Below are 230686 nucleotides of genomic sequence, written 5' to 3'. Positions count from 1 at the left end.
TGACCTCATAGACCTTGCGGATGTCGAGGCCCTGCTTGGCGGCGAAGGCGATGGCCTCGCTGGCAGCGGCGATGTGCACGCCGGCGAGCAGCTGGTTGATCATCTTGAACGCGGCGCCCTGCCCGGCCGCATCGCCGAGCTCATAGAGCTTGGCCGCCATCGCATCGAGCGCCGGCCGCGCCTTGGCAAACGCAGCCGCGCTGCCCGAGGCCAGGATCGTCAGCTCGCCTTGCGCGGCGCGCTGCGCGCCGCCGGAGATCGGCGCGTCGAGGTAGTGCCGGCCGGTGGCTTCGAGCTGCTTCGCGAGCCGCCGCGCGACGTCAGGGTCCATGGTCGCGGAGGAGACGAACACGGAGTCCTTCGGCATGGTTTCGGCAGCACCGCCGGGGCCGAACAGGATGGCTTCCGTCTGCGCCGCGTTGACGACGACACTGACCACGATGTCGGCACCTCGCGCTGCCTCGGCCGGGCTCGCCGCGCCCTTGCCGCCGTCGGCGACGAGGCGCGCTACGGCATCCGCCGAGACATCGCATCCGGTCACCTCGAAGCCTGCGCGTTTCAGCGAGGTCGCCATGCCGAACCCCATCGAGCCGAGCCCGATCACGGCGACTTTCAATTGCGATGGCGACGGCATGCGGCAGATCCCTGAAGCGTTTCCTGGTGACGTCCGGTTGCCCCGGACTGCACTCTGGGTATCACGGCTTGGCCGCGTTGCCAAAGCGTGAGACAAAGCGGCCAAAGAGCGAAATGCGAGGAAAGTCCCGTGGCGGAAACTGCGATTCGCGAGGCCATCTGCCGGTTCGGCCGCTCGCTGTTCGAGCGCGGGCTGACGCCGGGCTCTTCCGGCAACATCAGCGTGCGGCTCGATGATGGCGGCTGGCTGGTCACGCCGACCAATGCCTCGCTCGGCTTCCTCGATCCGGCCCGTTTGTCGCGGCTCGATGCCGCGGGAAAGCTGGTCTCGGGCGACGCGCCGACCAAGGAGGTGCCGCTGCACACCGCGCTGTACCAGACGCGCGATGCTGCCCGCGCCGTGGTGCATCTGCACTCGACCCATTCGGTCGCGATCTCGATGCTGCCGGACATCGATCCGCGCGCCGCGCTGCCGCCGCTGACACCTTATTATTTAATGCGCTGCGGTCAGACCGCGCTGGTGCCCTATCATCGTCCCGGCGATCCCGCGGTAGCCGATGCCATCAAGGGTCTCGCCGGCAAATACGCCTCGGTGCTGCTCGCCAATCACGGGCCGGTGGTGTCCGGCGATACGCTGGAAGCCGCCGTGTTCGCGATGGAGGAGCTCGAGGAGACCGCAAAGCTGTATCTGCTGCTGCGCGGGCTCAACCCACGTCACCTCTCGCCGCAGCAGGTCGACGATCTGGTGAAAGTGTTCGGCCTCGGCCTGCCCGATCACAGCGATCATCACTGATCCCACCAGTCCGGATGGATGGGCATGCAATATCCCGCAACAATGCCAGCCGAGATCGATGCCGCTGTCCGGGTGCTCTATGAGGAGGCCCGCTTCTACCGCTGGTTTCCGATCGCAACCGACTCCTATGACGCGTTCGCCGCCTCCGATCCAATCGCGGTCAGCGAGCTGCGTGACATCGCCGAGCGCATGCTGGTGGCCGCCGCGCAGGCCAGATCGCGGGCAAGGCGGGTCTAGCGTCCCGCCCGGCCTGCCTGCATGCCGCGGAGCCTGCGCCGCCTTGTCACTGATCAAGCTGCCTTGCCTCCAGACGGCAACGATGCCTAATATTGAGGCAAGATAAGGCTGCGGCAGCAATCACGGGCGGATCGATCGAACAAGGACGGCACCGGCAGCACACCACTGCCGCGGCGCGAGGATGCGCCCCGCTCTTCCACCATCGATTGCAGCCCATCGCTCAGCACGCCCGGAGCACGAAAGGACAAGGGCAAAATGCCTCCACATCGGCGTGGGCGCGGCTGTTTGGCCGGATCGGCGCCCGATCTGAGCGGGCTGCCGCCGGGACCGGGGAATGCCCTTTCGAGCGTTGCATACGCATCTCGCCCAACGCGCAATCTTCGCGCACTGCCCCGCCCCCACGGCGACCCTTGGCATATCCGTTGCAGACATCAGACGGATCGGATCGCAGCCGCCCGATGGAGCGAGCCGCGATCATGACCGACACGCGACAGGACGACGGAGGGCGGATGGCGGCGGGCGCGAGCTTGGAACTGGTGAGGGTGACGAAGATGTACGGTCACGTCACCGCCGTCGACGCGATCGATCTGCGGATTCCCGCCGGCTCCTATTGCTGCCTGCTCGGTCCGTCCGGCTGCGGCAAGACCTCCACCCTGCGCATGATCGCCGGCCACGAGTCGGCGACATCGGGCGACATCATCGTCGGCGCCAAGAACGTCACCGAGCTGCCGCCCGCCGGGCGCGGCACCGCGATGATGTTCCAGTCCTACGCGCTGTTTCCGCATCTCTCGGTCATCGACAACGTGGCGTTTGCGTTGAAGATGAAAGGCGTGTCCAAGCCCGAGCGCCACGCCAAGGCACGCGAGCTGCTCGAGCTCGTGGACATGCAGAGCTATGCAGGCCGACTTCCGGCGCAACTTTCCGGCGGCCAGCAGCAGCGCGTGGCACTGGCCCGCGCGCTGATCACCTCGCCGCAGATCCTGCTGCTCGACGAGCCGCTGTCGGCGCTCGACCCGTTCCTGCGCCTGCGCATGCGCGCCGAGCTGAAGCGGCTGCAGCGCGAGCTCGGCCTCACCTTCGTCCATGTCACCCATGGCCAGGACGAGGCCATGGCGCTGTCCGACCTCGTGGTGCTGATGAATGGCGGCCGCATCGAGCAGCAGGGCAGCCCGCGCGAGATCTTCAATCATCCACGCACCGAATTCGCCGCCCGCTTCATCGGCGGTCACAACGTGATCCCGCTGAACGGCGAGACCTTTGCCGTACGCGTCGACCGCATCCAGCTCAAGGCGCCGACTGCGGCGGTCGACGGTCCGGCCGTGCCGGGCACGATCAGCAAGATCGAATATCAGGGCACCTATGTGCTGGTCGCGGTGGCGACCGATGGCGGCCCCGAGATCTCGGCGCAGCTCAGCGACGATCAGTTCGATGCACAGACCCACAGCATCGGCGAGCGCGTCGTCGTCACCTGGAATCCGGCGCTCGCCGATGCGCTGACGACCCGTCCCGCAGCAGCAGCCGCACCGGCCGCTGAGCTGGTCGCCTGATTTCGTTTGCTCGTTTTCCCAAGGAGATGATCATGACCGACCGATCGAAGACAACATCCATCAGCCGCCGCACGCTGCTCAAGGGCGCGGCGGGCGTCGCCGGTCTCGCCGGCTCGGGCACGCTGCTCAGCGCGCCCTATGTCCACGCAGCCGACGCCAAGGTGCTGCGCTATCTCGGCACCGCCGTGAACGAGGGCGACGAGATCTCGAAGAAGTGCCTCGCCGACACCGGCATCAAGATCGAATACATCACGGCGACGACCGACGACGTGACCAAGCGCGTCATCACCCAGCCGAACTCCTTCGACGTGCTCGACACCGAATATTTCTCGCTGAAGAAGCTGGTGCCGTCCGGCAACATCTTTCCGCTCGACGCGCGCAAGATCAAGGAGTTCGACAACATCACGCCCGTCTTCACCAAGGGCGAGCTGCCGAACGGCAAGAAGATCGGCGGCCAGGGCACCGCGCCGTGGAAGGTGCTCTATCTCGAGGGGGCGAACTCCAAGACCTTCTCGGCGACGCCGACCGAGTTCGTCACCTTGATCCCGACCGTGTACAATGCCGATACGCTCGGCATCCGTCCCGACCTGATCAAGCGCCCGATCAACTCCTGGGCCGAGCTGCTCAACCCCGAATTCAAGGGCAAGGCCTCGATCCTCAACATCCCCTCGATCGGCATCATGGACGCCGCCCTCGTCGTCGAGGCGACCGGCCAGTACAAATATGCCGACAAGGGCAACATGACCAAGGCCGAGATCGACCTGACGATGAAGGTCCTGACCGAGGCCAAGAAGGCCGGCCAGTTCCGCGCGTTCTGGAAGGACTTCAACGAGTCCGTCAACCTGATGGCCTCGGGCGAGACCGTGATCCAGTCGATGTGGTCGCCGGCGGTCACCAAGGTGCGGTCGATGGGCATCCCCTGCACCTTCCAGCCGCTCAAGGAAGGCTACCGCTCATGGGCCTCGGGCTTCTGCGTCTCCAAGGCGGTGGCCGGCGGCCCGAAGCTCGACTGGGCCTATGAGTTCGTCAACTGGTACTTGTCCGGCTGGGCCGGCGCCTATCTCAACCGCCAGGGTTACTACTCGGCCGTGCTCTCCACCGCCAAGGCCAACATGACCGAGGACGAGTGGGGCTATTGGATGGAAGGCAAGCCGGCGAAGGCCGACATCAAGGCGCCGGACGGCACCCTGATGGAGAAGGCCGGCGCCGTGCGCGATGGCGGCTCCTACGAGGACCGCATGGGCAACGTCGTGTGCTGGAACGCGGTCATGGACGAGAACGACTACATGGTCCGCAAGTGGAACGAGTTCATCGCCGCCTGATGTGACGATCCCGGCCTGCCGTGCCGTGCTTTCCCGCGCGGCAGGCCTCCTTCTCTCTCTCCCGCACACACAGGACGACAGGTTGCATCCGTGGCCGTGACGATCGACAATTCGCCTGACAGCGTGGCGCCGGCGGAGAGCGCTTTGCGCAAGATCACCATGCGCTCGATCGCCTGGCTGCAGGCCGGCCCGATGATGCTGGTGTTCGCGCTGTTCTTCCTGTTGCCGCTCGTGCTCGTCGTCGTCGTCAGCGCCTGGGACTACAACGAATATGAGATGATCCCGGCGTTCAGCTTCCGCGGCTACACCGACACGTTCGAGGGCTGCGTCGCCAACCTGCCCGAGCTGTGCACCATCCTGAAGACCTATCTCAAGACGCTGAAGCTGTGCCTCCTGACCTGGGGCCTGACGCTGATGATCGGCTTCTGGGTCGCCTATTTCCTCGCCTTCCACGTTCGCAGCAAGACCTGGCAGATCGTGCTGTCGCTGTTGTGCACGATCCCGTTCTGGACATCGAACGTGATCCGGATGATCGCCTGGATCCCGCTGCTGGGGCGCAACGGCCTCGTCAATCAGGGCCTGCAAGGTGTGGGCCTCGTCAACAAGCCGATCGAGTGGCTGCTGTTCTCCGAATTTTCGGTGGTGCTGGCGCTGGTGCACCTGTTCACGTTCTTCATGGTGGTGCCGATCTTCAATTCGATGATCCGCATCGACAAGCGGCTGATCGAGGCCGCCTATGATGCCGGCGCGTCGGGCTGGCAGACACTGGTCAACATCGTCATTCCGCTGTCGAAGCCCGGCATCGTGATCGGCTCGATCTTCGTCATCACGATCGTCATGGGCGACTTCGTCACCATCGGCGTGATGGGCGGCCAGCAGATTGCCTCCGCCGGCAAGATCATCGAAGCGCGCCTCTCCGCGCTGCAATTCCCGGCCGCCGCCGCCAATGCCGTGATCCTGCTCGGTATCACCATCATCATCATCTCCGCGCTGACGCGGATCGTCGACGTGCGCAAGGAGCTCTGAGCCATGGGCGACAAGCGGCCGCGCTCGTTCTACATCCTCGCCTTGTTCTTTTCGGCCTATGTGCTGTTCCTGTACGGGCCGATGATCGCGATCTACATCCTGTCATTCCAGGGGCCCGACGGCGGCCTCACCTTTCCGATGAACGGGGTGTCGCTGACCTGGTTCGGAAAAGTGTTTTCCGGCGGCGGCATCGTCGATATCGGCGCAGCGTTCAAGCGGTCGCTGGCGCTCGGGCTCGTCGTGATGGTGATCACCGTGGTGCTGTCGGTCGCCGCCGGCATGGCCTTCCGCAAGCCGTTCCGCGGCGCCTCGGTGCTGTTCTACACGGCGATCGCGAGCTTGATCATGCCGTCGATCATCACCTCGCTCGGCATCGCGCTCGAATTCCGGCTGATCGACGACTTCGTCAACAAGCACGGCGCCAATGTCGGGCTCGGCTGGCTCGCCGACGGCTATACCACGGCCATGGGCCTGTTCACGTCGGGCCTTGGTGCGCATCTCACCTGGACCTTGCCGTTCGGCCTCCTGATCATGTTCGCGATCTTCAACCGCTTCGACGGCCGGCTGGAGGAAGCCGCGCGCGACCTCGGCGCCACGCCCTGGCAGACCTTCCGCCATGTCGTGCTGCCGATCATCCTGCCCTCCGTGGTCGGCATCGGCCTGTTCGGCTTTACGCTCTCCTGGGACGAGCTCGCCCGCTCCAGCCAGGCCATCGGCTCCGTCAACACCCTGCCGCTGGAGCTGCAGGGCCTGACAACGACGGTGACGAAGCCCGACATCTACGCGCTGGGCACGCTGACCTCGGCGGTGTCGTTCGTGGTGATCTTCGCCGCGCTGTCCGTGATCCTGGTGCTGCAGGCCCGCCAGCGCCGCCAGGGCTCCGACGCTGGTAAGGGCATGGTGTAGCTGCATGAAAACGTAGGGTGGGCAAAGGCGCGCCGCGGTCGTCGCTCATTTGCAAAGGTGTCTCGCGCACCGTGCCCACCGACCTCCCTCACCGGCACCGCCGGTGGGCACGCGGCGCCTAACGGTGCCGCTTTGCCCACCCTACCCGACTACAATCCCAAATACGCCTTCCGCACATCCTTGTTGCCGCTGATCTCCGCCGACGTGCCCTGCATCAGCACCCGGCCGGTCTGGAGGATGTAGGCGCGGTCGGCGATCTCCAGGCATTCGGCCATGCGCTGCTCGACGATCAGCACGGTCATGCCGGCGTCGCGGATGCGCTTCACCGCCTGGAAGATCTCGTCGACCAGCTTCGGCATGATGCCCTGCGACGGCTCGTCGAGCATCAGAAGCCGCGGCCGGGTCATCAAAGCGCGGCCGATCGCCAGCATCTGCTGCTCGCCACCGGACAGCGTTTCCGCGCGCTGCTCCAGCCGCTCCGACAGCCGCGGAAACAGCTTGAACACGAAGTCGAGCGGCTCCTCGCGATTGGCCTCGCCGCGATACAGATAGCTGCCGAGCCTTAAGTTGTCGCGCACCGAGAGCCGCGGAAACAGCCGGCGGTTCTCCGGCACATAGGCGATGCCCTTGGCGGTGATCAGATGCTGCGCCATGCCGTCGATGCGATTGCCGTCGAAGGTGACAGTGCCCGCACGCGGCCGCTCGGCGCCGGCGATCGACTTCAGCAGCGTCGACTTGCCGGCGCCATTGGCACCGGCGACGCAGACGATCTCGCCCTTGTTGACGTCGATCGAGACGTTCGAGATCGCGACCAGGCCCTGATAGGCGGTGGTGACGTCACGCACCGACAGCATGGCGGTCTCCAAGATAGGCGGAAATGACTTTGGGATCGCGGACGACATCCTTGGGCTTGCCTTCGATCAGCACCTTGCCGAGATCGAGCACGATGGCGCGATCGACCAGCGGCATCACGATCTCCATGACGTGCTCGACCATCAGCACCGTGATGCCGGTGTCGCGCACGCGGCGCACGAGTTCGACGCCCTTCTGCGACTCGACGGGCGTGAGGCCGGTCAGCACCTCGTCGAGCAGCAGCAGCTTCGGCTCGGTCGCGAGCGCGCGGGCCACTTCCAGCCGCCGCTTCTCCGACGGCACGAGGTCGCTCGCCAGCACGTCGGCACGCGTATCGAGCCCGCAGAAGGCCAGCACGTCATGCGCCTTCCGCCGCGCCTCGCGCATGACAGTGGTGCGCACCAGCGCGCCGACGATGACGTTCTCGATCACCGTCATGCTCTCAAAGCTCTTCACGACCTGGAAGGTGCGGCCGATGCCACGCTGGCAGCGCTCGGCTGCCGGCAGCGCCGTGACGTCCTCGCCGTCGAAGATGATCGCGCCTTCAGTCGGCTTGAACGCGCCGGCAATCAGGTTGAACAAGGTCGACTTGCCGGCGCCGTTCGGCCCGATCAGGCCGACGATCTCGCCGCGCCCGACCGAAATCGAGACGTCGGAGTTCGCGGTCAGGCCGGAGAAGCGCTGGGTAACGTTGCGGGTTTCCAACAGCGCGGTCATGACGCCACCGCCTCTCTCGCCGGCTGGGCGGCCGGCCTCGGCTTGCGGGAGAACAGACTGACCAGCCCCTGCGGCCGCGCCAGCGAGATCGCGATGATCAGGCCGCCATAGACGATCAGGTCGACGCCGCGGCCCGAGCCGCCGATATAGGAGCGGGTCAGCTCGGTCAGCGGGATCAGGATGACGGCACCGAGCATCGGGCCCCACAAGGTGCCGATGCCTCCGAGCACGGCAGGCAGCGCCATCAGCAACGAGAACTGGAAGCCCATGACGCTCTCGGGGTCGATATAGGAGACGAACTGCGCATAGAAGCTGCCGCCGATGGCGACCAGGAAGGCCGAAACGGCCGCCGCCCCCATCTTGGAGTTGAACACGTCGACGCCGAGGCTCTCCGCCGCGACCGGATTGTCCTTCACCGCGCGCCACCAATAGCCCCACTTGGAATCCTCGAGCCACCAAGTCACGAACCAGGCGACGCAGGCCAGCGCCAGCGCAAAGTAGAAGTACGGCAGCTTGGAGCGGGTGAACTGGAAGGTCAGCCACGAGTCGCGCCGCACCGGAATGTCGATGCCGAGCGCCGCACCCGCCCAGTCCCAGTTCTGAAACAGCAGCAGCGTGATCTCCGCGATCACGATGGTCGCGATGACGAAGTAATGGCCGCCGAGCCGAAAGCAGGGATAGCCGAGCGCCATGGCGATGACGGCAGAGATCAGACCGCCGGCGAGCATGCCGAACCACGGCAGCACGCCGAATTTGGTGAACAGGATCGCGGTCGTATAGGCCCCGAGCCCGAAATACAGCGCATGGCCGAGCGAGATCTGACCGCAATAGCCGGACAGGATGTTCCAGCTCTGCGACAGCGCCGCATACATCAGGGTGAGCACCATGATGTTCTGGACGTAGACGTCCTTGACGAAGAACGGCACGACGGCGGCGATGGCCGCAAGGAAGGCGGCGAGGACGAGGTCGCGCCGACGGCGTTGGATGAATGCCTTATCCATCAGATCGATCCGAACAGACCGCGCGGGCGGATGAAGACGACGAGGAGATAGACTCCGTAGATTCCGACAGTCTTCAGCGACGGCGGCAGGATCAGCGTGGTGATGGCCTCGACGAGGCCCACCACGATGCCGCCGGCAAAGGCGCCGAATACGCTGCCGAAGCCGCCGAGCGCCACCGTCACATAGGCGATGGTCGCGAACGACGCGCCGACGTCGGGAAAGACATAGAAGAAGATCGCCATGACCGCACCGGCAAGGCCGACCAGCGCCGCACCAAGGCCCCAGCCGAGTGCGAACACCTTGTTCTTGTCGATGCCGACCAGCGCCACCGCGCCGGCATCCTCACGCGTCGCCTCCAGCGCGCGGCCGAAATCGGTGCGGTGGATGAAGAAGTACAGCCCGGCGAAGGCCGCGATCGCGATCAGCGCGCCGACCAGCTGCGGCTGCGGCAGGTAGATGCCGGCGATCGAGATCGTCTTGCCGCCGAGCCAGGAGTGCGGAATGCTGCGATAGTCCGGCGTGAAGAAATACTGCGCGACCCCGCGCATCAGCACCGCGAGCCCGAAGGTGGAGAAGATCTGCACCATGCCGGTATTGGCCTTGGCACGGACCGCGAATCTGACGATCAGCAGATAGACCACGGCCCCGAACACGAACAGAGCGGCGGCGACCAGCGGTGCAGCAAGCAACGGATCGAGCGCGAGATAAGCGAACAGGAAGAAGGTCGCGTACATCGCGATCATCAGGAACTCGCCATGGGCGAAGTTCACGACGTCCATCAGGCCGAAGATGAGTGCCAGCCCCACGGCGATCAGACCGTAGAGCAGGCCCATCAACAGGCCGCTGGCGAGACTTTGGATGATTGTTTCTGCTGTCACTTCACTTGCTCCCCCGTCATTGCGAGCGAAGCGAAGCAATCCAGACCTTCTTTGGGGCCCCTGGATTGCTTCGTCGCTGCGCTCCTCGCAATGACGGAGCACGACCGATGCTCCGCCATGGTCCGATGCAGAGCGCCGCCCGCGCCCTGCGCGTGCTTACTTCATCGGCCAACTGGCTTGCGCCACCGCCGCCTGGGTCGGGAAGATGGTGACGAACTTGCCGCCGACATATTGCAGCAACACCGGATCGGCGTCGTTGTTCTGGCCGCTCTCGTCGAACTTCACCCGCTTCCACGGCATGATGGTCTGCTCGCCCGGCATGTCGGTCGCGGCCAGCGCGTCGCGGATCTTCTCGCCGTCGGCGGACTTGGCGCGGTTGATGGCGTCGGCCATCACGATCAGGCCCATGAACTGGCGCGAGGAGTAGTCGTTGAAATCCTTGCCCGACTTCGCCTTGAACATGTCGTTGATCTTGCCGACCATCGGCCGCTTGGCGGCGAGATCGAGCGAGAACGAGCCGCGCGAGATCACGCCTTCGAGCTTGTCGCCGACCGCGTCATACAGCGCCTTCTCCGAGAAGCCGGCGTCCTGCGCCACGATCGCATTCGGCTTGTAGCCGAGCTCGGCCATGGTCTTGACCAGCAGGATGCCGTCGGTGGTGTAGCTCGACGGCATCAGCACGTCGGCATTGGCCGCCTTGAGCTGCTGCACCTCGGCCGACAGCGACGGCGAGTTGGCGCGGTACTTGATGTCAGCGACGATCTTGTAGCCGCGCTCATTGGCGAGCTTGAGCTGGGCGTTGCTCGAATCCGTGCCGAAGATCGTGTCCTCGTGGAACAGCGCGAGCGTCTCGATCTTGGTGCCCTTCTTCTTCATCGCATCGAAGAAGTCGAACATCGCCTGCGAGAACATCTCGTCGTGCGGCGCGGCGCGGAAATAGTATTTCAAGCCGCGGCGATGCAGGCTCGGCGAGGAGTTGTCGGCGGAGAGATACGGGATCTGGTAGCGCTCGCAGATCTGGCTCGCCGTCACCGCGACGGCGCTCTGATAGGAGCCGATGACGGCTGCAACCTTCTCCTGGGTGATCAGGCGCTCGGCCTCGGCGCGGCCCTTCTGCGGATCCGCCTGATGATCGGCGAACACCAGCTTGATCTTGGCGCCGCCGAGACCCGGCAGACCCTCGGTACGGGCCAGCGGCAGGTCGTAGTCGTATTTGCCGTTGATGATCTCGGCCGCCGTCTCGAACGCGCGCTGCGCGTCGACGCCGATCTGGGCGCTGGCGCCCGAGAACGGATAGATGACGCCGATCTTCACTTCCGATGTCTGGGCGCGGGCGGCGATCGGACCGAGAGCAGCGGCAGCGGTGGCTCCAAGCAGGACGTTACGGCGCGTAATGGTCATGGCAAGATCCTCTGATGAAAGCGCATCGATGAAGCGGTTGACGTCGGTGGTAAAGGCTCAAAAAGCAGCACAAGCTGCTGATTAGAGGACGGCGAGATCCTTGTTCCTGAGATCGGTGATCAGCATCAGGCCCGGCGCGTGGGTAATGGCGAAGGGCAGCTTGGCCGCGGCGATGACCGCCTGCGGTGTGACGCCGCAGGCCCAGAAAACAGGGATTTCGTCCGCGGCGACGGGCACCGGATCGCCGTAGTCCGGCTTGTTGAGATCAGCGATGCCGATCTGCTCAGGATGACCGAGATGCACCGGCGCGCCGTGCACCGCGGGAAAGCGCGTCGTGATCTGCACGGCGCGGATCGCCTGCGCCGGCTTGAACGGGCGCATCGACACCACCATCGGCCCCGCGAACGGCCCCGACGGCGTGCAGGCGATGTTGGTGCGGTACATCGGCACGCGACAGCCCTGCTCGATGTGGCGGATCGGCAGACCGTCCGCCATCAGCGCCTCCTCGAACGAGAACGAGCAGCCGAGCACGAAGGTGACGAGGTCGTCGCGCCAGTGCGAGAGCAGATCTGTCGGCTCCTCGACCATCTCGCCATCGCGCCAGACGCGATAGCGCGGCACATCGGTGCGGATGTCGAGGTCGGCGCCGAGCGCCGGAATGAAAGGCTTGCCCGGTTCGGACATGCCGATGATCGGACACGGTTTTGGATTGAGCTGACAGAAGCGGTGGAAGGCGCCAGCGTACGTCTCGGGGATAATCGCCAGATTGCCCTGGACGAAGCCGTTTGCGACCCCCGCCGTGCTCCAGCCCCTGCCGGTGCGATAATCCAGGCGGGCTTGATGGCTCGGGAGAAGTTCAGTCCCACCCGCTGATTGCTGCAGTGCCGCAGAAACAGTCATTTGTGCCACTTGCCTAATATCTCGACAAACTCACTGAACATCAGCCATGCTATAAAGTCTAATCTTCGTTTTTAATCGGGATCGATAAGACAAATTGATCCGAGCGGGGCGCGATGTTGGATTTCCGTTCCATCGAGACCTTCCTCTGGGTGGTGAAGCTTGGCAGCTTTCGCGGCGCGGCGCAGCGCCTGAACACCACTCAGCCGGCCATTTCCCAGCGGATCGCCCAGCTCGAGCGCGAGCTCGGCGTCAAGCTGCTGAACCGCGACCATCGCGTGGCGTCACCGACTGCGAGCGGACGGCAGATGCTGGTGTATGCCGAGAAGCTGATCGGCCTGCGCGCGGAGATGCTGGCCGAGGTCGGCGACCGCTCCGCGATGCGCGGCGTGCTTCGGCTCGGCGTCGCCGAGACCATCGTGCACGACTGGCTGCCGCGGCTGATCAAGAGCGTCAACGAGAGCTATCCGAACCTGTCGCTGGAGATCGAGGTCGACGTCACGCCGAACCTGCATGCGCGGTTGCTGGCGCAGGAGATCGAGCTCGCCTTCGCGCTCGGCTCGCCGTCCGCGTCGGGCATCCGCAGCCGCGTGCTGTGCGACTATCCGATCAGCTTCCTGGCCAGCCCCTCTTTGGGTTTCGGCAAAGGCCTGATCACGGCGGAGCAGATGGCACGGTTTCCAATCATCACCTTCCCGCGCAACACCCAGCCCTACGACAATGTGCGCTCGCTCTTCAATCGCCCGCATCTGCCGCCGATGCGTCTGCACGCCAGCGCCTCGCTGGCGACCGTGATCCACATGGCCGTCGAGGGCCTCGGCGTCGCCGTCATTCCCGCGGCGATCGTCGCCAACGAGATCGAGCGCGGACGCCTGCAGGAGTTGAAAACGGACTTGCGGATTCCGCCGCTGACCTTCACGGCGAGCTGGCTGTCATCGCCCGAGATGGTCGCGATCGAGCGCGTCGCCGAGCTCGCAGCCAGGACGGCGCAGACGGCCAGCCATCCGGCGGCATCGGTTGACGCCATCGTCGCGGCGCGCGATGGACAGGATGCCGGAGTACAGGGATTTCAAGCATGAGCCGCGCCGTCACCAATCTGCAGATCGATTCCGCCCGCCTCTGGGACAGCATTCACGAGACCGCCAAGTTCGGCGCGACGCCGAAGGGCGGCGTGCGGCGGCTGACCTTGAGCCAGGAGGACAAGCAGGTCCGCGACTGGTTCCGCAAAGCCTGCGAGGATGCCGGGCTCGACGTGCACGTCGACACGCTCGGCTCGATGTTCGCACTTCGCAAGGGCCGCGACATGTCGAAGCCGCCGGTCGGGCTCGGCTCGCATCTCGACACCCAGCCGACGGGCGGCAAGTTCGACGGCATTCTCGGCACGCTCGGCGCGCTGGAGGTGATCCGCACGCTCAACGACGCCGGCATCGAGACCGACGCGCCGCTCTGCATCGTCAACTGGACCAACGAGGAAGGCTCGCGCTTCGCGCCGGCGATGATGGCGTCGGCCGCCTATGTCGGCGACTTCACGGTCGAGGACATTTTGTCGCGGACAGATGCCGCAGGCATGACCGTGGGCGCGGCGCTGGACGAGATCGGCTATCGCGGCGAGACCAAGGTCGGCACGCAGACATTCTCGGGCTTCGTCGAGCTGCACATCGAGCAGGGTCCGATCCTGGAGGCCGAGAACAAGACCATCGGCGTGGTCGATCACGGCCAGGGCGTGTTCTGGTACGACGGCAAGGTCACCGGCTTCGAGAGCCATGCCGGCTCGACGCCGATGCCGCTGCGCCGCGACGCGCTGCTGGCGCTGTCGGAGTTCGCGCTCACCCTGGAGCAGATCGCGCTCAAGCTCGGACCGAACGCGGTCGCCACCATCGGCGAGGCCGTGATCGCCAATCCCTCGCGCAACGTGATCCCCGGCGAGATCGCCTTCACCATCGACTGCCGCAGCGCCGACGCCGAGACGCTGGACGCGCTCGATGCCAGCCTGCGTGCGGCGGCGAGCGAGATTTCCAAGAAGCGCAAAGTCGAGATCGCGATCGACCAGGTCTGGCGCAAGCCGCCGACGCACTTCGATCCCAAGCTGGTCGATGCCGTCGAGCGCGCTGCCGGCACGCTCGGCTATTCGCACCGGCGCATCACGTCGGGAGCGGGCCATGACGCCTGCAATCTCAACACGATCATGCCGGCCGCGATGGTGTTCGTGCCCTGCAAGGATGGCATCAGCCACAACGAGCTCGAGGATGCCACGCAATCCGACTGCGCCGCCGGCGCCAACGTGCTGCTGCACACCGTGCTGTCGCTGGCGGGCGTGGCGTCGTGACGGGCTGATTGCTCTCACTCGCTCCTACTTTAAGTTATCATTCTCCGATCTAAGTCGCGCAGGCACACTGAGCTCCCCTCCCCCTTGCGGGGAGGGGTCGGGGGTGGGGGTCCACAACGGCGGTGTCGCCCGGAGCCCCCCCCTCCCCAACCCTCCCCCACAAGGGGGGAGGGAGCAGACCTCGTCCTGCGCGACCATTTTGCCTACTTCCTTAGAGGAGATCCTCACGTGCGCGGAGTTTTCATCGACGCCAACGAGTCGCTTGCCGAGATCTTCGAGCGGCAGCGAAGATCGGGCGATCCCGAGATGCGCGTGCATCTCGATCCGGACATCAAGCCGGACGACTGGCCCGCCATCCTCGATGGCGCCGAGATCGGCGTGGTCGATCACACCGCCCTGCCCACCGAGGTCGCGAAGCAGTGCAAGGGGCTCAAGCACGTCGTGTTCCTCGGCACCGGCGCGCGCAGCTACATGAATCCGGAGGAGCTGGCCGAGCTCGACATCACCGTGCACCTGATCAAGGGCTATGGCGATACGGCAGTTGCAGAAGCAGCGATCGCGCTGATGTGGGCCTCGGCCCGCGGCATCGCGCAGATGGACCGCGAGATGCGCGCCGGCAACTGGCTGCGCGATGACGGCATGCAGTTGACCGGCAAGACCCTCGGCCTGATCGGCTTCGGCGGCATCGCCGCGGAGGTCGCGCGCATCGCGTCGGGCAGCGGCATGAAGGTGATCGCCTGGAACCGCTCGCCGAAGAGCCATCCGGGCGTGACGTTCGTCGATCTCGATACGCTGCTGAAAGAAAGCCACGTCGTCTCGCTGCATCTCCTGCTCAACGACGAGACCCGCGGCTTCCTGTCCCGCGACCGCATCGCGCAGATGCGGCCGGGCGTGATCTTCGTGAACACCGCCCGCGCGGCCATCGTCGACGAAGCAGCGATGATCGACGCCCTGCGCTCCGGCCACATCCGCCACGCCGGCCTCGACGTGTTCAACACCGAGCCGCTGCCGGCAGATCACGTGCTGACGACGATTCCCAACGTCACGCTGTCAGCGCACTCGGCTTTCCGCACGCCGGAAGCGAGCGAAAACCTGATTCACGCGGCGTGGGAGCACTGCCGCAGGGTGGCGAAGAAGTAGTTGTTGACGCGTAGGGTGGGCAAAGCGGCCGCCGCTAGGCGGCAGCGTGCCCACCGTCGATCAGCGCGTACGCGGCAAGACGGTGGGCACGGCGCCACCGCGATCTCATGCGGGGATGCAGCAGAGCCGCGCCTTTGCCCACCCTACGGCTCTCTCCTTCGTCATTGCGAGCGAAGCGAAGCAATCCAGAGTCCCCGCGACGGCCCTGGATTGCTTCGTCGCTACGCTCCTCGCAATGACGATGTTGATCGAGCTGCCGCCCCCCCACCGTCGTCCCGGCGAACGCCGGGACCCATACCGCGTGATTTATCAGTGGCGCGCGGTGGCAGATATCGGCGGCTACAACGACGGCCGGTGGTTATGGGCCCCGGCGTTCGCCGGGGCGACATCGAGCAAATAGCGGCGACTAGTCCACCATGTCCGCGACGGCCTTGCCGCACGCCACCGTATCGGCGTTGCCGCCCAGATCCCGCGTGCGCAGCGTCCGCTCGGCCAGCGTCCGCTCGATCGCGCCGACGATCGACTGCGCTGCAGTCTTCTCTCCCAGATGCTCCAGCATCATCGCGCCCGACCAGATCATGCCGATCGGGTTGGCGATGCCCTGCCCCGCGATGTCGGGCGCCGAGCCGTGCACCGGCTCGAACACCGACGGGAAATTGCGCTCGGGATTGATGTTGCCCGACGGCGCGATGCCGATCGTGCCGGTGCAGGCGGGGCCGAGATCCGAGAGAATATCCCCGAACAGATTCGAACCGACGACAACGTCGAACCAGTCCGGGTGCAGCACGAAGTTCGCGGTGAGGATGTCGATGTGGTACTTGTCCCACTTCACGCCCGGATAGTTCTTCGCCATCGCCTCGACGCGCTCGTCCCAGTAAGGCATCGTGATCGAAATGCCGTTGGACTTGGTCGCCGAGGTCAGATGCTTCTTCGGCCGGGATTGAGCGAGCTCGAAGGCGAACTTCAGGATGCGGTCGACGCCGGTGCGGGTCATCACCGTCTGCTGGGTGACGAACTCGCGGTCGGTGTCCGGAAACATGCGGCCGCCGACGGAGGAATACTCGCCTTCGGTATTCTCGCGCACCACCCAGAAATCGATATCGCCGGGCTTGCGACCCGCCAGCGGCGACGGCACGCCGGGCATCAGCCGCACGGGACGCAGATTGACGTACTGATCGAACTCGCGGCGGAACTTGATGAGCGAGCCCCACAGCGACACATGGTCTGCGATCTTGGCGGGCCAGCCGACGGCGCCGAAATAGATCGCGTCATGGCCGCCGATCTGCGCCTTCCAGTCGTCCGGCATCATCTGGCCGTGCTTCTCGTAATAGTCGTAGCTCGAGAAGTCGAAATGATCGAACTGCACCGCGACGCCGTGCTTCTTGGCCGCCGTCTCGATCACGCGAATGCCCTCGGGCATGACCTCCTTGCCGATGCCGTCGCCGGGAATGACTGCGATGCGATAGGGCTTCTTGCTCATCGAGCGGATCCTTGGTCGTTTACGCCGGTACGCCCGGCTGAAATGGCGAATGCCTGAATGAACCAAACCACGCCCAAGCGCAACGCTGCGGTGCAAGATTGACCGCATGGCTGACGCGCCAGACAATCCTATCTCCTCACCCATCCCAGCGAGCACGTCCATGGACCTTCATCTGCGCGGCAAGCGCGTTCTCATCACCGGCGCGTCCAAGGGGATCGGTGCCGCAGCCGCCGAAGCCTTCGCCGAGGAAGGCTGTCACGTCAGGCTTGCAGCGCGCAGTGGCGACCGGCTCGCGGCCCTGGTCGAGCAGCTGCGATCGAAGCATCAGATCGATGCGGCCGCGCATGTCGTGGACCTGCGCAAGAGCGAGGACGTCGCGCGGCTGGCCGAAGCTGCTTCCGATATCGACATCCTCGTCAACAATGCCGGCGACATCCCGGGCGGCGCGATCGACAAGATCGACGAGGCGGCCTGGCGGCATGCCTGGGACCTGAAGGTGTTCGGCTTCATCAATCTGACGCGCCTGGTCTATGCGCAGATGAAGGCGCGCGGTGGCGGCGTCATCATCAACGACATCGGCGCGGCCGGCGAGAAGTTCGACGCCAACTACATCTGCGGCAGCGCCGGCAATGCGGCGCTGATGGCCTTCACCCGCGCGCTCGGCTCCAAGAGCCTCGCCGACAACATCCGTGTGGTCGGCATCAATCCCGGGCCGGTCGGCACCGATCGCCACGTCACTCTGCTCAAGACCCGCGCCAAGCATCAGTTCGGCGACGAGAGCCGCTACACCGAATTCCAGAAGAGCCTGCCGCTCGGCCGTCCCGCGCATGTCAGGGAGATCGCCGACCTGATGGCGTTCCTGGCCTCGGACCGTGCCGGCTACACCTCCGGCGTGATCTATACCGTCGATGGCGGCATCAGCGCAGGGTGGGGTTGATCGCCGCGACCTTTCCACCTCAGCCGAAACATGATCTACGACTTTGCGCCGGGACGCTTCCAATCAGGAGAACTGCACTTTGGCCGACCAGGGATTGATCCGCGAGAGCGCCTGCGCCGTCGTCGACAAGTTGAAGTCCGGCAAGGTCACGCCGCTGGATTGCCTCGACGCGCTGGAAGCGCGCATCGCAGCCGTCGACGGCAAGGTCAATGCGCTGCCGACGCTGTGCTTCGACCGCGCGCGCGATCACGCCAAGGCGCTGATGCAGAAACCGGCTGCCGAGCGCGGGGCGCTGGCCGGGCTGCCCGTGCCGATCAAGGACCTCACCGACGTCGCCGGCGTGCTCACCACCCAGGGCTCGCCGATCTTCAAGGACCGGATTCCGGAACGCTCTGATCTCATGGTCGAGCATCTCGAAGCCAATGGCGGCGTGATCTATGCCAAGTCGAACACGCCGGAGTTCGGCGCCGGCGCCAACACGTTCAACGAGGTGTTCGGCGCGACGCTCAATCCCTGGGACACGTCCCGCTCGGCGGCAGGCTCCTCGGGCGGCGCTGCAGTCGCGCTCGCGACCGGCATGGCCTGGCTCGCGCATGGCTCCGACATGGGCGGCTCGCTGCGCAATCCCGCGAGCTTCTGCGGCATCGTCGGCCTGCGCCCGAGCTTCGGCCGCGTCGCCCATACGCCGGCCGTGGCCATCGACCGCAATCTCGGCGTCCAGGGCCCGATGGCCCGCAACGTCGAGGATCTCGCGCTGCTGCTCGACGCGATGAGCGGCGAGCACGCCGCCGATCCGATCTCGCTGCCCTCGCCTGCGACGTCGTTCCTGGCCGCGGCGCGCTCCGGCAAGAGGCCGGTTCGCGTTGCCTACTCTCCGGATCTTGGCATCACGCCCGTCGATCCGGAAGTCGCGGCGGTCACGCGCAAGGCGGCGCAGCGCTTCGCCGAGTTGGGCGTGATCGTCGAGGAGGCGCATCCCGATTTCAGCGAGGCGCATGAATGCTTCCACGTGCTGCGCGCGCTCGACTTCGCGATGAGCAAGGCTGAGCTGTTGCGCACCAAGCGCGACCTGTTGAAGCCGGAAGTGATCTGGAACATCGAGGAAGGGCTGAAGCTGACGGTCGCGCAGATCGCGCGCGCCGAGGCGCAGCGCGTGGCGATCACCGCGCGCGCCGTCAAGTTCTTCGAGACCTATGATCTGCTGCTGGCGCCGGCCACCATCGTACCGCCCTTCCCGGTCGAGAACCGCTACGTCGCCGAATGCGCCGGGCATAAGTTCGACAACTACGTGCAATGGCTCGGCATCGTCTACGCGATCACGCTGGCCTGCTGCCCAGCCCTGTCGCTGCCCTGCGGCTTCACGGCGTCGGGTCTTCCGGTCGGACTGCAAATGGTCGCGGCACCGCACGCCGACGCCAAGCTGCTCGCAGGCGCCAAGGCGCTGGAGGACGTCCTCGGCGTTGCCGGCTCGACCCCGATCGATCCGCGCGCGCCGAAGGGCTAAGTCATTCCCCTCATCCTGAGGAGCCCGCCGAAGGCGGGCGTCTCGAAGGATGGGCCGCAGCGTGATGCGCCCCCGCCTCGACACTGCTTGTGGCACGCGCGCAGAGTTCCATGCGCTGAACATGGGACCCATGTCCGTTATCGTCTGTGGCAATCGGGGCTGCTGCCGTAGAAGGGCCGCAAATCACGCTTGCCGGAGACCGGATATGACTGACCAGGTGATCGAGCCTGCCGAAGAAGCCACGACGTTCAGCGACGTCGAGCGCCGCATCAAGGCGATCCTGATCGGCTCGGCCGGCAACCTGGTCGAATGGTACGATTTCTATGCCTATACGGCGTTTGCGCTGTATTTCGCGCCGGCCTTCTTTCCATCGAAGGACCCGGTCGTCGAGCAGCTCAACGCCGCGGTCGTGTTCGCCGCGACCTTCCTGATGCGCCCGCTCGGCGGCTGGCTGTTCGGCTATCTCGCCGATCACCATGGCCGGCGGCTGTCGCTGACCGTCTCGGTCCTCTGCATGTGCTTCGGCTCGCTGATCATTGCGGTGACGCCGACCTATGCCACCATCGGCATCGCCGCGCCGATCATCCTGGCGCTCGCCCGCGTCATCGAGGGCCTCAGCCTCGGCGGCGAGTATGGCGCCAGCGCCACCTACCTGTCCGAGGTCGCCGACGCCAAGCATCGCGGCTTCTATTCGAGCTTCCAATACGTCACCCTGATCGGCGGCCAGCTCACCGCGATCATCGTGCTGCTGCTCCTGCAGAAGGTGTTCTTGACAACCGAGGAGCTCAAGGCATGGGGCTGGCGCATTCCATTTGCGATCGGCGCCGGCCTCGCCATCTTCACCGCCGTCATGCGGCGGAACCTGCATGAAACCGAGGCCTTCGTGGAAGCAAAGAAGACGGTCAGTCCGTCGGGATCGATCACCGCGCTGCTCAAATATCCGAGAGAGCTGTTGCTGGTGGTCGGCCTGACCGCGGGTGGCACGGCGGCATTCTACACCTTCACGACCTACATGCAGACTTTCGTCAAGCTGTCGGTCGGCCTCACCGAGGACCAGACCACGATGGTGATCTTCGGCTCGCTGCTGTTTGCCTGCGTGCTACAGCCGCTCTATGGCGCGATCTCCGATCGCATCGGCCGCAAGCCGCTGCTGATCTTCTTCGGCGTCGCCGGCACGCTGGCGACGATCCCGATTCTGACCGTGCTGAAGGGCACCAAGGAGCCGTTCACAGCTTTCCTGCTGATCTGCGGCGCCTGGATCTTCACGGCCGGCTACACCTCGATCAACGCGGTGGTGAAGGCCGAGTTGTTTCCGACCAATGTCCGTGCGCTCGGTGTCGGCCTGCCCTACGCGATCACCGTCTCGCTGTTCGGCGGCACCGCACCGGCTATCGCGCTCTACTTCAAGAGCATTGGGCACGAGACCTGGTTCTATTATTATCTCACGGGCGTGATCTTCACGTCGCTACTGATCTATGCGACCATGCGTGACACCAAGCATGCGTCGGCGATGCACCGCCATGAATGAGCTGCCACCACGGATGAGGTGCTGAGATGGCTGACGAGTCCGGGCTACCGCCCGAGAGCAAGCTGACCCGCAGCAAGGAGCGCTGGGCTCACGAGGGCAAATTCCTGACCGGCCGGATCGTGCGGCCCGAGGACCAGCGCCTGCCGCCGGGCCAGCATCTGACCCGCGACTGGCCGGTGCTCGATCTCGGACTGACGCCCTCGGTCACATCAGAGCGCTGGCGGCTCGATGTCTATGGCGCGGTGGAAAATCCTCTGTTCTGGGATTTCTCCGCCTTCCTCGCCCAGGAGCAGCGCCAGTTCGTGTCCGACATCCATTGCGTGACGACATGGTCGCGCTACGACAATCAATGGGAAGGTCTTGCGACGCGCGACCTGCTCGCCGCCTGCCGACCGCGCGACACAGCCGATTTCGTCGTGCTGCATTCCAATGACGGCTACACCACCAACTTGACGCTGGAAGATTTCGCCGCCGAGGATGCGCTGCTCGCGCACAGTTGGTCCGGCACGCCGCTCAGCCAGGAGCATGGCGGCCCGGTCCGCGTCGTTGTGCCACATCTGTACTTCTGGAAGAGCGCGAAATGGTTGAAGGCGATCGAATTCCTGGACAAGGACGCGCCCGGCTATTGGGAGGTGCGCGGCTATCACAACCGCGGTGACCCCTGGGCCGAGCAGCGCTATTCGGAGTGACGGGCCCCCCAACGGAAACCGTAGGGTGGGCAAAGACGCGAAGCGTCGTGCCCACCGCCGTCGCCGCTGAAAATGAAGCTGAAAAGAAAAGAATGGTGGGCACGCTCCGCTTTGCCCACCCTACGGGCTCAGTTTCCGAACGTGCCAGAGATATCGCATGGAGTTCACCTCAGAAACCGGCAAGATCCCCAAGGGCTACGGGTATCTTCTCAAGCCGAGCGTCATCCTCGCCGCACTGACCGCAAGAGATCTCGGCGGCATTCGCATCCACCTCGTTCGAAGCCACGGCAGGCGTCTGTTCGATGCGCGATATCGGCCGCCGGACGGCGACATTCCTTATGAGCGTCTCAACATCAAAGTCGGCACCGCGCACGAGCGGGACTTGCCTGGACTTCGTCGGCGCGCGAAGGACGAAGCCCTGCCCGCGCTCGTCCAATGGATTTCCGACCTCGTCGCGCAAGACCTGCCGACAGCGATCCGGCACGGCGAACAGGAGATCGAGCTTCTGCCGCCGCGAGAGTGATCATGGCCTGGTCTTGAGATCGATCGCTTGCCTAGGCTGACCAGAGTCCGACTGCATATGGAGATACGTCGCGACGAACAAGTACGCCAGTTAGTTACTCCGTCATGCCCGGGCTGGTCCCGGGCATCCACGTCGTTCCCAGCATGCCGAACGGCGTGGATGGCCGGGACCAGCCCGGCCATGACGACCTTGAGGCAGGCGAGCGCAAAACTACGATCGTCAAATGCGATAGCCCCCGGGGCGGACCGAACGGTGATGGCGTCAATAATGTGATCCCTCGTCCCGACTCGTTTCCACAAAATATGCCCCTTGCAAATTTCTGAAAATCGTGATTTACTCACCGCCGTCCCGCCTCGTTGCAGAGGGGCGTATCGCGATCGTCACGGACGTGGAGCGCGGGATGCGGTGGGCGCAACGGGTTGCAGCGTGGTCTTCCATGCGGACGAACGATCCGGTGCGCACGGCGAAATCGTGTGGTCTCGGCGCCGCGGTGCTGGCGTCAAGTCGTGGTGCGGATGACGCACATCGCGATGACGGGGGCAAGACAGCCGTTCCCCGGAGAGAGCACGTATAAGCCGTTCCAACCATTGCGCAGGGAAGGCCGGGATGTCCTCAGCCGTACCTGTGGTTCTGCCGCCTGCATTTTTTCCGCAGGCGGGCCATGGGGGCGGCAGGCTCCCGACCTTCCCTGCGCCCTCTCGATTGCAGAGGGGCAAAGATCCGCAAAGCTCGGGCCGTTGCAGGGCCGCGAGAATGCGCCATCATGTCTGCTGGAATGGCCTTATCTGTTGTATGACGATGTGCAGTGAAGACGCAACGAATGGGGCCCAAAATGCCGACCGAACGTTTCCAGTTTGAAGGCGCAAGCGGCGAGCAGCTTGCCGCTGCGCTCGACCTGCCCAACGGTTCGCCGCGCGCTTACGCGCTGTTCGCGCATTGCTTCTCCTGCGGCAAGGACACGCATGCGGCGCGGCGCATCGCCATGGCGCTGACGGCGCATGGTATCGCCGTGCTGCGGTTCGACTTCACCGGCCTCGGCTCCAGCGAAGGCGACTTCGCCAACACGACGTTCTCCTCCAACGTCGCCGATCTTGTCCGCGCCGCCAATCATCTGCGCGAGACCCGACAGGCGCCGGCGATCCTGATCGGCCACAGCCTCGGCGGCGCCGCCGTGCTGGCGGCCGCCGGCGACATTCCCGATGCGAAAGCCGTCGTGACGATCGCCGCGCCTTCGGATCCGGGCCATGTCACCAACATGTTCAAGGACGGCCTCGAGGCGATCCGCCGCGACGGCTCGGCCGAGGTCTCGCTCGCGGGGCGCCCGTTCCGGATCAGCAGCTCCTTCCTCGACGACATCGCCGAGCAGCGCCTGCTGGACAAGGTCAAGCATCTGCACAAGGCGCTGCTGGTGATGCACTCGCCTGTCGACGAGACCGTCGGCATCGACAACGCGACCCACATTTTCGTCGCTGCCAAGCATCCGAAGAGCTTCATCTCGCTCGATCACGCCGATCATCTCATCAGCAGCAAGCTAGATGCCGCCTATATCGCCGAGGTGATCGCGAGCTGGGCCGGCCGCTACGTCGCACCGGCGCCGGTCGAGCCGGCGGCCACCGATGGCCCGCGCGACGTCGTCGTGCGCGAGACGCGGGCGAGCAAGCTGCAGCAGAGCATCGCGCTCGGGCCCCACCATCTCACCGCAGACGAGCCGCTCTCCGTCGGCGGCCAGGACTCCGGTCCGGGCCCCTACGACCTTCTGCTCGCGGCGCTCGGCGCCTGCACCTCGATGACGATGCGGCTCTATGCCGACCGCAAATTGCTGCCGCTCGACCTGATCACCGTGACCCTGCGTCACAACAAGATCCATGCGGAGGACTGCGCGGCGTGCGAGACCAAGGTCGGGCTGATCGATCAGCTCGAGCGCGAGATCCACATGGACGGCGCGCTCGATGAGGAGCAGCGCAGGAAGCTGATGGAGATCGCCGACAAGTGCCCGGTGCACCGGACGCTGACGTCGGAGATCCGCATCGTCACGCGCGCGACGGACTGAGCTAACGCGCCGCTTCCGGCTCCATCTTCAGCGGCCGCACGCGCAAGGCGCCGCGCAGGCCTGCGGCCGTGCCGATGAAAATGCCGGTGATGGCAACGAACGATGGCAGCGCCAAAGTGGAGAGTCCCGTGAGCCCCTGCCCGACCGAGCAGCCCAGCGCCATCACGCCGCCGATGCCCATCAGCGCGGCGCCGCCAACCGAGCGCAGCATGTGATTCGGCGAGTGAAAACCTTCGAGCTTGAAGCGGCGCGTGACCAGCGCCGTCACGAGACTCCCCGCCAGCACGCCGGCGACCGTTGCGATGCCGAAGTTCACCGTCGAGCCGGTCGACAGCATCACATATTGCAGGCCGTCGGCGATCGGCGCGACGAAGGTCAGGGACGCCACCGGCACCGGATTGAACTCATCGGCGCCGAGATAGCCGGTCGCAAACCATCCGGCCGCGACCAGCAGGCCGACGACGAGACCGGCGAATATCTGCCCGGCCGCGCGCCGGAACGGCGCATGCGCGAAGGCGAACGCGATCAAGACGCCGCCGAGCGCGAGCGCCGGCAAGAGGCGCGCTGGCGCACCGTGCAGGCCGCCGGCCGACAGCAGCGCAGGAAGCGATGTCGCCGCGGCCGTGGTCTGCGAGGCCTGCATCAGCGCGATGCGCAACGGCGCGATCAGGCCCTTCAACGTCATCTCCGCTGCGATCGCCAGCACCGTCACCACGACGAAGGAGCGCAGATTGCCGCGACCGAGCAGCACCAGCGCGCGCGAGCCGCAACCGTTGGCGAGCACCATGCCGTAGCCGAACAGGACACCGCCCAAGAGCATCAGCGGCACCGAGAAGGTCGGCTGCAGATAGATCGATTTGCCGAGATCGACGACCCCGTTGGCCGCGAGCAGCTGTGTGGCGACGATGGCGATGCCCATCGCCAGGGCGAAAGTTCGCACCAGCCGGCGGTCGCCGTCGGCCCACCAGCCGCGCAGGCTGCTCATCATGCAGAAGCCGCTGAGCAGCCCGACCACGCCATAGATCAGGCCGATCATGAGACCGGCCATCACGGCCAGATTGGCGGCTTCGGGCACGTTCAGGAATCCTTCCGGTTGCGGACAACACGCGCGTTGCGCAGGCAGCGCTTTCGCTTGACGCGCGCAGAATATTTGCCACGATGTCGCACCTAACTAGATGAGAATGCTTGTTCCAACAAGCATCGACGGGAGAGAACGCCGTGATTTCAGAAACGCATCCTCAGGGGTGGCCTACGCATTGCGCATGCATGGAGGCCGCACGGTGAGCGGCGTGGCGACACTTTCCCCCGACGCTCTCGCCCGCGCCTGCGCCGACGCGATGTGGCAGGATGATCGCGCCAGCCAGGGGCTCGGCATGCACATCGTCGAGATCGGCCCCGGACGCGCCACCCTGCAGATGCAAGTGCAGCCTCACATGGTCAACGGCCATGGCATCGCCCATGGCGGCTTCATCTTCACGCTGGCCGATTCCGCCTTCGCATTCGCCTGCAACTCGCACAACGACCGCACCGTGGCCGCACAGGGCAGCATCAGCTTCATCCGCCCCGGCAAGCTCGGCGACGTTCTGCTTGCCCGCGCGCACGAGGTGTCGCGCAGCGGGCGCTCCGGCATCTATGATGTCCGCGTTACGGCAGGCGACACGGTGATCGCCGAATTCCGCGGCCATTCGCGCAGCATCGGCGGCACGCTGGTCCCGGCCGCCGCGAGCTGATCCGCTTCCCTATCGCCCCGCGCCCCCGCCGGAGGACCTGACCATGACATCGACCAAGCTTCAATCGACCGGCAGCTACGTTCCCGAGATGGACGAAACCGAGCGTGCCTCACGCGACGAGATCATGGCGCTGCAGACCCGCCGGCTCGCCTGGTCGCTGAAGCACGCCTACGACAACGTCGCCCATTACCGCCAGGCTTTCGACAAGGCCGGCGTGCATCCGTCGGATTTCCGCGAGCTCGCCGACCTCGGCAAGTTTCCGTTCACGGTGAAGACCGACCTGCGCGACAATTACCCGTTCAACATGTTCGCCGTGCCGCGCGAGCAACTGGTACGGGTGCACGCCTCCTCGGGCACGACCGGCAAGCCGATCGTGGTCGGCTATACCCGCAACGACATCGCGACCTGGTCGGCCGTGATGGCCCGCTCGATCCGCGCCGCCGGCGGCCGGAGCGGCATGATCATCCACAACGCCTACGGCTATGGCCTGTTCACCGGCGGCCTCGGCGTCCATTACGGCGCCGAGCAGCTCGGCTGCACGGTGGTGCCCATCTCCGGCGGCATGACCGAGCGGCAGGTGCAGCTGATCAATGATTTCCGCCCTGACATCATCACCGTGACGCCAAGCTACATGCTGGCAATCCTCGACGAGTTCAAGCGTCAGGGCCTCGATCCGCGGCAGAGCTCGCTCAGGATCGGCATCTTCGGCGCCGAGCCGTGGACCAATGCGATGCGCGCCGAGATCGAGGATGCGTTCGCGATGGACGCCACCGACATCTACGGCCTGTCCGAGGTGATCGGCCCTGGCGTGGCGCAGGAATGCCTGGAGACCAAGGACGGGCTGCACATCTGGGAGGATCATTTCTATCCGGAGATCGTCGATCCCGACACCGGCAAGGTGCTGCCCGACGGCGAGATGGGCGAACTGGTGTTCACCTCGTTGACCAAGGAGGCCTTCCCCGTCATCCGCTATCGCACCCGCGATCTGACCCGACTGCTGCCGGGCACCGCGCGGCCGGGCATGCGACGGATGGAGAAGGTCACGGGCCGCTCCGATGACATGATCATCCTGCGCGGCGTCAACCTGTTCCCGTCACAGATCGAGGAGATCCTGCTGTCGACCGAATGGTGCGGCGGCCATTTCATGCTGGAGCTGACGCGCGAGGGCCGCATGGACGAGCTGACGATCTACGCGGAGTCGCGACCGGAGCATTGGGACGAGACCGGCCTCGGCGCGCACGCCGAGCGCATCTCCATCCACATCAAGAACACCATCGGCCTCACGGCAAAGGTGAAAGTCGTCCCGCCCGACACGCTTGAGCGCTCGGCCGGCAAGGCGAAACGGATCAAGGACAAGCGGCCGGTGGGGTAGCCGTTCAGAGATGAAATCGAGATTGAGCGCCGATGACAGTGAGCTCCCTCGCCCCGCCTGCGGGGAGAGGGTTGGGGTGAGGGGGGCTCTCCACGCACCGAACTCGCGGAGAGTCCGGATTGCATCTAACGATGCAATCCGACCTCTCCCCGCAAGCGGGGCGAGATGCAGCGAGCGAGCCGAGCGAGCGTGCTCACGTCAGCCTCGATCAGCAGTCGAAATTTCGCGGCCACTACCTCACACATGATCGTAGTCCACCACCACGCGCTCCGTCACCGGCCTGGCCTGACACGTGAGCACAAAGCCAGCCTGCAGCTCCCATGGCTCCAGCGAGTAGTTCAGCTCCATCTCCGCTCTCCCCTCCACCAGCTTGGCGCGGCAGGTCGAGCACATGCCGCCCTTGCAGGCGAAGGGCAAGTCCACACCGGCGCGAAGCGCGGCGTCGAGAATGGCCTCGCCGTCGGCGACCGGGACCTCGCGGCGCTTGCCGTCGATGATCAGCGCGGCGATCGCCTTGGGCGGCGCCGTATCAGGCACGACAGCTTTCAGCCGCGGCTTGCCGCCGGCGCCCGAGACGAAGCGCTCGACATGGACGCGCTCGTCAGCGATGCCGAGCGCGCGGCAGGTGGCCGCGATGTCCTCGCTCATGCCGGTGGGGCCGCAGATGAAGATATGATCGATGCTCTCGGCCAGCACCAGCGAACGCAGCAGCACGCGCACCTTCTCGCCGTCGAGCCGGCCGTGCAGGATCGGCAGATCCTGCTCCTCGCCGGAGATGACGTGGAACACCGAGAAGCGGTCGAGGAAGCGATCCTTCAGCTCCTCGAGCTGTTCGCGGAACAGCATGCCTGCGGTGGTGCGGTTGCCGTAGAACAGGAAGAAGCGGCTGTGCGGCTCCCGCGCCAGCACGGCTTTCACGATCGAGAGGATCGGCGTGATCCCGGAGCCGGCGGCAAGGCCGACGTGAGTACGCGCGGCCTCAGGCTGCAGTGCCACGCCAAAACGGCCGGTCGGCGTCATGACGTCGATCTCGTCGCCGCGCCTCAATTCGTCGGTGACGAAGCTGGAGAATGCGCCGCCATCGACACGCTTCACGGCGATCCGGATCTCGTCGTCATCGGGACCGGAGCAGATCGAATAGGAGCGCCGGACCTCCTCGCCGCCGAGCGTGGTCTTGAGCGTGAGGTATTGCCCTGGCGCGAAGCGATAGTCATCGGCAAGCTCGTTCGGAATCGCAAAGGTCAGCGACACCGCATCGGGCGCCTCCCGGCGCAGGTCACGGACGGCGAGACGATGGAAGCGTGGCGTTGTCGACATCGGGTTCATCCTCCCGTCATTGCGAGGCGCGAAGCGACGAAGCAATCCAGGGCTCCGGGCGTGGCCCTGGATTGCCTCGCTTCGCTCGCAATGACGGCTGTGGCATCAGTGGCACTTGAAATAATCGAACGGCTCGCGGCACGATCTGCAGCGCCACAGCGCCTTGCACGAGGTCGAGCCGAACTCGGCGAGTTGCTCGGTGTCGACAGATCCGCATTGCGGACACGCGACCTCGGCCACGCCAAACAGCGCGCGCCGGCCGCTCGACGGCTGCGGCGGCGCGATGCCGTACTCCCGCAGCTTGCGGCGCCCCTCCTCGCTCATCCAGTCCGTGGTCCAGGCCGGCGACAGCACGGTGCGCACGCTGGCCTCGCGGAAGCCGGCTCGCTCCAGCGCCAGCTCGATCTCGAGCGCGATCATGTTCATCGCCGGGCAGCCGGAATAGGTCGGCGTGATCGCGACGTCGACCCGTTCCCCGACCACCTCGACCTCGCGCAGCACGCCGAGATCGTCGATCGTCAGCACCGGGATTTCCGGATCGGCCACGGATGCCGCGGCTTCCCAGGCGCGCTGGCGCAGCTCGGCGGGGCTCAAGTCCGCGACTACCACGACGCACCGGGGAAGCTGCGCTGCATGTATTGCAGCTCGCTGAGGAGATGGCCGAGATGCTCGCTGTGGCGCCCGTCGCGGCCGCCCTGCTGCATCCAGTCGTTCTCCGGCAGCACCAATGTCGCCTCACGCGCGACATGCGAGACGATCGACAGCCATTCCGGCAGCAGCATCGTCGGATCGATCGCGATGCCGGCATCGATCAGGCCGCGCTCCGCATCGTCGACACTGAACATCTCGCCGGTATAGGCCCAGAGGTCATCGATCGCGGCTTGCGCGCGGGCGTGGCTTTCGTCGGTGCCGTCACCGAGCCGGATCACCCATTCGCTGGCATGGCGCAGATGATAGGCGCATTCCTTCTCAGACTTGGCCGCGATCGCCGCCAGGGTCGCATCGGTGGAGCCCATCATGCCCCGCCAATAGAGATCGGCGAACGCCGCGTAGAAGAGCTGGCGCACCATCGTATGCGCGAAGTCACCATTCGGGCGTTCGACCAGCAGCAGGTTACGGTACTGTCTGACGTCGCGGAGATAAGCGAGCTTGTCCTCGTCGTTGTCGCAGCCCTCGACCTTGGCGGCGTAGCCATAGAGCTCGCGCGCCTGGCCGATCAGGTCGAGCGCCATGTTGGACAGCGCCATGTCCTCTTCCAGCATCGGCGCATGGCCGCACCATTCGGAGAGGCGATGGCCGAGGATCAGCGCATCGTCGGCGCGGCGCAAGGTGTAGAGCACCAGCGGCGTTTCGGAGACGGTGATCGAGGGTGCGGTCATGGTTGTGATCCGATCAGCCCGCCACGAACTCCGTCATTGCGGGCGCGGCGAAGCAATCCAGGGATTCATCCGAGCAGGCAGTCTGGATTGCTTCGCTGCGCTCGCAATGACGACGACTGAGATCCTCAGCCGATCACATATGCCCGACTTCCTCGGGCACCTCGTAGAACGTCGGGTGGCGATAGATCTTCGACTCCGCCGGCTCGAACATCATGCCCTTGTCGGCGGGATCGGACGCGGTGATCGCGCTCGACGGCACCACCCAGATCGACAGACCCTCGCCGCGGCGGGTGTAGATGTCGCGCGCGGCCTGCAGCGCCATGGTCGCATCCGGCGCATGCAGCGAGCCGCAATGCTTGTGCGCGAGCCCGTTGCGGCTGCGGATGAAGACCTCCCACAACGGCGTGTTCGGCGTCGCCATTTCGATCTCCCTGCTATTCGGCCGCTTGCGCCATCTGGCGCCGCGCGCGCTTCTCTGCATAGGCCGCGGCGGCCTCGCGCACCCAGACGCCGTCGGCATGCGCCTTGCGGCGCGCCGCCATCCGGTCGCGGTTGCACGGGCCGTTGCCGGCCAGCACCTGCTTGAACTCGTTCCAGTCGATCGGGCCGTGCCGCCAATGGCCCTGCTCGTCCTGCGTCATCTCGGGATCAGGAATGGTGAGCCCAAGATACTGCGCCTGCGGAACGGTGGCATCGATGAACTTCTGGCGCAGCTCGTCATTCGAGAAGCGCTTGATCTTCCACTTCGTCGAGGTGTCGCTGTGCTGGCTGGCCTGGTCGGGCGGGCCGAACATCATCAGCACCGGCCACCACCACCTGTTCAGCGCATCCTGCGCCATCGCCTTCTGCTCGGCGGTGCCGCGGCCGAGCGTCAGCATGATCTCGTAGCCCTGCCGCTGATGGAACGATTCCTCCTTGCAGACGCGGATCATCGCGCGCGCATAGGGACCATAGGAGCAGCGGCACAACGGAATCTGGTTCATGATCGCGGCGCCGTCGACCAGCCAGCCGATCACACCGATATCCGCCCAGGTCAGGGTGGGATAGTTGAAGATCGAGGAGTACTTCGCCTTGCCGGCCAGCATCGCATCGACCAGCTCCTCGCGCGAGGCGCCGAGCGTCTCGGCGGCGGCGTAGAGATACAGCCCATGGCCGCATTCGTCCTGGACCTTGGCGAGCAACGCCGCCTTGCGGCGCAGGCTCGGCGCGCGCGTGATCCAGTTGCCCTCGGGCAGCATGCCGACGATTTCGGAATGGGCGTGTTGAGAGATCTGCCGGATCAGCGTCTTGCGATAGGCCGACGGCATCCAGTCATTGGGCTCGATGCGTTCCTCGGCATCGATGCGGGCCTGAAAGCGCGAGGCGCGTCCAGCGTCCTCGGCGAAGCTGCCCTCCTCGGGCGAATTGAGCGCCTGCGTGTACATGCGGCGGCGTCCTCCCAGGACTTGGTTGCCGCCAATATATAACGATATTTTATCCGTGCAATCGAATTCTGTAATATATCAGGGTGCCTCATGCACGTCGGCGAAACGCCGCTGCAGCGCCGCGCCGGCCTCCGGCAACGGGCCCTGATCGTTGGTCGCATGGGCGTCGAGCCAGCGCTCGGAACCCGGCAGCAGCAACCGATAGATCTCGCCACACAGCGCCCGGGCCTGCCGTCCCGGCCAATTCCCCGGCAGCAACTCGGCCGGCAGCAGCGGATCGCGCAGCACGATGCGCCGGTAGTGGTGGATCAGCAGGATCCGCGCGGTGAAGGCCTGGCCGGCGGAGAGCGCCTCGCCGCGCGCGATGCTGTCCTTGAGCGGCGCAAAGGAGGCGGTGAACTTGCGGTACGCCTCCGCCGTCCGCTCCAGCGCCCAACTCTCGGCCACCAGCCGCCGTGCCATGTCGGAGCCGGCCGACGCCTGCAGGCGGATGGCACCCTCCACAGCGTCAGGGACGGCGATGCTCGCGGGGGCCACGAACACGCCGGGCAGCGGGCTGCCGAAACCGGCATCGCGCAGGGCGGCGCGCGCCTGCTCGCGATCATCGGCGCTGCCGATCAGCAGCAGTTCGAAGCTGCCGTTCCATTCCGCCGGCGGCGAATCGTAGATGTGGCGGGTGGCACCGGCGAAGGTCTGCTCGCCGCGCCGGGTCAGGCGATAGAAGCTGTTGCGGCCTATTCTGGTGCGCTCGAACCAGCCTTCCGCCGTCAGCCGCGACATCGCCGTGCGCACCACGCTGCCGTCGATGGCCAGCCCTTCGAAGAAGGCGAGCAAGGTGCCGAGCCAAACGCTGCCGCCCCGCGGCACGATGGCGTCGCCGAACACGGTGATGATCAGCGCCCCCGTGCGCGACGGCTCGCTCTTGAGCTGATGGACGATCCGGGACAGCGGCTGCGGCATGGCGAAGGCTTTAGCCGGTTTCACCCGATCGCAAAAGAAAAGGCCCGCACGATGCGGGCCTTGCAGGTTGATCGTCTGACGCGCGAGACGCGCTCAGGCGGTCTTGTTGTAGGCCTTGGCCATGTTCTCCTGGGCGAGCTTGGCACCCTCGGTGACGAGCTTGCCGACATACTCGCTGGTCGACTTGGCGCGCGCGACCAGCGCCTCGCCACGGGCACGGGCCAGCTCACCCTGGATCTGAACGGCCTCGCTGATCGACTTGGCGGACGCCAGCCGGTCGATGCCGTCGAAGAAGGCCTCGGTGTCCTGATACAGCGCCTGCTGAATGTTCCGGCTGATCTTGCCGGCCTCGGTCACGCCGTCGAACACAGCGGTCTCGATCGCCGACGTCACCTTCTCGGAGCCAGCGAGGGCCTCCGCAGCGCGCTCCTTGGCGGTCGACGCGGTCTTCTTGACGAACTCCCGCGCGGACTCCGGCACTTCCATCGTCTGCAGGTTCTTGAACGCGTCGGTCACCGGTGCAAAGGCATCCTTGACGGTGTCGAACACGGTATTGGTCTCGGTGGTCATGGCTGTCTCCATCCTCAATGGTTCTGAGCTATGGGCTCACTCCGTCCCTTATGAAACCGGAGTGACTCAGCTATATCATTTCGGATGGTGCGCCGCAACATAAATGTTGCAATGCACCATATTGGGATAAGAGGAAGGCGCTCGCCACCTCAGAGCGCCCCGCGCAAGTCGGGGCGTTCGGGCGACCCTCAGTGCTCGGCAGGGGCGCCGCCGTGCTTCTTGTTGCGGTTCTTCCCCGGCCGAGCCGGCTCGACCGGCTTTGGAGCCGCCTCGTCAGCCTTGGGCGCGGCGTCGACCGGCTGCGACGGCTTCATCGTGTCGAGCATGGCCCGGATTTCGCGCAGCTCTGCCTCGATCGCGACTGTCGGTGACGGATCGGGTGCTTTGGCAGCGTTCAGCGCCTGGTCGAGCAATGCTTTGATCTCGCTCAACTGAGGCGTGACGTCGACGGCGGGTTTTGCCGCCGGTTGCGGAGCCTTGGTTGCGGCAAGAAGCTCGTTGAGCAAGTCCTTGATCCCCTTCAGGTCCGGCGTGACGTCGCGCGGCGGCGCCACGACTGGCGCGGCCGCCTTGGACGCGGAGAGAAGCGAATCCAGCATGCTCTTGATCTCGTTCAACTGCGGAGCGGGATCGGCGAGCGCCTTCGCAGGCACCTGTGTGGAAGCCAGCAGCTCCTTCAACAGCGCCCGCGTCTCCGCCAGCTCGCCCTCGATGGAGGCGAGCCGCTCATTCAAGGCGGTGAGCTGACCACGGCTCGGCACGTTCATGCCGGCGAAGTAGTTTTCCATCAGATCGACCATGGGCTTCTGTCCGTTTCCTGAACCAGTTGCGGGATCATTGGAGGATGGACGGGGCGTCACGCCCATCGGGCGCAGCCGCGTGAAGGCGCTGAAGCTCCTCTGCATCTCACCGACCATCTGCTGCCAGAATGCGATCGGGTCGCCGGATTTGTTCGCCATCGGCACGCTCCTTCAGACCAACACAAGACTCAAACACAACCTCTCATAGCACGCCTTCGTTGCGGTGCGGGAGAACTTGTAGCTTGCTTCTCTCAAGCAACAGACCCATGCCATAGAGGGTTCCAAGGCTTTGAACGAGGGATCAAGTGACTGCAACTGCTCATCAGCTGCCGCAGACTGTGCGCGCCAACGGTATCGACATCTGCTATGAGATCTTCGGCGACCCGGCTGCCCCTCCCCTCGTGTTGATCATGGGCCTCGGCGGGCAGATGATCATCTGGTATGATGAGTTCTGCGAACAGCTCGCAAGCCGCGGCTTCCGCGTGATCCGCTTCGACAACCGCGACATCGGCCAGTCGAGCAAGCTGCATGGCGGTCGCCGGTTGACGCCGTTCGAGCTGATCAAGCTGCGCTTCTTCAACATTCCCGTCTCCGCGCCCTACAAGCTGCTCGACATGGCCAAGGACACGGTCGGCCTGATGGACGCGCTCGACATCAAGTCGGCGCATCTGGTCGGCGCCTCGATGGGCGGCATGATCGCGCAGGAGATCGCGATCTCCTTTCCGCAGCGCGTGCGCTCGCTGACATCGATCATGTCGACGACCGGCAATCCGCGCATCCCGCCGCCGACGCGCGAGGTCGCGATGCTGCTGATGGCGCCGCCGCCGAAGACCAAGGACGAGTACATCAAGCGCTTCCAGAAGACCTGGAAGGCGCTGCGCGTCGGCTCATTTCCCGAGGATGAGGCAAGTGACGTGGCGCTCGCCGAACGCTGCTTCGCGCGCGGCATCAATCCCGCCGGCGTCGGACGTCAGTTGCGCGCGATCCTGGCCTCCGGCAGCCGCAAGCCGCGGCTGCATCTGGTGACGGCGCCGACACTCGTGATCCACGGCAAGGTCGACCCGCTGGTCCATCCCACCGCCGGCAAGGACACCGCGGAGTCGATTCCAAATGCCAAGCTCCTGATGATCGACGGCATGGGCCACGCCACTCCGCGGCCGATGTGGCCGCAGATCATCGACGCGATCGCCGAGCACGCGCACGGCGCGAATGCGCAGGCGGCTTAGGAGAGCCGACGCGCTGCGTCGGCAGGCTTGACGACACCTGTTGTTGTTTGTTGTTGTTTGGCTCGGCCGCAGCCTCTCACTCGGACGTGCAATCTGCCTCGGCCGTTCTTCAACCGAACCGTCGCCGCCGCCATTCGATCAGCTTGGCGCTGACCTCCGCGGGCTGCTCCTGCTGCGTCCAATGGCCGCTGTCGCGGACGAGATGTTTCTCCAGGTCCGGCACCAGCTTCTCCATGCCGTCGGCGGCCGAGGGCGGCAGCACGGCGTCGTTCTCCGCCATGATCATCAGTGCCGGCACCCGCACCGTATGATCGAGCCCTTCCGAGCGCTGCCAGTTCCGCGTCATGTTGCGATACCAGTTGATGCCGCCGGTGAAGCCGGTGCGTGTGAAGGTGTCGACGAACACCTGCTTCTCCGCCTCCGACAGGATCGGCTGCCGCATGTCCTTGGCGGCGTCATAGGCCGCGATCATCTGTGGGAACGCCAGGTTGAGCGATGGCGAGGCTGCGATCCCGCCGGCCGGCGGCTCCGTCGGCGGCGCATCGCTGCGCGGCAGCGGCTTGCGCATGAAGGCATCGAAGGTCTCCGCGACGCGGCTGCCGAAGATGCGATCCGGCTCGCGTGCGGGATCCTGGAACTGCACGATGTACATCATGTCGCCGAACCGCTTACGCACGATGGCAATGGGATTAGCGGGCGCGCGTGGCAGATGCGGCGTGTTGATGCCGACGACGCCGGCGACACGCTGCGGATAGCGCAGCGGCATCTGCCAGACGACGAAGCCGCCCCAGTCGTGACCGACGAAGATCGCCTTGTCGATCTTCAGGTGATCGAGCAGACCGACGAGGTCGGCGGTGAGATGCTCGAGATCATAGGCCTCGACCGGCTCCGGCCGGTCGGTCGCGCCATAGCCGCGCTGATCGGGTGCGATGACGCGGATGCCGGCCTCGGCCAGCGCCTTGATCTGATGCCGCCAGGAAAAGGCCAGTTCCGGCCAGCCGTGACAGAGGATCATCGGCGGCCGGTCGCTGACGGGGCCCGCCTCGTAATAGCCCATGCGAATGCCGTTGGTCGTCGCGAACTGCAGCGCCGGCATCCAAGACGGATCGGTCATGCATCCTCCCCTGAAGCTGTTCAGCCGGCCTTTTTCGACCGGTCTTCGGCGTCGGCGTGGAGCCTGCTCCATGCCGTGACGTCACGCCGCTTCTCTTCGGAGTTCCGCGCAAGCGAAATCCGTGCAGCCGTCGGCCGCGTCAGGCCGACTTCTTGTCGTTCGAGCGGCTGCCGCCGAGGCCCGTCATGGTCAGCATCAGGTCCTGAAACCGTTCGGCCAGGCGGGGATCGAAGGTGAACCAGCTCTGCATGATGGCTTCGGGCGTCAGCTTGTCGATGTTGCTCGTCATCTGGTTCTGCAGCCGGTCCATGACCGCGGCCTGCATCGGACCGACATCGGGAAGTCCGAAAAACTGCCGCGCTTCGAGCGGTGTGCAATCGATCTCGATATTGACTTTCATGTCCGCTCCGCTGTTCGAACCATCCCGACGCCAGCCTCGGGCCGGGCTCCCTTCACCAGGAACGCCGATCCCGGACTCGCGGCAGGGGGTGTCCAGTATCACCGCGCCGCCCCCCTTCTAGCAAGCGGCGCCTTGCTGCAGGTGCGCAATTCCCGGGACATGGTCAATCCGGGAGCCTTCCGCCCATCCCGGACGCCGCCTCCCGCGTGCGCCGCACAGCGGCGGCGGGGGATAACCTTATCGTTTAGGCTTAAACAAACTGCACTTGTGTGCCGCCGCTGAACTCTGGCAACATATTCTGATCGATCTGCCGCGGGTCGTACGGCGCACCGCCAGGCCAGAGCCAACGGGATCAGTTCATTCCGGCGCGGCATCAGACTTGCAAGCATATCGCCCGGCGTCTTGTTGCTTCTTGAAGTTCGTGCAAGAGGCGCTGCAGAAATCACGAACTTCGAAGCAAGGCAGGCCGGACACAATCGCCCCTGCCGAGAAAACAAGCGTCAAACGCGGAGAATTTGAACATATGTCGGGACGCAAATCCCTGCTCATCGCGGCAGCGGTCGCATTCGGCCTCGCCGTCATGCCGGCCTCGGCCCAGACCCTGCGCTACGCCAACCAGGGCACCCTGAAGTCGCTCGATCCCTATACCTTCAAGGAATCGACCACGATTGCGCACCATGCCCACGTCTATGAGGGACTGACCGCGCGCGACAAGGACCTGAAGATCGTCCCCGCGCTGGCCGAGAGCTGGGAAACGCCCGAGCCGACCCGCTGGCGCTTCCATCTGCGCAAGGGCGTCAAGTTCCACAATGGCGAACCCTTCACTGCCGACGACGTGATCTTCTCCGCCGATCGCGTCCGCGCCACCGGCTCCAACTTCCTGTCCAACGTTCCGCCGGACGCAAAATTCATCAAGGTCGACGACTACACGGTCGACGTGAAGCTCGATGCCCCCAATCCCATCCTGATCTCGCAATGGGATACGTGGTACATCATGAGCAAGAAGTGGTGCGAGGACAACAACTCGGTCGCGCCGACGCCGGTGTCGGCAACCACGCCGAGCTACGCCGCGCTGCATGAGAACGGCACCGGCCCCTTCATCATCGAGAGCCATCAGCCCGGTGTGAAGACCGTGTTCAAGGTCAATCCGAACTGGTGGGGCAAGCCCGAGCACAATCTGAAGGAGATCGTGTTCACCACCATCGCCTCCGACGCCACGCGCGTCGCCGCGCTGCTGTCCGGCGAGGTCGACATCATCGAGCCGGTGCCGGTGCAGGATATCGGCCGCGTCGATTCGAGCCCGAACGCCCAGGTCCTGAAGGGACCGGAGCTGCGCACGATCTTTCTCGGCATGGACGAGACGCGCGACGAGCTCTTGTACTCCAACGTCAAGGGCAAGAACCCGTTCAAGGACATCCGCGTCCGCGAGGCCTTCTACAAGGCGATCGACGTCGAGCTGATCAAGACCCGCGTCATGCGCGGCCTGTCGACGCCGTCGGCGCTGATGATCGCGCCGCAGCTCTATGCGCTGTCGAAGGAGTTCACGCGGCCGAAATACGATCCCGACGCGGCCAAGAAGCTGCTGACGGAGGCCGGCTATCCCGACGGCTTCGAGGTCGGCATGGACTGCCCCAACGACCGCTACGTCAACGACGCTGCGATCTGCCAGGCCGTGGTCGGCATGCTGGCGCGCATCGGGGTCAAGGTGAACCTGAATGCGCAGCCCAAGGCGCAGTACTTCGCCAAGGTGCTGAAGCCCGGCGGCTACAACACCTCGTTCTTCCTGCTCGGCTGGACGCCGTCGTCGATGGACGCCCACAACGTGATGCACGACATCATGGGCTGCCGTGACGACGCCAAGGACGCCACCCGCGGCGAAGCCAATCTCGGCAATTACTGCAACAAGGAGTTCGACGCTCTGACCGACAAGGTCCTGGTCGAGACCGATACCGCCAAGCGCGATCAGTTGATCAAGCAGGCCTTCGAGATCGGCATCAAGGATTACGGCTACATCCCGCTGCATCAGCAGGCGGTGGCCTGGGGCGTCTCGAAGAAGGTGAAGATCCCGCTGCGCGCCGACAACGCCGTGCTGCTGTTCCTCGCCACCAAGACCGAGTAGTCCACACGCAACGACTAGTCCCGGAAAGCAGAACTGCTTTTCGGGACTTTTCATTTCCTGCGGCAAGTGCTACGCGCCGCCGCATCTCGAAGGATCTGAAAGGATCAGATGCTCGCCTTCGCGCTTCGCCGAGCAATTCAGGCCATCGGCGTCATGATCGCCGTCGGAATCATCGCGTTCGCCATGTTCCGCTTCGCCGGAGATCCGGTGAGCCAGATCGTGCCGATCGACGCGTCGGCCGCGGAACGGGCCAGCATCCGCCAGTCGCTCGGCCTCGACGATCCCTTCATCGTCCAGTTCGGCCGTTATCTGTTCGACGCGGCGCAGTTCAAGTTCGGCGTCTCCTATCAGTTCCGGCAGCCGGTCTCCGATCTGCTCAAGGAGCGCATGCCGGCGACGCTGGAGCTCGCGATCTGCGCGACGATCCTGGCGCTGTTCTTCGGCATCCTGATGGGCGTGTTCTCGGCGCTGCACCGCGACTCCCTGCTCGCCAAGCTGTTCCAGATGGTATCGCTGATCGGCATCTCCTTGCCGACCTTCCTGATCGGCATCCTCCTGATCTATCTGTTCTCGGTCACGCTGGGCTGGCTGCCGTCGTTCGGCCGCGGCGACACCGTCAGGCTCGGCTGGTGGACATCAGGCCTGTTCACCGTCTCAGGCTGGAAGGCGCTGATCATGCCCTCGATCACGCTCGGCCTGTTCCAGATGACCTTGATCATGCGGCTGGTCCGCGCCGAGATGCTCGAGGTGCTGCGCACCGACTACATCCGCTTCGCCCGCGCCCGTGGGCTGACCACGCGCGCGATTCATTTCGGCCACGCGCTGCGCAACACGCTGGTGCCGGTGATCACCGTGGTCGGCCTGCAGTTCGGCTCGGTGATCGCGTTCTCGATCATCACCGAGCAGGTGTTCCAATGGCCGGGAATGGGCCTGTTGTTCGTGCAGGCGGTGCAGAACGTCGACATTCCGATCATGGCGGCCTACCTGATGATGGTGTCGCTGATCTTCGTCACCATCAATCTCGTGGTTGATATCCTCTACACCGTGGTCGATCCGCGCCTGCGCGCGACCATCAGCCGGCCGGCCTGATCATGAGCGACGCAGCCCTTCCTCATCCCACTCCCGTCGAGACGCCGCGCGCCACCGACGGATGGCTGAAGCGTGCGCTTGCGAGCGACCTGTTCTATTCCTTCCGCCGCTCCAAGCTGACGGTCGCCGCGGCCGTGATCACGCTGTTGTTCTTCCTGCTGGCGATCTTCGCGCCGCTGCTGTCGCCGCAGAACCCGTTCGACCCGGCCCAATTGCAGCTGTTGAACTCGCGGATTTCGCCGCTATGGACCGCCGACGGACAGAGCCCGTTTTTGCTCGGCACCGACGAGCAGGGTCGCGACGTGCTCTCGGCCATCCTCTACGGCCTGCGGATCTCGCTCCTGGTCGGCATTCTCGGCGTCGCCTTTTCCGGCGCGCTTGGCATCGGCCTCGGCCTGATCGCGGGCTATTTCGGCGGCCGGGTCGACACCGTGATCATGCGCATCGCCGACGTCCAGCTCACCTTTCCGCCGATCCTGATCGCTCTGCTGGTCAACGGCATCGCCAAGTCGGTATCCGGCAACCGGCTGGACTGGCTCAGCATGCTGGTCGTGCTCGTGCTGGCGATCGGCCTCTCCTTCTGGGTGCAATATGCGCGCACGGTGCGGAGCTCAGTGCTGGTCGAGAAGAACAAGGACTACGTCGCCGCAGCTCAACTGATCGGCCTGCCCGCGCCGGTCATCATGCTGCGCCACGTGCTGCCCAACACCACCGGTCCCGTGCTGGTGATCGCCACCATCAACCTGGCGCTGGCGATCATCACCGAGGCGACCTTGTCGTTCCTCGGCTCGGGCATGCCCGAAACGATGCCCTCGCTCGGAACCCTGATCCGGATCGGCAACAACTATCTGTTCGCCGGCGAATGGTGGATCGTCGCCTTCCCCGGCATCGCTTTGGCCGGACTGATCCTCGCCATCAACCTGCTCGGCGACTGGCTGCGCGACGCCCTCAACCCGAAACTGCGATGACCCGCGTGATTGCGTCCTTCCGAGGCTTGAGCTCATGACCGCCCCCGTTCTGTCCGTGCGTAACCTGCAGGTCGAGTTCGCGACCCGGCGCGGCACCCTGCGCGCGATCGACGGCGTCTCCTACGACATCGCCAAGGGCGAGGTGCTCGGCGTCGTCGGCGAATCCGGTGCCGGCAAATCCGTCACCGGCCTCGCCGTGATCGGCCTGATCGATCCCCCGGGCCGCATCTCCGGCGGCGAGATCCAGCTCTCCGGCCTGCGGATCGACAACCTGCCGCCGGAGGAGATGCGCAAGGTGCGCGGCAAGCGCATCGGCATGATCTTCCAGGATCCGCTGACCTCGCTCAATCCGCTGTATCGCGTCGGCGACCAGATCATCGAGACCATCAGGACCCACACCAACCTCACCGAGCAGCAGGCGCGCAAGCGCGCCATCGACCTGCTCGCCGAGGTCGGCATATCGGCGCCCGAGAAGCGCATCGACGGCTATCCGCACGAATTCTCCGGCGGCATGCGCCAGCGCGTCGTGATCGCGCTGGCGCTGTGCGCCGAGCCGGAGCTGATCATCGCCGACGAGCCGACCACCGCGCTCGACGTTTCCGTGCAGGCGCAGATCATCTCGCTGATCAAGCGGCTCGGCCGCGACCACGGCACCGCCGTGATGCTGGTGACCCACGACATGGGCGTGATCGCCGAGACCTGCGACCGCGTCGCGGTGATGTATGCCGGCCGCGTCGCCGAGATCGGCCCGGTGCAGGAGGTGATCCAGAACCCGCTGCACCCCTACGCCAAGGGCCTGATGGGTGCGATCCCGACGCTCGCGGGCGAGGAGAAGCGGCTGGTGCAGATCCCAGGCTCGATGCCGCGGCTGTCTGCGATCCCGCCCGGCTGCTCGTTCAATCCGCGCTGCAGCTTCGCCTTCGACCGCTGCCGCGTCGATCGGCCCGAGCCGCTGCGCCAAGGCACGCAGGCGGTCGCCTGTCACCTCTATGATCGCGCGACGGAGACCGCGGCATGACCGATTTCGTCGAGGTCAGGAATCTGCGCCGGGTGTTCGACGTCTCGAAGCCCTGGCTCAACCGCGTGATCGAGCGTCAGCCGCAGGAGTTCCTGAAGGCGGTCGACGGCGTCAGCTTCGGGATCAGGAAGGGCGAGACCTTCGCGCTGGTCGGTGAATCCGGCTCGGGCAAGACCACGGTCGCGCGCATGGTGGTCGGGCTGCTGGCGCCGACGTCGGGCGAGGTCATCATCGACGGCGTGTCGATGAGCGATGCGCGCCAGGCCCAGGTGCGGCGCACGCTGCGCCGCCGCATCCAGATGGTGTTTCAGGATCCTTACGCGAGCCTCAATCCGCGCTTCCGCGTCGATGGCATCATCGCCGAGCCGATCCGCGCCTTTGACATCATCGAGGGTGAGCGCCAGATCAAGGACCGCGTCGGCGAGCTGCTGACCCTGGTCGGCCTGCATCCCGACGACGGCCAGAAGTTTCCGCACGAATTCTCCGGCGGCCAGCGCCAGCGCATCGCCATCGCGCGCGCGCTCGCCTCGGAGGCCGAGTTCATCGTCTGCGACGAGCCGACCTCGGCGCTCGACGTCTCCGTGCAGGCGCAGATCCTCAATCTGATGCGCGACCTGCAGGACAAGTTCGGCCTGACCTATCTGTTCATCAGCCACAATCTCGCGGTCGTGCGCCACATGGCGAGCCGCATCGGCGTGATGTATCTCGGCCGCATCGTCGAGATCGCGGACGGCCGCACGCTGTTCAGCGATCCGCGCATGCCCTACACCAAGATGCTGCTCGGCGCGGTGCCGGACCTGTCGATGTCGGGCCGCCAGCGCATTCCGGTCAAGGGCGAGATCCCGAACCCGATCAACCCGCCTCCGGGCTGCACCTTCAACCCACGCTGTCCCCTTGCATTCGATCTCTGCCGGCAGCAGGCGCCCGAGCTGATCGGCGGCGTTGCCTGCCATGCGGTGAACCAGCCGGCTGCGGCCGCTGTGCCGGCCTGAGTTGTGATGAGCGATGAGGCGAAATTTGAATGGGTCGTCATTGCGAGGAGCGAAGCTTCGCTTTCGCTCGCAATGACGGCGACTCGATAGGATAGGCAAAGCCGGCAATGAGCTTCATCAACCCCGATCCCTTCACGACCCGCCCCGAGATCGACGGCACCTTCGGCGTCGTCACCTCGACGCACTGGCTGGCCACCGCCGTCGGCATGGCGATGCTGGAGCGCGGCGGCAACGCCTTCGATGCCGGCGTCGCGGCGGCCTTCACCCTGCAGGTGGTGGAGCCGCATCTGAACGGTCCCGGCGGCGACGTGCCGATCATCCTGCACGACGTCAGACGCGGACGCACCGAGGTCATCTGCGGCCAGGGCCCGGCGCCATCAGGCGCCACCATCGCGCACTACAAGCGCGAGGGCCTCGACATGATCCCCGGCACCGGCCTGCTCGCGGCCTGCGTGCCCGGCACCTTCGAGTCCTGGATGCTGCTGCTGCGCGACTATGGCACGATGCGGCTGCGCGACGTGCTGGAGCCGGCAATTTCCTACGCGCGCGACGGCTATCCGCTGGTCGAGCGCGTCTCCGCGACGATCCAGACCGTCGAGCAGCTGTTCAAGACGCATTGGCCGACCTCGGCCGCGCTCTATCTGCCCAATGGCGAGGTGCCGAGACCGGGCACGCTGTTCACCAATCCACAGCTCGCGGAAACCTACGCGCGCATCCTGAGTGAAGGCGAAAGCGCGGGTGGTGATCGCGACGCGCAGATCGAGCGCGCGCGCAAGGCCTGGTCGCAGGGCTTCGTCGCCGAGGCGATCGACCGCTTCTGCCGGACGCAGGAAGTGATGGACGTCTCGGGTTCGCGTCACAAGGGCGTGCTGACCGCCGACGACATGGCGCGCTGGCAGCCGACCATCGAGGCGCCGCTCACCTACGAGTACGGCCGCTACACCGTGTGCAAGGCCGGCGTCTGGAGCCAGGGCCCGGTGCTACTGCAGCAGCTCGCACTGCTCAAGGGATTTGCGCTCGACGGCCTCGATCCGACCGGACCCGACTTCATCCATTGGCAGATCGAAGCGGCGAAGCTTGCGTTCGCCGACCGCGAAGCGTTCTACGGCGATCCGAAGTTTGCCGACATCCCGATCGGCATGCTGCTGTCCGATGCCTACAACGACGAGCGGCGCAAGCTGATCACCGACAAGGCCTCGCTCGAGCTGCGTCCCGGCACGCTCGACGGCTACGGCGCCAAGGTGAAGCTGCGCGAGGCCCAAGGCCACCGCGAGGCCGTCGGCGCAATGGGCTCGGGCGAGCCGACCGTCGGCCGCTTCGGCGAGGTGCGCGGCGACACCGTGCATTTCGACATCATCGATTCCCAAGGCAACATGATCTCGGCCACGCCCTCCGGCGGCTGGCTGCAATCATCGCCGGTCATCCCCGAGCTCGGCTTCTGCCTGGGGACGCGCGCGCAGATGTTCTGGCTGGAGGAGGATCATCCGGCCGCGCTGGTGCCGGGCAAGCGTCCGCGCACCACGCTGTCGCCGACCATGGGGCTGCGCGACGGCGAGCCCTACGTCGCCTGGGGCTCGCCCGGCGGCGACCAGCAGGACCAGTGGAACACGCAGTTCTTCCTGCGCCACGTCCATGCCGGCATGAACCTGCAAGAGTCGATCGACGCGCCGGCGTGGCACTCCGAACACTTCCCGATCTCGTTCTGGCCGCGCACCGCGCGCCCCGGCGTGCTCGTGGTCGAGGGCCGCGTGCCCAAGGCGACCGTCGAGGAGCTGCGCCGCCGCGGCCATGTGGTCGAAGTCGGCCCCGACTGGTCGGAGGGCCGCCTCACCGCGGCCTCCCGCGTGGGCCGCCGCCGCCGCGCCGCGGCCAATCCGCGGGGCATGCAGGGTTACGCGGCCGGACGATAAGAGAGCGACGCGACGATGACCTGGTCGATCATTGCCAAGGACGATCTCACCGGCCAGATCGGCATCGCCGTCGCCACCCGCTTCTTCGCCGTCGGCGCGCGCGTGCCCTTCATCGTCGCCGGCCACGGCGGCATCGCCACCCAGGCGCTGGTCAATCCCTATTACGGCATCGACGGCGTCACGCTGCTGCGCGACGGCCGGCATCCGCGCGAGATCGTGCAACTGCTGACATCTGCCGATCCCGGCCGCGAGAGCCGCCAGCTCCACATCCTCGATCGCAACGGCCAGATTGCCGCCCACACCGGCCGCGACTGCATCGACTGGTGCGGCCATCTCGAAGGCCGGGGCTTTTCAATTGCCGGCAACATGCTGGCCGGCCCGCAGGTGCTGAACGAGACCGCAAACGCCTTTCTCGCCAGCCACGCCCTGCCCTTCGCGGAGCGTCTGATCGCCGCCATGAAGGCCGGTGAGGCCGCCGGCGGTGACAAGCGCGGCAAACAGTCGGCCGCCCTTCTGGTCCACGGCAAGGAGGAATGGTCCGAGCTCGATCTGCGTGTCGATGATCACCCCGATCCGCTGGCTGAGCTCGAACGACTGGAGAGCGTCAGCCGCAAGCATTGGGCCGTGTTCCGGCAGTTCATGCCGACGCGCGACAATCCTGCAGGGATCACGGATCGCGCCACGATTGATGCCGGCATCGCCGCCGCGCTCGCGAACCAGACATGACCAAGCCGGAAGCATGGCACGTGATCGGGGTTGGTATTGATAGTGCAACAACGCAGGCTGCATTCGCGTGAGGGACATCGGATGATGAGGAACTGGTGCTTGGCCGCGGTCGCGGCCGTTGTCGTGGCCTCTTGGGGGCCGGTCGCGCAGGCGCAGACCACCTTGCGCATCGGCCTTGCCGAGGACCCCGACGTTCTCGATCCGACCATGGCCCGCACCTATGTCGGCCGCATCGTCTTCGCCGCGACCTGCGATAAGCTGTTCGACATCGACGAGAAGCTGAACATCGTGCCACAGCTCGCGCTGTCGCAGGAGACCTCGGCCGACGGCAAGGAGGTCATCATCAAGCTGCGGCCCGGCGTGAAATTCCACGACGGCGAGCCGTTCGACGCTGAGGCCGCGAAATTCTCGCTCGACCGCCACCTCACCTTCCCCGGCTCGTTCCGCAAGCCCGAGCTGGCGTCGCTCGATCATGTCGACGTCGTCGATCCCCTGACAATCAAGCTCGTCCTGAAGGCGCCATTCTCGCCGCTGATCGCCCAGCTCACCGACCGCGCCGGCATGATGGTGTCGCCGAAGGCGGCCAAGGAGGCCGGCGACAAGTTCGGCCTGCGCCCGGTCTGTGCCGGTCCCTACAAATTCGTCGAGCGCGTCCAGCAGGACAAGATCGTGTTCGAGAAGTTCGCCGACTACTGGAACAAGGACAACGTCTTCATCGACAGGATCGTCTACCAGCCGATCGTCGACGCCACGGTGCGGCTGGCGAACCTGAAATCCGGCGCGCTCGACCTGATCGAGCGCGTGCTCGCCACCGACATCAAGGACGTGCGCGCCGATTCCAGGCTCGCGCTGTCGACCGCGATCGAGCTCGGCTATCAGGGCATCACGCTCAACATCGGCAAGGACAAGGCCAAGGGTCCGCTCAGCCAGTCCGCCAAGGTGCGGCAGGCGCTGGATCTCGCGATCGATCGCGAGGCGCTCAACCAAGTCGTCTTCAACGGCGAGTTCATGCCGGGTAACCAGTGGGTCAATCCCTCGCATCCCTACTATCAGAAGGCCTTCCCGGTCCGTGCTCGCGATGTCGAGAAGGCCAAGGCGCTGCTGAAGGAGGCCGGCGTCACGCCGCCGGTCGCGGTCGATTTCATGGTGCCGAAGGGCGCCGAGACCGAGGCCGCCGCCCAGGTCGTGCAGTCGATGGCTGCCGAGGCCGGCTTTGACCTGAAGATCCGGGTCACCGAGTTGGCGACCTCGCTGAAGCAGGCCGAGGCCGGCGACTATCAGGCCTTCATGCTGTCATGGAGCGGCCGCATCGATCCCGACGGCAACAGTTACGTGTTCCTGCACCGCAACGCGCCGCAGAACTACAGCGTCTGGGCCAACGCCGAGGCCGACAAGGCGCTCAGCGACGCGCGGCTCGTGACCGACATGGCCCAGCGCAAGGCGCTCTACGAGAAGCTGACGAAGCTCGAGATCGAGGACGAGCCGATCCTCTACCTCTATCACCGCCGTATCCTGATCGCGCACACCAAAAAGCTCGAAGGCTACAAGCAGATGCCCGACGGCCTGGTGCGCGTGGTCGGGCTGAAGCTGAAATGAGCGGTCAGGTGGCCTCTGTTCGCCGGGACGCGCAGCCGACGCGGCGAACTCCCTCTGCTCCCTCCCCCCTTGTGGGGGAGGGCTGGGGTGGGGAGTGCCACGAACTCCGACCTTCCTTGGGGCACCCCCCTCCCTGTCCCTCCCCTACAAGGGGGGAAGGAACGCTAGAGGCACGACCTGCCTCCGATCCCCGGCATCTTGAGGACTGCGCGGGGACCATGCCATGCTGACCTTCCTCGCGCGCCGCCTCGGCCAGATCATCCCGACGCTGATCTTCGTCTCCATCCTCATCTTCTCGCTGCAGCAACTCCTGCCTGGCGATCCCGCCCTGGTGATGGCCGGCGAGGAGCGCGATCCCGCGGTGATCGAGCAGATCCGCAAGCAGTATCGCCTCGACCAGCCGCTGCCCGTTCAGTACGGCTACTGGATCAAGGGCGTGCTCTCGGGCGATTTCGGCGAGTCGCTGCGCATCAAGATGCCGGTGCGCGATCTCATCCTGCAAAAGCTGCCGGTGACCCTGCAGCTCGCGTCGATGGCGATCGTGATCGCGTTCCTGATCGGCATTCCCGCCGGCATCATTTCCGCCGTGAAGCGCGGGACGGCCTGGGACTATGCCGCAAACCTGTTTGCGCTGTGGGGCATCTCGACGCCGAACTTCTGGCTCGGCATCATGCTGATCTTCCTGTTCTCGATCCAGCTCGGCTGGCTCCCCGCCTCCGGTTACGTCTCGCCCGCCGAGGACTGGCGGGCCAGCCTCGCCGCCACCATCATGCCGGCCTTCGTGCTCGGCAATGCCATCGCCGCGATCCTGATGCGCCACACCCGCAGCGCGATGCTGCAGGTTCTGAGCAGCGACTACATCCGCACCGCGCGCGCCAAGGGCATCTCCGAACGCCAAGTCATCCTCGGCCATGCGCTGCGCAACGCCTTGACGCCGGTCATCACGCTGGGCGCGCTCGAGCTCGGCACGCTGTTGTCCGGCGCGGTGCTGACCGAGCAGATCTTCTCGATCCCCGGCTTCGGCAAGCTGATCGTCGATGCCGTGTTCAATCGCGACTACGCGGTGGTGCAGGGTGTCGTGCTGGTCACCGCCACCGTCTACATCATGCTGAACCTGATCGCCGATCTCGCCTATGTCCTCGTCAACCCGCGGCTGAGGAGCTGACATGGTCGAGACGACGCTGTCAGCTCCGCACGGAGCCCGCGCCCTCGCCCCGCTCGAACGGCCGATGCAGCGCACCCTGCGCCGCCTCGTCAAGCGCAAGGGTGCCATGGTCGGGCTCGGCCTGATCGCGGTCTTCATCCTGCTCGCCGTGCTCGCGCCGCTGGTGGCGCCCTACGATCCCCTCAAGACGAGCTGGGCGCTGGTGCGCAAGGCGCCGTCGGCGGCGCATTGGTTCGGCACCGACGATCTCGGCCGCGACGTATTGGCCCGCGTCATCTACGGCGCGCGGGCCTCGCTGCTGGCCGGAGCGATCTCCGTCGCCATCGCGCTGGCGATCGGCGTCCCGATCGGCATGATCGCAGGCTACCGCGGCGGTTTCCTCGATGCCCTGATCAGCCGCATCACCGACGCGATGCTGGCCTGCCCGTTCCTGATCCTGGCGATCGCGCTGGCGGCGTTCCTGGGGCCGAGCCTCGGCAATGCGATGATCGCGATCGGCGTCTCGGCGACGCCGATCTTCGTCCGGCTGACCCGCGGCGAGGTGATGAGCGTCAAGGTCGAGGAATATGTCGAAGCCGCGCGCAGCGTCGGCGACACCGACCTGCAGATCGCGGTCAGGCACATCCTGCCGAACATCATGCCGGCGCTATTGGTGCAGGCGACCTTGTCGGTCGCCGCCGCCATCATCGCCGAGGCCGCGCTCTCGTTCCTGGGGTTGGGCCAGCAGCCGCCGGCGCCGTCCTGGGGCAGCATGCTCAACGCCGCCCAGCGCTTCCTCACCAACGCGCCGTGGATGGCGATCTGGCCGGGGCTTGCGATCTTCCTCGTCGTGCTGTCGCTCAACCTCCTGGGCGACGGCCTGCGCGACGCGCTCGATCCGCAGCAGGAGGAGTGAGCGAGGTCTCTCCATGCTAGCTCGAATGGCTGAGGATCTCCTGCGATTGTTGACGATCGTCGACATGGGGGCTGGCGTCGTGATCTGGGCGCTGGCGTTTCGCGAGCGGGTCTTGATGGCGAGCCATGCACCGGAATGGCGCGGCTGGTTCACGCTCCGCCGTGTCACTGCCGACGAATATTCCCGCGCCTATCGCGCGCACTTCCATCGGTCATTGCACTACGCCTTCGCGTTTTTCATCATCGGCATCGCCGCTCTGCTGATCCTGCTCGACCATCTGTTCTTTAGGAGGCCGCTGTGCTGAGCGCCGCGGCGGGCGCCGCCGGCCGTGACGCCAGTAAAGGGAGTAAGAGACGGCCCGACAAAAACGGCGACTGCCGATGCAGCCGCCGTTGATGTCGTGAGACCAGAGCGCCCGCTCACGTCGCCTTCAGCGCGTGGTCGGTCTCGGCGTCGAACTGGGCGATCTGCCGGGCGCGCTGCGACTTGGCGGCGGCCTGGTGGTCGGTGGCGATGACGGTGTAGACGGCCGGCAGCACGAACAGCGTGAACAGCGTGCCGATCGACATGCCGGCGACGACGACGAGGCCGATCGAGAAGCGGCTGGCGGCGCCGGCACCGGTCGCGGTCAGCAGCGGGATCAGGCCGGTGACCATCGCCGCCGTGGTCATCAGGATCGGCCGCAGGCGGATGCGCGCGGACGTCTCGATGGCGGTGCGGCGGTCCATCCCCTCGTTGAGCTGCAGCTCGTTGGCGAACTCCACCATCAGGATGCCGTGCTTGGTGATCAGGCCGACCAGCGTCAGCAGGCCGACCTGGGTGTAGATGTTCATGGTCGCGAGGCCGAAGAACAGCGGGATCAAGGCACCGACGATCGCCATGGGCACGCTGATCATGATGACGAACGGATCGCGCAGGCTCTCGAACTGCGCCGCCAGCACCAGGAAGATGATGATCAGCGCGAAGCCGAAGGTGATGGCGAGCTGGTTGCCTTCCTGGACGTATTGACGGGCGTCGGCGAGATAATCGTGGCTGAAGCCGGACGGCAGGTTCTTGGCCTGCTTCTCCAGGAAGTCGACGGCCTGCCCGACCGTGACGCCCGGCATCGGCACGGCGGAGAAGGTCGCCGAGTTGAGCTGGTTGAAATGCGTCAGCGAGTTCGGGTCGGTCGCGGTCTCGATGTTGACCACCGTCGACAGCGGCACCTGCTGGCCGGCGGCGGTCGCGACATAGTAGCCCGACAGCGATTCCGGCGACAGCCGCTTGTCGCGCGGCACCTGCGGGATCACCTGATAGGAGCGGCCTTCGAGGTTGAAGCGGTTGATGTAGTTGCCGCCGAGCAGCACCGCGAGCGTGTTGCCGATCGACTGCATGGTGATGCCGAGATCGCTCGCCTTGCTGCGATTGATCCAGACCTTGACCACCGGCTGGTTGAACTCGAGGTCGCTGTCGGAGACGATGAACATTCCGCTCTTGCGCGCGGCGTCCTTCAGCTTGGCCATCTGCTCATAGACCGCCTGGAAGCCGCTGGTCGAGCTGATCACCATCTGCACCGGCAGACCGCCGGGGCCGCCCGGCAGCGCCGGCAGGTTGAAGGCGAAGGCGTTGATGCCCTCGATCTTCGACAGCTCCGCCTGCACCAGCGGCTTCAGCTTGATCGAGGAGCGCGTGCGCTCGTCCCAGGGCTTGAGCAGCATGCCGGCAAAGCCGCCCTGCGGGCCGAGGATGCCGTTCAGAACGAAGCGAAGGTCGGTCTCGGGGAACTTCGCGAACGCCTTGTCGACCTTGTCGGTGTAGAAGTTGATGTAGTCGATGTTGGCGTATTTCGGCGCCTTGGTGATCGAGAACACGATGCCCTGATCCTCCTCCGGCGCCAGCTCCTTCGAGGTGTGCATGTAGAGGAAGCCGACCAGGCCGAGGATCGTCAGCGCGAACAGCGCGGTCACCGGCCGGTAGTCGAGCGAGCGGTCGAGCCGGCGGCCGTACCAGCGCGTCATCGCGCCGAACACCCGGTTGACGAGGCGCGCGAAGCGGCCCTCATCGGCGCTCTTCAGCAGCACCGAGCACATCATCGGCGACAGCGTCAAAGCAATGACTCCCGACACGATGACGGAGCCGGCGAGCGTGAAGGCGAACTCACGGAACAGCGAGCCGGTCAGACCGCCGAGGAAGCCGATCGGCGCATACACCGCCGCCAGCGTGATCGTCATCGAGATGACCGGACCGACGATCTCGCGCGCGCCCTGCAATGCAGCCTGCACCGGCGCCTTGCCCTCCTCCAGATGGCGGTGGATGTTCTCCACCACGACGATGGCGTCGTCGACGACGAGGCCGATCGCCAGCACCATGGCCAGCAGCGTCAACAGATTGATGCTGAAGCCGAACGCCAGCATCATCGTGCAGACGCCGATCAGCGACAGCGGGATCGTCACCACGGGGATGATGACCGAGCGCAGCGACGCCAGGAACAGGAAGATGACGACGATGACGATCAGGACGGCTTCGCCGAGCGTATGCTCGACCTCGTCGATCGAGGACTGGATGAATTTGGTGGAATCATAGGCCACCTTCATCTTCATCGATGGCGGCAGGTTGCGCTCGAGGTCGGGGAACAGCGCGCGCACACCCTTGACGATGTTGAGCGGGTTGCCCTGCGGCGTCGCGTCGACGCCGATGAAGATCGCGCGCTCGCCGCTGAAGGCGACACTGGCATCGGTGCTCTGCGCCGCGAGCTCGACGGTGGCGATGTCCTCCATGCGGACGAAGCCGCCGTCCTTGGCCTTGACGATCATCCGCTTGAACTGGTTGACGTCGGTCAGGCCGGTATTCGTCGTGATGTTGGAGACGATGAAGTAGCCCTTGGCCTGGCCGGCCGCGGACTGGAAGTTGTTGGCCGCGATCGCCGCCGCGACATCCGTCGGCGACACGTTGCGGCCGGCCATCTTCTCGGGGTTCAGCCAGATCCGCATCGCGAAGGTCTGGCCGCCGAGAATGTTGGCCGCAGCGACGCCGTCGACCGTCGACAGCACCGGCTGCACCACGCGCGTCAGATAGTCCGAGATCGCCGATCCCGACAGCTCCTCGCTGGAGAAGCCGAGATACATCACCGACGTCGTCTGCCCCGTGGTCTTGGTCACGATCGGGTCGTTGGATTCCTTCGGGATGAGGTAGCGGACCGAGTTGACCTTGGCGAGCACCTCGGTGAGCGCCTGGTTCGGATCGAAGTTGAGCTTGATGAAGACCTGGATCGTGCTGGTGCCCTGCACCGAGGACGAGGTGATGTAGTCGACGCCCTCGGCGGACGCGACCGCCTGCTCCAGCGGCGTCGTGATGAAGCCCTGGATGAGGTCGGCGGATGCGCCGGGATAGACGGTCGTGACGTTGACGACCGTGTTGGACAGCTTCGGATATTGCCGGATCGGCAGCTCGAACGCCGCGCGCAGGCCGAGCAGCAGGATGAGCAGGCTGACGACGACCGACAGCACCGGGCGCTTGATGAAGATATCGGTGAAACGCATCGCGGCAATCTCGTCAGCAGGAGGCGGGTGAGGTGCGGGCGGGCCGCCTCATGGAGGCGGCCCGGCATTGGCTCAGAGGCTCGCTCAGTAGCGCGGCGGCTTCGCCGGCACCGGCGGCGGCGGATCGGTCGAGATCGCGACGGCAGCGCCGGACTGGATCTTGAGCTGGCCGACGGCGACGACGCGATCGCCCTCCTTCAGGCCCTTCAGGATCACCGCGCGGCCATTGATGCGATCTCCGGTCTGCACATAGATCCGGTCGGCCGTCAGCGCGGTCTTGCCGTCGTCGGTCTTCTTCTCGTTGATCACGAACACCGAGTCGCCATAGAGCGTGTAGTCGACCGCGGTCTCCAGCACCGTCAGCACCGGCGGCTTCTCCGGCAGCACCACGGTGGCGGTGGCGAACATGCCCGGCTTCAGGATGCGCTCCGGATTGGCGATCGTCGCCTGCACGCGGATGTTGCGGGTGTCGGTCGCGATCTGCGGCTCGATCGTGGTGATCTTGCCTTCGAAGGTCCGGCCCGGATAGGCATCCACGCCGACGCGGACGGTCTGGCCGACCTTCAGCTGAGCGCTGTCCTTCTCGGTCACGGTGAAATTGACCCACAGCTCGGAGAGGTCGGTCAGCGACACGATCTGCGTGCCGGCGCTGAGATACTGGCCGACCTCGACCTTGCGGACGCCGAGATCGCCGTCGAACGGCGCGCGCACCAGCTTCTGCGCGATCAGCGCCTCGGTCTTGGCGATGCCGGCCTGGGCCTGGTCGTAGGCGGCCTGGGCCTGGTCGACGGTCGCCTGCGGCCCGAACTGGCGCGACGCCAGCTGCTTGGCGCGATCGAGCGACAATTGCGCCACGGTCACCTGGGCCTTGTAGTTGGCGAGATCGCCCTGATCCGGCGCGTCATAGAGCTGCACCAGCGGCGCGCCCTGCTTCACCGTGGAGCCCGGGGTGAACATGATGTCGGTGATGCGGCCGCTGACGTCCGAGGTCACGTTGACCTGGTGCACGGCGGCGAGATCGCCGACGGCCGTCAGCAGGTTCGGCACGGTCTCCGGGCTCGCGGTCGCGACGGTGACGCTGATCGGCGGCGGCTTCATGTTGGCGAAGAACTGCGCGATCATCTTGTCGCGGAACATGTTGAACCACACGAGGCCGCCGACCAGCGCCGCGAGCAGGCCGCCGATCACGATGAACCACAGCACCGGGCGGGTGCGCTTGCGCGGCTTGTCGTCGACCGGCTTTCCGGAGAGCTTGGGTTCGGTCGCAATGTTCATGTCATGCACTTTCTGCCGTCGCCGGCCGGGCCGGAGGTTGCGACAATTCGTGATCGAGGTAGCACGCAATAGCGGCGTCGGTCAGTCCGATGCCGCGCAGGATGAATTCGCTGAGCTGGCGCTCCAGGCTCGCCGCAGTTCCATACGGCACACATGGAACGGATGGAAGCCGCGTCAATGCCGCCATCAACACGGTGTGATGCGCGAACCAGAACAGGTCGCGGGGCGCGGCCACTAAGCGCACGGCGTCACCGGAGGCAACGGCTGTCACCAGCGAGTCAACGAACTTGGCGCCGATGAGATCATCGATCTTCGCATACAGCAGCCTTGCGAATTCGCCATCATCGAGATGGCTCGACGCCATCAGCCGCAGCCGCTGCTCTTCTTCCTCATTGGGGCCGTCGGCAATGCCGAGGAAATGCCGGACCATCCCGGCCATCAGCATGACCAGCGTCGCGGTCGAAGGTTCCTGGCTGAGCAGCACCTCGAAATCCGGGTCGGTCTCGCACTCCTCGGTGAGGATCTCCGCATACAGCGCCGCCTTGGAGGGGAAATGCTTGAACAGCAGCGCTTCCGAGATCGCCGCTGCGGCAGCCACGCTCTTGGTCGTGGTGCCGGCATAGCCATGACGCGCGAAGCAGCGCTTGGCTGCACCGAGGATCAGCTGCCTGCGGAGATCGCTTGTCATGCGCAAAGTGGACATCGGCCGTGAGTAAATACTCACTTGATCTATGTCAAGAAAGATGCCGCGGCGCAGCAGGGTTTGGCGGCCAAGTCCCTGAAATCGCTGGCGGGATTTCACCGTCGCCAAAGGCAATTCTATACCTCTGAAAGCGGCGGATCTGCGGCAGGGCGGGCGGTCCGATCCTGCCCTCGGTGCCCGGCGCTGCCGGGTCGCACATTTTCTTCTGCTGCCGACCGTGCGACGGTCGCAGCAACAAACGAGACTCGGACGGGAGGACCATCGATGACCGACGACGCAGCGCTCGCCAGCCAGTTCGATCTCGAGCGCCTGACGCCTGAGTTCTACGCCGATCCCTACCCGACCTACCGCGCGCTGCGCCAGCATGCGCCGGTCAAGCGCCTCCGCAGCGGCTCCTATTTCCTCACCCGCTACGACGATCTCGTCACCGCCTACAAGGCGACGAAGACGTTCTCGTCCGACAAGAAGCGCGAGTTCGCGCCGAAATATGGCGACACGCTGCTCTACGAGCATCACACGACGAGCCTCGTGTTCAACGATCCCCCGGCGCACACGCGGGTGCGCCGCCTGATCATGGGCGCGCTGTCGCCGCGGGCGATCGCCGAGATGGAGCCCGCTCTGATTGCGCTCGTCGATGGGCTCCTGGACCGGATTGCAGCGAAGGACAGATTCGAGCTGATCGAGGATTTCGCCGCGGCGATCCCGATCGAGGTCATCGGCAACCTGCTCGGCGTGCCGCACGAGGAGCGCGGCCCCTTGCGCGACTGGTCGCTTGCCATCCTCGGCGCGCTGGAGCCGGTGCTGACGCGCGAGCAGCTTGCCCGCGGCAACCAGGCGGTCGGCGATTTCCTCGCCTATCTGGAAACGCTGGTCGCACGCCGCCGCGCGGCACCCGGCAATCCGGAGCGCGACGTGCTGACGCGCCTGATCCAGGGCGAGGCCGACGGCGAGCGGCTGAGCGAAAAGGAGCTCCTGCACAATTGCATCTTCCTGCTCAATGCCGGACACGAGACCACCACCAATCTGATCGGCAACGGCCTCGTCCTGCTGTGCCAGCATCCGGCCGAGCGCGAGAGGCTGATCGAGGCCCCCAACCTGATCCGCACCGCCGTCGAGGAAATCCTGCGCTACGAGAGCTCCAACCAGCTCGGCAACCGCATGACCACCGAGCCGGTCACGCTCGGCGACATCACGCTCGAGCCCGGCACCTCCGTTACGCTGTGCATCGGCGCTGCCAACCGCGATCCCGCCCAGTTCGACGATCCCGAACGCTTCGACATCACCCGCCTCGCCAACCGCCACCTCGCCTTCGGCACCGGCGCCCATCAATGCGCAGGGATGGCGCTGGCAAGGCTGGAGGGCGCGGTGGCGATCTCGCGGTTTCTGGCGCGGTTTCCGAACTATCAGCTCGACGGCGCCCCGGTGCGCGGCGGACGGGTGCGGTTTCGGGGATTCATGAACGTGCCTTGCGTGGTCGGCTGAGGCGAGGATCACGTTGTGCGGAGTGACCGGAGCACCTCAGTCTGTGATTTGTAGGGCGGATGAGCGAAGCGTAATCCGCCGCTGACACGGCCGGATGCTGTCGAAAGACCCGCATTTCATCAGCGATATCTCCTCGCCGGTCACAACCAGCGCTCAAGCGACGCCTTGTGACATGCATGTTCACTGCTGCCGGCGCGGCGGATTACGCTTCGCTCATCCGCCCTACGCGCTGCTGTCGGAAAGTCTGACCGGCTACATAAAGAAGGCGATACTCGCCCGCTCCGGCCGACACCCACTCCTCGAAAAAATCTCTTTCTTTTTTTCAGAATTGATGTATACGTTCTCCCGTCCCGCCTCACAAGAGGGGCGCTTCGCGGTCGTCACGAACGTCGAGTGCGGGATGCGGTGGGCGTGTTGGTGCTGCAGCGTGGGTGATCCCTGCGCCGACGAACGGCAGCGATGCGCACGGTCAAGTCGCGTGGTCCTGATACCCCGATGCTGGTATTACGCCTGCGTTGGCGCTCACGCGTCGCGCGGGCAACGGTGGCCAGAAAGCCCGGCGCACCGGGGAGAACGCGAAGCAGCCGTCAAACCATCGCGCGGGGAATGCCGGGTGTTCTCGGCTGAACCTGTGGTTCCTGCCGCCTGCATTTTTTTCGCAGGCGGGCCATGGGTGCGGCCAGCGCCCGGCATTCCCCGTGCCCTCTTCCCAAGGAGGGCACGACGATCAGCAAAGCTCGGACGCGAAAACGCGCCGCGAGATGGGACCTTCATGTCTCACTTCCGTCAGCTTAAGTCTCACCGCCCCGACACAACTCTCACCATCGTCATTGCGAGCGAAGCAATCCAGGGCCGCGCACGCGACTCTGGATTGCTTCGTCGCTTCGCTCCTCGCAATGACGGGGAGACAGACGGGACTCAACGGTCGGGCGGACGATCGAGTAGGTCAGCCCCTGCTCCAGCAGATGCGCTTCGAACGCCAGCTTGGCCTTCTGGAACGCCAGCAGCGGCTTCTGCACGCAGATGGCGGACAGCAGGACGAAGTGACTCACACCAGCACTCCGCGCAGCATCCCGCGCGTTCACATGGGCTTGATAGTCGATCGCCTGGGCATCCGTCGGCTCGGCTTCGACCTCACTCCGCCGCGCGCGGGGTCTTCTCGAGGATCAGCGTGTGGATGCCGCAGGTGCCGCTGTAGAGGCTCATCACCCGCGTGCCCGGCTTGCGGCCGGCGCGCGGCTCGGAGACCTGCAGGCCGGCGGCGAGCAGCCGCGCGCGCGTCGCCTCGATGTCGGCGACACGCCAGCTCAGGCCCCACAGCTTGTCATGGGCCTTGTCGTTGCCGGCGACCGGCCGCTTCACCACCTCGACGATCAGGTCGCCGCAGCGGAAGAACATCAACTGCCCCCATTCCTGATGGCTGCGGTCGAGCGCCATGTCGAGCCCGAGCCGCGCGCCGTAGAGCGCGGCGGCGCGTTCGGGATCCTCGGTCGAGATCACGATATGGTCGAGGCCGAGCACGGCCGTATCGGCGGTCTTGGCGGACGGCGGGCGCGGCTCGGCAAGCTCGAGGAAGAACATGCGCACGCCACGCGTGAGATCGGTCATGGCGCGGGTGCGCTTCCAATGCAGCGTCTGGCCCGAGACGCGATCGGTGTTCTCGACCTCGGTGATCGGGTCCGGCTTCAGCGCCACGCGCTCCAATCTGCGATGCATCTTGGCGATGTCGTTGGTGGCAAAGCAGATGCTGGCGAGCCCCTCGCCCCAGATCTTGATGACGTTGCGGATGCGGTCGGCCGCCACACTCTGGCCCATCGGGGCCATCAGCTCCAGGCTCATATTGTCGAGCGTGAACAGGACGCGGTCGGCGCCCTCGCCCGAATTCTGCCAGGACGGCTTGCGCGCCAGCAGCGTCTCGAAGGCGGCGCTGCCGGCCTGGACGTCCTGCAGCAGGACGACGACGTGGTCGAGCCCGGTGATCACGGAAACAGCCCTCGCGAGTTCTTGGCGGCACGCACCTTCTCCACGCCGATCGCCATCGCCGCGGTCCGGTGGGAGATGCCGTCGACCTTGCCGCGCGTCAGCATGCGCTCGAAGGCACGGTCGAGGATCTGGTACTCCCTGCGCATCACCTCCTCTTCCTCCCAGAACAGCTGCTGCAGATCCTGCACCCATTCGAAATAGCTGACGATGACGCCGCCGGAATTGCAGAGAATGTCGGGAATGAGGAAGATCTCGTTGCGGCGCTGGTCGAGCACCAGATCGGCATCCGGCGTGGTCGGACCATTGGCGGCTTCCGCAATGACGCGGCATTTCAGGTTCGCCGCCACCTTGGCGTCGATCACGCGCTCGACAGCCGCCGGCACGAGGATGTCGCAGGCCAGGGTCAGGATCTCCCGCGGATCGAAGGCGAGCTCGGTGGAGAAGCCGGCAATGCTGCCGTGCCTGGCGGCGTGCGCCATCAAGGCCGGGATGTCGAGACCACGGGGATCATGGAGGGCGCCGGTGTGATCGCTGACCGCAATCACCTTCATGCCCATCTGGTGGAAGCCGAGCGCGGCATAGGAGCCGACATTGCCAAAGCCCTGCACGACCGCGGTGGACTTGGTCGGGTCGATGCCCAGCTCATCCATCACCCGCCTCGACACATGGGCGACGCCGCGGCCGGTCGCCTCGCGGCGACCCAAGGTGCCGCCGGAGAACACCGGCTTGCCGGTCACGATCTCCATCACCGTCTGCCCCTGGTACATGGAATACGTGTCCATGAACCACGCCATCACCTGCTCGTTTGTGCCCATGTCGGGCGCCATCACGTCGGTGTGCGGCCCGACGAACGGGATCATCTCCTGCATGTAGCGGCGGGACAGCGATTCGAGCTCGCGCCGGGACAGCTTGGACAGATCGACGTTGACGCCGCCCTTGGCGCCGCCATAAGGCAACCCGACGAGGGCGCACTTCCAGCTCATCCAGATCGCCAGCGCCGCCACCTCGCCGATGTCGACGGTGGGAGCAAAGCGCGTGCCGCCCTTGGTCGGTCCCATGGTCAGGAGGTGCTGGACCCGGTAGCCTTCATAGACCGCGATCGTGCCGTCATCCTTGTGGATCGGACACGAGACGGTGATCGCCCGCTTCGGCAAGAGAAGCCGGTCCCGCTCGTCGGCTGGGATGCCAAGATGGTCGGCGATCACGTTGAACTGATTGGTCGCCATCTCGAAGACCGGACCCGCATAGACAGTCATATTCCACTCCCGAATCTGCGTTTCTGCAGGCCGGCAACCATAGCGCGACCCGAGCGCCGGCGGCAGGGGCCCACCGGTAGCAGAGGGCCGATCTCAACCACCATGGTGACGATTTGACGAAGAATTTCAGCGTTGATCCGCTTTGACCGCTTGCTAATCTGCGGCGCCGGGGCCGCAATCACCCCTTAGTGAGACAGAAATGGCAATGCAGGCCCTCTTCATCGGACAGACCTACATCGACGTGACGTTCATCACCGACCACATGCCGACGGGGGACGAGAAGCACGTGGCCTCCGACTATGCCGTCTCGTTCGGCGGCAATGCGGTGACTGCGGCATTTTGCTGCGCCAAGCTCGGCATCGTGCCCGACCTGATCGCCACCGTTGCGAATGACTGGCTCGGGCGGATGTTCCAGGACATGACCGCGAAATACGGCATCTCCGTCCACCCCCGGAAGGTCAATGCCTCCTCGCTGTCCTTCATCATGCCGAAGGACGGCAAGCGCGCGATCGTGCGTTGCCGCGACGATGCGCATATCCACCCGTTCCCGCTGCTCAATCTCGGCAATTGCCGGGCGCTGCATGTCGACGGCCACCAGCCCGACGCCGCGTTGCATTATGCCAAGCTGTGCCGCGAGGCCGGCGTCCTGACCTCGCTGGACGGCGGCGGCCTGCGCACCAACACCCATGAGCTCCTGGAATATATCGACGTCGCGATCGTGGCCGAGCGGCTGTGCGAGCAGATGGACCTCACGCCGGAGAAGATGCTCGACTACCTGAAGAGCCGCGGCTGCCGCATCGGCGGCGTCACCCAAGGCGAAAAGGGCCTGCTCTGGTATGACGAGGTCGGCGCCGTGCATACGCTGCCGGCCTATCCGATCCCGCGCGAACGCGTGATCGACACCAACGGCGCCGGCGACGTCTTCCACGGCGCCTATGTGTATTCGTACCTCGCCAATCCGGCGAAGGGCTGGAAGGAGCATTTCGAGTTCGCGCGCGCGGCCTCGACGTTCAAGATCCAGAAGCTCGGCAACGAGGCCGGCCTGCCGACCCTCGCCGACATCGAGCTGGTCAGGCAGGAATTCGAGGCGCGCGTCTAGCGGTTGTGGGGAGCAAGCGGATGGGGCGGATCGTCGTCGCCGGCAGCATCAACATGGATGTGGTGGCGGCGGCCGAGCGCCATCCGCGCATCGGCGAGACCGTCGCCGGCCGGTCGGTGATGTATTTTCCCGGCGGGAAGGGAGCGAACCAGGCGGTCGCCGCAGCCAAGCTCGGCGCGCCGACGGCGCTGATCGGCCGGCTCGGTCGCGACGCCTTCGGCGAGCAGTTGCGCGCATTTCTCACGGCTCAGGGCATCGATCTCACTGCCGTGAAGGACAGCGCCAGCGCGTCGACCGGCACCGCGATCATCACGCTGGCCAAGGCCGACAACACGATCGTGGTGATATCAGGCGCCAACGCCGAGGTCAGCGCCGACGATGTGGCACAGGTGTCTCTTGGCTCGGGAGACGTGGCCGTCAGCCAGTTCGAAATTCCGCAGGCGACGATTATAGCGTTCTTCCAGCGTGCCAAATCGGCCGGCGCCACCACGATCCTCAACCCCGCCCCGGCGAGCGCCTTCGACAGCACGCTGTTCGCGCTGGTCGATGTGCTCGTGCTGAACGAAACCGAGCTCAGTTTCCTGGCCGGGATCGAACTCGGCAACGCGCCGACGCCGCAGCAGGTGAATGAGGCGGTTCGCGCGCTCGAGCCTCGCGACGACCAGACGGTCTGCGTCACGCTCGGCGCGCGTGGCGCGGTCGCGGTTTCTGGCGCCGAGGCCCGGCTGGTCGAAGGCCGCGCGGTCAAGGCCGTCGACACCACCGGCGCCGGCGACTGCTTCGTCGGCGCGCTCGCCGCGCGGCTGTCGCAGGGCGCGGCGATCGCGGATGCGATCGGCTATGCCAACATCGCCGCATCGATCTCGGTGCAGCGGATGGGTGCCGGCCCTTCGATGCCGACCGCAGAGGAGGTGCGCGCGCTGCTCTAAGCGAGAGCGCTCTTCAGATCGAAGCTGGGATCAGCGGCTTTGGCTGCATCCAAGGTGCCGCCTGCAGCAAGCAACTTGCGGCCGAACATATGGTCGCCGGCACGGTTGACGGACTCGATGCCGACCAGCCTGCCCTCCTTGTAACAGAATGCGGAGAATGCCTTTTGCGTGGGATCACCGCGCAGCACGACCTGGTCATAGCCGGTGGTGAGCCCCGCGATCTGGAGCTTGTCATTGCCCTGGTCGCTCCAGAACCACGGCTGTCCGTCATAGGGCTTGACGTCGCCCGTCAGCCGCGCCGCGACGCAGCGGGCGTGATCGGTGGCGTTCTGCACCGACTCCAGCCGCAGCGTGCCGCCGAAGCGCTGGCTGACGAACAGGGCGCAGTCGCCGATGGCCGAGATGTGCGGATCGCTGGTGAGCAGATATTCGTCGACAACGATGCCGGAGACGGCCTGCAATCCAGCCTCGGCGGCGAGCTCGACATTCGGCAGCACGCCGACGCCGACCACGATCAGGTCAGCGGGGATGTGCCGACCATCGCTGAGGCTGACGCCGGTGACGTTGTTGCCGTCGGCCTCGATGCTGGTGGCCTGCACGCCGAGATGGATGCGCACGCCGGCTTCCGCATGCTGCTTCTGGAAGTAGTCCGAGATCTCGGCGGTCACGGCCCGCGCCATCACCCGCGCGCCGAGCTCGAGCACGTCGACCTCGAGCCCTTTGATGCGTGCGGTGGCCGCGAATTCGAGGCCGATGAAGCCGGCGCCGATCACGACGACCCGCTTGGCATCGCCCAGCAAGGTCCTGAGCGCTTCGCTGTCATCGAGGATGCGCAAGTAACGGACCGCCGGGAGGCTGGCATTTGGAATGTCGAGCAGGCGGTTGCGCGCACCGGTCGCGAACACGAGGTGCCCATAGTCGAGCGTCCTGCCGGAGGCGAGCAACACCTTGCGCTGATCGCGCTGAACAGAGACGGCACGATCATAGACGAGATCGATGGTCTGGTCCGCGTAGAACTTCTGCGGACGAAACATCAAGGTTTCGGGACCGCCGGTGCCCTTCAGATACGCCTTCGACAGCGGCGGGCGCTGATACGGCAGATGCGGCTCGTCGTTGATCAGGTGAATGGGATCGGCAAAGCCTGCCTGACGCAGCGAGGTCGCGAGCTGGAAACCCGCATGCCCCGCACCCACGATCACAACCGGTCCCTTCGTCACTGCGTCCTGCCCCATTCTGTCCATATCCCGTGTTTGCACGCCTTGTCTGCTGCGGGTTTACCTCCCGTCATGCCAGCCGAGCCGGGTTGTCGCAGACTTCCCCGGCATTGTCACCGGCCTGCTGTGCGCTTTAAATGCGGCAACGACCATGCAAGGGAGGATTGAATGTCGGACGCAGCCGCGGACCCCGCTCGCCTGAGCATTGACGGCCCGATCGCGACCATCACGCTGGACCGACCGGCAGCGTTCAACGCCATCAACCTCGCCATCGCGCAGCGCCTGGAACAGCTCGCGGCGCAGGTCGAGGCGGACCCGACCATCCGGGTGCTCGTCCTCAAGGGCGAAGGCCGCGCCTTCTGCGCCGGCGGCGACCTGCAGACGATCGGCGCTGCCGCCGAGGCCGACACCATCACGCCTGTCGTGAGCGAGCTGCTGCACCACTACCACGCCTTCATCGCGAGCCTGCGGCGCATGCCCAAGATCGTGCTCGCCAGCGTGCACGGCTCCGCCGCCGGTGCAGGAATGTCGCTGGCCTTCGCCGCCGATCTCTGCATTGCGGCCGAGGATGCGCGCTTCACGCCGGCCTATGCCAAGCTCGGCGTCTCGCCCGACGGCGGCGGCACGGTCGGTGTCGTTGCGACCGTCGGTGTGCGGCGCGCGCTGCAGATATTCCTGGCCGAGGACAACTTCACGGCGGCGCAGGCTTACGAATGGGGACTGGTCGCGAAAATCGTCCCGGCCTCCGAGCTCGTCGCAGCTACCGACTCGCTGGCTGCGCGGCTGGCGCAGAATGTGCCGGCGGGGATCGCGGCGACCAAGGCGCTGATCCACCGCGCGCCGACCAGCTCGGTCGAAGACCAGCTCGCCGCCGAGCGCGACGCAATCATCAACTGCATGCACACGGATGAATTCCGCGCCGCTGTGAAGCGGTTCACCAGCAAAGGAAAGTAGGACTGCGCTCACCCCTTCCCTTTCCGGCGCATGAAGTCGAAATCGCAGCCGTCGTCGGCCTGCAGGATCGTCTCATGAAAGAGGTGCGCATAGCCGCGCTCCGCCCATTCCGGCGTCGGGGCTTGCTTCAGCGCAGCTCGGCGCCGGTCCAGCTCGGCGTCGTCGACCAGCAGGTCAATGCTGCGCTTGGCGACGTCGAGCCGGATCATGTCGCCGGTCCGGACCAGCGCCAGCGGCCCGCCGACGGCGGACTCCGGCGTGATGTGAAGGACGATGGTGCCAAAGGCGGTGCCGCTCATGCGCGCATCGGAGATGCGCACCATGTCCTTGGTGCCGCCGCGCGCGAGCTTCTTCGGGATCGGCAGATAGCCGGCCTCCGGCATGCCCGGCGCGCCTTTGGGGCCGGCATTGCGCAGCACCAGCACGTCATCGGCCGACACATCGAGAGCGGGATCATCGACCCGCAGGGTCATGTCCTCCACCGACTCGAACACGACGGCGCGCCCGGTATGCTGCAGCAGCTTGGGGCTCGCTGCCGAATGCTTGATGACGGCGCCGCGCGGCGCCAGGTTGCCGCGCAGCACCGCGAGCCCGCCCTCCGGCTTGATCGCGTCGTCGCGCGAGCGGATCACGTCCTGCCCCGGCACGTCCTCGGCGGCGGCCACGATGTCGCGCAGCGGTTGGCCGGTGATCGAGCGGCAATCGAGATCGATGAGATCACCGAGCTGCTTCATCAGCTTCGGCACGCCGCCGGCGTGGTGGAAATGCTCCATGTAGTGATCGCCGGATGGCTTGAGATCGACCAGCACCGGCACCTCGCGGCCGATGTGGTCGAATACATCGAGATCGATTGTGTGCGGGGTCCGGCCAGCGATCGCGGTGAGATGCACCAGGCCATTGGTAGAGCCGCCGATTGCCTGCAGCACCACCTGCGCATTCTTGAAAGCGGACGGCGTCAGCAGCTCGCTCGGTTTCGGCCCCTTGGCCTTGGCCATCTCGGCCGCGATGCGTCCGCTGGCTTCGGCCGAGCGGAAGCGCTCGGCGTGCGGCGCCGGAATCGTTGCGCTCATCGGCAGCGACAATCCGAGTGCCTCGGTGATGCAGGCCATCGTCGAGGCCGTTCCCATCACCATGCAGGTGCCGACCGACGGCGCCAGCCGGCCGTTGACCGCCTCGATCTCGCTGTCGTCCATCTCGCCGGCGCGATACTTCGCCCACAGCCTGCGGCAATCGGTGCAGGCGCCGAGCACCTCGCCCTTGTGATGACCGACCACCATCGGACCAACGGGGATGACCACCGTCGGCAGGTCGGCCGACACCGCCGCCATGATCTGCGCCGGCAAGGTCTTGTCGCAGCCGCCGATGACGACAACCGCATCCATCGGCTGGGCACGGATCATCTCCTCGGTTTCCATCGCCATCAGGTTGCGCAGATACATCGAGGTCGGATGCGCGAAGCTCTCGGCGATCGAGATCGTCGGAAACACGAACGGCATCGCGCCGGACAGCATGACCCCGCGCTTCACCGCTTCTAGGATCTGCGGCACGTTGCCATGGCAGGGATTGTAGTCGCTGTAGGTGTTGGTGATGCCGACGATCGGCCGGTCGAGCGCGTCGTCCGAATAGCCGGCGGCCTTGATGAAGGCCTTGCGCAGGAACAGCGAGAAGCCGGCATCGCCGTAGGCAGTCAGTCCCTTGCGCAGGCCATCGGTCATGGTCTTCTCTTCTTTCATTCTCAACGTCATTCCGGGGCGCGCGAAGCGCGAACCAGGAATCCAGAAGTTGTCTTGCGCTCTCACATCGAGATTCCGGGTTCGCGTCCTGCGGACGCGCCCCGGAATGACGACGCCCAATTACCCCCAGTCGATGATCCGGCTGGTGTCGCCATCGAACTCGGTGCTACAGAAAGCGCCGCCCTGGAAGTAGTCGCCGATCGGATCGGCGGGCAGCTTGGCTTGCTCCGCAAAAGCATGCTCGCGGAAATCCTCGGCGCGGCCGGTCGGGCGATAGCCGAGATCGTAGGCGCGCTGATTGTCCCACCAGGCGCGCTCGTTCAACGAGGCGCCATAGAGCACATCGAAATGAATGTCCGGATGCTCGAGGCCGATGCGGCAGAGCTGGACCAGATCCTCCGGCTTCAGCCAGATCGACAGCCGGCGCCGGTCGAGCGGCTTGTCGCCGAAATTGCCGATGCGGATGCACGTCACCTTCAGCCCGTGCTTGTCGGCATAGAGCGAGCCGAGCGCTTCGCCGAACACCTTGCTGACGCCGTAGCGGCCGTCGGGACGCGGTTGCACGTCGTTGTCGATCTTGCGATGGCGCGGATAGAAACCAACCGCGTGGTTTGACGACGCGAACACCACGCGCTTGACGCCCTTGCGGCGAGCCGCCTCGAACAGGTTGTAGCTGCCGATGATGTTGGCCTGCAGGATGTCATTCCATGGACCTTCGACCGAATAGCCGCCGAAATGGATGATGCCGTCGATGCCATCGCACAGTGCTTCGACCTGGGAGAGGTCGGCAAGATCGGCCGCCTTGAACGTCTCCTGGCTGGAGAGATCGGCAGGCGGTCGGAGATCGCTGAGCAGAAGGTCCGGATAGATCGGCGGGAGCAGCTTCCGCAAGGAAGTGCCGATTCCACCGCTCGCTCCGGTCATCAAGATACGTGGCATTTCATCCCTCGTGTTCGGCCCGCAGGTTTGCGGTCATTGCTTGCGGATGATAGCAGAGATCGTAACGGTGCAATAACAGGACCGGCCAGATGTCCGACGGAAACGCTCACGCCCAGGGTTTTCGCCCTGCCACCTTCTATCCCGATCCGGCGATCCAGACGCTCGATCCGCGCTTCGAGAAATACTGGCTCAAACTGTCGGCCGTCGAGCGGCTGGCGACGGGCCTGCGCTGGGCCGAAGGGCCGGTGTGGTTCGGCGACGGCCGCTATCTCTTGTGCAGCGACATTCCCAACCAGCGCATCCTCAAATGGGAGGAGGAGACCGGGGCTGTCTCGGTGTTCCGCAAGCCCTCCAACTTCGCCAACGGCAACACCCGCGACCGGCAGGGCCGGCTGGTCACCTGCGAGCATGGCGGCCGCCGCGTCACCCGCACCGAATATGACGGCTCGATCACGGTGCTGATCGACAGCTTCGACGGCAAGCGGTTGAATTCGCCGAACGACGTCGTGGTCAAATCCGACGGCTCGATCTGGTTCACCGATCCGACCTTCGGACTGCTCGGCAACTACGAGGGCTACAAAGCCGAGCCCGAGATCGACGCCAACGTGTACCGGATCGACGGCACCACCGGCCGGGCGACCATCGTCGCCGAGGGCGTGCTGGGACCGAACGGGCTGTGCTTCTCGCCCGACGAGAGCATCCTCTACGTCGTCGAATCCCGCGGCGCGCCGACCCGCAAGATCCTCGCCTACGACGTCTCCGGCGACGGTACCAACCTTACCAACAAGCGCATCCACATCGATGCCGGCCCGGGCACGCCGGACGGCATGCGCTGCGACATCGACGGCAATCTCTGGTGCGGCTGGGGCATGGGCACGCCCGAGCTCGACGGCGTCATGGTGTTCGCGCCCGACGGCGCGCCGATTGGCCGCATCGCTCTGCCCGAGCGCTGCGCCAATCTCTGCTTCGGCGGGCTGAAGCGCAACCGGCTGTTCATGGCCGCCAGCCAGTCGATCTACGCGCTCTACGTGAATACGCAAGGCGCGCTGGGGGGATGATCCCCACCAGCTCTGTTGTTGGCGTGAATGGTGGGCACGCTGCGCTTTGCCCACCCTACACATCCTCACGCGATCAGGCTGCGTTGTAGCCCGCGACCGCCTTCACCTCGAGATACTCCTCGAAACCGAACCGGCCCCATTCGCGGCCGTTGCCGGACTGCTTGTAGCCGCCAAACGGCGCGGTGCGGTCGTTCGGGACACCTTGAAGGTTGACGTTGCCGGCGCGGATCTTGCGGCCGACCTCGCGGGCCTTCTCGATCGTCGGGGCCGTGACGTATCCGGCAAGACCATAGGGCGTGTCGTTGGCGATACGCACCGCCTCGTTCTCGTCCTTGGCCCCGATGATGACCAGCACCGGCCCGAAGATCTCCTCGCGCGAGATCGTCATCTCGGGCTTGACGTCGGCGAAGATCGTCGGCCGCACGTAGAAGCCCTTGTTGACGCCCTCGGGCAGGCCGGGACCGCCGGCGACCAGGGTCGCGCCCTCCTCGATGCCCTTGTTGATCAGCGCCTGGATCTTGTCCCACTGGCCGCGATTGACGACCGGGCCGATCGTGGTGCCTTCGCCGCGGGGATCGCCGGCCTTGGTCTTGTCGGCAACGCCCTTCGCGATGGCAGCCACTTCCTTCATCCGCGCGGCGGGCACGATCATGCGCGACGGCGCGTTGCAGGACTGGCCGGAATTGTTGAACATGTGCATGACGCCGCCGGTCACCGCCTTGACCAGATCGGCCCCCTCCAGGATCACGTTCGGCGACTTGCCGCCGAGCTCCTGGCTGACGCGCTTCACGGTCGGCGCGGCGCGCTTGGCGACGTCGATGCCGGCGCGGGTCGAGCCGGTGAACGAGATCATGTCGATGTCCGGATGCTCGCTCATGGCGGCACCGACCTCCGGCCCGAGGCCGTTGATCAGGTTGAACACGCCCTTCGGCACGCCGGCCTCGTGCAGGATCTCGGCGAAGATCAGCGCCGAGGTCGGGGTGAACTCCGACGGCTTCAGGATCATGGTGCAGCCCGCGGCCAGCGCCGGGGCGACCTTGCAAGCGATCTGGTTGAGCGGCCAGTTCCACGGCGTGATCATGCCGACAACGCCGACCGGCTCGCGCACCACCACGGACGCCGGCAGCGTCTCCTCGAACTCGTATTTCTTCAGCACATCGAGCGTCGACATCAGATGGCCGAGACCGGCGCCCGCCTGCAGCTTCTCCGCCATCGGCAGCGGCGCGCCCATCTCGTCGGAGACGGCAGCACCGATTTCCTTCATGCGGCCCTTGTAGACGGCGATGATCTTCTCGAACAGCGCGACGCGCTCCTCGCGCGAGGTCTGCGAGAACGTCTCGAAGGCGCGCTTGGCGGCGGCGACCGCCTTGTCGACATCGGCCTTGGAGCCCAGCGCAACCTCGTACATCGCCTCTTCAGTCGCCGGATTCACGACCGGCGTGGACTTCTTGACGACCGGATCGACCCAGGCGCCGTCGATGTAGAATTGCAGGCGATTGACCATCGGAAAACCTCTTCACGTGGAAGCATCTGGAGGGGGCGGCAGCACGCGGCCGGCATCCTGGCACGCGCGATCCGCGGGATGAACCCGCCACATGCGGGGACCGGGGTTGCGTCCCGCGGATATAGGAGCAAGGCCGCGACCGGCGCAAGCCGACGGACCTGCGTTTCGTCGCCGCTCCATTTTGCATCGCAGCAAATGCGATTGCGGCGATCATTCCGGATGGCAGAATTCCCAGTCCTGCAGATTCATTTTCAACATGTGAACTGCTTCACATCGTGGCCCGGTCGTGCCGATTACTCTCTCCTTCATAGACAGCCCAGCATCTCGAAAGGACGCTGGAAAACATTTCACAACGAATGACTTCGCCAGTTTTTATTGCGTAGCTTTTCAGCACCTAGCCCTTTTGCTCCAAGTTGCGACGCCGTCTCCTTCATCCAGGTGGGGGAGACGGCGCAGCTGTTTTCAGCTCCCTCTTCCCCCCGCCCTCACACCGCCATCTTGCGATGCCGCACCGGAGCGCCGGTGAGGCTCTCGGCCGCATCGATGATCGCGTTGGCATCCATGCCGTTGTGGCGATAGAGATCGTCGATCGTGCCGGTCTGGCCGAACTTTTCGACGCCGAGCGCCTCGACACGATGGCCGCGCACCGACCCGAGCCAGCCGAGCGTCGCCGGGTGGCCGTCGATCACGGTGACGATGCCGCAGTCGCGCGGCAGCGGCGCCAGCAACTGCTCGATATGGCTGAGATGCTGCACGCCGCGGCGATGCCGGCGCAGGCTGCGCGCCGCCGTCCATCCCGCATGCAGCCGGTCCGCCGAGGTGATCGCGAGCAGGCCGACGTCGCGCCGGGATTCGCCGATCAGGCCGGTCGCCTCGATCGCCTCTGGAGCAAGGGCGCCGGTATAGGCGACGATCACCTCCGCATTCGGCCCCGGCTTGCGCAGCCAATAGGCGCCGGCGGCGATGTCGGATTCCAGCTCCGGCGTCATGATCCGCTGCGGCTGATCGATGGTGCGCGTCGATAGCCGCAGATAGAGCGAGCCGCCCTCGCCTGCCTCGCGCTGCATGTGGGCAAAGCCCCATTTCATGATCGCGGCGAGCTCATCGACGAAGGCCGGCTCGAACGACGACAGCCCGTCCTGCGCCATGCCGATCAGCGGCGTTGCGATCGACTGATGCGCGCCGCCTTCCGGTGCCAGCGTCACGCCCGACGGCGTTGCCGCCACCATGAAGCGCGCATCCTGATAGCAGGCGTAGTTCAGCGCATCGAGGCCGCGCTCGATGAAGGGATCGTACAAGGTCACCACGGGCAGCAGCCGGGCGCCATTGATGGCGTGCGACAGGCCGAGCGCGGAGGCCATGATGAACAGGTTCATCTCGGCGATGCCGAGCTCGATGTGCTGGCCCTTCGGCGATGCCGCCCAGTTGAAGGTCGACGGGATCTTCTCGCTACGGAACAGGTCGGCCTTCTCGGCGCGCGCGAACAGGCCGCGGCGGTTGACCCAGGCGCCGAGATTGGTCGACACGGTGACGTCGGGCGACGACGTCACGATGCGCGAGGCCATCGCGGTGTCGCTGCGCGCGAGATCGTTGAGGATCAGGCCAAAGCCCTGCTGCGTCGACATCTGCGCCGCGGCCGTAAAGGTCAGCCGCTCCGGCACGTCGAACACGGCATCGTCAAGCCGGCGGCCGTCGCGATTGAACGGCACGGCGGCGAGAAACGCCTCCAGCTTTGCCGGGTCCTGCTTCAGGCCTTCGAACTTGTCCCACTCATGGCCGGGGCGGATGTTCTGCTGGGCGCGCCATTTCTCCATCTGCGCGACGGTCATCAGGCCGGCGTGATTGTCCTTGTGGCCCTGGAACGGCAGGCCAACACCCTTGATCGTGTAGGCGATGAAGCAGACCGGGCGGTCGTGATCGATGGACTCGAACGCCTCCAGCATGCTCGCCATGTCGTGGCCGCCGAGATTGGACATCAGCGCCAGCAGCTCGTCGTCGCTGCGCTTGTCGAGCAGCCGCGTGACGTCGCCCTGATCGCCGATGTCGTCCTGGATGTGCTTGCGGAAGGCGGCGCCGCCCTGGAAGCACAGCGCCGCATAGAGCGCGTTCGGGCAGTTGTCGATCCAGCGCCGCAAGGCCTCGCCGCCGGGCTCGGCGAACGCCTCGCGCATCAGCTTGCCGTATTTCACGATCACCACGTCCCAGCCGAAATTGCGGAACATGGTCTCGAACTTCTCCCACAGGCCTTCGCGCACGACGGCGTCCAGGCTCTGGCGGTTGTAGTCCACGATCCACCAGGTGTTGCGCAGGCCGTGCTTCCAGCCCTCCGCCAGCGCCTCGAAGATGTTGCCCTCGTCCATCTCGGCATCGCCGACCAGCGCGATCATGCGGCCTTCGCGGCGGTCCTTCATCCAGCCATGCGCCTTGACGTAGTCCTGCACCAGCGACGAGAACAGCGTCTGAGCGACGCCGAGGCCGACCGAGCCGGTCGAGAAATCGACGTCGTCGATGTCCTTGGTGCGCGAGGGATAGGACTGCGCGCCCTTGAAGCCGCGGAAATTCTCCAGCTTCTCGCGGGTCTGCCGGCCGAACAGATACTGGATGGCGTGAAACACCGGGCTGGCATGCGGCTTCACCGCGACGCGGTCCTCCGGGCGCAGCACCGAGAAGTACAGCGCCGACATGATGGTCGCGAGCGAGGCCGAGGAGGCCTGGTGGCCGCCGACCTTGAGGCCGTCAATATTCGGCCGGATGTGGTTGGCGTGATGAATGGTCCAGGACGACAGCCACAGCGCCTTGCGGGCCAGCGCGTTCAGCATGTCGAGACGGTCTGACGGTGCGGATGGCGTGGCCATGGCGCGGCTCCCGGGGGATTGTTTGGATTCTGCAAGCCTAATCCTGTCGACGAGACCATAATTCTCAAATTTTCGCGCATCATGGGCCATTATTGGGATATTTTTCCATCCGATCACCACTTCTAGGGATGCCATCCCAATGCCCGACCTCGACGCCATCGACCGCAAGATCCTCGCCCATCTCCAGGCCGACGGCCGCATCACCATGCAGGAGCTCGCCGACAAGGTCGGACTGTCGGTGTCGCCCTGCCACCGCCGCGTCAAGCTGCTGGAGGAGCGCGGCGTCATCACCCGCTACATCGCCACCGTCGACCAGAAGGTCGCTGGGGCTGCACGTCTCCGTTTTCATATCCATCAAGCTGGCGCGGCAGAAGGAGGAGGATCTGAAGCGGTTCGAGAAGGCGATCTCGGCCTGGCCCGAGGTGCTGGAGTGCTATCTGATGACGGGGAATCGCGACTACCTCTTGCGCGTCGTCGCCACCGATCTCTCGTCGTATGAGGCGTTCCTGAAAACCAAGCTGACTCGTCTCGACGGCATCGCCTCGATCGAAAGTAGTTTTGCGCTGAGCCAGGTGAAGTATTCGATCGCGCTGCCGGTGTGAGGCCAGCTGCCTCAGCAATCTCAGCTGTCGTCCCGGCGAACGCCGGGACCCATACTCCGCGGCAGTTATTGTGAAGAAAGACTGGGTCGACATCGTGCGCAACAACATCTCCCTGGGGTTATGGGTCCCGGCGTTCGCCGGGACGACACTGGAATCCTGGGCGAGAGCGCTCGTCCCCCCCAACGCCGGCGATCTATCGCCACATGCGTTCGCAGTCCCGCGGCGGGTTGCGCCCGAGCTATGCTGATCGCTTCACCCTCCTCGACAACAGAGGGCGCAGGGAAGGCCGGGCGCTGGCCGCGCCCGTGGCCCGCCTGCGAAAAAAAATGCAGGCGGCAGGTACCACAGGTCTGGCCGAACACGCCCGGCCCTCCCTGCGCGATGGTTTTGACGGCTGCTTCGCGTTCTCCCCGGTGCGCCGGCTTTTGGCCACCGTGCGCGACGATGCGCTTTGCGCGCTCCGCCGCGGGACACCAGCATCGGGGTGCCAGGACCGCGCGACTTGACCGTGCGTGCATCGCTGTTCGTCCGCGCGAATGATCACGCTGCAACGACACACGCCCATCGCATTCCGCTGCCGACGTCCATGACGACCGCGATACGTCCCCTCCGACGCAACGGAACAGGCGGGACTTTAATGCTGATTTTACGAAATCGACAAGCGATTTATTTTTCCGCACAGGGCTGGACAGGATTTTTCGCGCACGACCCGATTTGCCCGACGGGCAGCTTTCGCATGCCGCATCCCACGCACATGCGCCTTGATTGCGCCTGCGATCTGTCACGGTGAAGGCCGTCATTGATCCAGATCAAACGCACTCGAAAACAAACCTCGATCCAGATCAAATGCTTGATGTTCCTCGATTTGATCCAGATCAAACGGCCGCAGGCCCACCGCAGCATGGCCCAGACACGTCCATATTGGCCGTCAAAAAGCGCCACATCTCGTCGGCAGATTCCGCGGCACAGCATGCGCTGATGACGCGAACTAACAGGCTTGGCGGACGAGCACGTCTGGCCCGGCCTCGTCACACCAGCGCGCCGTGCCAAGTAACCAGCGTCCTGGAAAGCAATGCGAAACAACAGCGCTCAACGTTCGTCCCAATACGACTACGCTTCGCACCGTCGAGAGGCCCGGCCGCTCACACACGTGGCCGTGCAGGTGGCTCCCGCCAGGTATCAGCCGGCCGCGCAGCCGGGCAGCCGCAGCACCGGCCGGGCCGAGCGGCGATTCTGGCTGACCATGCAGACGGTCATGCTGGTCGTCGGCGTGCTGCTGGTGAATCTGCTGCTGTTCTTCCCTGCGCTCGGCATCGCCCTGATGTGGAATCTGCTGATTCCGATCGCGCCGGCGCTGGTGACGATCTCGCCCGGCCTGTGGCGCAACATCTGTCCGATGGCGACCTTTCATCTCTTGCCGAACAAGCTGGGCATCTCGCAGAACATCCGGATGCCGGAATGGGGTGCGGCGACCTTGGCGGTGATCAGCGTAACCTTGCTGTTCATCGTCGTGCCGATGCGGCGCATCGGACTCAATGTTGACGGGCCGCTGACGGCGCTCATGCTGCTGTCGGCTGCGGTCATGGCGTTCGCGATGGGCTCGGTGTTCGAGATGCGCTCGGGCTGGTGCACCTCGCTGTGCCCGATTCACCCCGTCGAGCGTCTGTACGGCACCAACCCGGCGCTGACCTTCAAGAACGCCCGCTGCAATATCTGCGAGGCCTGCAGCAATCCGTGCCCGGACTCGACGCCAGAGCTGACGCCGACCGCGGGGGTGCCGACGAAGGTGCAGCAGTTCCTGGGTAACTTCCTGATCGGCAGCTTTCCCGGCTTCGTCTGGGGCTGGTTCCAGGTGCCGGATTATCCGCCGCAGCAGGTCGGGAGTGCCGAGATCATCACCGCCTATGTCTGGCCGTTCGGCGCGGCCGTCATCAGCTACATCGTGTTCAGGATCGGCGAGCACATGCTGCGCTACAAGCCGGCCGCCCGCACCCGGATGCATCGCATCTTCGCGGCCGCCGCGATCAGCACCTACTACTGGTATCGCCTGCCCGGCCCGGCATCCTTGCTGCCGGACTGGTTTCCGCTGGTCTCACATCTCATCACGACGCCGTTCTTCTTCTGGTTCCTGGTGCTGCGTTCGCCGAAGGTGAGCTGGCTGAAGCGGCCGGTGATGGCCTCGAACTACTGGTCGAGCCGGTTCGAGACCACCGCCAACAAGAATCTCATCCGCGTGTCGCCCGGCAAGGCGTGAATCCCCGCGGTCTCATCCCACCATCGTCACAGCGTATCCGATCGAGGAGTGAACCATGTCGAACTTCAGGACCGTCACCGTCAAGGGCCGCCAGTTCCGCGTCCGCGCGGGTGACGTGCTGCTCGATGGCGCGCTCGCCAACGGCGTCGAGATTCCGTTCGACTGTCGCGCCGGCACCTGCGGCACCTGCATGGTTCACGTCTCCAAGGGCCAGACGGTGTGCGGCGAGACGCATACGCAGGGCATGATCTACGCCTGCCAGGCGCGCGTCGTGTCCGATCTCGACGTCGAGATGGAGGACGTGCCCGAGATCGACACCAGCAAGGCGCGCCTGGTCGGCCTGCGCGAGGTCGCGCCCGACATCATGGAGCTGATGATCGCCCCGGAGAAGAGCATCAGCTATCTGCCGGGGCAGTACTTCAAGTTCACCTTCAACGGCTATCCGGCGCGCGCCTACAGCCCCACCGCCTCGTTCGACGGCCGCATCGGCGGCCGCGTCATCCATCTCAACATCAAGCGCGTGCGTGGCGGCCGCGTCACGACCGCGCTCGGCAGCGGCATCCGTCCCGGCCATCGGCTGCGCATCCAGGGGCCGTATGGGCATGCGTTCCTGCGCCCGGGCGGCACCGGCCGTCTCGTCCTCGCCGGCAGCGGCACGGGCTTCGCGCCGATCTGGGCGATCGCCGCGATGGCGCTGCGCGAGTCCCGCAACCGGCCGATGGTGATCATCGCCGGCGCCAAGAAGCTGCCGCAGCTCTACATGACGCCGATCCTGGCGCAATTGGCGAGGCTGCCGAACGTCACGATCATCCCGACGGTCGAGGAAGGTCCGGTCAATCATCCCTCGATCCGCACCGGGCGCATCGAGCCGCACATGCCAACGCTCACGGCCTCCGACGTCGTCTATGCCTGCGGCTCGCCGCGCATGGTCAGCGCGCTCGCCGGCATGGTCGAGAAGGCCGGTGCGACCTTCTATGCCGATCCGTTCGACCCGGCTCCGCCGGAAGCGCCGTCCGGCCTGATCGGACGCATCAAGACGCTGGTGGCGCGGCGGCCGCCGGAGCCCGAGCCGAGCCGCGACAGCGGCAAGGGCCGCGAGGCTTCGCTCGATCCGTTCGAGCGGGCGCTGTCGCTGGTGCCGAAGGATCCGATCGAGGATGATCTCGGCCTGCGCCGCCCCGAGCCGCGCCGCAGCGCGGCGGCCGAGCGCGACCATGCATTGTCGGTGGTGCGAGAGCGTGCCGCGCTGGGCGATCCCACGCAGTTGCAGGAGCGCGCCCGCCGCGCCGCCGGGCAGATGGCGTCGGGGCACGTGTGAGGACTGCGGCCGGGTATCCGCAACAGGGCGACCGCATACGAGGACCAGAGCGCCGTCCTCGTCTATCTCCATGTCGTCATGGCCGGGCTTGACGGAATAACGACTAAGCAAGCCTCAGATCAGCTTGCGCCGCGACAAACTCCGCATCAGGGCGCCGACGCCGAAGGTCCAGGGCTCGCATTCGTCGCTGTTGCGCATGCGGTTGACGAGGCGACCGAGCTGCGGGGCCGAGATGGTGACGATGTCGTCGCGCTTGTGGGTGAACCCCTGCCCTGGAGCGTCGCGGTCCTTGACGGGCGCGAACATCGTGCCGAGGAACAGCGCAAAACCGTCGGGATATTGGTGCACGGCGCCGATGGTCTGGGCGACGAGATCGGTCGGATCGCGGCTGATCTTGCTGATGGAGGAATGACCGTCGAGCACGAAGCCGTCGCTGCCGGTCACGGTCAGCGCGACATCCATCTTCCTGACGTCATCGAGCGAAAAGCTCTTGTCGAACAGCCGCAGCAGCGGTCCGATGGCGCAGGAGGCGTTGTTGTCCTTGGCCTTTGACAGCAGCAGCGCCGAGCGGCCCTCGAAGTCGCGCAGGTTGACGTCATTGCCGAGCATCGCGCCGACGATGCGGCCGCGGCTCGACACCGCCAGCACCACCTCCGGCTCCGGATTGTTCCAGGTCGATTTCGGATGCAGCCCGGCATCCATGCCGGTGCCGACAGATGACAAGGTCGGCGCCTTGGTGAAGACCTCGGCATCGGGCCCGATGCCGACCTCGAGATACTGGCTCCAGGCGTTCTGCTCGATCAGCACCTGCTTCAGGTGCATCGCCTGGTCCGAGCCCGGCTTGAGCTTGGAGAAATCGTCGCCGACCAGACGCACCACCTCTTTCCGGATCGCCTCGGCGGAGGCCGGGTTGCCGCGCGCCCGCTCCTCGATGACGCGCTCCAGCATCGAGATCGCAAAGGTGACGCCGGCCGCCTTCAGCACCTGCAGGTCGACCGGCGCCAGCAGCCACGGCTTGGCCGGATCGCGGCAATCCGGCGGGGTGTTGGCGAGGATCCCGGCGAGGTCGCCGATGCGCTGCCCGCCCATGCCGCGCAGCGCCGTCGCCGGATCATCCTGCTCGCACAGCGCGCTGACGGTGGGGAAAGCCGAGGTGACGTCATAAACGCCGTCATCGCGCACGGCGACCACGGCCGGTCCGTCCACGTCGGGGCGCCAGACCCGGCCGACCAGCGTGCCGCTGGTGCCGTCGTCGGGCAGGACGGTCTCGGGCGTCAGGTCGATCATGGCGTCGTGCTCCCTGTTGTTCTTGTTGCTCAGCGCACCCCTAGCATCGGTGCACGCCGGCTCCAAGCCACACGACGTCGCGCAATCACCAACTGTAGCGCACCACGCCCTTGCCGGCGTAGGAGCGGCTGATGGTCGAGAACTCGCCCTCGAAGGTCGCAGCCGCCGACCAGCCGTTGCGCCAGGCCATTTCGGCCGAGGCCGTGGTCAGCGCAAGGTCGCGCGACTGCGCAGCGCCGTTGACGACGAAACTCGTGCCCGGCAGCACCTGGAAGCCGGCGGTCATGGTGCGATCCGGGTTGAAATTGTGCGCCCAGGCGGCGCGGCCGCGCAGCGACAGCACGCCATCGGCGAGCGCAAACGACCGATCGACGCGCGCGCCGAGCTCGGTGCGCGCATCGGTGACAGTCTTGCCGGCATAGGTCAGCGCGAAGGTGCCGGCGCCGGAGAGCACCTGCTCGGCATAGGACGGTAGCACGTAAGCCGTCGCCTGGCCGCCGAGATAGGGCGTGATCCCGCCCCACGGCGTGGCATAGCGGCGGCCGGCCTCGAGGCGGGCCGAATAGGCCGACGCATTGAAGCGGGCGCGGAGCTGGTCGACGCCGGCGACGGTCACGGTGCGGTCGGTGGTCACGTCGTGCCAGCCATAGGCGAGCGCGGCGGAGAGATAGTCCGGACCATGGCGATAGCGGGTGAAGGCGCCGGCCTGGAACAGGTCGGAGCGGCCGCTGCCGCCGCCATTGACGCCGAAGCTGGTGCCGCCGCCCGACAGCGCGAAGCCTGCCAGCCAGCTCGGCGACACGATGTAATCGGCGCCAGCGGCCAAGCCGACCTCGCGGATCGTGACGTTGTTCGAGCCGAGCGCGGCGTTGCCATCGGTGAACGAGCCGCCGCCGAACGACGCGGCCCAGGTGCTCCAGCGCTCATCGAAGCGCTGGGCCGGTGTGGCCTTCACCGGCATGCGCGCGAAGGCATCGCGCGGCGCGGCGCCCCGCCCTGCGTCGGCGAACGCCGCAGCCGGACTAGATGCGTTCGCGCTGCGACCGGCGACGAAAGGATCGGTCATCAGGCCAAGAAAGATCTTCATCGATTCGAACATCGCCTGCTGCGGAGCGGTGGCGATCTCGCCGGAGACCTGCGTCAGGCCGGCCGGGGTCAGCGCGCCGAAGGCGAGCGGAATGCCGCCGGTGCGGTTGAAATAGCCGGTCGTGGTGTCCGTGACGTTCTGCTGGTTGGTGTTGTTGGTGCCGGTCGAGCCAAGCGTCAGGTTCAGATAGACATTGTTGGCGTCGTAGCTCAGACGAGAAGTGAAATTGGCCGGCAGGTTGGTGTTGACCAGCGCATTGAAGGTGCCACTGACGCCGCCGGTCGCATTGACGATCGTGTACTGCTTGTTGACGTAGCTACCGGGCGCGAAACTCGCCTGCACGGTGGCGCCGCCGAGCGTCGCCGTTCCCGTCACGTTGACCCGGTCGGCACTGGCCGGGGATACCTCGACCATGTAGCTCGCAGCCGTCGTGAACACGAGGTTGCCCTGCACGGTGAGCAGCCCGATCGAATTGCCCGGCGCGAGTGCGCCGCCGTTGATGAGCGTGCTGCCGACGATGCCGTTGCCGCCGAGCGCGCCGCCGGAATTCACCACGACATTGCTACCGGCGATCGAGCCGTTCACGGCGAGGATGCCGCCGTCGATCGTGGTCGTGCCGGTGTAGGTATTGACGCCGGACAATGTCAGCTTGCCGCTGCCAACCTTGGTCAGCGAGCCTGGGCCGATGGTGCCGCACCCGCAAGGATCGGTGTCGCCGATCACGCCGGAGACCTCGGTGGAGAGATTGTTGGCGCCGACCACCAGCGTGTTGAAGGCGCCGATGTAGTAGTTGCCGGAGCCCGCCAGCGAGCCGGCGGTGATGCGGCCGTCGCCATTGACACCCGTGCTACCGGAGAAATCGACCACGCCGGTGCCATTGGTGACGAACTGGGCGGTGCCGCCGGTCGTATTGTCGAGGAAGCGGGTGCGGCCGCCATCATTGGTGATGATCGTGGCGGAGCCGGCGCTGGCGTGATCGAAGAACAGCGTCGAGCCGCCGTCATTGGTGGTGACGGTCGCGTTCGCCGCGGTGGAATGGGCGTTGAACTGGACCTGGCCGTTCATGTTGTTGGTGATGGTGGCATTGCCGGCCGACGGGGTGTCGCTGCCGAAGCCGATCCCGAACATCACGTAGGAATTGCCGCCATTGGTGATGACCGCATTGGCGGCCGTGGCGGCATTGACGAACGCCAGCATGCTGAACGTGTCGTTGGTGATCGTCGCGTTGCCGGCGCTGGTATTGGCGTTGAACAGCGTGCGGCCCTGATGGTTGGTGATCACGGCGTTGCCGGCCGTGGCCGTGTCCGTGCCGCCGGCGACGCCGAACGCGGTCGTGGCGATCGACTGGTTCACGATCGTCAACGTGCCGGCGGAGCTCGCACCGAGGAAGTTGGTGGTGCCGCCATCATTGGTGAGCGAGACGATGCCGGACGTGTCGGCCCTGACGATGTTGAAGATGCCGAAATTCGACACGTCGCCGACGATCCGGGCGGTGTGGGTAGCATCGCCGAGCTGCAGGGTCGCGACGCTGCCGATGAAGGTGCCGCCGGAGTAGGAATTGGTGCCGAGCAGGATGGTGGTGCTGTTGCCGAGCAGCTCGGCACGGACGCCGGCAACGGTCTCGCCGAGATTGTTGCCGATCGTGATCGTCTGGCCGGAATTGGCGTTGTTGATGAAGCCCCAGCCGGAGCCGGCGACGCCGAAATTCACGTCGGCGCCGCCGATCGAATAGGACTGGGCGTTGCTGAGGAAGATCCAGGAATCCGGATTGATCGGCGCCGTGACCGTGATGGTCGATGCGCCGGTGGCCCCGAACAGCGCCTCCTGGCCGCTCGATGCCGGCGGCGCACCGGCCGGCGGGGTCTCCCAGTTGGTCGAGAGATTGTAGTCGGAGGTCGTCGTCGTGGCGCCGGGACCGCCCCAGGTGTAGTCGGTTTGCGCCTGCGCGGCCTTCGCCAGCCCGAGCCCGACCACGAGCACCAATCCGCCAACCCGCCAGCGGACAGCCCGGTCAGCCGTGTTGTCGCCCGACATCCCCACTCCGACGCTCCCAAGCCCCGCTCTGCACGTTCTCGTGCAGTCCAAGACCTAGCAGCTCAGACTTGGTGGTCGGGGCGGGATGCGAATGCGTTTTTCCAATGATTTCAGATCATTACGCGTTTCGCACCGGTTGTGGCGATCGCGCAACGCATCCGCCCAAAAATTCACACCCCCGTATTCGCCAGGGATGCGCGAGCGAGGGCTCACGGATTCGGCGAGCTCTCGCCGGCGACCTGCAGCAGTTGCGAGCGGCGGACGCGCTCGCGATGGGCGGTGTAGAGGCCGCTGGAGACGATGAAGGCGGCGCCGACGATGGTCCAGACGTCCGGCACCTCGCCGAACACCAGGAAGCCGAGGATGCTGACCCACAAGAGCTGGGTGTAGGAGAACGGCGCCAGCACCGAGGCGTCGGCATAGCGGAACGCCAGCACGACGATCCACTGCCCCATGGTCGAGGCGACGCCGACCAGCACGCCGAAGCCGATGTCCTGCCAGGACGGCGTGGTCCAGACGAACGGCACGATTGCCGTGAGCACGCAGAGGCCGGCAATCGAGGAATAGGTCATGATCGTGATGGCGTGCTCACGCCCGCTCATCATCCGCGTCATGATCAGCGTGCAGGCCCAGGCGAAAGCCGAGGCGATCGGGAACAAGGCAGCGAGATGGAACGCGCCGGTGCCGGGGCGGAGAATGATCAGCACGCCAAACAACCCGACCGCGGTCGCGATCCAGCGGCGCAGGCCGACCTTCTCGCTGAGGAACACGATCGACAACGCGGTGACGAACAGCGGCGCGACGAAGCCGGTCGCGGAAGCCTCGGCAATCGGCAGATAGCGTAAACCGGTGATGAACATCAGCGACGAGCCGAGCAGCGCAACGCCGCGCAGCAGCTGGAACTTGAGCCGCTCGGTGCGCATCGCGAACAGCGGCGAGCCCGGGATCATCGCCGGCACCATGATCGCCGCGAACACCACGAAACGGATCCAGGTGATCTCGATCGAGGGCAGCGTCTTCGAGAGATATTTCGCTGTGACGTCCGAGGTGCCGAGGAACACCGTCGACAGCAGGATCAGCGCGATGCCGCGGAACGGCCGGTCGGCCCGCGCGGGCGCGCGCTTGCGCGTGGCCTGCGGCTTCTCCTGCAGGGAGGTCGGCACGTCGTCGAGGCGCGCGGCTGCGGCCGCACTCGGTGGCGGGGTCACGGTCGAACTCGGAAGTTTTGGAACGGGGACGATTCGGTGAGTGGCGACAAAACGCCAATCGCGACGCCGCGACAACCCATCGAAGCGGGCAGCACTTATGCGTTGCCACGCGCCGGAGTAGCAAACATCCGTAATTTTCCGTGATGCTGCATTACAGCATGGGCAGCCCGCGCGGCTTCGGCCCGCGTGGAAAGGCGCGATCGATCGCGGCGATCTCGGCCGCGGTGAGCTCGATGTCGCCGGCCGCGGCATTCTGCTCGGCATGCTCGGGCCGCGACGCCTTGGGGATCGCGAGCAGCGACGACGCCCGTGTCAGGAAGGCGAGCGCGATCTGTCGTGGCGTCGCGCCATGCTGCTCCGCGATGCGCTGCAGCACCTCGCCGCCGGCGCTGCGGCGTTCCGGAAAGTCGTCATGGCCGAACGGCGAGTAGGCGACGACGGCGACGCCATGCTGGCCGCACCACGGGATCACCGCGTGCTCGATGGCGCGCTCCTGCAGATGGTAGAGCACCTGGTTGCAGGCGATCTTGCCCTCGCCTGCGACCTTCAGCAGTTCATCGAGATCGTCGACGTCGAAATTGCTGACGCCCCAGGACCCGATCTTGCCGGCGGCCTTGAGCTCCTCGAACGCCGCCACCGTCTCCGCGAGCGGATAGGAGCCCGGCCAGTGCAGGAGATAGCAGTCGAGCCGGTCGGTCTTCAGCCGCTTCAGCGAGCGCTCGCAGGCGGTGATGGTGCCCTTGCGCGAGGCGTTGCTCGGCAGCACCTTCGAGACCAGGAACACGTCGTCACGCCGGCCGGCGATGGCCTCGGCGATGACCAGCTCGGCATCGCCATACATCTCCGCGGTATCGATGTGGCTCATGCCGAGATCCAGGCCGCGCCGCAACGTGGCAATAGCGCGGCTGCGATCGGCGTGGTCGAGATACCAGGTGCCCTGCCCGATGACGGAGACGCTGGCTCCGCCGGTTCCGAATGTCTTGTGCTTCATGCGCGGGAGCATAGTGGATGAGGCGCACGACGTCGATTGGGTGCCTCCCTGCTCAAGGCATCTGACGCGCCTCCACACCCACGTCATTCCGGTTCGACGCGTCAGCGTCGAACCCGGAATCCCGAGCTCGTCTTGCGCTGTTTCATTTCCACCATGTCGAGATTCCGGGTTCGAGGCCGTTGGCCTCGCCCCGGAATGACAGTGTTCTCGGCTAGCTCGCCGCCGCGATGGGCGGGGCGTCCGTGGCCGTCTGCGCGATCAGCCGCTTCATCTCCGGAATGCACGAGCCGCAATTGGTGCCGGCCTTGAGCTGCGCACCGATGGCGGCGGGCGTGCGCGCGCCGCCGGCGATGGCGTCGCAGATGGTATCGCGGCCGACGCCGAAGCAGGCGCAGACGATCGGGCCGCCGCCGACGCCGTCGGGCGCGCGGCCGGACAGCAGCACGCGGCGCTGGTCGTCGTCGAGGCGATCGGCGGCGAACATCGTCTTCACGACGTTCCAGTCGCCGGCATCATGGCCGGGGCCGACGAAGAGACAGGTTTCGATGCGATCGCCGGCGAACGACGCGGCGCGATAGACGCCGCCGCCGACATCCATGTAGTCCGTGACGTCGTCGGTGGCGCGCGCCTTGAACCAGGCCGGCCAGCGCGACAGATCGCCGTTATCGGCGAACAGATAGCCCAAGCCGCCCTGCACCGTCGCGCGTGCCCACCACAGGTTGGACGGCAGCGTGAGCTCGTTGCGCGACAGGATGAAGCCGCGGAATACGTACTCATAAGAACTGATCGCAGCCGGGGTCGCCTTGGCCTCGGGCTGGCCGGAGAACGGATCGGTGTGGGAGGCGACCAGCGCGCCGACGCGGCCATGCGAGGCGTTGGTGGCGTTCCAATGGATCGGCGCGAACAGCATGCCGCGCTGCTGGCGCTCGCTGACCACGACCTTGAGGATGCACTGGCCGTGCTCGGTCGTCACCTTGGCGAAGCCGTCATGCATCAGGCCGTATTTCAGCGCGTCGTCCGGATGCACCTCGACGAACGGCTCCGGCAGATGCGCTGATAGCCGCGGGCTCAAGCCGGTGCGCGTCATCGTGTGCCACTGGTCGCGGATGCGCCCGGTGTTCAGGCGCAGCGGGCGGGCGGCGGTGGTCTCACCGCGCAGCGCCGGCACTTCCGGCGCGACGAAGCGCGCTTTGCTGTCGTTGGTGAAGAAGGCACCGTCGGCGAAAAAGCGCGGCTCGGGCGGCTTGCCCGCGCGCGCCGGCCATTGCACCGGCGCCATCGTCTCGTATTCGTCGTCAGTGAGCGAGGCCAGCGCGCCGATGTCGAAATCGCGCGTGCCGTCGTTCTCGAAAGCCGACAATGCCGCATGTTCGCGGAACACGTCGGCCGCAGAGTTGTAGTTGAAGGCGCCCGCGTGGCCGAGCCGTTTGCCGACCTCGCTCAGGATCCACCAGTCCGGCATGGCCTCGCCGGCCGGCGCCAGGAAGGCGCGCTGCCGCGAGATGCGGCGCTCGGAGTTGGTGACGGTGCCCGACTTCTCGCCCCAGGCCTGCGCCGGCAGCAGCACGTGGACGCCAGCATCGACGGTGTCGTTGGAGCGGACGTTCTCGGACACGACGAACAACTCGAGCTTCTTGAGCGCGGCGCGGACCAGATCGGCGTCCGGCAGCGACACCGCCGGATTGGTGCCGATCACCCACAGCGCCTTGATCTCGCCGCGCGCGATCGCCTCGAACATCTGCACCGCCTTGAGACCCTCATGGGTGGCGATGTCCTTGGCCTTCCAGAAGCGGCGGACGCGGTCGATGTCTGGCGGCGTGAAGCCCATGTGGGCCGCGAGCTGGTTGGCGAGCCCGCCGACCTCGCGGCCGCCCATCGCATTGGGTTGGCCGGTCAGCGAGAACGGCCCCATGCCCGGCTTGCCGATGCGCGCTGTCGCGAGATGGCAGTTGAGGATCGCGTTGACCTTGTCGGTGCCCTGCGCCGACTGGTTGACGCCCTGCGAATAGAGGGTGACGACCTCGGGAGTCTCGCGGAACAGCTTGAAGAAGGCGGCGACGTCGACCTCGGACAGGCCGGTGGCGAGCGCGGTCGCCGCGGCGCTGCCGGCGAGGCTGCGGGCGCGAGCCAGGGTCTCGTCGAAGCCGCTGGTGTGAGCGTTGATGTAGTCGTGATCGAGCGCACCGCTGTCGGCGAGATGCACCAGCAGGCCGGAGAACAGCGCCGCATCAGTGCCAGGCTTCAATCCCAGGAACAGATCGGCTTCGCTCGACGTGTCGGTGCGACGTGGATCGATGACCACGAACTTGGCGCCGCGCGTCTGCTTGTTGGCCAGCATGCGCTGATACAGCACCGGATGGCACCAGGCGGCATTGCTGCCCACGAAGACCAGCAGATCGGCCTGATCGAGATCCTCATAGGTGCCGGGCACGGTGTCGGCGCCGAAGGCGCGGCGGTGGCCGGCGACCGACGAGGCCATGCACAGCCGCGAGTTGGTGTCGACATTGGCCGAGCCGAGAAAGCCTTTCATCAGCTTGTTGGCGACGTAATAGTCCTCGGTCAGCATCTGGCCGGAGAGATAGAACGCCACCGCATCCTCGCCGTCGCGGGCGACGATGTGCTTCAGGCGGGTCGCGACGTGATCGAGCGCATCGCTCCACGCCACCCGCTGCATGCCGCCCTTGCAGCGGATCATCGGGTACAGCAGCCGGCTCTCGAGCCCGAGCGTCTCGCCGAGCGCCGAGCCCTTGGAGCAAAGCCGGCCGAGATTGGCGGGATGCATCGGATCGCCGGAGATGGCAGCGCCGCCGCGGCCGTCGGGCGTGGCGAGCACGCCACAACCGACACCACAGTAAGGACACGCAGTGCGCACCGTCAGCAGCTTCGGATCGACCGTCGTCATCGTCGTGCGTGGCCCCTTCTCACGCTGCCTGCGGCCGCGCGCCCGCGCGGCCGAACATCATCGCCGTCCGGATCGCTGCAACCGGCTCGCGGCTCCGGATCAGCTCGCGATACCACAACGCGTCCTGAGTCTCACCGATCAGCACGGCGCCGGTGAGGCGCCCCTCCGTGATGACGAGCTTCTTATAGATGCCGCGCCTCGCATCGTTGAGCACGATCGCCTCGCTGCCCTCGGCGCCGATGAAGTCGCCCGCCGAGAACACCGATACGCCCGATACTTTCAGATTGGTCGAGACGACGCTGCCGCCATAGGCCGCCTGGCGGCCGGCCAGATGCCGCGCCAGCACCCGCGCCTGCTCGTAGGCCGGCTCGACCAGGCCATAACAGGTGCCACGATGCTCGGCGCATTCGCCGAGCGCGAAGATGCCGGGGGCCGAGGTCTGCATGGCGTCATCGACGACGATGCCGCGGTTGACGGCGAGCCCCGCCTCTTTCGCCAGCGCAACGTTCGGCCGGATTCCGGCCGCGAAGATCACGGCGTCGGTGGCGAGGCGCCGTCCATCGGCCAGTTCGACTCCTTCGACCCGCCCGTCCCCATGGATGGCCGCGGTGCTGGCATTGAGCAGAACCTCGATCCCCTTGCGCGCCACCAGCGCCTTCAGCAACGCGGCCGCCGGCGCATCGAGCTGCCGCTCCATCAGCCGGTCCATCAGATGCAACAGCGTCACCCTGGCGCCGGCACGCGCCAGACCATAGGCCGCTTCCAACCCGAGCAGGCCGCCGCCGACGACCACCACGCGCCCCTTCCTCGCCGCCAGCGCTAACAGCACGTCGGTGTCCCGGCTGTCGCGGAACGTGTGCACGCCCGGCAGATCGGCGCCTGGCACGGGAAGCCGCAGCGGCAGCGAGCCGGTGGCCAGAACCAGGCGCGAGAACGCCACGTTCTCGTCGTTCTCGATCTGGAGCTCGCGGCGGCCGACATCGATGGCGGTCACGCGCGCACCGTATTTCAGCGTCACGCCGCGCTCGCGCCACCAGGTGGCTGGCTTGAGCTCGATCTCGTGGGACGCAGCCTCGCCGGCCAGCACCGACGACAGCAGCACGCGGTTGTAGGCCAGACGCGGCTCCTCGCCGATGACGGCGATCGCGTAGCGGCCGAGCGCGGTCTGCGACAGCTCCTCGGCCAGCTTTGCAGCGGCCATGCCATTGCCGACGATGACGAGCGGTTCACTCAAGACGTCTACTCCGCCGCCTGCGCCTTGCCGTAGGCTGCCGCGATCATGAAGCCGGACAGCGTGCCATAGGCCGCGGTCCAGGCCTCGGCGACCTCGGGCGTCCAGGCCTCGCCCAGTCCCTTCTCCAGGGTCCACAGCAGCGCCGAGCCGACCACCGGATAGTGCTCGGGCTTGGCACCATAATCGACGTGGCGCTTGGCCAGCGCGCTTGCTGCCGGCAGGATCGCAGGCAAGTTCGCCAATCCATTCACGACGACCGCCAGCGTCGCCATCAGCTTCTTGCGCTGCTCGGTGAGATCGTCTGGAAACATCGGCCGCACCTGCGGCGCGACCTCGAACAAGCGATCGTAGAAGATGCCCGCGGCCTGATCGGAGATCGGCGCGACCTTGGCAAAGCTGTCCTGAACCAATTCGATCTGAGACGGCGTCATGGGAAATCCTTCGATGATGGAGACGAGAACCCGTTAGTCGCCCGAGGCGGAGGGCGGTTCGATCCGTCCTCCGCGTTCGAATCGTCACGCCGCCTCGACGTAGCGATGGCGCTCATAGAGGAATTCCAGCACGCGCTGGCGGCACTTCACGTAGGTGGCGTTGGTCGCGAGCTCGAGCCGCTTGCGCGGACGCGGCAGCGCGACCTCGAGCACCTCGCCGATCCGTGCGCTCGGACCGTTGGTCATCATCACGATACGGTCGGACAGCAACACGGCCTCGTCGACATCGTGCGTGATCATCAGGATGGTGTTGCCGAGCTTCTGATGCAGGGCCATCACGGAATCCTGCAGATGCGCCCGGGTCAGCGCATCGAGCGCGCCGAACGGCTCGTCGAGCAGCAGCACCTTCGGCTCCATGGCGAGCGCACGGGCAATGCCGACGCGCTGCTTCATGCCGCCGGAGATCTCGTTCGGACGCTTGTCCTTGGCATGGGCCATCTGCACGAGGTTCAGATTGTGCATGGTCCAGGCATCGCGCTCGGCCCGGGTCTTGGTCTTGGCGAACACCTTGTCGACGCCGAGCCGCACGTTCTCATAGACCGTGAGCCAGGGCAGCAGGCTGTGGTTCTGGAACACCACCGCGCGGTCAGGTCCCGGCGAATTGACCTCGCGCTCCTCCAGCAGCACGCCGCCGGTCGTGGCCGTGGTGAGCCCCGCCACGATGTTGAGCATCGTCGACTTGCCGCAGCCGGAATGGCCGATGATCGAGACGTACTCGCCCTTCTCGATCGAGAGGTTGATGTCCTTCAGCACTTCGGTGGTAGCGGTGCCGCGGGTGAAGGTCTTGTCGACGTGGTCGAGCTTCAGATAGGCCATGATCTCTACCTCTCAATTCGTCGCAGTGCCGCGGGTGACGATCTTGCCGACCACCGCGATCATGCGGTCGAGCACGAAGCCGATGATGCCGACATAGAACAGCGCGAGAATGATCTCGCTGATATGCGAGGAGTTCCACGCGTCCCAGATGAAGAAGCCGATGCCGACGCCGCCGATCAGCATCTCGGCCGCGACGATCGCGAGCCACGACAGGCCGATGCCGATGCGCAGGCCGGTGAAGATGTAGGGCGCGGCCGCCGGGATCATGATCTTGGCGAAGAACTCCAGCGGATTGAGCTGCACCACCGCGGCGACGTTGCGGTAGTCCTGCGGAATGTTGCGGATGCCGACCGCGGTGTTGATGATGATCGGCCACACCGAAGTGATGAAGATGACGAAGATCGCCGACGGCTGGCCGTCGCGGAAGGCCGCCAGCGACAGCGGCAGCCAGGCGAGCGGCGGGATCGTGCGCAGCACCTGGAAGATCGGATCGAGGCCGCGCATGGCCCACACCGACTGGCCGATCAGCGTGCCGACACCGACGCCGACGACGACGGCAATCGCGTAGCCGAAGGCGACGCGCCGGAGGCTGGCTTCGAGATGCCAGAACAAGCCCTTGTCGATGCCGCCATGATCGAAGAACGGATCGAAGATCAGCTCCCGGGTGTCGCTGAAGACCCGGGAGGGCGGCGGCAGCGCCGAGCCGGCCCGGCGGCAGACCAGCTCCCAAATCAGCAGGAACAGCGCCAGCACGATCAGCGGCGGCACCACGCGCACCGCGGCCTCACGTGCCATCTTTACATAGCGCTCGGCCTTCGGCGGCTGTTTGGGCGTCATCGTTACGATGGACGCCGAGGTGGACGCCGCCGCGGTCGGCACGACCTGGGGAGCACTATCGTTGCTCAACGCTGGCATGGACATCGGAAACCTTTCTCCGTGCAATGAGAGGGGCCGCGCGCTTTCCGCGCGCGGCGAGAGTCCTGATCAGGCGTCGACGCGCTTGATCGACAGCGACTTCAGGTAGGCGGTGGGATCTTCCGGATCGAACACCTTGCCATCGAAGAAGGTCTCCTTGCCGCGCGACTTGGAGGTCGGAATCTCGGCGGCGGCGACGTTCATCTCCTTGGCGGCCTCGCGCCAGATGTCCTCGCGGTTGACCTTGGCGATCAGCGACTTGGCGTCGAAGCCGGCCTCATACTTGCCCCACCGGATGTCCTCGGTGATGAACCAGAGATCGTGGCTCTGGAATGGATAGGATGCGAAGTCGCTCCAGTACTTCATGATGTGCGGCGAGTTCTCGACGACCTTGCCGGTGCCGTAGTCGAACTTGCCGGCCGAGCGCCCGGCGACGTCCTCGACCGGGCAGTTGATCCACTGCCGCTTGGCCATGATGGTCGCGAGCTCCTGCTTGTTCTCCATCTTGTCGGCCCACTGCTGGGCTTCCATCACCGCCATCGTCAACGCCTTCGCGGCCTTCGGATATTTGTCGACAAAGGCGGCGCGCATCGCGAAGGATTTTTCGGGATGCTTGTTCCAGATCTCGCCGGTCGTGACGGCGGTGTAGCCGATGCCCTGGTTGACGAGCTGCGCATTCCACGGCTCGCCGACGCAGAAGCAGTCCATGGTGCCGACCTTCATGTTGGCCACCATCTGCGGCGGCGGCACCACGATGGTCTCGATGTCCTTGTCGGGATCGATGCCGCCGGCCGCGAGCCAATAGCGGATCCAGAGATCGTGGGTGCCGCCCGGGAAGGTCATCGCGGCCTTCACGGACTTGCCGGAGGCCTTCTTCTTCTCCAGCGCGGCCTTGAACGGCGCGGTATCGAGACCGAGCTTCAGGTCGGCGTACTCCTTGCCGACCGAGATGCACTGCGCATCGAGATTGAGGCGCGCCAGGATGTACATCGGCGTCGGCTGATTGTTCTGCGTCACCTTGCCCGAGGAGATGAGGTAGGGCATCGGGGTCAGGATGTGCGCGCCGTCGATGCCGTTGCCCTCGGAGCCGAGCACGAGATTGTCGCGCGTCGTGCCCCATGAGGCCTGCTTCTGCACATCGACATCAGGCATGCCGTATTTCGCAAACAGGCCCTTGTCCTTGGCGACGAACAGCGGGCCGGCATCGCTGAGCGCGATGAAGCCGAGCTTGGCGCTGGTGACTTCCGGCCCCGCCCCTTGGGCGAAAGCTCCGCCCGGCAAGTTCAGCTTCGCGGCTGCAAGCAGCGCAGCCGTCCCTGCGCCGGCCTTGAGAAGCTGACGACGGCTGAGGCCGTTGCGGCGAGCAGGATTGGCAGTCTTCGTCATGAGTGCTGTCGTCCTTTGTCTGAAGAGCGCTCGATGGTGAATGGCCGTCCGTTGCGGGTCGCTGCACCACGCACAAAGGCGCGTTCCGAGGAGGCCTCGGAAGGGGCAGCGTCACGATTCGGATGAGGGTTGCGCGGACGGCATCGATGGCGTCGGACACGCTCTTTCAAGCTTCGTGCCAACACGCCGATTTGGATTTGTCAGGCAAATTCAACCCTTTAGCATTGCACAACAATCCATCAGAGGCAGCGGGCCGCATCCAAAATTTGCGATTCGCACACTTTGTGTGCGGCGCACACAAAATAAGCATGGAGAGATTGTTCCATGAGCATCAGGGCACCAAAAGAGCCCTTTCAGGCAGCCGCAGCAGAGAAACTCCCGCGCAGTCGCTTGAAATCACTGACTTTCTCGGTGGCGTCAAATTTGGCACACGCATTGCTTCTGGTTCTGCAAGTCAACGATGACTGCGGTTCGCCGGACTGTCGACGCCGATGGCGCTGATCTCCGGGACGGATGCGCGCACGCGACCGAGGTCTCCTCGGCGCGGTCGTCGTGACGCCCTTCCCGCATTCGACATCCGATCCGCCTGCCCGTGGCGATGTCCCTCGAGAGCCAGAACCTCTCGCAAGGCAGCGCGCAATCGACTCCCGAGAGCAAGCAAAGGACGTTTGAATGTCGTATCTCGCGCCTTCAGAATTCGTCACCAAGATGGTGGACGCAGGCGAGTCCAAGATCTTCATGTCGACCCGCGACACCGTCATCCGCGCCTACATGGCGGGCGCGATCCTGGCGCTCGCGGCCTGGTTTGCCGTCACCATCAACGTGAACACCGGCCAGCCGCTCATCGGCGCCCTGTTGTTTCCGGTCGGCTTCTGCATGCTCTATTTGCTGGGCTTCGATCTGCTGACCGGCGTGTTCGTGCTGTCGCCGCTGGCATTGATCGACAAACGTCCGGGCGTGACGATCGCAGGCGTGCTGCGCAACTGGGGACTTGTCTTCATCGGCAATTTCGCCGGAGCACTGACGGTTGCCTTCATGATGGCATTCGTGACCACGTTCGGCTTCACGCAGGAGCCGGACAAGGTCGGCGCTGTGATCGGCAATATCGGTGAAGGCCGGACGCTCGGCTACGCGGCGCATGGCGCCGCCGGCATGGCCACGCTGTTCATCCGCGGCATGCTGTGCAACTGGATGGTCTCCACCGGCGTGGTCGGCGCGATGATCTCGACGACGGTCCCGGGCAAGGTGCTGGCGATGTGGATGCCGATCCTGGTCTTCTTCTACATGGTGTTCGAGCATTCGGTGGTAAACATGTTCCTGTTCCCGTCGGGGCTGATGCTCCATGCGAAGTTCTCGATCATGGACTACCTGATCTGGAACGAGATCCCGACCGTGCTCGGCAATCTCGTCGGCGGCCTCTCGTTCACCGGCCTGACGCTCTATGCCACCCACATCAGGACGCAGCCGAAGCGTGATGCCAAGATCGCGGCTCGCGCCGCGGCCTGATTCCGTTTCCCTTGGAGAGCCCGGCCCCGGTAAGGTCGGGCTCCCTTCATTTCGCCCGACAGCCCAGATGCCATTGCGGATCACAATCGGAGCGCATTCCGACAAAGGGCAGAAGCCGGGCAACCAGGACTTCCACGGCGCTCTGATTCCCGATGAGCCGGCGCTCAGCCTGAAGGGCATCGCGATCGCGATCGCGGACGGGATCAGCAGCAGCGAGGTCAGCCACATTGCGAGCGAGTCGGCGGTCAAGAGCTTCCTGACCGACTATTACTGCACGCCGGATGCCTGGTCGGTGAAGACCTCGGTGCGACGCGTGATCGCCGCGGCCAACTCCTGGCTCTACGCCCAGACCAGAGCCAGCCAATACGCCTATGATCGCGACAAAGGTTATGTCTGCACGCTCAGCGCGATCGTGATCAAGGCGGCCACGGCGCATCTCTTCCATATCGGCGATTGTCGCATCTATCGCCCCGCAGGCCATTCGCTCGAGCAGCTCACCGACGATCATCGCGTCATCATCTCGTCGCAGCAGAGCTATCTGGGGCGTGCGCTCGGGGTCAATCCCGAGGTCGAAATCGACTATCAGGCCATTCGGATCGAGCGCGGCGACATCTTCGTGCTCGCGACGGACGGCGTTCACGAGCACGTGGGCAAGCGTTTTGTCGCCAACGTGTTGAAGGAGAATTCCCACGACCTCGATCAGGCGGCCCGCATCATCGTCGCTGAGGCACTGGCGCAGGGCAGTGCGGACAATCTCACGATCCAGATCGTGCGGATCGACGAACTCGGCGCCGGCGATGCCGCCGAGATCCCGGTCCAGGCCGAGCAGCTGCCGCCGGCGCCGCTGCTGGACGCGCGGACGATCTTCGAGGGCTACCGGATCGTGCGCGAGATCCATGCCAGCAGCCGCAGCCACATCTATCTGGCCATCGACGTCGAGACGGAGCTCGCCGTCGCCCTCAAGGTGCCTTCAATCGACCTGCGCGGCGACAGCGCCTATCTCAAACGGTTCCTGACGGAAGACTGGATCGCGCGGCGGATCGATAACCCGCATGTGCTGAAGGCCTTCCCATCGACGCGGCGCCGCGATCATCTCTACGTCGTCACCGAATTCGTCGAAGGCCAGACCTTGGCGCAATGGATGATCGACCATCCCAAAGCCGATCTCGATGCCATCAGAGACATCATCGAGCAGATCGCCAAGGGGCTGCAGGCGCTGCATCGAAAGGAAATGCTGCACCAGGATCTGCGGCCGCAGAACATCATGATCGACCGGACCCGAACGGTGAAGATCATCGATTTCGGATCGGTGCGCGTCAGCGGCGTGGTCGAGGCCGACCCGGCTGCCGACCACGACAGCATCCTCGGCACCCAACAGTATACGGCGCCGGAATATTTTCTCGGCGAGGGCGGCTCCGAATGGTCCGATCAGTTCTCACTCGGAGTCATCGCTTACCAGATGCTGACGGGGCGATTGCCCTACGGCGCGCAGATGGCGCGCGCAAGAACCCGGGCACAGTTTCGCAAGGTCCGCTATCTGCCGGCCTCCGGCGATGACCAAGCCGTCCCGCTCTGGATCGACGGCGCACTTCGACGCGCCGTCCATCCCATCGCCGCCAAACGTTACGAGAGCCTCTCCGAATTCGTCTTCGACCTTCGGCACCCCAATCCGGCCTATGTCGGCGACAGCCGGACGCCCCTGATCGAGCGCAATCCGCTGCTGTTCTGGAAAGCAACGACTGCGCTGCTCGCGATCGCAGTCGTCATCCTGCTCGCGGCTCGCCACGGCGGCTGGTAGGCGGGCCTGCCGGCCGCCACAGCTCAGGCGGGTTCAGGCGCGATCGCGCCGAGCGGCCTCGGCGCCGCGCCGGCTCCCGGCTTCATGCGGAAATCGTAGGTCATGAAGTGCCATGGCCCGACGGCCAGCTTGCCGTCCGGCATCACCGCGTCGCTGCGCCGCTCCACTTGGGCGACGAGGTCGTTCTTGACGCCAAACACGACATCGCTGTCGAGATATTCGTCACCGCCGACGAAGACGTGGGTGATCAGCGGCTCGTAGCCCTTGGCGTCCACCAGGAAATGCACATGAGCCGGCCGCATCGGATGGCGTTTGGTGCTCAGGATCATCTGTCCCACCGGACCGTCGGTCGGGATCGGATAGCTGCAGGGCAGGATGGTGCGGAAGAAAAAGCGACCATCCGCATCGGTGATGAAGCGCGCCCGCGACGACGGACCATCGCTCGCGTAGGACGGCCGCTGCGAATCGTAGAAGCCCTCGTCGTCGGCATGCCAGACATCGACCGCGGCGCCTGCCAGCGGGGCACCCGACAGATCGGTGACCCGTCCCTGGACGAACATCTTCTCGCCCTTGAGATCCGCCGAGATGTCGGTGCCGTGGGGCGTCACCTTGTGCTCGCCGACATAGAACGGGCCGAGCACGGTCGTCTCCGTCGCCCCTGCCCGGTCGCGATGATTGATGGCGTCGACCAGCATCGACACGCCGAGCACGTCGGACAGCAGGATGAACTCCTGCCGGCTCGCGGTGCAGGTCTGTCCGGTGCGGGTGAGAAAGTCGATGGCGGCGGCCCACTCGTCGAAAGTGAGCTCCGTCCGGCGCACGTAATCGTGCAGCGATTTCACCAATTCCTGCAGCAGGAATTTCGCGCGCGGATCGGGTGTCCCTTCGAAGCTCGCGACGACGGCCTCCGTGAGCTCGGCCTCGTTGAATTGTGTCATTGCCAATTCCTCCCGGCGCAAAGGGTACACGACGCATCCCTGGCCTGCCATTGGACGCGGCGCGTTTTTCGGCTATCACCCGGAACAAACGGCATGTGCGGCCGATCCTCGCGCAGGCCGCCAGAAACCGATCATAGCGGAGACGCCCGATGCTCGCCCCGACACCCGCCTCGCCCGAAACCGTCGGCATGTCGAAAGCCGCGCTCGATCGCATCGATGCCCATCTGCGGCAGCGCTATATCGAGGCCGGCCGCTTTCCCGGGACGCAGTTGATGGTCTATCGCCGCGGCAAGATCGTGCATGCGAGCTCGCTCGGCTATGCCGACGTCGAGCGCAAGGTCCCGGTCAGGGACGACACGATCTACCGCATCTATTCGATGACCAAGCCGATCACCTCGGTCGCCTTCATGATGCTGGTCGAGGAAGGCAAGGTCGCGCTCGACGAGCCGGTCGCGAAATACATTCCGGAGTGGAAGAATCTGGGCGTGTTCGTCGCCGGCACCGCGCCGGCCTTTGTCAGCCGGCCGCCGGCGCGGCCGATGCTGATCGTCGACCTCTTGCGCCACACCTCCGGCCTCACCTACGGCTTCCAGCAGCGCTCGAACGTCGATGCCGCGTATCGCGACGCCAAGATCGGCGCGGTCGAAAAGGCGGGAACGCTGCAGTCGATGATCGACGACCTGTCGCGCATTCCGCTGGAGTTCTCGCCGGGGGAAGCCTGGAACTACTCGGTCTCCACCGACGTGGTCGGCTATCTCGTCGGCAAGATCGCCGACAAGCCGTTCGAGCAAGTGCTGAAAGACCGCATCTTCGATCCGCTCGGCATGAGCGACACCGACTTCCACGTCCCCGCCGCGAAGGCGCACCGGCTGGCGGCGTGCTACTCGGCCGATGCCGGCGGCGCCTTGTCGTTCCACGCGGCCGATCGCAAGGGCGGCCTGACCTTGCAGGACGATCCCGCCACCAGCTCTTTCTTGAGCCCGCCCGACTTCATCTCAGGCGGCGGCGGTCTGTGCTCGACCACGGCGGACTATCTGACGTTCTGCCGCGCGCTGGTCAATGGCGGCGAGCTCGGCGGGGTCAGGCTGCTGGGCCCGAAGACGCTGAAGCTGATGACCTCGAACCATCTGCCGGGCGGCGTCGACCTGCCGGCGCTGTCGCGCTCGATGTTCGCGGAAGCAGCCTATAACGGCATCGGCTTCGGTCTCGGCTTCTCGGTGACGATGGATCCGGCCAAGACGCTCATTCCAGGCAGCGCCGGAGAATATGCCTGGGGCGGTGCGGCCTCCACCGCGTTCTGGATCGATCCGGCCGAGGAGCTGATCACGATCTTCATGACCCAGGTGCTGCCGTCGAGCGCCTATCCGATCCGCCGCGAGTTGCGCACGATGGTGTACGCGGCAATCACAGAGAGCAACGTCTAAGAGCGCTGTGGCGGTAAAGCCGCTCAGGGAACCGGCGATCGCCGCGCGTTGCGCTTGGCGTGCACGCCGTGCTCTCCTATGCTGACAGTCATGTGAACGGTTGCAACCGCCGAGCCCTTGCGGAGGCAGCCGCTCCAGCCTGAAATGCGCTCGCTGCACAAGTTCGCCTCCGCCCGACGCACCTCCGCCTGCGTCAGTCCCAACGGCGATCAGCAGCGCCAGCTCAAACGGGGCATCCGTGCCAAAACTCTCCCTGCCGATCCGGCTTGCTCTTCTGGTCGCAGGGACCACGCTGCCGCTCATCCTGTTCGCAGGCGGAATCGTCTTGCACAACTACATGCAGGACCGCAGCGACGCCCGTCAGCGCGTGCTGGAGACGGTGCGCAGCATTCGGCTGACGCTCGATGCGGAAATGCAGCGCATGACTGGCGGCGTCCAGGTGCTGGCGCTGACCGATGCCCTGACCACCGGCGATTTCGAACGCTTCCGGCCGATCGCGATGGGCTTCCTCGAGCAGTACGGCAAGAACGGCACGATCGTGGTCGCCGACCGCAACGGACGCCAGCTGTTCTCGTCGGCGACGACGGATACGGCTCACCTGCCGACGCGCAACAACCGCGAGATCACCCGCCGCGTGTTCGAGACCCGGCAGCCGCAATATTCCGACCTTTTCTACGGCGTCGTGAAGAAGAGCCTGATCGTCACCGTCGAGGTGCCCGTCTTTCGCGACGGCGAGGTCGTCTATGACATCTCGTTCAGCCCGCCGATCGAGATGTTCCAGACCATCCTGGAAAAGCAGCGGCCGAACCCGGACTGGACCTTGTCGCTGCTCGACCGCAAGGCGACCGTATTCGCACGCGTGCCAAATCCGGCGGACACGATAGGCAAGCAGGCCTCGCCATCGGTGTTTGATCGCATGCGCAGCGAGCAGGAGGCGACGCTGTCGAGCGTATCGCTCGAGGGCGTGCCGCTGCTGTCGAGCTTCACCCATTCCACCCTCACCGGATGGACCATCGGCGCCGGCATCGCCGAGGATTCGCTTGTGGCGCCGCTGTGGCGCAACCTCGCCGTCACCAGCCTGCTCGGCGGCATCATGCTGGCGATCGGTCTGGCCTTTGCGGTGCGGATGGCGACGACGATCGCGCGCGCCGAGATGCTGCACGACCTGCTGATCGAGGAGCTCAATCACCGGGTCAAGAACACGCTGGCGATCCTGCAGGCGATCGCGGTGCAGACCTTCCGCAGCGCCAGCCGCCATGAGCGTGAGAAGTTCGAGGGCCGGCTCGGCGCGCTCGCCGAGGCGCATAATCTGCTCAGCAAGGAGAAATGGCAGGGTTCTGAGCTGGAGGACGTGATCGAGCGCGTGCTCAAGCCCTACCGCCTCAACACGCCCGAGCGCATCAGGATCTCCGGCCCGAAGGTGGCGCTGTCGCCGCGGCTCGCCGTGGTGCTGTCGATGATCGTGCACGAGATCGCAACCAACGCCGCCAAATATGGTGCGCTCTCCAACGACACCGGCACGGTCGATCTGTCCTGGGAGCTGGCGAGCGCGGCCGACGCGGCGAAGAAGCTGCCGGCACGGCTGCGGCTGGTGTGGCAGGAAACCGGCGGGCCGGTGGTCTCGGCGCCGATCCAGCGCGGCTTCGGCTCCCGCCTGATCGTGCGCAGCGCGCGCGATCAGCTCGGCGGCGAGGCGACGGTCGACTTCCTGCCGCCGGGCGTGGTCTACACCATCACCTGCAAGCTCGACGATTGAGCCGCGTCAGCCGAACCTCTGCAGCGCCGGGAACGTCTCGAGCAGCCAGATGCTGAAGGTCGAGACCGCGCCGGTGAGAAAGCCGATGCCGGTGGCGATCATCAGCACGCCCATCGCGCGCTCGATGTTCACGAGATGGCCACGCATGCGGATGAACAGCGCCGAGAACTGTTCGATCATGAACGCCGCGACCAGGAACGGAATGCCGAGGCCGGCGGAATAGACGGCAAGAAGCCCGGCCCCCTTGGCGACTGTCGTCTCCGCGGCTGCGATCGAGAGGATCGCCGCCAGGATCGGCCCGATGCACGGCGTCCAGCCGAAGGCGAAGGCGAGCCCCATGACGTAGGCGCCCCACAGGCCGACCGGCTTGGGGATCGGCAGCCGACCTTCGCGCATCAGGAACGCGATCCGGGTCAGGCCGAGGAAGTGCAGGCCCATCACGATGATGACGATGCCGGCGAGAATGGACAACTGCTCCGACCAGGCCCGGATCAGGCCGCCGATCAGCGAAGCGCTCGCCCCCAACATCACGAACACGGTCGAGAAGCCCAGCACGAACAGTGCAGCCGAGATCATCACGGCGCGGCGCGACGCGGCCGGAGGCTCCTCGCTCTCGATGTGCTCGATCGTGGCGCCGGTGAGATAGACCAGATAAGGCGGAACCAGCGGTAGCACGCAGGGCGAAAGAAAACTGACCAGGCCAGCAATGAACGCGGCCGGAATCGATACGTTCTGGATCATGCGAGTCCCGCGATACGCCCCTCCAGGCGCAAGCCGGGGCACGACGCTTCTTGCCGCCGATGCCGGGAATACGCAACAGACGTGCCGAAGTTACGGCGGTCACCGATGATCACCGCCTGCGGGCTTTCGCGAGGACAGAGCCCGACATCCCCGGATCGGGAGCCTCATTGGCGAAGTCCCCCGCCCCGATGGGAGTGTCCGCCTCGTTCCAACCGGCTCGTCTGCGAGCCGGTGCGCGCTCACTGTGGGATCACGACATATCACAAATGCGCTAAATGCACCCTTGTGCACACATCGAACTGTGCTATTTCACCACTCGAAGCAGTGGTGGCCGGCGCTGACCCGGCTGCAGCTTCGCATCGCGCAGCTTGTCGGGATTGTCAGCTTGAACCATCTCATCGCAAAGCGATTTCAGATCGTCTTCGCTCAGACGGTTCAGCTTCATACGCAGGTCGAGGATGGCAACCGAGACCAAATGTGCCGATTCGCGATTGCCCGTTGCCGCGAGCATGGCGCGGCACTGCTCCAGGGATGCAAGCACTGCAAGCATTTGTTCGTCTGAATTGGCCACAGGCGTCGTTTCCGTTCTAGCGTGCGACGAGATCGAGCCGAGCAACTCCCGACTCGCGGATGGCTTCCAAATGCGTCATGTCCTTGCTCCCCTGCGCTTTGCCCATGCGGCTCAGTCCTGGCATGACGCAGGGTGAAGACACGCCACCGCTCCCCGGCATTCGATGAGTCAGCGCCACAATCCGTTCATCAAGATAGCATGACAACGGACCATCTTCGAATACCATTTCATTGCGGTCGAGGCAAAAACCATCGATCTTAGATTCGACTCGCGCTAAGCGTGTCCTTGTCCTACATGATGTGTCAGACCGCGCGTCTGCTGGCGGTAAGACCATGCTGCAGAGAACTGAAGGTAGCAGACTCATCGACCCTCGATCGCTCAACCAAATCATGGCACGAACGTGTCTTGCCCGTAATTTATCGGAATCACTCTAGCAGGCGGAGAGAGCTTGTATGCGCGTTGCGGCGGAACGGGGCGTTCCTCAGAAGGAACGCCAGGACCTAGCCGAGACCCCTGCGACGCTGGCGCCAGGGGAGCACGGCGACTCGTCTGCTGCGGCAGGATCGAGCATCGAACTGAGCCGAGAGAGTGGCGGCGCCAGTGGCGCCGCGGCGAGCAAGCCGGCAAGAACTGTGACGGGCCGGGCCGCCCCGGCCAAGTCAACCGTGAGCAAATCGGCGCTGGCAAGTCTCACCGACTGGGATGCAGCGCGGATCTTCCTCGAGGTTGTCAGGGCCGGCAGCTTTCGCTCCGCGGCTGAGCGGCTGACGCTCTCGATCAATGCCGTACGGCGGCGCATCGATGATTTCGAGCGGCAGATCGGCGCGACGCTGTTCACGCGCGATGTCCACGGCGCTCGGCTGACCGACGAAGGCGCGCTGGTGGTCTCCGCCGTTGAGCACATGGAGGCCGCGTCATTCGAGCTGCTGCGCGCGGGCGATGGTCTCGCCGGCGCCGCGTCGGGCGAGGTCCGGGTCGCGGTGACCGAGGGGCTCGGCACGTTCTGGCTGGCGCCCCGGCTGGTCGAATTTCAGCAGAGCTTCCCCAACGTCATGGTCGACCTCTATTGCGCGATGCGCTCGGCCGACGTGTCGCGTCACGAGGCCGATGTCGCCATCCACCTCACCCGGCCGGCGGCGCTCGACGTCAAGCTGGTCCGGCTCGGCCGCATGCACCTGATGTGCTTTGCGAGCGAGAAATATCTGGAGATATTTGGCATCCCAAAGACGATTGACGATCTCGTCAAACATCGCTTGGTTCTGCAGGTGGCGGACGAAGCCGCCGCCAACGCCGCCTTCGCCACCATCTTTCCCGGTTTTGAGCAGCGGGACCTGATCGCGATGACCACCAATGTCTCGAGCGCCAATTACTGGGCGGTGGCGCACGGCGCCGGTATTGGAGTCTTCCCAACCTACGCGAGTGCCCTGGGCGGGAAGATCATACCGCTTGAGGTTGATCTCAAGTGGTCCTACGACATCTGGCTGTCTTACCATGCCACCACTGGACGCATCCCTAGGGTGCGTCACATGATCGACTGGCTGGTGGAGGCCTTTAACCCTGGCAAATACCCGTGGTTTAAGGACGAATTCATCCATCCACAGCAACTTAAAACAGTATATATGGGTGAACCCCTGACCCATCTTTTCGGGGGCTTTCCGATGGAAGGACGGTAAAATCAGTATGAACAAATCAGCGGCAAAGAAAATGAAGCAGCGCAGTGCGGGCAAGCCCGACATCGAGCTCGGCAAGCGGATTCGCCTGCGGCGTGTAGAGCAGAAGATCTCGCAGGCTGAGCTCGGCGAGAAGCTCGGCGTGAGCTTCCAGCAGGTCCAGAAGTACGAGAAGGGCGTCAACCGGGTCGGCGCTGCGCGTCTGCAGCAGATCGCCACCGCGCTCGACGTGCCCGTGACGTTCTTCTACGACGGCGACAGCAAGGCCCGTGAGGTCGAGAGCCTCCTGTTCCTGGACAGCGCCTTCAGCCTGCGGTTGCTGCGCGCCTACAGCAAGATCAAGGACCAGACGGTACAACGTCAGCTGGTATCCTTGATGGAATCGATCGCAGCGAACGAAGAATAGGCAAGGCTGTCTGATCCGTCAGACACGTCTGCCCGTGATGGATATGGGCCATCTTCGCTCGAGGGCGCAACTTGGGGGCGCCAGGCGATCTGCCAGCTCGGGCGAGTTCACTGCCTCGGCTCAAGGCCGAGCGATCGGCGTGGCCGACACACCGGCCCTTCTCGTCCGCCCAGCGATCGCTGCGCGGTCTGAGGCTTCGTCGCCTTTATTTTTTCGTGCTCCCCTGCCGTCATAGGAAGTGGCGGCATGCCGGCGTTTCGGTCCCGTCCGGCCGACGCTGATCGTGAAGGGCTCGCGTTCTCTCCTGGACGATCCGTGCACAGGTCGAGAGCATCGGCCCGGACGTCCCTTGCCTGCCCATCATGTCCTGAACTCACATTGACGCCGTCACCGGCGCGGTGAACGATGCCGGCCGCCTGCCCTCCTGCCGACGGACCCTTCATGCCGACCATCTCCGAGCTCCCCACCACCTTCGCTGGGGACAAGATCCTCATGACCAGAGCGGGCGATGGCGTCGGCATCATCACCTTCAACAACCCGGACAAACGCAATGCGATGTCGCTGGAGATGTGGGAGGGGCTCGGCCAGGCGCTGGTGGCGCTGCGCGACGACGAGGCGATCCGGGTCGTGGTGCTGACCGGCGCCGGCGACAAGGCCTTCGTGTCCGGCGCCGACATCAGCCAGTTCGAGCAGAGCCGCCACAATGCCGCAGCCTCCGAGGCCTATGCCGAGCGAAGCGCCGCCCAGCGGGCGCTGCTCGCCGGCTACCCGAAGCCGACGATCGCCTGCATCCGCGGCTTCTGCCTCGGCGGCGGCCTGCAGATCGCGATGCTGACCGACATGCGCTTCGCCGCCGCGGACAGCCAGTTCGGCATCCCCGCCGCCAGGCTCGGCATCGCCTACGGTTACGACGGCCTCCGCAATCTGGTGTCCCTGGTCGGCCCGTCGCAGGCGCGGCTGCTGCTCTATACGGGCCTGCGGATCGATGCCGCGGAGGCGCTGCGGATCGGCCTCGTCGATCGGATGATGAGCATCGACGAGCTGCTGCCGGCCACGCTGGAGATCGCCCGCACCATTGCCGGCAATGCGCCGCTGGCGGTTAAGGCCGCCAAGATCACCATCGCCGAAGTGCTGAAGGACGAAAGCCGCCGCGACACAGCCGCGATCAAGCGGATTGGCGATGCCTGCATGGATTCGGAGGATTTCCGCGAGGGCCGCCGCGCCTTCATGGAGAAGCGCAAGCCGGCCTTCAAGGGACGCTAATTAAATCATGATGCGCTTCCAAGAAAACGCATCATGATCCTATCTCTCATTGTTTGAGCATGATCGTTTCGGAAACCGGTTCCCACTTTTCCGGATCATGCTCTAAAGCGCCTCCAGCACCGCCTTCGTGACGTCGATCGTGCCGGCATTGCCACCGAACTCGAACGGCTTGAGGCCGGATGCATAGACCTGGTCGACGGCCTGCTCGATCCGCTGGGCCGCCTCGGCTGCGCCCTCGATGCCATGGGTGTCCGCCAGCCAGTCCAGCATCATCGCGGCCGACAGGATCATCGCGGTCGGGTTGGCCTTGCCCTGCCCCATGATGTCGGGCGCAGTGCCGTGGCAGGGCTGGAACACCGCATGGCGGTCGCCGATGTCGGCCGAGGGCGCCATGCCCATGCCGCCGACGAGGCCGGCGGCGAGATCGGAGAGGATGTCGCCGAACATGTTCTCGGTGACCAGGACGTCGAAATCCCAGGGGCGCTTCACCAGCATCAACGCGCACGCATCGACGTAGAGATGATCTGCCTTCACATCCGGATGAAGCTGAGCGACCTCGTCGAAAATCTTGCGGAAGTAGGCGAAGGCCTTGAAGACGTTGGCCTTGTCGACGCAGGCTAATGTCCCCGAGCGGCCGCGATCCTTGCGGCGGGCGGCGAGCTTGAAGGAGAAGTTGAAGAGCCGCTCGGACGTCCTGCGGGTGATGACGAGCGTCTCGCGCGCCTCCTCATGTGTCACCACACCTTTGCCCATCGAGGCGAACAGGCCCTCGGTCGACTCGCGGATGACGACGAAGTCGATGCCGTGCTCGGCGGCGCCGACGATCGGGCTCGGCACGCCCGGAATCAGCCGCGCCGGCCGCACGCCGGCATAGAGATCGAAATGGAAGCGCAGCTCGATCTGCGGCGCGATCTCGGTGTTGTCGGGATAGCGCACCGACGGCAGGCCGCAGGCGCCGAGCAGGATCGCGTCCGCCTGCTCGCACAGCCGGATCGTGGCGTCGGCGATCGAGACCCCGGTCGCAAGATAGTTGGTGGCGCCGGCCTGGGCCTCGGTGAAACGGAACGACAGGCCGGCCCTGGCCTCGACCTTGCGCAGCACCTCGAGCGCTGGCGCCATGACCTCCGGCCCGATGCCGTCGCCGGGAAGGACTGCGATGTGGAGTGCGTTGGTGGAGGGCATGTTTTCTTCGCAATACGAGTGAGTTAGCTCGGTCATTGCGAGCGAAGCGACGCAATCCAGGGCTCAGGTTGAGACTCTGAATTGCTTCGTCGCTTCGCTCCTCGCAATGACGGGAGTGGCTGGGAGTTACGGCGTCAGCACGGCGCGGCCGACGAGTTGGCCCTTCTGCAGCTCGCGCAGGGCATCGTTGGCCTTGGCGAGCGGCATCGGCGTCACCGGGATCGGCGCGATGTTCTTGGCGCGGACCAGGTCGAGCAGCTCCTTCGTCTCGCGGAGATTGCCGACATAGCTGCCCTGGATGGTGACCGCCTTGATCGGAATGAGCGGCAGCGCCCACGGCGCACCGCCGCCAAACAGGCCGACGATGACCAGCTTGCCGCCCTTTGTCAGGCAGTCGAAGCCGAGCTGCGCGGTGGCGGCATTGCCGACCAGGTCGATGACGGCCCGGATCGGCTCGCCTGCAGCCTTGTTCAATTGCTCGAGCGCGTCTGGCGCCTTGCCGTCGACCGCCGCCAGCGCGCCGGCCGCCAACGCGGCCTCGCGCTTGCGCGCGTCGATATCGACCACGATCGCGCCCTTGCCGCCCATGGCCTTCAACAGCGACAGCGCCATCAGCCCGAGCCCGCCGGCGCCGAAGATCACGATCGGCGTGTCGAAATCCTTCTCGACCTTCTTGAGCGCGCTGTAGGTCGTCACGCCCGAGCAGGCGTAAGGCGCGGTCGTCACCGGATCGAGCCCCTTGAGATCGATCAGGTGGCGCGGATGCGGTACCGTCATGTGGTCGGCATAGCCGCCGTCGCAATAGACGCCGAGCGAGGCCGGCTTCAGGCACATGTTCTCGTCGCCGGCCAGGCACGTGGCGCATTTGCCGCAGCCGATCCAGGGATAGACCAGCACGACGTCGCCGACCTTCAGCCCGCCCTTCTCGGCTTCGGTGACCTCGGGCCCGAACGCCACGATCTCACCGGCGCTCTCATGGCCCATGGTCCGCGGCAGCGACACGCCGCGATCCTTGAGGGACAGCGGCTTGCGGCCGTGGCCGAGATCATAGCCGCCTTCCCAGATGTGCAGATCGCTATGGCAGACGCCGGCCGCCTTCACCTTGATCAGCACCTGTTTGCCGAAGGGCTGCGGTGTCGGCTCGTCGACCTCGGTCAGCGGTGCATTGAAATCGGTGACCTTGAAGCTCTTCATGCTTTCACTCCCGTAGTCCGATGCGGGCGGGCCCAGACGGCGCATCGACGGGACGAGCGGCGAGGCTGCGCGCGGCAACGTCGCCTTGGACCTCCTCCCGGCATGAGCGCGTCCGGCTGGTCCGGACTGTTCTTGCGATATCGCGACATTGGCTGGAAACGCGAGGAGCGGCAAGGCTGCGCGCAACATGTGCGGTCATGGCAGCCCTGCAGCGGATTGGCTCACGAGCTCAAGGTCTTGCAGCGTCGCTTACGCCAGCCCCCCGCAGGATTTCCACGGTGTGCTCTCCGAGGCTTGCAGCCCGCGGGCCCGCCGCAACCTTTGCCTCCGACATCCGGAACGGCAGGTTGACGACCTTGAAGGTCCCGGCGGCATCCTCCACGTCGGCCAGCGCGCCGCGATGCGCGATCTGCGGATCAGCCAGCGCATCGGCCACGCTGCGGTAGGCCGAGCTGGGCACGCCGCCCGCGTTCAATGCCTCCAGGCATTGGGCGACGTTGAGCCGGCGCGACCAGGCCTCGACGCCATCCATCAGCGCGCCCCAGTTTGCCCGCCGGTCGGAATATTTTGCGAATCTGGGATCATCGACCCAGTCCGGATGTCCGATCACTGTCATCAGGTTCTGGAACGTCTTCTCGCTGGCGATGGCGATCATCACGAAGCCGTCGCGACACTCCGCCGGGCCGAAGGTCGGCCGCGACGGCTGCGCGACGGGAAATTGCGACCATTGGATCTCGTTCAAGGTCAGGCTCAGCATCGATTCCAGCATCGAGCAGTCGATGTGCTGGCCGCGGCCGGTGCGCTCGCGCTGATACAGGGCGGAGGCGATGGCGCCGAAGGCATAGGTCCCCGTCACCACGTCGGCATGATAGATGCCGCAATAATCGGGCCGGCTGCGCCCCGGCTGGTAGGCGAGATGCGCCATGTCATAGCCCGAGGCCGCGTGGATCACCGGCGCATAGGCCGGAAGCTCCGCCGAGGGGCCGGTCTGGCCGTAGCCGGAGATCGAGCAGTAGATCAGCCGCGGGTTCACTTTGCGCAAGGTCGCATCGTCGAGCCCGAGCCGCTGCATCACGCCGGGGCGGAAATTCTCGACCAGGATGTCGGCACCTGTGACGAGCCGACGCACCGCGTCGCCGCCATCGCGCGATTTCAGATCGAGCACGACACTCTTCTTGCCGACGTTGAGCTGACCGAAGGCGGTGGAGCAGCCGCCGCGCATCGGAGGCCGGATGCGCATGGTTTCACCTTCGGCTGACTCAATCTTGATCACCTCCGCACCCATGTCTGCAAGCATGCGTGCACAATGCGGGCCGGCGATCGTGGTCGAAAAATCCAGGACGCGCAGCCCCGCGAAGCATCCTGTCAAACGGCTCTCATCGTTTCCAACTAGACTCACGAGCGCAGCTCCCTGGTGGAGTTCTCTTTTCCGCACGCCGAAGCCGGCATGATCCACTTCCTCTTCGCCGATTCACGAAGCGTAAGCCATCGGGCGCGGTGCGTGGGGAGTCTAGTTCGAACCATTCGATGTCGAAAGCGTTTGGCCTTCCGCCGCGGTGGGGCGACGCTTTTCTGTCACGACTGAATTTGGACCTTTTCTTGCATAGGACGAACATGGGGCTTGATCGAGGACATCTCTTGCGGGTTCTGTTCGTTACGACCGAAATGGACGATTTCGTCCGGGTGGGCGGACTGGCTGCCGTTTCGGCGGCACTTCCCCGGGCACTACGCTCACACACCGACGTCAGGATCATGCTGCCCGGCTACCGGGACGTGATCGAGCAACTCACTCACATCGAGATCGTCGGCCAATGCGCTCCTCTGGCAGAGATGCCAGCCTGCGCGCTGGGACGGTCTTCGACCCGCGACGGCCTGCCGGTCTACGTCCTGCTCTGCGACGAGCTCTATGACCGTCCGGGCAATCCTTACGGCGACGAGAACGGGCAGGACTGGGCGGACAACGACATCCGCTTCGGCCGTCTCGCCGCCGCCGCCGCCGAGCTGGCGGCGGGCACGCTGGATGAGAACTGGGCAGCCGATCTGGTGCACGCCAACGATTGGCAGGCCGCATTGGTGCCGGCCTATCTGGCATGGCGCGGGGTCGAGGTTCCCTCGATCCTGACCATCCACAACCTCGCCTATCAGGGCCTGTTCCCGCGCGAGTCGCTGCGCCGGATCGGCGCCCCCGAATCCTCGTTCCACATCGACGGTCTGGAGTTCTACGACAAGCTGTCCTTTCTCAAGGGCGGCCTGGTCTATGCGTCGCATCTCACCACGGTCAGCTCGACCTACGCCCAGGAGATCACGACGCCCGAGCTCGGCTGCGGGCTGGAGGGCCTGCTCCGGCAGCGCTCCAATGCCCATGAGCTGACCGGCATTCTCAACGGCATCGACGAGAGCTGGGATCCCCGTTACTGCCAGCAGCTGGCGCAGCCCTTCGCCGCCGGCGACTGGAAGGGCAAGAAGGCCAACGCCGACTACGTCCGCAAGCAGTTCGGCCTCGCCGTGTCGCGCGGTCCGATGTTCGGCATCGTCGCGCGCCTCGTCCATCAGAAGGGCATCGACCTGGTGCTGGAAGCCGCCGACGAGATCGTCGGCGCCGGCGGCCAGATCGTGGTCACCGGCACCGGCGAGCCCGCCATCGAGCGCGCGCTGTTGGAGGCTCACCGCCGCCGGCCGGACGCGATCGGGGTCGCCATTGGCTTCAACGATGCGCAGGCGCGGCGCATCTTCGCCGGCAGCGACTTCACCCTGATGCCGTCGCGCTTCGAGCCCTGCGGCCTGAGTCAGATGTATGCCCAGCGCTTCGGCTCGCTGCCGATCGGCCACCAGACCGGCGGCCTCGCCGAGACCATCACCGATGGCGAGACCGGATTCCTGTTCGAGAAGCCGTCGGCGGAATCCTTCCTCGGCGGGGTGAAGCGCGCATTCTCCGCGTTCACCAGCACCGAGCGACTGAACGCGATGCGGCTGTCGGCGATGGCACGCTCCTTCAGCTGGAACCTGTCGGCCGCCTGCTACAACGCGCTGTACCGGAAGATGCTGGCGTCGTAGCCCGCTCCCGTTGCCCGGATGAGCGAAGCGACATCCAGGTTCATCTCATCCTGTCGAACAGGCCCCGGATATCGCTTCGCTCATCCGGGCTACGGTCAAACAACAAAAGCCCGGACGTCGTCCGGGCTTTTTCTTGTGCGCTTGAAAGGCGGGCTTCTTACGCTGCGCGGACCGCTTCCAGGAAGCTGCCGACCTCGCGCTTGAGCCGGTTGGAATCTCCGGCGAGCGACTTGGCCGATGACAGCACCTCGGCGGAGGCCGAGCCGGTCTGCGAGGCGCCGCGCTGCACGTCCGTGATGTTGGACGAGACCTGCTGGGTGCCGTGGGCGGCCTGCTGCACGTTGCGGGAGATTTCCTGCGTCGCAGCCCCCTGCTCTTCGACCGCCGCCGCAATGGCCGCGCCGATCTCGGCAAGCCGCTCGATCGTCGAGCTGATCGCCTGGATCGAATTCACCGATTCCTGCGTCGCGGCCTGCACGCCTGAGATCTGCTGCGAGATCTCCTCGGTCGCCTTCGCCGTCTGCTCGGCCAGCGCCTTGACCTCGGTCGCGACCACCGCGAAACCGCGCCCGGCGTCGCCCGCGCGCGCCGCCTCGATGGTGGCGTTGAGTGCGAGCAGATTGGTCTGTCCGGCAATGCTGTTGATGAGCTCGACGACGTCGCCGATGCGGGCTGCGGCCTGCGACAATTCAGCGACGCGCCCATTGGTCTGGCGCACCTGCTGCACGGCGTCGCCGGCCATGCGCGCCGACGCCTGGACCTGACGGCTGATCTCGGTCACCGACGAGGAGAGCTCCTCGGTGGCGGAGGCGACCGACTGAACGTTGGCGGAAGCTTCCTCCGACGCAGCCGCCACCACCGTGCTGAGCTCCTGCGAGCGGTTGGCGGTGTTTGTCAGCATATCCGCTGACGTTTCGAGGCCCGAGGCCGCCGACGACACGGTGTTGACGATGTCGGCGATCGTCGACTCGAAGTTGCGCGTCAGCGCATCCAGCCGCCGGGCCCGGTCGATCTGCGCCTGCGCGTCGCGCTGCGCGGCCTCGTCCGAGGCCTTCTTGGCGATCAGCGCATCCTTGAAGATCTTCAGGGCGCGCGCCATCGCGCCGATCTCGTCCTTGCGGGACTCGTTCGGAATGTCGGCGCTCAGCTCGCCGTTGGCGAGCCGCAGGGTCACGCCGGTCAGTCCGACCAGCGGGCCGACGACGCCACGGACGATGCCGATGACCACGGCGACCGACACGATCGCCACCAGCAGCAGAACGCCGAGCGCGATGAACAGCCGCAGCCGCGCCGCGCCAATGGCCTGATCGATGGCCTGATGCGCGGACTTGAGCGCCGCATCGCGCAGCACGATGACGTTGTTCAGCATCGGCGTCGTCCAGCGGCCCCACTCCTCCGCCGTGACCGGCGACGGCTGTCCGTCGCGCCCCGCCGTGACGAGTTGACGGTAGCGCTGTTCGCCCGCGCCCATCAGGGTCGTGCGAACGTGCTCGAGCGCTGCGGACACTTCCGGCGTATTGCGAACGCTGCGCGCCGCAAGCTCGATCTGCTGCCACAGCAACGTCACCTGGCCGCTCTGCTCGGTCACCTCGGCAAGACGCGCCGGGGTCCAGCTGGTGTTCTGGATGAAGAAGCGCAACACGGCGGAGCGCGCGCCATTGATCGTGCGCATCGATTGCGCCAATTGCGCAAGCTGGGCCGACGGCAACAGGTTCTCGATCTCGCCGCCGGCCCGCGACAGCTCGATCGCGGACTCGTCGATGGCGGCATTCAGAGACTCGGCCGCGCGACCGAGACCATCCGTGGTCGTCGCCTGGATGTTCGCCGGACGCTGCGCGGCCGGAAGCGGTGCCGCGCTGCGCGCCGCGGAACGGACGCCGCGCAATGTCGTCGCTGCGGCATCGAGATTGGTGGTCGGCAGTCCCGCTACTTCCGCGGCGGTCTTGGCCTGGACCAGCGACTCGTCCGTCGTGGCGATGGCCTTGTCGAGCTTGGCGACATCATCCGCCGAGGCGGACCCGGCCGCCGCGAGCAGATTCCACTGGCCGCGCTCGAGCGGGATCTGCGCATTGACCTTCAGTGCCAGCTCGAAGGCGTCCAGAACCCGGGCCGCCTGCTCGCGCTTGCGCAAGTCGCCCCACCCGCTCCACGCGAGCGCAAAGGCGAAGGCCATCGCGAAAAATCCGGTCAGCAGATTGCCGGCGAGAATTTTCCATTTGAGGCTGACCGCACCGGTCTCCGGCTCAACCGTCTCATTCTGCAGCACCGCGCGTTCGGACATTGGCCAATCCCAATCAAATACCGCTGCCCGGCCGGTCACGCTCGCATCGGCCGATACGCGCTTGCGCAGCGGCCCTCCGGCGACGTCTTCGCACGGTCGGCAAACAAGGATCGCGGCGACGCCGCCGCGCCATAATGATTAAGAACGAATGGCGACTAATCCCTTAAACTGAGTTGATCCGAGCGGTATCGGAATGCCGAGATGCCGCACTAATCGGATCGACTCAGCGCATCGGCCCCTCTACTCCGCAGCCGCTGCGAGCGTCACCGACGAATCGCGTAACACCTCGCCGGAGAGCGGATCGTGCTCGCCCGACCAGGGCCTGCGCTCCAGGATGTTGCACGGGCGGGTCGTGGCTCTCGTCCTCATGAATGCCGTCGCCCGTCATCGGGCGTTCGCATTGCACGCGCGGCCTGCGCTGCTTGAGAAATGCCGTTGTCCAATCGCGATGATAGCGCCTGCCTATCGATAGCGACGCTGATCTTCGTTCAGCGGGGCGAGACCATCGCCAGCAACTGCGCCGAGCAGGCATCGCCGCCGCGCTCGCGGTCGCGGGATGTCTGGCGCGTTGGCTGACGCTGCCGGGCGTTCAGGACCGGCTCGGCGCGGGCTCGGATTGAGCCGGCGGGGCCTGCTCATCGTCGTCGGCGATCGCGCGCCAAGCCGCCCCTTCGAGATCGTCGTACTGGCCGCTCTTCAGCGACCAGAGAAAGCCGACCAGACCGGCAAGGCCGAGCGCCAAAGCGAGCGGAACGAGAATGATCATCACTTCCATGACACGGCCTCCCCAGCCACCTTGCGGGCACGCAGCGCATTCAGCATGACGATGATCGATGAGCCGGACATCGCGGCTGCCGCGATCAGCGGGGTGACGACGCCGCTGATCGCAAGCGGCACCGCCAGGACGTTATAGCCGACCGCGAGCCACAGATTCTGCCGCATCAGATGCAGCGCCTTGCGCGCGTAGTCGATCGCGGCCAGCACCGGCGCCAAGGGACGACCGAGAAAGACGAGATCGGCGGTGGCCTGGCTGAGATGCGCGGCCGAAATCGGCGACATCGAAACGTGCGCGGCGGCGAGCGACGGCGCATCGTTCATGCCGTCGCCGACCATCATGACCTTGACCCCGGCCCGCTTCAGCTCCTCGATGCGCGCGATCTTGTCGGCCGGCGTCACGCCGGCGCGCCACTCGCTGATGCCGAGCGCCATGGCGGCTGCGGCCACCGCCGCCTCGCGATCGCCCGAGAGGATCTCGACCTTGATGCCGCGCCGCTGCAGGCCGGCGACGATCTTGGCAGCGTCAGGGCGCAGGCCCTGGCGCACCGAGAACAGGTACTTGCTATCGCCGCGGCTGAAGGCAACCACCGAAGCCTCGGGATCGACGCTGCTGGTCTGCGCAACCAGCGCCTCCGCGCCGCAGAAAGCCGGACGCCCCAGCCTGATTTCGACGCCGTCGACGACGGCGCGGACACCCTGCCCCGGCTCCTCGACCGCGCCCATCAGCGGCGAACGCGCATTGGCAGCCTGGGCCACCGCCGCCGCCACCGGATGATGGCTCGACAGCGCGAGCTGGCCGGCCAGTGCGAACACGTCTGCAGGAATGTCGGCGGCGTTGACGACCTCGAGCTCCGGCAGCGTCAAGGTGCCGGTCTTGTCGAAGATGACTTGATCGGCCTCGGCGAGGCGCTCGATCGCATCGCCCGCATTGAGCAGCACGCCGGACTTGAACATCGCGCCAGAAGCCACGGTCTGCACCGTCGGAATCGCGAGCCCGAGGGCGCAGGGACAGGTGATGATCAGCACGGCGATGCCGGTGACGATGGCGTCGTGCCAGCTCGCCCCCATCAGCACCCAGCCGAGCACGGTGAGCGCTGCGGTCGCATGCACCACCGGCGCATACAGCCGCGAGGCGCGGTCGGCCAGCCGCATGTAGCGCGAGCGGGCCTGCAGCGCGTTGTCGAGCAGGCGCGTGATCTCGGCGAGCAAGGTGCCCTCGGCGGCGGCCGAGACCCGGACGCGCAGCGTGCCGGAAATGTTGAGCGAACCCGCATAGACCGCGGTGCCCTGCTCGGCCGGCACGTAGAGCGTCTCGCCGGTGATCAGGCTCTGGTCGATCTCGGAGCGGCCCTCGACGACCACGCCGTCGACCGCGCAGCGCTCGCCGGGACGCAGCAGCACCAGATCGCCGGCGCGAACAGCGGCGACCGGCACCTCCGAAATCTCGTCGGGGCCGATGAACTTGGTCGCGGTCTCCGCCTTCAGCGCGGCCAGATTGCCGGCGACGGCGCGGGTCTTCCGCCGCATGTTCTGGTCGAGATAGCGGCCGACCAGCAGGAAGGTCAGCAGCATGATCGCGGCGTCGAAATAGGCGTGCTCGGCGTGATGAAACGTCTCGACGATCGACATGCCCAAAGCCAGGATCACGCCGATGCAGATCGGCACGTCCATGTTGACGTTACCGGTCTTCAAGGCACGCCAGGCGGAGCGGAAGAACGGCTGGCCGGCATAGGCCGCGGCCGGCAGCGCGATCACGGCCGACAACCAGTGGAAGAAGTCGCGCTGCTCGGGCAGCATGTCGCTGACATTGCCGGACCAGACCGGGATCGACAGCATCATCACGTTCATGGTCGCGAACGCCGCGACGCCAAGACAGCGCAGCAGGAAGCGCGACTCCTCGGCCTCGGTGGCTTCCGCACTCGCCTTCTCGAACGGATAGGCCTTGTAGCCGAGCTCGGCGAGCCGATCGATGAACTTGGCCGGATCGAGCGTGCCCTGCTTCCATTCCAGCGCGACGCGGCGGTCGGTGAGATTGACGCGCGCCAGCGTCACGTCGGGCAGCGCGGAGAGGCCGCGCTCGATCTTGGCCATGCAGCCGGCGCAGCTGACGCCTTCGACCGCGAGGTCGATATGCTTCAGCCCTGCCCCGAGATCCTTGACGTAGTGAGAGAAGTCACGCGTCGCATGCATGATCGAAATCCCTTCAGTTCAGCAGCACGCGGTTCTTCGACATGAACAGGCGTCGGCCGCTGGAATCGCCTTCGAGCACGAGGTCCCACTGGCCCGGCGCGATCGCCTCCGCCGTGCCGCGATAGATGCCGATGCCGACCTCGGCGAGCGCGACCTCCTGATCCGCGCGCTTGTCGGCGGGACGCTCGAGCCGGCCCTGGAAGGTCAGGCCCGAGACGGGATTGCCGCTCGCGTCGCGCGCGTTGACCTGCAGAATGGCGGCGCCGCCGGCGCCACGCTCGATATGCGCCTCGACCTGCCAGCGCCGCGCCTCCTGGGCGCGCGCCGCCGCGATCTCCTTTTCGTAGCCGAGGCTGGCGCTGTAGGCGCTGTCGACCTCAGTGCCCGGCAAGGTCGAGATCGCCATCTTCATCATGTAGACGTTGACCCCGATCACGGTCCCGAAGAAGGCAAGGAGCATCGCGAGCACCATGCCTCCGGTCAGCTGGAAAGAAGGATTGGAACGGCTGGCCATTGACAGGCTCCTTGCTTACGGGCTGACGAAATTGTCGGTGGCGGAGGCGACGACGCCGAGACCGATATCCGTCACGTGGAACTTCACCGGGATGGACTTCGCAGGATTGCTCTCCTCGGGCGCGGTCACCAGGAGGCGCAGCTCCTCGGTCTGGTCGCGGCCGACCACGATCATCGGTCGGTCCGGCGTGACGGAGTCGGCTCCGACGACGTGAACGGTCGAATTGACGGGACCCTCGATGTCGATGGCGATGACGCGATCGAAGCCGTGCTTATTGAGGACGCGCACCGTATAGGCATTGCGGATCGAGCCGTCGGATAGCTTGATCGCAATCGGATTGCGATCGTGCAGCACGTTGACCTCGAGCAGCGACCGGGTCGCGAGCTTGTAGGCCATGGCACCGCCGACCGCGGCGATGATCGCGGCATAGACGATGGTCCGCGGGCGCACGAGCTTGTAGATCGGCGGCTTGCCTTCCTGCCGGCGATGGATGTTGATGTCGTTGTCATAGCCGATCAGCCGCGTCGGGCGGCCGATCTTGGTCATGACGGTATCGCAGGCGTCGATACAGAGGCCGCACTGGATGCAGTCCATCTGGGCGCCGTCGCGGATGTCGATGCCGGTCGGGCACACCGCCACGCATTGCTTGCAATCGATGCAGTCGCCGGCCGGCTGGCCGAGCGCGCGCAATTCGGCGGCCTTCTTGACCGACATGCGGCTCTCGCCTCGGTCGTAGCGGTAGGTGACGTTGAGCGCCCATTCATCGGTCAGTGCCGCCTGGATGCGCGGCCACGGGCACATATACACGCAGACCTGCTCGCGCATGAAGCCGGCGAGCGTATAGGTCGTCGCGGTCAGGATCGCGATCCAGACATAGGCGAGCATCGGCCCCTGGAAGGTGATGAGATCCTTCACGAGCGTCGGCGCATCGCTGAAATACAGCACCCAGGCGCCGCCGGTCCACCACGCGATCATCAGCCAGATCGAATGCTTGAGCACGAGCTCCGAGATCCGCTCCAGTTTCATCGGGTCGTTGGAGGCATCCTTCTTCATGCGCTCCCGGCGGTCGCCCTCGATCAGGCGCTCCACCGCGTAGAACAGGTCGGTCCACACTGTCTGTGGGCACAGATAGCCGCACCAGATGCGGCCGCCGATCGCGTTCATCAGGAACAGGCCGATGGCGGCGATGATCAGGAGGCCGGTGAAGTAGTACACCTCCTGCGGCCATAGCTCGATGAAGAAGAAATAGAAGCGGTGGTTCGGGAAGTCGATCAGCACCGCCTGGTCGGGCGCGCCGAAGCCGCGATTCCAGCGCACGATCGGCAGGAAATAATAGACACCGAGACAGAAGCCCATCAGGCCCCATTTGATCCGGCGGAAGGTTCCTGAGACGCTCTGTGGATAGACCTTCTTGTGCGCGGCATAGAGCGGACCGTAATCGTCCACCGGCTGCAGGTCCTGAGGCTTCAGGTCGTCCGGTCTTACCGTCTGGTTCATGGCTGGCGGGTCATGGCTGGGGGATCTTCTCGCAGTTGCGGCCGAAGGTATTCCCACCTCCGGCCGCGCAGTTGATCCAGCTCAATTGAAGGAAAGGTTCCGTTGGATTTCCGTTACTTTCCTCCGCCCAGCGAGTGGACGTAGACGGCCATCGCCTTGATCGTGGTCGGGTCGAGACGGCCCTCCCAGGCCGGCATGACACCGGCGCGACCGTTGGTGATGGTCTCGATTAGGGTCACCTCGTCGGAACCGTAGAGCCAGATCTTGTCGGTCAGGTTCGGCGCCCCGAGGTCCGGATTGCCCTTGGCGTTGTCGCCATGGCAGGCCGCGCAGTTTTCGGCGAAGACCTTGGCGCCGGCCTTGGCGTCATAACCCGGCCGGGTCGGCAGGCCCGCCAGCTCCCGAACGTAGTTGGCGACCGTGACGATCTCCGCCGGCTTCAGGACACCGTCCTTGCCGAAGGCGAGCATCTGGCCCTCACGCGTCTTCGGGTGACCCGAGCGCACGCCGTACAGCAGGGTCTGCTGGATCTGCTCCAGCGAGCCGCCCCACAGCCAGTCGTCGTCGTTCAGGTTCGGGAAGCCCTTGGCGCCGGCCGCGCCGGTCCCGTGGCAGGCGGCGCAATTGTCGCCGAACACGGTCTTGCCCTTGGCACGCGCCAGGGCCAGCATCGCCGGATCCTTCTCGATGTCGGCGAGCGAGGCGGTCGCGAGCGCCGCCATCTTGGCGCCGCGGATCTTCTCGAGATTGGCAAGCTCGACCGCCACGTCCGCACGGGACGAGTAGCCGAACAGGCCCTGAGTGTTGCTGGAGATGGTCGGCCAGGCCGGATACACGATCCAGTAGCCGATCGCCCAGACGATGGTGATGTAGAAGGTGATCACCCACCACCGCGGCAGCGGGGTGTTGAGCTCCTTGATGCCGTCCCAGGCGTGGCCGGTGGTGGGGGTGCCGGAGACACTGTCGACTTCGGTATGGTCAGCCATGATGAATTAATCCTCCCGCAACGGCATGCTCGCCGCCTCGTCGAAAGCGGCCTTGTTGCGAGGCCAGAGGGCATAGGTCACGATCGCGATGAAGATCGCGACGAAGATCGGGGTCCACAGCGTCGTCACGAGTGACGACGCGATGTTTTCGACTGCAATGATGGGCTTCATGATGTTCGCCTCTGATCTCAGCGCAGATTGGCTTTTTCGTTGTAGATCTTGAAGTCGACCAAGGTGCCGAGCATTTGCAGGTACGCAACCAGCGCATCCATCTCGGTCGGAGCACCCGCCTTGCCGTCGAAGTTGCGCACCACCGCCTTCGGATAGCGTTTGGTGAGCGCCTCGGCACCGGCACCGTCCGGATCGACCTGCGCCTTGAGGTCGGTGGCGGCGTTGGCGATCTGGTCGTCGGTGTAGGGCACACCCACCGCCCGCAGCGTCTTCAGGTGATCGGCGACGTTGTCGGCGTTCAGCTCGGTCTCCTTCAGGAAGGGATAGCCGGGCATGATCGATTGCGGGACGATGGCGCGCGGGTTGGTCAGGTGGGTGACATGCCAGTCGTCGGAGTACTTGTTGCCAACGCGGGCGAGGTCAGGACCCGTACGCTTGGAGCCCCACTGGAACGGATGGTCGTACATGCTCTCCGCGGCGAGCGAGAAGTGGCCGTAGCGTTCCACTTCGTCGCGCAGCGGACGAACCATCTGCGAATGGCAGAGATAGCAGCCCTCGCGGACGTAGATGTTGCGGCCGGCCAGCTCGAGCGGCGTATAGGGACGCACGCCGTCGACCGCCTCGATCGTGCTCTTCAGGTAGAAGAGCGGAGTGATCTCGACGAGGCCGCCGATCGCGATCACCAGCAGGATGCCGATGACCAGGATGATCGAGTTTTTCTCGAAGACTTGGTGTCGTTGCCAGAAAGACATGGTTGATACCTCACTCCGCCGGCTGAAGGGCGACGGGCGACTGAACTTCTTCCTCACCGACACGGACCGTCATCCAGAGATTGTAGGCCATGATGAGTGAGCCGATCAGGAACAGCGCGCCACCGGCGGCACGGATGATGTAGAAGGGGTGCATCGCCTCGACGGTCTCGATGAACGAGTATTCGAGGAAGCCGAGCGCCGTGTAGGACCGCCACATCAGACCCTGCAGGATGCCCGAGACCCACATCGCGGAGATGTAGAGCACGATGCCCAGCGTGGCCGTCCAGAAGTGCCAGTTCACGAGCTTGAGGCTATAGAGACCCTTGCGGTTCCAGATCCACGGCACCAGGCAGTACAGCGCGCCGAAGGAGACGAAGCCGACCCAGCCGAGCGCACCGGAGTGCACGTGACCGATGGTCCAGTCGGTGTAATGGCTGAGCGAGTTGACCACCTTGATCGACATCATCGGACCTTCGAAGGTCGACATGCCGTAGAAGGCGACCGAGACGACCAGCATGCGCAGCACGGGGTCCGTCCGCAGCTTGTCCCACGCTCCCGACAGGGTCATCAGGCCGTTGATCATGCCGCCCCAGGAGGGCATCCACAGCATGATCGAGAAGGTCATGCCCAGGGTCTGCGTCCAGTCCGGCAGCGCCGTATAATGCAGATGGTGCGGGCCGGCCCAGATGTAGAGGAAGATCAGCGCCCAGAAGTGGATGATCGACAGCCGGTAGGAATAGACCGGCCGTTCCGCCCGCTTCGGGATGAAGTAGTACATGATGGCGAGGAAGCCGGCGGTCAGGAAGAAGCCGACCGCGTTGTGGCCATACCACCACTGGAACATCGCATCCTGCACGCCACCCCAGGCGATGTAGGACTTGGAGCCGAACAGCGACACCGGAAGCGCCGGGTTGTTGCCGAGGTGCAGAACCGCGATCGTGACGATGAAGGCAAGATAGAACCAGTTCGCCACGAAGATGTGCGGCTCCTTGCGCTTGATGATCGTCGTCAGGAAGACCAGCAGGTAGACCACCCAGACGATCGTCAGCCAAAGATCCGAGTACCATTCGGGCTCGGCGTACTCCTTGCCCTCGGTGACACCGAGCAGATAGCCTGTGCCCGCGATCAGGATGAAGAAGTTGTAGCCGATCACCACGAACCAGGGCGCAAGATCGCCGGCGAGGCGCACGCGGCAGGTCCGCTGCACGACGTAGAATGACGTCGCCAGCAGCACGTTGCCGCCGAAGGCGAAGATCACCGCCGAGGTATGCAGCGGCCGCAGGCGGCCGAAGCTGGTCCACGGCAGGTCGAAGTTCAGCGCGGGCCAGGCCAGTTGCGAGGCGATGATGAGGCCGACCGTGAAGCCGGCGATGCCCCAGAACATCGACATGAACGAGGCGAACTTGATCGGACCGAGATTGTAGTTCGGCCGACCATTGATCTCCTGTGGAGGCAGCTCGCCGCGCTCGAAGTAGCGGTTGAGGATGAAGAAGACGGACGCCGCGCTGGCGGCAGCCGCGAGCGAGGCGTGGAACGCGAAGGCCGTATCCAGTGCCTTCGCCGCAGCGAAGACGCACAGGAAGGCGGTGACGGCAAAAGTGAGCGACAAGCCACTTTCGCCGATGGTCATGGATTTTGTGGATGAGGACGCGCTCATGCGGAATCTCGCTGAAAGAACACGAGCCCAGCAACCACAATCGTTCACACGTGGAATTGATCGAAATCAACTTTGCGACCGGTTCGCCGGTAAACAGGCGGAGTGTTGCACGACGACGCGGTTTCGGTCGCAGACACGGCGACGGCCGGCATGCAGCGATGCATGCCGGCCGTCATTAGACGTTCGTAGCAGGCTTCGGACTCAGCGCGCCGCGCTCAATCCTTGGCGGCAGCCGCCAGCGCTCGCACGATGTCCTCGCGGGCGACGATCCCGACCACGCGGTTGTCGGCATCGGTCACGGGAAGGCTGCGGATGCGATGCTCGACCATCAGCTGCAGCACGCGCGTCAGCTTCGTATCCGGCCTGACGTAGATGAACTCGGACGTCATCACGTCGGCGACCGTCCGGTTCATCAGGTCGCTGTAGCGCGGCAGCATCTGATTCGGCGTGAAGGCAAAGCATTTCAGCACGTCGAACTTGGTGACGATGCCGATCACCTCGTCGTTCTCGACGACGGGGTAGGTGTTGAAATCGTCGCGGTCGAACATCTCGCCGAGCTCGCGGATCGTCGTCTCCCGGCTCACGGTCGTGACGTTGCGCGTCATGTAGTTGCCGGCGGTTTCCTCGAGAAATCTGTACAAGGCGGCAATCCTGTTCTCGGATGGAGCGGGTCGAATTTCAGTGCGACAGCAGAACGCAACGCTCACTGCGCGTCATCAGATGCTCGGTAACCCCGCCGAGCACGAGCTCGCGGAACCGGGAATGGCCATAGGCGCCGGCCACCACGAGGCCTGCCGAAAGATCGGCGGCGACGGCGTCGAGCGTGGCCACAACGTTCCGTCCCTGCCCCGGCTCCGCGACGCGCGCCGATGCGACGATCTTGTGACGGCCGAGCCATGCGACCACGTCCGCAAGACGCGCTGCGCAGGCGTCATATTCCGAGGTGTTCTCCAGGATCTCGACGACCACGACGCCGCTCGCCTTGGCGAGCAGCGGCAGGGCATCGGTCAGGGCCCGGCGCGCCTCCGATGTCTCCTTCCAGGCCACCAGCACGGTCCCAAGATCGAGCGAACTGGCGTTGTCCGGCACCACGAGCAGCGGGCGCCCGGCCTGCATGACGAGATCCTTGGGATTGGCGACCGCGAACGCATCGGACATCCCGGGCGGCACGCTGCCGGTGACGAGAATGTCGGCGGCACGGGCCTGCGCCAGCACATGGCGCGCGGGAAAATCTACCGCGCCGCGCCAGCTCAACGACGCAGCCCGGTCACCAACGGCGGTGCGGAACTGCTGTTCGAGCTCGGCCAGTCGATTCCGCAGCGCGGCCTCGCCCTGCTCGATCAGATCCTGCGCCTGCTCGCCGGTCGTGAAGTAGAGCGGCGGCGCGAATTCCGCAGCCGCCACGCCGATGACACCCGCGTCAAAGCGCGCCGCAAGGTCGGCCGCGACCTGAAGGCGGGCCTCATTCGGCTGACTGAGCGCAAGGCTCACCATCACAGTCGCGAACGTCATCCCGTCTCTCCAAACATTGCTTCCATGCAGCTCTTAGAGGTGAAATCACCTGCCGTGATGAGATAGATCAAGGTGCGGCGGTAAAGCACGGGCGGCAGGACACCGTTGGAACCCGGCCCACGATCGGAGAAAGCCTTGAATTGTCGAACCAAAGTTTAAGTCGGGCCGGGTTGCGGGGGCGCAATCTGGTATAGGATACCGCGGTGGTCGGCCTCCCGGCTGCGGCGATAACGGCGAATCGAACAACGGCGAATCGATCAAAGGCTTCGAATTGCGCGGCTTCACCCAACCCTTCCCGGATGCATCCGCCAGACCCGACGACGCTCGGACGCTGGGCTTCGGCGCGTGGGATCTCGATCTGGCGTCGGGCGAGTTCTACTGGTCGGTGACGACGCGGAAGCTGTTCGGCGTGGCGACCGACGAGCCGGTGACCTACGGCTCCTTCCTGGCGCTGCTGGCGCCCGAGGATCGCGCGCCGGTTGAGGCGGCGATCGAGGATTCGCGCCGTCAGAGCACCGGGTTCGACATGTCGTTCAAGATGTCCGGCAGCGGCCACTGGATTCGCGTGCTTGCCGGCGTGGTCCCCGACGAGGCCGGCACACCGCACCGTCTGCGCGGCATCGCCCTCGACATCGACCAGGAGAAGCGGCTGGAGGAGACGCTGCGGCTGCGCGAGCAGCATTTCCGCTCGATCCTGGACACCGTGCCGGACGCGATGATCGTGATCGACGGCAGCGGTACGATCCAGTTCTTCAGCTCCGCGGCGGAGCGCATGTTCGGCCTCACCGAGGCGGAGGCGGTCGGCCTCGACGTCAGCGAATTGATGCCCGAGCCGGACCGCTCCCGCCATGCCGGCTACCTCACCCGCTACCATGCCAGCCGCGAGCGCCGTATCATCGGCATCGGCCGTATCGTGACCGGCCGCCGCCGCGACGGCACGACATTCCCGATGCATCTGTCGATCGGCGAGATGCAGTCCGGCGGCAAGCCCTATTTCACCGGCTTCGCCCATGATCTCACCGAGCATCAGCAGACCCAGGCGCGGCTGCGCGAATTGCAGTCGGAGCTGGTCCACGTGTCGCGCCTCAGCGCCATGGGCGAGATGGCCTCGGCGCTGGCGCATGAGCTGAACCAGCCGCTCGCCGCGATCAGCAATTACATGAAAGGCTCGCGCCGGCTGCTGGCCGGCAGCGGCGATCCGAACACGCCCAAGATCGAGAGCGCGATGGACCGCGCCGCCGAGCAGGCGATTCGCGCCGGCCAGATCATCCGCCGTCTGCGCGACTTCGTCTCGCGCGGCGAATCGGAGAAGCGGGTCGAGAGCCTGTCGAAGCTGATCGAGGAAGCCGGCGCGCTCGGCCTTTCCGGCGCCCGCGAGCAGAACGTCCAGTTGCGCTTCCAGCTCAATCCGGAGGCCGACCTCGTGCTGGCCGACCGGGTCCAGATCCAGCAGGTCCTGGTCAATCTGTTCCGCAATGCGCTCGAGGCGATGTCTCATTCCGCCCGCCGCGAGCTCAGTGCGACAAATCGCAGACTCGGCGACGACTTGATCGAGGTCTCGGTCTCCGATACCGGAACGGGATTCCACGACGACGTCATGCCCAACCTCTTCAAGACCTTCTTCACCACCAAGGACACTGGAATGGGAGTCGGCCTCTCGATCAGCCGGTCCATCATCGAGGCCCACGGGGGGCGCATGTGGGCCGAGAACAACGAGGCGGGCGGAGCGACGTTCCGCTTCACCCTGCCGGCGGCCTCGACCAGGGTTGAGCACGATGGCTGAACGGGCCAAGGTCTATGTGATCGACGACGACGAGGCGATGCGGGATTCGCTCAACTTCCTGCTCGATTCATCAGGCTTCGACGTCACGCTGTTCGAGAACGCGGAGGTCTTCCTCGGCCGACTGCCGACGCTCCCTTTCGGCTGCGTCGTCTCGGACGTGCGGATGCCCGGCATCGACGGCATCGAGCTGCTCAAGCGCATGAAGGCCGCCGGCAGCAGCTTTCCGATCCTGGTGATGACCGGCCATGGCGACGTGCCGCTCGCGGTCGAGGCGATGAAGCTCGGCGCGGTCGATTTTCTGGAGAAGCCGTTCGAGGACGAGCGATTGGTTGCCATGATCGAAACGGCCATCCAGCAGGCAGAGCCGGCCGCGAAGAACGAATCGGTCACGCAGGATGTCCTGGCACGCGTCGCCAGCCTGAGCCCCCGGGAGCGACAGGTGATGGATGGACTGATGGCCGGGCTCTCCAACAAGCTGATCGCGCGCGAATACGACATCAGTCCGCGCACCATCGAGGTCTACAGGGCCAACGTGATGACCAAGATGGGAGCGAACAGCCTCTCCGAGCTGGTGCGCCTGGCGATGCGCGCAGGCGCGCTGAAGGATTGAGCTAGATCAAGATACCTTGACAGAATCGAGTGTTATGTTGTGCCTCGGTTCAACATCACATTCTCGCGGCACGTGCGATGTCGGCTCACACAAAACTTACGGTCTACGTAGCCGACGACGATGCTGACGTCCTCGGCTCGCTGCGCTTCCTGCTGGAGGCTGACGGCTTCGACGTGCGCACGTTTCGCAGCGGCACCGCGCTGCTCAAGGCCTCCGACCACGCGCCCGTCGACTGCTTCGTGGTCGACTACAAGATGCCGGAGATCAACGGGGTCGAGCTCGCCGAACGGTTGCGCAAGCAGGGCGCCACCGCTCCGGTGGTGCTGATCACCGGCCACTACGATGACAGGCTTGCGGCGCGCGCGGCGGCCGTCGGGATCCAGGATTTCCTGCTCAAGCCGCTGCTCGACGACAATCTGGTGAAGCGGATCCGCAAAGCGATCGCCAACGACCATTCGGGTACCGCACAGCGCGTCTCCTGACCCGGCCGGCCTACGTATATCTACGTAAGGGACCCCCCTTAAGATATCGCGCGAAATGTCCTTAACGGGAGCCGCCGTGTACCACATCGCCATCCGCCGCAAGGAGATGGTCATGCTCAATCAGTCGATTATCAATTCGGTCGTCAGCACCAACGTTCCCCACACCGTCCCCTCTCCTGCGGCCAATCCCTTTGCCGAGATCACCGGCCACACCGGGCTGATCGCCAGCGAGTTCTCGTACAAGAAGGACGAGGAGATCTATGGCGAGGATGAGCCGGCCGAGTACGTCTACCAGGTGATCTCCGGCGCGGTTCGCAGCTACAAGCTGCTCTCCGACGGCCGCCGCCAGATCGGCGCCTTCCATCTTCCAGGGGACGTTTTCGGCCTCGAATTCGGCTCCATGCACCGTCTCGCCGCCGAAGCCATCATCGACACCACCGTGCGCCTGGTGAAACGCCGCAGCCTCGAACAGGCCGCAGGCGTCGACGTCACGGTCGCCCGCAAGCTCTGGACCATGACGGCCGGCGATCTCCGCCATGCCGAGGACCACATGCTGCTGCTGGGCCGCAAGACCGCGATGGAGCGCGTCGCCACCTTCCTGCTCGAGATGGACCGCCGCCTCGCCGTCGCCGGCATGATGGCGCTGCCGATGTGCCGCCGCGATATCGGCGACTATCTCGGCCTGACCCTGGAGACCGTGTCGCGCGCGCTGTCGCAGTTGCACAGCCAGGGCGTTCTCGGCTTCTCCGGTGCCCGCCAGATCGTGCTGCGCAACCGCCAGCGCCTGCGCAGCATGGACGCCTGAGGCGCCCTGCCCGTTCACGCCCTGCGCCGGCGATGCCCGGTCTCGGGCATCAGCAGCGCGATCAGAAGAAGACCTGTCAGCGCCACGCCCGACAGACCCATGAAGGCGGTGGCGCTGCCGCAGCGATCGCTGGCGAAGCCGGCGACGACGGTGGACAGCGATCCGCCGATCCCCGACGCCGTCCCGACAATTCCCTGCGCCAGATTGAAGTGCCCGCTGCCGAAGGCGACGTCGGCCACCGTGAGTGGAATCATCACGGCGAAGACGGCCGCGGTGACGCCGTCGAAGATCTGCACCGCCACCAGCACGTAGGGATCGTGCACGACCGCGAACAGCGCGCCGCGCATCGCGAGCGCGGCAAACCCCAGCATCAGCAGCGGCCTGCGGCCCCATTGCTGCGCCACCGCGCCGACCGAGGGCGAGGTCAGCGCCACGATCGCCTGCGGCACCACGATGCAGAACGCGATCAGCATCGGCGCCCATTCGCTCGATTTCGTCGTCACCACGCCGGCCATCAGCGGCAGCATCGCCGCATTGGCGAGTTGCAGCAGGAACACGCCGAGCGCGAAGACGAGCAGCGCGCGCTGACGCAGCAGGCCGAGCAGATTCGACAGCCGCGCGACCTCCTTGTCCTCGTGATCGGCCCGGCCGTGCGCCCGCGCGACGTCGATCTCGCGCTCGCGGACTCGCGACAACGCGATCAGCGTCGGAAAGGCGAGAATGAAGGTGACCAGGAACACGGCGCGGCTGGACAGCAGATAGCCGCAGGTGCCCATCACGGCCGCGGCCACGCCATTGCCAAGCGACGCGAACCGCGCATTGCGGCCGAGCCGCTCCGCCATGCCGCGCGGCCCGACCAGGCCGAGGCTGATCGCCGCGATCGCGGGTCCCAGCACGCAGCTCGCCGCCGCATGCAACGTTGCGGCAGCCGCGACCGCGGGAAAGATCGGCCAAGCCGCATAGGCCAGCGCGCAGCCGCCGATGGCCGCGATGGCAAGGCCGGCGACGCGGCGCTCGGATCTGGCCGCATCGATGATCGCGCCGCCCGGCATCTGCCCGATCAGCCCGACGATGCCGCCGATCGACAGCACCAGGCCGATCTGCGCCTGCGTCCATTTCTGCGTCGTCAGATAGACCGCGATGAAGGGACCGAAGCCGGTCTGCACGTCGGCCAGGAAGAAGATGAACCAGTCCAGCCCACGCAGGCTCTGCCGCGACGGCGCTGGTCTTGAAGTCTGGCCATGATCCTCCCCAGCATCCGGACGCGCGCCCGCCTCTGCCGCGCCGTCAGGCTCGGACTCCCGGTCAGGCGATCTCGACGGCCGTGCAATCGGCATGGCTCTCACATCTCAACTCATGAGGCTGACGGGACAGAACATCCCCACCGTGTTCCGCTGCACGCGCAGGCCGGACCGGCAATCTCACGCATCAACTCAATGATCGAAATCCCAGGGTGACAGCTTGCCGGACGCGCCGAGCACGACGACGGGCTTGTCCTCCTTGTATTCGGGCGCGGCCTTCACCTGCTCCTTGGTGAGGTCGAGCGTGACCTGGTCGCTCTTCTCGGCAATGTGCTTGAAATCGAGCGCGGTCCAGTCGACCACGATCTTGCGGCTGCCGACGCCGAGGAAGCCGCCGAAATCGATCACCGCGGCGCGCACCGTGCCGGTGAGATCGACGATGACGTCGACGATGTGGCCCATGTCCTCGCCGGTCGAGCTGCGCACGTCGCGACCGAGCACGCCATGCGCATCGCGCGCGCCGAGGATCGTGACCGAAGGGGGTGGTGCCGGCTCTTTCGCGGGCGCCGCCGCATCCTTGGCAGGCGGTGTCGGCGACGGCTGCTGCGCATGCCCATGAGTCGCATGCAGACCGATCAGCAGCGGCAGCATGAGGAGGCAGCTGCGAGCAGCTCGGCGGAGGGCGCGTTTCAGCGTCATCATTGCGCCAGCACCAGCGAGACCTGGATCTGACCGCGCCGCCGCAGCACCTCCATGGAGATGTCCTCGCCATGGCGGCGAATCCGCAGGTCGATCGTCGAGTTGCCGAGCCTGAGATCGCGCAGCACCACCCAGTCCAGGAACGCCGGCAGCCGCGGATTGCGCAGGCGGATCTCGCCGCGCGCGGCGTCGAACTCGAGCCCGAGCGCCGCCTCGAGCAAGGTGAACGGGGTCGCACTCGCCCAGGCCTGCGGCGCGCAGGCCACCGGATAGAGCGTCGGGCCCCGATGCTTCTCGCGCCGGAAGCCGCAGAACAGCTCCGGCAGCCGGCGCAGATCCATGTAGGACGCTGCTTCGAACAGGCCGCCGAACACCTGCTCGACCGCATGCTTCAGGCCATAACGCGACAGGCCGAGCGCAATCAGCGCGTTGTCGTGCGGCCAGATCGATCCGTCGTGATAGGACATCGGATTGTAGCGCGGCTCGCCGCAGGCGACGGTGCGGATGCCCCAGCCCGAGAAGAAATGCGGCCGCAGCAGTTCGGCGGCAAGCTTGCGGGCGCGATCCTCGCGCACCATGCCGCTGAACAGCAGCTGCCCGGCGTTGGACGTCCGGACGCGGCAGGGCTGCTTGTGGCCGTCGAGCGCGAGCGCATAGGTGTTCAGATCCTCGCACCAGAAGGCGTCCTCGAACCGTTCCGCGAGATCAGCGGCCTCGGCCTGGAGCCGGTCCGCCATCTCGGCCTTGCCGAGCCGACGGGCGCAACGCGCCGCCAGCTGCTTGCCGGCAAAGACATAGCCCTGCACCTCCGCAAGCGCGATGTAACCTTCCGCGAGACGTCCATCGGCATGGAACACCGCGTCGTAGGAGTCCTTCCAGCCCTGGTTGGCGAGACCCTGCTCGGAGGCGCGTTGATATTCCACGAAGCCATCGCGATCGGGATCGCCGGGGCCGTCGATCCAGCGCAACGCCAGCTCGATCGCCGGCCATAGCTCCCTCAGGGTGTCGATGTCGCCGGTGCGCTCGATGTAGAGCCCGGCGAGCAGCACGAACAGCGGCGTGGAATCGACGCTGCCATAATAGCAGCCGAACGGCACCTCACGCAGCGCCGCCATCTCGCCGCCGCGCATCTCGTGCAGGATCTTGCCGGGCTCGGCATCGGACAGCGGATCGGTCGTGCGCGCCTGATGCACGGCGAGCCGGCGCAGGACGCCGCGGGCAATGCGCGGATCGACCCACAGCATCTGCAGCGCGGTGATCAGCCCGTCGCGACCGAATGTCGTCGAATACCAGGGAATGCCGGCATAGGGATAACGCCCCTCCGGCGTATCCGTCATCAGGATGTTCAGATCGGCCGCTGCCTGGCACAGCACCTCGTTGAGGATGTCGTTGGAGGTCTCGATGCTGGCGGCGCCTACGGTGCATCGGCGCATCTCTCGGCGATGGGCGAGCAGGCTGCGGAAGAAGCGCCGGGGCCGCTCGCCGGCCTTGGCGTTGCACATCACGGCCACGAACAGCGAGGCCGATTCCTGCGGGGCAAGATCGAAGTGATAGGTTGCGGCATTGACGGTGAGATGCGTCGGACGCGGATCGAAGCTCACGTCGGTGGTGCGCAGGACGTTGTCCAGGCCGCGATAGCGCAGGACGACCTCGGACGGGTCCACCAGCCGGCTCGCGCTGATGCCGCGCCGCGGCCGCACGGTGCCTCGCACCTCGAAAAGGTCGGCAAAATCATTGTCGAATGTCAGCTTGAGATCGAAGCTGGCCTGGCGATCGCCATGGTTCTGCAGCCCGATGCGCTGATAGGCCGTGCCATGCCACAGAAAGATCGTGCGCACGATGTGCAGCATATCCTTCGGCAGCACCAGGCGGCCCTGGCTGTAGATGTCGGGATTGGTGAGATCGACGGTCAGCGCGGAGTTGTCGTCGCGCAGGCTCGAGCCGAGCAGCAGGGGCTGAACGTCGTCCAGCGTCAATTCGAGCCGCGCGAGATAGCGCGTATCAGCGTTGAAGAGACCGTCCGGTCCGCCGGCCGAGGCGCCGATGTCGCCGTGGCCGTCGAGGACGATGAACGTATCGTCGTGCTTGAGCGAGCGCCGCGGCCGGGACGCCGGCCCCGTCATGGGAATGTAGAACGGCTGCTCCGCGGGCTCGTCCGTCTGGGTGATCGACGACAGTGTGCTTGCGACTTCGGCGGACATGTTGGCCTCATGCGATGTTGAAGTGCCCAGACAACCGAGAGTGCACGTTCTCGACGCGACCCGACGCTACGATCAGGCGGCGAACTTGGCGAGCCGGTTCATCTCCTGGGTCACGAGATCCCGATACGGGCCCTCGTCCTGCATCAGCCGGTCGGGCGCGCCGTCCTCGATGATCCTGCCCGATTTCAGCACCACCACGCGGTCAAAATTCCGCAAGGTCGCGAGCCGATGCGCGATCGCGATGACGGTGCGGCCGCGCATCAGCCGACTCAACGCCTCGCGGATGGCCTCCTCGGACTCGCTGTCGAGCGCAGCCGTGGCCTCGTCGAGCAGCAGGATCGGCGCGTCCTTGAGGAACGCCCGCGCGATCGCGATGCGCTGGCGCTGCCCGCCCGACAGCTTGACGCCACGATCCCCGACCATCGTCTGCAGTCCTTCCGGCAGCGTCTCGACGAAGTCGCAGCGCGCCGCGATCGCCGCCCGTAACACCTCGTCGTCGGTCGCACTCGGACGTCCGTAGCGAATGTTCTCCAGAATGGAGCGATGGAACAGCGAGATGTCCTGCGGAACCACCGAGATCGCCTCACGCAGGCTCTGCTGGGTGACCTTGGCGATGTCCTGACCATCGATCCTGATGTGCCCGGCTTGCGGATCATAGAACCGTTGCAGCAGCGTGAACAGGCTCGATTTGCCGCCGCCGGACTGTCCGACCAGGCCCACGCGCTGGCCCGGCTGCAGACGCAGCGTGAAATTGTCGAACAGCTTGTCGCCGCCTGGATAGTGGAAGGTGATGTTGTCGAAGGCGATGGCCGCACCGCTCTTGACCAGTGGCTCGGCCTCGGGGTGATCGCGCAGTTCGTGCGGCTGCAGCAGAGTCGCGATCGCCTCGCTCATGCGCGCCACGTGCTGGGTGACGTCGACCAGCGCCACCGCCAGATCGCGCGTCGCGTTGAGAATGCAGAGGCCGAGCGTGCAGACCAGCACGACGTCGCCCGTCGTCGCCCCGCCCCGCTGCCACAGCGAGATCGCCCAAGCCATCAGCGCGACCGTCAGCACGATCGTGACCGTCGCGTGCAGAATGCGCAGCTTCTCGAGGTAGCGAAGACTGCGCCCGCGCGCCTCCAGCTCCCTGTCGACCGTCGCATCGAATCGGTCATGCTCGTGGCGCAGGCCGCAGAACGCGCGCACCAGCGGCATGTTCGAGATCACGTCGACCATCTCGCCGTCGACCATGGCCGCCTTGTCGGCGAAATCGTCATGCAGCGGCTTGCCGGCTGCCGCCAGACGGAACATCGCCGCCACCATCATCGCCGCGATCAGCAGCAGGCCGATGGCCATCGGGCCGCTCACGGTTCCGATCAGACAGATCGCCGCGACGGTGGCGAGGCATGGCGGCAAGACGTTCCAGACGAACATGTTCTCGACGGTGAACACGGCGTTCGACGTCGCCGTGATGCGGCTCGACAACATGCCGGGCAAACGGTCGCCGAAATAGCTCGGCGAATGCCCGGTGAGATGACGGAAGATGTCGCGCCGGAGATCTCCGGTGACACGGACGAAGGTGAAGCTCGCGATCCAGCTGGCGACGCGCCACAGAATGTTGTCGGTCGCGATCAGCGCCATCAGCAGCACGAACGCGGCCCAGACGTTGCCGCCCCCCGCAGGCCCGGCGGAGAGGCTGTCGACGAGGGATTTCACGCCATATTGCGTGCCTACCGAACAGGCAACCGCACCGATGACGGCCATCAGGATAACGAGATGGGCGGTGGGACGCTTGCGCAGATAGCGCATCACGAAGGGAAAGGGTCGGTGCGCGTAGCCTGAAAGCTGATCCATGGTCTTCCCCTTGATGAGCGAGGTCGTGGCGACACCTGATGGGGCCAGATGAACGATGAACCATTTCTCCGGTTCCGTGCGCCTTCGCAGCGCAACCCTGCCCTCCGGTGATGCCGCGGCGGGCAGCGTTGGAGAGCGGGGATGGCATCAATGAGACGGCGCGGAACACGTTGTGTCGAAGAAAGAGTGATCGCGTGAATGGAACTTCGCACATGCGACAACGTTCCCGCTGTGGCAGTGCCGGCGCCATTGGGGATTCATCCATGATCGGTCACGAACAGGAGACGACGAGATGCGCATTGCGCAAATAGCTCCATTGACGGAGGCCGTGCCTCCGAAGCTCTACGGCGGCACTGAGCGGGTCGTTCATTGGTTGACCGAAGAGCTCGTTGCCCTCGGACACGACGTCACCCTATTCGCCAGCGGCGATTCTCAGACCTCGGCGAAGCTCTCTCCGACATGGCCGAAAGCTCTGCGCCTCGACGGATCGGTGAGGGATCCAAACGCGCTGCACATGGTGATGCTCGAAAACGTCCGGCAGCAATGCGACGACGAACAGTTCGACATTCTGCACTTCCACCTCGACTACTACCCGTTCTCCCTGTTCCACCGGCAACCCACACCGTTCCTGACCACCTTGCACGGCAGGCTCGATCTTCCGGAGCACCAGCCGGTGTTCTCGGTCTTCAAGGATGTTCCCGTCGTCTCGATCTCGGACTCGCAGCGCCGGCCAGTGCCGAATGCGAACTGGGTGCGCACCGTGCTGCATGGACTGCCCGCAACGCTCCTGATGCCCAAGCCGGTGACGCCGAGCTATCTCGCCGTGCTCGGACGCATCGCCCCGGAAAAGGGTGTCGACCGTGCCATCAAGATCGCCATGCGCTGCGGGATTCCGCTGAAGATCGCGGCCAAGGTCGATCGCGCTGACCAAGACTATTACGAGCAGACGATCCGTCCCTTGATCCACGACAATCCGCTCGTCGAGTTCATTGGCGAGATCGGCGATCGTGAGAAGCCGGAGTTCCTGTCTGGCGCGCTCGGACTGCTGTTGCCGATCGATTGGCCGGAGCCGTTCGGCCTCGTGATGATCGAATCGATGGCCTGCGGCACGCCCGTGATCGCCTACAACCGCGGCTCGGTTCCAGAAGTGATCGACGACGGCGTGACCGGCTTCATCGTCGAGGACGAGCTCAGCGCGGTCGCGGCCGTCAATCGCCTGCCCGACCTGAGCCGCGCCCGCGTGCGCGAGCAGTTCGAGCGCCGCTTCACCGCGCGCCGCATGGCGCTCGATTATCTCGCCGCGTATCGCAGCCTGATCGACATCGCGAAGCCGCGCATCCGGCTGGTCAGCAGCGCCGAATAGCACGAGGAGGCCGGGCAAGTCGGCAGCCCGGCCTCCGCCTCAACTCAGGTCACGGCGCCCCGTTTCGGCTCGACGATCTCGAACATGCGCGGGAACTCATCCATCAGCGACATCAGCTCGGCCAGCCGCATCGGATTGCCCGCGAAGCTGATCTTTCCGGCGGCGACCGCTTCCGGAAAGCTCGTGGCCTTGGCAATGACCGCATCGAGCGTCGAACGCGCCAGCGTGAACCCCGCATCGGCGGTCGACGCCTGCACGCCGACCGCATAGGTCAGCGCACAATTCTGCAAGGTGAGCACGAAGCGCTCGCCGGTGTCGGTGAACGTCCAGTTCAGCACGATGTGCTTGCCCTCCGCCTTGGGCCCGTTCAGCCTGACCCCGAGCACGTCCCATAGCTGCTCGGTGCGCAGCGCCGCCAGCGTCTCGCGCGGCAGGCCGGGCCGGGCCGGAACCTCCGGCATACCCTGGCGCAGCTCCTGCGCGCCGAACAGATAGGCATTGCGCCAGGTCGCACTCTCGGCGGCATAGCCGAGCTGCTCCAGCGTGTCGGCCAGCAGCGCGCGCGCCTCGGCATTGTCCGGCTCGGCGAAGACGAGATGACCCACGGCCTGCGCGACGAAGCGGAATTCTCCGTTGGCAAAGTCCGCGCGCGCCCGCGCCAGCAGCGCCTCGGCCCCGCCCATATAGGAGACGTATTTCCGGCCGGCCTCGACCGGCGGCAGCGGATCGAGATTGACCGGATTGGCATCATACCAGCCGAGATATTTCTGGTAGATCGCCTTCACGTTGTGGCGGATGTGGCCGTAATAGCCGCGCGCATGCCATGCCCCTTCGAGGCTCCGGGGCAGCCTGATCTGCTCGGCGATCTCGCTTGCGGTCAGGCCATGATTCATCAGCCGCACCGTCTGGTCGTGGGCAAACTTGTAGAGGTCGCGCTGCTCGCGGATCATGCCGTCGACACGGCTAGCGCCCCACACCGGCCAATGATGCTGGCCGCACATCACCTCCGCCTTGCCGCCCCACAGTTGCAGCGCCTCGCCGAGATATTTCGACCACGCCAGCGCGTCGCGCACGTCGGCGCCGCGAAACGGCAGCAGGTTGTGGAAGTTGTGCGTGCAGTTCTCCGCGAGGTTCAACAGGCGATAGCGCGGCACGAAGAAATGCATCTCCGCCGGCGCCTCGCTGTTCGGCGCCATCTGGAATTCGAAGGTGAGACCGTCGATGGTCCTGGTGTCACCGGTTGCCATGATCAGGTCGGTCGGCCGCAACAGCGCAACGGCCCCCGCCGCCATGGTCTTGCCGAGCCCACAATCGACATGGCCCTTCGGACCCTTCGCGAGCAGCGGCCCGAACTGATATTGCGCCCGCCGCAGCATCGCGGGGCCGGCGATGATGTTCTCGGAGACCGCATGCTCGATGAACAGGTTCGGCGCGATCAGCGGCACGCGGCCGCTGGCCAGGGCATCGTCGTCGACCACGCCGCGCGCGCCGCCCCAATGATCGGTGTGGGTATGCGTGAACATCACCGCCGTGACCGGCCTGACGCCGCGGTGCTGGTAGTACAGCTCCAATGCAGCCTGCGCGCCCTCGATCGAGGTCAGCGTGTCGACCACGATCACGCCGGTGTCCCCCTCGATCAGCGTCATGTTGGCGATGTCGAGCCCACGCACCTGGTACACGCCGGGCACGACCTCGAACAGGCCGTGATGCATGTTGAGCTTCGCCTGCCGCCACAGACTGGGATTGACGGTCGGCGGCGCCTGCTCCGCGTCGAGGAAGCCGTAAGGCGCGAGGCTCCAGACGGTGCGCCCCTGCGCCGTCGCCACCTTGGCCTGATCGATCGTGCCGAGAAAGCCGCGGGCGGCATCATCGAAATCGGCGGTGTCGCCGAACGGCAGCGCCTCCAGCAGAGCCTGCTGCGCCGCGCCCACGGCTGCGCTGGCCTCCTTGCACTCCTTGGTGCCATCTCCGCTGACCGGCGCGTTCATGACCGCTTCCTCCGCAACGACGTTGGCACGATGCTAGTGCGCGGGATCGCGGAGCGCAAATCGCGGTCCGCAGAACAGCCCCTCAGAGCACGTGATCGACGGCCTCGTCGATGGCGGCATAGACCGTCTCGACATCCCTGGCGGTGACGCAGTAAGGCGGCATGACGTAGATCGTGTGGCCAAGCGGACGCAGCAGGACGTCGCGGTCGCGAAAGAAGGCTTGCAGCTTGGGGCCGACCTCGGCGAGGTAGCCGGGCTCGTCGGCGTGGAGATCGAGCGCGGTGATGGTGCCGCAGCGCCGCAGGTCGGCAAATCGCTCGTCGTAACGCAAGCGGTCGAGGCAGCGCTCCTGCGCGGCCGCGACGGCGGCGATCCGGGCGCGCGTCTGCGGCTGCCGCAACAGCTCGAGATTGGCGCTCGCCGCCGCGCAGGCGATCGGATTGGCGGTGTAGGAGCTGGAGTGAAAGAACGTGCAGGCGCGGTCGGTCGAATAGTGCGCCTCGAAGATAGCGGGACTGCACAGCGTAACCGCAAGCGGCATCGCGCCTCCAGTCAGTCCTTTAGCGTAGCAGGCGATATCGGGGGCGATGTCCGCCTGCTCGCAGGCGAACAACGTGCCGGTGCGGCCCCAGCCGGTCATCACCTCGTCGGCGATGAACAGCACGCCGAACGCCTTGCAGATCCGGTGCATCTCGCGCAGCACCGCGGCCGGATACATCAGCATGCCGCCGGCGCCGAGCACCAAGGGCTCGACGATGAAGGCGGCCGGCCGGTCCTTCTCGCAAAATGTAGCGAGCGCATCCAGAGTCGCCTGTTCCCTGCCTTGCGCTGGAAACGGGACGACGGCGACGTCGAACAGCAGCGGCTCATAGGCCGCATTGAACACGCCGCGCGCGCCGACCGACATCGCGCCGATGGTGTCGCCGTGATAGGAATGCTGCATCACCACGATGCGCGTGCGCGACTCGCCGATGTTCCTGAAATAGCCGAGCGCCATCTTCAGCGCGACCTCGACGCTGGTGGCGCCGCTGTCGGAGAAGAACACGTGCGTGAGGCTCGGCGGCACCAGCGCGAGCAGCCCGGCGGCAACCTGCTCGGCCGGCTCATGGGTATGACCGGCGAAGATGACCTGATCCAGCCGCTCGGCCTGATCCTGGATCGCGCGCACGATATGCGGATGGCAATGGCCGTGCGTGACCACCCACCAGGACGCGATCGCATCGATGATCCGCCTGCCGTCGGCGGTGAAGAGATAGGCGCCCTCGCCGCGCGCGACCGGTGTCATCTCGGGCTGGAGGGCGTGCTGCGTGAAGGGATGCCAGATCGGCGAGGCTGCGTTGCGCGTCATCCTTCGAAATCCGTGCGCTGGAATTGAGTACCGAACACGTGCTGCAGCGATCGCGCCGTCAGCGGCGTGACCCAGGGCAACCGGCCGAGGCGCCTCACCTCGCCGAGCCGGCAGATCGTATCTTCGTTGTCGTCGTGGCCGTCGCCGATGAAGGCGATGCCGAGCACGTCGATGCCGCGACTGCGCAGCGCCGCCAGCGACAGCAGCGAGTGATTGATCGTGCCGAGACTGGTGCGCGCGCAGAGCACGACCGGGAGCTGCCAGCGCGCGAAGACGTCGAGATAGAGCGTTCCGGAATCGAGCGGCACCATGACCCCGCCGGCCCCCTCGATCACGACAGGCCGGCCGACGGCCTGCGGAGGACGGAGGCGGAGCGGATCGATGCTGATGCCCGCGAGGCGCGCCGCGCGATGCGGCGAGGCCGGCTCGGCCAGCCGATAGGCTTCGGGCAGCACGCGGTCGTCGCCGAGCTCGGCGAGCCGCTGGACGCAGCGGGCATCCGTCTCCTCGGCAAGGCCGGCCTGGACCGGCTTCCAATAGCAGGCCCCGAGCAGCGCCGTGAGGCCGGCGGCGAACACCGTCTTGCCGATCCCGGTGTCGGTCCCGGTGACCACGATGCGCAGCGTCATGGCCGCAGCCCTCCGATCTCGTCGGAGAGCGCATCGAGCAGCGCCGCGATGGCCGCCTCGTCGATATTCAAGGTCAGCGACAGCCTGAGCCGCGCCGTGCCCGGCGGCACCGTCGGCGGGCGGATACCGCGGACGTCGAAGCCCCGCGCCTGCAGCGCTGCAGCCAGGTTCATCGCGCGCGCATTGTTACCGACGATGCAGGGAATGATCTGCGACGGCGACCAGCTTTCACCGAAGCGCGCGGCGATCGCGCCATGGGCGAAGACAACGAGCTGCGCCAGCCTCCGCTGCCGCTCCGGCTCTTCGCGCAGGATCGCAAGCGCTTCCGCCACCGCCACCGCCATCAGCGGCGACGGCGCCGTGCTGAAGACGAAGGGGCGGCAGCGATTGATCAGCGTGTCGCACAGCACGCGGCTTGCGGTGACCAGCGCGCCGGCGGCGCCCAACGCCTTGCCGCAGGTGTGAACGGTCACGATGCTCTCGCGCCCCTCGTAGGCTGCGGCAAGACCGCGGCCCTGCGCGCCGTGGACTCCGGTCGCGTGGGCCTCGTCGATCAGCAGAAAGGCATCGTGGCGCTCGGCGATCGCGATCAAATCTTCCAGCGGCGCGAGATCGCCATCCATGCTGTAGAGGCTTTCGACGACGATCCAGGGCCGGCCCACCCCGCCGCTCCTGCGCCAGATCAGGATCGCGTCCTCGGCCGACTGGGCGTTGTTGTGGATGAACTGGCACGTCTCGGCACGGCCGGCGCGCGCGCCTTCATGGGTGCTGGCATGAACCAGCGCATCGAGCACCAGCAGGTCGTCGCGCTGCGGCAGCGTGGTGAGCACGGCGAAGTTCGCCATGTAGCCGGAGCCGAAGAACAGCGCGCTCTCGGCACCGAAGAAGCGCGCCGCGTCCGCCTCGAGCCGTTCGTGCTCCTCGCAATTGCCCCGCAGCAGGCGCGAGCCGCCGGCGCCGACCGGCGTGCCGGCCTCCATGGCCGCGGCGACCGCGCGCTTCATCCGCGGAGCCTGTGCGAGACCGAGATAGTCGTTGGAGGAGAAATCGAGACCGGCCCGTGGACTGAGGCGCCGCAACCGGTCATCGGCCGCGAGTCTCTGCAGACCGTCGGAATAGATCGCCAATCTGTCGGACGGCATGGGCATGGCTCCGCTCTGTTTCGGTCAGCCGCAGGCGTGGACCGGCACGACAAGGCAGTTCCGTGGGCGCGGTCGCCCCGAGATCGCGATCAGGCTCGAATCAGGCCGGGGACGACGCGTCCGCGCTCTCTCTCGCGGCGGCCGGCACGGCCGGGCGCGCCGACAGCGACGAGGTCATGCCGAGACGCGCGAGCAGATCGGCGTCGCGGTCGGCTTGCGGATTGGCCGTGGTCAGCAGCACGTCGCCGATGAAGATGGAATTGGCGCCGGCGAGCAGGCACAGGCTCTGCAGCTCGTCGCTCATATATTGGCGGCCCGCGGACAGCCGCACCACGCTGGCAGGCATCAGGATCCGCGCAACCGCGATCAATCGCACGAGCGCAATCGGATCGGGCCGCGCGGCCGTATCGTTGACCGGCACGCCCTTCACCTCGTTCCATAGGTTGATCGGCACGCTGTCGGGATGCTCATCGAGATTGGCCAGCAGCACCAGCATGCCGACCCGGTCATCGACCTCCTCGCCCATGCCGATGATGCCGCCGCAGCACACCTTGATGCCGGCCTGGCGCACATGCGCGAGCGTGTCGATGCGGTCCTGCAGCGTGCGCGTGGTGATGATGCGGTCGTAGAACTCGGGCGATGTGTCGACATTGTGATTGTAGAAGTCGAGCCCGGCCGCTTTGAGCCGCTCCGCCTGCGGCGGGGTCAGCATGCCCAGCGTGACGCAGGTCTCCATGCCGAGACCCTTCACTGCGCTGACCATGTCGCAGACCTGATCGAGGTCACGATCCTTCGGACTGCGCCAGGCCGCGGCCATGCAGAAGCGCTCGGCTCCCGCTGCCTTGGCACGCCGCGCGGTGGCGACCACCTCGTCGCGATCCAGCAGCTTCGTCGCCTTGAGCCCGGTGTCGTAGTGCGCGCTCTGCGAGCAGTAGCCGCAATCCTCCGGGCAGCCGCCGGTCTTGATGCTGAGCAGGCTCGCCGTCTCGACGCGGGTGGGATCGAACTGCCGACGATGCGCCGACTGCGCCAGGAACATTAGTTCCGGAAATGGCAGGCGGTAGAGCGCCTCGGCCTCGTCTCTGGTCCAGTCATGACGGATGGCATTGCCAACCGCCATTCGATCAGGGCCCGCGCCGCTTCGATCTATCATGCTCGCTCCACAGCAAATTATAGATTATCATAGATATTATCTATGATTTTTCTGTATTTGAGCACCGTATCGGACGAGAGCTTCCGCTGCATTGGTTTTTTCGATAGATAATCTATGACTATGCCGGACGAGAATCTCACCACCGCTCAGCGGATCGCCGAAGCCATCACCGACCGCATCGTCAGCGGTGCGCTGCCGCCCGACGCGCCGTTGCGGCAGGACCACGTCGCGCGCGAGTTCAACTCCAGCCACGTGCCGGTGCGCGAGGCATTTCGGCAGCTCGAAGCGCTCTATCTGGTGGTCGCGGCACCGCGACGCGGCGTGCGGGTGGCGCCGCTGGATGCGAAGTCGACCAGGGAGATCGTCGAGATGCGCACAGCGCTCGAGGTGATCGCGCTGCGCAATGCCGCGCCGCGCTATACGCCGACGCATCTCGCCGCGATCGAGCTCGCGCTGATCGAAGCCGACAATGCCGAGACCATTCAGGAGTTCGAGACAGCGAACCGCGCCTTCCACCGCGCGCTGGTCACGCCCTGCGCGATGCCGCGGCTGCTGGCGAGCCTCGACGGACTACGCCTCGCGAATTCGCGGCTGGTGCTGGCGATGGCGCGCAATGCCGGCTGGCGTCCGCGCACCAACCAGGATCACCGCCTGATCCTGCAGGCCCTGCGCGCCCGCCAGATCGGCCACGCCTGCGAGCTGTTGACGCGGCACAACCAGACGATCGAGCGGTTGGCGCGGCCGGGCGTGTAGCCGGCTTCAACCCGTTCCTTGCGACCGGGCGCATACCGCCATGCGCCCGCGACGGCTGGGGCGCCCGTCTGTTCGAGTGTACATGCTGATCCGGACGCGCCCCGCGAGCCGAAGGTCCCCAAAGGTCTCCATGTCCAACCGCCACCACGCTTCGAAGCTCGCCGGCAACGGCACGGCCGACGGCCTGCCGCCTGGCAAGCGGCCCTGGGCGATCGCCGCGATCTTCACGGCGCTGTCGATGGCCTCGCTCGACGTCGCCATCGCCAACATCGCGCTGCCATCGATCTCGGCCGATCTCCACGTCTCGCCGGCGGAGGTGGTCTGGGTCGTCAACATCTATCAGATCGCGCTGGTGGCGACGCTATTGCCGCTCGGCGCGCTCGGCGAGATCGTCGGCCATCAGCGCATCTATCTCGGCGGCCTCCTGCTGTTCACGCTCGCCTCGGTCGGCTGCGCGCTGGCGTGGTCGCTGCCGACGCTGGTGGTTGCCCGCGCGCTGCAGGGCCTTGGCGCCAGCGGCATCATGAGCGTCAACACCGCGCTGGTGCGCTACGTCTATCCTGGAAAAATGCTCGGCCGCGGCCTCGGCCACAATGCGCTCGTGGTCGGGATCTCCTTCACCTTCGGCCCGACCATCGCCTCCGCCATTCTCTCGCTCGGCTCGTGGCCGTGGCTGTTCGCGATCAACCTGCCGTTCGGTCTGATTGCGATCGCGATCGGCATGACGATGCTGCCGCGCACGCCGCGCGCCGACCACGGCTTCGACTTCCTCGGCGCGGCGCTGGCTGCGCTCTGCCTCGGCCTGTTCATCATCGGCATCGGCAGCGCCGCGCATGGCGCGACGCCGGCCATGGTGGTGGCCGAGCTGGTCGCAGCGCTCGTGCTCGGCGTCATCCTGGCCCGCCGCCAGGCCGATCATCCCGCGCCGATGCTGCCGATCGACCTGTTCCGCCGCGGCGTGTTCGCGCTCTCGGCGGCGACCGCCGTATGCTCCTTCTCGGTCCAGGGCCTCGGCTTCGTGTCGCTGCCGTTCTACTTCGAGGACATTCTCCAACGCTCGCAGGTCGAGACCGGGTTCTTCATGACGCCCTGGCCGCTCGCCGTGACGATCATGGCGCCGATCGCCGGCCGGCTGTCGGACCGCTTTCCCGCCGGCCTGCTCGGCGGCATCGGCCTGGTGATGCTCGGATCCGGCATGGCGCTGCTGGCCATGCTGCCGGAGAACCCGAGCATCGCGAACATCGTCTGGCGCATGCTGATCTGCGGCATCGGGTTCGGCTTCTTCCAGGCGCCGAACATGAAGGCCATCATGTCGAGCGCCCCGCCCCATCGCAGCGGCGGCGCCAGCGGCATCGTCGCAACGGCCCGATTGACCGGCCAGACCACGGGCGCGGCGCTGGCCGCCCTGTGCTTCAGCCTTGCGGGGCGCGAAGGTGCCACCCTTGCCTTGGCCCTCGGCGCAGGTTTCGCCGCGCTGGGCAGCGTGATGAGCTTCCTGCGGCTTGCCGTAGCTCCGCCGCGCGGCCCATGAGCCGAAGCAACTACAACCCCGGTTCATCACAGATCTTCCCGCGCGGCAAACGCATATTCTTGATTTGAAGGATGCAAACGTTCGCGCCACATTGCAGCCTTCTGTTCAACTGGCGAGTTGAACGAAAGGGATCTGCGATGGCAAACCTCACGATCAACGGACAATCCTATGCTCTGGACGTCGAGCCCGACACGCCGCTGCTGTGGGCGATCCGCGAGAACGCCGGACTGACCGGCACCAAATATGGCTGCGGCATCGCACAATGCGGCGCCTGCACCGTGCATCTCGACGGCGCCGCCGTGCGTTCCTGCGGCGTCACCGTCTCCGAGGCCGTCGGCAAGCAGATCACGACCATCGAGGGACTCGCCAGCGACGGCGGCCTGCACAAGGTGCAACAGGCGTGGCTGGAGAACGACGTTCCTCAATGCGGCTACTGCCAGAGCGGCATGATCATGGCCGTCGCCGCGCTGTTGAAGGACAATCCGAAGCCGAGCGACCAGGACATCAACGACGCCATCACCAACATCTGCCGCTGTGGAACCTTCGCGCAGGTGCGCGAGGCGATCCACGCCGCTGCCAACGCCTGAGGAGGACGGCATGAACCAGCATGTGACGCCGCGCCTCAACCGCCGGTCCTTCGTCATCGGCACCGCCGCGCTCGGCGGTGGCCTCGCGCTCGGCCTCGACCTCCCGTTCGGTGGCCCGCAACTCGTGCGCGCCGCGGATGGCTCGCCCGAGGTCAATGCCTGGGTCGTGATCCGGCCCGACGACACCGTGGTAGTCCGCATCGCCCGCTCGGAAATGGGCCAGGGCTCGCTCACCGGTCTCGCTCAGCTCGTCGCGGAAGAACTTGCCTGCGACTGGAGCAAGGTGACGACCGAATATCCGACGCCCGGCCAGAACGTCGCCCGCAAGCGCGTGTGGGGCGATTTCTCCACCGGCGGCAGCCGCGGCATCCGCTCTTCGCAGGACTACGTCCGCAAGGGCGGCGCCGCCGCGCGCATGATGCTGATCCAGGCGGCCGCCGACGAATGGAAGGTTCCGGTGGCCGAATGCACCGCCGCCAACAGCGTCATCACCCACAAGGCCTCGGGCCGCACGACGACCTACGGCAAGGTGGCGGAAGCCGCCGCGAAGCTGACGCCGCCCACCGACGTCAAGCTGAAGGATCCGAAGGACTGGACCCTGATCGGCAAGGGCGTGAGACGGCTCGACACCGCCGACAAGGTCACCGGCGCGATGATCTACGGCGCCGATATGAAGCTGCCGAACATGCTCAACGCCGCGATCAAGGACTGTCCGGTCACCGGCGGCAAGCTGAAGAGCTATGACGAGGCCAAGATCGCCGGCATGAAGGGCGTCAAGAAGGTGGTGGCGATCGACGGCACCGCGGTGGCCGTCGTCGCCGACACCTGGTGGCACGCGAAGACGGCGCTCGATGCGCTGCCGATTGTCTGGGACGAAGGAGAGAACACCAAGGTCTCTTCGGCGTCGATCGCCAAATGGCTCGCGGAAGGATTGGACTCCGGGCCGGCCTTCGTCGGCAACGAGAACGGCGATGCCAAGGCCGCGCTGGCGAGCGCGGTGAAGAAGGTCGAGGCGGTCTACGACTATCCCTACCAGAACCACGCCACGATGGAGCCGATGAACGCGACCGCGCTCTACACGGCCGATCGCTGCGAGGTGTGGTGCGGCACGCAGAACGGCGAGGCGGCGTTCGCCGCGGTGCTCGAAGCCTCAGGGCTTCCGGCGGACAAGTGCGAGGTGCACAAGCTGATTCTCGGCGGCGGCTTCGGCCGGCGCGGCCAGACCGACTATGTCCGCCAAGCCGTGAAGATCGCCAAGGAGATGCCGGGCACGCCGGTCAAGCTGCTGTGGTCGCGCGAGGAGGACATGACGCATGGCCGCTATCACCCGATCACGCAGTGCAAGCTGACCGGCGGCTTCGACGCCGACAACAATCTGACCGCGCTGCACATGCGCATCTCCGGCCAGTCGATCCTGTTCAGCCTGCGGCCCGACGCGCTGGTCAACGGCAAGGACCCCGCGACCTTCCAGGGGCTCGCGCCATCGGGCGAAGCCACGATCGGCTACTCCGTGCCGAATTTGCTGATCGAACACGCGATGCGCAACCCGCACATCAATCCGGGCTTCTGGCGCGGCGTCAACGTGAACCAGAACGCGATCTATCTCGAATGCTTCATGGACGAGCTCGCCAATGCGGCCGGCCAGGATCCGCTGGAATTCCGCCGCAAACTGATGGCCGATCATCCCAAGCATCTGGCGGTGCTGAACGCCGTGGCCGAGAAGATCGGCTGGGACACGCCGGCGCCGGACGGCGTTCATCGCGGGCTGGCGCAGCTCCATGGCTATGGCAGCTATGTCGCGGGCGCCGCCGAGATCTCGGTGATCGACGGCACCAAGATCAAGATCCACCGCATCGTCGCCTCGACCGATCCCGGCTACGTGGTCAATCCGGCGCAGGTGGAGCGGCAGATCGCGGGCTCGTTCGTCTACGGCCTGTCGGCGCTGTTCTACGGCGGCTGCACGGTGAAGGACGGGCGCATCGAGCAGACCAACTTCGACAGCTACAACTCGATGCGGATCAGCGAGATGCCGAAGGTGGAAGCGATCATGATCCCGAGCGGCGGCTTCTGGGGCGGCGTCGGCGAGCCGACCATCGGCGTCGCCGCGCCCGCGGTGCTGAATGCGTATTTCGCTGCCACCGGCAAGCGCATCCGCTCGGTGCCGCTGCGCGCCCAGAACATCACCTTCGCATGACCCACGTGGCGGCAGCCGTTGGGAACAATGGCCGCCGCCGTGCTATTGCAAGATGATGACGATGTCCCGGCAGCGCACGCGCAGAGAGGTCGGCGGCCTGATCGCGGCAAGCGTTGCCATGATCGCCGCCCCTGCCGTGCTGCGCGCACAAGCGATGGCGCGCGTCATCGTGATCGGCGGCGGCTTCGGCGGCGCCAGTTGCGCCCGCGCGCTGCGCCAGGCGGATGCGAAGCTCGACGTCACCCTGGTCGAGGCCAACAAGACCTTCACGGCGTGTCCGCTCAGCAACGAGGTCATCGCCGGCCTGCGCGATATCAATGCCCAGCAGTTCGGCTATGACAAGATCGCGGCCGAAGGCGTGCGCGTCGTGCTGCAGGCGGCCACCGCGATTGATGCGCCAGGGCACAAGGTCACGCTCGCCGACGGCACGACGCCCGCCTACGACCGTCTTGTGCTTGCACCGGGCATCGACATCGATGTCACCGCGTTGCAAGGCTACGACGAAGCCGCGTCAAGCGTCATGCCGCACGCCTACAAGGCCGGCGAGCAGACGCTGCTGCTGCGGAAGCAGATCGAGGCGATGCCGGATGGCGGCACCGTCGCCATCGCGGTGCCGGCCAATCCGTCGCGCTGCCCGCCCGCGCCTTACGAGCGCGCCAGCCTGATCGCGCATTATCTCAAGGCGCACAAGCCGAAGTCGAAGGTGCTGATCCTCGATGCCAAGGACAGCTTCTCGCAGCAGAAGCTGTTCGAGCAGGCGTGGCAGCAGCTCTATGCCGGAATGATCGAGCGTATCCCGCTGTCGCAGGGCGGCCGCGTCACCGGCGTCGACGTTGCCACGCGCACCGTCGTCACCGAGTTCGGCAACTACAATCCCGATGTGACCAACATCATCCCGCCGCAGAAGGCCGGCCGCATTGCCTCGCTCGCCGGCGCGGCCGACCGCACCGGCTGGTGTCCGATCGATGCCGCGACCTTCGCCTCGAAGCTCGTCCCGGATGTCCACGTCATCGGCGACGCCTGTCTCGGCGGCGGCATCCCGAAATCGGCCGGCGCCGCGCAGGCGCAGGGCAAGGCGTGTGCGGCCGTGATCGTGCGCGATCTGACGGGACGGCCGTCGGAGCCGCCGCCGCTGACCGGCATCTGTTACAGCATCGTCGCGCCGGACTACGCGTTCTCGCTGGCAGGCGTTTATCAGCCCAAGGGAGACATCTTCGCCGAGGTCGAGGGCGGCCGGAGCAGCCCGGTCGACGCACCGCGCGAGACGCGCGCGCGTGAGGCCGACGCGGCGACGGCCTGGTTCAAGGCGCTGACCCATGATGCCTTCGGCTAGCTTTGTCATCGCCGCGATCGTCGCCGCCCTGCCCGCCGCTGGCGCGGCGCAGACACTCGCGCCCACTACGATCACCGGCGACGGCATCGCCTCTTCCCTCACCGGACGGCCCGGCGACGCCGCCCGCGGCCGCGCGCTGGTGGTCGCGCGCAGCTCGACCTGCCTCCTCTGTCACTCCGGCCCGTTTGCGGAGGTACGCTTCCAGGGCGATCTCGCGCCCAGCCTTGCCGGCGCCGGCAGCCGTTCCACGCCCGCGCAGCTCCGCCTGCGGCTGGTCGATGCCTCCAGGCTCAATCCGGAAACGATCATGCCGTCCTACTACCGCGTGGATGGGCTGACGCGCGTCGGTTCCGCCTGGCGCGACAAGCCGATCCTGTCGGCGGAGCAGATCGAAGACATCGTCGCCTATCTCGCGACCTTGCGCGAGTGAGCCCATATGATTGGCATGTTCGAATCGTCCCACATCTCGCGCCGCCACCTGCTGCAACTGGCGGGAACGCTGACCGCCGCCGGCGCGCTGCCGCTGATCACGGTCCGGCCTGCGCAGGCGACGCCGGCGATGCTCGCGTCGGCGATCCGCAATCTCGTCGGCGAGGCCAATGTGACTGTCGGCAAGGTCCGGCTCGACATCCCGCCGCTGGTCGAGAACGGCAACACCGTGCCGATGACCGTCAGCGTCGATCATCCGATGACGCCTAACAGCTACGTCAAGAGCATCCACGTCTTCAACGAGAAGAATCCGCAGCCCAACGTCGCCAACTTTCACCTGACAGCGAGCGCCGGCCGCGCCCAGGTGACGACCCGCATCCGGCTCGCCGACACGCAGAAGGTCGTGGCGATCGCAAGACTGTCCGACGGCTCGTTCTGGTCGGCGAGCGTCGACGTCATCGTGACCTTGGCCGCCTGCACCGAGGAGATGCCGTGATGCCTGCCGCCCTCGTCAACGTTCCCGCCAAGGCCAAGCGCGGCGCCGTCATCGAGATCAAGACGCTGATGAGCCACGTCATGGAGCCGGGCTATCGCCATACGGCCGCAGGCGAAGCCATCCCGCGCGACATCATCACCAGCTTCACCTGCCGCTTCAACGGCACCGAGATCTTTCGGGCCGATCTGTTTCCCGCCATCGCCGCCAATCCGTTCCTGTCGTTCTTCACCACCGCGCGCGAGAGCGGCCGCTTCGAGTTCGAATGGATCGGCGACAACGGCTTCGTTTCCAGCGCCTCGGCGACGATCACGGTCGAATGATGCGGAGCGCGCTTCTCGCGGTCACAGCTTTGCTGGGCGCAGCGTTGCCTGTCGTCGCGGGTGAGATTGCGGAATCCGCGCGCCGCTCCGGCTATGACTTCATGTCGTCCGACACCAGGGCGATGCAGGACGACGACACCGCCAATCCCGCGATGCTGTCGGTGCTCGATGGTGAGACGCTGTGGACGACGAAAGCGGGCACGGCGAACAAATCCTGCAACGATTGCCATGGCGAGGTCGACGTCAGCATGAAGGGCGTCGCCGCGCGCTATCCGGCCTTCAATGCCGCCAGCGCCGCTCCGGTCGATCTCGGCCAGCGCGTCAATCTCTGCCGCAGGCAGCATCAGGAAGCTGAGCCGTTCGCCCCTGAGAGCCGCGAGCTGCTGGCTCTGACAGCGCTGATCGCCCGGCAATCGCGCGGCATGCCGATCACCGCCGGCGACGATCCGCGGCTGGAGCCGTCAGTTGCGCGCGGGCGCGAGCTGTTCATGCAGCGGCAGGGCCAGCTCAACCTCGCCTGCTCCAATTGTCACGATGACAATTGGAGCAAGCATCTTGCCGGCTCCGCGATCACGCAGGGACAGCCGACGGGCTATCCGATCTACCGGCTGGAATGGCAAGGCATGGGCTCGCTGCAGCGCCGCCTCCGCGGCTGCATGACCGGCATCCGCGCGCAAGCCTTCGACTTCGACGCGCCCGACATGATCGCGCTCGAGCTCTACCTGATGTCGCGCGCGCGTGGCATGCCGATGGACGCGCCGGCGGTGCGGCCATGAGTGCGTCGAACCAAACCACGACGCAACCAACCAAGATCGGATTGATGGGGCAACGGAGCCGCGATGCCCCGCCTCTCCTTCACCGATCCGCATGCGCAGGGACGCATCGGACCGACCCGGATGCGTCGCTGTTCGCCCTGCCGGCGTTCCACCGTCATTCCGGGGCGATCGGCAACGCGAAGGCGCAAAGCGGCTGCGCGTTGACGATCGATCCCGGAATGACGGTGGTCGTGACGTCATCGGACTACTCCGCGGGCGCCGCCTGCATCTCCGCATGCGGAACGTAGCTCTCGGACATGCCGAGCCGGCCCAGCGCGAACAATCCGCCGGCGACCACGACATAGGCCAGCGCCACCGCGGGCGTCACGCCGAGGCCGACCGCTTCACCGTGCATGAAGCCGAAAAAGGTCATGACGGCACCGGCGAGCGCGAACGCCGCCGCCTTGGTGAAGTCGCGCTCGATCACGAACACGCCGATCGCGCCGAGCACGAGCCCGGCGAGAATCGAGCCGCCGCCCATCACCTCCAACCCATGATAGAGCACGCCCTGCTGCGGCAGCGCGGCGATCGCAGCGGTCTTGACCGCATCGACCTTGTCGGCGGCGAGGCCGCCTACGGTTTGTGCCGCCGTCACCGTCGAGGCCAGCATGGTGTCGATCTGCAGCTTGGCCCAGGCGGCGAGATGCGGCGTGAAGGCGAGCACGATCGCGGGCGCATGCTTGACCGGCGTGGTCTGGAACGCCTGCGCACCGATCAGCATGCCGATGTAGAGCAGGATCGGCGAGATCGCGACCACCGGCACCAGTGCCAGCAGCACCGAGATGATGCCGAGCCAGGACAGCACGATCACCATCAGCCCGGTCGCCGCGGAGTAGCCGATGCGGCCGCCCATCGCCTTCCAGCCGGGATGGCCGATATAGACGGCGTTGATGAAAGGATTGCCCATCATGCAGCCGATCAGGCTGACGATGCCGTCGGCGGTCAGCACGCGCGTGGTCGGATATTCGTCGCCCGCGGCTTCCGCGCTCTCGACATTGTCCATGGCCTCGACGAGGTCGTAGATGCCGAACGGGATCGCGGTCACCAGGATAACACCGAGATATTCGAAGCCTGAGAACACCGTGCCGAACGCCGGCAGCGGCACCGAGAAGCCGAAGCTCGCAAAGGCATCGCCGACGCCCTTGAGGCTGAGGCCACCGAGGCCGAGACCGAACAGGTTCGAGCCCCAGGCGATGACCATGCCGACCGCGATGGCGACGAGCCCGGCCGGCAGCCCCTTGGGATATTTCACGCCGCCAAACCAGCTCACCAGAATGATCGCGAAGCACACCAGGCCGATCTGCGGCGTCATGTACATCTCGAGCGCCGGGCGCATCGAGATGAAGGTGACGGAGACGCCGGCGAGCGTGCCGAGCAGCGCGGCGCGCGGCGTGATCCTGCGGATGTACGGCGCGACAAAGCCGCCGATCATCAGGATGAAGCTCTGGAAGAACACCCAGACGAGGCCGGCCGACCAGCCCTTCAGGGGATCGCCGGTCTTCAAGGTGATCGGCAGCATGATCACGAAGGTAACGATGAACATGTGCGGCACGCTGACCCCCGAGGGCAGCGCGCAGACGTCGCTGCGTCCGGTCTTCTGCGCGAGGCGATAAGCGAGGAAGGCGTAGTAGAACGTCGACAGGCACATCATCAGGCCGAGCGCCGGCAGGATGCGGCCGAACACCAGGCTGTCGGGCATCTTCAGCACGAAGCGCAGGAGCCCGGTGAGCACGAGCATGTTGACGAGGATGTTGGTGCCGAAACCGAAGAATGCGTTCCAATCGCCGGGTGTCCACAGCACCGGCTTGAAATCCGCCTTGACCGCGCTTGCCGTCCCGCTTCCGCTCATTGCCTTGCTCCCCTGTTGCTGTCAGCGCCTACATCGTCGAATTCATCCGTCTCAACTCGTCTCTCGGCTCATCTCTCAGTTCATCGCCTTCAGGACCGCGGCCGAGTCCGCGACCCAGCCGAAGATGCCACCCTGGGCCTTGATCATCCTCAGGCCCATCTCGTGGAATTCCGGAAAGTAGGACGCGCAGCCATCGGAGACGACGACGCAGCGATAGCCGCGGTCATTGGCCTCGCGCACGGTGGTGTTGACGCAGACCTCGGTGGTGACGCCGCACACCAGGAGGTTGGCGATGCCGTGCTGCTTCAGCACATCGCCGAGTTCGGTGGCGTAGAACGCGCCCTTGCCCGGCTTGTCGATTACCACCTCGCCGGCGATCGGATACAGCGCAGGAATGATGTCGTGCCCCGGCTCGCCGCGGATCAGGATGCGCCCCATCGGGCCGGGATCACCGATGCGAAGGGATGGCGCGCCGCGCTCGACCTTGGCCGGCGGCGCATCGGACAGATCCGGCTTGTGGCCCTCGCGGGTGTGAATGACGAGCATGCCCATCTTGCGCGCCGCCCCCAGGACGTTCGCGATCGGCGTCACGGCGCGCGCGAGCTGCGAGACGTCGTTGCCCAGCGTCTCGCCAAAACCGCCCGGCTCCATGAAGTCGCGCTGCATGTCGATGATGAGCAGCGCCGTCTCGTCCCAGTCGAGCGCGATCGGCTCGGGCTCGGCGGCGATGCTCACTCCACCCGATGCAATTGAGTCCGCCATGGCGACCATTGCCTCCCCGCGAGAATGGCTCGCAAGTAACGAAGCAAGCGCTGTGCCATTGTGTACAATCGGCTCGCGCTTGCCGCGGATTTGGAAGAGACAACCGTTTCAATGACTTGAGAAAAGGACCTGAAGCTGCTCGATTGCCGGGCAGCCGCCCTCGCCGACGCCTCAGCTTATTTCTTGGGCGGCCGCTGCACGCGGCGCATGGTCCCGATGGTCAGCCCGTCGCGAAGGTGGGGCAACCACCTAGGTCGTAAACGTATAGAGCGTTCCGACGTTCGACTGGAACACTTTCCCCGGCATTTCGCGCCGGACCATGTCGTAGAACGGCTCGCCCGTACAATGGGCCGGCATGAGGTAATCAGGGTTGATGTCCTTCAACTCCGCGATGACCTGCTTGAAGTAGGCATCGTCGAGCGGCGGCACGAGGTGGAAGCCACCAATCACCGCGTGAACCTTGTCAACTCCCGATGCGCGCTGGGCCTGCCTGATGGTGTTGATGACGCCACGATGGCTGCACGAGGTCAGAATCACCAGACCTTTTCCCTTCAGCAGGAAATTGGTCCCGATCTCGTGCTCGAAGTCGTCCACGACGAACTCGCCGGCGTTTTTCGCCGGCGAGACCTTGTCCGGGAAGCAGCCGAATCCATTGGCGATGCCGACCTTCTCGCGACTGGGACTGAGCGGCTTTTCAAAGCTGCTCTGCGCGATCTTGCCCGTCGTGAACGCATGATCGGCAACGACGGCCGGCCCGTCCGCCATCATCAGGATGAGGTTCGACTCCTTGATGGCCTAGCGATCGAGCGCCCCGAACTGACCACCATTCCCGACGGTCCGCGTGCAGAAACAGTCTTCACCGCCGACGAAGAAGGGCAGATCCTTCTTAAGCTTGCCCTTTGTCGCGGAGAGAAACCCCACCATACCGCCGAAGTGATCGTAATGGCCATGGCTGAGGACGAGCGCGTCGAACTCTTCGGGCTGGATCTTCAGGATCTCCATGTTGGTCAGCAGCGTGACCGGATTGTATCCGAAATCGACGAGGATATTGCGGACCTCATTGTCACGCTGGGATTCAGCGTGCATCGAGAGGCCCCATTCCCCGACCAGGGTGGCGCGGGGCGGCGCATCCGGTGTTTCATTGCCCTGCATGCGCGCGATCGAGAGGTCACCGAGCTTTTGCGATATCCCGAAGCGACGGACAATGATGTCGCTGACCATGCGAACCTTCAAGCGATCGACCTGCGGCACGGCTCCGCCGAGTGCCTGAGCCCTTGCGCTCCGCCCGCTCCCGACCAGCGTGCCCACCATCGCGGACACAAAGCCCGCGCCGCCGGCGCAAAGCAGGTGGCGTCTCGACAACGACGGCGATCGAGTCATCAACCACACGGACCAAACAACATGGCGGCCTCCTCTCGGCACGACTTTCGGGTCGGGAGCTTAATCCTCTGGTCCCGGCAGCATTGACATCGGACAATGCGAGGGGCCCTGGAGGGCGATGGAGCAGCGCTTGTCGGGTTCCGTCTGGCCCAAGGCGCCGCCCGGCCCCGAACGCGATGTCCGTTCTTCAGGCCAGAGCCGATCTACCGCAGTCCAACGCCAAGCAGCGGCTTGCGCCCCAATGCGGACTACCGAGATTGAGCACGCCAAGGGCGGTTGGGGACGCCCCCCGACGCGCATTGAGCAATGTCTGCAGGATTTGGGCACTGAAAATGGTTCTGCCTCGCGCACCGCATACCTTATAAATGATGCGTGGGAAGGCGAGGCTCGAATGACTGACTTGGAAAGCTTCATCGTCAACCAGAACCTGGTTCACTACAAAGCGCTCCTGCGAGAGGAGACGGATCCGCATAAGAGCCGCATATTGCTCCGGCTGATCGAGAATGAAATGGGGAAACTACCCGCCTCCGCGAAGCGCATCGAGATACCTAAGTCGAGATAGCCAAGATGTCCGGCTTTCAATGACCTAATTATACTTTCGTCTCCTCGGTGTGACCGCCCCTGGATCGTTCACCAGTGACACCGAACGAATTGGGCCGTCGAATGTCACATTCGACGGCCCAATTTTCGAGCGCGAGGCGCCGAGCAAAGCTCAACAGCCGATTTTCGTTTGTAAGTAGTGTGAGTTGTCTGTCTGTGGGGGAACTGATGGCGCTGACGCAGAGCGAGTGGTCGCAAACGTATCCTCGCGCCGCATTGCGGGGTGTTCTGGCGGACGCTGCAAGAACGATACCCGAAGCAAAGCGGACACCTTCCTTGATGGCATGCCTCGCCGAGAAGATCTTGGCCTCGGCGGCTGACGGCCAAGAGAAGCCGGTCGATCTATGTCGCCGCGCCATCGAGAAGGTGCAGGAATCTTGTCCTGACTGCCGCGCATGCCTTGGCTTGCAAGCAGCCCACAACAGCGGTCGCTCGCACGAAAAACTGTAGATTTCCGGTCGCAGCCTGTTACGTGGAGTGACAGACATATGGGCGCATCCGAGCCACCTTGGCTTAACTGCTTCAGGCATTCATCTAAATCCCCCGCAGAGAATTGGTGCGCCTTTGAGTCGCCGGTGTGTGTCGGGTGTACGAATGCCGTGTCGTCTCACCCTTCAGTGGGCGCTCACAAAGATCCTATGAAGTCCGAGGAGATCGAAGGCTGGTTTCGCGGTCTCAAGTCGTGCAAGGTTTCTGATGGCATGAGAGATTAAGGTCACCCCGCCGATGTCGGCACGTGCCCTTTCCCGACTTGTCGACCGAGGTCCAAATGCGTCTGCTTGCCTGACCTGACCGGGCCTCATTGTTGATGGATTGACCCGGGCGGCGCGGTCCGGGGGCGGCCCATCGCCTTCCAGCTTAGAGAGTGCGCATCCGACGCACATGATTGCCCTGTTGATCTCGGTCAATGGGCGGGCTCGTATTGAGATCAAGGTCGCGCAACTTCGCAGTAGGACACTCCATGATCAAGCGATTAGTTACAATGGTGACGTGTTCTGTGCTCAGTTTGATCGGAGATGGTCCAACTGGAAAGCTGGTCCTCGTCGGCGGCGTCCACAGGACGCCCGGGGGTCTCGCCCTAACCCAAATGCAGGAAGGAACCGCAACGATCGAGATGAAGGACGGAAGGGCAGTTGGCTTAGCCGGGTCCGGCAAGGCCCTCATCAAGTTCACGTCGGGCGCGTTGGCAGGCCTGTCCGGCAAGACCCCCAAGTTCGTAACGAAGTCAATTGGCTTCAACCGCTTCGACATCCTGTGGTCGGAGTAGCTCCGCCTATCGGTCGCTTGCGCCCCCCGGGTCGGGGAGAGTTGCCGCCCTTGTTCCAGCGCAGGCCATGATCCGGTCCATGCAACCCAAGCTCTAGGTCTTCGGTTGCTCGTTCCTTCGAACGACGAAATGGAGAAAGGCATGAACAGCCAGCCAGCGTTCAATCGCGGATCGTCCACCGAAATCGCCGGGCAGATCGACGCCGTTGCCTGGGCCGTGTTCTTCATCTGGGTCGGCATCGCCATGCTGGTGCCGGTGCCCTGGGAATGGTTTCTCATGGGTGTTGGCATCCTCATCCTCGCGGCGGAGTATGCCCGCTGGCAGATGGACATCAGGATCGAAGGCTTCTGGGTCGCTTGCGGGGTCGTGTGCTTCGCAGGGGGGCTTTGGGCGCTTCTCAACTTGCCTTGGCCACTGGCTCCGATCCTGATCATTGGTCTCGGAGTGTGGTTGCTTGCTAAGATCATCGTGGATGCTAACCGTTGACCAGCCGCCCTCTGGCCATCCTGTGTAGCAAGCCGTCTTGGGCCCAGCGGTGCATCGGTCCGGAATCTGGGCTCCAGCCGACGTTCCGGACAGCGTCCCGCAAGGTCCATGGCCACCTTGAACTTTGGGTAGAAACATGCTGCGTATTTCCAGAAATCGCGGTTGTCTGCGCGCATCCCGCCTCACTGCGGAGGCGCGTTGCGCGCGATCGTCACGACACGCGAGGCGGGGAGCGATGGCCGCGAGAGATCGCAGTGTGTCTTCGGATGCGCGGACGAACGATCGCTTGCGGACGTGAAGTCGCAGCGTCCTGACACCCCGATGCTGGTGTCCCGCGCAATGCGCAAGCGTTGTCGCGAATGGTGGCCAACAAGCCCGGCGCACCAGGGAGACTGCGTATAAGCGTGAAGACCATCGCGCAGGGAATGCCGGCTACGGCAGCACCTGTGGTACCTGCCGCCTGCATTTTTTCAGCAGGCGGGCCATGGGTGAGGCCTTCACCCGGCATTCCCTGCGCCCTCTGCACTATCAGGAGGGACCGAACTGATCGCAGAACTCGGGCGCGACGCGCCGCGGGAACGAGACCTTATACCAATCGCTGTTTGAAGCGTATATCCGACCCACCCACCGCTGTCGTCCCGGGCAAGCCGTGACGCGCGACAGCGCGGCGCGGCGCCGACCCGGGACCCATACGCCGCGGCGGACGTGTGGCGCGAGGTGCTCACGACGCACCTGCCTCAAACTGCTCCCTGGGGTTATGTGTCCCGGCGTTCGCCGGGGCGACAGCTGTGGTCGTGGCTGCAGCTCAGCATCTCACGAATGCAATGCTAAGACGCCTGCCTTGCCGCCGGCTTGCGCTCCACCGGGTGGATGTCGATGCCGCGCAGTCGTCCCAGCCGCAGCACGTCCATCGCGATGGTACGGCCGATGCGGTCGCGGTCGAGCACGCGGATCAGGTCGTCGACGCCGTTGATCTCGACCCCGTCGAGCCTGATCACGACGTCGCCAGGCAGCAGGCCGGCGCGAGCCGCGGGCCCGTCCGGCTCGATCTGCATCAGCAGCGCGCCCATCTTGTTCTCGACACCGGCGAGCAACGCATGTCGCCGCGGCACCGGCGCGGTCTGCCCGGACACGCCGATATAGGCGCGGCGGACATAGCCGTGGCGGATAATCTCCGACAGCACGAACTGGGCGGTGTTGCTCGCGACCGCAAAGCAGATGCCCTGCGCGCCCTGGATGATGGCGGTGTTGATGCCGATCACCTCGGCCGCAGACGACACCAGCGCGCCGCCAGAATTGCCGGGGTTGAGCGCCGCATCGGTCTGGATGACATCCTCGATCATGCGGCCCGACACCGAGCGGATCGAGCGCCCCAGCGCCGAGACGACGCCGGCGGTGACCGTCGATTCGAACCCGAGCGGGTTGCCGATCGCGACCACGAGCTGGCCGCGGCGCAGACTCTTGGAATTGCCGAGCGCGGCGTAGCGCAGGTCGCGCGCGTGGTTGGCGCGCAGCAGCGCCAGATCGGTGTCGGGATCGACGCCGAGCACCTGCGCATCGGTGACGACGCCCTCGACGTCGCGCAGCCGGATGCTCTTGGAGGAGCCGACCACATGGCTATTGGTCAGCACGAGGCCGTCGGGCGAGATCACGATGCCCGAGCCGAGCCCGCCGCGGGAGCCGGCGGTCGCCCCAGCCTTGGGGCCGGTTTCGACACGCACGACCGCAGGACCGACGCGCTCGGTGACATCGATGACGGCATTGGAATAGGCGTCGAGCAGCGCGCGGTCGTCGGCCGGCGCAGCAGCAGACGCGCGCGACGGCGACAGCGCGCCGGCAAGATCGGAGGTAAAGTCCAACATGGCAAGATTTCCTTCGCCCGGTCAGATGGGTAGCAGCCGCCCCCCGCGCAAGGTGGCCGTCCGGCGGCACCGTTCGGCGCCGCCCTTGGCGAGACTCACGCGCGCTGTGATAGGACTTCGGCCGGGTATTTGATGAATGTGATTGCGGGAGGAAGCATGCGGCTGCGAGACCGGCTGTTGTCGTTGTGTGGGGCCATGGTGCTGGGAGCCGGCATGACCGGCGCGTCGCTGGCCGCAAGCGCCACGGTGCGCAGCGGCGACACGATCCAGCTCGGCGACACGGTGTTCCGGCTCGACGGCATCGATGCGCCGGAGGTCGACCAGCTCTGCATCGACGATCACGCCGATTCCTGGAGCTGTGGCGTCGAGGCGCGCGAGCAGCTCGGCAAGCTGATCGGCGGCCGCGCGGTGCGCTGCGACGATCTCGGTCCGGACAAGCCGCTCAAGACCCGCAGGATCGGCCTCTGCACCGTCGACGGCGACAGGGTCAGCCTCAACCAGCAAATGGCGCGCGCAGGTTTCGCCGTCGGCGCCGACCCGGCCGCGAAGGCGCGGGTCAAGGACGATGTCGCCGCGGCCAAGGAGGCGCTGCGCGGACTCTGGAAGGGCTGCTTCGTCGCGCCGGCCGAGTTCCGCACCGACAAGAAGGACGGCGCCCTGCTCGGCGCCGCCTGCCGCACCGACCGCGACCGCGAGATCCGTGCCGTGCTGTTCCCGGACGCGCCGAGCGCGCCGCCGGGCTGCAGCATCAAGGGCAAGTTCGCGGTGCGAGCGCGCGTCACCGGCAACATCGGCATCTATCATCTGCAGGGCTGCCCGAGCTATCCCGCGACCACCGAGCCCGATCGCTGGTTCTGCTCCGAGGACGACGCAAGGGCCGCCGGCTTCCGCCGCGCCTTCAACTGCCGCGCGCCGAAGAAGTGAGTCACAGGTGGTGGTGCGGCGCTCAGCGGCTCACGCGCCAGATCGTGCCATTGCCGTCCTCGGAAATGAGAAGGCTGCCGTCGCGCGCCACGGTGACGCCGACCGGCCGGCCCCAGACCTCGCGGTCATTGAGGACGAAGCCGGTGACGAAATCCTCGTATTCGCCGGTGGGCACGCCGTCCTTGAGCCTGACCCGAATCACCTTGTAGCCGGTGCGCTTGGACCGGTTCCACGAGCCGTGCTCCGCCGCGAAGGCGTCGCCGCGATACTCCGGCGGGAACAGATTTCCGTCGTAGAACGTCAGACCGAGCGAGGCCGAATGCGGTTGCAGCAGCACGTCAGGCACGGTGATCTTGCCCTTGAGGTCCGGGCGCTCGCCGGCATGGCGCGGGTCAGGGTTGTCGCCGATGTAGTACCAGGGCCAGCCGTAGAACCCGCCCTCCTTCACGCGCGTGACGTAGTCCGGGACCAGATCGTCGCCGAGCCCGTCGCGTTCGTTGGTCGAGCACCACGGCGTTCCGGTCGTGGGCTGGATGGCGAGGCCGACGCAGTTGCGGATGCCGGTGGCGAACAGGCTGCGGTTGTTGCCGTCGGGATCGAACGCGAGCACGCCGGCACGGTCGGCCTCCCCGCCCCAGGCCGCGCCGAGCGGGTGCGCCTTGATCCAGGCACTGATTCCGCCGGCAGGCTCTCCCAGCGCCTCGCCGACATTGCCGACGGAGCCGACCGACACCAGCATGCGCTTGTCGTCCCTGGTGAAGACAACATCGCGGGTCGAATGGCCGTAGCCGGCCGGCAGATCGGGCACGACGACCTGCAGCGGCCCATGCGCCTTCATGTCGCCGGCACGATAGGGAAGGCGCATGACGCGCTCGGTGCTCGCGACATAGACCCATTGCGGATCGGCACTCGGATAGAACGCAATGCCGAAGGGATGGCCGAGCCGGTCGGCGAAGATCTCGCTCGACGCGACCTTGCTGCCGTCCTCGCTTGGGCGCAGCACGCGGACGCGCCCTGCCCGGGTCTCGGCGACGAAGATGTCACCATTCGGCGCGGTGCGAATGATGCGCGGCCCGCTCAGCCCCTCGGCGAACAGCGCGATCTTGAAACCGTCGATGACCTTCGGTACGGCGGAGGCCGGTCGTTGCACCACGCGGGAGACGTTGGCTGCGGACGCCGTCGCACCCGGTTTGGGCAGGTCTTCGGGACGGATCAGCCTGATCGTGCCCGGTGCATCGCCCTGCCAGCTGCCGAACGCGTCCTTGCCTTTGAGCACCGCGGGCTGTGCTGTCGCCGCAGCCGTCACCAGCGCGCTCAAGGCGGCCACGATAGCCGTGCTCATCCGTCTCGTCATGCAGTCCTCACGCGTCTCGATCGGCCGTCAGCCTGCCCTGGTGCCGGCCCAGGGATCACGCGTCGCGGCGATGGGACGCGTTCACGACAGCGCCCCGAGCACGCCGCGCGTCGCCTGGTCGATCTCCTCGACATAGCGGCGGCGCGCGAAGGACTCGGTCAGGAAGCCGATCACCTTGCGGCTGTTCTCCGACTCCAGCACGGCCAGCACCTCGGCGCCGGAATCGTCGAAGATCTTCATCGCCGTCTTGACGTTCATTTCGGGCAACAGCGCGACGTCGAAATATTTGGCGAGCTCGACCACCTGGATCTCGTCGGCAATGGAATCCAATTCGCCCGAGAACAAATCGGGCAAGGAGACCAGCCCGCAATAATCGTCGCTGTTGTTCACCACCACCACGGCCTGGCGCGTGCCCAGCGCGAACTCGCGCCGGCAGGCCGCGATGCTCGTCGTGGTCGGCACCTTCCCGACGTCGGAGCGCATCAGCCGCTCGACCGTGAGGTTGCGCAGCCAGCCGACATCGTTGGCGCTGCGGATGGTCTCGCCGCGCAGATGCAGGCGCCAGGTCGAGAACGAGTGGCCGAACAGGACGCGGACGCACACCGAGGTCACGATGCAGGCGGCCAGCACAACGGCGGTGACGTCGACGCTGCGGGTCATTTCCAGCACCAGGAACGACATCGTCAGCGGTCCGCCGACGATGGCGACACCGAGCGTCGCCATGCCGGTAAGCATCGCCACCAGCGGGTCGATCGCGAGCCCGAGGCCGGCCAGCGCGAGCAGGCCCGCAAACAGCTTGCCGAGCAGACTGCCGACGAACAGCGAGGCGAAGAACAGACCGCCGCGGAAGCCCGAGGCCAGCGAGATCAGGCAGGCGGCGAGCTTGAGCACGATGATGGTGGCGATCATGCCGACCGCCATCTCGCGATGCAGGTCGAGCAGCATTGCGCCGTGGCCTGCCGCCAGCACCTGCGGCGTCACGATCGCCATGGCGCCGACACAGACCCCGCCGATCACCGGGCGCAGCCACACCGGAATGCGGACGAACAGCCGCTCGACCGTCGGCGAGGCACGCATCACCACGATGCCGATGCCGGCGACGAGGAGCGCCAGCACGAACAGCGCGATGTATTGCTCGAAGCCGACCGCGCCGACCTTGGCGACCTCCAGCGAATACGGCGCGCCGGCGAGATATTGCGAGGTCAGCGCACCCGCCAGCGAGGCCGCCAGGATCGGCGCCGCGCTGCCGACGGAGTAGACGCCGACGATCAGCTCACAGGCATAGAACGCCCCCGTGATCGGCGCGCCGAAGGCGGCCGCAATGGCGGCGGCCGCACCGCAGCCGAGAATGAGGCGCATATCGTTGCGGCGGAGCGTGAGATACTGCCCAAGCAGCGAGGCGACGCCGGCGCCGATCTGGGTGTAGCCGGCCTCGAGCCCGACCGACGCGCCGGAGCCGTTGGAGACCAGGGTCTGGCCGCTCACCACGATGCTGTCGCGCATCGACAGCCGTCCGCCGCGCAGCGCATTGGCCTCGACGGGGTCGACCGCGGCCGCGATCTTCCAGCGCCGCCGCAGCCATTCCATGATGCCGAGCGCAAGGCCGCCGCAGGCGGGCGCGATCAGGGCGACCACCGGGTTGACCCAGGTATGAGCGCTGAGCCGGACATCGATCGGGATGCCGTAAATGACCACATGCGCGACTTGCGCGATCAGGCTCATCACCGTCACGATCGCACCCGTCGCAACGCCGATCACCAGGGCCAACGGTATCAGGTAGAACTCATTGCTGCGCAGCAGTGCCCGCAGCCGCGTGACCACCCGGTTCGAAGCCTTGCGATCGATGATATGCGACAGCGTCGACAGCACGGAGAGCCGTTTCTTCTAAGATGAGGCCTCGCCGTGGCAATAACCCGTCGCAACTAGCGGAACAAGCGCGAATTCCTTTCCGGTCGAAACGTGGTTGACTGGTCCGGAAAGTGGAACCGCCGCGGCTCGCGCGATCCGCTCCTCAACTGCGCCACCGCCGAGGTCACAAGCGGCCCAGGTGCAAAACGACGGCGCCCGCCACGGGAGACTCCGCAACGGGCGCGCGCAACTCAAATCGAGGAGATGTACCGTTCAGACCCGCTCGATGATGATCGCGGGTGCCATGCCGCCGGCCGCGCACATCGTGACCAGGCCGCGCTTGAGATCGCGCCGCTCGAGCTCGTCGAGCAGCGTCCCGATCAGGATGGAACCGGTGGCGCCGATCGGATGTCCCAGCGCGATCGAGCCGCCGTTCACATTGACCTTGGCGCGGTCGAGCTCGAGGTCGCGGATGTACTTCTCGGCGACGACGGCGAACGCCTCGTTGATCTCGAACAGGTCGATGTCATCAAGCTTGAGCCCGGCCTTGGCCAGCACCTTGCGCGTCGCCGGCACCGGGGCGTTCAGCATCAGGGTCGGGTCATCGCCCATATTGGCCATCGCCACGACGCGTGCCCGCGGCTTCAGGCCATGGGCCTTGGCATAGGACGGCGACGCCAGCAGGATCGCCGCCGCACCGTCGACGACGCCGGAGGAATTGCCGGCGTGATGCATGAAGTCGATCTCGAGGCCGGGATAGCGCTGCAGGATCAGGTTGCGATAGGTCGTGCCCTTCTCGTCCAGCGCGTAGTCGGCGATCGCCGGAAACGCCGGCTTCAGCCCGGCCAGCGCCTCGGCCGTGGTCTGCGGCCGGGGGTATTCCTCGTGGTCGAGCGCGAGGCTGCCGTCCTCGCGATGCACCGGCACCAGGCTCTTCTTGAAATGGCCGGCAGCGATCGCAGCCGCCGCGCGCTTCTGGCTCTCCAGCCCGAGCGCGTCGACGTCGGCGCGGGTGATGCCTTCCATGGTGGCAATGGCGTCGGCACAGACGCCCTGGTGCGACTGCGGATGCAGCGCGCGCAGATGCAGATTGCCGGCGTCCATCATCAGCGGCCCCTCGCCGCGCCGGCCGTCCATCGACATCATCTCGCAGCCGCCGGCGACGACGAGGTCCTCCTGCCCGGCCATGATCGAGCTTGCTGCGATGTTGACGCTGGTGATGCCGGAGCCGCAGAAGCGATCGAGCGTGACGCCCGAGGCGCGGATGTCGTAGCCGGCGTCGAGCGCCGACATGCGGCCGAGATCACCGCTCTGCGGCCCGCGCTGCGACGAGCAGCCCCAGATGACGTCCTCGACGTCGCCGGTGTTGATGCCGGTGCGATCGGCCAGCGCGCGCAGCACGGTGGCGCCGAGATGCTGCGGGTGCAGTCCTGCGAGCGCGCCCTTGCCGGCCTTGCCAATACCGCGCGGCGTTCTGCAGGCATCGATGATGAGCGCGTCGACCATGGTGTTTCCTTTGCCCGATACCGTTGTGAACTGACAGCCGCGCAGCGTCTCGGTGCCCCGCGCGACCCTCTTTGCTGTCGCATAGCATTGCGCATGCGGTCTCCACAACGGCGCTCGAAGCCGCCGGCGCATGACCAAAACGCACGCCATGGCGTTGACGCAACTCACCTTTCCGTCGCACGAACAATTCCGCGGATCGGCGCGCTCGGGCTGCCTTCTCGCAGACTGGTTGAAGAGCAGCCCATCTCGCCCAGTCGCGCTGCAACGCAGCTCGAACGGAGGGTCTCAGCAACGTTGGCAGTAGGACTGCAGAGCATTGTCCAACCAAGCGAACTGACCGTTCACCCAATGCTTCTTGTCATGCTGCAGAGGCTGCAAGATCCTCGATCAGGAACAACTGGGATCACAGCGATCCGCCGGCTCCGGATCCGAAGCACGCCATGATCACGACGCCATGTTGAGAGGTCGCCTGATCTCTCCATCGTGGCGTGACGATAGCAAACACGAACGATGCCGGAGCCTGGCAGGCAACGCCTGCCTGTGACCGCGGCCATTCCGAGGAGGACGCTCTGATGTTGAGACGAGATCTGCTGGCCACCATGGCCGGACTGGGAGCGGCGAGCGTGCTCGGCGCTGTCCCTGCGCAACTCTCCGCCGAAGAGGTCAAGATCCCCAGCATCGCCGGCCCGGATCCGGCGACGAAGACCCCGAGCTTCCGGCCGCCGCTCGGCAGCGTCGATACCCACACGCACATCTTCGGGCCGGCCTCGACCTATCCGTTCTCGCCCACCCGCCCCTACACGCCGCCCGATGCGTCACTGGAGATGTTCCGGGCGCTGCACGCCAAAATCGGTGTCGAACGCGCCGTCATCGTCAACGCCACCGTCCATGGCACGGACAATCGCGTCGTCACGGACGCCATCGCGCAGAGCAACGGCAACTACAAAGGCGTCGCCAACATCAACGCGGCGATGTCCGACGCCGACCTCACGGCGCTCGGCAGGGCCGGCATCTGCGCCTGCCGGTTCGCCTTCCTCCGCCGCCTCGGCGGCGTCGGCGACATGAACGTCTTCCGCACCCTGGTGGACCGCGTCGCGGCGATCGGCTGGCACGTCGACATTTATCTCGAGGCCGGGACAATCCAGGAATTCGTGCCGATCCTGAAGGCGCTGCCGGTCACCTATGTGATCGACCACATGGGCACGATCAGCGCCGCCAAGGGCATCGATGACGCCGAGTTCAAGGCGCTGCTCGACCTGCAGGCGAGCGACGGCAAGTGCTGGATCAAGATCACCGGTCCCGAGCGCGCCTCGGCCTCCGGACCGCCGTTCCACGACGCCGTGCCGTTCGCCCGGAAACTGATCGAGAATGCGCCCGATCGCGTCATCTGGGGCACGGACTGGCCGCATCCGAACGTCAAGATCATGCCCAATGATGGTGATCTGGTCGATCTGATCCCGCTCTACACCCCGGATCCGGCCATGCAGCGAAAGCTGCTTGTCAGCAATCCCGAACGGCTGTTCAAGTTCGAGCCCAAGAGCTGAGTCACCGCCAGCTGCAACTTCGAGCCCTTCAGCGACAGGACCGATCATGACTGCCACGACCCTCACCGCCGACAGCAAGGCAGGCGCCCGCCGCGGCTGGTGGAAGGAGCTTTGGGTCCAGGTCATGATCGCGATGGCAGCGGGCATCCTGCTCGGTGCCGTCAAGCCGGATCTCGGCGCCCAGATGCAGCCGCTGGGCGATGCCTTCATCAAGGCGATCCGGATGCTGATCGCGCCGATCATCTTCTGCACGGTGGTCAACGGCATCGCCCACATGGCCGACATGGCCAAGGTCGGCCGCGTCGCGATCAAGGCGCTGATCTATTTCGAGGCGATCACGACGCTGGCGCTGATCATCGGCTTGACCGCGGTGAACCTGTTTCAGCCCGGCGTCGGCATGAACATCGACCCGGCGACCATCAACTCCGCGACCATCGAGCCCTATGTCAAGCAGACCGCTGCGGTCGGCTTCGTGCCGTTCCTGCTCAACATCATCCCGCAGACCTTCGTCGGCGCGTTTGCGGAAGGCAACATCCTGCAGGTGCTGTTCATCTCGGTGATGTGCGGGTTCTCGCTGATCTGGCTCGGCGACCGCGCCAAGGCGGTGACGGATGTGATCGATGTCGGCGGCAAGATGATCTTCGGCATCGTCAAAATCGTGATGTGGGCGGCCCCGCTCGGCGCCTTCGGCGCCATCGCCTTCACCGTCGGCAAGTTCGGCTTGGGCTCGCTGTCCAAGCTCGGTCTCCTCCTCGGCAGCTTCTATCTTACCTGCGTCATCTTCATCGCGGTGGTGCTCGGGCCCATCGCCGCCTTCACGGGCTTCAGCCTGTGGAAGCTGATCCGCTACATCCGCGATGAGGTCCTGGTCTGCATCGCGACCACGTCGTCGGAGACCGTGCTGCCGCGCATGCTGGCGAAGCTCGAAGCGGCCGGTTGCGAGCGCAGCATCGTCGGCCTCGTCATCCCCACCGGCTATTCGTTCAATCTCGACGGCACCTGCCTCTATCTTGCGACCGCAGCGGTGTTCCTGGCGCAGGCGACCAACACTCATCTCGACATCAGCCACCAGATCGGGCTGCTGCTGATTTTGCTGGTGACATCGAAGGGCGCAGCCGGTATCGCCGGCGCCGCCTTCGTCGTGCTGGCCGCAACGCTCGCCGCAACTGGGACGATTCCGGTCGCCAGCGTCGCGCTCGTGCTCGGCGTTCATCGCTTGATGTCGCAGGGGCTGACGCCGACGAATTTGATCGGCAACGCCGTGGCCACCATCGTCATTGCCCGCTGGGAAAATGCGCTCGACAAGACGCGTCTCCAGCAGGTGCTCGATGGCGAAGCCGGCAGCGAACTGACCGAATCAGTCTGATATCAGCGAGGCGACCGATGGACTGCGCAGCTACCATCCTGAGGCAGGCCGTCATTGTCGCTTTCGTCGCGTGCGCGACGCTCGCTCCGGTTCGAAGCTATTCCGCTGATGTCGACGTGGCACGCACTCTCGCGCCGACCGGACATCTGCGCGCGGGACTCTATCCGGGCACGCCGACATCGATCCTGCCCGACGGGACCGAGAATCCCCGCGGCGTCGGCTACACCATCGGCAAGGAAATGGCGCGCCAGCTCCATGTCGACTACGAGCCGGTCGTGTTCGCCAAGAACGCCGAGGTGCTCGAGGCCGTCAAGACCGGCGCGGTCGACGTCGCCTTCACCAATGCTTCGCCGGCGCGCGCAAAGGAGATGGATTTCGGTCCTGTCTATCTCGAGATCGAGCTTGGGTATCTCGTGCCCGACGGCTCCCCGCTTTCCGACGCCGGCGATGTCGACGCGAGCGGCCGCAAGATCGGCGTCACGACCGGCAGCACGTCGGATGCGACGCTCGGGCGCGAGCTGAAGAACGCGACGCTGGTCCGGGCGCCGACCTTGAAGGATGCGGTCGCCATGCTGACGAGCCGCCAGATCGATGCCTTCGCCACCAACAAGGCGACGCTGTTCGAGATCGCCGAGCAGGTGCCAGGATCGCGCGTGCTCGACGGGCGCTGGGGCGAGGAGCGCCACGCCATCGCGATCCCCAGGGGCCGCGACGCCGGGCTCGACTTCCTGCGCAGCTTCACGGCCGAGATCCAGTCGTCTGGCCTCGTCAGCGCCGCTGCTGAGCGCGCCGGACTGAAGGGCATTGTGTCGCCAGGGAAATCGCCCTGACGCGTCGGCGCGCAGTGCCGCCGGGGATCGCGGTGTTCTCCGCATCGGACAGCGACAGACTGCGGATCAGTGCGACACCGACGTGAGAAGCGAAGCGCATCGCCAAGGGCCTCTCACAATGACGCGCTGAAGTCCGAGATGAGCGCGTCATCCTGAGATACCGCCGCTATCTCGTTTCAGCCGGTCACCGAGAAACGTCAGTCGTGAATTGACATCATTTGCATAGACACCGATTTGCTTTCGCCGCATTGACGCCGATCAAACGGCGCATGACCTAAAATTAATAGTTATCTCCTTTCGTATGAGTGGTGCGCTCGGCTAATGAAAGCGCAACGGCGGCGGACTGATCTCGCAGCGTCGTCCAGCAAGAAACGATCTGAAACTACGGAGTGAGCGCCTGCGGACAACAGTCACGCCGCGTCGTTCGTGTGTGTGACGATCACTCGACGATCACTTGGCGAATACTTGGAGACGATCATGAACAAGCAGCTTCTGCTCAAACTTCACCGCTGGATCAGCCTCGTCTTCGCGCTGCCGCTGCTTGTCATCATCGTGACCGGACTGATCCTCTCCTTCGAGCCGATGGCGCAGGTCGCTGCCGTCAAGCCGCAGAGCGTCGATCCGGCGCGCGTGATCGCGCTGATCAAGCAGCATGATCCCGACGGCAAGGCACGCGGCCTGTCGATCGATGCGTCCACACAGCACCTCACCTTGCAGGGTACGCCGGGCGCCGAGGTCGACATCACGACCGGCGCCGCGGTCGAGAAGCCCGCGATGGCGAGCGTCTTCCTGTGGGCGCGCAGGACCCACGAGCATCTGATCGGAATCCCCGGCCTCACCTTGATCTCGACCATCGCAATGGTCAGCATCATGATCATCGGCATCCTGATGGGACTGCCGCGGCTGCGCAACACGCTGTCCGGCTGGCACAAGGGCACGGCCTGGTTCACGCTGCCTCTGATTCTGCTCAGCCCGCTCACCGGACTCTGTCTCGAGCTCGGCCTGACCTTCGCAGGCAGCGCTCCGCCCACCGCAGCCAAGCGCATCTCGCTGCCTGACGCCGTCAGCATCGTCTCCAGGGACCACGACCTTTCGTCGGTCAACTCGATCGGCAATCGCGGCGGGCGGATGATGGCGAGGATCATCGAGGACGATGAGCTCAGGGCCTATGCCGTGACGCCCGACGGGCTCTCCGCATTGCCGCGCAACTGGCCGCGCCTGCTGCACGAAGGCAACTGGTCGCTGATCGGCAGCGCGGCCAACGTGCTGATCTCGATCGCGCTGTTCGCACTGCTGATCACAGGCGTGCTGATCTGGGCGCAGCGCCGGCTGCGGCGCCCGAATCGCGCGCGCACCGTGCTGGCAAAGCCGGTGGTCGCATCCTCGATGCCGTCCTGACGAGCGGCGACCGTCCACGGAGCCGGCTCGACGCCGCGAGCCGGCCTCCAACTCCGTCTCGCACGCTGCTTCGCCAAAGGCCGGCCCGCGCCGCGCGAGCTCGGCGGCAGACCTTTTTCGATCATTGTGACAAGAACGACGTCGCTGCCCGACCGCTGCGGAAATGGAAGCGGCGCGTTGTCTACTCTCACCTCAAAAATTTGATGCGCCCGTCCGGTGCAAGCGAGCACCGGCGCCGCACAGGACGAAGCTGTGCGCATCACCGCCCTGTCATCAACGTGACTTGACTACGTCTGTGCTGCCCCGCATGGTCCCGATGGAAAACGAAACGGTTTAGTTTTATGTCCGATCATGTCCGAATGTTTCCCGCGCGTTTGAGGGGGGTCCCGACAGGCCGCGCGATGTCCGTCCCGCTCGGCCTTTTTGGCTGCAGCGTGCTGCTCGCATCCTGCGCCGTCGGCCCGGACTTCATGTCCCCCGAGGCGCCGGTCGCGACCGGTTACGTCGCCGAGCGACGCCTCGCCGCGACCGCCAGCGCCTCGACGCCGGGCGGCAATGTGCAGAGCTTCGCGCCCGGAGGCGATCTGCCCGGCACCTGGTGGGCGCTGTTTCATTCCCGGCAGATCAACGCCTTCGTCGAGGAGGCGATTCGCAACCACCCGGACATCGAAGCCGCGCAATTGGCGCTGCGTGCTGCGCGCGAGAACGCGCTGTCGCAACAGGGCGCGCTGTTTCCGCAGCTGAGCGCGAGCGGATCCGCCGAACGCACCCAGGCCTCCACCACACAGAGCGGGCAATGGCCCGGCCAGACCTCGCTCTACACGCTCTATGGCACGTCGGTAAGCGTCAGCTACGCGCTCGATCTGTGGGGCGGCACGCGACGCCAGGTCGAGGCGCTGCAGGCGCAGGCCGACTACCAGGCGTTCAAGCTGGAGGCGACGCATCTCGCGCTGACCGCCAATGTCGTAACCGCCGCGATCAACGACGCCTCGCTGCGCGATCAGATCGCAGCGACCGAGGAGATCATCAAGGCCGAGACCGACCAGCTTGGCCGGATCCAACACCAGTTTGATGTCGGCGCCATCTCCAAGTCCGACGTGCTGGCGCAGGAGGCGACGCTGGCGCAGGCCAAGGCGACCTTGGCGCCGCTGCAGAAGCAACTCGCGCAGCAACGCAATCAACTGATGGCCTATCTCGGCCGGCTGCCGAGCCAGGACCGCGGCGAGCATGTGACCCTCGCGGAGCTGCGGCTGCCGCGCAAGCTGCCGGTGTCACTGCCCTCCTCGCTCGTCCGGCAGCGTCCGGACATCCGGCAGGCCGAGGCTACGTTGCACCAGGCCACAGCGACGGTCGGCGTCGGCGTCGCCAATCTGCTGCCGCAGGTGACGTTGTCGGGCAGCTACGGCGCAAGCGGACCGGGCCGGCTGTTCTCGCCGACGACCATCGTGTGGGATGCGGCCTCGAGCGTCAGCCAGAAGCTGATCGACGGCGGCACGCTGTATCACACCAAGGAGGCTGACGTCGCCACCTTCGAGCAGGACCTGTCGCTCTACAAGAGCACGGTCATCACCGCGTTCCAGAACGTTGCGGATTCGCTCCGCGCCATCCAGTACGACGCCGAGGCGCTGAAGGCCCAGGCCGCCGCCGAGAAGGCCACCGCCGACAGTCTCGCCATGGCGGTCGAGCAATTCAAGAGCGGCGCGGTGCCCTACGCCAACGTCATCAACGCGCAGCAATCCTATCTGAACGCCCGCGTCTCCCGCATCAAGTCGCAGGCCACGCGCTTCACCGACACCGCGGCGCTGTTCCAGGCGCTCGGCGGCGGCTGGTGGAATCGCCAGGACGAGACCCCGGCGGCGCTGCCCCGCGCCAATCCCGGCTACTTCGCCGGTCCCAATCGTACGACCCAGGAAGCAATGTAATGAAGAAACGCATGACGATCATGCTGGCCGCCATGGCGGTGCTGTTCGGCGGCCTCTACGGCTTTCAGACATTCAAGGGCATCATGATCGCCAAGGCGATCGGCGCCATGGCCAACCCGCCGCAGACGATCTCGACGGTCGTTGCGGCGACCGCTCCATGGCGCTCCAACCTCACCGCGGTCGGCTCGCTGCGCGCCGTCAACGGCGCCGATCTGGCGCTGCAGGCCGCAGGCATCGTGCAGGGCATCCAGTTCAATTCGGGCGACACCGTCGAAGCCGGCCAGCAATTGCTGCAGCTCGTGGCGACCGACGACGTCGCCAAGCTGCAATCGCTGCAGGCCACCGCCGAGAACTACGCCATCGTCGTCAAACGCGACGAGGAGCAGATCAAGTTCAACGCCGTCAGCCAGGCCACGCTCGACAGCGACCGCGCCAATCTGAAGAACGCGCAGGCGCTCGTGACGCAGCAGAAGGCGATCGTCGAGCAGAAGACCCTGAAGGCGCCCTTCGCCGGCCGGCTCGGCATCCGCGCCGTCGATCTCGGGCAGTATCTCAGCGCCGGCACCACCATTGTCACCCTGCAGAGCCTCGATCCGATCTTCGTCGATTTCTATCTGCCGCAGCAGTCGCTCGCCGACATTCGGATCGGCCAGGACGTCGCCATCACGGTGGATGCCTTCCCATCCGAGCGCTTCACCGGCCAGATCTCGGCGATCAACGCCAAGGTCGATTCCACCAGCCGCAACGTCCAGGTCCGCGCCACCCTGCACAACGAGGCCGCCCGACTGTTGCCGGGCATGTTCGCCAAGGTCGAGATCGCGACCGGCAGCCCGGAGCAGCTCGTCACGCTGCCGCTGACGGCAATCGTCAGCAACCCCTACGGCGATCTCGTCTACGTCGTCGACGATCTCAAGGACGGCCAGGGCAAGGCGCGGCAGATGTTCGTCAAGAGCAAGCCGGCCAAGGGCGACCGGATCGCGATCACCGACGGCATCAAGCCGGGCGAGACGGTGGTGATCGCGGGACAGATCAAGCTGCGCAACGGCAGCCCGGTGAGAATCGACAACTCACACGTACCGGTCGCGGAAGCCGCGCCGGATGTCGTCGATCAATAGTCCGGCCAGCCCGCGCCCATCAGAGTCATCACCATGCGTTTCACAGACATCTTCATCCGCCGGCCGGTGCTGGCGCTCGTGGTCAGCGCCCTCATCCTGGTGCTCGGCCTGCGCTCGATGACGACGCTTGCCATCCTGCAATATCCGCGCACGCAGAACGCCATCGTCACGGTGAGCACGGCCTACGCCGGCGCCGATAGCGACATCATCGCCGGCTTCATCACGACGCCGCTGGAGAACGCGATCGCCCAGGCCAACGGCATCGACTACATGACGTCGACCAGCGTCACCGGCAGCAGCACCATCACCGTGAACCTGCGGCTCAACTACGATTCCGGCAAGGCGATGACCGAGATCAACGCCAAGGTGAACTCGGTGCTCAACCAGCTACCGACCGGCACGCAGCAGCCGACCCTGACCTTGAAGGTCGGCCAGACCATCGATTCGATGTATATCGGCTTCGCCAGCGACGTGCTGGCGCCGAACCAGATCACCGACTACCTCACCCGCGTGGTGCAGCCGAAGCTGCAGGCGGTCTCCGGCGTGCAGACCGCCGAATTGCTCGGCGCCAAGAAATTCGCCCTGCGCGCCTGGCTCGACCCCGACAAGCTCGCGGCTTATGGCCTGACCGCGACCGACGTGTCGACGGCACTGTCGGGCAACGACTACATCTCCGGGCTCGGCACCACCAAGGGCCGCCTCGTGCAGGTCGACCTCGCCGCCGCGACAAATCTGCATTCGCTGGAGCAATACCGCAATCTCGTCGTCAAGCAGGTCAATGGCGCCATCATCCGCCTGCGCGATGTCGCCAATGTCACGCTCGGCAATGACGACTACGACAGCGCGACGCGCTTCAACGACAAGACCGCGGTCTACATCGGCATCCAGGTGGCGCCAACGGCGAACCTGCTCGACGTCATCAACGGCGTGAAGGCCGTTTATCCGGAGCTGCAGCGACAGCTGCCGAACGGCATCACCAGCGAGATCCTGTACGACTCCACCGATTTCGTGAACTCGTCCATCGACGAGGTGATCCATACGCTGGTGGAGGCGATCGGGATCGTAATTGTCGTCGTCTTCATGTTCCTGGGATCGTGGCGCTCGGTGCTGATCCCGGTGATCGCCATTCCGCTGTCGCTGATCGGCACCTTCGGCCTGATGCTGCTGATGGGCTTCTCCATCAACCTGCTGACCTTGCTGGCCCTGGTGCTGGCGATCGGCCTCGTCGTCGACGACGCCATCATCGTGGTGGAGAGCGTGCACCGCCTGATCGACGAGGGTGTACCGCCGGTCGAAGCCGCGATCCAGTCGGCGCGGGCGCTGGCGAGCCCGATCATCGCGATGACCGTGGTCCTGATCGCGGTCTACGTGCCCGTCGGCTTCCAGGGCGGCTTGACCGGGGCCCTGTTCACCGAGTTCGCCTTCACGCTCGCCGGCGCCGTCACCGTCTCGGCGGTGATCGCGCTGACGCTGTCGCCGATGAACTGCGCCTGGCTGCTGCGCCGGACCGAGCGCGACGCCACCACGTTCGAGGCGCGTTTGGTGAGGACGATCGACCATGTGCTCGAACGGCTCGCCCACTTCTATCGCCGCTGGCTCGAAAGCGTGTTCGCGACCAAGCCGGTGGTGGTGGTGTTCGCGCTGCTGCTGCTCGCGATGATTCCCTGGCTCTATGTCAGTTCCACCAGCGAGCTTGCGCCGGACGAGGACCAGGGCATCGTGCTGTCGCTGACGAATTCGGCGCCCTCGGCCACGCTCGAGCAGCGCCAGTTCTACGGCCAGCAGCTGTATGGCTTGATCGCCCAGCGCCCGGAGACGCGCACCGTGTTCCAGATCGACACCTCGACACAGGTGATCGGCGGCTGGGTTCTCAAGCCCTGGGATCAGCGCAAGGCGACGACCAAGACCCTGCAGCCGGAATTCCAGCAGCTCCTGAACGGCATCGCCGGCGCCCGCTCGGTGGCGTTCCAGCCCTCGCCGCTGCCGGGCAGCAACGGCCTGCCGGTCCAGTTCGTGATCGGCACCACCGGCGCGTTCGGCGAGCTCAACGACGTGTCGCGCGATTTCATGGCCAAGGCGCTGGCGAGCGGCCGATTCATCTTCCTCGACAGCGATCTGAAGATCGACAAGCCGCAGACCACCGTGGTGTTCGATCGCGACAAGGCCGCCGATCTCGGCCTCAAGATGAGCGATCTCGGCGGCGCGCTCGCGACCATGCTGGGCGGCAATTATCTCGACTATTTCAGCCTGGAGGGCCGCTCCTACAAGGTGATCCCCCAGGTCCGGCAGAACGACCGCCTCACCGACAGTCAGTTGCTCGACTATTCGATCCGCACCAGCGGCAATGCCATGGTGCCGCTGTCGACCGTGGCCCGGCTCGAGCGCAAGACGATCCCTGAGTCGCTCAATCACTTCCAGCAGATCAATGCGGCAACCATCTCCGGCGTGGCGATGCCGGGCATCGCGATGGGCGACGCGCTCGCCACCTTGAAGGAGATCGCGAAGTCGCTGCCATCGGGTTACTCGATCGACTATGGCGGCGCGTCGCGACAGCTCGAGCAGGAATCCGGCGGCTTCGTCACCACCTTCGTGTTCGCGCTGATCATCATCTTCCTGGCGCTCGCCGCCTTGTTCAACAGCTTCGTCGATCCGATCATCATCCTGGTGTCGGTGCCGATGTCGCTGGCCGGCGCGCTGATCTTCATCAGCCTCGGCATCGGCGGCGCCAGCATCAACATCTACACCCAGGTCGGCCTCGTGACCCTGATGGGCCTCGTCAGCAAGCATGGCATCCTGATGGTGGAGGTCGCCAACGAGCTGCGCGAGCGGGGCAAGGATCGCACCGAGGCGATCATCGAGGCGGCCACAGTCCGGCTGCGGCCGATCCTGATGACGACGGCGGCGATGGTGCTCGGCGTGATCCCGCTGATCACGGCGAGCGGTGCCGGCGCGGTGTCGCGCTTCAACATGGGCCTGGTGATCGCCACCGGGCTCGCCATCGGCACCCTGTTCACGCTGTTCGTGGTCCCCGTCGCCTATGCGCTGATCGCTCATCGCGGCACGGCGACCGAACCGGCGGCAACGGCTCATACGGCGGAAGCGACAACGTAAGACGCGCGGTAAAAATACTTTTTAACTCATGCACTTAAATCAAAGGCCGAGGCAACCGAAGCGATCGATGTTGACAAACGTAAGACGATAACGATATATCGTTTATATGAAACGGAGATATCGTATGAGACATCATCATTGGAAATTCGGGCGTCGTGGCTGGGACGATGATCGCGAGGAGCGCGGCTGGGGCCATCGCGGCGGGCATGGCTTCGGCGAGGCCTGCGAGGACGTCCGCCTCGGCGGCCGCGGTCCCGGCTTCGGCCCGCGAGGACCCGGCCTGTTCGAGCGCGGCCGCCGCGGCGGCCGCGAGGAGTTCGGACGGGGCGGCGGCGGTCGCTTCTTCGGCCCCGGCGACCTGCGCAGCCTGCTGCTGTGGCTGATCGGCGAGAAGCCGCGCCATGGCTACGAGCTGATCAAGGCGGTCGAGCAGCTGGTCGGCGGCTCCTACTCGCCGAGCCCCGGCTCGGTCTATCCCATCCTCAACCTGCTCGAGGACATGGGCCAGATCGAAGCCGCCTCGGCCGAGGGCGGCAAGAAGCTGTTCGCGATCACCGACGCCGGACGCCAGGCGCTGAAGGACGACGAGGCGGCGATCGAGGGCCTGCTGAGCCGGTTGCGCATCATGGCCCGCACCATGGGCGGCATGCGCCCGCCGGAGCAGGTGCTGCAGACGGTGCAGACCCTGAAGATGGCGCTCAAGATGCACCGCCCCGGCTGGAGCGACGAGGAGGCCAAGCGCGTCAGCGGCATCCTGACCCGCGCCATCGCCGAGATCCAGGGCGACGACGACAACGCGGCGAGCTGACATCAACATCCGCCACGGGCGGAGGCGTAGCGGCCGGCATCGAGACCGTGCTCGCCGCCGCACAGACGCTGACAGTCACGTTCCTCGATAGCATCCGCGGTATGGGTCCCGGCGTTCGACGGGACGAAACCGGTGATGTGGCGCGGTCGTGCCAAACACACTGCTGTCGTCCCGGCCTTGAGCCGGGACCCATACCGCGTGATGGTCGTTGGCGGAATAGCTCTCGGTCATCACCTTCCGCACCAAAAACCCCGCTGGAGCCGCTACACCGGCTCCAGCACCATCAATCCCGTCGCGGTATTGGAGATCGGGATGTGATAGTTGGAATGCTCCTTGCGCACCTTCTCCGGCAGGGTGCCCCGCGCCACCATCCAGTTCAGAAGCTCGACGCCCTGCGTGCCCGACAGCTCGACCAGCTCGGTGGTCGAATACTTCGTCGCCCAGGCGGGATCGTCGACCATGCTGGCCATGAACTTCTCGTCGAAATCCTTGTTGATGAAGCCGGCGCGCTCGCCGTCGAGCTGATGCGACAGGCCGCCGGTGCCCATGACGACGACGCGTTCGTCCTTCGGCCAGGATTGAATCGCCCGCGCCAGCGCCTGGCCGAGCCTGTAGCAGCGCGCGGCCGACGGCAGCGGCGCCTGCACCGTGTTGACGACCACGGGCACCACCCGCACCGGCCATTTCTGATCGGGCCAGCACAGCGCCATCGGCAGCGTGAAGGCGTGATCGACCACCATCTCCTGGCAGGTGGTGAGGTCGAAATCCTCCTTCACCAGATGCTCGATCAAATGCCAGGACAATTCGCTGTCACCCTTGAACGGCGCGGTCTGCGGAATGCCCCAGCCTTCGTCGGCATTGCTATAGCTGTCGGCCGCGCCGACGGCGAAGGTCGGCATCTTGTCGAGGAAGAAGTTGAGGCCGTGGTCGTTATAGACGAGCACGACCACATCGGGTTTGGCCTTGGCGAGCCATTCGCGCACATGCGGGAAACCGTCGAAGAATGGCTTCCAATACGGGTCCTGCTGCAACCCCTTGGCAATCGCGCCGCCGATGGCCGGAACGTGGGACGTGGTGATGCAACCTACGATCTTCGCCATGATCAACCCCTTGCCGCCAGAAGCTTGGCCTTGAACTGCTCTTTCGTCAGCCCGGTCTGCTGCGCGCCGATGTCCTGCATGTCCAGACCGAAGATGCCGGCGAACTTGGCGAGGTAATAGGCGTTGCCGCCGGCTTCGATCAGCTCGAGCACATTGCGATTCTTGATCGCCGCGCGCTGCTGCGCGTTGAGGCCATATTTGGCACAATAGCCGTCCTCGTCGGCGACGAACGCCTTGCGGTTGGCGGCATCGTTGAACGAGTAGCACATCTTGTTGAGCGCGTAGCCTTTGCGGGCCTGCTCGCCGTCGAAGATGGTGGTGCCGGGCACGGGCTGCCGGGCTGACGTGGTGGACATCTGAGCCTCCCCTGGTCGTGTTTCGGACGGCCGCGCTTGATCTGGATCAAACGCGGCGCCGTTCGTGCCCGCCAGTATCACTGGCAGACACCGTCAATAAAGGCCGCGCGACCGATCCGATCCATGAGCCAATTCGATCATTTGGACCTCGACGGCCACCTGCTGCAGCTCTTGCTCGCCGTCATCGAGGAAGGCTCGGTCACCCGCGCTGCGCAGCGGCTCGGCGTCACGCAGTCGGCCGTCAGCCATCTGCTCGACAAGCTGCGCGCGATCACCGGCGATCCGCTGTTCGTGAAGTCTGGCCGTGGCATCGTGCCGACCGCGCATGCGCAGCTCTTGGCGCTGCGCGCCCGCGCTCTGCTCGACGACCTCCGGAGCTTCTCGCACACCGCTGCGTTCGAGCCGGCGAAAATCTCCGCGCAAGTGACGATCGCGGCCAATGATCTGCAGCGCGACCTGCTGCTGCCGTCCCTGCTCCGCTACGCCCGCGCGCAGGCGCCGAGCCTCAGCCTGCGCGTCATCCCTTCCGGCGCACCGACGCCGGAGATGCTACGCGAAGAACACTGTCAGCTCATCATCACGCCGCGCCCGCCCGAGGGCAGCGACATCCTGCAGAAGCGGCTGTTCGAGGACAGCTATCGCGTGTTCTACGATGCGGGCCAGCGCGAACCGCCGCAGAGCCTTGAGGACTATCTCGCCAGCGACCACGTCACGGTGCTGTACGAGCCGCGGCGCCGGCTCGACATCGACGAGGTCATGGCCGAGCGCGGCATCGTCCGGCGGTTCGCGGCGCAGGTGCCGGGCTTCGGCGGCATCGGCCCGTTCCTGCGCGGCAGCCGCATGATCGCGACGCTGCCGAGCCTGCTGCGCGCCTACATGCTGCGCGGCCTGGCGGTGGCGCCGGTGCCGGTCCCCTGCCCGGCGATGCCGATGTACATGGTCTGGCACCTGCGCCACCACGAAGATCCGATGCACCGCTGGCTGCGCCAGCAGCTCGATATCGTGGTCGCGCCGAGCTTGGCCGCGGCCGCCGAGCACATGCCGGTGATGGCGTGACTCATCCCGAGGGGTGAGCGGCCCTCACGCCGGCGCGTGGCACACCGCCTCGATGTTGTTGCCGTCGGCGTCGCGCACGAACGCGCCGTAATAGTTCGCGTGATAATGCGGCCGCAGTCCAGGCGCGCCGTTGTCCCGTCCGCCTGCCGCGATCGCCGCCTGATAGAACGCATCGACCGTGGCGCGATCCTTGGCGTGGAATGCGACATGCGTCGAGGTCGCGGCCGTCCCGCCGGTGCCAATCCAGAAATCCGGACGACCGTCGCCGAAGCCGGCGTGATCACCGTGGCCGCCGGTCTGCTCGTTGGTGATCTCCATCATCAGGACGTAACCCAACGGCGCCAGGGCCGCCGCATAGAAAGCCTTGGCGCGGACAAAGTCGGAGACAGGGAAGCCGACGTGATCGAGCATGACGATCCTTTCCATGGTGATCGGCGAATGCTAGCGCCGTGGGCCTACGGGCGCAACATCATGCGCGCGGCGCGCGATCACATCGCGAGGATGCGCCGCGCCGTCTGTTGCCCGCTGGCCAGCGCCGCCTCGACCGTTCCCATGTCGCGCCCGCGATACAGCGCCTCGCCGGAGATCAGGACACGACCGCCATCCCAGCGCGAAAGCGTATCCTGCGCCTCGCGGGATCCTAGCGTCGCATAGGAATAGGCCCCGCGCGCGAACGGATCCTTCGCCCAATCCGTGACATGCGACGCGAGGAGCTGCTGCCTCAGCGAGTCCACCGGCTGCGAGAAAATACTCGCAAGCGCCGAGAGACCCGACTCAATCAAGGCGACATCGTCGAGCGCGACGAAAGCGCCGGCCGGCGGCCCGGCGAGCCAGCCGGTCAGCACCGCATCATCGTTCGGATGCTGCGTCCACCACACCGGCACGTCGGCATCGGACAGCACGAACAGCATATCGGAAAGATTCTCGGTCCGAGCCTCCCGCCACCAGCGGCGCTCGAAGCGCAGCAGCAGCTTGATGACGTTGCCGAAGCCGATGGCTTCGGCTGCGGCCAGTTGCGAGCGCATCGCCGGCGGCCGCGCGATGGTCCGCAGCAGCGGCAGCGGCACGGTCAGGAGGACGATATCGCCGCGCTGCGCGCGGCCGTCGGCGCAGCGCACGACGACGCCATCATCGGAGCTCTCCACCGCGCGGACCACCGCCTCGAACTGCATCGCCACGCCATGCGCCCGGCACTCCGCCAAGAGATGATCGAGCAGCGCCGCGTAGCCGCCGACGATGCGTGCCTGAGCACCGCGGTCGCCGCCCATCCACTCGTCGCGCAGCGCGAACACGCTGGCACGACCAGGATCGGCAGCATCATAGCCCTGCACCATCCCGAGCACCGACTTGCGCAGGGCGGCAAACTCCGCGCCGGCGAAATGACGCTCGAGCAGCGCCGTGACGGTCATATCCTGATCGAGCTGCCGCGCCACGCGGTGCAGTTGGCGCATCTGCCGATCGGCCGGATCCTCGCGCGAGAACGCGCCGTCCGTCACGTACCAGCGCGCGCCATCGACCGGCGTCGAGGTGAGCCCCGCCTCGGCCATCAGCGCGTGGGTGACCGGCGCCTCGCCATGGATGAATTCCGCGCCGGCATCCGCGCGATATCCAAACCTGCTCGCGGGCAGCGGATGAATGCGCCCCCCGCAGCGGTCGCGCGCTTCCAGCAGCGTCACTTGTTTGCCGGCGCGGGCCAGCTCACGCGCCGCCATCAGGCCCGCGGCACCGCCCCCGACGACGATGACGTGCATTCGCCGCTCAGCCATGACCTGCCTGGGCCGGCAAGGGCGAGCCGTTGGTGATCTTGTAGCGCAGCCACAGCGCGCCGCCCTCCAGCGCCGTGCTGCTTTCGAGCGTCATCGCCGTGATCGGCGCGCGCTCGCCGGACTCGGCTTCGGTCGAATCGAACACGCTGGGTGCCCCCTTGGCGCCGTCCACGGCCGGACATAGAACGAGGTTGAACTCGTCGACCAGACCCGCGCGCAGAAACGCGCCGTTGGCGCCGCCGCCGCCCTCGAGCAGCAGGCGCTTCACGCCGAGCTCCTGCGCGACAATCTCCAGCACGCGTGAGAGATCGAGTTTCGACTGGCCGGCGAAGACGTAGGAGACACCCTCGCCGCGCAGTCCCGCGAGATGCGCATCCGACACCGCCTCGGTCAGCACGACGACGATCGGATCGCCGCCGATGTCGGCGCGGCCCCAGCAGATCTTGCCATGGGGATCGAGCACGATGCCGTAGGCCTTGGCGCCGCGTCGTGCGATCCAATGGGTGCGCGGGATTCGCTCGGTGGTCTCGGCCGGATAGGCCGAGCCCTTGGCGAATTCTTGGCCGGTGACGCGGCCGATCAGCCAGGCATCGCCCCCGAGCTGGTCATGCACCTGCTCGAACAGATCGCCCGATCCCTTCGGACGCCAGCGGCTCGGCAATGTCCGGCCGTCGACGCTCGACGCCATCAGGCAGATGACTTCCGGTTTCATGTATCCTCCTTGTCGCCGCTGAACGGGGTCACCGAATATCGCCTCGGCGGCGTTGTCAACGAAACGGCGTGCGTTTCGTTCGATCGCGGCCGCAACGCTCGCCTACGCCGTCGCTGTAACCGCACGAGTTCCTGCGCCAGTTTTGGGATTGAAACGGAGCCGATCATGGACGCTGCGCCGCGCAGACGAGACGCCATCGGTTTGCGCAGGGCACGGCGCGGTGCCCTGCAGGCTGGCCGACAGCATCGCCAACCAGGGCGGCCACGCCGCGCTGTGGCGCACCGTGTGGATTCGTGCCGCCTTCCTGGCCTTGCTGGGCGGGGCAGTCGCGCTCGACCTCAAGCGGCTGTTCTTCCTGCTCATCATCATCCCCGTGATCGTGCTGTTCCTCATCGTGTTCGGAGTGATCGGCGGCTGTGTCGGTCGCAGGACGTGCTCGCCGCTGGCCGAAGGCTTGGGTCTCGGCCTGATCCTGGCGTGGTCGCTCGGGGTGTCGTTTCCGATGTCCCTGCCGGGCTAGCGCGCGTTTCCGACGTGTGCGAACGAACGTGCTGTATTACGATCTGAACGCGGACATGAAGCACGCGCTTCGGGCGCGCCGTCGCCCCTCTCAGACCCGACATGCGTCGCCTACGATCCGATGGAGCCAGCATGGCAAAACACCGCATCTACACGACGAGCTTCGCGAGCGTGTACCGATTGTACGTCGCGAAGGCCGAGAAGAAGGGACGCACCAAGGCAGAGGTCGATCAGGTGATCTGCTGGCTGACGGGCTATGGCCAAAACGAGCTTGAGACCCGGTTGGAACGTCAGACGGACTTCGAGACCTTCTTCGCGCAGGCGCCTGCGATGAATCCCGCGCGGACCCTGATCAAGGGCATGATCTGCGGCGTCCGCGTGGAGGATGTCGAGGAACCGACGATGCGGGAGATCCGCTACCTGGACAAGCTGGTCGATGAGCTGGCGCGGGGAAAGGCAATGGACAAGATCCTGCGCAAGGCCTGATCGTGACTCGCGACGCGATCTTCCTCAGTCCTGCTCCTGCCCTGGCGCCTGCCGCAGCATGAAATGGCCGAAGGCGGTGGCGATCGGCTTCGTCGCATCGTCCTGCCAGGCGCGGGCCTCGAAGGCGACGACGCGGCGTCCCTGCTTGACGATCGACGCCGATGCGACGGTGTCGAGCGCGCGCCCCGACCTCAGATAGTTGATGGTGAGGCCGACCGGCTTCGGCGGCGCCGTGGCGCCGAGCTCGCGCATCACGGTGACGATCGCTGCGGTTTCGAGAAACGCGCCCGTCATGCCGCCATGGATCGCAGGCAGCACGGGATTGCCGATGATCCGGTGCGAGAACGGCATCACGAGCGTGTCGTTCTCGGCGAAGCGGATGCCGAGGCAGCGCGCGAACGGACTGGTGGGAAACGGCCCCATCGGATCGTCCGGTGCGTCGAGCGGCGGTGGCGCGCCGTCGAAGGCCGCCCGGTCGGTCAGCATGTTGGTGCGGTTGGCGCCGATCATGAAGCAGGCGGTCGCGGTGGCGACCGGTGCGGTCTCCTCCTCCTGATAGGCGGTGGCGCGCACGAACGCGATCGAGCGGGTGACGCGGAAGCATACCGCATGGGCCTTGATGTCGAGACCGGGGGTCGCCGGCTTCTGATAGTCGATGCGCAGATCGAGCGTGGCGATCGCCCGGCTGCCGTCGAGCGCGAGCTGCACCGCCATGCCACAGCTCTCGTCGAGCATCGCGGTGACGACGCCGCCATGGATGACGCCGGTCTCGCTGTCGCCGACGAACACCGGACGATAGGGCAAGGTCGACCAGGCCTCACCGGGCGCGAAGCGATCCATCCTTAGCCCGCTGATATGGCCATAGACCGAGCGGCGCTGCCTGATGGCCTCGGCGAGTTCGTCGAATGCCGGCGGTGTGGCGATGGGCGGAATGTTGGACATGCGCGATTTAGATCACGATCCCGAGGACGCACGAAGCCTTTTCCGACGGATTCGAATTGTGTGCCGACGATCCAGGCCGGATCATCGCCGTCCTGCATCCGCACGATTGAGCGCCGCCGATCGTGCTCACGACTCAAGGCTGCGAGCCTGCATTCCCGCAAAACTACGTGGATGAAATGTTCCGCGGGCGCGGCGCGCTTAGAACATTGGCAACCTTAATATGATCATAATTGTCTCCATCAAATCCCGGAGACCTGTCGATGCGCAGACCCACCAAGACGCCGGACGCCCCGCCGAGCAGCGGCACGGCCTCTCTACGAATTGTCCTGAGCCTGGCGCTCGCAGCCAGCGCCGGTGCGATGTGGTGGAGCAGCGGCGGCGCCAACAGCTTCTCCTTCGGGACCGGAGCGCCTTCGCTCGAGACCCGCGTCGCCGCCCTGACATCGGAGCTGACGCAGCTCAAGGCCGAGACCGCCCAGCTGCGCGACCGCCAGAGCGACACCTCCGGCGAGCTTCTGCAATTGCGCGCCAGCCTCACCACGGCCGAAACGGGCCTGGCCGCCTTGCGCACCACCGCCGACGAGACCGAGGCGCGCCGCCGCGATACGGCCGACAAGATCGAATCCGATCTCGCGCTGCTGAAGCGCCAGACGATCCGCCTCCGCGGCGCCCAGGAAGATGCGGCGACCGAGCTGAGCGGGCTGCGCTCCGCGGCCGCGAACAGCGACGTCACCATCGAGCAGCTCCGGACCTCCACCGGCGAGATGCGTCAGCAGTTGGCACGCATCGAGACCGCTCGCGAGGCGACCAGCTCGATCTCCCGCAGGCCTCACCGTGTCAGGCGCGTGGCGCGCGCGACCGAGGCGCAGCAGCACGAGCCGCAGCCTTTCCTGATGCAGTGGCCCGGCGTCATCCCCGCGGGCCGCAACTGAGTTGAAGTGCCATCCGGCCTGACCCGCGAATCGCGGTCAGGCATTAGGCCGGCTGGTCACCACCAGCCCGGCTGCACCGGCCGGTAATAGGTCGGCGGCCCGCGACGGCGCGGCGCCGCGACGGGCTGGCCATCCCAGCTGCGCTGGAAGAAGCTGCCGAAGCCATCGTCATATTCGTCACCGCTGGCAACGTCGACATTGGTCGTCGGCCGGCGCGTGATGAAGCCGCCCTGCGGCTGGTTGCTCAGCACCGCGACGAACTCGGTCCGATAATTGGTCTCGCTCGACAGCGGCTCGTCCGAGACGATGATCGAGGAGCGCGGCACGGCCGTCGGCGCGATCCGCGCGAGCACGTCCTTCGGAATGGTGATGCGGTCGAGCGCGTCCTTGGCGGTGTCGCCGTCGTCGATGGTCACCGCCGTCCAGCGCAGCCCCGCGCCGTTCTGCGCCACCGCCGTGAACACATGCGTTCCGATCGGCCGGTCGGGATCGCGGATGGTCACCGGCGCCTCGATCGAGGTGTCGAACACCTCGCCGCCGCCATCGGGGGCCGGCTTGTGCGTGTTGCGCCTGACATAGAGCATCTGCGTGGAACGGCTGATATAGACCGAGACCGGCTCGGTCGCGAGCCTGGCGTCCGTCGCAGCCTTGCTCGTATCGGCCTTCCTGGCCGCAGCCGCCTTGGCGGCATCCTTGGTCGAGGTCGCCGCAGCGAGCTTCGCGGTCGCGTCCGACTTGGCGGCCTCGAGCTGCGCCGCCGCGTCGGTCGCCTTGGCGGCGGCCTTCTGCTTCGCCTCCTCGGCCAGCGTCCTCGCCTGATCGGTCTTGGCGGCGGCCAGCTTCCTGTCGGCGAATTTGAGCTCGGCCTCGCTGCGCACCTTGGCCTGCTCCAGCTTGCGCAAGGACGCCTTCAGAGCCTTGGCCTCGCGCTCGGCCGCGGCAGCCGCCGCCTTGGCCTCGTCGGCGAGCCTGGCGGCGTCCTCGGCTTCGCGGCCGAGCGTCGCGGCGCGCGAGGGCACCGCGGCGAGCGCCTCTGCGGTCGGCACGAACAAGGCGGGATGGGAGAACTCGACCGGCGCGGGGTCACCGGGCGCGATGATCACCCGCATGCCGATCCAGGTCCGGTCGAACAGCTTCTCGGCAAAGCCATAGGGCATGCGGACGCAGCCATGCGAGGCGGCATAGCCGGGCAGCGGCCCGCCATGCAGCGCCACCCCGTTCCAGGTGATGCGCTGCATGTTCGGCATCCAGGCGTCGTCATAGAGCGTCGAGCGGTGGTCCTTGTCCTTTTCCAGCACGGCGAACACGCCGGCCGGCGTCTCGCGGCCCGAGACGCCGGTCGACACCGGCGCCCGCCAGATCCAGCCGTCGGCGTCGTAGAACGTCACCTTCTGGGCCTTGATCGATACGATCGCCATGATCGGATCGCCATGCGCGCGCGGCGCCGTCGCTTCGGTCGCCGGCGCGGGGCGCGCCTGCCGCGCGTTGGCCGCGGAGCTGGGCATCGCCAGTGCCGCCAAGGCCGCAAGGGTCATCAAGACCGGTCCGCGACGCCGCATCGCTGCAAGGTTCTGAGCCGCCGTGGATCGTGTCACCATGCCTTGTCCCGATTCGTCATTGCTGTTCCGCCCGCGCCGGCGCGATCGGCGCAGGACGATCTATACGCTCGATCAAGTCTTGGGGTGAAGTGAGGCGAAGAAGCGTCCCCGAATCACGAGGCCCTCGCCGCAATTGTGTCAGGCTCAGGCAACAAATTAGACTCAAAGCACGCCGGTCTGCCTCTCATCGCTGGAACCCAACCCTCATCCAATCACCCGCCGGTTGCCCATCGCTTAACGCCGAGCAGGCCGACGGGGTCCGTCGCAGAGGTCCCCTAGCAATTCGCCGACCACAAGGCGCTCGCGTTCCTGAAGCCCGATGCACGAGCGCCGAGCGTCACGGGAGATCGACCTCAAACCTGCTTCTCGAAGAACAGATCCGGATACGGATCGTCGTTGAAGCGGTCGATCTCGGTCCAGCCGGTGCGGCGATAGAGCTGGACGGCCTCGGTCAGCGCGCTGTTGCTGTCGAGGCGGAGCGTCGTGATCGAGAGCTTTCGCGCGGCGTCCTCGGCCGCATCCATCAGCCGCCGGCCGAGGCCAAGCCCGCGCGCCGCGGGCGCGACCCACAGCCGCTTGATCTCGGCGACATCGCCGCCGCTGCCCTTCAGCCCGACGCAGCCGAGCGGCAGGCCGTCGGACAGCGCGACGAAGAAGGCCCCGCGCGGGGCCGCCATGTCGGAGGCATCGGGATCGCGCGACAGCGAAACGTCGAATCCGCGTTCGAACCGTCTCGACAGCTCGGCGTAGTACTCGCCGAGGCAATAGCGCGATTGCTCGCCGCGCGGATCAGCCTCGTCGATGGCGATGCGGCTGCGTCCGAGCGCGGCCGCGACCAGGTCCATCGCCGCCAAGAGCGCCTCGGGCTGGGCGTGACGCGCCAGCATCGATTCGGCCTGGGCGTTGGAGAGCGTCTCATAGGCCTCGAATTCGCGCCGGCCGGCGGCCGTGAGCCTGGCGATGCGGCGGCGTGCGTCGTCGGGATGCGGCCTGGTCGTCACCAGCCCCTCCTCCTCCAGGCTGCGCAGCAGCCGGCTCATCAGCCCGGAATCGAGCGCGAGATAGTCGCGCAGATCGGCGACGTCGCTGCGGCCATGGCCGATCGCATTGAGCACGCGGGCCGCCCCGAGCGGCCGCCGGCGCCCGAGAAACGAGGTGTCGAGCGCGCCAACCTCCGAGGTGACGGCGCGGTTGAAGCGGCGGACGCGAGAGATGGGGTCGAGCATGATGTCTGACTTTAGTCAGATATATCCCCCTGTCAATCGTCCGGGCCCGTGTTGCCCGCACTGTCATCGTCCGCCACCGGGTCTCGCCTTCGGCGAGCCCAATGACAGGCTCCGGCGGATGATCCAGCACGCAGCGGCGTCTCGATTGCCCACGACCGTCTCTGGAATACTGGATCGTCCGCCGTCGCGGACGATGACAGTGTTGTGGAGACGATCAGCAGCGTCTTCGTGGAGCGAGACAACGCAAACGCAGGCCGTCTTTGGTGCCCGCTCCACACGACAAAAGCATCCCAAACAAAAAGGGCGGCCCAGCCGCCGGCCGAAGCCGGTTGCCGGACCGCCAGGTTTTCCCCGGGAGGAACTCAGTTCAGAAGCTTGGCGACGTTGTCCTTGGTGACGAGGTCGAGGCCGGTGTAGATCACGTCCGGCACCTTCTCGCCCTTCTTGATCGCGAGCAGCGTGTCCATCGCCTTCTCGCCCATCTCGAACGGGCGCTGGCCGGTCAGCGCGTTGGAATAGCCGTCACGCAGCAATTCGAGCTGCATCTTGAGCGTGTCGGCGACAACCAGCGTCAGCTTGCCGGCGTCGATGTCCTTGCGGTTCTTGTTGACGAAGGCCTTGTAGCCCTCGGGCGCGAACATCGGCCAGCCGCCGATCGGCACGATGGCGCCGAGATCCGGCGTCGCGGTGCGCAGATCGGCCATCTGCTGCACGGCGAGCGCGGGATCGTCGTTGCAGAAGGTCGGCGAGCCCGCCACCTCCGTCCACTTCGAGCCCTTCAGCGCCTCACGCACGCCATCGACGCGCTCGGCGAGGTTCTTGGCGCCGGGGCCGCCGGAGACGACGGCATATTTGCCGCCGTCGGGTCGGAGCTGCAGCAACTGCTTGCCGAGCGCCAGCCCGAAATCCTTGTTGTTGGTGCCGATATAAGCGATGCGCTTGGAGCCCGGCGCATCGGCATCGAAGGTGATCACCGGAATGCCGGCGGCGGTCGCCGCCTCGATCGACTTCGTCATCGCGGCGACGTCGGCCACCGAGATCGCCAGGCCGTCGACCTTCTGCGTGACGAAGTCCTGGATGATCTGCGCCTGGGTGGCCGGCTCGTGCTCGACCGGACCCTTGTAGATGCACTCGACGTTGCCGAGCTCCTTGGCGCGCTTCAGGCAGCCGTCGCGCGCGACGTCGAAGAACGGATTGTTCATCGCCTTCGGCACGATGGCGAAGCGGTATTTGGTCTCGGCCTGCGCCGGGGCCAGCATGATCGCGAGCGATGCGACCGCATAGAGCAGCTTCTTCATGGGTTTCCCTCCTCCATGTCTATCCCTGATGATTGTCTGCTCCGGGTGAGGATAGACGCGCTTGTCATCCCGGCCAGTATTCGTCACAGCAGGCGTGCGCGGATACGATCCACCAGCACGGCGGCGATGATGATCACGCCGACCAGAGTCTGCTGCCAGTAGGAGTTGACCTGCGCCAGCACCAGCCCGTTCCTGATCACCTCGAGCAGCACGCAGCCGACGATGGCACCGAGCGGGCCGCCGAGACCGCCGGCGAGGTTGGCGCCGCCGATCACGGCCGCCGCGATCACGTTGAGCTCGTAGGACGTCGCCATGTTGGCGGGCGCGGAGCCGAGCCAGCCGGAGATGATGATGCCCTGCAGGCCGGCGGCGAGCGCGCCGATCACATAGACCTCGATCTTCACGCGGGGCACCGAGACGCCGGTCAGCTCCGCCGCCTTCTCGTTGCCACCGATCGCGAACACGTGGCGGCCGAACGCGGTGTGGTGCAGCACCAGCGCCATCACCAGCGCCAACGCAATCAGATAGATGAAGGGCGCCGGCACGCCGTAGACATCGCCCTGCGTCAACGCATAGAAATAATCGGCGTCGGGGCCGCCGGGGAAGCTGCCCTTGCCGTTCGAGATCACGTAGCTGAGACCGCGCACGATCGACAGCATGCCGAGCGTGGTCACGAACGGCGACAGCCCGAGCAAGGCGATGCAGACGCCGTTGATCAGGCCGACGACGAGCGAGACCGCAAGGCCTGCCAGCACCGAGACGATCAGGATCAGGCCGGGCACGTTGGCGACCACGGTCTTGCCGTCCGCGGCGACATGCACGAACAGCGATGACAGCGGCATCCCCGGTGTCGACAGCGTCGTCATCACCATCGAGGTGATCATCGCCGCGAAGCACATCATCGAGCCGACCGACAGGTCGATGCCGCCGGTGATGATCACGAAGGTGATGCCGAGCGTCGCAATGGCGATGAAGGAGAAGTTCTTGGCGACGTTCTGCAGATTGCCCTCGGTCAGGAAATAGGGACTGGCGAAGCTCATCACGATGATGAGGGCGATGAGCGCCAGCGTGACATAAGCGGTCTGCGAGGCGAACACGCCACGGTGCCACCATCTGATGGCGCCGACATTGGTGAAGGTGACTTCGGTGCCGGCGGAGCGGGTCTCGGATGGAACGGACATCACGCCGCCTCCTTGGCGCCGGTGATCAGCGCAGTCACTTCCTCGGGGCTGGTCTCGCCGACCGGCTTGTCGGCCTTCTTCTCGCCGCGACGCATCACCACGACGCGATCGCACACCGCGAAGATGTCGGGCATACGGTGCGAGATCAGGATGACGGCGATGCCCTGCTCCTTCAGCCGATGGATCAGGCTCAGCACCTGCTCGACCTGGCGCACCGAGATCGCCGCGGTCGGCTCGTCCATCATCACGAGCTTGGCATTGGACAGCCGCGTGCGCGCGATCGCCACCGCCTGGCGCTGGCCGCCCGACATGTCCTTGACCAGATCATGCGGGCGTGTCTCCGAGCGCAGCTCGCGGAACAGCTCGAGCGCGCGCGCCTCCATGCCCTTGTGGTCGAGCAGCACCAGCGGGCCGAAATTGCGCTTCAGCTCGCGACCGAGAAACACGTTGGCGGCGGCGGTGAGATTGTTGGCGAGCGCCAGGTCCTGGTAGACGACCTCGATGCCGACGCTGCGCGAATCCATCGGACGATGGAAATGTACCTCGCGGCCGCCGAAACGGATGGTGCCCTGGCTCGGCGGAAAATTGCCGGCGATGATGCGCACCAGGGTGGACTTGCCGGCGCCGTTGTCGCCCATCAGGCCGACGACCTCGCCGGCGTCGATCGAAAGATCGACGCCGTGCAACGCGCGGATCGCGCCGAACTGCTTGCCGAGGCCCTTCAGCTCCAAGACTGGCTCCAAGACTGGCTGCGCGGCGGTGCTCATCACGGCTCGCTCAGCCTCATTCGTCATCGTGCGCAGGCTGCTGTCATCAGACATAGCGATTTACCACGCTTTCGAGATATTCCTGCCGGCCGGAGCGCGGCTGCGGATCGAGGCCGGTGTTGACGGCGCGGTCGGCGAGCTCGGCGAGCGAGCGGCGGCCGGCGAGGATCGCCTGCCCCTCCTCGCTGTCCCAGCCGGCGTAGCGCTGCGCGAGCGGCGCCGTCAGGGCACCGTCCTCGAGCATCTGATCGGCGGCGATCAGCGCACGCGCGCAGGCGTCCATCGAGCCGACATGGGCGTGCAGCAGATCATCCGGATCAATCGACTGCCGGCGGATCTTGGCATCGAAGTTCAGCCCGCCCGTGGTGAAGCCGCCGCCCTTGAGCATGTCGTGGAACACCAGCGCCAGCTCCGGCACGTTCATCGCGAACTGGTCGGTGTCCCAGCCCAGCAGATCGTCGCCGCGGTTGATGTCAAGCGAGCCGAACACGCCGAGCGCCTGCGCCAGCGCGATCTCGTGCTGGAACGAGTGGCCGGCGAGGATGGCGTGGTTCTGCTCGATGTTGAGCTTGACGTCGTCGAGCAGATCGTAGCGCCGCAGGAAGCCGTAGCAGGTGGCGACGTCAAAGTCGTACTGATGCTTGGTCGGCTCCTTCGGCTTCGGCTCGATCAGCAGCGGCCCCTTGAAGCCGATCTTGTGCTTGTGCTCGACCACCAGCGAGACGAACCGGCCGAGCTGGTCGAGCTCGCGCTTCATGTCGGTGTTGAGCAGCGTCTCGTAGCCCTCGCGGCCGCCCCACAGCACGTAGTTGGCGCCGCCGAGACGATGCGTCACCTCGAGTGCGGCACGCACCTGTCCCGCCGCGTAGGTGAACACGTCCGGGTCCGGATTGGTCGCGGCGCCCGCCATGTAGCGGCGATGCGAGAACAGGTTGGCCGTGCCCCACAGCAGCCGCACCTTGGCAGAGGCCATCTTCTGCTCGAACAGGTCGGCGATGGCGTTGAGATTGGCGACCGACTCCTTCAGCGTCGCGCCTTCCGGCGCGGCGTCGACGTCGTGGAAGGTGAAGAACGGCACGTCGAGCAGCCGGAACAATTCGAACGCGACGTCGGCCTTGGCGCGCGCCATTGCCAGCGCATCATCGCCATGCTGCCAAGGCCGCAGGAAGGTCTCGCCGCCGAACGGATCGCTGCCCGGCCAGCAGAACGAATGCCAGTAGCAGACCGCGAAGCGCAGATGATCCTCCATCCGCTTGCCCCTGATCAAGCGGTCCTTGTCGTACCAGCGGAACGACAGCGGGCTGCGCGACTCGGGCCCGCCATAGGTGACGGTTGCGCCGGTCTGGAAGAAGGGAGCCTGAACGTTCACGAGGGTCTACTCCTTGAGAGCGGGATAGAGCTTGCGCCATTGCGCGTAGGCAGCGTCGTATGCCGCGCGCTGCGGCGCGCGGGGTTCGAAACTCTGCAGCCGCTGTGGCCTGCGGCAGACATCGGCCGGTGCTTCGCCGGTCGCGGCGAGACGGCCGAGCCGCGCAGCGCCGATGGCGGCGCCGACCTCGCCCTCCTCGACCCGGTGTACGGTGACGCCGAGCACGTCGGCCATGATCTGCGCCCACAACAACGAGCGCGAGCCGCCGCCGACCAGATCGAGCTCTCTGATCGGCTGCGCGCTACGCGCGAGCGCGGCGAACATGTCGCGTGAGGCAAAGGCCACGCCCTCAAGCACTGCCTGCACGAGATCGTCGCGGCCGGCGGCGCTGCGCAGGCCGACGAAGGCGCCGGCGGCATGGGCATCGTTGTGCGGGGTGCGCTCGCCGTCGAGGTAAGGCAGGAACTGCACCGGGCTCGGACGTTCGACGCGCGTGCCGAGCGGCGCCAGCAGCGCGGCTTCCGGCGTCTCGAGAATGCACGCCAGCCACGCCAGCGAGGCCGCGGCCGACAGCATCACGCCCATCTGATGCCACAGCCCGCCGAGCGCATGGCAGAACGCATGCACGGCCGCTTCCGGCGCCGGCGCGAAGCGGTCGGTCACCCGGAACAGCACGCCTGATGTGCCGAGCGACAGGAAGGCATCGCCAGGCCGGATGGCGCCGAGTCCGATTGCGCTCGCCGCGTTGTCGCCGGCGCCCCCTGCGATCACGACATCGGCGCCCATGCCCCAGCGCCGCGCCAGCTCGGGCGACAACACGGCACTGCGCTCATTGCCCTCGACCAGGCGCGGCATGTGATCGAGACTGAGCCCGGTCGCCGCCAGCAGTTTCTCCGACCAGCGCCGCGCTCCGACGTCGAGCCACAGGGTGCCGGCCGCATCCGACATGTCCTCGACCATCTCGCCGGACAGCCGATAGCGCACATAGGCCTTCGGCAGCAGCACCGTCGCGACCTCTGCAAAGATCTTCGGCTCGTGCTTCGCCACCCAGACGAGCTTCGGCGCGGTGAAGCCGGGCATCGCGAGATTGCCGGCGATCGTGTGCAATTCGGGGCAGCGGCGTTCGAGCTCGGCGCATTCGGCTTGCGAGCGGCCGTCATTCCACAGGATCGCGGGACGCAGCGGCCGGCCGTCGCGACCAAGCAAGGTCGCGCCGTGCATCTGGCCGGACAAGCCGATGCCGCACACCGCTGACGTCTCACGCGGACGCTCACGCGCGAGATCATCCACCGCGCCGATGACGGCCTCGACCCAGTGATCCGGATTCTGCTCGGACCACAGCGGCTGCGGATGCGACAGCGACAGCGGACGCGAGGCGTTCGCGATCAGCGCGCCCGTCTCGTCCTCCAGCACGGCCTTCACGCCGGATGTGCCGACATCCAGTCCGAGAAACACGACTCCACTCCTCCCACACGGACCGCCAGGCGCCTCGGCGATCTGCGTCGCCTCGAAACCAGCGCCTCGGTCGTTTCTCATTCCGTGTTCGGGCCGACCGCGTCACCGCGGCCACCCGCTCACGGCAGATTGTCCCGCATCACGATGTCGATGCGGATCGTCTCCTGTTCGCTCAGGATCGGCTCGCCGCGCGCCAGCGCCAGGAGCACGCGCACCGCGGAGCGCGCCTCGTGTCCCGGGTTCTGCGAAATCGCCGCATCCATCACGCCGTTCAACAGCAGCTTGCGCGTCAGCGCCGTCACGTCATGGCCGACGAACACGATGTCATCGGCCCGCCCCGACTCGGTCAGCGCCTTGGCGACGCCGGCCGTGCCAGCGCCGACATTGTAGAGCCCGACGATGTCGCGATACTCGGTCAGCAGCTCGCGCATGAGGTGCTCCGAGCGATCGTCCACATCATGCCCCTCAGCAACCGGCAAAACCTCAAGTTGCCGAAACTCCGCCGCGAGAACCTGGCCGAAGCCGAAGATGCGCTCGGCATGATCGCGCAGGCCTTGCGAGCCGGCCATGATCGCGACCCGCCCCGCCCTGCCGCCGGCGAAGCGTCCGACCAGCGCACCCGCGGTGCGGCCAGCGGCGATGTTGTCGATGCCGACATAATGATGCCGCCGCGACGACGGCACGTCGGAGACCAGAGTCACGACCTTGGCGCCGGACTCGACGAGATCATTGATCGCGGCTCGCACGCTCGGATGGTCGAGCGCCACCACCGCCGCACCGTCTACGCGACCGACCAGATCTTCGAGCTTGCCGGCCAGCACAGCCGGATCGAACACGTCCGTCGTGACGACATCGACCGAGAGACGGCGCGCGGCCATCCAGCTCGCCAACTCGCCGAGATGCGCCTGAATCTGCTGCATGAAGGGATTGGCACCGGACGGCATCACGAAGGCAAAGCGCCGCGAGCGGGCACGGGCGAGTTCGGAGGCCGCCGCATGCGGCTGAAACGCGCTGCGCGCCATCGCATCCTTGACGCGCCGCACCGTGTCCGGGCGCACGCCCGGCCGGTTGTGCAGCACGCGGTCGACGGTGGCGAGGCTCACGCCCGCCTGCCGCGCAATATCCCGCAATGTCAGCGGCGCGTTCATGATCCTCCCCTTTGGGTTGAGGACCATAGCGCGGTTTTTGAGGTGCGCAACTCATTTTTCAGGGCGCGCGGGGAGGCCGACAGACTTTAGCAGTTGGCGCTAATCCAACAGCGCGCCCCGATCATCTGTCCCCCGATCTCGAGCTGAGCGAAGTTGCACCAGCGAAACACGGCGTCATCCTCCAAGCGGCCGCGGAGCGGTGACGGGGCTGACGGTCGCGTGTTCGATCAACATGCTGCATCCTGCTCATGGGGCTCGCGGGCAGCCGACGTTCCTGCGCGGCATTGAACGCGATCTGCCCGGCCCCCTTCGAAAATTTTCCGCTTTTCAGAAAATATCTCTTTCGTCTTATCGGAAGATGTGCTTATCTCCGGCCATCCCGCCTCAACGAGAGGGGCGTTGCGCGCGATCGTCACGACACGCGAGGCGGGGATGCGGTGGCCGCGAGAGTTCGAGAGCAGGCTCGCGAGAGCATGCGGACGAGCGATCTCTTGCGGACGTGAAGTCGCAGCGTCCTGACACCCCGATGCTGGTGTCACGTTCGCGACGGCGCTCGAGGCGCCGCGCGGATCATGGTGGCCAGAAAGCCCGGCGCACCAGGGAGACTGCGTATAAGCGTGAGACTGCCGCGCAGGGAATGCCGGAGTGTTCGGCTGCACCTGTGGTACCTGCCGCCTGCATTTTCTTACGCAGGCGGGCCATGGGTGAGGCCTTCACCCGGCATTCCCTGCGCCCTCTCGATTATGGGAGGGGCGAGTTGATCGCAGACCTCGGGCATCATGTGCCGCGAGACCGCGTTGCCACGTCCTGCCTGCGCTGTTTGAGACGTGAATCCGATCTATCCCAACCGTCGTCCCGGGCAAGCCGTGAGGCGCGAAGCGCGTCACGGCGCCGACCCGGGACCCATACTCCGCGGCAGTCATGATGGGCACAAAGCCAATCGCCAGCCTGCCTCAAACCGCTCCCTGGGGGTATGGGTCCCGGCGTTCGCCGGGACGACAGCGAGGCTACTGATGCGTGGTGCCATCAAGCAGCGCAGGCGAAACGCGTCGCGTTGACCTCGCTAGAAAGGCAGTCCGACATAGTTCTCCGCCAGCGACCGCTGCGCGGCCTCCGACGAGAACAGATAAGCGAGCTCGGTGTCCTGCAGTCTGTCGTCGTAGGACAGCCGGTCGGGGAAGCGATGCAAGAGCGTCGTCATCCACCAGGAGAAGCGCTGCGCCTTCCAGATCCGCGCCAGCGCCCGTTGCGAATAGCCGTCGATGCCGCGGTCGTCGCCCTTTTTGTAGTGATCGAGCAGCGCATGATAGAGATAGTAGATGTCGGACGCAGCCGAGTTCAGCCCGCGCGCGCCGGTCGGCGGCACGATGTGCGCGGCGTCGCCGGCGAGGAACAGCCGGCCGTAGCGCATCGGCTCGGCGACGAAGCTGCGCAGCGGCGCGATGCTCTTCTCGATCGACGGTCCGGTGATCAGCTTGGCCGCGATCTCGGCCGGCAGCCGGCGCTTCAGCTCCTCCCAGAACGCATCGTCGCTCCAGTCCTCGACCTTGTCGGTCAGCGGCACCTGGACATAGTAGCGGCTCAGCACCTGCGAGCGCAGCGAGCACAGCGCAAAGCCCCGCTCGTGCTTGGCATAGATCAATTCCGGCGACACAGGCTTGGTGCGCGACAGCACGCCGAGCCAGCCGAACGGATACACCCGCTCGTATTCCGTCAGCTTGTCGTGCGGGATCGATTTGCGGCTGACGCCGTGGAAGCCGTCGGCGCCGATGATGTAGTCGCAGTCGATGCGGACGACCTCCTCGTCCTGACGGTAGGTGACGTAAGGCTTGTCGGAGGCGATGTCGTGCGGCGTCACGTCGGTCGCGTTGTGCACGACCTTGCCGCCGAGCTTGTCGCGGGCCTCGTAGAGATCGCGCGTCAGCTCGGTCTGGCCGTAGACCATCACCGAGTTGCCGCCGGAATATTTGTGCAGGTCGACGCGGTCGAGCTTGCCGTCATGGGCGATGTAGAAGCCGTGATGAATCTCGCCCTCGCGGTCCATGCGCTCGCCGCACTGCGCCTCGCGCATCAGCTCGGCAAAGCCGTGCTCGAGCACGCCAGCGCGGATGCGCGACAGCACGTAGTCGCGGCTGGATTTCTCCAGGATGATCGTATCGATGCCCTGCAGATGCAGGAGCTGCGACAGCATCAGGCCCGACGGGCCTCCGCCGATGATGCAGACTTGGACTTTCATGGGCGTGTTCTCCCGGATTCGCAGACGCAGGCTTGTTGGGTATGCTTTTCAATCGCTGATTTTAGCAAGGAATGTGCTGGGATCACTTGGATGGACGCGGCATTCTCTTGCACTTTTCCGACACCATGCCGCGATGCAAAAACGAATGCGAAGGTGGTATCGGGCGGCGCCGATCACCCTTACGGCGGCGCCGCGCCGTCCCCCACCCCCATCGCACGGCGATAGTCGCGCGGGCTCGTCCCGGTGTGCCGCTTGAAGAAGCGGCAGAAATAGGCCGGGTCCTTGAAACCGAGCTCGAACGCCAGCTTCGACACCGGCGCTGCAATATAGGTGAGCCGCCGGCACGCCTCGCGCGCCAGCCGCGCATGCACGATGTCGAGCGCGGACTGGCCGGTCTCAGCCCGCGTCAACCGATTGAGCCGCTCCGGCGTCATGCCGAGCTCGTCGGCGTAGCGCGCCACCGACCAGTGATCGCGGTGATGCGCCTCGACCAGCACGATGAAGCGGGTGAACAGCGCCGCATGCCCGCTGCCGCGCCGCGCGCCTTGCGACTGCCGCGCGCTCTGCTGCGCCAGCCGCCACACGATCGAGCGACCGAGCCAATGCGGCACCGGTGAGGCCGCGGAATCGGCCGCGGCGAACTCGTCGGCGAGGTCGACGAACAGCGCGGCGATGCGCCGCGTCGCGACCGCCTGCGCATCGAGGTGCAGGATCTGCGCGGTTGCGAACAGGTCGCGCAGCGCCTCGCCGGTCGCCGGCACATCGCCCTCCACCACCGCCCGCGGATTGAACGTCAGCACATAGCCGTCGGTGTCGCGCGAGAAGCGGAAGGCATGGACCACGCCGGGCGGAATGATCACGGCGACCGGGCCGGTACAGCGCTCGCGGCTTTCGTCCAAGGCGATCTCGGCTGGACCGGCAGCGACCCAGAGGATCTGGTGCAGGCCCTGGTGCGTATGCGCCTCGATCTCCCAGCGATAGAGCTTGCTGCGCACCTGGATCGGCTCGACATGCAGCATGTCCGGCTGCGCGGCCGACGCTTCGCCGTAGAGCGCGAACGCGGGGATCGACGGCTTGGTGCGAAAGCGGGGCATGAGCGAGAGCTAACCCTGAATGTCGGAAAAGTACAAGTCTTGGCCGGCTTTCGTGTCTCACGCCGCGGCCACGGCTCGGCTAGATCAGTGAAAAGAACAACAACGACCACACTCAATGGAGAGGAGGCCCAACATGTTCGCGTTCGACCCGTATTCGCCTGCGGTCGATGCCGACCCGTTCCCGTTCTACAAGACGCTGCGGGACGAGCACCCATGCTTCTGGAGCCCGCAGGCCCAGGTGTGGATTCTGTCGCGCTATGCCGATGTGGCGGCGGCCGGAACGAACTGGCAGACCTATTCGTCGGCCAAGGGCAACCTGATGACCGAGCTGCCGAACCGTGCCGGCGCGACGCTCGGCACCACCGACCCGCCGCGCCACGACCGGCTGCGCGGCCTCGTCCAGCATGCCTTCATGAAGCGCAATCTGGAGAGCCTGTCAGGCCCGATCCGCGACATCGCGCGCGACTGCGCCGAGGCACTGCGCGGCCAGGACCGGTTCGACTTCATCGAGGCGTTCTCCTCGAAATTCACCGTGCGCGTGCTGTTCGCCGCGCTCGGCCTGCCGCTCGGCGACGAGCAGACTGTGCGCGACAAGGCTGTGCTGATGGTGCAGAGCGATCCGGTGAGCCGCGCCAAGGGACCGCAGCACATCGCAGCCTACAACTGGATGCAGGACTATGCGGCCGGCATCATCGCGGAGCGCCGCGCGCGGCCGCAGAACGACTTGATCTCGCATTTCAGCATGGCCGAGATCGACGGCGACAAGCTCGACGAGCGCGAGGTGCTGCTGACGACGACAACGCTGATCATGGCCGGCATCGAGTCGCTCGGCGGTTTCATGACGATGCTGGCTTACAATCTCGCCGATCACGCCGAGGCGCGCCGGGCCGTCGTCGCCAATCCCGACCTGATGGCGGACGCCGTGGAAGAGTCGCTGCGCTTCAACACCTCGGCGCAGCGCTTCCGCCGCTGCCTGCAGAAGGACGTCACCTTGCACGGCCAGACCATGCGCGAGGGCGATTTCGTCTGCCTCGCCTACGGCTCCGCCAACCGCGACGAGCGGCAGTTTCCCAATCCGGATGTCTACGACATCGCGCGGAAACCGCGCGGCCATCTCGGTTTCGGCGGCGGCGTGCACGCCTGTCTGGGATCGGCGATCGCGCGCATGGCGATCAGGATCGCGTTCGACGAGCTGCACAAGGTCGTGCCGGACTATCGCCGCACCCAGGAGCAATTGCCCTGGATGCCGTCCTCGACCTTCCGCAGCCCGATGTATCTCGAGCTGACGGTGCATTAGTCCGTCGCAAGGACGGGATGGCAGGCTCGAGCTCGCGCCTCGCTGACGGTACGCCCCCTCGCCCCGCTTGCGCCGGGCGAGGGGCACCAACGGGTCGACAAGAGCTTACACCAGCGCGCCGAGATCCGCCGCGCTGAAGCCCTTCAGGCCCGCCTTGTCACCGGACTTGATCTTCGCGACCCATTCGGCATCGCTGATCAGCGCGCGGCCGACCGCAATGAGGTCGAACTCCTCCTTGGCCATGCGCTCCAGCAGCGCGTCGAGATCGGCCGTCGTCGACGGCTTGCCGGCAAACGCCGAGAAGAATTCATCGGACAGGCCGACCGAGCCGACGCTGATGGTCGCAGCCCCCGTGATCTTCTTGGCCCAGCCGGCAAAGTTCAGGCCCTTCTCGCCGTCCACGTCCGGGAATTCCGGCTCCCAGAAACGGCGCTGCGAGCAGTGCAGGATGTCGACGCCGGCCGCGACCAGCGGCTGCAGCCAGTCGGCCATCAGCGCCGGCGTCTCTGCGAGGCGCGCCGCATAGTCCTGCTGCTTCCACTGGCTGACGCGCAGGATGATCGGGAAATCGGGACCCACCGCCTTGCGGATCGCGGCGACGACCTCGCCAGCGAAGCGCGAGCGCTCCTTGATGGTGGCGCCACCATAGCGGTCCTCGCGCTTGTTGGTGCCGGACCAGAAGAACTCATCGATCAGATAGCCGTGCGCACCGTGGATCTCGACGGTGTCGAAGCCGACCCGCTTGGCATCGGCCGCGGCTTGCGCGAATGCGGCGACGGCGTCGGCAATGTCGTTCTCGCTCATCGCGTTGCCGCGCGGCTTGCCCGGCGCAACCAGCCCGGACGGGCTCTCGACCGGCGCATCGGGCTCCCAGCGGCTCATGCCCTTGGTCGAGCCGGTGTGCCAGATCTGTGGCGCGATGCGGCCGCCGGCGGCGTGCACGGCCGTGGCGACGCTCTGCCAGCCGGCCAGCGCGGCATCGCCGTGGAAGAAGGGAATATTGGGCTCGTTGCGCGAGGCCGGGCGGTTGACGACCGTGCCCTCGGTGAGGATCAGCCCCACGCCACCTTCGGCGCGGCGGCGGTAATAAGCGGCGTTGGCCTCGCCGGGAATGCCGTTCGGCGCCGCATTGCGGGTCATCGGCGCCATGACGATGCGGTTCTTCAGCTCCAGCGTCTTCAGGCGGAAGGGACGAAACAGCACGCTGGTATCGAGATCGGACATTCAGGGGGCTCCATTGCGTTCGGAACCGCTCCAGTATACTTCGTAAACCTGAAGTCAATCAGGCACCCAAAGTCGCTCAGGTATATCCGAGGAAACCGCTGTCGTGACCGCCACGTCGACATCAGAGACCGCCCCGCTCCGCTGCAAGCCGCAACACTTCTCGTCGGAATGCCCGAGCCGGGTGCTGATCGACCAGATCGCCGACAAATGGTCGATGATGGTGCTGGCGGTGCTCGACTCCGGACCGCTGCGCTTCAACGCGATCAAAAAGCAGCTCGAGGGCGTCACCCAGAAGGCGCTGACGCAATGCCTGCGCCGGCTGGAGCGCAACGGCCTCGTCGCCCGCGAGGTGATCGCGGACTCGCCGGTCGCGGTCCAATACGAGATCACGCCGCTCGGCCGTACCCTGCAGCCACCGTTCCGCGCGCTCTACGCCTGGACCATCGCCAAGATGCCGGAGGTCGAGCAGGCGCGTCAGGCGTTCGACGGGCGCCGGGGCCGCTGATCCCAGGCGGCCACGGGCCGCTATTGAAATGCGACTTCGGCGAAGCTGCGCAGCTTGCGCGAATGCAGCCGCTCCGACTCCTGGTGTTTCAGGAGCTCCAGCGCCTTCAGCCCGATCTGGAGATGCTGGCCGACGCGCTGCCGATAGAAGTCGCCCGCCATGCCGGCGAGCTTGATCTCGCCATGCAGCGGCTTGTCGGACACGCAGAGCAACGTGCCGTAAGGCACGCGGAAGCGATAGCCATTGGCCGCGATCGTTGCCGACTCCATGTCGAGCGCGATGGCGCGCGATTGCGACAGCCGCCGGATCACCGCCGGACCGCTGATCTCCCAGTTGCGATTGTCGACGCTGGCGACGGTGCCGGTGCGCATCAGCCGCTTCAGCTCGAAACCGGAAAAGCCGGTGACCGCCTCGACGGCCTCTTCCAATGCGACCTGCACCTCCGCAAGCGCCGGGATCGGCACCCAGGGTGGCAGCTCCTGGTCCAGCACATGATCCTCTCGGACATAGCCGTGCGCCAGCACATAGTCGCCGAGCCGCTGCGTGTTGCGAAGACCCGCACAATGGCCGACCATCAGCCACGCATGCGGCCGCAGCACCGCGATGTGGTCGGTGACGTTGCGTGCGTTCGAGGGCCCGGTGCCGATGTTGATCAGGGTAATGCCCTGGTGCCCGGGCTCGACCAGGTGAAAGGCTGGCATCTGCGGCGTGCGCGACGGCGCCGCGCCTGTGGTGCCGCCGCCGAGCCGCGCATTGCGCGTGATGACGTTGCCCGGCTCGACGAACGTCTCGGCGGCGCCCTGCCCCGCCGCGAGCTGCTGACGGCCCCAATCCGCGAAGGCATCGACGTAAAACTGGTAGTTCGTGAAGATCACGAAGTTCTGGAAGTGGTCGGGATCGGTCCCGGTGTAGTGATAGAGACGGCGCAGCGAGTAGTCGACGCGCGCGGCGCGAAACAGCGACAGCGGCTCCGGCATGCCCGGCGTCAGCTCGAGCGTGCCGTCGGCGATGGCGTCGTCCATGGTCGACAGATCCGGCACGTCGAACACGTCGCGCAAGGAGCGCGTCACCAGCGGGCTCTCGTGATGCGGCAGCGCCGTCTCGATGTTGATGTCGCGCCGATAGGCGAAATGGACCGGGATCGGCTCAGCCGACTCGCCGATCTCGACCGGTACGCCGTGGTTTTCGATCAGCAGGCGGATCTGCTGGGTCAGGTACGAGCGGAACAGGTCCGGCCGCGTGACGCTGGTCTCGTGCACGCCAGGACCCGCAACGAAGCCGTAGGCGAGACGCGAATCGAGCCGGGCGTGACTTGCGGTGGTCAGCCGCACGAAGGGATAGGTGGCGCGGATCCGTGTCGCCGGCACGACGCCGTTGGCATAGGCCTCGAAATGGCCGCGCAGGAAAGCGGTATTGCGCTCGTAGATCTCCTCGAGCCGGGCCACCGCGGCGGCCGCGTCGGTGAAGGTTTCTGTTGCCACGGGTGGCGGAGATTGGACAGTCAATGGCGATCCTTTGGGTCCGGCGGACGGTCGTCGAGGCAGACTTGCGCAATCATAGAAATCACCCCTGGCTTTGCCCAGGGGGCGGGTCACGCGATGACGCCCATGAACTGGACATTGAGCCACGATGCGCTGCATTGCGACAAGGATTTGTGGTCGAATGTTTCAATTGCCTGTGCGCGTCATTGCTCATAAGACGGTTTCACATTGGCCGAGACAGGCCGAGGTCTGAAGGGTGGGAGATCATAGCGCAACCATGTTGCACGCGAATGGATTCGGATTGGCCGGCGTCATCGGCATGCCCGTTACTCACTCCCGCTCCCCCACGATCCACAATTTCTGGCTCAACGCGCACGGCCTGCGCGGCGCCTATGTGCCGCTCGCGGTTCAGCCGGAGCGGCTGAAGGATGCGCTCGCAGGACTGGTGGCACTCGGCTTTCGCGGCTGCAACGTCACCATGCCGCACAAGCAGACGGCGATGCCGCTGCTCGATCGGGTGAACGAAACCGCACGCCGCATCGGCGCCGTCAACACCATTGTCGTCGAATCCGACGGCACGCTGAGCGGCTTCAACAATGACGGCAACGGCTTTGTCCAGAGCCTGCGCGACGCCAGGCCGGACTGGCGCGCCGACGAAGGCCCTATTCTTCTGCTCGGCGCCGGCGGTGCAGCGCGCGCGGTCGTTGTGGCGCTGCTTGAGAATGGCGCCCGCGACATCCGCATCAGCAACCGCACCGCCGAGAAGGCGCAGGCCATTGCGGCCGAGTTCGGGTCGGCGATCAGCACGGTGGCGTGGGACGACCGCTCGGCGGCGGTGGCCGACGTCGCGGTGCTGATCAACAGCACCGATCGCGGCATGATCGGTAAGCCGGCGCTGGAGATCGATCTGGGGCGGCTCTCAGCCAAGACGCTCGTGGCAGACCTGATCTACACGCCGCTGGAGACGCCCTTCCTCGCGGACGCGCGCGGGCGCGGCTGCACGACGGTGAACGGGCTCGGCCTGCTGCTCAACCAGGCCCGCCTCGCCTTCCAGGCCTGGTTCGGGGTGCTGCCCGACGTCACGCCCGAACTGATCAAGGCAATTCAGGCGACGTTCTGAACGTCGGTCAGAGAGGGCTCGACCATGGCACTTCCGGCAGGCCCCAGGATCGATTGCCACATCCACGCCATCGATCCCGCGCGCTTCCCCTACGCGCCGGATACGCCCTATCGTCCGACCGGCCAGGAAATTGCGCCCGCCGCGCATCTCATTCGCGTGCTCGACGTCTTCGACGTCCGGCACGCGCTGATCGTCGCGACCAATTCCGGCTATGGCTCGGATAGCCGCATCCTGCTCGATACGCTCGGACTCGGAAACGGGCGGTTCAAGGGCGTCGCTGTCGTCGAGAAGGACGTCGAGATCAAGGAGCTGCAGCGGCTCAAGGCTGCCGGCGTCGTCGGCATCGCCTTCAACGTGCCGTTTCACGGCACCGCTTATTACCGCGATGCCGCAGCGCTGCTGGAGAAGCTGGCCGACCTCGACCTGTTCCTGCAGGTCCAGGTCGAGCAGGATCAACTGCTCGACTTGCTGCCGCTCATTGAAAGGTCAAAAGTCCGTCTCGTGTTCGATCACTGCGGCCGGCCTGCCGTCGAACACGGGCTGAAGCGCGCCGCCTTCCAGGCGCTGCTCGCACTCGGCCGCGAGCGTGATGCCTATGTGAAGCTATCCGGCTACTACAAGTTCGCGCGGCAGCCCTATCCCTACGCCGATACGTGGCCGTTCATCGCCGCGCTCGTCGATGCCTTCACGCTCGATCGTTGCGTCTGGGGCTCGGACTGGCCTTTCCTGCGTGCGCCTGAACGGCTCGACTACGGGCCGCTGCTGGCCGGCATCACCGCAATCTTTCCAGATCCCAACGACCAGCATCGGCTGCTATGGCGAACGCCATCGCGGCTGCTGGGCTTTGCAGAGATACCGATGAGTTCGTCACCATAAGCAAAAAACAAAGGGGGAGGATATCGTGAGACATCTGGGACGACTGAGCGGCGTTGCGCTGGCCGCTTCGCTGTGGGGCTTCCATGCGCATGCCGAGAACACCGTCTACATTCCCAACATCGTCGAGCTGTCCGGCCCGGGAGCGGTGTCGGGCACGAACTGGCGCGATGGCGTCGCGCTTGCGGTCGACGAAATCAATGCCGCTGGCGGCATTCTCGGCCGCAGGATCGCGACCGAGCATCTCGACACCCAGAGCAATCCGGGCGTCTCCCGCGCCCAGGTCCAGAAGGTGCTCGACCGCGAGCCTTACGTCGTGCTCGGTCCGATCTACTCCGGCTCGGTCAAGGTCAACATGGCGCTGACGCAGCAGGCCGAGGTGCCACAGATCGTCGGCGCCGAGGCGGCCGACATCACCACGCAGGGCAACCCCTGGATCTTCCGCACCGCCTTCGGCCAACAGTTCAGCATGCCGAAGATCGCCAATTATCTGCACGACCAGTTGAAGGTGAAATCGGTCGCGGTGGTCTGGGTGAATAACGATTTCGGCAAAGGCGGCCGCGACAGCTTTGTCAAGGAGATGAAGACCCGCGGCATCGACGTCGTGTCCGACATTTCGACCGAGCAGGGCCAGGTCGATTTCGGCTCGGACGTGATCAAGCTGAAGAACGTCAAGGCCGACGCGATCTTCGTCTACACCAACGAGGAAGAAAGCGCGCGTTTCCTGATCGAGGCCAAACGTCAGGGATTGTCGGTGCCGCTGTTCGGAGAGACGACGCTGCTCAGTCAGAAGGTCGTGGAGCTCGCAGGCCCCGCCGCCAACGGCGTGCGCGGCCATGTCGGCCTGAGCGCGGATGCGCCGGTCCCAGCCATCCAGGCCTTTGCGAAGAAGTTCAACGAGCGCTACCGCTATTGGCCCGACCATAACGGCATCAAGGGCTACACCGCGGTCTACCTCATCAAATATGTGACCGAGATGATCGGCAAGTTCGACGGCCACGCCTTCGGCGCCACCATGAAGGGATTGACGCTGACGCCGGACAAGGCACCGGGCATGCTGATGGAGGCAAGCTGGGACCAGAACGGCGACATCGACCGGGAGAGCTTCCTGGCCGAGATCGTCGACGGCAAGCAGAAGATTGTCGCGACGCTGCCGAAGCTGAAGCCGTCCAAGGCGCCATAAGCGGCCGCGGGGCCGCGCCTGGGAAGTCCCCTCCCCGCGCCTACCACGCGAGGAGGGATAGTGTCAGCCCTTGGCGAGCTGCTCGTCGAGATCGTGCAGCACCTGGTAGCAGGGCAGCACCTGGGCCACGGAGGCGTTGGGCTCGCGGCCCTCGCGAATGGCGGCAAAGAACTCGCGGTCCTGCAGCTCGATGCCATTCATGGAGACATCGACCTTGGAGACGTCGATCTTCTCTTCCTTGCCGTTCACCAGATCGTCGTAGCGGGCGATATAGGTGCCGGTGTCGCCGATGTAGCGGAAGAAAGTTCCGAGCGGGCCGTCATTATTGAACGACAGCGACAAGGTGCAGATCGCGCCATTGGCGGCCTTGAGCTGGATCGACATGTCCATGGCAATGCCGAGGTTGGGATGAATCGGTCCCTGCACAGCATTGGCCTTCACGATCGGCGAGCCCGCCTGATAGGCGAACAGGTCGACGGTGTGCGCGGCGTGGTGCCACAAGAGGTGATCGGTCCAGCTGCGCGGCTGGCCCAGCGCGTTCATGTTGGTGCGGCGGAAGAAGTAGGTCTGCACATCCATCTGCTGGATGTGGAATTCGCCGGCCTTGATCTTCTTGTGCACGAACTGGTGGCTGGGATTGAAGCGGCGAGTGTGGCCGCACATCGCGACCAGCCCAGTCTCCTTCTGCAGCTCGACGACCTGCTGCGCATCCTTGAGCGAGTCGGCGAGCGGGATCTCGACCTGAACATGCTTGCCGGCCTTGAGGCAGTCGATCGCCTGCGCCGCATGCATCTGGGTCGGCGTGCAGAGAATGACGGCGTCAACCTCCGGCAGCTTCAGGCTGTCGGCGAGTTCGGTCGAGACGTGCTTGATGCCGTATTTGTCGGCGACTTCCTTGGTCTGGTCGAAGCGGCGCCCGACCAGCGACACCACCTCGACACCGTCGATGTTCTTGATGCCGTCGAGATGCTTGATGCCGAAGGCGCCGGCGCCGGCGAGCGCGACCTTGATGGTCTTAGAACCGTCTTTGGCCATATCAGTTGTTCTCCAGGATCAGATGGCCGACGGCGGTGTTGCTGGCCGGCACATGGTAGAAGCGGTGACGCACGGTCGGCGCGTTGCCCTTCTTGGCTTCGTTGACGTCGCTCATGGCGCCGCGCGCGATCAGCCACATCACGAGCTCGATGCCCTCGCTGCCGGCCTCGCGCACGTATTCGATGTGCGGCACCTTCGACAGCCCTTCCGGATCGTTGATCAGTCGGTCCAGAAAGGCGTTGTCCCACTCGCGGTTGATCAAGCCGGCGCGCGGCCCTTGCAACTGGTGGCTCATGCCGCCGGTGCCCCAGATCTGCACGTTGAGCGGCTCGTCATAGCTCTCGATCGCCTTGCGGATCGCCTTGCCCAGCATGAAGCAGCGGCGGCCCGACGGCACCGGATATTGCACGACGTTGACCGCGAACGGGATCACCGGGCACGGCCAGGCATCCACCTGGCCGAAGATCAGGCTCAGCGGCACGGTGAGGCCGTGGTCGACGTCCATCTTGTTGACGATCGTGAGGTCGAAATCGTCCTGGATCACCGACTGCGCGATGTGCGCAGCGAGCCGGGGATGGCCGATCACCTTCGGCACGGGACGCGGACCCCAGCCCTCGTCGGCCGGCTGATATTCGGCCGCAGTGCCGATCGCGAAGGTCGGGATCATCTCCAGGCTGAAGGCGGTGGCGTGGTCGTTGAAGACCAGGAACACGACGTCGGGCTTCTGCTCCTTCTCCCACTGCTTGGCGAAGTCGTAGCCGGCGAACACCGGCTTCCAATAGTCCTCGCCGGTCTTGCCAAGGTCGAGCGCGGCGCCGATTGCCGGCACGTGCGAGGTGAAAACGCTTGCGGAGATATGGGCCATTTACTTCTTCTCCCCGGTATAGCGGTTGCCCTCGACCGAGCGGCCACCCTTCACCATCATGTCGCGATATTGATCTTCGGTCATGCCGGTCATGCTGCCGGCCATCTGCTGAAAGCTCTTGCCGTCGGTCGCGCCGATCTTGGCGAGGAAGTAGATGTTGCCGCCGAGCGAAATGCAGCGGTTGAGGTCGCGGTCGAGCACGGCCTGCTTCTGCTCCTCGGTCATCGGCCATTCGTCGAGATAGGCGCGCTCATTGGCCTTGAAGCGGGCGCGGTTCTCCGCCTTCATCAGCGACATGCAGAACTGGTTGAGGTGATAACCCATCCGCGACATGTCCGCGTCGAAGATGGTCGTGCCGGGAACGTCGGTATAGGGTTTGTCGAGCGACATCGCTTCTCTCCTTCAGGATTCGTCCGGCCAGTAAAGCCGCATCGGATTGTCGACCAGGAGCTTGTGCTGCAGCTCCGGCGTGACAGCGATATGCGGAATGAAATCGACCAGGAGGCCGTCGTCGGGCATGTGGTCCTTCAGGTTCGGATGCGGCCAGTCGGTGCCCCACAGCACGCGATCCGGGAAGGTCTCGACGATGCGCCTGGCGAACGGCACCACGTCGCGATAAGCGTTCTGCTCGCCGTTCAGCGCCGGCGGTCCCTTGACCGAGAGACGCTCCGGGCAGCTCACCTTGGACCAGACGTTGCCGTGCTCGCGCATGAACTTCACGAACAGCTCGAACTCGGGACCATCGACCGGCTTGGTCACATCGGGACGACCCATGTGGTCGACGACGACGGTGGTCGGCAGCGAGGTGAAGAAGTCCCACAGCTCCGGCAGGTCGACGGCTTCGAAGTAGATCACGACGTGCCAGCCGAGCTTGTTGATGCGGTTGGCGATCTCGATGAGCTCATCCTTGGGCGTGAAGTCGACCAGGCGCTTGACGAAGTTGAAGCGGACGCCGCGCACGCCGGCGTCGTGCATCGCCTGCAGCTCGGCGTCGCTGACGCTGCGCTTCACCGTGGCGACGCCCCGGGCCTTGCCGTTGGAATGCACGAGCGCATCGACCATGGCGCGGTTGTCGGCGCCGTGGCAGGTCGCCTGCACCACGACGTTGCGCGCGAAGCCGAGATGGTCGCGCAGCGCATAGAGCTGCTGCTTGGAGGCGTCGCAGGGCGTATATTTGCGCTCGGGCGCATAGGGGAATTCGGCCCCGGGGCCGAACACGTGGCAATGCGCATCGACGCTGCCGGCCGGCACCTTGAAGCGCGGCTTCGACGGACCGTCGTACCAGTCGAGCCATCCCGGGGTCTTCTGGAACTCCATGAGGTTCCCTACTCCTTGGACTTGATCTTGTTGAGAATGCGATCGGCCTCGGTCCGCCAGTCCGGGCTGCGCGCGAAGTCCTTGGCTCCGCGGGTGCCGAACAGGCCGCCATCGGCGAGATCGGCGACCCAGGCCTGGCGCTCGGCCGTGCCTTCCGCTGACCACGGCGTCAGGCCGATGTCGCGCACGGTCTCGGCGACCTCCCTTACCTCCTCGGCGCGGCGGCGGCCATGCTCGATCACGCGCTGAAAGAAATAGGCGCCCTGCTTCTCCCAGTCGATGCCGGGAAAGGTCTCCTTCAGCGAGGCCAGCACGGCATCCTCGACGCCATAGGCGCGCGCGGTGGTGAAGCTCTCGATCACCATCGCCTCGAGGCCCTTGATCATGATGCTGCGGCACATCTTGGTGGCCGAGGCGACGCCGAGTTTGTCGCTGGCGAACTTCGCGGCAAAGCCGAGGTCGTTGAGCAGCGGCGCCAGCTCGCGCGCGCCGGCGCCGCCGAGCAGCAGCGGCACCTTGATGCGATAGGGCGGCACCGACGTCATGACGGCGCCTTCGACATAGCGTCCACCGGCGCCGTCGATCAGCGCGGCGGCGCGCTGCTTGGCGCCGGGCGAGGCCGAGTTGAAGTCGAGGAACCAGGCGCCTGGCTTGATCGTGGCAGCACAGGCCTGCGCCACCGCCACGTCTTGGCTCGCGGTGACCGCGGAGACGATGAAGTCGGCCTGCGCTGCCAATTCGGCATGCGAGGCTGCGAGCGTCACGCCGATTTCAGCGGCGTGGCTGCGCATCGCGTCGCCCCTAGCGTCAGCCAACTTCACGTCGAAGGCGCAGACGCGCACGCCGTCCTTGCGCAGATCCTCGGCGAGGATCTTGCCGACCTCGCCGTAGCCGATCAGCCCGACATGCCACTGGTTGGACGCCGCGGTCATTGCTGCTCAATCGAGATATTTGAGCCCGGCCTTCGCCAAGGGCTCGCGCATCTTGTACATGTCGAGGCCGAGCACGCCGGACGCCAGCTTCTCGCGCTTGTCGGCCTCGTTGGCCTCGCGCGCGGCGGCGGCATCTGCGGCCTGATGAGCGACCGCGGCCGGCACGACGACGATGCCGTCGACGTCGGCGACGATCACGTCGCCCGGATTGACCGCCGCACCGGCGCAGACGATCGGGATGTTCACCGAGCCGAGCGTAGCCTTGACCGTTCCCCGTGCGGAAATCGCGCGCGAGAACACCGGAAACTGCATCTCGGTCAGATCAGCGACGTCGCGGACGCCGCCGTCGATCACGAGGCCCTGGGCGCCGCGGGCGCGAAAACTGGTGGCCAGGAGATCGCCGAAGAAGCCGTCGGTGTTCTCGACCGTGCAGGCGGCGACGACAACGTCGCCGGGCTGGATCTGCTCGGCGGCGACATGCAGCATCCAGTTGTCGCCCGGCTGCAGCAGCACGGTCACGGCGGTGCCGCACATCTTCGCGGTCGGATAGATCGGACGCATATAGCACTGCATCAGGCCGACCCGGCCCATCGCCTCGTGAATGGTGGCGACGCCGAACTTGGACAGCTTCTCCACCGCAGCCTTGTCGGCGCGGGTGATGCTCTTCTTGACGATGCCGAGATTGTTCATGGGGGTGCTCATCTCGCTGGTCCTAAATCACTTGCCCTTGGCCTTCAACGCGGCGTCGAGACGCGGGAACACGCGCCGCGCATTGCCTTCGTAGATCTGGTGGCGCTGCTCGGGCGTCAGCTTGGCGGCCTCGATGTAGCGCTTGGTGTCGTCGTAATAGAAGCCCGTCTCCGGATCGATGCCGCGGACGGCGCCGATCATCTCCGACGCGAACAGGATGTTGTCGATCGGAATCACGCCGGTCAGCAGGTCGATGCCCGGCTGATGATAGACGCAGGTGTCGAAGAAGATGTTGTTGAGCAGGTGGTCCTTCAACAGCGGCTTCTTCAGCTCCTGGGCAAGGCCGCGGAACCGGCCCCAGTGATAGGGCACCGCGCCGCCGCCATGCGGGATCAGGAACTTCAGGGTCGGGAAATCCTTGAACAGGTCAGACGTGAGACACTGCATGAACGCCGTGGTGTCGGCGTTGAGATAATGCGCGCCGGTGGTGTGGAAGCAGGCGTTGCAGCTGGTCGAGACGTGGATCATCGCGGGGATGTCGAGCTCGACCATCTTCTCGTAGATCGGATACCAGTGCCGGTCCGACAGCGGCGGCGAGGTCCAGTGGCCGCCGGACGGGTCCGGGTTCAAATTGATGCCGACGAAGCCGTACTCCTTGATGCATTTCTCCAGCTCGGGAATGCAGGTCTTGGGGTCGACGCCGGGTGACTGCGGCAGCATCGCGACGCCAATGAAATTGTCCGGGAACAGCTTGCTGACGCGATAGCACAGCTCGTTGCAGATCGCGGCCCAGGTCGAGGACACCTGGAAGTCGCCGATGTGGTGGGCCATGAAGCTCGCGCGCGGCGAGAACACGGTGAGATCGCTGCCGCGCTCCTTCATCTTCTTGAGCTGGTTGCTCTCGATGCTCTCGCGCAGCTCGTCATCGCTGATCGAGAGCTCGGAGGCCTTCGGCATCACCGAGGGATCCTTGATGCCCGCGATTTGCCGGTTGCGCCACTCTTCGAGCGCCTTCGGGGCCGTCGTGTAATGGCCGTGCACGTCGATGATCACGTCAGTCTCTCCCTCAAGCTTCTCTGTCTTCCGGGGCGCCGCTCAATGCGCAATCACAGGGCTGCCGACATCCTTGCCGCTGACGCGGCCTCCCGGTCCCACGGCCTGCTTTACCACAAGGGCGAGCGCCGCGATCAAGCCGGGAACTGCGATCACGGTGAAAATCTCGCTGAAGGTCAGATGGCGGGCCGTGAGCTCGGCGACCAGGAAGGAGCCGGCAATACCGCCGAAGCGGCCGATGCCCATCATCCAGGCCACGCCGGTGGCCCGGCCCTGGGTCGGGTAGAAGGAGGCGGCCAGCGCTGGCAGCGACGACTGCGCCGTGTTCATGACGACGCCGGCGACGAACACGATCACCACCAGGAAGCCGATGTTGCCGACCGCCTGGCCGATCAGGAAGATCGTCACCGCGGTCAGGGCGTAGCCGACCGCGACGATGCGGTTGGCGTTGAAGCGGTCCATCAGCAGGCCAAAGAACACCGCGCCGACGCCGCCGAGCGGGAACAGCGCCGAGATCAGGGTCGCTGTCTGCGGGTTGAGCCCGACATCCTTGAACAAGACCGGCATCCAGTTGATCAGCGAGTAGAAGATCACGAGCCCCATGAAATAGGTGACCCACAGCATCACCGAGCCGACGCGCAGCACCGGCGACAGCACCATGCCGATGCCGGTGGCGTTGACGCGCCGGGTGGTCTCGGCGTGCTCCGGCTCCAGCATCACGAACTGGCCGACATCGACGGCCGCGGCAGAGATCCTGCGCATCACCTTGCGGACACGCTCGACGCTCGCGCCGCGCGACAGCAAATAATGCACGGATTCCGGCAGGATCGCGATCAGCAGCACGGTCAGCACCAGCGGCGTCACGCCGCCGAGCACCAGCACGCTGCGCCAGCCCCATTGCGGGATCATCCAGGCGGCCAGGAAGCCGCCGCACGCCGCGCCCAGCGGGAAGCCGCAGAACATCAGGTTGGTCATGGTGGCGCGCAGCCGGCCCGGGCAATACTCGCTGAGCAGGGTCACGGCATTCGGCATGGCGGCGCCGAGGCCGATGCCGGTGACACAACGGAGCACGGTGAGTTCGGTCAGGTTGGTCGCGAACGCCGAGGCCAGGCAGGCGACGCCGAAGATCAGCACCGAGCCGACCAGCACCAGCTTGCGGCCGAGACGGTCAGCCACGGGACCGGCGAACAGCGCGCCGGCGGCAAGCCCGAACAGCGCCGCGCTCAGCACCGGGCCGAGCGCCGACTTCTCGATGCCCCACTCCTTGAGCAGCGACGGCGCGATGAAGCCGATCGCAGCGGTGTCGAAGCCGTCGAGCAGCACGATGACGAAGCCGAGCGCGAAGATCAGCCACTGGAAGGCGGAGAACTTGTGATCGTCGAGAAAGGCCTGGACGTCGACGCGGCCGGTCGTTTGCATCGTTTCTGCTTTCCTTGGGGGCTGTTCTGGCTCGTTCGCCGAGGTCCGCAAGGAGCGCGCGTCCGTGCGCGATCAGCCCTGCGCCTGCGGCGGCTTGACGAGATATGTGACCGGGCGCGACAGGGCGCGCCAGCGCCGGGCTGCGTCTATCAGCTATTCCAAAACGGCATAAGATATCAGGTGAGCCATGCTGATTTTAGAACGGGTCTCAACGGGTCTGGGCTGCGGACTGCGCATCACGTAGACGCCCCGGGCTCCACCCGCCCCTGGGAGGGTCGGCTCACTTGAGCGCAGCGCAAGTGAGCCGGGGTGGGGTGATCTCTCCAGGTGCTCCGGCGCCCGTGGCTTCACCCCACCCCCGCTCGCCCGCTTCGCAGGCGACCGACCCTCCCCCTCCAGGGGAGGGTCGGCATCGGTAGAGCGGATACAGAGTGCTTCAGTTACCGCGGCAGCTTCCTGATCAGCGCCGTCGCCAGCTTCATCGTGTGCTGCGCCAGCGGCGTCGGGCGCTTGTGCGCCGAGGTGACGAGGCACAGCACGCTGGTCGGCGCCGGCTCGGTCAGTGGACGGATCGCGAGCTCGCTCGCGCGCCCGGACGCGGCGACGCCGCTCGGGGTCAGCACGGCGTGGCCGTAGCCGGCGCAGACGAGGTCGATGATCGAGGGCACGCTCGACACTTCCCAGGCGATGTCGAGCTTGATCCCGGCGAGCGCGGCTTGCGTCTCCAGCAGACGCCGCATCGCATGCACCCGCTCCGGCATGATCAGCTGATAGCGCGACAGCTCGGCCATCGGCAGCGGCGCGGTGACGCGGCGCTTGCCCTTCGGCGCGTGGCTCACCAGCGCCAAGGGCTCCTGCAGCACCGGCGTAATTTCGATGCCGGCCTGGGCCTCGGGATTGTAGACCATGCCGACATCGATACGCCCCGTGGTCACCCACTCCACCACATGCGTCGACAGGCCTTCGACCACGGCGAGCCGCGCCGCCGGAAACTCCTTGCGGAAGCGGTCGATCAGCGGCAGCGTCAATTGCCGCGCGATGCTCGGCGGCAGGCCGATGGTGACGCGGCCGACCGGCGCGTCGCGGCTGGCGCCGAGATCCTCGCGCGCATGCGCCACCAATTGCAGCACGCCGACGCTATGATCGAGCAGCCGCTTGCCGGCTTCGGTCAGCGCCACCCCACGGCCGTTGCGCGCGAACAGCTGCTGCTTCAGCTCGGATTCCAGCGCCCGCACCTGCCGCGACAGCGCCGGCTGCGCCACGTCGAGCACGCTTGCCGCCTTGCTGAACGAGCCGAGCTCGGCGACCTGCACGAAATATTCGAGCTGCTTGAGGTTCATGGCTGGAGGCCTCGAACATCATGCCTCAGTATGCACAGCCGGCTGCCCCACCCTCCGCTGTCGTCCCTGCGAAAGCAGGGACCCATAACCACCGGGGCCCTCTGTCGAGAAAGAAAGATGACGCAGAGCCGTTTCCAACAATCGGCCGTCCGCGGTATGGGTCCCGGCGTTCGCCGGGACGACGGCGGAGGATGCCGCGGCAGCCTGGCGAACCGTCCTAAGCTTCGCCCCATCAGCCGCCTCATCTCAGTTCAGCACGTTCACCGAAAAATTCAGCGCGGACGCAAACGCGACCCAGCAGGCATAGGGCACGAACAGCAGCGCCGCGATCCGGTCGTCGCGCCATTGCATCACGATGAAGGTCACGATCAAGACGAACATGCTGACGATGATCGCGAACGCCACCCACATCAGATGCGCGGTGAAGAACACCGGCGACCACGCGAAGTTCAGGACCAATTGGCCCCACCACACCTGCATCACCGCACCGCTGCCGACGCGCTCATAGGTCCGCCAGCCGGCGATCGCGACCAGGATGTAGAGCACGGTCCAGGCGATCGGAAACAGCCAGCCCGGCGGGGTGAACCAGGGCTTGTTGAGCGAGCCGTACCAGGCGCCGGGCAGGTTCGAGGCGCCGATGATCCAGCCGCCTCCGACCACGAGAACCAAGAGGACGAGGAGATGCAGGATGGATCGGTTCATATTCCGCTCGGCGTGATTTTCGGGGTCCGTCGATCCGGGACAGGCAGCCATGCTGCCCTGCCGACGCGCCCGCACTGGACAAGGATGGGCCGGGCGCGTAGCCAGGACATAACACAAAGCCAGCAAATGTCAGGGGTTTCGCCTGACGGGCATCGCAGGGACCGGACCGCCGATCACGTCAGCTCCAGGTCCGACTGCCCAAGGAAACGGAGTTCGATCAGTGGCTGATTCCCCGGCCCCCTCTTCAGCCATCGCCTCGATCGCGGCCGTCGAAGCCGGCCTCGCCGCCCAGGGCTATATCGCCAGCCGCCAGATCGCCACCGCCGTCTACCTGTCGCAGGCGATCGACAAGCCGATCCTGGTCGAGGGCCCGGCCGGCGTCGGCAAGACCGAGCTCGCCAAGGCCATCGCCGCCTGGCGCGGCCTCAAGATGATCCGGCTGCAATGCTACGAGGGGCTCGACGAGGCCAAGGCGCTGTATGAGTGGAAATACGCCAAGCAGCTGCTCTACACCCAGATCCTGAAGGACAAGCTCGGCGAGGTGCTCGGCGGCGCGCAGACGCTGCACGCGGCGCTCGCCCAGCTGCATGATTTCGGCGACGTGTTCTTCTCCAAGGAATTCGTCGAACCCCGGCCGCTGTTGCAGGCCCTGCTCGAGCCTGATGGCTGCGTGCTCCTGATCGACGAGATCGACAAGTCCGACGCCGAGTTCGAGTCGCTGCTGCTGGAGATCCTGTCGGACTTCCAGGTCACGATCCCCGAGCTCGGCAGCATCGCCGCCGCCAAGCCGCCGACCGTGATCCTGACCTCTAACTCCGAGCGCAATCTCGGCGACGCCCTGAAGCGGCGCTGCCTGCATCTGCACATCGGCTTCCCCGAGCAGAAGCTGGAGGAGCGCATCGTCGAGAGCCGCATCCCCGGCATCTCGCAAACCCTGCGGCGGCAGCTCGTGGCTTTCATCCATGACATCCGCACGCTCGACCTGAAGAAGCAGCCGTCGGTCAGCGAGACCATCGACTGGGCGCGCGTGCTGGTGCTGCTGCAGGCGGCCGAGCTCGGCCATGACGTGGTGAAGGATACGCTCAACGTGCTGCTGAAATACGAGTCCGATATCGAGGTGGCGCTGCCGCAGGTGACGACCTTCGTCGCCAAGGCGCAGCGCCAGAACATCTTCGGATAGGGCCCCATGCAGGAGAACCTGCATCGCTTCTTTCGCGCCGCTCGCGGCGCCGGCGTGCATGTCTCGCCGGCCGAGAGCATCGACGCGATGCGCGCGGTCGCGACCGTCGGCCTGTCCGATCGCACCGTGCTGCGCGACAGCCTGCTGCTGACCTTGGCCAAGAGCGAGGACGAGAAGAAGGCGCTTGGCGCCTGCTTCGATCTGTTCTTCGCCCATGTCGATCCGGCACAGGCAGAGACGAACGAGGGATCAGAGGAGGCGGCGCAGACCGAAGCCCAGCCAGCGCCGACGTTGGGGCAGCAGACCGGCAAAGCGAATACCGAGCTCGGCCCCCTTGCCCAGATGCTGCTCGCGCAGAGCACGGCCGAGATCTCGGCTGCGATCGCCAACGCCTCCAGCGCCGTCGGCCTTTCCGAGATCCGCTACTTCACCCAGCGCGGTCTGTTCTCCAGCCGCATGCTGGAGACGATGGGCATCCAGCGACTGCGCGACGATCTGGACGCACTGACCGAAAGCAATCCTGCGCTGGCCGAACGGCTGCAGGCCGGGCTCGATGGCCTGCGCGACACCGTGCGTGATGCCGTTGCGCAGGCGCTCGCACTGTACGGCCGCGAGGAAACCGAGAATTTGCGCCACGAGATCCTGCGCAACGCGCAGCTATCGCGCATTGAGCCGCGCCAGGTCGCGGCGATGCGGGCGCTGATCCGGCAGATCGCCCGCCGCCTGCGCGAGCGCTACAGCAAGCCGCGCAAGCGCCAGCGCCGCGGCCATCTCGACGTCCGCCGCACGCTTCGCCGCAACGCCGCCTGGGGCAGTGTGCCCTTCCTCACCGCCTGGAAGCGCCGGCATCGCGACCGCCCGAAGATCGTGGCGCTGTGCGACGTCTCCGGCTCGGTCGCCCGCGTCTCGGACTTCTTCCTGCTGCTGATCCACAGCCTGCATGACGTCGTCAGCGACGTCCGCTCGTTCGCGTTCTCCGGCCACCTGATCGAGGTCAGTGGCATCCTCGAGCAGAAATCCGCCGAGGAGGCGATGGCCGAGATCATGGACAAGGTCGGCTTCGGCTCGTCGGACTACGGCAGCTCGCTGGTCGATTTCGAGAAGCAGTTCATGGCCTCGGTCACGCCGCAGACCACCGTGATCGTGCTCGGCGACGCCCGCAGCAACAAGCTCGACCCACGCGCCGACATCCTGAAAGCCATCTCGGAGCGCGCCAAGCGCGTCGTCTGGCTCAACCCCGAAGGGCGCGTGACCTGGGGCTGGGGCGATTCCGAGATGCCGCGCTACCAGACCTTCTGCAACGTCGTCCGCCCGTGCGCGACCGCGCAGCAGCTGGAGCGCGCCGTCAGCGACATCGTGTCGGCGTATCAGTAGCCCCCGCTCTCACTCCATCATTGCGAGCGCAGCGAAGCTGCGCGCCTCCCAATGACAACATGATGGAGCAGCGCGTCTGGGCCTTGGATATCTCTCCCATTCGGGCCCAAGGAAAGTCCCGCGGTATGGGTCCCGGCGTTCGCCGGGACGACAGCGGTGGTTGTCGCTCGACTGGGGCCGTCCTACACAGCTGTGCGCCCCACTCACAACTGTCGTCCCGGCGAACGCCGGGACCCATAACCACCGGCCGGAACGTGAGGCACAACTGGTTCTGACACCTGATGACACCGGTCCCGAGTCCACGGGGCGCGCCGACTAAAATCTATCAGCACAAGATGGTCAGCACGGCTGCTATCACACAGCATCGACAAACAGGCAATCGCGCAGGCACGCCTTTGCCCACGCAATTCAGCGGATCGCTGATCTACCGTCCCCCCGCCGCCCGCTTCAATAGCGCCGCGCGCTGCTGATCGGTAAAACTCACGCCGGACTTCTTCTCCACCACTTTCACCGCCCATGATCGCATCGGATCATCATCCACCCGCGCCGGCTCGCGCAGGATGGCGACGCCGATTTCCAGCATCTTGGCGTCGGCCTGATGTTCTATGCCGCCGCCACCAGCACTTGCCAACGCCAATGCACCGGCCGCAGCCCCGATGGCGGCAGCCAGCGCCGTCGTCACGAAGAATTTCCAGTCCAAATCTGCCCCCTGCTCTCACCCGCCACTGCGCTGCCACGCTCGAACAGGTTTTTGTCTGCGGCATGGCGATGTCTGGCCCTTCGTTCGGCAGCAAGCTCATCAAGCGACCATATTTGTTCGGTCCGTGACGACGCACGGCGCGAGAACTGTGATCCCGTGTGTGACTGCCCGTCGCGTTACCATGTCGCAGCGCTCAGGCCTTGTGCTGTCGGGCAAATCAGACCGATGGTTGCGGCCATCCTGCTTCGTGAAGAGGGGCGTACGCGTCGTCACGATACGTGAGGCAGGCTGCGATGGACGCGGCTCGCATCATGCGCATCTCGCGCGGACGAGTGATGTGGCGGCGTACGGTGAAGTCGTGATGTCCTGATACCCCGATGCTGGTATCACGTGCGTGACAATGCCCAGCGCATTGCGCGCGCCATGGTGGCCAACACGCCCGGTGCACCAGGGAGACCACGTATAAACCGTCAGACCATCGCGCAGGGAAGGCCGGAATGTTCGGCCCACCTGTGGTTCCTGCCCCGTGCACTTTTTTCGCACGGGGGCCGCGGGTGTGGTGGACACCCGGCCTTCCCTGCGCCCTCGATTTTACCGGGGGTTATCGATCAGCAAGGCTCGGACGCATCTGCGCCGCGAGAACGCGATGTCACATCCTGATATCTCATCCGGCCTGCGCGTTCGAACGTCGCCCTCAGCGCGGCACCACCGCGGTCGCCTCGATCTCGACGCGCGCGGCCTTCTCGACCAACCGCACCACCTGCACCAGCGCCATCGCCGGATAGTGGCTGCCGAAGATCTCGCGATAGATCCTGCCGAGATCCTTCAGGTTGGCGAGATACTCGTCCATGTCGACGACGTACCAAGTCAGCCGCACCAGATGCTCCGGCCCGGCGTTGCCCTCGGCCAGGATGGCGGCGATGTTCTGCAGCGCCTGCCGGACCTGCGCCACGAAGCCCTCGGCCAGCGTCTCGTTCGCGTCCCAGCCGATGACGCCGCCGGTCACGACGATCCGTCCGTCCGCGCTGATGCCGTTGGCATAGCCCTTCGGCATCGGCCAGCCGCTCGGCTGCAGGACGCGCAGGCCTTCGCCCTCCTCCTGCTTCACCACGGCGAGCGTGGGCGCTTTGGTCGTGCTCACGAACGTCTCTCCCTGTCTCTGCTACGCGCCCGTGCCCGACGATGGCGCAGCGGCTGCCTGTGCGATCGCGCGCAGGGCGAACCGCTTCAGCTTGCCGGTCTCGGTCTTGGGCAGCTGCGTCACGAACTCGATCGCGCGCGGATATTTGTACGGCGCGATCTCGCGTTTGACATGCTCCTGCAGCTCGGCCACGAGCGCCGGGGTGCCTTCCGCACCCGGCGCCAGCACGACATAGGCTTTCACGACCATGCCACGGGCCTCGTCGGGCGCACCAACCACGCCGCATTCGGCGACCGCGGGATGGGTCAGCAGCGCCGCCTCGACGTCGGTCCCGGCGATGTTGTAGCCGGACGACACGATCATATCGTCCGACCGCGACTGGTACCAGAAGTAGCCGTCCGCATCCATGACGTAGGTGTCGCCGGTGACGTTCCAGCCGTTCTGGACATATTTGCGCTGACGCTCGTCGGCGAGATAGCGGCAGCCGGTGGGCCCGCGCACCGCGAGCCGCCCCATGGTCCCCGGCGGCACGTCGCGGCCTTCATCGTCGATGATCTTGGCCTCGTAGCCCGGCACCGGCTTGCCGGTGGCGCCGGGCCGGATCTCGTCCTCGACGGCGCTGATGAAGATGTGCAGCATCTCGGTGGAGCCGATGCCGTCCATCAGCTTCAGACCCGTCGCCTTGAGCCAGGCATCGAAGGTCGGCTTGGGCAGCGTCTCGCCAGCGGAAACGCATTTGCGCAACGAGGAGATGTCACGGCCTTCGAGCTTGCCGAGCATGGCGCGATACGCCGTCGGGGCGGTGAAGCAGACGGTCGCCTTGTAGCGCTCGATGGCCGACAACAGATCGTCTGGCGTCGTCTTCTCCAGCACGACATAGGAGGCGCCGATATGCATCGGAAACAGCACTCCACCGAAGCCGAAGGTGAAGGCGAGCGGCGCCGTGCCGATGAAGCGGTCGCCCTGATTGGCGCGCAGCACGTTGCGGGCGTAGCCGTCGCAGACCGCCAGCATGTCGCGGTGGAAATGCATCGTGCCTTTCGGATCGCCGGTCGTGCCCGAGGTGAAGGCGATCAAGCAGAGATCGTCGGAGGCGGTATCGACCGCGGTGAACTCAGGGCTGACATCCGCAATCAGCGCTTCCAGCGAGTCGGGCTTTCCATTGCCCCAGTAGACGACCTGCTTCAGCGCCGGCGCGACCGCGCGCGTCTTTTCCATCTCGTCGGCGAGCTTGCCGTCGCACAGCGCCAGCGCGATCTGCGCCTTCTGGATCGGATAGGACAGCTCCTTTGCGCGCAACAGCGGCATGGTGGCGACGACGATGCCGCCGGCCTTGATGACGGCCAGATAGGTGGCAACCATCATCGGGTTGTTGGCGGAGCGCAAGAGCACGCGGCCGCCGGGCACCAGGCCGAGCTTGCTGACGAGCACGTTGGCGATCTTGTTCACCAGGGCCTGCAGCTCGGAATAGGTATAGCTGACCTCGGTGCTGATGATGCAGGGCGCATCGCCCCGCCCTTCCTCGACCCAGCGGTCGACGAAATGCGTCACACAGTTCAGCCGTGGCGGATAGTGGAATTCGGGCCGGCTGAACACGAAGTCGGGCCACAGCTCGCGCGGCGGCAGATTGTCCTGAGCGAAGGTGTCGACATGGGCGCTATGCGCCTTTGCGCTGTCCGGAAGTTGAGCTTTGGCGGCGGTGGCCATCACAGGCTCCTGTCTGAAAGGAAAGACGCCCGGTACGTTTCAGTCCTAAACATTTTAGACTTAAAACATCTGGACGCAAGAGCCGAAGATTGTGCACTGCCAGCAAATTGTTTGAGCGTTTGCCGCGCGCAGCAGCGTCGCCTGCGACGTCCTGTCAGGCTCGCGTCAATCCTGCCGGCGCTGCACGGCTTTCTGCGCCGATCCCTTGGTCTTGGCGAGCAGCCGCATCAGCTCACGCACGTCCTTCTCCGTGAGATCGCCGAAGATGTCCGCTATCCAGGTCTCGTGCTCGGCCGCCATCTTGCGGAATTCGGCGCGGCCGAGCTTGGTCAGGCGGATCACCTGAACCCGACGATCGGTCTCCGAAGTGCGGCGATCGAGATGGCCGGATTCGACCAGGCGCTCGACCAGCCCGGTCACGTTTCCATTCGAAACCATCATGCGCTTGGAGACATCGGACAGGGTCATGCCATCAGGCGCCTTGTCGAGCTGCGCCATCAGGTCGAAACGCGGCAGGGTCACGTCGAAGCGCTCGCGCAGCCGGCTGCGGATCTCGCCCTCGATCAGGGTCGTGCAGGTGAGCAGGCGCAGCCACAGCCGCAGCTCCTCGGCATGGTCCTCGGGCAGCTCGACGGCCTTGGTCTCGGAATCAAGCGTCATGACGGAATCACTTGGGCACGTTCAGCCTCGTCCAGCGAGGCTCGCGAGTTTGACCTTCAGGACCTTCCGGGAGCAAGGAAAAACGTACCGTCCCCTGTGGCAGAGGAGGAAGGACGGTAATTCCTTTAACCTTCAAGCAATTGGCGCGCTGCTTGCATGCAGCCGAAACCGCCGTTCACCGCAGGCAGCTCGCTTGCGGGTAAGGGCGTCATCGGACTAGGCTTGAGACCAAGCTGCGGTCTGACGCATCATCTGGTCAGGTGCAAAAAACATAAACCTGAATTTCCGCATCCGGGGGAGTTGTCATGAAAGTGAGTTCGAAGCTGGTCGGTCTCGGCGCTGGACTTGGCGTCGTCGCGTGCCTGCTGGCGCAGCCGACGCTGGCCGCCGACAAGATCAAGATCGGCGTCATCGTCACCCTTTCGGGGCCGGCCGCCGCGCTCGGCGGGCAGGTCCGCGACGGCTTCAATCTCGCGATCAAGGACCTCGGCGGCAAGATGGGCGGCAAGGACGTCGAGGTGGTCGTCGCCGACGACGAGCTGAAGCCGGACGCCGCGATCACCAAGGCCAAGGGCCTGCTCGAGCGCGACAAGGTCGACTTCGTCGTCGGCCCGATCTTCTCCAACATGCTGCAGGCGATCCACCGCCCGATCACGGAGAACAAGACCTTCCTGATCAGCCCGAATGCCGGTCCGTCGAGCTACGCTGGCAAGGAGTGCAGCCCGTATTTCTATGTGACGTCGTACCAGAACGACCAGGTGCACGCGGTTCTCGGCAAGGTCGCACAGGACCGCGGCTACAAGAAGATGTATCTGCTGGTGCCGAACTATCAGGCCGGGCGCGATAGCGTCGCCGGCTTCAAGCTCGACTACAAGGGCGAGATCGTCGAAGAGTCCTACGTTCCGCTCAACACGCTCGACTTCCAGCCCGAGCTGTCCAAGATCTCCTCGCAAAAGCCGGACGCCGTGTTCACCTTCATGCCGGGCGGCATGGGCGTGAACCTCGTCAAGCAATTCAAGCAGGCGGGCCTTGCCGACAGCGTCCCGGTGCTCTCCGCCTTCACCGTCGACGAGTCCACGCTCCCTGCGCAGCAGGATGCCGCGGTCGGAATGTTCGGCGGCGCCAACTGGGCACCGAATTTCGACAATCCGCAGAGCAAGAAGTTCGTCGCCGGTTACGAGGCCGCCTACAACAGCGTGCCCGGCACCTACGCCATGCAGGCCTATGACGCCGCGCTGCTGATCGACAGCGCCGTGAAGGCGGTCGGCGGCGACCTCAGCAACAAGGATGCCGTGGCCGCGGCGCTGAAGAAGGCCGATTTCGCCTCGCTGCGCGGCAACTTCAAATTCAACACCAACGGCTACCCGATCCAGGACTTCTATCTAACCAAGGTCGCCAAGCGTCCGGACGGCAAGTTCCAGACCGAGATCGTGCAGAAGGTGTTCGAGAACTACGCCGACCGCTACGCCAAGGACTGTGCGGCCAAGTAAAAACACGGAGCGAAACCAACATGAGCCATCCGGAAATCGCCGGCATCACCCGGGCCAATGAGGGCATCCAGGGCATCTCCTGGAACATCCTCGGCCAGATCTATGTGCCGAAGAACCGCACCGAGCACAGCTTCTCCTGGCATGCGACGTTCCCGGTCGGCACCTTCGTGCCGCCGCACATCCATCCCGACCAGGACGAATATCTCTACATCCTCGAAGGCCGGCTCGACTTCTTCCTCGACGGCGCCGAGGAATACGCCACCGCCGGCGACACGGTGCGGCTGCCGATGGGCAAGCCGCACGGCATCTTCAACAAGTCGCAGCAGACGGCCAAGACGCTGTTCTGGGTGTCGCCGACGCGGCGGCTCTACGAGCTGTTCTGGGCGATCCACAACATGCGCGAGCAGAACCCCGACGACGTGGTCAAGCTCGCCGCCGAGCACAACATCCACTTCCTGCCCCCGCCTCCGGGGGCGTGAGGATCTGATGCTACGAGGCTTGCCGCGTGACCATCCGCGCGGCAAAGCCGGCCCGGCTGGCATAGCCGCGCACGATGCCCTCGCGGGCCTCGTAGTTCAGGATGGTGTTGATGTCGGTGAAGCCCTGCGGCGCAAGCTGCTCGACGGCATCGATGACGCCCTCGGGGCCGCCGCGGCGGTTCGAGGCGACGATCTCGGCGGTCATCGGCAGCCGCTTCTGCTCATAGGCCATCAGCGCCTGGCGCGGATGCTCGGAGCGGGCCAAGGCATCGGCGAGCGCGCGGGCATCGAGAATGGCCTGCGAGGCGCCGTTGGAGCCGACCGGGTACATCGGATGCGCGGCATCGCCCAACAAGGTGACGCGGCCGCTCGACCAGTACGGCAGCGGATCGCGGTCGCAGCAGGGATATTCCCAGAACTCCGGCGTCGCCCGCACCATGGCGGCGAAGTCGACCTGGGGAATGGAGAAGCCGTTGACATGCGGCATCAGCTCGTCCGTCTTGCCGAGCCGCGACCAGTCCTCACGCCGCGGCGGCGCGGTGTTGGCATCGCCGATGCGCACCAGCACGGCCCAGTTGGTGAGGCGGGTGGCGGGGCTCGAGCCCTCGGCGATCGGATAGATCACCGCCTTGGCGTTCAGGCCGCCGGCGATGATCATCGACCGCCCGGTCAAAAACACCGGCCAGTCGGTGGCGCCGCGCCACAGCATCAGGCCGTTCCAGCACGGCGCGCCCTCGTTGGGGAACAGCGTCTGCCGGACCTTGGAATGGATGCCGTCGGCGCCGATCAGCACGTCGCCACGGACGGTGTGGACATGAGACCCGGTGCGATCGAAGAAATAGGCGGTGACCCCGCCCTCGTCCTGGGTGAAGGCGCCGAGCCGGCAGCCGGTGTGGACCTTCTCCGGCCCGAGCCGCTCCACCACCGCCTGGTGGATCACGCTCTGCAGCCGGCCGCGGTGGATCGAGAATTGCGGCACGTCATGGCCGGCGTCGAGCCCACGCGCTTCGTGCCAGACCTCCTGGCCGCGCCGAGTCAGGTAGAACAGCTCGGAGGTGCGGATGGCGACCTGGTCGAGCCGGTCGAGCAGTCCGAGCTGGGCGAGCTCGCGGATCGCGTGCGGCAGGGTGTTGATGCCGACGCCGAGCTCGCGGATCGCATCCGCCTGCTCGAACAGCTCACAGTCGATGCCGCGCGCCCGCAGCATCAGCGCCGTGGTCAATCCACCGATACCGCCGCCAACGATGATCGCCTTCATCGCGCCCTACTCCACTCGCTCAGGACGTACCGGGCCGCAGCGTGGCACAGCGGCTCACTCCGCCGCAAGCGGCTTCGACGCCTCGGCCTTCAGCTCCGCCCGCGTTTTCGGCTTAGCCTTAATCTTCAGCTCCTCGAAATCCTGCCGATCCCGCACGCTGTTGCGGAAGATCTGCTCTTTGCCCGGCAGATATTGCGGCGGACAGAACATGTCGGCGCCATACCAGGCCGCGGCCTTCATGGTGAAGGCGGGGTCGACCAGATGCGGGCGGCCGAGCGCGACGAGATCGGCGCGGCCGGCGGCAAGGATGGTGTTGACCTGATCGGCCGAGGTGATGTTGCCGACGCACATGGTGGCGACGTGGGCCTCGTTGCGGACCTGATCGGAGAATGGCGTCTGGAACATGCGGCCGTAGATCGGCTTGGCCTCGCGCACCGTCTGACCGGTCGAGACGTCGACGAGATCGACGCCCGCCTCGCCGAAGGCGCGGGCGATCAGCACCGCGTCGTCACCAGCGACGCCGCCCTCGGCCCAGTCGGTGGCGGAGATGCGCACCGACATCGGCTTGTGCGCCGGCCACGCCGCGCGCATCGCGGCAAACACTTCCAGCGGGAAGCGCAGCCGGTTCTCCAGCGCGCCGCCATACGCGTCGGTCCGCTTGTTGGTCAACGGCGAGATGAAGCTCGCCAGCAGATAGCCGTGGGCGCAGTGCAGCTCGAGCATGTCGAAGCCGCAGCGCTCGCCACGCTCGGCCGCGGCGACGAAATCGGCCTTGATCGCGTCCATCGCCGCGCGGTCGAGCTCGCGTGGCACCTGGCTGTCAGGGAAGTACGGCAGCGGCGACGCCGACACGATGTCCCAGCCGCCCTGCTCCAATGGCCGGTCCATGCCGTCCCACATCAGCTTGGTCGCGCCCTTGCGTCCGGCATGGCCAAGTTGCAGCGCGAACTTGGCTTGCGAGTTGGCGTGAACGAAATCGACGATGCGCTTCCAGGCGGCCTCCTGCGCGTCGTTCCACAGACCGGCGCAGCCGGGCGTGATGCGGGCCTCGCGGCTGACGCAGGTCATCTCGGTGAACAGCAGACCGGCGCCGCCGATCGCGCGCGAGCCATAGTGCACGAGATGGAAATCGCCGGGCACACCCTCCGCCGCCGAGTACATGCACATCGGCGACAGCACCGCGCGATTTGCGATCGTCATCTCGCGCAGCTTGAGCGGCTGGAACATCGGCGCGACCGGCTTCTCGACGTCGACGTCGAAGCCCTTCGCGCGAACCTGCCGCGCGAACGCCTTGTCGACCTCGGCCACGAAATCCGGCGCGCGCAAGGTGAGATTGTCGTAGGTGATCGCCTTCGAGCGCGTCATCACGCCGAACGCGAACTGCACCGGATCGAAATCCCAGAAGCGGTCGACGTGCTCGAACCAGACCAGCGACACGTCGGCGGCATGCTGCGTCTTCTCGACCTCCTCGCGGCGGCCATGCTCATAAAGATCCAGTGCGGCCGGAATACTGGGCGCGCGCTGCATGACGTCAGCCAACGCGATCGCGTCTTCCATCGCGAGCTTGGTGCCCGAGCCGATCGAGAAATGCGCGGTCGACTTGGCGTCGCCGAGCAGCACCATGTTGTCCTTGACCCAGCGCTTGTTGCGGATCATCGGGAAGTTGCGCCACATCGAGCGGTTGATCAGCAGCGGATGATCACCGAGGAACCAGCCGAAGATCTCCTTCATGCGGTCGGCGGATTGCCGCTCATCGAGCCCGGTCAGGCCGGCCCGCTCGAAGGTCTCTGGATCGGTCTCGAAGATCCAGGTCGAATGGCCCGTCTCGTACTGATAGGCGTGCGCGATGAACGGGCCCCACTCCGTCTCCTGGAAGATGAAGGTGAAGGCGTCGAGCGGCTTGGTCGATCCCATCCACGCGAACTTGTTGGCGCGCAGATCGACCTCGGGCTGGAAGTGATCGACGTATTTCTGGCGGAAGCGGCTGTTGATGCCGTCAGACAGGATCAGGAGATCCGCATCAGCGAATTGCGACTCGTCCTCGAGGTCGACCTCGAACTGCAGGGTCACGCCCAGCTCGCGCGCTCGCTCCTGCAGGATTCGCAGCAGCGTGCGGCGCGAGCAGCCGCAGAAACCATTGCCGCCGACCCGGTGGACCGTGCCGCGGAAATGCACGGCAATATCATCCCAGTAGGCGAATTCCTGGGTGATCCGCTGGTAGCTCGGCAGGTCATGCTTCTCGAAATTGTCGAGCGTGGCATCGGAGAACACCACGCCGAATCCGAACGTGTCGTCGGCGCGGTTGCGCTCGTAGACCGCGATGTCGGCGCTGGGCCGCTGCTTCTTGAGCAATATCGCCGCATAGAGACCGGCAGGTCCGCCGCCGATGATCGCGATCTTCATGAGCGCCTCCACTGGAGAGCCGAGCCAATGAAAATTATTTTAACCCTAAAATATCTCCTGGCAAGCCCCTTCGGTTCCCTCCGCTTGTCAATTGCCCTGGAAGACCGGCTTCGACTTGGCCGCGAAGGCCTCGAAGGCGCGATTGAAATCCTCCGTCGTCATGCACAAGGCCTGGGCAACTGCCTCGGCTTCGATCGCCTCCTCGACCGACATCGCCCATTCCATCGCCAGCATGCGCTTGGTCATCGTGTTGGCGAAAGTCGGGCCGTTCGCGATCTCGGTTGCCAACACCACGGCCTGCGCCAGCACGTCGGCGGGTGCGACGATGCGGCTGAAGAAGCCCCAGCGCTCGCCCTCCTCCGCGCTCATGAACCGGCCGGTGTAGAGCAGTTCGGACGCGCGGGACTGACCGATGATGCGCGGCAGGATCGCGCAGGCCCCCATGTCGCAACCGGCAAGGCCGACCTTGTTGAACAGGAACGCGACCTTGGCACCGGCTGCAGCCAGCCTGATATCGGAGGCCATCGCAACGATCGCGCCAGCGCCTGCACAGATTCCTTCGACCGCCGCGACGATCGGCTGCGGACAGGCCCGCATCGCCTTGACGAGATCGCCGGTCATCCGGGTGAAGGCGGTCAGACCCTTGGTGTCCATCTTCACCAGCGGACCGATGATCTCGAACACGTCGCCGCCGGACGAGAAATTGCCGCCTGCACCGGCCACGACGATCGCCTTGACGTCATCGTCGAACGCGCAGGCCCGGAAGAAGTCGGTCAGTTCGCGATAACTCTCGAAGGTCAGCGGGTTCTTGCGCTCGGGCCGGTTCAACGTCACGGTCGCGACGCGATCCTTGACCGCTAGCAGGAAATGGCTGGGCTTGTAGTCCGCCAACGGCACGGTGACGGGATTGGCGTGTCTCGACATGTCAGCTTCCTTCCTTCAAATCTTATCGTTGGGCGTTACGGTCTACACCTCGCCGCCGGCCACAGCGATCGCCTGTCCCGTGATCGCACCGGCACCGCTGCCGCATAGCCACAGCACGGTATCAGCAACTTCCTGCGGCATGATGAGCCGCCCCTGCGGATTATGCTTGGCAAGCTCGGCGATCGCCTGCTCCCGGCTGCGGCCGGTCTTCTTCATGATGTTGTCCACGCTGTCGGCGACGAGATCCGTATCGGTGAAGCCTGGGCAGACTGCGTTGACTGTCACGCGCGTCGCAGCCAGCTCCAGCGCGAGCGAGCGCGTCAGGCCGACGACAGCATGCTTCGCTGCGGTGTAGGCGCTGACGTAAGGATAGCCCTTGAGCCCTGCCGTCGACGCGACCGCAACGATGCGGCCATAGGACTTTGCCCTCATCGCCGGCAGCACTGCCTGCACGGCATGCACGACACCCATGAAATTGATGTCGATCATGCGACGGAACAGCGCGGCATCCGATTTCAGGAACGGGGCGGACTCGGCACTTCCGGCATTGGCAATCAGGATGTCGATCGGCTGGCGCGCAAGAGCGGCGGCAACGGCCACGTTCAGCGCGGCCTGATCGGCAGCATCGGCAATGGCGGCGTAATCGGCGCAGCCGGCTGCGATCGCCTCATCGAGCGTTGCGCCGTTGCGCCCGACGATCGTCACGGTTGCGCCGGCAAGCTTCAGGGCTTGCGCGATCTCGCGGCCGATGCCGCGTCCGCCGCCCGTCACCATCGCATGCGCAGCTGCAGGCAATCCCGACACGCGCGCCTCCTCATCTCTTACAATACGATCGCGGCCTCGAAGTTATTTTAAACTTCAAATTTTTGCAACAACACGCCCGAAGCGCCTTGACACCCCGGTTGCCGCGACTAGCGTTCAAGGGCCTGGAGCGAGCAGCGTAGCGGTATCAGGCATATCTCGGAGGTCTGCGTGCCTGCGTCGCAAATCACCACCACGAAGGACGGCCGCTTCGGCTACGAGGCGTCGGGGGCGCCCGAGCGGCAGACCGTGGTGTTCCTGCACGGCATCGGCGGCGCGGCACGCGCCTGGCGCGGTCAGCTCGACTATTTCGGCGAGCGCCGCCATGCGGTGGCCTGGGACATGCCAGGCTATGGCCAATCCGCCCGGCTCGAGACGGCCAGCATCACCACGCTCGCCGCTGCGCTTCAAGATTTCCTGAGCCAGATCGGCGCCAAGCAGCCGATCCTCGTTGGTCATTCCATCGGCGGGATGATCGTACAGGAATGGTTGACGACGCATCCGCAGGCCGCGTCGGCCGTGGTGTTGGCTCAGACCAGCCCGGCCTTCGGCAAGGCCGACGGCGACTGGCAGAAGTCGTTCATCGAGGCGCGTCTCGGACCGCTCGATCGGGGCGCGACGATGGCGTCGCTGGCGCCGGACCTGGTCAAGGAGTTGGTCGGCGACGATCCCGATCCGCGCGGCCTTGAAATTGCAACCTCCTGCATGGCCGGTGTACCCGAGGCAAGCTATCGCGCCAGCATGCTGGCCCTGCTCGGTTTCGACCGGCGACAAGCCTTGAAGGACATCAAGGTGCCGACGCTGGTGCTCTCGGGCTCGAAGGATCGCAACGCGCCGGCGCCGATGATGGAGAAGATGGCGAGCTTCATTCCCTCGTCGGACTACGTCGAACTTCAGGGCGCCGGCCATCTCGTCAATCTCGAACGGCCCGGCGAGTTCAACGCCGCACTCGATACGTTCCTGACGACACATGCAACACCAGCGACAGCGGAGAGATGATGACGATCCCGGTCCAGAAGACGGCGATGGCCTCCGGCGAAGCCCTCGATGCGCCGATGTTCGATCCGGCCCCATATCGGCTCACGGCCGAGCAGGCCGACATCATCACACGGGCCCGGGAACTCGGACAAAGCGTGCTGGCGGGCCGCGCCGCGACCTGGGATCGCGAGGCGAGCTTTCCGACTGAGAACTACAAGGACCTGCATCGCGCGGGCCTGCTCGGCATCTCCGTTCCCAAGGCTCTCGGCGGCCTCGGCGCGGGCTACCAGACCTATGCACTCACCGCCGCCGAGATCGGTCGCTATTGCGGCGCCACGGCGCTGACCTGGAACATGCACGTTTGCTCGACCTTATGGTCCGGACCGCTCGCCGACGATCTCGACATGGACGAGGACGTCCGCGCCGAGCACGAGCGGCGGCGCGCGATCCACTACAAGCGCGTCGTCGACGACGGCGCGATCTATTCGCAGCCCTTCTCGGAGGGTGGCGCGGCGGCAGCGGGCGGCGTCGCGTTCGGTACCGAGGCCAAGCCGGTCAAGGGCGGCTGGCTGGTCAACGGCAAGAAGATCTTCGCCTCGCTCGCCGGACACGCAGATTATTATGGTGTGCTATGCACCGAGGTCAGCGAGGGCGAGAAGGCGTCCCGCCGCAACACGCTCTATCTCGCGGTGCCGGCGAAAACGGAGGGCGTCTCTGTCGTCGGCGACTGGGATCCGCTGGGCATGCGCGGCACGGTGTCACGCACGCTGCTTTTCAAGGATGTCTTCGTCGAGGAGGACGCCGCCTTGATGCCGCGCGGCGTCTATTTCCAGGCGGCGATGCGCTGGCCGCACATGTTCATGACGTTGTCGCCGACCTATATGGGGCTGGCGCAGGCTGCGTATGACTTCACCGTCAGATATCTGCGCGGCGAGGTGCCGGGCATGCCGCCGGTCAAGCGGCGGATGTACCCGACCAAGCAGATCGCGGTCGCGCAGATGCAGATCAAGCTGGAGCAGATCAAGGGAATCTGGTTCCAGGCCGTCACCGAGGCGCGAGCCAATCCGAGCAAGGAGCAGGTGCTGCGCGCCTATGCGGCGCAGTACTCGGTGATGGAGGGGGCCAATGATCTGGCGGCGCTCGCCATCCGCACCTGCGGCGGGCAATCGATGCTGAAGACGCTGCCGCTGGAGCGCATCTATCGCGACAGCCGCTGCGGCTCCCTGATGCTGCCCTGGACCGCCGAATTGTGCCTCGACCGCATCGGCCGCGAGGCACTGTACGAGCCCGGCGAGACGGACGACTGAGCGTGGACCTCTGCAGCCTGATCGAGCGCAACGCGGCGTTCACGCCGGACAAGCCGGCGATCCACTTCGAAGGCAGGCCGCTGAGCTATGCCGATTTCAGCGAGCGCATAGCGCGGACAGCGCGGGCGCTGAAATCCGAGTTCAGCGTCGGACGCGGCGACCGCGTCGCGATTTTGAGCCTCAACCGGCCGGACTATCTGGTCTTGCTCTATGCCTGTGCGCGACTCGGCGCGATCCTGGTGCCGCTGAACTGGCGGCTGGCGGTGGCCGAGCAGGTCTTCATTCTCTCGGATGCTGCCGCCAAGGTGCTGGTGCTGGAGCAGGCCTTTGCGCCGGTGCTGCCGGCGCTCGCCGAGAGCCATCCGGAGACCGTGCCGGTCGGCATCGACTTTGCGCCGTCGAGCGGATTGCAGATCGACGATCTGCTGGGCCGCGGTCACGGCGATGATCGCAACCCGCACATCGACCTCTCCTGCCCGCTGCTGATCGTCTACACCTCGGGCACCACGGGCCGGCCGAAGGGCGCGGTGCTGCGCCAGGAGGCGTTGCTGTGGAACGGGGTGATGAGCCAGCACATGCATGGCCTCACCTCCGACGATCACGTGCTGACGGTGCTGCCGCTGTTCCACGTCGGCGGCCTCAACATCCAGACTACGCCGGCGCTGCATCACGGCGCCGCCGTTACGCTGCACGCCCGCTTCACGCCGGATTCGACACTGGCGGCGATCGTCAACGAACGGCCGACGTTGACCGTGCTGGTGCCGGCAACCATTCAGGCCGTCACCGAGCATCCCGATTGGAACGCGACGGACCTGTCCTCGCTGAGAGCTGTTGCGACCGGATCGAGCATCGTGCCGCCAGCGCTGATCGAACGCATCACCGCACGCGGCGTGCCGGTGCTGCAGGTCTACGGCTCGACCGAGACCTGTCCGATCGCGGTCTACACACGGCTCGGCGGCGACCTCTCGCGCGCAGGCTCGACCGGCCTGCCCGGGCTGTGCTGCGAGGCCAAGATCATCGACAAGGACGGCGACGAGCTTTCGGCAGGCAAGGCGGGCGAGATCGCCGTGCGCGGGCCCAATCTGTTCTTCGAATATTGGGGCAACGCCAAAGCCACGCAGCAGGCGATCCATGACGGCTGGTACCGCACCGGCGACATCGCCCAGCGCGATGCCGAGGGGTACTTCTTCGTGCTCGAGCGCAAGAACAACATGATCATCTCCGGCGGCGAAAACGTCTACCCAGCCGAGATCGAGCGCGTGCTCGGCGAGCATCCCGACGTCGTCGAATGCGGCGTGATCGGCCGGCCCGATCCGCGCTGGGACGAAGTGCCCGTCGCCTTCGTGGTCAAGCGCCAGGGTTGTGCGCTCGACGCGGAGACCTTGCGGGCGCATCTGCAGTCGCAGCTCGCGCGCTTCAAGGTGCCGCGCGACATCGTGTTCGTCGACGACCTGCCGCGCACCGCGCTCGGCAAGGTGCAGCACCATCTGCTGCGCCAGATCGATGGCCCCAAATGATCGGCATGGAGACGCGCTCTTGAAAATTGCGGTGCTCGGCGGCGGCAATGGCTCCTTTGCGGCGGCAGGTGATTTCGCGCTCGGAGGTCACGAGGTCCGTCTGTGGCGCCGCGATGCGGACGCTGTCGCGCAGCATCGCGCGGCGGGCTCGACGATCATCGTCAAGGACGTCAATGGCCGTCATGAGGCCAGGCTGGCGCTAGTCACGACGGATATCGGCGAGGCCGTCTATGGCGCCGAGCTGATCCTCTGCCCGGCACCGGCCTTCGCGCAGGCAGCCATCGCGCACCAACTTGCGCCGCATCTCGTCGACGGTCAGGTCGTGTTCCTGCCGCCGGCGACCTTCGGCACGATGATCTTCGCGGCGGCCGCGCGTGATGCCGGCAATCAAGCCAACGTCAGCTACGCCGAGACCGGCACGCTGCCCTGGCTGACGCGCAAGCACGGCCCGTTCGAGGTCGCGATCACCATCCGGGCCAAGCGGCTGCCGGTCGGCGTGTTTCCGCTGAACACGGCCGCACATGCGCTGGCTGTCATCGGCCGCGCCTTCCCCGGCGTGATCGAGCCCTGTGGTGACGCGCTGTCGGGCGCGCTGATGAATGCCGGCTGCATCATCCATCCGCCGCTGATCGTGATGAATGCAGGTCCGATCGAGCATTTCGAGCGCTGGGACATCCACAAGGAGGGCACGCAACCTTCGATCCGCCGCGTCACCGATGCGCTCGATGCGGAGCGGATTGCGGTGCGCGAAGCGCTCGGCTACGGCGCGCCGCATTTTCCGCTGGCGCATCACTACGCCAGGGAGGGCGAGATCTGGATGTATGGCCGCGGCTCGCATGACCGGCTCACCGATTCCGGCGATTGGCGCGAGCAGCTCGTGCTGACGCAGCACCGCTACATGCGCGAGGATCTCAGGCTCGGCCTGTCGTTCCTGATCTCGGCCGCCGAGCTGAGCGGCACGCCGACGCCGCTCGCCCGCGCCTTCCTGGCCATCGGCGGTGCGATCTGCGGCGAGGATTTCATGGCAACGGGACGCACGCTCGCCCGCCTCGGCCTTGGTGGTCTCGACCGGACCGCGCTGCAGGCGCTGCTGCGTGATGGATTTGCTCAATGAGCGGGCGCGGTCATATCGCCTGCCTCGGCGCCGGCCGCATGGGCCGCGGCATCGCCGTCGCCTTCGCCTATGCCGGCCATCCCGTGACGATGATCGACATCAAGTCGCGCACGCCGGAGGAGTTCGCCGGGCTGGAGCGCGACGCGCTCGGCGAGGTCGGCGCGACGTTCGCGACCTTGGCGCGGCTCGGGATGCTGCAAGCCGCCGATGCCGAAAAGCTGATGGGCAATATCGCCGTCGCGCCGGCCAGCGCGAGCGGCGATGTGCTGGCGCAGACGACCCTGGTATTCGAGGGCGTGCCGGAGATCGTGGACCTCAAGCGCGAGGTGCTCGGGGCGGCGTCGCGCGCGGTCGCGCCCGACGTGATCATCGCCTCGACGACCTCGACGATCCTGGTCGATGATCTCTCCGGTGCGGTGGAGCGGCCTGAGCGCTTCCTGAATGCGCACTGGCTCAACCCGGCCTATCTGATCCCGCTGGTCGAGATCTCGCCGGGCCAGGCGACGGATCCCGATGTCACGGCGCGGCTGAAGGCGCTGCTCGAAGGCATCGGCAAGGTGCCGGTGGTCTGCGCGGCCACGCCGGGCTTCATCGTGCCGCGCATCCAGGCGCTCGCCATGAATGAGGCGGCGCGCATGGTCGGCGAAGGGGTCGCCAGCGCCGAGGAGATCGACAAGGCGATCCGCTACGGCTTCGGCTTCCGCTACGCCGTGCTCGGCCTGCTCGAATTCATCGACTGGGGCGGCGGCGACATCCTCTACTACGCCAGCCGCTATCTCGAGGGCGCGCTCCACAGCGACCGCTATCGCGCGCCCGAGGTGATCGAGCGCAACATGGCGGAGGGCCGCATCGGCCTGCGCACCGGCGCCGGATTCCTCGATTATTCCGGTATGGATGTCGCAGCCTATCGCGAGCAGCGGCTCGGCGCGCTGGTCGACATGCTGCGGCATTTCAAGCTCGCCCGGCCGCCGGTTGTGGATTGAGCACGCAGCGAGGCTGATCGTCGCGTGGCGCATAGCCGTAGGGTGGGCAAAGGCGCGCAGGCGACACTGCGCGCCTCATGCTGCGCTCCATCGCGCGCCGTGCCCACCATGTCGCTCCGCATGCCTGGATGCACGGTGGGCACGCAACCGCCCTGCGGGCGGCTGCTTTGCCCACCCTACAGCGGTGTCGCTGCCGGCCCTTTGCGGGTATCAACTGCAACTGCATCAACAAACTCCGCCGTCGTCCCGGCGAGCGCCGGGACCCATAACCCCAGGGAGGAGTTTGGGGACGCGCGTCGATCATCTCGCAAAACAATGACTGCCGCGGAGTATGGATCCCGGGTCGGCGCCGCGACGCGCTTTGCGCGTCACGGCTTGCCCAGGACGACAATGGTGGGTGGATCGGAACACGGGTCAAACAGCGGGCGGCATGACGTCTCGTTCTCGCGGCGCATTTGCGCCCGAGCGTTGCGATCAGTTCGCCCCTCTTCAAATGCAGAGGGCGCAGGGAAGGCCAGGCGTCGGCTGACGCCTGCGGCCCGCCTGCGAAAAAGAATGCAGGCGGCAGGTACCACAGGTGCAGCCGGAAACACCCGGCCTTCCCTGCGCGACGGTCTTCACGGTAGAGTCGAGGAAGGGCGCGGTGGCTTGGGCCATTCGGCAACGCCCCGTTTCCCTTCCCCGCTCATCGAACCGGAC

Annotated in this window: 200 protein-coding genes and 2 pseudogenes (1 of these 202 cut by a window edge); 91 read left to right on the top strand and 111 right to left on the bottom strand. The window is 65.8% G+C overall.

Annotated features, from left to right (window positions below; translation table 11 throughout):
• On the bottom strand, nucleotides 1–643 hold the 5' portion of the coding sequence (gene ltnD / locus QX126_RS04805) for an L-threonate dehydrogenase (protein WP_409997724.1). Its footprint begins 281 nt before the window's first position; the window shows 643 of its 924 coding nt (coding positions 1–643); the start codon lies at nucleotides 641–643; the stop codon falls past the left edge of the window.
• Nucleotides 644–763: 120 nt separating this feature from the next.
• Between ltnD and QX126_RS04800 the strand changes: the two genes are divergently transcribed.
• From QX126_RS04800 to QX126_RS04775, 6 genes are all read left to right on the top strand, one after another.
• Nucleotides 764–1426 (top strand): aldolase, encoded by a 663-nt coding sequence (locus QX126_RS04800; RefSeq protein ID WP_315779614.1) that lies wholly within the window; start codon nucleotides 764–766, stop codon nucleotides 1424–1426.
• A 24-nt stretch (nucleotides 1427–1450) separates the two neighbouring features.
• Nucleotides 1451–1663, top strand: a complete 213-nt coding sequence (locus tag QX126_RS04795; protein ID WP_315779612.1) for a hypothetical protein — start codon at nucleotides 1451–1453, stop codon at nucleotides 1661–1663.
• Between the two features lie 509 nt (nucleotides 1664–2172).
• A complete protein-coding gene (locus tag QX126_RS04790; RefSeq protein ID WP_315779867.1) occupies nucleotides 2173–3210 on the top strand; it encodes an ABC transporter ATP-binding protein in 1038 nt (345 codons plus the stop codon).
• 32 nt (nucleotides 3211–3242) lie between these two features.
• Nucleotides 3243–4532 carry a PotD/PotF family extracellular solute-binding protein gene (locus tag QX126_RS04785; RefSeq protein ID WP_315779611.1) on the top strand — a complete coding sequence of 430 codons (1290 nt, stop codon included), beginning with the start codon at nucleotides 3243–3245 and terminating at the stop codon, nucleotides 4530–4532.
• A 90-nt stretch (nucleotides 4533–4622) separates the two neighbouring features.
• Nucleotides 4623–5558: an ABC transporter permease gene (locus QX126_RS04780; protein ID WP_315779610.1), complete on the top strand. Its 936-nt coding sequence runs from the start codon at nucleotides 4623–4625 to the stop codon at nucleotides 5556–5558.
• Nucleotides 5559–5561: 3 nt separating this feature from the next.
• Nucleotides 5562–6464 (top strand): ABC transporter permease, encoded by a 903-nt coding sequence (locus QX126_RS04775; protein ID WP_315737232.1) that lies wholly within the window; start codon nucleotides 5562–5564, stop codon nucleotides 6462–6464.
• A 149-nt stretch (nucleotides 6465–6613) separates the two neighbouring features.
• Here the strand turns inward: QX126_RS04775 and QX126_RS04770 are convergent, their stop codons facing one another.
• The 6 genes from QX126_RS04770 to QX126_RS04745 all read right to left on the bottom strand — a co-directional run bounded on the left by QX126_RS04770 (nucleotide 6614) and on the right by QX126_RS04745 (nucleotide 12213).
• On the bottom strand, nucleotides 6614–7318 hold the full coding sequence (locus tag QX126_RS04770) for an ABC transporter ATP-binding protein (RefSeq protein ID WP_315779608.1): 705 nt from the start codon (nucleotides 7316–7318) through the stop codon (nucleotides 6614–6616).
• Nucleotides 7302–8033, bottom strand: coding sequence for an ABC transporter ATP-binding protein (locus tag QX126_RS04765; RefSeq protein WP_315779606.1), 732 nt, complete (start codon nucleotides 8031–8033; stop codon nucleotides 7302–7304). Before QX126_RS04765 ends, QX126_RS04770 begins: the two co-directional genes overlap by 17 nt.
• Complete coding sequence (locus QX126_RS04760; protein ID WP_315779604.1) at nucleotides 8030–9034, bottom strand: branched-chain amino acid ABC transporter permease; 1005 nt, start codon at nucleotides 9032–9034, stop codon at nucleotides 8030–8032. The genes QX126_RS04765 and QX126_RS04760 overlap by 4 nt, the downstream gene beginning before the upstream one ends.
• On the bottom strand, nucleotides 9034–9912 hold the full coding sequence (locus tag QX126_RS04755) for a branched-chain amino acid ABC transporter permease (protein ID WP_315779602.1): 879 nt from the start codon (nucleotides 9910–9912) through the stop codon (nucleotides 9034–9036). Before QX126_RS04755 ends, QX126_RS04760 begins: the two co-directional genes overlap by 1 nt.
• 156 nt (nucleotides 9913–10068) lie before the next feature.
• Complete coding sequence (locus tag QX126_RS04750; RefSeq protein WP_315779600.1) at nucleotides 10069–11313, bottom strand: ABC transporter substrate-binding protein; 1245 nt, start codon at nucleotides 11311–11313, stop codon at nucleotides 10069–10071.
• 81 nt (nucleotides 11314–11394) lie between these two features.
• Nucleotides 11395–12213 (bottom strand): putative hydro-lyase, encoded by an 819-nt coding sequence (locus tag QX126_RS04745; RefSeq protein WP_315779597.1) that lies wholly within the window; start codon nucleotides 12211–12213, stop codon nucleotides 11395–11397.
• 113 nt (nucleotides 12214–12326) lie between these two features.
• On the opposite strand from QX126_RS04745, the gene QX126_RS04740 reads away from it, so the two are divergent.
• The 4 genes from QX126_RS04740 (at nucleotide 12327) to QX126_RS04725 (ending at nucleotide 16076) form a co-directional block, all read left to right on the top strand.
• Nucleotides 12327–13289 carry a LysR family transcriptional regulator gene (locus QX126_RS04740; protein WP_315737224.1) on the top strand — a complete coding sequence of 321 codons (963 nt, stop codon included), beginning with the start codon at nucleotides 12327–12329 and terminating at the stop codon, nucleotides 13287–13289.
• Complete coding sequence (locus tag QX126_RS04735) at nucleotides 13286–14536, top strand: Zn-dependent hydrolase (RefSeq protein ID WP_315779595.1); 1251 nt, start codon at nucleotides 13286–13288, stop codon at nucleotides 14534–14536. The genes QX126_RS04740 and QX126_RS04735 overlap by 4 nt, the downstream gene beginning before the upstream one ends.
• A gap of 228 nt (nucleotides 14537–14764) precedes the next feature.
• Nucleotides 14765–15676, top strand: a complete 912-nt coding sequence (locus QX126_RS04730) for an NAD(P)-dependent oxidoreductase (RefSeq protein ID WP_315779594.1) — start codon at nucleotides 14765–14767, stop codon at nucleotides 15674–15676.
• 46 nt (nucleotides 15677–15722) lie between these two features.
• Complete coding sequence (locus QX126_RS04725) at nucleotides 15723–16076, top strand: hypothetical protein (protein WP_315779591.1); 354 nt, start codon at nucleotides 15723–15725, stop codon at nucleotides 16074–16076.
• Between the two features lie 6 nt (nucleotides 16077–16082).
• On the opposite strand, the gene QX126_RS04720 is transcribed toward QX126_RS04725, so the two are convergent.
• The gene (locus tag QX126_RS04720) at nucleotides 16083–17156 is read right to left on the bottom strand and encodes a tartrate dehydrogenase (protein WP_315776435.1); all 1074 of its coding nucleotides are present in this window, start codon (nucleotides 17154–17156) and stop codon (nucleotides 16083–16085) included.
• Between the two features lie 160 nt (nucleotides 17157–17316).
• On the opposite strand from QX126_RS04720, the gene QX126_RS04715 reads away from it, so the two are divergent.
• From QX126_RS04715 to QX126_RS04690, 6 genes are all read left to right on the top strand, one after another.
• Nucleotides 17317–18093, top strand: a complete 777-nt coding sequence (locus tag QX126_RS04715; protein WP_315776434.1) for an SDR family oxidoreductase — start codon at nucleotides 17317–17319, stop codon at nucleotides 18091–18093.
• 79 nt (nucleotides 18094–18172) lie between these two features.
• Nucleotides 18173–19597 carry an amidase gene (locus QX126_RS04710; protein ID WP_315779590.1) on the top strand — a complete coding sequence of 475 codons (1425 nt, stop codon included), beginning with the start codon at nucleotides 18173–18175 and terminating at the stop codon, nucleotides 19595–19597.
• A 205-nt stretch (nucleotides 19598–19802) separates the two neighbouring features.
• Nucleotides 19803–21125, top strand: a complete 1323-nt coding sequence (locus QX126_RS04705; protein ID WP_315779588.1) for an MFS transporter — start codon at nucleotides 19803–19805, stop codon at nucleotides 21123–21125.
• 26 nt (nucleotides 21126–21151) lie between these two features.
• Nucleotides 21152–21814 carry a sulfite oxidase-like oxidoreductase gene (locus tag QX126_RS04700; protein WP_315779586.1) on the top strand — a complete coding sequence of 221 codons (663 nt, stop codon included), beginning with the start codon at nucleotides 21152–21154 and terminating at the stop codon, nucleotides 21812–21814.
• Nucleotides 21815–21971: 157 nt separating this feature from the next.
• Nucleotides 21972–22337, top strand: a complete 366-nt coding sequence (locus QX126_RS04695) for a hypothetical protein (RefSeq protein WP_315779585.1) — start codon at nucleotides 21972–21974, stop codon at nucleotides 22335–22337.
• 832 nt (nucleotides 22338–23169) lie between these two features.
• Nucleotides 23170–24387, top strand: coding sequence for a bifunctional alpha/beta hydrolase/OsmC family protein (locus tag QX126_RS04690; protein ID WP_315779583.1), 1218 nt, complete (start codon nucleotides 23170–23172; stop codon nucleotides 24385–24387).
• Nucleotide 24388: 1 nt separating this feature from the next.
• Here the strand turns inward: QX126_RS04690 and QX126_RS04685 are convergent, their stop codons facing one another.
• The gene (locus QX126_RS04685) at nucleotides 24389–25435 is read right to left on the bottom strand and encodes a YeeE/YedE family protein (RefSeq protein ID WP_315779865.1); all 1047 of its coding nucleotides are present in this window, start codon (nucleotides 25433–25435) and stop codon (nucleotides 24389–24391) included.
• Nucleotides 25436–25649: 214 nt separating this feature from the next.
• Between QX126_RS04685 and paaI the strand changes: the two genes are divergently transcribed.
• Together paaI and paaK are read left to right on the top strand one after the other, a co-directional pair.
• Nucleotides 25650–26117 carry a hydroxyphenylacetyl-CoA thioesterase PaaI gene (gene paaI / locus QX126_RS04680; protein ID WP_409998887.1) on the top strand — a complete coding sequence of 156 codons (468 nt, stop codon included), beginning with the start codon at nucleotides 25650–25652 and terminating at the stop codon, nucleotides 26115–26117.
• 43 nt (nucleotides 26118–26160) lie between these two features.
• Nucleotides 26161–27489: a phenylacetate--CoA ligase PaaK gene (paaK, locus tag QX126_RS04675; protein WP_315737213.1), complete on the top strand. Its 1329-nt coding sequence runs from the start codon at nucleotides 26161–26163 to the stop codon at nucleotides 27487–27489.
• A 237-nt stretch (nucleotides 27490–27726) separates the two neighbouring features.
• Here paaK and paaE read toward each other — a convergent pair whose 3' ends face one another.
• From paaE to QX126_RS04635, 8 genes are all read right to left on the bottom strand, one after another.
• Nucleotides 27727–28806 (bottom strand): 1,2-phenylacetyl-CoA epoxidase subunit PaaE, encoded by a 1080-nt coding sequence (gene paaE / locus QX126_RS04670; protein ID WP_315779581.1) that lies wholly within the window; start codon nucleotides 28804–28806, stop codon nucleotides 27727–27729.
• A gap of 105 nt (nucleotides 28807–28911) precedes the next feature.
• The gene (gene paaD, locus QX126_RS04665) at nucleotides 28912–29415 is read right to left on the bottom strand and encodes a 1,2-phenylacetyl-CoA epoxidase subunit PaaD (protein WP_315779579.1); all 504 of its coding nucleotides are present in this window, start codon (nucleotides 29413–29415) and stop codon (nucleotides 28912–28914) included.
• On the bottom strand, nucleotides 29409–30185 hold the full coding sequence (paaC, locus tag QX126_RS04660) for a 1,2-phenylacetyl-CoA epoxidase subunit PaaC (RefSeq protein WP_315779577.1): 777 nt from the start codon (nucleotides 30183–30185) through the stop codon (nucleotides 29409–29411). The genes paaD and paaC overlap by 7 nt, the downstream gene beginning before the upstream one ends.
• Before the next feature lie 133 nt (nucleotides 30186–30318).
• Entirely contained in the window at nucleotides 30319–30606 is a 288-nt protein-coding gene (gene paaB, locus QX126_RS04655; protein ID WP_315737209.1) for a 1,2-phenylacetyl-CoA epoxidase subunit PaaB, read from the bottom strand.
• Nucleotides 30607–30619: 13 nt separating this feature from the next.
• Nucleotides 30620–31609 carry a 1,2-phenylacetyl-CoA epoxidase subunit PaaA gene (gene paaA, locus QX126_RS04650; RefSeq protein WP_315779575.1) on the bottom strand — a complete coding sequence of 330 codons (990 nt, stop codon included), beginning with the start codon at nucleotides 31607–31609 and terminating at the stop codon, nucleotides 30620–30622.
• Nucleotides 31610–31687: 78 nt separating this feature from the next.
• Entirely contained in the window at nucleotides 31688–32569 is an 882-nt protein-coding gene (gene paaX / locus QX126_RS04645; RefSeq protein ID WP_315779573.1) for a phenylacetic acid degradation operon negative regulatory protein PaaX, read from the bottom strand.
• A 93-nt stretch (nucleotides 32570–32662) separates the two neighbouring features.
• A complete protein-coding gene (locus QX126_RS04640) occupies nucleotides 32663–33139 on the bottom strand; it encodes a phasin (RefSeq protein WP_315715766.1) in 477 nt (158 codons plus the stop codon).
• Nucleotides 33140–33327: 188 nt separating this feature from the next.
• The gene (locus tag QX126_RS04635) at nucleotides 33328–34098 is read right to left on the bottom strand and encodes a hypothetical protein (protein ID WP_315779571.1); all 771 of its coding nucleotides are present in this window, start codon (nucleotides 34096–34098) and stop codon (nucleotides 33328–33330) included.
• A gap of 146 nt (nucleotides 34099–34244) precedes the next feature.
• On the opposite strand from QX126_RS04635, the gene QX126_RS04630 reads away from it, so the two are divergent.
• The gene (locus QX126_RS04630) at nucleotides 34245–35165 is read left to right on the top strand and encodes an alpha/beta hydrolase (protein ID WP_315779569.1); all 921 of its coding nucleotides are present in this window, start codon (nucleotides 34245–34247) and stop codon (nucleotides 35163–35165) included.
• Nucleotides 35166–35274: 109 nt separating this feature from the next.
• Here QX126_RS04630 and QX126_RS04625 read toward each other — a convergent pair whose 3' ends face one another.
• Entirely contained in the window at nucleotides 35275–36279 is a 1005-nt protein-coding gene (locus QX126_RS04625) for an alpha/beta hydrolase (protein ID WP_315779567.1), read from the bottom strand.
• A 139-nt stretch (nucleotides 36280–36418) separates the two neighbouring features.
• On the bottom strand, nucleotides 36419–36679 hold the full coding sequence (locus QX126_RS04620) for a DUF6489 family protein (RefSeq protein ID WP_315715763.1): 261 nt from the start codon (nucleotides 36677–36679) through the stop codon (nucleotides 36419–36421).
• Between the two features lie 523 nt (nucleotides 36680–37202).
• Here QX126_RS04620 and QX126_RS04615 point away from each other — a divergent pair.
• The 11 genes from QX126_RS04615 to QX126_RS04565 all read left to right on the top strand — a co-directional run bounded on the left by QX126_RS04615 (nucleotide 37203) and on the right by QX126_RS04565 (nucleotide 49461).
• A complete protein-coding gene (locus tag QX126_RS04615; protein WP_315779565.1) occupies nucleotides 37203–38798 on the top strand; it encodes an ABC transporter substrate-binding protein in 1596 nt (531 codons plus the stop codon).
• Between the two features lie 108 nt (nucleotides 38799–38906).
• Entirely contained in the window at nucleotides 38907–39887 is a 981-nt protein-coding gene (locus tag QX126_RS04610) for an ABC transporter permease (RefSeq protein WP_315737202.1), read from the top strand.
• A 2-nt stretch (nucleotides 39888–39889) separates the two neighbouring features.
• Complete coding sequence (locus QX126_RS04605) at nucleotides 39890–40855, top strand: ABC transporter permease (protein ID WP_315737201.1); 966 nt, start codon at nucleotides 39890–39892, stop codon at nucleotides 40853–40855.
• A 34-nt stretch (nucleotides 40856–40889) separates the two neighbouring features.
• Nucleotides 40890–41873, top strand: a complete 984-nt coding sequence (locus QX126_RS04600) for an ABC transporter ATP-binding protein (protein ID WP_315779563.1) — start codon at nucleotides 40890–40892, stop codon at nucleotides 41871–41873.
• Complete coding sequence (locus QX126_RS04595) at nucleotides 41870–42865, top strand: oligopeptide/dipeptide ABC transporter ATP-binding protein (RefSeq protein WP_315779561.1); 996 nt, start codon at nucleotides 41870–41872, stop codon at nucleotides 42863–42865. The genes QX126_RS04600 and QX126_RS04595 overlap by 4 nt, the downstream gene beginning before the upstream one ends.
• Before the next feature lie 107 nt (nucleotides 42866–42972).
• Nucleotides 42973–44775 carry a gamma-glutamyltransferase family protein gene (locus QX126_RS04590; RefSeq protein WP_315779559.1) on the top strand — a complete coding sequence of 601 codons (1803 nt, stop codon included), beginning with the start codon at nucleotides 42973–42975 and terminating at the stop codon, nucleotides 44773–44775.
• 15 nt (nucleotides 44776–44790) lie between these two features.
• On the top strand, nucleotides 44791–45501 hold the full coding sequence (locus QX126_RS04585; protein WP_315776421.1) for a DUF1028 domain-containing protein: 711 nt from the start codon (nucleotides 44791–44793) through the stop codon (nucleotides 45499–45501).
• An 84-nt stretch (nucleotides 45502–45585) separates the two neighbouring features.
• Complete coding sequence (locus QX126_RS04580; RefSeq protein ID WP_315779557.1) at nucleotides 45586–47097, top strand: ABC transporter substrate-binding protein; 1512 nt, start codon at nucleotides 45586–45588, stop codon at nucleotides 47095–47097.
• Between the two features lie 223 nt (nucleotides 47098–47320).
• Complete coding sequence (locus tag QX126_RS04575) at nucleotides 47321–48262, top strand: ABC transporter permease (protein WP_315776419.1); 942 nt, start codon at nucleotides 47321–47323, stop codon at nucleotides 48260–48262.
• Between the two features lie 64 nt (nucleotides 48263–48326).
• The gene (locus tag QX126_RS04570; protein ID WP_315779863.1) at nucleotides 48327–49157 is read left to right on the top strand and encodes an ABC transporter permease; all 831 of its coding nucleotides are present in this window, start codon (nucleotides 48327–48329) and stop codon (nucleotides 49155–49157) included.
• Nucleotides 49158–49182: 25 nt separating this feature from the next.
• Nucleotides 49183–49461 (top strand): hypothetical protein, encoded by a 279-nt coding sequence (locus tag QX126_RS04565; protein ID WP_315779555.1) that lies wholly within the window; start codon nucleotides 49183–49185, stop codon nucleotides 49459–49461.
• A gap of 115 nt (nucleotides 49462–49576) precedes the next feature.
• On the opposite strand, the gene QX126_RS04560 is transcribed toward QX126_RS04565, so the two are convergent.
• The 3 genes from QX126_RS04560 to QX126_RS04550 form a co-directional block, all read right to left on the bottom strand.
• Nucleotides 49577–52675: a MexW/MexI family multidrug efflux RND transporter permease subunit gene (locus QX126_RS04560; protein WP_315737193.1), complete on the bottom strand. Its 3099-nt coding sequence runs from the start codon at nucleotides 52673–52675 to the stop codon at nucleotides 49577–49579.
• Nucleotides 52676–52759: 84 nt separating this feature from the next.
• Entirely contained in the window at nucleotides 52760–53950 is a 1191-nt protein-coding gene (locus QX126_RS04555) for an efflux RND transporter periplasmic adaptor subunit (protein ID WP_315779552.1), read from the bottom strand.
• A gap of 1 nt (nucleotide 53951) precedes the next feature.
• The gene (locus tag QX126_RS04550; protein ID WP_315757819.1) at nucleotides 53952–54638 is read right to left on the bottom strand and encodes a helix-turn-helix domain-containing protein; all 687 of its coding nucleotides are present in this window, start codon (nucleotides 54636–54638) and stop codon (nucleotides 53952–53954) included.
• Between the two features lie 279 nt (nucleotides 54639–54917).
• Here QX126_RS04550 and QX126_RS04545 point away from each other — a divergent pair, with 279 nt between their 5' ends.
• Nucleotides 54918–56135: a cytochrome P450 gene (locus QX126_RS04545; RefSeq protein WP_315779550.1), complete on the top strand. Its 1218-nt coding sequence runs from the start codon at nucleotides 54918–54920 to the stop codon at nucleotides 56133–56135.
• 923 nt (nucleotides 56136–57058) lie between these two features.
• On the opposite strand, the pseudogene QX126_RS04540 reads toward QX126_RS04545, so the two are convergent.
• The 3 genes and pseudogenes from QX126_RS04540 to QX126_RS04530 all read right to left on the bottom strand — a co-directional run.
• Nucleotides 57059–57256, bottom strand: a pseudogene (locus tag QX126_RS04540) (NAD(P)H-binding protein); the annotation flags it as partial.
• A gap of 13 nt (nucleotides 57257–57269) precedes the next feature.
• Nucleotides 57270–58118 (bottom strand): VOC family protein, encoded by an 849-nt coding sequence (locus QX126_RS04535; protein WP_315779548.1) that lies wholly within the window; start codon nucleotides 58116–58118, stop codon nucleotides 57270–57272.
• The gene (locus QX126_RS04530; protein WP_315758540.1) at nucleotides 58115–59374 is read right to left on the bottom strand and encodes a Glu/Leu/Phe/Val dehydrogenase; all 1260 of its coding nucleotides are present in this window, start codon (nucleotides 59372–59374) and stop codon (nucleotides 58115–58117) included. Before QX126_RS04530 ends, QX126_RS04535 begins: the two co-directional genes overlap by 4 nt.
• 205 nt (nucleotides 59375–59579) lie before the next feature.
• On the opposite strand from QX126_RS04530, the gene QX126_RS04525 reads away from it, so the two are divergent.
• Together QX126_RS04525 and rbsK are read left to right on the top strand one after the other, a co-directional pair.
• Nucleotides 59580–60473: a sugar kinase gene (locus tag QX126_RS04525; RefSeq protein ID WP_315779861.1), complete on the top strand. Its 894-nt coding sequence runs from the start codon at nucleotides 59580–59582 to the stop codon at nucleotides 60471–60473.
• 20 nt (nucleotides 60474–60493) lie between these two features.
• Complete coding sequence (gene rbsK / locus QX126_RS04520; protein WP_315779547.1) at nucleotides 60494–61402, top strand: ribokinase; 909 nt, start codon at nucleotides 60494–60496, stop codon at nucleotides 61400–61402.
• Here rbsK and QX126_RS04515 read toward each other — a convergent pair.
• Nucleotides 61399–62634, bottom strand: a complete 1236-nt coding sequence (locus QX126_RS04515) for an NAD(P)/FAD-dependent oxidoreductase (RefSeq protein ID WP_315779545.1) — start codon at nucleotides 62632–62634, stop codon at nucleotides 61399–61401. The genes rbsK and QX126_RS04515 overlap by 4 nt on opposite strands.
• A 150-nt stretch (nucleotides 62635–62784) precedes the next feature.
• Here QX126_RS04515 and QX126_RS04510 point away from each other — a divergent pair, with 150 nt between their 5' ends.
• Nucleotides 62785–63570, top strand: a complete 786-nt coding sequence (locus QX126_RS04510) for an enoyl-CoA hydratase/isomerase family protein (RefSeq protein WP_315779543.1) — start codon at nucleotides 62785–62787, stop codon at nucleotides 63568–63570.
• Between the two features lie 8 nt (nucleotides 63571–63578).
• Here QX126_RS04510 and QX126_RS04505 read toward each other — a convergent pair whose 3' ends face one another.
• Together QX126_RS04505 and QX126_RS04500 are read right to left on the bottom strand one after the other, a co-directional pair.
• Nucleotides 63579–65285: an IlvD/Edd family dehydratase gene (locus tag QX126_RS04505; protein ID WP_315779859.1), complete on the bottom strand. Its 1707-nt coding sequence runs from the start codon at nucleotides 65283–65285 to the stop codon at nucleotides 63579–63581.
• A 138-nt stretch (nucleotides 65286–65423) separates the two neighbouring features.
• Nucleotides 65424–66242: an NAD(P)-dependent oxidoreductase gene (locus tag QX126_RS04500; RefSeq protein ID WP_315779542.1), complete on the bottom strand. Its 819-nt coding sequence runs from the start codon at nucleotides 66240–66242 to the stop codon at nucleotides 65424–65426.
• Between the two features lie 89 nt (nucleotides 66243–66331).
• Between QX126_RS04500 and QX126_RS04495 the strand changes: the two genes are divergently transcribed.
• On the top strand, nucleotides 66332–67300 hold the full coding sequence (locus QX126_RS04495) for an SMP-30/gluconolactonase/LRE family protein (RefSeq protein WP_315779540.1): 969 nt from the start codon (nucleotides 66332–66334) through the stop codon (nucleotides 67298–67300).
• Between the two features lie 73 nt (nucleotides 67301–67373).
• Here the strand turns inward: QX126_RS04495 and QX126_RS04490 are convergent, their stop codons facing one another.
• Entirely contained in the window at nucleotides 67374–68804 is a 1431-nt protein-coding gene (locus tag QX126_RS04490; RefSeq protein ID WP_315779538.1) for an aldehyde dehydrogenase family protein, read from the bottom strand.
• A 485-nt stretch (nucleotides 68805–69289) separates the two neighbouring features.
• Nucleotides 69290–71659, bottom strand: coding sequence for a transketolase (locus QX126_RS04485; protein WP_315737181.1), 2370 nt, complete (start codon nucleotides 71657–71659; stop codon nucleotides 69290–69292).
• A gap of 139 nt (nucleotides 71660–71798) precedes the next feature.
• On the opposite strand from QX126_RS04485, the pseudogene QX126_RS04480 reads away from it, so the two are divergent.
• The 4 genes and pseudogenes from QX126_RS04480 to QX126_RS04465 all read left to right on the top strand — a co-directional run bounded on the left by QX126_RS04480 (nucleotide 71799) and on the right by QX126_RS04465 (nucleotide 75833).
• Nucleotides 71799–72261 (top strand): annotated as a pseudogene (locus tag QX126_RS04480) (Lrp/AsnC family transcriptional regulator).
• A gap of 203 nt (nucleotides 72262–72464) precedes the next feature.
• A complete protein-coding gene (locus tag QX126_RS04475; RefSeq protein WP_315776405.1) occupies nucleotides 72465–72767 on the top strand; it encodes a hypothetical protein in 303 nt (100 codons plus the stop codon).
• A gap of 644 nt (nucleotides 72768–73411) precedes the next feature.
• Nucleotides 73412–74515 (top strand): ferredoxin, encoded by a 1104-nt coding sequence (locus tag QX126_RS04470; protein WP_315779536.1) that lies wholly within the window; start codon nucleotides 73412–73414, stop codon nucleotides 74513–74515.
• A 55-nt stretch (nucleotides 74516–74570) separates the two neighbouring features.
• A complete protein-coding gene (locus QX126_RS04465; RefSeq protein ID WP_315779534.1) occupies nucleotides 74571–75833 on the top strand; it encodes a 2Fe-2S iron-sulfur cluster-binding protein in 1263 nt (420 codons plus the stop codon).
• Between the two features lie 114 nt (nucleotides 75834–75947).
• Here QX126_RS04465 and QX126_RS04460 read toward each other — a convergent pair whose 3' ends face one another.
• From QX126_RS04460 to QX126_RS04415, 10 genes are all read right to left on the bottom strand, one after another.
• The gene (locus QX126_RS04460) at nucleotides 75948–77120 is read right to left on the bottom strand and encodes a fumarylacetoacetate hydrolase family protein (RefSeq protein ID WP_315779532.1); all 1173 of its coding nucleotides are present in this window, start codon (nucleotides 77118–77120) and stop codon (nucleotides 75948–75950) included.
• 85 nt (nucleotides 77121–77205) lie between these two features.
• Nucleotides 77206–80241: an autotransporter domain-containing protein gene (locus QX126_RS04455; protein ID WP_315779531.1), complete on the bottom strand. Its 3036-nt coding sequence runs from the start codon at nucleotides 80239–80241 to the stop codon at nucleotides 77206–77208.
• Nucleotides 80242–80450: 209 nt separating this feature from the next.
• Nucleotides 80451–81404, bottom strand: a complete 954-nt coding sequence (locus tag QX126_RS04450; RefSeq protein WP_315779857.1) for a DMT family transporter — start codon at nucleotides 81402–81404, stop codon at nucleotides 80451–80453.
• A 196-nt stretch (nucleotides 81405–81600) separates the two neighbouring features.
• Entirely contained in the window at nucleotides 81601–82440 is an 840-nt protein-coding gene (locus tag QX126_RS04445) for an aldo/keto reductase (RefSeq protein ID WP_315737175.1), read from the bottom strand.
• Between the two features lie 211 nt (nucleotides 82441–82651).
• Nucleotides 82652–85342 carry a molybdopterin-dependent oxidoreductase gene (locus tag QX126_RS04440; RefSeq protein WP_315779530.1) on the bottom strand — a complete coding sequence of 897 codons (2691 nt, stop codon included), beginning with the start codon at nucleotides 85340–85342 and terminating at the stop codon, nucleotides 82652–82654.
• A 19-nt stretch (nucleotides 85343–85361) separates the two neighbouring features.
• Entirely contained in the window at nucleotides 85362–86576 is a 1215-nt protein-coding gene (locus QX126_RS04435; protein WP_315779529.1) for an NAD(P)/FAD-dependent oxidoreductase, read from the bottom strand.
• Nucleotides 86577–86581: 5 nt separating this feature from the next.
• On the bottom strand, nucleotides 86582–87007 hold the full coding sequence (locus tag QX126_RS04430) for a globin family protein (RefSeq protein WP_315779528.1): 426 nt from the start codon (nucleotides 87005–87007) through the stop codon (nucleotides 86582–86584).
• A gap of 84 nt (nucleotides 87008–87091) precedes the next feature.
• Nucleotides 87092–87883 (bottom strand): ABC transporter ATP-binding protein, encoded by a 792-nt coding sequence (locus QX126_RS04425; protein ID WP_315737171.1) that lies wholly within the window; start codon nucleotides 87881–87883, stop codon nucleotides 87092–87094.
• Between the two features lie 12 nt (nucleotides 87884–87895).
• Nucleotides 87896–88804 carry a nitrate ABC transporter permease gene (ntrB, locus tag QX126_RS04420; protein WP_315737170.1) on the bottom strand — a complete coding sequence of 303 codons (909 nt, stop codon included), beginning with the start codon at nucleotides 88802–88804 and terminating at the stop codon, nucleotides 87896–87898.
• Between the two features lie 63 nt (nucleotides 88805–88867).
• Complete coding sequence (locus QX126_RS04415; protein WP_315737169.1) at nucleotides 88868–90184, bottom strand: CmpA/NrtA family ABC transporter substrate-binding protein; 1317 nt, start codon at nucleotides 90182–90184, stop codon at nucleotides 88868–88870.
• A 146-nt stretch (nucleotides 90185–90330) separates the two neighbouring features.
• Between QX126_RS04415 and QX126_RS04410 the strand changes: the two genes are divergently transcribed.
• The 3 genes from QX126_RS04410 to QX126_RS04400 all read left to right on the top strand — a co-directional run bounded on the left by QX126_RS04410 (nucleotide 90331) and on the right by QX126_RS04400 (nucleotide 93488).
• Nucleotides 90331–90648 carry a hypothetical protein gene (locus QX126_RS04410; protein ID WP_315779527.1) on the top strand — a complete coding sequence of 106 codons (318 nt, stop codon included), beginning with the start codon at nucleotides 90331–90333 and terminating at the stop codon, nucleotides 90646–90648.
• A 208-nt stretch (nucleotides 90649–90856) separates the two neighbouring features.
• A complete protein-coding gene (locus QX126_RS04405; protein ID WP_315779526.1) occupies nucleotides 90857–91690 on the top strand; it encodes a formate/nitrite transporter family protein in 834 nt (277 codons plus the stop codon).
• A gap of 67 nt (nucleotides 91691–91757) precedes the next feature.
• Nucleotides 91758–93488, top strand: coding sequence for a bifunctional protein-serine/threonine kinase/phosphatase (locus tag QX126_RS04400; protein WP_315779525.1), 1731 nt, complete (start codon nucleotides 91758–91760; stop codon nucleotides 93486–93488).
• Between the two features lie 23 nt (nucleotides 93489–93511).
• Here the strand turns inward: QX126_RS04400 and QX126_RS04395 are convergent, their stop codons facing one another.
• Entirely contained in the window at nucleotides 93512–94426 is a 915-nt protein-coding gene (locus tag QX126_RS04395) for an intradiol ring-cleavage dioxygenase (protein ID WP_315779524.1), read from the bottom strand.
• 149 nt (nucleotides 94427–94575) lie between these two features.
• On the opposite strand from QX126_RS04395, the gene QX126_RS04390 reads away from it, so the two are divergent.
• Complete coding sequence (locus tag QX126_RS04390; protein WP_315779523.1) at nucleotides 94576–95850, top strand: serine hydrolase domain-containing protein; 1275 nt, start codon at nucleotides 94576–94578, stop codon at nucleotides 95848–95850.
• 238 nt (nucleotides 95851–96088) lie between these two features.
• Nucleotides 96089–97606 (top strand): sensor histidine kinase, encoded by a 1518-nt coding sequence (locus QX126_RS04385; RefSeq protein ID WP_315779522.1) that lies wholly within the window; start codon nucleotides 96089–96091, stop codon nucleotides 97604–97606.
• A gap of 6 nt (nucleotides 97607–97612) precedes the next feature.
• Here the strand turns inward: QX126_RS04385 and QX126_RS04380 are convergent, their stop codons facing one another.
• Nucleotides 97613–98347 carry a cytochrome c biogenesis CcdA family protein gene (locus QX126_RS04380; RefSeq protein WP_315758506.1) on the bottom strand — a complete coding sequence of 245 codons (735 nt, stop codon included), beginning with the start codon at nucleotides 98345–98347 and terminating at the stop codon, nucleotides 97613–97615.
• 304 nt (nucleotides 98348–98651) lie between these two features.
• A complete protein-coding gene (locus tag QX126_RS04375; protein WP_315758505.1) occupies nucleotides 98652–98963 on the bottom strand; it encodes a hypothetical protein in 312 nt (103 codons plus the stop codon).
• Nucleotides 98964–99370: 407 nt separating this feature from the next.
• On the opposite strand from QX126_RS04375, the gene QX126_RS04370 reads away from it, so the two are divergent.
• The 3 genes from QX126_RS04370 (at nucleotide 99371) to QX126_RS04360 (ending at nucleotide 102257) form a co-directional block, all read left to right on the top strand.
• Nucleotides 99371–100591 (top strand): LysR family transcriptional regulator, encoded by a 1221-nt coding sequence (locus QX126_RS04370; protein WP_315779521.1) that lies wholly within the window; start codon nucleotides 99371–99373, stop codon nucleotides 100589–100591.
• A gap of 7 nt (nucleotides 100592–100598) precedes the next feature.
• On the top strand, nucleotides 100599–100994 hold the full coding sequence (locus QX126_RS04365) for a helix-turn-helix domain-containing protein (protein ID WP_015668220.1): 396 nt from the start codon (nucleotides 100599–100601) through the stop codon (nucleotides 100992–100994).
• 441 nt (nucleotides 100995–101435) lie between these two features.
• Nucleotides 101436–102257: an enoyl-CoA hydratase gene (locus tag QX126_RS04360; protein ID WP_315779520.1), complete on the top strand. Its 822-nt coding sequence runs from the start codon at nucleotides 101436–101438 to the stop codon at nucleotides 102255–102257.
• 102 nt (nucleotides 102258–102359) lie between these two features.
• Here QX126_RS04360 and QX126_RS04355 read toward each other — a convergent pair whose 3' ends face one another.
• From QX126_RS04355 to QX126_RS04345, 3 genes are all read right to left on the bottom strand, one after another.
• Nucleotides 102360–103439, bottom strand: a complete 1080-nt coding sequence (locus QX126_RS04355) for an isocitrate/isopropylmalate dehydrogenase family protein (protein WP_315779519.1) — start codon at nucleotides 103437–103439, stop codon at nucleotides 102360–102362.
• Nucleotides 103440–103565: 126 nt separating this feature from the next.
• The gene (locus QX126_RS04350) at nucleotides 103566–104633 is read right to left on the bottom strand and encodes an alcohol dehydrogenase (RefSeq protein ID WP_315776388.1); all 1068 of its coding nucleotides are present in this window, start codon (nucleotides 104631–104633) and stop codon (nucleotides 103566–103568) included.
• Between the two features lie 229 nt (nucleotides 104634–104862).
• Nucleotides 104863–105930 carry a CaiB/BaiF CoA transferase family protein gene (locus tag QX126_RS04345; RefSeq protein ID WP_409999072.1) on the bottom strand — a complete coding sequence of 356 codons (1068 nt, stop codon included), beginning with the start codon at nucleotides 105928–105930 and terminating at the stop codon, nucleotides 104863–104865.
• Nucleotides 105931–106271: 341 nt separating this feature from the next.
• Between QX126_RS04345 and glgA the strand changes: the two genes are divergently transcribed.
• Nucleotides 106272–107687, top strand: coding sequence for a glycogen synthase GlgA (gene glgA / locus QX126_RS04340; RefSeq protein WP_315779518.1), 1416 nt, complete (start codon nucleotides 106272–106274; stop codon nucleotides 107685–107687).
• 157 nt (nucleotides 107688–107844) lie between these two features.
• Here the strand turns inward: glgA and QX126_RS04335 are convergent, their stop codons facing one another.
• From QX126_RS04335 to QX126_RS04280, 12 genes are all read right to left on the bottom strand, one after another.
• Nucleotides 107845–109968, bottom strand: a complete 2124-nt coding sequence (locus QX126_RS04335; protein WP_315779517.1) for a HAMP domain-containing methyl-accepting chemotaxis protein — start codon at nucleotides 109966–109968, stop codon at nucleotides 107845–107847.
• 240 nt (nucleotides 109969–110208) lie between these two features.
• A complete protein-coding gene (locus QX126_RS04330) occupies nucleotides 110209–110337 on the bottom strand; it encodes a hypothetical protein (RefSeq protein WP_315737155.1) in 129 nt (42 codons plus the stop codon).
• A gap of 220 nt (nucleotides 110338–110557) precedes the next feature.
• On the bottom strand, nucleotides 110558–110743 hold the full coding sequence (gene ccoS, locus QX126_RS04325; protein ID WP_315737154.1) for a cbb3-type cytochrome oxidase assembly protein CcoS: 186 nt from the start codon (nucleotides 110741–110743) through the stop codon (nucleotides 110558–110560).
• Nucleotides 110734–112935, bottom strand: a complete 2202-nt coding sequence (locus tag QX126_RS04320; RefSeq protein WP_315779516.1) for a cation-translocating P-type ATPase — start codon at nucleotides 112933–112935, stop codon at nucleotides 110734–110736. Before QX126_RS04320 ends, ccoS begins: the two co-directional genes overlap by 10 nt.
• A gap of 13 nt (nucleotides 112936–112948) precedes the next feature.
• Nucleotides 112949–113449 (bottom strand): FixH family protein, encoded by a 501-nt coding sequence (locus tag QX126_RS04315; protein ID WP_315737152.1) that lies wholly within the window; start codon nucleotides 113447–113449, stop codon nucleotides 112949–112951.
• Between the two features lie 15 nt (nucleotides 113450–113464).
• Nucleotides 113465–114946, bottom strand: a complete 1482-nt coding sequence (gene ccoG, locus QX126_RS04310; protein WP_315779514.1) for a cytochrome c oxidase accessory protein CcoG — start codon at nucleotides 114944–114946, stop codon at nucleotides 113465–113467.
• Between the two features lie 113 nt (nucleotides 114947–115059).
• Nucleotides 115060–115932, bottom strand: coding sequence for a cytochrome-c oxidase, cbb3-type subunit III (gene ccoP / locus QX126_RS04305; protein ID WP_315737150.1), 873 nt, complete (start codon nucleotides 115930–115932; stop codon nucleotides 115060–115062).
• 6 nt (nucleotides 115933–115938) lie between these two features.
• The gene (locus QX126_RS04300; protein ID WP_315715702.1) at nucleotides 115939–116103 is read right to left on the bottom strand and encodes a cbb3-type cytochrome c oxidase subunit 3; all 165 of its coding nucleotides are present in this window, start codon (nucleotides 116101–116103) and stop codon (nucleotides 115939–115941) included.
• 17 nt (nucleotides 116104–116120) lie between these two features.
• A complete protein-coding gene (gene ccoO, locus QX126_RS04295) occupies nucleotides 116121–116855 on the bottom strand; it encodes a cytochrome-c oxidase, cbb3-type subunit II (protein ID WP_315737149.1) in 735 nt (244 codons plus the stop codon).
• Nucleotides 116856–116865: 10 nt separating this feature from the next.
• Complete coding sequence (ccoN, locus tag QX126_RS04290) at nucleotides 116866–118512, bottom strand: cytochrome-c oxidase, cbb3-type subunit I (protein ID WP_315737148.1); 1647 nt, start codon at nucleotides 118510–118512, stop codon at nucleotides 116866–116868.
• 215 nt (nucleotides 118513–118727) lie between these two features.
• On the bottom strand, nucleotides 118728–119153 hold the full coding sequence (locus tag QX126_RS04285) for an HPP family protein (protein WP_315737147.1): 426 nt from the start codon (nucleotides 119151–119153) through the stop codon (nucleotides 118728–118730).
• A gap of 37 nt (nucleotides 119154–119190) precedes the next feature.
• Nucleotides 119191–120024 (bottom strand): universal stress protein, encoded by an 834-nt coding sequence (locus QX126_RS04280; RefSeq protein ID WP_315737146.1) that lies wholly within the window; start codon nucleotides 120022–120024, stop codon nucleotides 119191–119193.
• A 271-nt stretch (nucleotides 120025–120295) separates the two neighbouring features.
• Between QX126_RS04280 and fixL the strand changes: the two genes are divergently transcribed.
• The 4 genes from fixL (at nucleotide 120296) to QX126_RS04260 (ending at nucleotide 123704) form a co-directional block, all read left to right on the top strand.
• On the top strand, nucleotides 120296–121807 hold the full coding sequence (gene fixL / locus QX126_RS04275; RefSeq protein WP_409999071.1) for a sensor protein FixL: 1512 nt from the start codon (nucleotides 120296–120298) through the stop codon (nucleotides 121805–121807).
• The gene (fixJ, locus tag QX126_RS04270; protein WP_315772439.1) at nucleotides 121800–122417 is read left to right on the top strand and encodes a response regulator FixJ; all 618 of its coding nucleotides are present in this window, start codon (nucleotides 121800–121802) and stop codon (nucleotides 122415–122417) included. The genes fixL and fixJ overlap by 8 nt, the downstream gene beginning before the upstream one ends.
• A gap of 77 nt (nucleotides 122418–122494) precedes the next feature.
• Nucleotides 122495–122899, top strand: a complete 405-nt coding sequence (locus QX126_RS04265) for a response regulator (protein WP_315737144.1) — start codon at nucleotides 122495–122497, stop codon at nucleotides 122897–122899.
• Nucleotides 122900–123011: 112 nt separating this feature from the next.
• Nucleotides 123012–123704, top strand: a complete 693-nt coding sequence (locus tag QX126_RS04260; protein WP_315737706.1) for a helix-turn-helix domain-containing protein — start codon at nucleotides 123012–123014, stop codon at nucleotides 123702–123704.
• A 14-nt stretch (nucleotides 123705–123718) separates the two neighbouring features.
• Here the strand turns inward: QX126_RS04260 and QX126_RS04255 are convergent, their stop codons facing one another.
• The 4 genes from QX126_RS04255 to QX126_RS04240 all read right to left on the bottom strand — a co-directional run bounded on the left by QX126_RS04255 (nucleotide 123719) and on the right by QX126_RS04240 (nucleotide 129681).
• Entirely contained in the window at nucleotides 123719–125041 is a 1323-nt protein-coding gene (locus tag QX126_RS04255; RefSeq protein ID WP_315779512.1) for an MFS transporter, read from the bottom strand.
• Between the two features lie 96 nt (nucleotides 125042–125137).
• The gene (locus tag QX126_RS04250; RefSeq protein WP_315737142.1) at nucleotides 125138–125596 is read right to left on the bottom strand and encodes a PRC-barrel domain-containing protein; all 459 of its coding nucleotides are present in this window, start codon (nucleotides 125594–125596) and stop codon (nucleotides 125138–125140) included.
• A gap of 47 nt (nucleotides 125597–125643) precedes the next feature.
• Nucleotides 125644–127845: an amylo-alpha-1,6-glucosidase gene (locus QX126_RS04245; RefSeq protein ID WP_315737141.1), complete on the bottom strand. Its 2202-nt coding sequence runs from the start codon at nucleotides 127843–127845 to the stop codon at nucleotides 125644–125646.
• A gap of 72 nt (nucleotides 127846–127917) precedes the next feature.
• The gene (locus QX126_RS04240) at nucleotides 127918–129681 is read right to left on the bottom strand and encodes an ABC transporter ATP-binding protein (RefSeq protein ID WP_315779511.1); all 1764 of its coding nucleotides are present in this window, start codon (nucleotides 129679–129681) and stop codon (nucleotides 127918–127920) included.
• Between the two features lie 292 nt (nucleotides 129682–129973).
• Here QX126_RS04240 and QX126_RS04235 point away from each other — a divergent pair, with 292 nt between their 5' ends.
• Nucleotides 129974–131044 (top strand): glycosyltransferase family 4 protein, encoded by a 1071-nt coding sequence (locus QX126_RS04235; RefSeq protein ID WP_315737139.1) that lies wholly within the window; start codon nucleotides 129974–129976, stop codon nucleotides 131042–131044.
• Between the two features lie 44 nt (nucleotides 131045–131088).
• Here QX126_RS04235 and QX126_RS04230 read toward each other — a convergent pair whose 3' ends face one another.
• The 5 genes from QX126_RS04230 to bioB form a co-directional block, all read right to left on the bottom strand.
• Nucleotides 131089–133032, bottom strand: coding sequence for an alkyl/aryl-sulfatase (locus tag QX126_RS04230; protein WP_315779509.1), 1944 nt, complete (start codon nucleotides 133030–133032; stop codon nucleotides 131089–131091).
• Nucleotides 133033–133114: 82 nt separating this feature from the next.
• Nucleotides 133115–134380, bottom strand: coding sequence for an adenosylmethionine--8-amino-7-oxononanoate transaminase (locus QX126_RS04225; RefSeq protein WP_315779507.1), 1266 nt, complete (start codon nucleotides 134378–134380; stop codon nucleotides 133115–133117).
• The gene (gene bioD / locus QX126_RS04220; RefSeq protein WP_315779505.1) at nucleotides 134377–135009 is read right to left on the bottom strand and encodes a dethiobiotin synthase; all 633 of its coding nucleotides are present in this window, start codon (nucleotides 135007–135009) and stop codon (nucleotides 134377–134379) included. The genes QX126_RS04225 and bioD overlap by 4 nt, the downstream gene beginning before the upstream one ends.
• Complete coding sequence (locus QX126_RS04215) at nucleotides 135006–136151, bottom strand: 8-amino-7-oxononanoate synthase (RefSeq protein ID WP_315779503.1); 1146 nt, start codon at nucleotides 136149–136151, stop codon at nucleotides 135006–135008. Before QX126_RS04215 ends, bioD begins: the two co-directional genes overlap by 4 nt.
• A gap of 100 nt (nucleotides 136152–136251) precedes the next feature.
• On the bottom strand, nucleotides 136252–137304 hold the full coding sequence (gene bioB / locus QX126_RS04210) for a biotin synthase BioB (protein ID WP_409999070.1): 1053 nt from the start codon (nucleotides 137302–137304) through the stop codon (nucleotides 136252–136254).
• Nucleotides 137305–137424: 120 nt separating this feature from the next.
• Between bioB and QX126_RS04205 the strand changes: the two genes are divergently transcribed.
• The 9 genes from QX126_RS04205 to soxA all read left to right on the top strand — a co-directional run bounded on the left by QX126_RS04205 (nucleotide 137425) and on the right by soxA (nucleotide 145723).
• Nucleotides 137425–138057, top strand: coding sequence for a GntR family transcriptional regulator (locus QX126_RS04205; RefSeq protein WP_315737704.1), 633 nt, complete (start codon nucleotides 137425–137427; stop codon nucleotides 138055–138057).
• 130 nt (nucleotides 138058–138187) lie between these two features.
• Nucleotides 138188–139588: an MFS transporter gene (locus QX126_RS04200; RefSeq protein ID WP_315779501.1), complete on the top strand. Its 1401-nt coding sequence runs from the start codon at nucleotides 138188–138190 to the stop codon at nucleotides 139586–139588.
• Nucleotides 139589–139725: 137 nt separating this feature from the next.
• Nucleotides 139726–140175 (top strand): (2Fe-2S)-binding protein, encoded by a 450-nt coding sequence (locus QX126_RS04195; RefSeq protein WP_315779500.1) that lies wholly within the window; start codon nucleotides 139726–139728, stop codon nucleotides 140173–140175.
• Between the two features lie 10 nt (nucleotides 140176–140185).
• Complete coding sequence (locus tag QX126_RS04190; protein WP_315779498.1) at nucleotides 140186–142369, top strand: xanthine dehydrogenase family protein molybdopterin-binding subunit; 2184 nt, start codon at nucleotides 140186–140188, stop codon at nucleotides 142367–142369.
• Nucleotides 142370–142424: 55 nt separating this feature from the next.
• Nucleotides 142425–143702: an NAD(P)/FAD-dependent oxidoreductase gene (locus QX126_RS04185; RefSeq protein ID WP_315779852.1), complete on the top strand. Its 1278-nt coding sequence runs from the start codon at nucleotides 142425–142427 to the stop codon at nucleotides 143700–143702.
• Nucleotides 143686–144132, top strand: coding sequence for a sulfur oxidation c-type cytochrome SoxX (soxX, locus tag QX126_RS04180; RefSeq protein WP_315779496.1), 447 nt, complete (start codon nucleotides 143686–143688; stop codon nucleotides 144130–144132). The genes QX126_RS04185 and soxX overlap by 17 nt, the downstream gene beginning before the upstream one ends.
• 15 nt (nucleotides 144133–144147) lie before the next feature.
• On the top strand, nucleotides 144148–144627 hold the full coding sequence (locus tag QX126_RS04175) for a SoxY-related AACIE arm protein (RefSeq protein ID WP_409997772.1): 480 nt from the start codon (nucleotides 144148–144150) through the stop codon (nucleotides 144625–144627).
• Nucleotides 144627–144947 (top strand): thiosulfate oxidation carrier complex protein SoxZ, encoded by a 321-nt coding sequence (soxZ, locus tag QX126_RS04170; protein ID WP_315779495.1) that lies wholly within the window; start codon nucleotides 144627–144629, stop codon nucleotides 144945–144947. Before QX126_RS04175 ends, soxZ begins: the two co-directional genes overlap by 1 nt.
• A complete protein-coding gene (gene soxA / locus QX126_RS04165; protein WP_315776540.1) occupies nucleotides 144947–145723 on the top strand; it encodes a sulfur oxidation c-type cytochrome SoxA in 777 nt (258 codons plus the stop codon). The genes soxZ and soxA overlap by 1 nt, the downstream gene beginning before the upstream one ends.
• 244 nt (nucleotides 145724–145967) lie before the next feature.
• Here the strand turns inward: soxA and QX126_RS04160 are convergent, their stop codons facing one another.
• From QX126_RS04160 to QX126_RS04145, 4 genes are all read right to left on the bottom strand, one after another.
• The gene (locus tag QX126_RS04160; protein WP_315779493.1) at nucleotides 145968–147611 is read right to left on the bottom strand and encodes a regulator; all 1644 of its coding nucleotides are present in this window, start codon (nucleotides 147609–147611) and stop codon (nucleotides 145968–145970) included.
• A gap of 75 nt (nucleotides 147612–147686) precedes the next feature.
• Nucleotides 147687–148373, bottom strand: coding sequence for an isochorismatase family cysteine hydrolase (locus QX126_RS04155; RefSeq protein ID WP_315779491.1), 687 nt, complete (start codon nucleotides 148371–148373; stop codon nucleotides 147687–147689).
• Nucleotides 148374–148622: 249 nt separating this feature from the next.
• Complete coding sequence (locus tag QX126_RS04150) at nucleotides 148623–149141, bottom strand: MBL fold metallo-hydrolase (protein ID WP_315779489.1); 519 nt, start codon at nucleotides 149139–149141, stop codon at nucleotides 148623–148625.
• 27 nt (nucleotides 149142–149168) lie between these two features.
• On the bottom strand, nucleotides 149169–149735 hold the full coding sequence (locus QX126_RS04145; RefSeq protein ID WP_315779487.1) for an MBL fold metallo-hydrolase: 567 nt from the start codon (nucleotides 149733–149735) through the stop codon (nucleotides 149169–149171).
• Between the two features lie 1579 nt (nucleotides 149736–151314).
• Here QX126_RS04145 and QX126_RS04140 point away from each other — a divergent pair.
• On the top strand, nucleotides 151315–151620 hold the full coding sequence (locus QX126_RS04140; RefSeq protein ID WP_315737125.1) for a hypothetical protein: 306 nt from the start codon (nucleotides 151315–151317) through the stop codon (nucleotides 151618–151620).
• A gap of 141 nt (nucleotides 151621–151761) precedes the next feature.
• Nucleotides 151762–152106 carry a hypothetical protein gene (locus QX126_RS04135; RefSeq protein WP_315737124.1) on the top strand — a complete coding sequence of 115 codons (345 nt, stop codon included), beginning with the start codon at nucleotides 151762–151764 and terminating at the stop codon, nucleotides 152104–152106.
• A gap of 827 nt (nucleotides 152107–152933) precedes the next feature.
• Here the strand turns inward: QX126_RS04135 and QX126_RS04130 are convergent.
• Nucleotides 152934–153968: a S1C family serine protease gene (locus QX126_RS04130; RefSeq protein ID WP_315779484.1), complete on the bottom strand. Its 1035-nt coding sequence runs from the start codon at nucleotides 153966–153968 to the stop codon at nucleotides 152934–152936.
• Nucleotides 153969–154124: 156 nt separating this feature from the next.
• On the opposite strand from QX126_RS04130, the gene QX126_RS04125 reads away from it, so the two are divergent.
• Nucleotides 154125–154892 (top strand): thermonuclease family protein, encoded by a 768-nt coding sequence (locus QX126_RS04125; RefSeq protein WP_315773089.1) that lies wholly within the window; start codon nucleotides 154125–154127, stop codon nucleotides 154890–154892.
• Between the two features lie 22 nt (nucleotides 154893–154914).
• Here the strand turns inward: QX126_RS04125 and QX126_RS04120 are convergent, their stop codons facing one another.
• From QX126_RS04120 to QX126_RS04110, 3 genes are all read right to left on the bottom strand, one after another.
• Nucleotides 154915–156246, bottom strand: a complete 1332-nt coding sequence (locus tag QX126_RS04120) for a sorbosone dehydrogenase family protein (protein WP_315779483.1) — start codon at nucleotides 156244–156246, stop codon at nucleotides 154915–154917.
• Between the two features lie 81 nt (nucleotides 156247–156327).
• Complete coding sequence (locus QX126_RS04115) at nucleotides 156328–158115, bottom strand: chloride channel protein (RefSeq protein ID WP_315737118.1); 1788 nt, start codon at nucleotides 158113–158115, stop codon at nucleotides 156328–156330.
• Nucleotides 158116–158367: 252 nt separating this feature from the next.
• Nucleotides 158368–159600: an acetyl-CoA C-acetyltransferase gene (locus QX126_RS04110; RefSeq protein ID WP_315737116.1), complete on the bottom strand. Its 1233-nt coding sequence runs from the start codon at nucleotides 159598–159600 to the stop codon at nucleotides 158368–158370.
• Nucleotides 159601–160172: 572 nt separating this feature from the next.
• Between QX126_RS04110 and QX126_RS04105 the strand changes: the two genes are divergently transcribed.
• The 8 genes from QX126_RS04105 to QX126_RS04070 all read left to right on the top strand — a co-directional run bounded on the left by QX126_RS04105 (nucleotide 160173) and on the right by QX126_RS04070 (nucleotide 171694).
• Nucleotides 160173–161144 carry an amidohydrolase family protein gene (locus QX126_RS04105; RefSeq protein WP_315779481.1) on the top strand — a complete coding sequence of 324 codons (972 nt, stop codon included), beginning with the start codon at nucleotides 160173–160175 and terminating at the stop codon, nucleotides 161142–161144.
• A gap of 46 nt (nucleotides 161145–161190) precedes the next feature.
• Complete coding sequence (gene dctA, locus QX126_RS04100; RefSeq protein ID WP_315779480.1) at nucleotides 161191–162510, top strand: C4-dicarboxylate transporter DctA; 1320 nt, start codon at nucleotides 161191–161193, stop codon at nucleotides 162508–162510.
• Between the two features lie 116 nt (nucleotides 162511–162626).
• A complete protein-coding gene (locus tag QX126_RS04095; RefSeq protein WP_315737110.1) occupies nucleotides 162627–163340 on the top strand; it encodes an ABC transporter substrate-binding protein in 714 nt (237 codons plus the stop codon).
• A 477-nt stretch (nucleotides 163341–163817) separates the two neighbouring features.
• Nucleotides 163818–164738: a PepSY-associated TM helix domain-containing protein gene (locus tag QX126_RS04090; protein ID WP_315776357.1), complete on the top strand. Its 921-nt coding sequence runs from the start codon at nucleotides 163818–163820 to the stop codon at nucleotides 164736–164738.
• A 401-nt stretch (nucleotides 164739–165139) separates the two neighbouring features.
• Nucleotides 165140–166660, top strand: coding sequence for an efflux transporter outer membrane subunit (locus tag QX126_RS04085; RefSeq protein ID WP_315779478.1), 1521 nt, complete (start codon nucleotides 165140–165142; stop codon nucleotides 166658–166660).
• Nucleotides 166660–167775: an efflux RND transporter periplasmic adaptor subunit gene (locus QX126_RS04080; protein WP_315779476.1), complete on the top strand. Its 1116-nt coding sequence runs from the start codon at nucleotides 166660–166662 to the stop codon at nucleotides 167773–167775. The genes QX126_RS04085 and QX126_RS04080 overlap by 1 nt, the downstream gene beginning before the upstream one ends.
• Before the next feature lie 33 nt (nucleotides 167776–167808).
• Nucleotides 167809–170886, top strand: coding sequence for an efflux RND transporter permease subunit (locus tag QX126_RS04075; RefSeq protein WP_315779475.1), 3078 nt, complete (start codon nucleotides 167809–167811; stop codon nucleotides 170884–170886).
• 124 nt (nucleotides 170887–171010) lie between these two features.
• Entirely contained in the window at nucleotides 171011–171694 is a 684-nt protein-coding gene (locus QX126_RS04070; protein ID WP_315779473.1) for a PadR family transcriptional regulator, read from the top strand.
• A gap of 263 nt (nucleotides 171695–171957) precedes the next feature.
• On the opposite strand, the gene QX126_RS04065 is transcribed toward QX126_RS04070, so the two are convergent.
• Together QX126_RS04065 and QX126_RS04060 are read right to left on the bottom strand one after the other, a co-directional pair.
• Complete coding sequence (locus QX126_RS04065) at nucleotides 171958–172794, bottom strand: class III extradiol dioxygenase family protein (RefSeq protein WP_315779471.1); 837 nt, start codon at nucleotides 172792–172794, stop codon at nucleotides 171958–171960.
• A gap of 2 nt (nucleotides 172795–172796) precedes the next feature.
• Nucleotides 172797–173150, bottom strand: coding sequence for a protocatechuate 4,5-dioxygenase subunit alpha (locus QX126_RS04060; RefSeq protein WP_315758446.1), 354 nt, complete (start codon nucleotides 173148–173150; stop codon nucleotides 172797–172799).
• 123 nt (nucleotides 173151–173273) lie between these two features.
• Between QX126_RS04060 and QX126_RS04055 the strand changes: the two genes are divergently transcribed.
• Nucleotides 173274–174206 (top strand): LysR family transcriptional regulator, encoded by a 933-nt coding sequence (locus tag QX126_RS04055; RefSeq protein ID WP_315779469.1) that lies wholly within the window; start codon nucleotides 173274–173276, stop codon nucleotides 174204–174206.
• A 24-nt stretch (nucleotides 174207–174230) separates the two neighbouring features.
• On the opposite strand, the gene QX126_RS04050 is transcribed toward QX126_RS04055, so the two are convergent.
• The 3 genes from QX126_RS04050 to QX126_RS04040 all read right to left on the bottom strand — a co-directional run bounded on the left by QX126_RS04050 (nucleotide 174231) and on the right by QX126_RS04040 (nucleotide 176684).
• The gene (locus tag QX126_RS04050; protein WP_315741223.1) at nucleotides 174231–174617 is read right to left on the bottom strand and encodes a VOC family protein; all 387 of its coding nucleotides are present in this window, start codon (nucleotides 174615–174617) and stop codon (nucleotides 174231–174233) included.
• Between the two features lie 77 nt (nucleotides 174618–174694).
• Nucleotides 174695–175972 (bottom strand): NAD(P)/FAD-dependent oxidoreductase, encoded by a 1278-nt coding sequence (locus tag QX126_RS04045; protein ID WP_315779467.1) that lies wholly within the window; start codon nucleotides 175970–175972, stop codon nucleotides 174695–174697.
• Nucleotides 175965–176684 (bottom strand): RibD family protein, encoded by a 720-nt coding sequence (locus QX126_RS04040; RefSeq protein WP_315779466.1) that lies wholly within the window; start codon nucleotides 176682–176684, stop codon nucleotides 175965–175967. Before QX126_RS04040 ends, QX126_RS04045 begins: the two co-directional genes overlap by 8 nt.
• 220 nt (nucleotides 176685–176904) lie before the next feature.
• Here QX126_RS04040 and QX126_RS04035 point away from each other — a divergent pair, with 220 nt between their 5' ends.
• Both QX126_RS04035 and QX126_RS04030 read left to right on the top strand, forming a co-directional pair.
• Complete coding sequence (locus QX126_RS04035; protein ID WP_315779464.1) at nucleotides 176905–177204, top strand: hypothetical protein; 300 nt, start codon at nucleotides 176905–176907, stop codon at nucleotides 177202–177204.
• Between the two features lie 131 nt (nucleotides 177205–177335).
• Nucleotides 177336–177689, top strand: coding sequence for a DUF2200 domain-containing protein (locus QX126_RS04030; protein WP_315758440.1), 354 nt, complete (start codon nucleotides 177336–177338; stop codon nucleotides 177687–177689).
• A gap of 24 nt (nucleotides 177690–177713) precedes the next feature.
• Here the strand turns inward: QX126_RS04030 and QX126_RS04025 are convergent, their stop codons facing one another.
• Nucleotides 177714–178631: a PaaI family thioesterase gene (locus QX126_RS04025; RefSeq protein WP_315779462.1), complete on the bottom strand. Its 918-nt coding sequence runs from the start codon at nucleotides 178629–178631 to the stop codon at nucleotides 177714–177716.
• 260 nt (nucleotides 178632–178891) lie between these two features.
• Here QX126_RS04025 and QX126_RS04020 point away from each other — a divergent pair, with 260 nt between their 5' ends.
• Complete coding sequence (locus tag QX126_RS04020; protein WP_315779461.1) at nucleotides 178892–179563, top strand: hypothetical protein; 672 nt, start codon at nucleotides 178892–178894, stop codon at nucleotides 179561–179563.
• Nucleotides 179564–179619: 56 nt separating this feature from the next.
• Here QX126_RS04020 and QX126_RS04015 read toward each other — a convergent pair whose 3' ends face one another.
• From QX126_RS04015 to QX126_RS03970, 10 genes are all read right to left on the bottom strand, one after another.
• A complete protein-coding gene (locus tag QX126_RS04015) occupies nucleotides 179620–181161 on the bottom strand; it encodes a L,D-transpeptidase (RefSeq protein WP_315779459.1) in 1542 nt (513 codons plus the stop codon).
• 353 nt (nucleotides 181162–181514) lie between these two features.
• Nucleotides 181515–182387: a helix-turn-helix domain-containing GNAT family N-acetyltransferase gene (locus QX126_RS04010; RefSeq protein ID WP_315779458.1), complete on the bottom strand. Its 873-nt coding sequence runs from the start codon at nucleotides 182385–182387 to the stop codon at nucleotides 181515–181517.
• A gap of 362 nt (nucleotides 182388–182749) precedes the next feature.
• Complete coding sequence (locus QX126_RS04005; protein WP_315758434.1) at nucleotides 182750–183685, bottom strand: sugar-binding protein; 936 nt, start codon at nucleotides 183683–183685, stop codon at nucleotides 182750–182752.
• A gap of 83 nt (nucleotides 183686–183768) precedes the next feature.
• Nucleotides 183769–184866: an ABC transporter permease gene (locus QX126_RS04000; RefSeq protein ID WP_315779456.1), complete on the bottom strand. Its 1098-nt coding sequence runs from the start codon at nucleotides 184864–184866 to the stop codon at nucleotides 183769–183771.
• The gene (locus tag QX126_RS03995; RefSeq protein ID WP_315779455.1) at nucleotides 184866–185633 is read right to left on the bottom strand and encodes an ATP-binding cassette domain-containing protein; all 768 of its coding nucleotides are present in this window, start codon (nucleotides 185631–185633) and stop codon (nucleotides 184866–184868) included. The genes QX126_RS04000 and QX126_RS03995 overlap by 1 nt, the downstream gene beginning before the upstream one ends.
• A gap of 46 nt (nucleotides 185634–185679) precedes the next feature.
• The gene (gene xylA / locus QX126_RS03990) at nucleotides 185680–187002 is read right to left on the bottom strand and encodes a xylose isomerase (RefSeq protein WP_315779453.1); all 1323 of its coding nucleotides are present in this window, start codon (nucleotides 187000–187002) and stop codon (nucleotides 185680–185682) included.
• 6 nt (nucleotides 187003–187008) lie between these two features.
• Nucleotides 187009–188457 carry a xylulokinase gene (gene xylB, locus QX126_RS03985; RefSeq protein WP_315779451.1) on the bottom strand — a complete coding sequence of 483 codons (1449 nt, stop codon included), beginning with the start codon at nucleotides 188455–188457 and terminating at the stop codon, nucleotides 187009–187011.
• A gap of 119 nt (nucleotides 188458–188576) precedes the next feature.
• On the bottom strand, nucleotides 188577–189605 hold the full coding sequence (locus QX126_RS03980) for a LacI family DNA-binding transcriptional regulator (protein ID WP_315741203.1): 1029 nt from the start codon (nucleotides 189603–189605) through the stop codon (nucleotides 188577–188579).
• A gap of 1063 nt (nucleotides 189606–190668) precedes the next feature.
• Entirely contained in the window at nucleotides 190669–191841 is a 1173-nt protein-coding gene (gene pobA, locus QX126_RS03975) for a 4-hydroxybenzoate 3-monooxygenase (RefSeq protein ID WP_315741202.1), read from the bottom strand.
• A gap of 179 nt (nucleotides 191842–192020) precedes the next feature.
• On the bottom strand, nucleotides 192021–192935 hold the full coding sequence (locus tag QX126_RS03970) for a helix-turn-helix domain-containing protein (protein WP_315779450.1): 915 nt from the start codon (nucleotides 192933–192935) through the stop codon (nucleotides 192021–192023).
• A 133-nt stretch (nucleotides 192936–193068) separates the two neighbouring features.
• On the opposite strand from QX126_RS03970, the gene QX126_RS03965 reads away from it, so the two are divergent.
• Nucleotides 193069–194232: a cytochrome P450 gene (locus tag QX126_RS03965; RefSeq protein ID WP_315741200.1), complete on the top strand. Its 1164-nt coding sequence runs from the start codon at nucleotides 193069–193071 to the stop codon at nucleotides 194230–194232.
• Between the two features lie 105 nt (nucleotides 194233–194337).
• Here QX126_RS03965 and QX126_RS03960 read toward each other — a convergent pair whose 3' ends face one another.
• Nucleotides 194338–195456 carry an NADH:flavin oxidoreductase gene (locus QX126_RS03960; protein WP_315779448.1) on the bottom strand — a complete coding sequence of 373 codons (1119 nt, stop codon included), beginning with the start codon at nucleotides 195454–195456 and terminating at the stop codon, nucleotides 194338–194340.
• Nucleotides 195457–195637: 181 nt separating this feature from the next.
• Between QX126_RS03960 and QX126_RS03955 the strand changes: the two genes are divergently transcribed.
• On the top strand, nucleotides 195638–195961 hold the full coding sequence (locus QX126_RS03955; RefSeq protein ID WP_315741221.1) for a helix-turn-helix domain-containing protein: 324 nt from the start codon (nucleotides 195638–195640) through the stop codon (nucleotides 195959–195961).
• Between the two features lie 20 nt (nucleotides 195962–195981).
• Here the strand turns inward: QX126_RS03955 and QX126_RS03950 are convergent, their stop codons facing one another.
• Nucleotides 195982–197466, bottom strand: a complete 1485-nt coding sequence (locus QX126_RS03950; RefSeq protein ID WP_315779447.1) for an AMP nucleosidase — start codon at nucleotides 197464–197466, stop codon at nucleotides 195982–195984.
• A gap of 253 nt (nucleotides 197467–197719) precedes the next feature.
• On the opposite strand from QX126_RS03950, the gene QX126_RS03945 reads away from it, so the two are divergent.
• From QX126_RS03945 to QX126_RS03935, 3 genes are read left to right on the top strand one after another with little or no spacing between them, the layout of a single operon-like run.
• The gene (locus QX126_RS03945) at nucleotides 197720–198562 is read left to right on the top strand and encodes a shikimate dehydrogenase (protein WP_315779445.1); all 843 of its coding nucleotides are present in this window, start codon (nucleotides 197720–197722) and stop codon (nucleotides 198560–198562) included.
• A gap of 24 nt (nucleotides 198563–198586) precedes the next feature.
• Nucleotides 198587–199438, top strand: a complete 852-nt coding sequence (locus QX126_RS03940) for an amidohydrolase family protein (RefSeq protein ID WP_315779443.1) — start codon at nucleotides 198587–198589, stop codon at nucleotides 199436–199438.
• 25 nt (nucleotides 199439–199463) lie between these two features.
• Nucleotides 199464–200618: an ABC transporter substrate-binding protein gene (locus QX126_RS03935; protein WP_315779441.1), complete on the top strand. Its 1155-nt coding sequence runs from the start codon at nucleotides 199464–199466 to the stop codon at nucleotides 200616–200618.
• Between the two features lie 63 nt (nucleotides 200619–200681).
• On the opposite strand, the gene QX126_RS03930 is transcribed toward QX126_RS03935, so the two are convergent.
• From QX126_RS03930 to QX126_RS03885, 10 genes are all read right to left on the bottom strand, one after another.
• On the bottom strand, nucleotides 200682–201653 hold the full coding sequence (locus QX126_RS03930) for a Gfo/Idh/MocA family oxidoreductase (RefSeq protein ID WP_315776334.1): 972 nt from the start codon (nucleotides 201651–201653) through the stop codon (nucleotides 200682–200684).
• Between the two features lies 1 nt (nucleotide 201654).
• The gene (locus QX126_RS03925; protein WP_315773073.1) at nucleotides 201655–202518 is read right to left on the bottom strand and encodes a class III extradiol dioxygenase subunit beta; all 864 of its coding nucleotides are present in this window, start codon (nucleotides 202516–202518) and stop codon (nucleotides 201655–201657) included.
• The gene (gene ligA, locus QX126_RS03920; RefSeq protein WP_315779440.1) at nucleotides 202519–202908 is read right to left on the bottom strand and encodes a protocatechuate 4,5-dioxygenase subunit alpha; all 390 of its coding nucleotides are present in this window, start codon (nucleotides 202906–202908) and stop codon (nucleotides 202519–202521) included. It lies immediately after the preceding gene.
• A gap of 12 nt (nucleotides 202909–202920) precedes the next feature.
• Nucleotides 202921–203835, bottom strand: a complete 915-nt coding sequence (locus tag QX126_RS03915) for an amidohydrolase family protein (protein WP_315776332.1) — start codon at nucleotides 203833–203835, stop codon at nucleotides 202921–202923.
• Nucleotides 203836–203843: 8 nt separating this feature from the next.
• The gene (locus QX126_RS03910; protein ID WP_315779438.1) at nucleotides 203844–204767 is read right to left on the bottom strand and encodes an NAD(P)-dependent oxidoreductase; all 924 of its coding nucleotides are present in this window, start codon (nucleotides 204765–204767) and stop codon (nucleotides 203844–203846) included.
• Between the two features lie 6 nt (nucleotides 204768–204773).
• The gene (ligK, locus tag QX126_RS03905; protein WP_315779437.1) at nucleotides 204774–205469 is read right to left on the bottom strand and encodes a 4-carboxy-4-hydroxy-2-oxoadipate aldolase/oxaloacetate decarboxylase; all 696 of its coding nucleotides are present in this window, start codon (nucleotides 205467–205469) and stop codon (nucleotides 204774–204776) included.
• A 15-nt stretch (nucleotides 205470–205484) separates the two neighbouring features.
• On the bottom strand, nucleotides 205485–206510 hold the full coding sequence (locus QX126_RS03900; RefSeq protein WP_315779435.1) for an amidohydrolase family protein: 1026 nt from the start codon (nucleotides 206508–206510) through the stop codon (nucleotides 205485–205487).
• 42 nt (nucleotides 206511–206552) lie between these two features.
• Complete coding sequence (locus QX126_RS03895) at nucleotides 206553–207929, bottom strand: MFS transporter (RefSeq protein WP_315779433.1); 1377 nt, start codon at nucleotides 207927–207929, stop codon at nucleotides 206553–206555.
• Nucleotides 207930–208369: 440 nt separating this feature from the next.
• On the bottom strand, nucleotides 208370–209269 hold the full coding sequence (locus QX126_RS03890; protein WP_315773063.1) for a LysR substrate-binding domain-containing protein: 900 nt from the start codon (nucleotides 209267–209269) through the stop codon (nucleotides 208370–208372).
• 246 nt (nucleotides 209270–209515) lie between these two features.
• Nucleotides 209516–209929, bottom strand: a complete 414-nt coding sequence (locus tag QX126_RS03885) for a TspO/MBR family protein (RefSeq protein ID WP_315776539.1) — start codon at nucleotides 209927–209929, stop codon at nucleotides 209516–209518.
• A 262-nt stretch (nucleotides 209930–210191) separates the two neighbouring features.
• Between QX126_RS03885 and QX126_RS03880 the strand changes: the two genes are divergently transcribed.
• Together QX126_RS03880 and QX126_RS03875 are read left to right on the top strand one after the other, a co-directional pair.
• Complete coding sequence (locus tag QX126_RS03880; RefSeq protein WP_315779431.1) at nucleotides 210192–211151, top strand: MoxR family ATPase; 960 nt, start codon at nucleotides 210192–210194, stop codon at nucleotides 211149–211151.
• Nucleotides 211152–211157: 6 nt separating this feature from the next.
• On the top strand, nucleotides 211158–212525 hold the full coding sequence (locus QX126_RS03875; protein WP_315779429.1) for a vWA domain-containing protein: 1368 nt from the start codon (nucleotides 211158–211160) through the stop codon (nucleotides 212523–212525).
• 424 nt (nucleotides 212526–212949) lie between these two features.
• Here QX126_RS03875 and QX126_RS03870 read toward each other — a convergent pair whose 3' ends face one another.
• The 4 genes from QX126_RS03870 to QX126_RS03855 form a co-directional block, all read right to left on the bottom strand.
• Nucleotides 212950–213225 (bottom strand): hypothetical protein, encoded by a 276-nt coding sequence (locus QX126_RS03870; RefSeq protein WP_315741183.1) that lies wholly within the window; start codon nucleotides 213223–213225, stop codon nucleotides 212950–212952.
• Nucleotides 213226–213919: 694 nt separating this feature from the next.
• Nucleotides 213920–214366, bottom strand: a complete 447-nt coding sequence (locus QX126_RS03865; protein ID WP_315741182.1) for a RidA family protein — start codon at nucleotides 214364–214366, stop codon at nucleotides 213920–213922.
• A gap of 21 nt (nucleotides 214367–214387) precedes the next feature.
• Nucleotides 214388–216073, bottom strand: coding sequence for a benzoate-CoA ligase family protein (locus tag QX126_RS03860; RefSeq protein ID WP_315779426.1), 1686 nt, complete (start codon nucleotides 216071–216073; stop codon nucleotides 214388–214390).
• A 165-nt stretch (nucleotides 216074–216238) separates the two neighbouring features.
• Nucleotides 216239–216733 carry a MarR family transcriptional regulator gene (locus QX126_RS03855; protein ID WP_315741180.1) on the bottom strand — a complete coding sequence of 165 codons (495 nt, stop codon included), beginning with the start codon at nucleotides 216731–216733 and terminating at the stop codon, nucleotides 216239–216241.
• A 305-nt stretch (nucleotides 216734–217038) separates the two neighbouring features.
• Here QX126_RS03855 and QX126_RS03850 point away from each other — a divergent pair, with 305 nt between their 5' ends.
• Both QX126_RS03850 and QX126_RS03845 read left to right on the top strand, forming a co-directional pair.
• Complete coding sequence (locus tag QX126_RS03850) at nucleotides 217039–218223, top strand: ABC transporter substrate-binding protein (protein ID WP_315779424.1); 1185 nt, start codon at nucleotides 217039–217041, stop codon at nucleotides 218221–218223.
• A 20-nt stretch (nucleotides 218224–218243) separates the two neighbouring features.
• Nucleotides 218244–218702, top strand: a complete 459-nt coding sequence (locus QX126_RS03845) for a cupin domain-containing protein (protein ID WP_008963203.1) — start codon at nucleotides 218244–218246, stop codon at nucleotides 218700–218702.
• A gap of 10 nt (nucleotides 218703–218712) precedes the next feature.
• On the opposite strand, the gene QX126_RS03840 is transcribed toward QX126_RS03845, so the two are convergent.
• The 4 genes from QX126_RS03840 to QX126_RS03825 all read right to left on the bottom strand — a co-directional run bounded on the left by QX126_RS03840 (nucleotide 218713) and on the right by QX126_RS03825 (nucleotide 224091).
• Nucleotides 218713–219960, bottom strand: a complete 1248-nt coding sequence (locus QX126_RS03840; RefSeq protein ID WP_315757985.1) for a flavin-dependent oxidoreductase — start codon at nucleotides 219958–219960, stop codon at nucleotides 218713–218715.
• A 54-nt stretch (nucleotides 219961–220014) separates the two neighbouring features.
• Nucleotides 220015–222363, bottom strand: coding sequence for a bifunctional salicylyl-CoA 5-hydroxylase/oxidoreductase (locus QX126_RS03835; protein WP_315779423.1), 2349 nt, complete (start codon nucleotides 222361–222363; stop codon nucleotides 220015–220017).
• An 87-nt stretch (nucleotides 222364–222450) separates the two neighbouring features.
• Nucleotides 222451–223287 carry an enoyl-CoA hydratase family protein gene (locus QX126_RS03830; RefSeq protein WP_315779421.1) on the bottom strand — a complete coding sequence of 279 codons (837 nt, stop codon included), beginning with the start codon at nucleotides 223285–223287 and terminating at the stop codon, nucleotides 222451–222453.
• A 42-nt stretch (nucleotides 223288–223329) separates the two neighbouring features.
• Nucleotides 223330–224091 (bottom strand): SDR family oxidoreductase, encoded by a 762-nt coding sequence (locus tag QX126_RS03825; protein WP_315779419.1) that lies wholly within the window; start codon nucleotides 224089–224091, stop codon nucleotides 223330–223332.
• A 168-nt stretch (nucleotides 224092–224259) separates the two neighbouring features.
• Between QX126_RS03825 and QX126_RS03820 the strand changes: the two genes are divergently transcribed.
• From QX126_RS03820 to QX126_RS03800, 5 genes are read left to right on the top strand one after another with little or no spacing between them, the layout of a single operon-like run.
• The gene (locus tag QX126_RS03820) at nucleotides 224260–225087 is read left to right on the top strand and encodes an alpha/beta hydrolase (protein WP_315779417.1); all 828 of its coding nucleotides are present in this window, start codon (nucleotides 224260–224262) and stop codon (nucleotides 225085–225087) included.
• Complete coding sequence (locus QX126_RS03815) at nucleotides 225087–226373, top strand: acyl-CoA dehydrogenase family protein (RefSeq protein ID WP_315779415.1); 1287 nt, start codon at nucleotides 225087–225089, stop codon at nucleotides 226371–226373. Before QX126_RS03820 ends, QX126_RS03815 begins: the two co-directional genes overlap by 1 nt.
• 2 nt (nucleotides 226374–226375) lie before the next feature.
• Nucleotides 226376–227890 carry a long-chain fatty acid--CoA ligase gene (locus QX126_RS03810; RefSeq protein ID WP_315779413.1) on the top strand — a complete coding sequence of 505 codons (1515 nt, stop codon included), beginning with the start codon at nucleotides 226376–226378 and terminating at the stop codon, nucleotides 227888–227890.
• Nucleotides 227891–227909: 19 nt separating this feature from the next.
• Nucleotides 227910–229004 (top strand): NAD/NADP octopine/nopaline dehydrogenase family protein, encoded by a 1095-nt coding sequence (locus QX126_RS03805; protein ID WP_315779411.1) that lies wholly within the window; start codon nucleotides 227910–227912, stop codon nucleotides 229002–229004.
• The gene (locus QX126_RS03800) at nucleotides 229001–229987 is read left to right on the top strand and encodes a 3-hydroxybutyryl-CoA dehydrogenase (protein ID WP_315779410.1); all 987 of its coding nucleotides are present in this window, start codon (nucleotides 229001–229003) and stop codon (nucleotides 229985–229987) included. The genes QX126_RS03805 and QX126_RS03800 overlap by 4 nt, the downstream gene beginning before the upstream one ends.
• Nucleotides 229988–230686: the final 699 nt, after the last annotated feature.

This window comes from Bradyrhizobium sp. SZCCHNPS1003 (genome assembly GCF_032381555.1).
Classification (GTDB): domain Bacteria; phylum Pseudomonadota; class Alphaproteobacteria; order Rhizobiales; family Xanthobacteraceae; genus Bradyrhizobium.
Note: the sequence above shows the minus strand (reverse complement) of the source record. Positions and strands in the feature narration are given on the sequence as shown.

Coding starts and splice junctions, on each gene's coding strand:
- QX126_RS04625 (WP_315779567.1), bottom strand. CDS start 36,279: ATGACCGATCCGTCTTGGATGCCGGCGCTGCAGTTCGCGACGACCAAC.
- QX126_RS04045 (WP_315779467.1), bottom strand. CDS start 175,972: ATGGCTGAGCGGCGAATGCACGTCATCGTCGTCGGGGGCGGTGCCGCG.
- QX126_RS04775 (WP_315737232.1), top strand. CDS start 5,562: ATGGGCGACAAGCGGCCGCGCTCGTTCTACATCCTCGCCTTGTTCTTT.
- QX126_RS04205 (WP_315737704.1), top strand. CDS start 137,425: ATGCCGGACGAGAATCTCACCACCGCTCAGCGGATCGCCGAAGCCATC.
- QX126_RS04635 (WP_315779571.1), bottom strand. CDS start 34,098: ATGGCGAACAAATCCGGCGACCCGATCGCATTCTGGCAGCAGATGGTC.
- QX126_RS04075 (WP_315779475.1), top strand. CDS start 167,809: ATGCGTTTCACAGACATCTTCATCCGCCGGCCGGTGCTGGCGCTCGTG.
- QX126_RS03960 (WP_315779448.1), bottom strand. CDS start 195,456: ATGTCCGATCTCGATACCAGCGTGCTGTTTCGTCCCTTCCGCCTGAAG.
- QX126_RS04365 (WP_015668220.1), top strand. CDS start 100,599: ATGAACAAATCAGCGGCAAAGAAAATGAAGCAGCGCAGTGCGGGCAAG.
- QX126_RS04500 (WP_315779542.1), bottom strand. CDS start 66,242: ATGCCACGTATCTTGATGACCGGAGCGAGCGGTGGAATCGGCACTTCC.
- QX126_RS04195 (WP_315779500.1), top strand. CDS start 139,726: ATGGCAAACCTCACGATCAACGGACAATCCTATGCTCTGGACGTCGAG.
- QX126_RS04415 (WP_315737169.1), bottom strand. CDS start 90,184: ATGACGAAGACTGCCAATCCTGCTCGCCGCAACGGCCTCAGCCGTCGT.
- ccoS (WP_315737154.1), bottom strand. CDS start 110,743: ATGGAAGTGATGATCATTCTCGTTCCGCTCGCTTTGGCGCTCGGCCTT.
- paaB (WP_315737209.1), bottom strand. CDS start 30,606: ATGGCGACGCCGAACACGCCGTTGTGGGAGGTCTTCATCCGCAGCCGC.
- QX126_RS04235 (WP_315737139.1), top strand. CDS start 129,974: ATGCGCATTGCGCAAATAGCTCCATTGACGGAGGCCGTGCCTCCGAAG.
- ccoP (WP_315737150.1), bottom strand. CDS start 115,932: ATGGCTGACCATACCGAAGTCGACAGTGTCTCCGGCACCCCCACCACC.
- QX126_RS04055 (WP_315779469.1), top strand. CDS start 173,274: ATGAGCCAATTCGATCATTTGGACCTCGACGGCCACCTGCTGCAGCTC.
- QX126_RS04245 (WP_315737141.1), bottom strand. CDS start 127,845: ATGTCCGCCGAAGTCGCAAGCACACTGTCGTCGATCACCCAGACGGAC.
- QX126_RS04590 (WP_315779559.1), top strand. CDS start 42,973: ATGAGCTTCATCAACCCCGATCCCTTCACGACCCGCCCCGAGATCGAC.
- QX126_RS04765 (WP_315779606.1), bottom strand. CDS start 8,033: ATGACCGCGCTGTTGGAAACCCGCAACGTTACCCAGCGCTTCTCCGGC.
- QX126_RS03925 (WP_315773073.1), bottom strand. CDS start 202,518: ATGGCCCATATCTCCGCAAGCGTTTTCACCTCGCACGTGCCGGCAATC.
- QX126_RS04545 (WP_315779550.1), top strand. CDS start 54,918: ATGACCGACGACGCAGCGCTCGCCAGCCAGTTCGATCTCGAGCGCCTG.
- QX126_RS04405 (WP_315779526.1), top strand. CDS start 90,857: ATGTCGTATCTCGCGCCTTCAGAATTCGTCACCAAGATGGTGGACGCA.
- QX126_RS04025 (WP_315779462.1), bottom strand. CDS start 178,631: ATGTCCAACATTCCGCCCATCGCCACACCGCCGGCATTCGACGAACTC.
- QX126_RS03850 (WP_315779424.1), top strand. CDS start 217,039: ATGAAAGTGAGTTCGAAGCTGGTCGGTCTCGGCGCTGGACTTGGCGTC.
- QX126_RS04705 (WP_315779588.1), top strand. CDS start 19,803: ATGACTGACCAGGTGATCGAGCCTGCCGAAGAAGCCACGACGTTCAGC.
- QX126_RS04000 (WP_315779456.1), bottom strand. CDS start 184,866: ATGTCCGTTCCATCCGAGACCCGCTCCGCCGGCACCGAAGTCACCTTC.
- soxZ (WP_315779495.1), top strand. CDS start 144,627: ATGCCTGCCGCCCTCGTCAACGTTCCCGCCAAGGCCAAGCGCGGCGCC.
- QX126_RS03830 (WP_315779421.1), bottom strand. CDS start 223,287: ATGTCGAGACACGCCAATCCCGTCACCGTGCCGTTGGCGGACTACAAG.
- QX126_RS04110 (WP_315737116.1), bottom strand. CDS start 159,600: ATGGTCGACGCGCTCATCATCGATGCCTGCAGAACGCCGCGCGGTATT.
- QX126_RS04760 (WP_315779604.1), bottom strand. CDS start 9,034: ATGGATAAGGCATTCATCCAACGCCGTCGGCGCGACCTCGTCCTCGCC.
- QX126_RS04605 (WP_315737201.1), top strand. CDS start 39,890: ATGAGCGACGCAGCCCTTCCTCATCCCACTCCCGTCGAGACGCCGCGC.
- QX126_RS04125 (WP_315773089.1), top strand. CDS start 154,125: ATGCGGCTGCGAGACCGGCTGTTGTCGTTGTGTGGGGCCATGGTGCTG.
- QX126_RS04685 (WP_315779865.1), bottom strand. CDS start 25,435: ATGGCCGGTCTCATGATCGGCCTGATCTATGGCGTGGTCGGGCTGCTC.
- QX126_RS04745 (WP_315779597.1), bottom strand. CDS start 12,213: ATGACTGTTTCTGCGGCACTGCAGCAATCAGCGGGTGGGACTGAACTT.
- QX126_RS04255 (WP_315779512.1), bottom strand. CDS start 125,041: ATGCCGATTGCACGGCCGTCGAGATCGCCTGACCGGGAGTCCGAGCCT.
- paaA (WP_315779575.1), bottom strand. CDS start 31,609: ATGTACACGCAGGCGCTCAATTCGCCCGAGGAGGGCAGCTTCGCCGAG.
- QX126_RS04750 (WP_315779600.1), bottom strand. CDS start 11,313: ATGACCATTACGCGCCGTAACGTCCTGCTTGGAGCCACCGCTGCCGCT.
- paaK (WP_315737213.1), top strand. CDS start 26,161: ATGACATCGACCAAGCTTCAATCGACCGGCAGCTACGTTCCCGAGATG.
- QX126_RS03835 (WP_315779423.1), bottom strand. CDS start 222,363: ATGAAGATCGCGATCATCGGCGGCGGACCTGCCGGTCTCTATGCGGCG.
- QX126_RS04770 (WP_315779608.1), bottom strand. CDS start 7,318: ATGCTGTCGGTGCGTGACGTCACCACCGCCTATCAGGGCCTGGTCGCG.
- QX126_RS04335 (WP_315779517.1), bottom strand. CDS start 109,968: ATGTCCGAACGCGCGGTGCTGCAGAATGAGACGGTTGAGCCGGAGACC.
- QX126_RS04495 (WP_315779540.1), top strand. CDS start 66,332: ATGTCCGACGGAAACGCTCACGCCCAGGGTTTTCGCCCTGCCACCTTC.
- QX126_RS04140 (WP_315737125.1), top strand. CDS start 151,315: ATGATCAAGCGATTAGTTACAATGGTGACGTGTTCTGTGCTCAGTTTG.
- QX126_RS04080 (WP_315779476.1), top strand. CDS start 166,660: ATGAAGAAACGCATGACGATCATGCTGGCCGCCATGGCGGTGCTGTTC.
- QX126_RS03940 (WP_315779443.1), top strand. CDS start 198,587: ATGGCACTTCCGGCAGGCCCCAGGATCGATTGCCACATCCACGCCATC.
- QX126_RS04610 (WP_315737202.1), top strand. CDS start 38,907: ATGCTCGCCTTCGCGCTTCGCCGAGCAATTCAGGCCATCGGCGTCATG.
- QX126_RS04330 (WP_315737155.1), bottom strand. CDS start 110,337: ATGAGGACGAGAGCCACGACCCGCCCGTGCAACATCCTGGAGCGCAGG.
- paaE (WP_315779581.1), bottom strand. CDS start 28,806: ATGTCGACAACGCCACGCTTCCATCGTCTCGCCGTCCGTGACCTGCGC.
- QX126_RS04445 (WP_315737175.1), bottom strand. CDS start 82,440: ATGAAGCACAAGACATTCGGAACCGGCGGAGCCAGCGTCTCCGTCATC.
- QX126_RS04600 (WP_315779563.1), top strand. CDS start 40,890: ATGACCGCCCCCGTTCTGTCCGTGCGTAACCTGCAGGTCGAGTTCGCG.
- QX126_RS04345 (WP_409999072.1), bottom strand. CDS start 105,930: ATGCTTGCAGACATGGGTGCGGAGGTGATCAAGATTGAGTCAGCCGAA.
- QX126_RS04490 (WP_315779538.1), bottom strand. CDS start 68,804: ATGGTCAATCGCCTGCAATTCTACATCGACGGCGCCTGGGTCGATCCG.
- QX126_RS04135 (WP_315737124.1), top strand. CDS start 151,762: ATGAACAGCCAGCCAGCGTTCAATCGCGGATCGTCCACCGAAATCGCC.
- QX126_RS04350 (WP_315776388.1), bottom strand. CDS start 104,633: ATGAAGAGCTTCAAGGTCACCGATTTCAATGCACCGCTGACCGAGGTC.
- QX126_RS04250 (WP_315737142.1), bottom strand. CDS start 125,596: ATGCTGCCGCTGCTGATCGGTCTGCATGCGACTCATGGGCATGCGCAG.
- QX126_RS04265 (WP_315737144.1), top strand. CDS start 122,495: ATGTCGGCTCACACAAAACTTACGGTCTACGTAGCCGACGACGATGCT.
- QX126_RS04560 (WP_315737193.1), bottom strand. CDS start 52,675: ATGCGTTTCACCGATATCTTCATCAAGCGCCCGGTGCTGTCGGTCGTC.
- QX126_RS04020 (WP_315779461.1), top strand. CDS start 178,892: ATGCGCAGACCCACCAAGACGCCGGACGCCCCGCCGAGCAGCGGCACG.
- pobA (WP_315741202.1), bottom strand. CDS start 191,841: ATGAAAGTCCAAGTCTGCATCATCGGCGGAGGCCCGTCGGGCCTGATG.
- QX126_RS04390 (WP_315779523.1), top strand. CDS start 94,576: ATGCTCGCCCCGACACCCGCCTCGCCCGAAACCGTCGGCATGTCGAAA.
- paaI (WP_409998887.1), top strand. CDS start 25,650: ATGCATGGAGGCCGCACGGTGAGCGGCGTGGCGACACTTTCCCCCGAC.
- QX126_RS04580 (WP_315779557.1), top strand. CDS start 45,586: ATGAGGAACTGGTGCTTGGCCGCGGTCGCGGCCGTTGTCGTGGCCTCT.
- QX126_RS04130 (WP_315779484.1), bottom strand. CDS start 153,968: ATGTTGGACTTTACCTCCGATCTTGCCGGCGCGCTGTCGCCGTCGCGC.
- QX126_RS04260 (WP_315737706.1), top strand. CDS start 123,012: ATGCTCAATCAGTCGATTATCAATTCGGTCGTCAGCACCAACGTTCCC.
- QX126_RS03945 (WP_315779445.1), top strand. CDS start 197,720: ATGTTGCACGCGAATGGATTCGGATTGGCCGGCGTCATCGGCATGCCC.
- QX126_RS03970 (WP_315779450.1), bottom strand. CDS start 192,935: ATGCCCCGCTTTCGCACCAAGCCGTCGATCCCCGCGTTCGCGCTCTAC.
- QX126_RS04015 (WP_315779459.1), bottom strand. CDS start 181,161: ATGGTGACACGATCCACGGCGGCTCAGAACCTTGCAGCGATGCGGCGT.
- dctA (WP_315779480.1), top strand. CDS start 161,191: ATGACTGCCACGACCCTCACCGCCGACAGCAAGGCAGGCGCCCGCCGC.
- QX126_RS04120 (WP_315779483.1), bottom strand. CDS start 156,246: ATGACGAGACGGATGAGCACGGCTATCGTGGCCGCCTTGAGCGCGCTG.
- QX126_RS03915 (WP_315776332.1), bottom strand. CDS start 203,835: ATGGAGTTCCAGAAGACCCCGGGATGGCTCGACTGGTACGACGGTCCG.
- QX126_RS04175 (WP_409997772.1), top strand. CDS start 144,148: ATGTTCGAATCGTCCCACATCTCGCGCCGCCACCTGCTGCAACTGGCG.
- QX126_RS04585 (WP_315776421.1), top strand. CDS start 44,791: ATGACCTGGTCGATCATTGCCAAGGACGATCTCACCGGCCAGATCGGC.
- QX126_RS03910 (WP_315779438.1), bottom strand. CDS start 204,767: ATGACCGCGGCGTCCAACCAGTGGCATGTCGGGCTGATCGGCTACGGC.
- QX126_RS04215 (WP_315779503.1), bottom strand. CDS start 136,151: ATGCCGTCCGACAGATTGGCGATCTATTCCGACGGTCTGCAGAGACTC.
- ligA (WP_315779440.1), bottom strand. CDS start 202,908: ATGTCGCTCGACAAACCCTATACCGACGTTCCCGGCACGACCATCTTC.
- QX126_RS04200 (WP_315779501.1), top strand. CDS start 138,188: ATGTCCAACCGCCACCACGCTTCGAAGCTCGCCGGCAACGGCACGGCC.
- bioD (WP_315779505.1), bottom strand. CDS start 135,009: ATGACGCTGCGCATCGTGGTCACCGGGACCGACACCGGGATCGGCAAG.
- QX126_RS04240 (WP_315779511.1), bottom strand. CDS start 129,681: ATGGATCAGCTTTCAGGCTACGCGCACCGACCCTTTCCCTTCGTGATG.
- rbsK (WP_315779547.1), top strand. CDS start 60,494: ATGGGGCGGATCGTCGTCGCCGGCAGCATCAACATGGATGTGGTGGCG.
- QX126_RS04150 (WP_315779489.1), bottom strand. CDS start 149,141: ATGATGGCGGACGGGCCGGCCGTCGTTGCCGATCATGCGTTCACGACG.
- ccoO (WP_315737149.1), bottom strand. CDS start 116,855: ATGTCTTTCTGGCAACGACACCAAGTCTTCGAGAAAAACTCGATCATC.
- QX126_RS03980 (WP_315741203.1), bottom strand. CDS start 189,605: ATGAACGCGCCGCTGACATTGCGGGATATTGCGCGGCAGGCGGGCGTG.
- QX126_RS04370 (WP_315779521.1), top strand. CDS start 99,371: ATGCGCGTTGCGGCGGAACGGGGCGTTCCTCAGAAGGAACGCCAGGAC.
- QX126_RS04475 (WP_315776405.1), top strand. CDS start 72,465: ATGCGTTCGCAGTCCCGCGGCGGGTTGCGCCCGAGCTATGCTGATCGC.
- QX126_RS04090 (WP_315776357.1), top strand. CDS start 163,818: ATGAACAAGCAGCTTCTGCTCAAACTTCACCGCTGGATCAGCCTCGTC.
- QX126_RS04160 (WP_315779493.1), bottom strand. CDS start 147,611: ATGAGCGGAAGCGGGACGGCAAGCGCGGTCAAGGCGGATTTCAAGCCG.
- QX126_RS04570 (WP_315779863.1), top strand. CDS start 48,327: ATGCAGCGCACCCTGCGCCGCCTCGTCAAGCGCAAGGGTGCCATGGTC.
- QX126_RS04430 (WP_315779528.1), bottom strand. CDS start 87,007: ATGACGCCGTCTCAGATCGAATTGGTTCAGGACAGCTTTGCCAAGGTC.
- QX126_RS04460 (WP_315779532.1), bottom strand. CDS start 77,120: ATGATCGACCTGACGCCCGAGACCGTCCTGCCCGACGACGGCACCAGC.
- QX126_RS04400 (WP_315779525.1), top strand. CDS start 91,758: ATGCCATTGCGGATCACAATCGGAGCGCATTCCGACAAAGGGCAGAAG.
- QX126_RS04410 (WP_315779527.1), top strand. CDS start 90,331: ATGGCGTCGGACACGCTCTTTCAAGCTTCGTGCCAACACGCCGATTTG.
- QX126_RS03815 (WP_315779415.1), top strand. CDS start 225,087: ATGACGATCCCGGTCCAGAAGACGGCGATGGCCTCCGGCGAAGCCCTC.
- QX126_RS04695 (WP_315779585.1), top strand. CDS start 21,972: ATGGAGTTCACCTCAGAAACCGGCAAGATCCCCAAGGGCTACGGGTAT.
- ccoN (WP_315737148.1), bottom strand. CDS start 118,512: ATGAGCGCGTCCTCATCCACAAAATCCATGACCATCGGCGAAAGTGGC.
- QX126_RS03840 (WP_315757985.1), bottom strand. CDS start 219,960: ATGAAGGCGATCATCGTTGGCGGCGGTATCGGTGGATTGACCACGGCG.
- QX126_RS04040 (WP_315779466.1), bottom strand. CDS start 176,684: ATGAAACCGGAAGTCATCTGCCTGATGGCGTCGAGCGTCGACGGCCGG.
- QX126_RS04795 (WP_315779612.1), top strand. CDS start 1,451: ATGCAATATCCCGCAACAATGCCAGCCGAGATCGATGCCGCTGTCCGG.
- QX126_RS04360 (WP_315779520.1), top strand. CDS start 101,436: ATGCCGACCATCTCCGAGCTCCCCACCACCTTCGCTGGGGACAAGATC.
- QX126_RS04555 (WP_315779552.1), bottom strand. CDS start 53,950: ATGAACATTGCGACCGAACCCAAGCTCTCCGGAAAGCCGGTCGACGAC.
- QX126_RS04185 (WP_315779852.1), top strand. CDS start 142,425: ATGACGATGTCCCGGCAGCGCACGCGCAGAGAGGTCGGCGGCCTGATC.
- paaC (WP_315779577.1), bottom strand. CDS start 30,185: ATGACCGCACCCTCGATCACCGTCTCCGAAACGCCGCTGGTGCTCTAC.
- QX126_RS04050 (WP_315741223.1), bottom strand. CDS start 174,617: ATGCTCGATCACGTCGGCTTCCCTGTCTCCGACTTTGTCCGCGCCAAG.
- QX126_RS04155 (WP_315779491.1), bottom strand. CDS start 148,373: ATGGCGGACTCAATTGCATCGGGTGGAGTGAGCATCGCCGCCGAGCCC.
- QX126_RS04720 (WP_315776435.1), bottom strand. CDS start 17,156: ATGAGCAAGAAGCCCTATCGCATCGCAGTCATTCCCGGCGACGGCATC.
- QX126_RS04525 (WP_315779861.1), top strand. CDS start 59,580: ATGCAGGCCCTCTTCATCGGACAGACCTACATCGACGTGACGTTCATC.
- QX126_RS04620 (WP_315715763.1), bottom strand. CDS start 36,679: ATGAAAGTCAATATCGAGATCGATTGCACACCGCTCGAAGCGCGGCAG.
- ntrB (WP_315737170.1), bottom strand. CDS start 88,804: ATGTCCATGCCAGCGTTGAGCAACGATAGTGCTCCCCAGGTCGTGCCG.
- QX126_RS04515 (WP_315779545.1), bottom strand. CDS start 62,634: ATGGGGCAGGACGCAGTGACGAAGGGACCGGTTGTGATCGTGGGTGCG.
- QX126_RS04715 (WP_315776434.1), top strand. CDS start 17,317: ATGGACCTTCATCTGCGCGGCAAGCGCGTTCTCATCACCGGCGCGTCC.
- bioB (WP_409999070.1), bottom strand. CDS start 137,304: ATGATAGATCGAAGCGGCGCGGGCCCTGATCGAATGGCGGTTGGCAAT.
- QX126_RS04575 (WP_315776419.1), top strand. CDS start 47,321: ATGCTGACCTTCCTCGCGCGCCGCCTCGGCCAGATCATCCCGACGCTG.
- QX126_RS04320 (WP_315779516.1), bottom strand. CDS start 112,935: ATGCATGCGACGCGTGACTTCTCTCACTACGTCAAGGATCTCGGGGCA.
- QX126_RS04530 (WP_315758540.1), bottom strand. CDS start 59,374: ATGACTGTCTATGCGGGTCCGGTCTTCGAGATGGCGACCAATCAGTTC.
- QX126_RS04225 (WP_315779507.1), bottom strand. CDS start 134,380: ATGACGCGCAACGCAGCCTCGCCGATCTGGCATCCCTTCACGCAGCAC.
- QX126_RS04440 (WP_315779530.1), bottom strand. CDS start 85,342: ATGACGACGGTCGATCCGAAGCTGCTGACGGTGCGCACTGCGTGTCCT.
- paaX (WP_315779573.1), bottom strand. CDS start 32,569: ATGCCGCAGCCGCTGTCCCGGATCGTCCATCAGCTCAAGAGCGAGCCG.
- soxA (WP_315776540.1), top strand. CDS start 144,947: ATGCGGAGCGCGCTTCTCGCGGTCACAGCTTTGCTGGGCGCAGCGTTG.
- soxX (WP_315779496.1), top strand. CDS start 143,686: ATGATGCCTTCGGCTAGCTTTGTCATCGCCGCGATCGTCGCCGCCCTG.
- QX126_RS04280 (WP_315737146.1), bottom strand. CDS start 120,024: ATGACGTTCGCGACTGTGATGGTGAGCCTTGCGCTCAGTCAGCCGAAT.
- QX126_RS04510 (WP_315779543.1), top strand. CDS start 62,785: ATGTCGGACGCAGCCGCGGACCCCGCTCGCCTGAGCATTGACGGCCCG.
- fixJ (WP_315772439.1), top strand. CDS start 121,800: ATGGCTGAACGGGCCAAGGTCTATGTGATCGACGACGACGAGGCGATG.
- QX126_RS04735 (WP_315779595.1), top strand. CDS start 13,286: ATGAGCCGCGCCGTCACCAATCTGCAGATCGATTCCGCCCGCCTCTGG.
- QX126_RS03895 (WP_315779433.1), bottom strand. CDS start 207,929: ATGCAAACGACCGGCCGCGTCGACGTCCAGGCCTTTCTCGACGATCAC.
- QX126_RS04425 (WP_315737171.1), bottom strand. CDS start 87,883: ATGGCCTATCTGAAGCTCGACCACGTCGACAAGACCTTCACCCGCGGC.
- QX126_RS03890 (WP_315773063.1), bottom strand. CDS start 209,269: ATGAACCTCAAGCAGCTCGAATATTTCGTGCAGGTCGCCGAGCTCGGC.
- QX126_RS04615 (WP_315779565.1), top strand. CDS start 37,203: ATGTCGGGACGCAAATCCCTGCTCATCGCGGCAGCGGTCGCATTCGGC.
- QX126_RS04640 (WP_315715766.1), bottom strand. CDS start 33,139: ATGACCACCGAGACCAATACCGTGTTCGACACCGTCAAGGATGCCTTT.
- QX126_RS03800 (WP_315779410.1), top strand. CDS start 229,001: ATGAGCGGGCGCGGTCATATCGCCTGCCTCGGCGCCGGCCGCATGGGC.
- ligK (WP_315779437.1), bottom strand. CDS start 205,469: ATGAGCACCCCCATGAACAATCTCGGCATCGTCAAGAAGAGCATCACC.
- QX126_RS04455 (WP_315779531.1), bottom strand. CDS start 80,241: ATGTCGGGCGACAACACGGCTGACCGGGCTGTCCGCTGGCGGGTTGGC.
- QX126_RS03930 (WP_315776334.1), bottom strand. CDS start 201,653: ATGGCCAAAGACGGTTCTAAGACCATCAAGGTCGCGCTCGCCGGCGCC.
- QX126_RS04010 (WP_315779458.1), bottom strand. CDS start 182,387: ATGCTCGACCCCATCTCTCGCGTCCGCCGCTTCAACCGCGCCGTCACC.
- QX126_RS04595 (WP_315779561.1), top strand. CDS start 41,870: ATGACCGATTTCGTCGAGGTCAGGAATCTGCGCCGGGTGTTCGACGTC.
- QX126_RS03860 (WP_315779426.1), bottom strand. CDS start 216,073: ATGGCCACCGCCGCCAAAGCTCAACTTCCGGACAGCGCAAAGGCGCAT.
- QX126_RS04070 (WP_315779473.1), top strand. CDS start 171,011: ATGAGACATCATCATTGGAAATTCGGGCGTCGTGGCTGGGACGATGAT.
- QX126_RS04060 (WP_315758446.1), bottom strand. CDS start 173,150: ATGTCCACCACGTCAGCCCGGCAGCCCGTGCCCGGCACCACCATCTTC.
- QX126_RS04355 (WP_315779519.1), bottom strand. CDS start 103,439: ATGCCCTCCACCAACGCACTCCACATCGCAGTCCTTCCCGGCGACGGC.
- QX126_RS04030 (WP_315758440.1), top strand. CDS start 177,336: ATGGCAAAACACCGCATCTACACGACGAGCTTCGCGAGCGTGTACCGA.
- QX126_RS04700 (WP_315779586.1), top strand. CDS start 21,152: ATGGCTGACGAGTCCGGGCTACCGCCCGAGAGCAAGCTGACCCGCAGC.
- QX126_RS03855 (WP_315741180.1), bottom strand. CDS start 216,733: ATGACGCTTGATTCCGAGACCAAGGCCGTCGAGCTGCCCGAGGACCAT.
- QX126_RS04105 (WP_315779481.1), top strand. CDS start 160,173: ATGTTGAGACGAGATCTGCTGGCCACCATGGCCGGACTGGGAGCGGCG.
- QX126_RS03995 (WP_315779455.1), bottom strand. CDS start 185,633: ATGAGCACCGCCGCGCAGCCAGTCTTGGAGCCAGTCTTGGAGCTGAAG.
- QX126_RS03875 (WP_315779429.1), top strand. CDS start 211,158: ATGCAGGAGAACCTGCATCGCTTCTTTCGCGCCGCTCGCGGCGCCGGC.
- QX126_RS04395 (WP_315779524.1), bottom strand. CDS start 94,426: ATGACACAATTCAACGAGGCCGAGCTCACGGAGGCCGTCGTCGCGAGC.
- QX126_RS04230 (WP_315779509.1), bottom strand. CDS start 133,032: ATGAACGCGCCGGTCAGCGGAGATGGCACCAAGGAGTGCAAGGAGGCC.
- QX126_RS04465 (WP_315779534.1), top strand. CDS start 74,571: ATGTCGAACTTCAGGACCGTCACCGTCAAGGGCCGCCAGTTCCGCGTC.
- QX126_RS04190 (WP_315779498.1), top strand. CDS start 140,186: ATGAACCAGCATGTGACGCCGCGCCTCAACCGCCGGTCCTTCGTCATC.
- QX126_RS04740 (WP_315737224.1), top strand. CDS start 12,327: ATGTTGGATTTCCGTTCCATCGAGACCTTCCTCTGGGTGGTGAAGCTT.
- QX126_RS03965 (WP_315741200.1), top strand. CDS start 193,069: ATGTTCGCGTTCGACCCGTATTCGCCTGCGGTCGATGCCGACCCGTTC.
- QX126_RS04505 (WP_315779859.1), bottom strand. CDS start 65,285: ATGACCGATGGCCTGCGCAAGGGACTGACTGCCTACGGCGATGCCGGC.
- QX126_RS03845 (WP_008963203.1), top strand. CDS start 218,244: ATGAGCCATCCGGAAATCGCCGGCATCACCCGGGCCAATGAGGGCATC.
- ccoG (WP_315779514.1), bottom strand. CDS start 114,946: ATGAACCAGACGGTAAGACCGGACGACCTGAAGCCTCAGGACCTGCAG.
- QX126_RS04380 (WP_315758506.1), bottom strand. CDS start 98,347: ATGATCCAGAACGTATCGATTCCGGCCGCGTTCATTGCTGGCCTGGTC.
- QX126_RS04690 (WP_315779583.1), top strand. CDS start 23,170: ATGCCGACCGAACGTTTCCAGTTTGAAGGCGCAAGCGGCGAGCAGCTT.
- QX126_RS04790 (WP_315779867.1), top strand. CDS start 2,173: ATGGCGGCGGGCGCGAGCTTGGAACTGGTGAGGGTGACGAAGATGTAC.
- QX126_RS04085 (WP_315779478.1), top strand. CDS start 165,140: ATGTCCGTCCCGCTCGGCCTTTTTGGCTGCAGCGTGCTGCTCGCATCC.
- QX126_RS04565 (WP_315779555.1), top strand. CDS start 49,183: ATGGCTGAGGATCTCCTGCGATTGTTGACGATCGTCGACATGGGGGCT.
- QX126_RS04550 (WP_315757819.1), bottom strand. CDS start 54,638: ATGACAAGCGATCTCCGCAGGCAGCTGATCCTCGGTGCAGCCAAGCGC.
- QX126_RS04315 (WP_315737152.1), bottom strand. CDS start 113,449: ATGGCCAGCCGTTCCAATCCTTCTTTCCAGCTGACCGGAGGCATGGTG.
- QX126_RS04300 (WP_315715702.1), bottom strand. CDS start 116,103: ATGAAGCCCATCATTGCAGTCGAAAACATCGCGTCGTCACTCGTGACG.
- QX126_RS04065 (WP_315779471.1), bottom strand. CDS start 172,794: ATGGCGAAGATCGTAGGTTGCATCACCACGTCCCACGTTCCGGCCATC.
- QX126_RS04485 (WP_315737181.1), bottom strand. CDS start 71,659: ATGGCCACGCCATCCGCACCGTCAGACCGTCTCGACATGCTGAACGCG.
- QX126_RS04785 (WP_315779611.1), top strand. CDS start 3,243: ATGACCGACCGATCGAAGACAACATCCATCAGCCGCCGCACGCTGCTC.
- QX126_RS04005 (WP_315758434.1), bottom strand. CDS start 183,685: ATGAAGAAGCTGCTCTATGCGGTCGCATCGCTCGCGATCATGCTGGCC.